The organism is Pseudomonas siliginis, from assembly GCF_019145195.1.
Lineage (GTDB): Bacteria > Pseudomonadota > Gammaproteobacteria > Pseudomonadales > Pseudomonadaceae > Aquipseudomonas > Aquipseudomonas siliginis.
Genome location: NZ_JAHSTW010000008.1, coordinates 170,714 through 352,556 on the forward strand (window position 1 = coordinate 170,714; position 181,843 = coordinate 352,556).

At 60.7% G+C, this 181,843-nt stretch carries 166 protein-coding genes, 4 tRNA genes and 1 pseudogene (1 of these 171 only partly in view); 50 read left to right on the forward strand and 121 right to left on the reverse strand.

Annotated elements, in window-relative coordinates; all coding sequences use genetic code 11:
• The 3 genes from serC to mtnA form a co-directional block, all read right to left on the reverse strand.
• Positions 1-1,014 carry the 5' portion of a 3-phosphoserine/phosphohydroxythreonine transaminase gene (gene serC / locus KVG87_RS17175; RefSeq protein WP_038860448.1) on the reverse strand. The gene continues 72 nt to the left of window position 1, outside the view, so the window shows 1,014 of its 1,086 coding nt (coding positions 1-1,014); the start codon lies at positions 1,012-1,014; the stop codon falls past the left edge of the window.
• 231 nt (positions 1,015-1,245) lie between these two features.
• Complete coding sequence (gyrA, locus tag KVG87_RS17180; protein WP_110646028.1) at positions 1,246-3,900, reverse strand: DNA gyrase subunit A; 2,655 nt, start codon at positions 3,898-3,900, stop codon at positions 1,246-1,248.
• 423 nt (positions 3,901-4,323) lie between these two features.
• A complete protein-coding gene (gene mtnA, locus KVG87_RS17185) occupies positions 4,324-5,400 on the reverse strand; it encodes an S-methyl-5-thioribose-1-phosphate isomerase (RefSeq protein WP_016770927.1) in 1,077 nt (358 codons plus the stop codon).
• Positions 5,401-5,508: 108 nt separating this feature from the next.
• Here mtnA and KVG87_RS17190 point away from each other — a divergent pair, with 108 nt between their 5' ends.
• The 4 genes from KVG87_RS17190 to KVG87_RS17205 all read left to right on the forward strand — a co-directional run bounded on the left by KVG87_RS17190 (position 5,509) and on the right by KVG87_RS17205 (position 9,265).
• Complete coding sequence (locus tag KVG87_RS17190) at positions 5,509-6,843, forward strand: TRZ/ATZ family hydrolase (protein ID WP_024013874.1); 1,335 nt, start codon at positions 5,509-5,511, stop codon at positions 6,841-6,843.
• 58 nt (positions 6,844-6,901) lie between these two features.
• Positions 6,902-7,600, forward strand: coding sequence for a bifunctional 2-polyprenyl-6-hydroxyphenol methylase/3-demethylubiquinol 3-O-methyltransferase UbiG (gene ubiG / locus KVG87_RS17195; RefSeq protein WP_007908399.1), 699 nt, complete (start codon positions 6,902-6,904; stop codon positions 7,598-7,600).
• 4 nt (positions 7,601-7,604) lie between these two features.
• Positions 7,605-8,276, forward strand: a complete 672-nt coding sequence (mupP, locus tag KVG87_RS17200) for an N-acetylmuramic acid 6-phosphate phosphatase MupP (RefSeq protein ID WP_016770929.1) — start codon at positions 7,605-7,607, stop codon at positions 8,274-8,276.
• Positions 8,277-8,524: 248 nt separating this feature from the next.
• Positions 8,525-9,265 carry a YciK family oxidoreductase gene (locus KVG87_RS17205; RefSeq protein WP_217851739.1) on the forward strand — a complete coding sequence of 247 codons (741 nt, stop codon included), beginning with the start codon at positions 8,525-8,527 and terminating at the stop codon, positions 9,263-9,265.
• On the opposite strand, the gene KVG87_RS17210 is transcribed toward KVG87_RS17205, so the two are convergent.
• Positions 9,252-9,470, reverse strand: coding sequence for a hypothetical protein (locus tag KVG87_RS17210; protein WP_217851741.1), 219 nt, complete (start codon positions 9,468-9,470; stop codon positions 9,252-9,254). The two genes, KVG87_RS17205 and KVG87_RS17210, sit on opposite strands and share 14 nt — an antisense overlap.
• Before the next feature lie 157 nt (positions 9,471-9,627).
• Here KVG87_RS17210 and KVG87_RS17215 point away from each other — a divergent pair, with 157 nt between their 5' ends.
• Entirely contained in the window at positions 9,628-10,554 is a 927-nt protein-coding gene (locus KVG87_RS17215; protein WP_024013877.1) for a GGDEF domain-containing protein, read from the forward strand.
• Positions 10,555-10,656: 102 nt separating this feature from the next.
• On the opposite strand, the gene KVG87_RS17220 is transcribed toward KVG87_RS17215, so the two are convergent.
• The 7 genes from KVG87_RS17220 to KVG87_RS17250 all read right to left on the reverse strand — a co-directional run bounded on the left by KVG87_RS17220 (position 10,657) and on the right by KVG87_RS17250 (position 18,606).
• Entirely contained in the window at positions 10,657-11,418 is a 762-nt protein-coding gene (locus tag KVG87_RS17220) for an iron-containing redox enzyme family protein (protein WP_225930925.1), read from the reverse strand.
• Positions 11,419-11,497: 79 nt separating this feature from the next.
• Positions 11,498-13,957: an EAL domain-containing protein gene (locus tag KVG87_RS17225; RefSeq protein ID WP_076563769.1), complete on the reverse strand. Its 2,460-nt coding sequence runs from the start codon at positions 13,955-13,957 to the stop codon at positions 11,498-11,500.
• A gap of 137 nt (positions 13,958-14,094) precedes the next feature.
• Positions 14,095-15,912, reverse strand: coding sequence for an ABC transporter ATP-binding protein (locus tag KVG87_RS17230; RefSeq protein ID WP_076563770.1), 1,818 nt, complete (start codon positions 15,910-15,912; stop codon positions 14,095-14,097).
• Positions 15,905-16,507, reverse strand: coding sequence for a DsbA family protein (locus tag KVG87_RS17235; protein WP_217851862.1), 603 nt, complete (start codon positions 16,505-16,507; stop codon positions 15,905-15,907). The genes KVG87_RS17230 and KVG87_RS17235 overlap by 8 nt, the downstream gene beginning before the upstream one ends.
• A 35-nt stretch (positions 16,508-16,542) precedes the next feature.
• The gene (trhO, locus tag KVG87_RS17240) at positions 16,543-17,484 is read right to left on the reverse strand and encodes an oxygen-dependent tRNA uridine(34) hydroxylase TrhO (protein WP_041478261.1); all 942 of its coding nucleotides are present in this window, start codon (positions 17,482-17,484) and stop codon (positions 16,543-16,545) included.
• 294 nt (positions 17,485-17,778) lie between these two features.
• Positions 17,779-18,078, reverse strand: coding sequence for a BolA family protein (locus KVG87_RS17245; protein WP_016770935.1), 300 nt, complete (start codon positions 18,076-18,078; stop codon positions 17,779-17,781).
• A 12-nt stretch (positions 18,079-18,090) separates the two neighbouring features.
• On the reverse strand, positions 18,091-18,606 hold the full coding sequence (locus KVG87_RS17250) for a DUF2059 domain-containing protein (protein WP_016770936.1): 516 nt from the start codon (positions 18,604-18,606) through the stop codon (positions 18,091-18,093).
• 191 nt (positions 18,607-18,797) lie between these two features.
• On the opposite strand from KVG87_RS17250, the gene KVG87_RS17255 reads away from it, so the two are divergent.
• On the forward strand, positions 18,798-20,192 hold the full coding sequence (locus tag KVG87_RS17255; protein ID WP_217851743.1) for a class II fumarate hydratase: 1,395 nt from the start codon (positions 18,798-18,800) through the stop codon (positions 20,190-20,192).
• A gap of 108 nt (positions 20,193-20,300) precedes the next feature.
• On the opposite strand, the gene KVG87_RS17260 is transcribed toward KVG87_RS17255, so the two are convergent.
• On the reverse strand, positions 20,301-21,260 hold the full coding sequence (locus tag KVG87_RS17260; RefSeq protein ID WP_217851744.1) for a DMT family transporter: 960 nt from the start codon (positions 21,258-21,260) through the stop codon (positions 20,301-20,303).
• A gap of 210 nt (positions 21,261-21,470) precedes the next feature.
• Here KVG87_RS17260 and KVG87_RS17265 point away from each other — a divergent pair, with 210 nt between their 5' ends.
• Positions 21,471-21,662 carry a DUF6316 family protein gene (locus KVG87_RS17265; RefSeq protein ID WP_076563774.1) on the forward strand — a complete coding sequence of 64 codons (192 nt, stop codon included), beginning with the start codon at positions 21,471-21,473 and terminating at the stop codon, positions 21,660-21,662.
• Positions 21,663-21,778: 116 nt separating this feature from the next.
• Here KVG87_RS17265 and KVG87_RS17270 read toward each other — a convergent pair whose 3' ends face one another.
• A complete protein-coding gene (locus KVG87_RS17270; RefSeq protein ID WP_217851745.1) occupies positions 21,779-22,963 on the reverse strand; it encodes a thiolase family protein in 1,185 nt (394 codons plus the stop codon).
• A gap of 103 nt (positions 22,964-23,066) precedes the next feature.
• Positions 23,067-24,581 carry a polyphosphate:AMP phosphotransferase gene (gene pap, locus KVG87_RS17275; protein ID WP_217851746.1) on the reverse strand — a complete coding sequence of 505 codons (1,515 nt, stop codon included), beginning with the start codon at positions 24,579-24,581 and terminating at the stop codon, positions 23,067-23,069.
• A 314-nt stretch (positions 24,582-24,895) separates the two neighbouring features.
• On the opposite strand from pap, the gene mnmC reads away from it, so the two are divergent.
• Complete coding sequence (gene mnmC, locus KVG87_RS17280; RefSeq protein ID WP_217851747.1) at positions 24,896-26,875, forward strand: bifunctional tRNA (5-methylaminomethyl-2-thiouridine)(34)-methyltransferase MnmC2/FAD-dependent 5-carboxymethylaminomethyl-2-thiouridine(34) oxidoreductase MnmC1; 1,980 nt, start codon at positions 24,896-24,898, stop codon at positions 26,873-26,875.
• A 3-nt stretch (positions 26,876-26,878) separates the two neighbouring features.
• Here the strand turns inward: mnmC and KVG87_RS17285 are convergent, their stop codons facing one another.
• Positions 26,879-31,705, reverse strand: coding sequence for an NEL-type E3 ubiquitin ligase domain-containing protein (locus KVG87_RS17285; RefSeq protein ID WP_217851748.1), 4,827 nt, complete (start codon positions 31,703-31,705; stop codon positions 26,879-26,881).
• Positions 31,706-32,069: 364 nt separating this feature from the next.
• Here KVG87_RS17285 and KVG87_RS17290 point away from each other — a divergent pair, with 364 nt between their 5' ends.
• The 4 genes from KVG87_RS17290 (at position 32,070) to KVG87_RS17305 (ending at position 37,347) form a co-directional block, all read left to right on the forward strand.
• Positions 32,070-33,842 carry an N-acetylglutaminylglutamine amidotransferase gene (locus KVG87_RS17290; protein ID WP_217851749.1) on the forward strand — a complete coding sequence of 591 codons (1,773 nt, stop codon included), beginning with the start codon at positions 32,070-32,072 and terminating at the stop codon, positions 33,840-33,842.
• A 3-nt stretch (positions 33,843-33,845) separates the two neighbouring features.
• On the forward strand, positions 33,846-35,594 hold the full coding sequence (ngg, locus tag KVG87_RS17295; RefSeq protein WP_217851750.1) for an N-acetylglutaminylglutamine synthetase: 1,749 nt from the start codon (positions 33,846-33,848) through the stop codon (positions 35,592-35,594).
• A gap of 165 nt (positions 35,595-35,759) precedes the next feature.
• Complete coding sequence (locus KVG87_RS17300; RefSeq protein WP_024013890.1) at positions 35,760-36,950, forward strand: osmoprotectant NAGGN system M42 family peptidase; 1,191 nt, start codon at positions 35,760-35,762, stop codon at positions 36,948-36,950.
• 169 nt (positions 36,951-37,119) lie between these two features.
• Positions 37,120-37,347 (forward strand): YheU family protein, encoded by a 228-nt coding sequence (locus tag KVG87_RS17305; RefSeq protein ID WP_003172962.1) that lies wholly within the window; start codon positions 37,120-37,122, stop codon positions 37,345-37,347.
• A gap of 5 nt (positions 37,348-37,352) precedes the next feature.
• Here KVG87_RS17305 and csrA read toward each other — a convergent pair whose 3' ends face one another.
• From csrA to KVG87_RS17320, 3 genes are all read right to left on the reverse strand, one after another.
• A complete protein-coding gene (gene csrA / locus KVG87_RS17310; protein ID WP_024013891.1) occupies positions 37,353-37,538 on the reverse strand; it encodes a carbon storage regulator CsrA in 186 nt (61 codons plus the stop codon).
• Between the two features lie 133 nt (positions 37,539-37,671).
• Complete coding sequence (locus KVG87_RS17315; RefSeq protein WP_016770946.1) at positions 37,672-38,004, reverse strand: YnfA family protein; 333 nt, start codon at positions 38,002-38,004, stop codon at positions 37,672-37,674.
• A gap of 63 nt (positions 38,005-38,067) precedes the next feature.
• A complete protein-coding gene (locus tag KVG87_RS17320; protein ID WP_076563780.1) occupies positions 38,068-38,883 on the reverse strand; it encodes an SDR family oxidoreductase in 816 nt (271 codons plus the stop codon).
• 331 nt (positions 38,884-39,214) lie between these two features.
• On the opposite strand from KVG87_RS17320, the gene KVG87_RS17325 reads away from it, so the two are divergent.
• Positions 39,215-39,367: a DUF3309 family protein gene (locus KVG87_RS17325; RefSeq protein WP_003183939.1), complete on the forward strand. Its 153-nt coding sequence runs from the start codon at positions 39,215-39,217 to the stop codon at positions 39,365-39,367.
• 72 nt (positions 39,368-39,439) lie between these two features.
• On the opposite strand, the gene KVG87_RS17330 is transcribed toward KVG87_RS17325, so the two are convergent.
• The 10 genes from KVG87_RS17330 to KVG87_RS17375 all read right to left on the reverse strand — a co-directional run bounded on the left by KVG87_RS17330 (position 39,440) and on the right by KVG87_RS17375 (position 48,867).
• Positions 39,440-41,533, reverse strand: coding sequence for an LTA synthase family protein (locus KVG87_RS17330; RefSeq protein WP_217851751.1), 2,094 nt, complete (start codon positions 41,531-41,533; stop codon positions 39,440-39,442).
• A 314-nt stretch (positions 41,534-41,847) separates the two neighbouring features.
• Positions 41,848-42,453, reverse strand: coding sequence for an START domain-containing protein (locus KVG87_RS17335; RefSeq protein WP_217851752.1), 606 nt, complete (start codon positions 42,451-42,453; stop codon positions 41,848-41,850).
• 40 nt (positions 42,454-42,493) lie between these two features.
• On the reverse strand, positions 42,494-42,748 hold the full coding sequence (locus KVG87_RS17340; protein WP_016770949.1) for a YkgJ family cysteine cluster protein: 255 nt from the start codon (positions 42,746-42,748) through the stop codon (positions 42,494-42,496).
• Positions 42,749-42,910: 162 nt separating this feature from the next.
• Positions 42,911-43,384 carry a translation initiation factor 2 gene (locus KVG87_RS17345; RefSeq protein WP_217851753.1) on the reverse strand — a complete coding sequence of 158 codons (474 nt, stop codon included), beginning with the start codon at positions 43,382-43,384 and terminating at the stop codon, positions 42,911-42,913.
• Positions 43,385-43,462: 78 nt separating this feature from the next.
• Positions 43,463-44,902, reverse strand: a complete 1,440-nt coding sequence (locus KVG87_RS17350; protein WP_024013893.1) for an aminotransferase-like domain-containing protein — start codon at positions 44,900-44,902, stop codon at positions 43,463-43,465.
• A gap of 201 nt (positions 44,903-45,103) precedes the next feature.
• On the reverse strand, positions 45,104-45,916 hold the full coding sequence (locus KVG87_RS17355; RefSeq protein ID WP_217851754.1) for an OmpA family protein: 813 nt from the start codon (positions 45,914-45,916) through the stop codon (positions 45,104-45,106).
• Entirely contained in the window at positions 45,913-46,275 is a 363-nt protein-coding gene (locus tag KVG87_RS17360) for a DUF4398 domain-containing protein (RefSeq protein ID WP_038860459.1), read from the reverse strand. The genes KVG87_RS17355 and KVG87_RS17360 overlap by 4 nt, the downstream gene beginning before the upstream one ends.
• Before the next feature lie 9 nt (positions 46,276-46,284).
• Positions 46,285-47,106, reverse strand: a complete 822-nt coding sequence (locus KVG87_RS17365; RefSeq protein ID WP_217851755.1) for a substrate-binding periplasmic protein — start codon at positions 47,104-47,106, stop codon at positions 46,285-46,287.
• Positions 47,107-47,187: 81 nt separating this feature from the next.
• On the reverse strand, positions 47,188-48,117 hold the full coding sequence (locus KVG87_RS17370) for an electron transfer flavoprotein subunit alpha/FixB family protein (RefSeq protein ID WP_016770954.1): 930 nt from the start codon (positions 48,115-48,117) through the stop codon (positions 47,188-47,190).
• Positions 48,118-48,867: an electron transfer flavoprotein subunit beta/FixA family protein gene (locus KVG87_RS17375; RefSeq protein ID WP_217851757.1), complete on the reverse strand. Its 750-nt coding sequence runs from the start codon at positions 48,865-48,867 to the stop codon at positions 48,118-48,120.
• Between the two features lie 550 nt (positions 48,868-49,417).
• Between KVG87_RS17375 and KVG87_RS17380 the strand changes: the two genes are divergently transcribed.
• Positions 49,418-51,082, forward strand: coding sequence for an electron transfer flavoprotein-ubiquinone oxidoreductase (locus KVG87_RS17380; RefSeq protein ID WP_217851759.1), 1,665 nt, complete (start codon positions 49,418-49,420; stop codon positions 51,080-51,082).
• A 183-nt stretch (positions 51,083-51,265) separates the two neighbouring features.
• Here the strand turns inward: KVG87_RS17380 and KVG87_RS17385 are convergent, their stop codons facing one another.
• Positions 51,266-52,156 (reverse strand): AraC family transcriptional regulator, encoded by an 891-nt coding sequence (locus KVG87_RS17385; protein WP_016770956.1) that lies wholly within the window; start codon positions 52,154-52,156, stop codon positions 51,266-51,268.
• A gap of 190 nt (positions 52,157-52,346) precedes the next feature.
• Between KVG87_RS17385 and KVG87_RS17390 the strand changes: the two genes are divergently transcribed.
• Positions 52,347-53,399 carry an NAD(P)-dependent alcohol dehydrogenase gene (locus KVG87_RS17390; RefSeq protein WP_071173192.1) on the forward strand — a complete coding sequence of 351 codons (1,053 nt, stop codon included), beginning with the start codon at positions 52,347-52,349 and terminating at the stop codon, positions 53,397-53,399.
• A 9-nt stretch (positions 53,400-53,408) separates the two neighbouring features.
• On the opposite strand, the gene KVG87_RS17395 is transcribed toward KVG87_RS17390, so the two are convergent.
• The 9 genes from KVG87_RS17395 to KVG87_RS17435 form a co-directional block, all read right to left on the reverse strand.
• Positions 53,409-54,212 (reverse strand): IclR family transcriptional regulator, encoded by an 804-nt coding sequence (locus KVG87_RS17395; protein ID WP_016770958.1) that lies wholly within the window; start codon positions 54,210-54,212, stop codon positions 53,409-53,411.
• A 61-nt stretch (positions 54,213-54,273) separates the two neighbouring features.
• Positions 54,274-55,584: an MFS transporter gene (locus tag KVG87_RS17400; protein WP_217851762.1), complete on the reverse strand. Its 1,311-nt coding sequence runs from the start codon at positions 55,582-55,584 to the stop codon at positions 54,274-54,276.
• 194 nt (positions 55,585-55,778) lie between these two features.
• Positions 55,779-56,927, reverse strand: a complete 1,149-nt coding sequence (gene dgoD, locus KVG87_RS17405; protein WP_016770960.1) for a galactonate dehydratase — start codon at positions 56,925-56,927, stop codon at positions 55,779-55,781.
• Positions 56,928-56,988: 61 nt separating this feature from the next.
• Positions 56,989-57,609, reverse strand: coding sequence for a 2-dehydro-3-deoxy-6-phosphogalactonate aldolase (locus KVG87_RS17410; RefSeq protein ID WP_217851764.1), 621 nt, complete (start codon positions 57,607-57,609; stop codon positions 56,989-56,991).
• Positions 57,610-57,628: 19 nt separating this feature from the next.
• Positions 57,629-58,618 (reverse strand): 2-dehydro-3-deoxygalactonokinase, encoded by a 990-nt coding sequence (locus KVG87_RS17415; RefSeq protein ID WP_217851766.1) that lies wholly within the window; start codon positions 58,616-58,618, stop codon positions 57,629-57,631.
• A gap of 786 nt (positions 58,619-59,404) precedes the next feature.
• On the reverse strand, positions 59,405-60,085 hold the full coding sequence (locus tag KVG87_RS17420; RefSeq protein ID WP_367616687.1) for an alpha/beta hydrolase: 681 nt from the start codon (positions 60,083-60,085) through the stop codon (positions 59,405-59,407).
• Between the two features lie 66 nt (positions 60,086-60,151).
• Positions 60,152-60,646: a PAAR domain-containing protein gene (locus KVG87_RS17425; RefSeq protein WP_122707385.1), complete on the reverse strand. Its 495-nt coding sequence runs from the start codon at positions 60,644-60,646 to the stop codon at positions 60,152-60,154.
• A complete protein-coding gene (locus KVG87_RS17430; RefSeq protein WP_217851770.1) occupies positions 60,643-61,305 on the reverse strand; it encodes a hypothetical protein in 663 nt (220 codons plus the stop codon). Before KVG87_RS17430 ends, KVG87_RS17425 begins: the two co-directional genes overlap by 4 nt.
• Before the next feature lie 159 nt (positions 61,306-61,464).
• On the reverse strand, positions 61,465-61,944 hold the full coding sequence (locus tag KVG87_RS17435; protein WP_064361472.1) for a GNAT family N-acetyltransferase: 480 nt from the start codon (positions 61,942-61,944) through the stop codon (positions 61,465-61,467).
• A 387-nt stretch (positions 61,945-62,331) separates the two neighbouring features.
• On the opposite strand from KVG87_RS17435, the gene KVG87_RS17440 reads away from it, so the two are divergent.
• The 3 genes from KVG87_RS17440 (at position 62,332) to KVG87_RS17450 (ending at position 63,420) form a co-directional block, all read left to right on the forward strand.
• Positions 62,332-62,676 carry a hypothetical protein gene (locus KVG87_RS17440; protein ID WP_041479419.1) on the forward strand — a complete coding sequence of 115 codons (345 nt, stop codon included), beginning with the start codon at positions 62,332-62,334 and terminating at the stop codon, positions 62,674-62,676.
• Between the two features lie 44 nt (positions 62,677-62,720).
• Positions 62,721-62,978, forward strand: coding sequence for a hypothetical protein (locus KVG87_RS17445; protein ID WP_110646004.1), 258 nt, complete (start codon positions 62,721-62,723; stop codon positions 62,976-62,978).
• 61 nt (positions 62,979-63,039) lie between these two features.
• Positions 63,040-63,420 (forward strand): Rho termination factor N-terminal domain-containing protein, encoded by a 381-nt coding sequence (locus KVG87_RS17450; protein WP_217851772.1) that lies wholly within the window; start codon positions 63,040-63,042, stop codon positions 63,418-63,420.
• 114 nt (positions 63,421-63,534) lie between these two features.
• Here KVG87_RS17450 and KVG87_RS17455 read toward each other — a convergent pair whose 3' ends face one another.
• The 27 genes from KVG87_RS17455 to KVG87_RS17585 form a co-directional block, all read right to left on the reverse strand.
• Positions 63,535-64,464 carry a PfkB family carbohydrate kinase gene (locus tag KVG87_RS17455; RefSeq protein ID WP_217851774.1) on the reverse strand — a complete coding sequence of 310 codons (930 nt, stop codon included), beginning with the start codon at positions 64,462-64,464 and terminating at the stop codon, positions 63,535-63,537.
• Positions 64,457-65,923: a purine-cytosine permease family protein gene (locus KVG87_RS17460; protein ID WP_217851776.1), complete on the reverse strand. Its 1,467-nt coding sequence runs from the start codon at positions 65,921-65,923 to the stop codon at positions 64,457-64,459. Before KVG87_RS17460 ends, KVG87_RS17455 begins: the two co-directional genes overlap by 8 nt.
• Before the next feature lie 202 nt (positions 65,924-66,125).
• Positions 66,126-67,124, reverse strand: coding sequence for an ADP-ribosylglycohydrolase family protein (locus tag KVG87_RS17465; protein ID WP_217851778.1), 999 nt, complete (start codon positions 67,122-67,124; stop codon positions 66,126-66,128).
• The gene (locus KVG87_RS17470) at positions 67,121-67,834 is read right to left on the reverse strand and encodes a GntR family transcriptional regulator (protein WP_217851780.1); all 714 of its coding nucleotides are present in this window, start codon (positions 67,832-67,834) and stop codon (positions 67,121-67,123) included. The genes KVG87_RS17465 and KVG87_RS17470 overlap by 4 nt, the downstream gene beginning before the upstream one ends.
• A gap of 186 nt (positions 67,835-68,020) precedes the next feature.
• Positions 68,021-68,989 (reverse strand): L-arabinose ABC transporter permease AraH, encoded by a 969-nt coding sequence (gene araH / locus KVG87_RS17475; protein WP_038861078.1) that lies wholly within the window; start codon positions 68,987-68,989, stop codon positions 68,021-68,023.
• Between the two features lie 12 nt (positions 68,990-69,001).
• Entirely contained in the window at positions 69,002-70,549 is a 1,548-nt protein-coding gene (gene araG, locus KVG87_RS17480; RefSeq protein ID WP_217851782.1) for an L-arabinose ABC transporter ATP-binding protein AraG, read from the reverse strand.
• Positions 70,550-70,602: 53 nt separating this feature from the next.
• Complete coding sequence (locus KVG87_RS17485; RefSeq protein WP_016770973.1) at positions 70,603-71,607, reverse strand: substrate-binding domain-containing protein; 1,005 nt, start codon at positions 71,605-71,607, stop codon at positions 70,603-70,605.
• Positions 71,608-71,744: 137 nt separating this feature from the next.
• Positions 71,745-72,563 (reverse strand): SDR family oxidoreductase, encoded by an 819-nt coding sequence (locus KVG87_RS17490; RefSeq protein ID WP_076563800.1) that lies wholly within the window; start codon positions 72,561-72,563, stop codon positions 71,745-71,747.
• A 270-nt stretch (positions 72,564-72,833) separates the two neighbouring features.
• The gene (locus tag KVG87_RS17495; protein ID WP_095181628.1) at positions 72,834-73,709 is read right to left on the reverse strand and encodes an SMP-30/gluconolactonase/LRE family protein; all 876 of its coding nucleotides are present in this window, start codon (positions 73,707-73,709) and stop codon (positions 72,834-72,836) included.
• 134 nt (positions 73,710-73,843) lie between these two features.
• Positions 73,844-74,560 carry a FadR/GntR family transcriptional regulator gene (locus KVG87_RS17500; RefSeq protein ID WP_039760144.1) on the reverse strand — a complete coding sequence of 239 codons (717 nt, stop codon included), beginning with the start codon at positions 74,558-74,560 and terminating at the stop codon, positions 73,844-73,846.
• Positions 74,561-74,753: 193 nt separating this feature from the next.
• A complete protein-coding gene (locus KVG87_RS17505; protein WP_217851784.1) occupies positions 74,754-75,314 on the reverse strand; it encodes a DUF1285 domain-containing protein in 561 nt (186 codons plus the stop codon).
• 14 nt (positions 75,315-75,328) lie between these two features.
• Positions 75,329-75,934, reverse strand: coding sequence for a DUF4823 domain-containing protein (locus KVG87_RS17510; protein ID WP_024013915.1), 606 nt, complete (start codon positions 75,932-75,934; stop codon positions 75,329-75,331).
• Positions 75,935-76,100: 166 nt separating this feature from the next.
• The gene (locus tag KVG87_RS17515; protein ID WP_076563802.1) at positions 76,101-77,069 is read right to left on the reverse strand and encodes a GTP 3',8-cyclase MoaA; all 969 of its coding nucleotides are present in this window, start codon (positions 77,067-77,069) and stop codon (positions 76,101-76,103) included.
• 137 nt (positions 77,070-77,206) lie between these two features.
• Positions 77,207-77,845 (reverse strand): TetR/AcrR family transcriptional regulator, encoded by a 639-nt coding sequence (locus KVG87_RS17520; protein WP_016770981.1) that lies wholly within the window; start codon positions 77,843-77,845, stop codon positions 77,207-77,209.
• A 351-nt stretch (positions 77,846-78,196) separates the two neighbouring features.
• Positions 78,197-78,988: a TatD family hydrolase gene (locus KVG87_RS17525; protein ID WP_217851786.1), complete on the reverse strand. Its 792-nt coding sequence runs from the start codon at positions 78,986-78,988 to the stop codon at positions 78,197-78,199.
• A 15-nt stretch (positions 78,989-79,003) separates the two neighbouring features.
• Positions 79,004-79,360: a PilZ domain-containing protein gene (locus KVG87_RS17530; protein WP_016770983.1), complete on the reverse strand. Its 357-nt coding sequence runs from the start codon at positions 79,358-79,360 to the stop codon at positions 79,004-79,006.
• A 42-nt stretch (positions 79,361-79,402) separates the two neighbouring features.
• A complete protein-coding gene (locus KVG87_RS17535) occupies positions 79,403-80,386 on the reverse strand; it encodes a DNA polymerase III subunit delta' (RefSeq protein ID WP_136492931.1) in 984 nt (327 codons plus the stop codon).
• A complete protein-coding gene (gene tmk, locus KVG87_RS17540) occupies positions 80,379-81,011 on the reverse strand; it encodes a dTMP kinase (protein ID WP_217851788.1) in 633 nt (210 codons plus the stop codon). Before tmk ends, KVG87_RS17535 begins: the two co-directional genes overlap by 8 nt.
• A gap of 19 nt (positions 81,012-81,030) precedes the next feature.
• Complete coding sequence (gene mltG, locus KVG87_RS17545) at positions 81,031-82,188, reverse strand: endolytic transglycosylase MltG (RefSeq protein ID WP_076563805.1); 1,158 nt, start codon at positions 82,186-82,188, stop codon at positions 81,031-81,033.
• A gap of 3 nt (positions 82,189-82,191) precedes the next feature.
• Positions 82,192-83,007, reverse strand: a complete 816-nt coding sequence (pabC, locus tag KVG87_RS17550) for an aminodeoxychorismate lyase (protein ID WP_217851790.1) — start codon at positions 83,005-83,007, stop codon at positions 82,192-82,194.
• Positions 83,007-84,251, reverse strand: coding sequence for a beta-ketoacyl-ACP synthase II (gene fabF, locus KVG87_RS17555; RefSeq protein ID WP_038860467.1), 1,245 nt, complete (start codon positions 84,249-84,251; stop codon positions 83,007-83,009). Before fabF ends, pabC begins: the two co-directional genes overlap by 1 nt.
• A 108-nt stretch (positions 84,252-84,359) precedes the next feature.
• Complete coding sequence (gene acpP, locus KVG87_RS17560; protein ID WP_003175607.1) at positions 84,360-84,596, reverse strand: acyl carrier protein; 237 nt, start codon at positions 84,594-84,596, stop codon at positions 84,360-84,362.
• A 196-nt stretch (positions 84,597-84,792) separates the two neighbouring features.
• The gene (gene fabG / locus KVG87_RS17565; RefSeq protein WP_016770989.1) at positions 84,793-85,536 is read right to left on the reverse strand and encodes a 3-oxoacyl-ACP reductase FabG; all 744 of its coding nucleotides are present in this window, start codon (positions 85,534-85,536) and stop codon (positions 84,793-84,795) included.
• Positions 85,537-85,552: 16 nt separating this feature from the next.
• Positions 85,553-86,491, reverse strand: coding sequence for an ACP S-malonyltransferase (gene fabD / locus KVG87_RS17570; protein ID WP_024013921.1), 939 nt, complete (start codon positions 86,489-86,491; stop codon positions 85,553-85,555).
• Positions 86,492-86,614: 123 nt separating this feature from the next.
• Positions 86,615-87,625 (reverse strand): phosphate acyltransferase PlsX, encoded by a 1,011-nt coding sequence (gene plsX, locus KVG87_RS17575; protein WP_083387041.1) that lies wholly within the window; start codon positions 87,623-87,625, stop codon positions 86,615-86,617.
• 4 nt (positions 87,626-87,629) lie between these two features.
• Positions 87,630-87,812: a 50S ribosomal protein L32 gene (rpmF, locus tag KVG87_RS17580; protein ID WP_003179396.1), complete on the reverse strand. Its 183-nt coding sequence runs from the start codon at positions 87,810-87,812 to the stop codon at positions 87,630-87,632.
• 13 nt (positions 87,813-87,825) lie between these two features.
• The gene (locus KVG87_RS17585) at positions 87,826-88,353 is read right to left on the reverse strand and encodes a YceD family protein (protein ID WP_003204262.1); all 528 of its coding nucleotides are present in this window, start codon (positions 88,351-88,353) and stop codon (positions 87,826-87,828) included.
• 105 nt (positions 88,354-88,458) lie between these two features.
• Here KVG87_RS17585 and KVG87_RS17590 point away from each other — a divergent pair, with 105 nt between their 5' ends.
• Entirely contained in the window at positions 88,459-89,037 is a 579-nt protein-coding gene (locus KVG87_RS17590) for a Maf family protein (RefSeq protein ID WP_071173215.1), read from the forward strand.
• Positions 89,038-89,084: 47 nt separating this feature from the next.
• Here the strand turns inward: KVG87_RS17590 and sppA are convergent, their stop codons facing one another.
• The 3 genes from sppA to rluC are packed head-to-tail and all read right to left on the reverse strand — an operon-like array spanning position 89,085 to position 91,707.
• Entirely contained in the window at positions 89,085-90,074 is a 990-nt protein-coding gene (gene sppA, locus KVG87_RS17595; RefSeq protein WP_071173216.1) for a signal peptide peptidase SppA, read from the reverse strand.
• Between the two features lie 24 nt (positions 90,075-90,098).
• On the reverse strand, positions 90,099-90,761 hold the full coding sequence (locus KVG87_RS17600; protein ID WP_016770993.1) for an HAD-IA family hydrolase: 663 nt from the start codon (positions 90,759-90,761) through the stop codon (positions 90,099-90,101).
• Complete coding sequence (gene rluC, locus KVG87_RS17605; RefSeq protein WP_217851792.1) at positions 90,748-91,707, reverse strand: 23S rRNA pseudouridine(955/2504/2580) synthase RluC; 960 nt, start codon at positions 91,705-91,707, stop codon at positions 90,748-90,750. Before rluC ends, KVG87_RS17600 begins: the two co-directional genes overlap by 14 nt.
• A gap of 699 nt (positions 91,708-92,406) precedes the next feature.
• Here rluC and rne point away from each other — a divergent pair.
• Positions 92,407-95,688, forward strand: coding sequence for a ribonuclease E (gene rne / locus KVG87_RS17610; protein WP_217851794.1), 3,282 nt, complete (start codon positions 92,407-92,409; stop codon positions 95,686-95,688).
• Between the two features lie 192 nt (positions 95,689-95,880).
• Here the strand turns inward: rne and KVG87_RS17615 are convergent, their stop codons facing one another.
• From KVG87_RS17615 to KVG87_RS17670, 12 genes are all read right to left on the reverse strand, one after another.
• Entirely contained in the window at positions 95,881-96,477 is a 597-nt protein-coding gene (locus KVG87_RS17615; RefSeq protein WP_217851796.1) for a nucleotidyltransferase family protein, read from the reverse strand.
• On the reverse strand, positions 96,474-97,454 hold the full coding sequence (locus tag KVG87_RS17620; RefSeq protein ID WP_076563811.1) for an XdhC family protein: 981 nt from the start codon (positions 97,452-97,454) through the stop codon (positions 96,474-96,476). Before KVG87_RS17620 ends, KVG87_RS17615 begins: the two co-directional genes overlap by 4 nt.
• Complete coding sequence (locus KVG87_RS17625) at positions 97,455-99,776, reverse strand: xanthine dehydrogenase family protein molybdopterin-binding subunit (protein WP_217851798.1); 2,322 nt, start codon at positions 99,774-99,776, stop codon at positions 97,455-97,457.
• Entirely contained in the window at positions 99,773-100,243 is a 471-nt protein-coding gene (locus KVG87_RS17630) for a (2Fe-2S)-binding protein (protein WP_217851800.1), read from the reverse strand. Before KVG87_RS17630 ends, KVG87_RS17625 begins: the two co-directional genes overlap by 4 nt.
• A 249-nt stretch (positions 100,244-100,492) precedes the next feature.
• Complete coding sequence (gene murB / locus KVG87_RS17635; RefSeq protein ID WP_217851802.1) at positions 100,493-101,512, reverse strand: UDP-N-acetylmuramate dehydrogenase; 1,020 nt, start codon at positions 101,510-101,512, stop codon at positions 100,493-100,495.
• Positions 101,509-101,973, reverse strand: a complete 465-nt coding sequence (locus KVG87_RS17640) for a low molecular weight protein-tyrosine-phosphatase (RefSeq protein WP_217851804.1) — start codon at positions 101,971-101,973, stop codon at positions 101,509-101,511. The genes murB and KVG87_RS17640 overlap by 4 nt, the downstream gene beginning before the upstream one ends.
• Positions 101,973-102,737, reverse strand: coding sequence for a 3-deoxy-manno-octulosonate cytidylyltransferase (gene kdsB, locus KVG87_RS17645; RefSeq protein ID WP_071173223.1), 765 nt, complete (start codon positions 102,735-102,737; stop codon positions 101,973-101,975). Before kdsB ends, KVG87_RS17640 begins: the two co-directional genes overlap by 1 nt.
• Positions 102,734-102,919, reverse strand: a complete 186-nt coding sequence (locus KVG87_RS17650) for a Trm112 family protein (protein ID WP_003179363.1) — start codon at positions 102,917-102,919, stop codon at positions 102,734-102,736. The genes kdsB and KVG87_RS17650 overlap by 4 nt, the downstream gene beginning before the upstream one ends.
• Positions 102,920-102,942: 23 nt before the next feature.
• On the reverse strand, positions 102,943-103,953 hold the full coding sequence (lpxK, locus tag KVG87_RS17655) for a tetraacyldisaccharide 4'-kinase (RefSeq protein WP_217851806.1): 1,011 nt from the start codon (positions 103,951-103,953) through the stop codon (positions 102,943-102,945).
• The gene (locus KVG87_RS17660; RefSeq protein WP_016771006.1) at positions 103,953-104,381 is read right to left on the reverse strand and encodes an ExbD/TolR family protein; all 429 of its coding nucleotides are present in this window, start codon (positions 104,379-104,381) and stop codon (positions 103,953-103,955) included. Before KVG87_RS17660 ends, lpxK begins: the two co-directional genes overlap by 1 nt.
• Entirely contained in the window at positions 104,378-105,013 is a 636-nt protein-coding gene (locus KVG87_RS17665) for a MotA/TolQ/ExbB proton channel family protein (RefSeq protein ID WP_016771007.1), read from the reverse strand. The genes KVG87_RS17660 and KVG87_RS17665 overlap by 4 nt, the downstream gene beginning before the upstream one ends.
• A gap of 101 nt (positions 105,014-105,114) precedes the next feature.
• Complete coding sequence (locus tag KVG87_RS17670; protein WP_217851808.1) at positions 105,115-107,349, reverse strand: DNA internalization-related competence protein ComEC/Rec2; 2,235 nt, start codon at positions 107,347-107,349, stop codon at positions 105,115-105,117.
• Positions 107,350-107,485: 136 nt separating this feature from the next.
• On the opposite strand from KVG87_RS17670, the gene KVG87_RS17675 reads away from it, so the two are divergent.
• Entirely contained in the window at positions 107,486-108,004 is a 519-nt protein-coding gene (locus tag KVG87_RS17675) for a DUF2062 domain-containing protein (RefSeq protein ID WP_039760200.1), read from the forward strand.
• Positions 108,005-108,143: 139 nt separating this feature from the next.
• Here the strand turns inward: KVG87_RS17675 and KVG87_RS17680 are convergent, their stop codons facing one another.
• From KVG87_RS17680 to KVG87_RS17695, 4 genes are all read right to left on the reverse strand, one after another.
• Entirely contained in the window at positions 108,144-108,923 is a 780-nt protein-coding gene (locus tag KVG87_RS17680) for an ABC transporter permease (RefSeq protein ID WP_056788203.1), read from the reverse strand.
• Positions 108,920-109,852 (reverse strand): ABC transporter ATP-binding protein, encoded by a 933-nt coding sequence (locus tag KVG87_RS17685; protein ID WP_073472242.1) that lies wholly within the window; start codon positions 109,850-109,852, stop codon positions 108,920-108,922. The genes KVG87_RS17680 and KVG87_RS17685 overlap by 4 nt, the downstream gene beginning before the upstream one ends.
• A 133-nt stretch (positions 109,853-109,985) precedes the next feature.
• Positions 109,986-110,609 carry a glutathione S-transferase family protein gene (locus KVG87_RS17690; RefSeq protein ID WP_076563819.1) on the reverse strand — a complete coding sequence of 208 codons (624 nt, stop codon included), beginning with the start codon at positions 110,607-110,609 and terminating at the stop codon, positions 109,986-109,988.
• Between the two features lie 43 nt (positions 110,610-110,652).
• Positions 110,653-111,312: a transglutaminase-like domain-containing protein gene (locus KVG87_RS17695; RefSeq protein ID WP_024013938.1), complete on the reverse strand. Its 660-nt coding sequence runs from the start codon at positions 111,310-111,312 to the stop codon at positions 110,653-110,655.
• A gap of 247 nt (positions 111,313-111,559) precedes the next feature.
• On the opposite strand from KVG87_RS17695, the gene KVG87_RS17700 reads away from it, so the two are divergent.
• Both KVG87_RS17700 and KVG87_RS17705 read left to right on the forward strand, forming a co-directional pair.
• On the forward strand, positions 111,560-114,007 hold the full coding sequence (locus tag KVG87_RS17700) for an acyl-CoA dehydrogenase (RefSeq protein ID WP_217851810.1): 2,448 nt from the start codon (positions 111,560-111,562) through the stop codon (positions 114,005-114,007).
• 73 nt (positions 114,008-114,080) lie between these two features.
• Positions 114,081-114,488 (forward strand): PA2817 family protein, encoded by a 408-nt coding sequence (locus tag KVG87_RS17705; protein WP_039760212.1) that lies wholly within the window; start codon positions 114,081-114,083, stop codon positions 114,486-114,488.
• A 634-nt stretch (positions 114,489-115,122) separates the two neighbouring features.
• Here KVG87_RS17705 and KVG87_RS17710 read toward each other — a convergent pair.
• Entirely contained in the window at positions 115,123-116,121 is a 999-nt protein-coding gene (locus KVG87_RS17710; protein ID WP_039764152.1) for a LysR family transcriptional regulator, read from the reverse strand.
• Positions 116,122-116,210: 89 nt separating this feature from the next.
• On the opposite strand from KVG87_RS17710, the gene KVG87_RS17715 reads away from it, so the two are divergent.
• From KVG87_RS17715 to KVG87_RS17730, 4 genes are all read left to right on the forward strand, one after another.
• Entirely contained in the window at positions 116,211-116,837 is a 627-nt protein-coding gene (locus KVG87_RS17715) for an alanyl-tRNA editing protein (RefSeq protein WP_217851812.1), read from the forward strand.
• A 90-nt stretch (positions 116,838-116,927) separates the two neighbouring features.
• Positions 116,928-117,698, forward strand: coding sequence for a 2OG-Fe(II) oxygenase (locus KVG87_RS17720; RefSeq protein ID WP_095181606.1), 771 nt, complete (start codon positions 116,928-116,930; stop codon positions 117,696-117,698).
• A 1-nt stretch (position 117,699) separates the two neighbouring features.
• Positions 117,700-118,338: a LysE family translocator gene (locus tag KVG87_RS17725; RefSeq protein ID WP_217851814.1), complete on the forward strand. Its 639-nt coding sequence runs from the start codon at positions 117,700-117,702 to the stop codon at positions 118,336-118,338.
• Positions 118,339-118,525: 187 nt separating this feature from the next.
• Positions 118,526-120,265, forward strand: coding sequence for a dipeptidase (locus KVG87_RS17730; protein ID WP_217851816.1), 1,740 nt, complete (start codon positions 118,526-118,528; stop codon positions 120,263-120,265).
• Between the two features lie 136 nt (positions 120,266-120,401).
• On the opposite strand, the gene KVG87_RS17735 is transcribed toward KVG87_RS17730, so the two are convergent.
• The 4 genes from KVG87_RS17735 to KVG87_RS17750 all read right to left on the reverse strand — a co-directional run bounded on the left by KVG87_RS17735 (position 120,402) and on the right by KVG87_RS17750 (position 120,814).
• A tRNA-Gly gene (locus KVG87_RS17735) sits at positions 120,402-120,477 on the reverse strand.
• Between the two features lie 3 nt (positions 120,478-120,480).
• Positions 120,481-120,556: transfer RNA gene (locus tag KVG87_RS17740), tRNA-Glu, on the reverse strand.
• Positions 120,557-120,660: 104 nt separating this feature from the next.
• A tRNA-Gly gene (locus KVG87_RS17745) sits at positions 120,661-120,736 on the reverse strand.
• A 2-nt stretch (positions 120,737-120,738) separates the two neighbouring features.
• A tRNA-Glu gene (locus KVG87_RS17750) sits at positions 120,739-120,814 on the reverse strand.
• Between the two features lie 384 nt (positions 120,815-121,198).
• On the opposite strand from KVG87_RS17750, the gene KVG87_RS17755 reads away from it, so the two are divergent.
• The gene (locus KVG87_RS17755; protein WP_178083664.1) at positions 121,199-121,957 is read left to right on the forward strand and encodes a hypothetical protein; all 759 of its coding nucleotides are present in this window, start codon (positions 121,199-121,201) and stop codon (positions 121,955-121,957) included.
• 253 nt (positions 121,958-122,210) lie between these two features.
• Here KVG87_RS17755 and KVG87_RS26265 read toward each other — a convergent pair whose 3' ends face one another.
• The 4 genes and pseudogenes from KVG87_RS26265 to KVG87_RS17770 all read right to left on the reverse strand — a co-directional run bounded on the left by KVG87_RS26265 (position 122,211) and on the right by KVG87_RS17770 (position 126,639).
• Entirely contained in the window at positions 122,211-123,092 is an 882-nt protein-coding gene (locus KVG87_RS26265; protein ID WP_372241007.1) for a methyl-accepting chemotaxis protein, read from the reverse strand.
• A pseudogene (locus KVG87_RS26270) lies at positions 123,072-124,178 on the reverse strand (HAMP domain-containing protein); the annotation flags it as partial. The pseudogene KVG87_RS26270 and the gene KVG87_RS26265, both read right to left, overlap by 21 nt.
• A 108-nt stretch (positions 124,179-124,286) precedes the next feature.
• Positions 124,287-125,687: an aminotransferase-like domain-containing protein gene (locus KVG87_RS17765; RefSeq protein WP_076563828.1), complete on the reverse strand. Its 1,401-nt coding sequence runs from the start codon at positions 125,685-125,687 to the stop codon at positions 124,287-124,289.
• A 190-nt stretch (positions 125,688-125,877) separates the two neighbouring features.
• Positions 125,878-126,639 (reverse strand): SDR family oxidoreductase, encoded by a 762-nt coding sequence (locus KVG87_RS17770; protein ID WP_076563829.1) that lies wholly within the window; start codon positions 126,637-126,639, stop codon positions 125,878-125,880.
• A gap of 235 nt (positions 126,640-126,874) precedes the next feature.
• Here KVG87_RS17770 and KVG87_RS17775 point away from each other — a divergent pair, with 235 nt between their 5' ends.
• Complete coding sequence (locus tag KVG87_RS17775) at positions 126,875-127,879, forward strand: NADP-dependent oxidoreductase (RefSeq protein WP_217851818.1); 1,005 nt, start codon at positions 126,875-126,877, stop codon at positions 127,877-127,879.
• Between the two features lie 126 nt (positions 127,880-128,005).
• Here KVG87_RS17775 and pyrF read toward each other — a convergent pair whose 3' ends face one another.
• Complete coding sequence (gene pyrF / locus KVG87_RS17780) at positions 128,006-128,704, reverse strand: orotidine-5'-phosphate decarboxylase (protein ID WP_217851820.1); 699 nt, start codon at positions 128,702-128,704, stop codon at positions 128,006-128,008.
• 262 nt (positions 128,705-128,966) lie between these two features.
• On the opposite strand from pyrF, the gene KVG87_RS17785 reads away from it, so the two are divergent.
• Both KVG87_RS17785 and KVG87_RS17790 read left to right on the forward strand, forming a co-directional pair.
• Entirely contained in the window at positions 128,967-129,716 is a 750-nt protein-coding gene (locus KVG87_RS17785; protein ID WP_041479472.1) for a response regulator, read from the forward strand.
• Positions 129,716-130,765 (forward strand): ATP-binding protein, encoded by a 1,050-nt coding sequence (locus tag KVG87_RS17790; RefSeq protein ID WP_217851822.1) that lies wholly within the window; start codon positions 129,716-129,718, stop codon positions 130,763-130,765. The genes KVG87_RS17785 and KVG87_RS17790 overlap by 1 nt, the downstream gene beginning before the upstream one ends.
• A gap of 648 nt (positions 130,766-131,413) precedes the next feature.
• On the opposite strand, the gene KVG87_RS17795 is transcribed toward KVG87_RS17790, so the two are convergent.
• The 9 genes from KVG87_RS17795 to KVG87_RS17835 all read right to left on the reverse strand — a co-directional run bounded on the left by KVG87_RS17795 (position 131,414) and on the right by KVG87_RS17835 (position 139,441).
• Positions 131,414-132,454: an AI-2E family transporter gene (locus tag KVG87_RS17795; protein WP_071173244.1), complete on the reverse strand. Its 1,041-nt coding sequence runs from the start codon at positions 132,452-132,454 to the stop codon at positions 131,414-131,416.
• 69 nt (positions 132,455-132,523) lie between these two features.
• A complete protein-coding gene (locus KVG87_RS17800) occupies positions 132,524-133,330 on the reverse strand; it encodes a DUF4892 domain-containing protein (RefSeq protein ID WP_076563833.1) in 807 nt (268 codons plus the stop codon).
• A gap of 115 nt (positions 133,331-133,445) precedes the next feature.
• A complete protein-coding gene (locus tag KVG87_RS17805) occupies positions 133,446-134,300 on the reverse strand; it encodes an alpha/beta hydrolase (protein WP_217851824.1) in 855 nt (284 codons plus the stop codon).
• Positions 134,297-135,103, reverse strand: a complete 807-nt coding sequence (locus tag KVG87_RS17810) for an alpha/beta fold hydrolase (RefSeq protein ID WP_041479594.1) — start codon at positions 135,101-135,103, stop codon at positions 134,297-134,299. The genes KVG87_RS17805 and KVG87_RS17810 overlap by 4 nt, the downstream gene beginning before the upstream one ends.
• A 152-nt stretch (positions 135,104-135,255) precedes the next feature.
• A complete protein-coding gene (locus tag KVG87_RS17815) occupies positions 135,256-135,699 on the reverse strand; it encodes a hotdog fold thioesterase (protein WP_016773655.1) in 444 nt (147 codons plus the stop codon).
• A gap of 31 nt (positions 135,700-135,730) precedes the next feature.
• Positions 135,731-137,386 carry an AMP-binding protein gene (locus KVG87_RS17820; protein ID WP_217851827.1) on the reverse strand — a complete coding sequence of 552 codons (1,656 nt, stop codon included), beginning with the start codon at positions 137,384-137,386 and terminating at the stop codon, positions 135,731-135,733.
• 202 nt (positions 137,387-137,588) lie between these two features.
• Positions 137,589-138,041, reverse strand: a complete 453-nt coding sequence (sixA, locus tag KVG87_RS17825; RefSeq protein ID WP_217851829.1) for a phosphohistidine phosphatase SixA — start codon at positions 138,039-138,041, stop codon at positions 137,589-137,591.
• Entirely contained in the window at positions 138,038-138,385 is a 348-nt protein-coding gene (locus KVG87_RS17830) for a DUF4389 domain-containing protein (RefSeq protein ID WP_073472207.1), read from the reverse strand. The genes sixA and KVG87_RS17830 overlap by 4 nt, the downstream gene beginning before the upstream one ends.
• Before the next feature lie 30 nt (positions 138,386-138,415).
• Positions 138,416-139,441 carry an NAD(P)H-dependent glycerol-3-phosphate dehydrogenase gene (locus KVG87_RS17835; RefSeq protein WP_041479589.1) on the reverse strand — a complete coding sequence of 342 codons (1,026 nt, stop codon included), beginning with the start codon at positions 139,439-139,441 and terminating at the stop codon, positions 138,416-138,418.
• Positions 139,442-139,686: 245 nt separating this feature from the next.
• Between KVG87_RS17835 and KVG87_RS17840 the strand changes: the two genes are divergently transcribed.
• The 6 genes from KVG87_RS17840 to KVG87_RS17865 all read left to right on the forward strand — a co-directional run bounded on the left by KVG87_RS17840 (position 139,687) and on the right by KVG87_RS17865 (position 147,168).
• Complete coding sequence (locus KVG87_RS17840; protein WP_217851831.1) at positions 139,687-141,762, forward strand: TonB-dependent receptor plug domain-containing protein; 2,076 nt, start codon at positions 139,687-139,689, stop codon at positions 141,760-141,762.
• Between the two features lies 1 nt (position 141,763).
• Positions 141,764-142,696 (forward strand): ABC transporter substrate-binding protein, encoded by a 933-nt coding sequence (locus KVG87_RS17845; RefSeq protein ID WP_217851832.1) that lies wholly within the window; start codon positions 141,764-141,766, stop codon positions 142,694-142,696.
• Positions 142,693-144,597, forward strand: coding sequence for an ATP-binding protein (locus tag KVG87_RS17850; protein ID WP_217851834.1), 1,905 nt, complete (start codon positions 142,693-142,695; stop codon positions 144,595-144,597). The genes KVG87_RS17845 and KVG87_RS17850 overlap by 4 nt, the downstream gene beginning before the upstream one ends.
• A gap of 247 nt (positions 144,598-144,844) precedes the next feature.
• Positions 144,845-145,360, forward strand: a complete 516-nt coding sequence (fabA, locus tag KVG87_RS17855; RefSeq protein WP_217851836.1) for a 3-hydroxyacyl-[acyl-carrier-protein] dehydratase FabA — start codon at positions 144,845-144,847, stop codon at positions 145,358-145,360.
• 11 nt (positions 145,361-145,371) lie between these two features.
• On the forward strand, positions 145,372-146,592 hold the full coding sequence (gene fabB, locus KVG87_RS17860) for a beta-ketoacyl-ACP synthase I (protein ID WP_016773647.1): 1,221 nt from the start codon (positions 145,372-145,374) through the stop codon (positions 146,590-146,592).
• A gap of 387 nt (positions 146,593-146,979) precedes the next feature.
• The gene (locus KVG87_RS17865; protein ID WP_016773646.1) at positions 146,980-147,168 is read left to right on the forward strand and encodes a hypothetical protein; all 189 of its coding nucleotides are present in this window, start codon (positions 146,980-146,982) and stop codon (positions 147,166-147,168) included.
• A gap of 68 nt (positions 147,169-147,236) precedes the next feature.
• On the opposite strand, the gene KVG87_RS17870 is transcribed toward KVG87_RS17865, so the two are convergent.
• From KVG87_RS17870 to KVG87_RS17900, 7 genes are all read right to left on the reverse strand, one after another.
• Positions 147,237-147,779 (reverse strand): DUF2058 domain-containing protein, encoded by a 543-nt coding sequence (locus tag KVG87_RS17870; protein WP_016773645.1) that lies wholly within the window; start codon positions 147,777-147,779, stop codon positions 147,237-147,239.
• Between the two features lie 26 nt (positions 147,780-147,805).
• Positions 147,806-148,639: a nucleoside triphosphate pyrophosphohydrolase gene (mazG, locus tag KVG87_RS17875; protein ID WP_024013963.1), complete on the reverse strand. Its 834-nt coding sequence runs from the start codon at positions 148,637-148,639 to the stop codon at positions 147,806-147,808.
• Positions 148,640-148,769: 130 nt separating this feature from the next.
• A complete protein-coding gene (gene relA / locus KVG87_RS17880) occupies positions 148,770-151,013 on the reverse strand; it encodes a GTP diphosphokinase (RefSeq protein ID WP_041479585.1) in 2,244 nt (747 codons plus the stop codon).
• Between the two features lie 101 nt (positions 151,014-151,114).
• Positions 151,115-152,491 (reverse strand): 23S rRNA (uracil(1939)-C(5))-methyltransferase RlmD, encoded by a 1,377-nt coding sequence (gene rlmD, locus KVG87_RS17885; protein ID WP_217851838.1) that lies wholly within the window; start codon positions 152,489-152,491, stop codon positions 151,115-151,117.
• On the reverse strand, positions 152,491-153,393 hold the full coding sequence (gene cysM / locus KVG87_RS17890) for a cysteine synthase CysM (protein ID WP_039757833.1): 903 nt from the start codon (positions 153,391-153,393) through the stop codon (positions 152,491-152,493). Before cysM ends, rlmD begins: the two co-directional genes overlap by 1 nt.
• 208 nt (positions 153,394-153,601) lie before the next feature.
• The gene (locus KVG87_RS17895) at positions 153,602-155,026 is read right to left on the reverse strand and encodes a sensor histidine kinase (RefSeq protein WP_217851840.1); all 1,425 of its coding nucleotides are present in this window, start codon (positions 155,024-155,026) and stop codon (positions 153,602-153,604) included.
• Complete coding sequence (locus KVG87_RS17900; RefSeq protein ID WP_217851843.1) at positions 155,013-155,735, reverse strand: response regulator transcription factor; 723 nt, start codon at positions 155,733-155,735, stop codon at positions 155,013-155,015. The genes KVG87_RS17895 and KVG87_RS17900 overlap by 14 nt, the downstream gene beginning before the upstream one ends.
• Positions 155,736-155,941: 206 nt before the next feature.
• Here KVG87_RS17900 and KVG87_RS17905 point away from each other — a divergent pair, with 206 nt between their 5' ends.
• Positions 155,942-158,695, forward strand: coding sequence for a response regulator (locus KVG87_RS17905; protein ID WP_217851864.1), 2,754 nt, complete (start codon positions 155,942-155,944; stop codon positions 158,693-158,695).
• Between the two features lie 81 nt (positions 158,696-158,776).
• Positions 158,777-159,766: a 2-hydroxyacid dehydrogenase gene (locus KVG87_RS17910; RefSeq protein WP_150637580.1), complete on the forward strand. Its 990-nt coding sequence runs from the start codon at positions 158,777-158,779 to the stop codon at positions 159,764-159,766.
• Between the two features lie 6 nt (positions 159,767-159,772).
• Here KVG87_RS17910 and KVG87_RS17915 read toward each other — a convergent pair whose 3' ends face one another.
• On the reverse strand, positions 159,773-160,231 hold the full coding sequence (locus KVG87_RS17915; RefSeq protein WP_217851845.1) for a hypothetical protein: 459 nt from the start codon (positions 160,229-160,231) through the stop codon (positions 159,773-159,775).
• A 134-nt stretch (positions 160,232-160,365) separates the two neighbouring features.
• On the opposite strand from KVG87_RS17915, the gene KVG87_RS17920 reads away from it, so the two are divergent.
• Positions 160,366-160,800: a hypothetical protein gene (locus KVG87_RS17920; RefSeq protein WP_039757838.1), complete on the forward strand. Its 435-nt coding sequence runs from the start codon at positions 160,366-160,368 to the stop codon at positions 160,798-160,800.
• Positions 160,800-161,204 (forward strand): META domain-containing protein, encoded by a 405-nt coding sequence (locus KVG87_RS17925; RefSeq protein WP_217851866.1) that lies wholly within the window; start codon positions 160,800-160,802, stop codon positions 161,202-161,204. Before KVG87_RS17920 ends, KVG87_RS17925 begins: the two co-directional genes overlap by 1 nt.
• Positions 161,205-161,337: 133 nt before the next feature.
• Here the strand turns inward: KVG87_RS17925 and KVG87_RS17930 are convergent, their stop codons facing one another.
• On the reverse strand, positions 161,338-161,802 hold the full coding sequence (locus KVG87_RS17930; protein WP_073472190.1) for a TlpA disulfide reductase family protein: 465 nt from the start codon (positions 161,800-161,802) through the stop codon (positions 161,338-161,340).
• A 113-nt stretch (positions 161,803-161,915) separates the two neighbouring features.
• Between KVG87_RS17930 and arsC the strand changes: the two genes are divergently transcribed.
• Genes arsC through KVG87_RS17945 form a run of 3 tightly spaced genes read left to right on the forward strand, consistent with a single transcriptional unit; the run spans position 161,916 to position 163,287 of the window.
• Complete coding sequence (arsC, locus tag KVG87_RS17935) at positions 161,916-162,269, forward strand: arsenate reductase (glutaredoxin) (RefSeq protein WP_217851847.1); 354 nt, start codon at positions 161,916-161,918, stop codon at positions 162,267-162,269.
• A complete protein-coding gene (gene wrbA / locus KVG87_RS17940; protein WP_122611650.1) occupies positions 162,266-162,862 on the forward strand; it encodes an NAD(P)H:quinone oxidoreductase in 597 nt (198 codons plus the stop codon). The genes arsC and wrbA overlap by 4 nt, the downstream gene beginning before the upstream one ends.
• A complete protein-coding gene (locus KVG87_RS17945; RefSeq protein WP_016773633.1) occupies positions 162,862-163,287 on the forward strand; it encodes a DUF2069 domain-containing protein in 426 nt (141 codons plus the stop codon). The genes wrbA and KVG87_RS17945 overlap by 1 nt, the downstream gene beginning before the upstream one ends.
• An 89-nt stretch (positions 163,288-163,376) precedes the next feature.
• Here KVG87_RS17945 and KVG87_RS17950 read toward each other — a convergent pair whose 3' ends face one another.
• Together KVG87_RS17950 and ttcA are read right to left on the reverse strand one after the other, a co-directional pair.
• Entirely contained in the window at positions 163,377-164,051 is a 675-nt protein-coding gene (locus KVG87_RS17950; protein WP_016773632.1) for a DNA-3-methyladenine glycosylase I, read from the reverse strand.
• 81 nt (positions 164,052-164,132) lie between these two features.
• Positions 164,133-164,957: a tRNA 2-thiocytidine(32) synthetase TtcA gene (gene ttcA / locus KVG87_RS17955; protein WP_024013975.1), complete on the reverse strand. Its 825-nt coding sequence runs from the start codon at positions 164,955-164,957 to the stop codon at positions 164,133-164,135.
• 425 nt (positions 164,958-165,382) lie between these two features.
• Here ttcA and KVG87_RS17960 point away from each other — a divergent pair, with 425 nt between their 5' ends.
• Positions 165,383-165,985, forward strand: coding sequence for a Yip1 family protein (locus tag KVG87_RS17960; RefSeq protein WP_016773629.1), 603 nt, complete (start codon positions 165,383-165,385; stop codon positions 165,983-165,985).
• A 148-nt stretch (positions 165,986-166,133) separates the two neighbouring features.
• Positions 166,134-166,628 carry a SprT family zinc-dependent metalloprotease gene (locus KVG87_RS17965; RefSeq protein WP_024013976.1) on the forward strand — a complete coding sequence of 165 codons (495 nt, stop codon included), beginning with the start codon at positions 166,134-166,136 and terminating at the stop codon, positions 166,626-166,628.
• 109 nt (positions 166,629-166,737) lie between these two features.
• Here the strand turns inward: KVG87_RS17965 and KVG87_RS17970 are convergent, their stop codons facing one another.
• Complete coding sequence (locus KVG87_RS17970) at positions 166,738-167,919, reverse strand: CaiB/BaiF CoA transferase family protein (RefSeq protein WP_217851848.1); 1,182 nt, start codon at positions 167,917-167,919, stop codon at positions 166,738-166,740.
• A gap of 145 nt (positions 167,920-168,064) precedes the next feature.
• Positions 168,065-169,399: a dicarboxylate/amino acid:cation symporter gene (locus tag KVG87_RS17975; protein WP_122611653.1), complete on the reverse strand. Its 1,335-nt coding sequence runs from the start codon at positions 169,397-169,399 to the stop codon at positions 168,065-168,067.
• A gap of 347 nt (positions 169,400-169,746) precedes the next feature.
• Between KVG87_RS17975 and KVG87_RS17980 the strand changes: the two genes are divergently transcribed.
• A complete protein-coding gene (locus tag KVG87_RS17980; protein WP_217851850.1) occupies positions 169,747-170,745 on the forward strand; it encodes an AraC family transcriptional regulator in 999 nt (332 codons plus the stop codon).
• A 95-nt stretch (positions 170,746-170,840) separates the two neighbouring features.
• On the opposite strand, the gene KVG87_RS17985 is transcribed toward KVG87_RS17980, so the two are convergent.
• The 3 genes from KVG87_RS17985 to KVG87_RS17995 all read right to left on the reverse strand — a co-directional run bounded on the left by KVG87_RS17985 (position 170,841) and on the right by KVG87_RS17995 (position 173,613).
• Positions 170,841-172,187 carry an ATP-binding protein gene (locus KVG87_RS17985; RefSeq protein ID WP_073472181.1) on the reverse strand — a complete coding sequence of 449 codons (1,347 nt, stop codon included), beginning with the start codon at positions 172,185-172,187 and terminating at the stop codon, positions 170,841-170,843.
• Positions 172,184-172,861, reverse strand: a complete 678-nt coding sequence (locus tag KVG87_RS17990; RefSeq protein ID WP_016773623.1) for a response regulator transcription factor — start codon at positions 172,859-172,861, stop codon at positions 172,184-172,186. The genes KVG87_RS17985 and KVG87_RS17990 overlap by 4 nt, the downstream gene beginning before the upstream one ends.
• Positions 172,862-173,007: 146 nt before the next feature.
• Positions 173,008-173,613, reverse strand: coding sequence for a porin family protein (locus KVG87_RS17995; RefSeq protein WP_217851852.1), 606 nt, complete (start codon positions 173,611-173,613; stop codon positions 173,008-173,010).
• A gap of 143 nt (positions 173,614-173,756) precedes the next feature.
• Here KVG87_RS17995 and KVG87_RS18000 point away from each other — a divergent pair, with 143 nt between their 5' ends.
• Positions 173,757-174,548, forward strand: a complete 792-nt coding sequence (locus KVG87_RS18000) for a dienelactone hydrolase family protein (protein ID WP_217851854.1) — start codon at positions 173,757-173,759, stop codon at positions 174,546-174,548.
• A 152-nt stretch (positions 174,549-174,700) separates the two neighbouring features.
• Positions 174,701-175,426 (forward strand): 4'-phosphopantetheinyl transferase family protein, encoded by a 726-nt coding sequence (locus KVG87_RS18005; protein ID WP_217851856.1) that lies wholly within the window; start codon positions 174,701-174,703, stop codon positions 175,424-175,426.
• Between the two features lie 107 nt (positions 175,427-175,533).
• Here the strand turns inward: KVG87_RS18005 and KVG87_RS18010 are convergent, their stop codons facing one another.
• Both KVG87_RS18010 and KVG87_RS18015 read right to left on the reverse strand, forming a co-directional pair.
• On the reverse strand, positions 175,534-177,144 hold the full coding sequence (locus KVG87_RS18010) for an ATP-binding protein (RefSeq protein WP_041479566.1): 1,611 nt from the start codon (positions 177,142-177,144) through the stop codon (positions 175,534-175,536).
• Entirely contained in the window at positions 177,141-177,863 is a 723-nt protein-coding gene (locus KVG87_RS18015) for a response regulator (RefSeq protein ID WP_056788095.1), read from the reverse strand. Before KVG87_RS18015 ends, KVG87_RS18010 begins: the two co-directional genes overlap by 4 nt.
• Positions 177,864-178,722: 859 nt before the next feature.
• Between KVG87_RS18015 and KVG87_RS18020 the strand changes: the two genes are divergently transcribed.
• A complete protein-coding gene (locus tag KVG87_RS18020; RefSeq protein WP_024013986.1) occupies positions 178,723-181,617 on the forward strand; it encodes a ribonucleoside-diphosphate reductase subunit alpha in 2,895 nt (964 codons plus the stop codon).
• The last annotated feature ends 226 nt before the right edge of the window (positions 181,618-181,843 follow it).

Below are 181,843 nucleotides of genomic sequence, written 5' to 3' on the forward strand. Positions count from 1 at the left end.
GTAGATGGAGGCGCGCATGCCGCCCACCGAACGGTGACCCTTGAGGTTGAGCAGACCGCGCTCGTCGGCACCGGCAAGGAATGGCTTGTCCAGACGATCATCAGCCAGACGGAACGGCACGTTCATCCACGAGCGATCCGACTTGTTGATCGGGTTGCTGTAGAGGCCACTGGCGTCGATGAAGTCGTACAGCGTGCGCTGCTTGACGTCGTTGAGTTTAGCGATCGCTTCAACGCCGCCCTGCTCTTTCAGCCATTGGAACACCAGACCGGACAGGTACCAGGCCAGCGTCGGCGGGGTGTTGTACATCGAACCGTTATCAGCCGCGACCTTGTAGTTGAGCATGGTCGGGCACAGCGAGCGGGCCTTGCCGAGCAGGTCTTCGCGGATGATGTTGACGACGATGCCGCTCGGGCCGATGTTCTTCTGCGCGCCGGCGTAGATCATGCCGAAACGCGAGATGTCGACCGGGCGCGAGAGGATGTCGGAAGACATGTCGGCCACCAGCGGCACATCACCGGTTTGCGGGATCCACTGGAATTCCAGGCCGCCGATGGTTTCGTTCGGCGCGTAGTGAACGTACGCGGCGTCTTTCGACAGGTTCCACTCGTTCTGGCCGGGAATGGCGAAATAGTCGTAAGGCTTGGCAGTGGCAGCAACGTTGACGTGGCCATAGCGCGAGGCTTCTTCGATGGCTTTCTGCGACCAGATGCCGGTGTCGATGTAGTCGGCCGAGCCGCCTTCAGGCAACAGGTTCAGCGGAATCTGCGCGAACTGCTGGCTGGCGCCGCCCTGCAGAAACAGCACTTTGTAGTTCGACGGGATATTCAGCAGGTCACGCAGATCCTGCTCGGCCTGGGTGGCAATGGACACGAACTCATCGCTGCGATGGCTCATTTCCATGACCGACAGACCCTTGCCATGCCAATCAAGGAGTTCACCCTGGGCGCGCTGCAGGACAGCTTCAGGCAGCGCCGCCGGACCGGCGCAGAAGTTATAGGCTCGCTTGCTCACATCCAATCTCGCTCTGATTTGGTGGTATCACGCAATAAATCACACTACCGATCAACATGGCCCTGTGGGAGCGAGCCTGCTCGCGAATGCATCACCGCGGTGCTTCAGAGGTACCGCAGCGCCTGCTTTCGCGAGCAGGCTCGCTCCTACAGGAGGGCTCCATGATGTCGAAAATTCATACCGGACAAATAACAAGGGGGCGAATTCTCATCCGCCCCCTCGTTTGTCCGCTTATTCCTGCGGTTCTTCGTCTGCTGCGGCGTCGAGTTGCTGGTCGTCTGCGGCCTCGTCGATACCGACGCTGCCTGCGATTTCCTCGCCCTCTTCACCTTCGAGCTCTTCGCCTTCGATTTCCGAAGGCTCCTGAACCCGCTCCAGCCCGACCAGGGTTTCATCCTTGGCCAGCTTGATCAGCGTCACGCCCTGAGTGTTACGACCCAGGCTCGACACTTCGTCGACACGGGTACGCACCAGAGTGCCCTGATCGGAGATCAGCATGATTTCTTCGCCGTCGAGCACCTGTACCGCGCCGACCAGACGGCCGTTACGCTCGTTGCTGACCATGGCGATCACGCCCTGACCGCCACGCTTGTACTCAGGGAACTCGGTGATCGCGGTGCGCTTGCCATAACCACGCTCGGAAGCGGTGAGGATCTGGCTGCCTTCTTCCGGGATCAGCATGGAAATCAGCTTCTGCCCTTCCGGCAGACGCATGCCGCGTACGCCGCGAGCGGTACGACCCATTGCACGCACGTCGGACTCTTTGAAGCGGGTAACCTTGCCGCCGTCGGAGAACAGCATCACTTCGCGCTCACCATCGGTGATGGCCGCAGAGATCAGCACGTCGCCTTCGTCCAGTTCCAGCGCGATCAGACCGACGCTGCGCTGACGGCTGAAGGATTCCAGCGGGGTCTTCTTCACGGTGCCGTTGGCGGTGGCCATGAAGATGTAGTGACCTTCGGTGTATTCCTCGACCGGCAGCATGGTGGTGATGTATTCACCGTCATCCAGCGGCAACAGGTTGACCAGCGGACGACCACGGGCCGCGCGGGATGCTTCCGGAATTTCGTAGGTCTTGAGCCAGTACACCTTGCCCTTGCTGGAGAACAGCAGCAGCGTGGTGTGGCTGTTGGCGACCAGCAGGTGAGCAATGTAGTCCTCGTCCTTGACGCCGGTGGCCGACTTGCCTTTGCCGCCACGACGCTGAGCCTGGTACGCAGCCAGCGGCTGGGTCTTGGCGTAGCCACCGTGGGAGATGGTCACGACGCGCTCTTCTTCCGGGATCATGTCACCCAGGGTCAGGTCGAGACGGGCATCGAGAATTTCGGTGCGACGCACGTCGCCGTATTCGGCGCGGATCACTTCCAGCTCTTCGCGGATCACTTCCATCAGGCGCACAGCGCTGTTGAGGATGCGGATCAGCTCGCCGATCTGGTTGAGGATCTCCTGGTACTCGGCCAGCAGCTTCTCGTGCTCCAGACCGGTCAGACGGTGCAGGCGCAGTTCGAGAATCGCTTGGGCCTGTTCTGGCGAGAGGAAGTACTTGCCTTCGCGCAGGCCGTATTGCGGATCGAGATTTTCCGGACGGCACGAATCGGCACCGGCACGTTCAACCATCGCCACCACGGCGGAAGATTCCCAAGGCGTGCTGATCAGCGCTTCCTTGGCTTCCGACGGCGTTGGCGAAGCCTTGATCAGGGCGATCACCGGGTCGATGTTCGACAGGGCAACGGCCTGGCCTTCGAGAATGTGCCCGCGCTCGCGCGCCTTGCGCAGTTCGAACACGGTACGACGGGTGACCACTTCGCGACGGTGACGGACGAAGGCTTCAAGCAGATCCTTGAGGTTGAGGATGCGCGGGCGGCCGTCGATCAGCGCGACGATGTTGATGCCGAATACCGATTGCAGCTGGGTCTGGGCGTAGAGGTTGTTGAGGATTACCTCAGGCACTTCGCCGCGACGCAGCTCGATCACGACGCGCATACCGTCCTTGTCGGACTCGTCGCGCAGCTCGGTGATGCCCTCGAGCTTCTTCTCTTTGACCAGCTCGGCGATCTTCTCGATCAGACGCGCCTTGTTCAGCTGGTAAGGCAGCTCGGTGATAACGATCTGCTGACGGCCACCGACCTTGTCGATGTCTTCGATGATCGAGCGGGCACGCATGTAAATGCGCCCGCGACCGGTGCGGTAGGCTTCGATGATGCCGGCACGACCGTTGATGATCGCGGCCGTCGGGAAGTCCGGACCGGGAATGTATTGCATCAGCTCATCGACAGTCAGCTCGGGATTGTCGATGAGGGCCAGGCAACCGTCGATGACTTCACCGAGGTTGTGCGGCGGAATGTTGGTCGCCATGCCCACGGCGATACCGCTGGAACCGTTGACCAGCAGGTTCGGTACGCGGGTCGGCATGACCGCCGGGATCAGTTCGGTGCCGTCGTAGTTCGGCACCCAGTCCACGGTTTCCTTGTGCAGGTCAGCCAGCAGCTCGTGCGCCAGCTTGGTCATGCGCACTTCGGTGTATCGCATGGCCGCAGCGTTGTCGCCGTCGACCGAACCGAAGTTGCCCTGGCCGTCGACCAGCAGGTAGCGCAGGGAGAAAGGCTGGGCCATACGAACGATTGTGTCGTATACGGCAGTGTCACCGTGCGGGTGATACTTACCGATCACGTCGCCGACGACACGGGCAGATTTCTTGTACGGCTTGTTGTAGTCGTTGCCCAGCTCGCTCATCGCGAACAGTACGCGACGGTGCACGGGCTTGAGGCCATCGCGCGCATCCGGCAGTGCACGGCCGACGATCACGCTCATTGCGTAGTCGAGGTAGGACTGTTTCAGCTCGTCTTCGATATTGACCGGGAGGATTTCTTTGGCCAGTTCGCCCATGAGAAGCCTGATTCCTTTTTCTGGTGAAACTTCGTCATATCCATGTGGGAGCAACGAAGCTCGTCGGGGCCGGCCGAGTGCCATGCGCCGACTTACGACAAATCAACATTGGATCGCGGATTTGCGCAGTAAAGACAGCTCCGTGGAGCCGCCTCGGAAAACGCCGGATGTTATCACAAAGGCCGCCACGCACCTATCCCCCAGATGCGCATGGAGCATAGTTAGTTGACCGATGACAGGCTTGAGGGGGACGAGAGAGGCTCAGAGCTTGGTTGAATGTGAAATCGGGGTCTGAATTAGCGATGTTTATTGACATTACCGACCTCTTCGCGAGCAGGCTCGCTCCCACACAGGCCAGTGGCGTTCACAAAACCTGTGGGAGCGAGCCTGCTCGCGAATGGCTCAACACAACACCAAAGCCTGTCAATGCAGGCGCTTGCGACACATCAGCTGGGCCATTTTCGCGGTGTCCGGGCGTTCGACGATGCCTTTCTCGGTGACGATCGCATCGATCAGATCCGCCGGGGTGACATCAAACACCGGGTTGAACGCTTCAACATCGGCACCGACGCGTTTACCGCCGACTTCGAGCAGTTCGGCGCCATCACGTTCTTCGATCGGGATGTCATCGCCGCTGGCGAGGTTCATGTCGATGGTCGAACTTGGTGCCACGACCATGAAGCGCACGCCGTGGTGCATGGCGTTGACCGCCAGTTGATAGGTGCCGATCTTGTTCGCCACGTCGCCATTGGCGGTGATGCGGTCGGCGCCGACGATCACCCAGGTCACCCCTTTGGTTTTCATGATGTGCGCGGCGGCGGAGTCGGCGTTCAGGGTCACCGGGATGCCTTCGTTGGCCAGCTCCCACGCGGTGAGCCGCGAGCCTTGCAGCCACGGCCGGGTTTCGTCGGCATAGACGCGTTCGACCATGCCTTCTATATAAGCCGCGCGGATCACTCCCAGCGCAGTTCCGAACCCACCGGTGGCCAGCGCGCCGGTGTTGCAGTGGGTCAGGATGGCTTGAGCGTTGCCCTGATGCTTGCGAATCAGATCGACGCCAAGCTGCGCCATGGTCAGGTTGGCTTCGCGGTCGCTTTCGTGAATGGCGATGGCCTCGGCTTCCAGCGCCGCCAGCGGATCGGCGTTGCTTTTCAGCCGATCCAGGCGATCGTGCATGCGGCCCAGCGCCCAGAACAGATTGACCGCGGTCGGACGCGAATCGGCCAACAGCGCGAAATCCTCTTCCAGCGCCGCGTACCAGTCGCCGCCCTCGGCAATCCGCGCCCGCGCCGCAAGGACGATGCCATAGGCCGCGCTGATGCCGATGGCCGGCGCGCCCCGCACGACCATCGAGCGAATCGCCTCGGCCACGCCGGCGGCGCTGGTGTAGGCGATCCAGGTTTCCTCGAACGGCAAAATACGCTGATCCAGCAGGTGCAGCGCGCCATCACGCCAATCGATGGCCTTTACTTTCTCCGCAGCCAACAGTCGATCGCGCATCCCACACCCCGCACTCATGAACAAAAGCCGCCGATTATAGCGATCCCCCCGCGAAGACGCTCGGGTATACTTCGCCATCCTTTACAAAAGCACTGGAACCGACCCTCGATGCCGAAACCTGCCATTGCGCTCGACCTGTTATTGCTGCCGACCTGGCTGGTCCCCGTCGAACCTGCAGGCGTGGTGCTCAAGGAGCACGGCCTGGGCATCCGTGACGGTTGCATCGTATTTATCGGCCCGCGCGCCGAAGCGTTGAAGTGTAACGCGACAGAAATCCGTGAACTGCCGGATGTTCTGTTGGCGCCGGGACTGATCAATGCCCACGGCCATGCGGCGATGACGCTGTTCCGTGGCCTGGCCGACGATCTGCCGTTGATGACCTGGCTGGAAAACCACATCTGGCCGGCCGAAGGCAAATGGGTCGATGAGGACTTCGTCCGCGACGGCACCGATCTGGCCATCGCCGAGCAGATCAAGGGCGGCATCACCTGCTTCTCTGACATGTATTTCTTCCCGAAAGTCGCCAGCGAGCGCGTACACAACAGCGGTATCCGCGCGCAGATCGCCATTCCGATCCTCGATTTCCCGATCCCCGGCGCCAGCAGTGCCGACGAAGCCATTCGTCAGGGCGTCGAATTGTTCGGGGATCTCAAGCATCACGAACGCATCAAGATTACTTTCGGCCCGCATGCACCCTACACCGTCGGTGATGAGAACCTGGAGAAAATCAGGGTCATCGCCGAGGAGCTGGACGCCTCGATCCATATGCATGTGCATGAAACCGCGTTCGAAGTGCAGCAGGCCGTCGAGCAGACCGGCGAACGGCCACTGGCGCGCCTGGGTCGCCTTGGCCTGCTCGGCCCGCGCTTCCAGGCGGTGCACATGACCCAGATCAGCGATGAAGACCTCGCGCTGCTGGTAGAAAGCAACAGCAGCGTGATCCACTGCCCGGAATCCAATCTGAAACTGGCCAGCGGCTTCTGCCCGGTCGAACGTTTGTGGCAGGCTGGAGTGAACGTCGCTGTCGGTACCGATGGCGCGGCGAGCAACAATGATCTCGACCTGCTCGGCGAAACCCGCACCGCCGCCCTGCTGGCCAAAGCTGTGGCCGGTTCTGCCACAGCGCTGGACGCTCATCGCGCCTTGCGCATGGCCACTCTCAATGGCGCCCGTGCGCTGGGAATCGAGGCGCAGGTCGGCTCGCTGGAGATCGGCAAAGCCGCAGACATCGTCGCTTTCGACCTGTCCGGTCTGGCGCAGCAACCGGTGTATGACCCGGTGTCGCAGCTGATCTACGCGACCGGGCGTGATTGCGTGAAACACCTGTGGGTTGCCGGCAAGCAACTGCTCGACGACCGGCGCCTGACCCGCATGGACGAACAACAGCTGGGCGCGACCGCCCGCCACTGGGGCCAGCGCATCAGCGGCCACACCGAATCGTAAACACCGCGGCGCAATATCCGCGGCTACAGCCCTTTTCAGGTTTTTCGAGGAATTGAACATGAGCAACGTCGACCACGCCGAAATCGCCAAATTCGAGGCCCTGGCCCATCGCTGGTGGGACCGCGAAAGCGAATTCAAGCCGCTGCACGACATCAACCCACTGCGGGTCAACTGGATCGACGAGCGAGTCAATCTGGCCGGCAAGAAAGTCCTCGACGTCGGTTGCGGCGGCGGCATCCTCAGCGAAGCCATGGCCCAGCGCGGCGCCACGGTGATGGGCATCGACATGGGCGAAGCGCCGCTGGCGGTCGCACAACTGCATCAGCTGGAATCCGGGGTCAGCGTCGAATACCGCCAGATCACCGCCGAAGCCCTCGCCGAGGAAATGCCCGAGCAGTTCGACGTGGTCACCTGCCTGGAGATGCTCGAGCACGTGCCGGATCCATCCTCGGTGATCCGCGCCTGCTTCCGCATGGTCAAGCCGGGCGGCCAGGTGTTCTTCTCGACCATCAACCGCAACCCGAAGGCGTATCTGTTCGCGATCATCGGCGCCGAATACATCATGAAGCTGCTGCCGCGCGGCACTCACGACTTCAAGAAATTCATCCGCCCCTCCGAGCTCGGCGCGTGGAGCCGCATGGCCGGCCTGACCGTCAAGGACATCATCGGCCTGACCTACAACCCGCTGACCAAGCACTACAAGCTGGCCAACGACGTTGACGTCAACTACATGATCCAGACCCTGCGCGAGGAATAAGCCGATGGCCATCAGAGCGGTACTTTTCGACATGGACGGCACCCTGCTCGACACCGCGCCGGACTTCATCGCCATCTGCCAGGCGATGCGCGCCGATCGCGGTCTGCCGCCGATCAACGACAAGCACATCCGCGACGAGATTTCCGGCGGGGCCAAGGCCATGGTCGCGGTGACGTTTTCGATGGATCCGGAATCGCCGGGCTTTGAGGAGCTGCGTCTGGAGTTTCTCGAGCGCTATCTGGTCGGCTGCGCAGTGCACAGCAAGCTGTTCGACGGCATGGGCGAACTGCTCGCTGACATCGAAAAGGCCAACCTGATCTGGGGCGTGGTCACCAACAAACCGGTGCGCTTCGCCGAGCCGATCATGCAGCGCCTGGGGCTGGCCGAGCGTTCGGCGCTGCTGATCTGCCCGGATCATGTGAAGAACAGCAAGCCGGATCCGGAGCCGCTGATCCTCGCCTGCAAGATGCTTGATCTGGATCCGTCGACCGTGCTGTTTATCGGCGATGATCTACGTGATATCGAATCGGGTCGCGATGCCGGCACCAAGACCGCAGCAGTGACTTACGGCTACATCCACCCGGACGACAACCCACGGCACTGGGGCGCGGACGTTGTGGTAGATCACCCGCTGGAGTTGCGCAAGGTGCTCGACAGCGCGCTGTGCAGCTGCTGACCTGACTGTTGCAAATTCCCTGTGTAGCGAGGGGATTTATCCCCGCTGGGCTGTTCAGCTGCCGACCTGACTGCTGCAAGCTCCCTGTGTGGCGAGGGGATTTATCCCCGCTGGGCTGCGGAGCGGCCCCCGCTTTTATCCAGGCAATGTGACACACAGGTTTTGCGACGGCTTCGCCGCCGAACGGGGATAAATCCCCTCGCCACAGGGGTGAAGCAGGTCTTCATGAAATGGATTGTGAGGTTCTTATGTTTGATTACACCGCTCGCCCTGAATTGCTCAAGGATCGGGTCATTCTGGTCACCGGTGCCGGTCGTGGCATCGGCGCGGCTGCGGCGAAAACCTATGCCGCCCACGGTGCCACCGTACTGCTGCTGGGCAAGACCGAAGCCAATTTGACCGAGGTTTACGACGCAATCGAAGCAGCGGGCCACCCGCAACCGGCGGTCATCCCGTTCAACCTCGAGACCGCCCTGCCCCATCAATATGATGAGCTGGCAGCAATGATCGAAACCGAGTTCGGCCACCTCGACGGCCTGCTGCACAACGCCTCGATCATCGGCCCGCGCACGCCGTTCGAGCAACTCTCCGGCGAAAACTTCATGCGCGTCATGCAGGTCAACGTCAACGCGATGTTCATGCTGACCAGCACCCTGCTGCCGTTGCTCAAGCTGTCCCAGGATGCTTCGGTGGTATTCACCTCGAGCAGCGTCGGGCGTAAGGGTCGCGCGTACTGGGGCGCTTACGGTGTGTCGAAATTTGCCACCGAGGGCCTGATGCAAACCCTGGCCGATGAATTAGAAGGCGTCGCGCCGGTACGCTCCAACAGCATCAACCCGGGCGGTACGCGCACCAGCATGCGCGCGCAGGCTTATCCGGGGGAAAATCCGCTGAACAATCCGACACCGGAACAGATCATGCCGGTGTATCTGTACCTGATGGGCCCCGACAGCGCAGGCGTTAATGGCCAGGCGTTCAACGCCCAATAACGCCATACGTCGCATTTGTTGCCGCGGCAGAATGCTGTCGCGGCAAGCCATTGCCGCTCATAACCGTCACAAAGCCGCCAGGAATCCAGCGCCGCAACCCCGCCCTCACCAGCAAGTCATTGATTCGAAAAGCTTTAAATAAAATCGAACCGAATGGCACGCCTTTCGCTCTAAATTCCCTCAAAACATGCCGTGTGATGGCCATGGGGCAAACGCCGATTTCGATAGCTGACTGATCGTCTTGCGGCAGACTAAACTTACGCCAAACGTCCTACGGGACTGATGGATCAGTACGACGCGCAGCCCATAGCCGCTCTCACCCAGCCTGTAAGACAGACTTACTGCTTAGGGGCTCACGCCATATGAAATCTCCTTCCCAGACCCATGCAATTGACTTTGACAGTGCCAAATTGCAGCGCCTGGGCTTCGGTCAACTACCGGCGCTGATCGAGCGCCCGACCAGCCTGGCGCAACTGCGTCAGCAAATGAGCCTGCAACTGCAAACCAGCCTGGAGCCTCAGCGCATCCTTGGCCTGTTCTTCCGCGAAATCCAACGCCTGGTGCCACTGGACGCCCTGAGCTATGTGCATCAGGCCAGCGACTTGCGCCTGGAGTTCGGCGCGCGCGGCCACCACTCGGTCAGCTACACCCTGAGCCACGAAGGCGAGCACATGGGCGAGCTGGTCTTCCGCCGCAATCAGCGTTTCAACGACAAGGAACAGGGCGACCTCGAGTCGCTGCTGTCCTGCCTGCTATACCCGATGCGCAACGCCCTGCTCTATCGCGCCGCGACCCAGAGTGCCTTGCGCGACCCGTTGACCGGTGCCGGCAATCGGGTGGCCATGGAGCAGACCTTGCAGCGTGAGATCGACATGTCGCGCCGTCATGCGCAACCGCTGTCGGTGCTGATGCTCGACATCGACCACTTCAAACGGGTCAACGATGACCACGGGCATGGCGCCGGTGATGAGGTGCTCAGAGCCATTGCCGCGTCGATCAAGGCGCAACTGCGCAACGTCGACATGGTGTTCCGTTATGGCGGCGAAGAGTTTCTGATCCTGCTGTCCAACACCGGTCGCGAAGCGGCGGCGATGGTTGGCGAGCGTTTGCGCCAGGCGACGCAGTCAGAGGAATATTTTGCCGATGGCCAGTTGATCGAGATCACCGTGAGCCTGGGTTGCTCGACGTTGTTGCCGGGCGAGTCGGCAGACAGCTTATTGCGCCGCGCCGACAGTGCGTTATATGTCGCAAAGCGCGAGGGGCGGAACCGGCTGGCGATGGCCGGCTAAAAATCATTGTGGGAGCGAGCCTGCTCGCGAAGAGGGAGGGTCAGACAACGATTCGTTGCATGACCCACCGCTTTCGCGAGCAGGCTCGCTCCCACAGTTCAATCAGCTTTCGGTTACGGTCCGGCGCTCGCGGTTGACCAGCAAGCGCTCCGAAGTCTCAAGCTGCATGCACCGCTCCAGAAACAGGTACATGTAGTCATAACTCTTGCAGATCGCCTGCCGTAGCTGGGCCTGCAACGCCTTGCTCGGGTTCATGCCGGCCAGGGTGCAGATGATTTCCAGCGCTTCCCACGGATGAGCGTCGTCGTACTGGGCATGCATCTTCAACCACTTCATCGCGCGTTTGCGATCTTCTTCCGGGAACGCCGCGGCGTAGACCCCGGTCGAGCAGACCACCGCTGACCACTCCCCAGTCGCCCCCTCGATCGCATAGTTGGTCGCGGCAATCGCCACGATCAGCGAATCCGCTGAGCTGGTGTGCCAGCACCAGTGACTCAGCGCGTGCAGCTCCGGCGGCACTTGCTGGGCCTGGAGATCTTCGAGGCTGACGCCATGGGCGCGACTCCAATGCATCCAGTAATCGGCGTGATTGAGTTCGACGCGGATGTTGCGCATCAGCCAGCGCCGCGCCATGTCCTCGCCGGGATGGCGGGCGAAGCGGGTCTTGGTGAGGTTCTGCGCCATGTACAAGGCAAACTGCTCGACCACCGGCCAGCCGCCGATGAGGTACTGGCGCATGGTTTTCGCGCTGAGTCTGTTGTCGCGCATGCGCTGATAAAGTTCATGTTCGACAACCCGGCGCTTGCTCTCGCTGCAATCCTTGATGAGCTGTTGCGCCCAGGCAGGATAACTTGCAGCTTCCATGAGGGGTCCGGTTCGGTTGAATGTGTCGATCACTGTTCGGCTCCTTTTGAGTTGTGATGGCAAGGATCGGCGAGAGACTTCAACGGAACGTGCCAGGCGCTTTGAACAACAACGGCTGCGGTCTGGCAGGACGACTTTGCAAACTGTCACAGGTAAACAACTGCGGACGCTCGATGACATACCCCTGAGCGTAATCCACACCTATTTCAAGCAACGCCTGTTCGATCTGGTTAGTTTCAACAAACTCGGCAATTGTCTGCTTACCCATAACATGACCGATGTGATTGATCACTTCGACCATTGCCCGATTAATCGGGTCGTCCAGCATATCCTTTACGAAACTCCCGTCGATCTTCAGGAAGTCTACAGGCAAATGTTTCAAGTAAGCGAATGAAGACATTCCGGCACAAAAGTCATCCAGAGAAAAGTGACAACCTAAGCCTTTGAGTTCATTGATAAAACGAATTGCACTGCCAAGATTTGCGATTGCACTGGTTTCGGTAATTTCAAAACAAATCATTTCAGGCGGTATAGCGTAGTTAACAAACTGTTCCCGCAGGAAGTGCAAAAACGCGTCATCTCCTATAGTAATGCCTGACAGATTAATCGCACACATTGCCAAAGGAAGTTCATGTTCCTGTTCAATACACTGGGCAATAACCTTGAAAACGTTTTGAACTACCCAGCGATCTAACTGGGTCATCAAACCATATCGCTCCGCCGCCGGAATAAAGCTGTCAGGCAAAATCATTCGTCCGGATTCATCATGCAGGCGCAGGAGAATTTCGATGTGTCCAGCCTGACCGGGTTGTGGCTTGAGCGGCGCGATCTGTTGGGCGTAAAGGCAAAAGCGGTTTTCTTCCAGCGCCATGTGCAGGCGCTGTACCCAGGCCATTTCACCGAAGCGCATCGACAGTTCGGAATCATCGGCATGGTAGACCTGCACGCGGTTGCGGCCCTTTTCCTTGGCCATGTAGCAAGCCATGTCCGCCGCACGCAGGGAGGCTTCGAGAGTGGTCGGATTCTGCGCGACATGCACCAGGCCGATACTGACGGTGGTCAGAAACGGCCGCCCCTTCCAGACAAAATGCAGGTTCTGCACGGTCTGGCGCAGGCTTTCGGCAATCTTCTCGGCGATGTCCGGCGGGCAGTTCTCCAGCAAAATCCCGAATTCATCGCCGCCCAGTCGCGCCAGGGTATCGCCCTCGCGCAGGTCTGATTGCAGCAGCGTGCAGATATGCCGCAGCAACTCATCGCCCGCCGCATGACCACAGGTGTCGTTGACCAGTTTGAACTGGTCCAGATCGAGGAACATCAGTGCATGCCGGCCGGGCTGGCGCGTCAGTTTGTGCAAGGCCTGTTCGAGGCGATATTCGAATTCGCGGCGGTTGGCCAGCCCGGTCAGCGCATCGTGGGTCGCTTGCCAAGACAGATTGGCGATGTATTGCCGCTCCTGGGTCATGTCGTGCAGCACCAGCACCGTGCCGCTGACATTCCCGGCATTGCGGATCGGCGCGCCGACCAGGGTCACCGACAGGGTGCTGCCGTCCAGACGCTGGATCAGCTTGGAATGTTCGCTGCCGCCGCTGAGCTGGCCACTGAGAATGTGCTCGATCAACGTCAGCCCTTCGGTCTGGGCGTTATCGTCGAGCAGGTTGAACAGCGCCGACAACGGCAGCCCCGCCGCCTGCTCGGCCTTCCAGTGCGTCATGGCCTCGGCGGCGGGATTCATGTAATCGATCGCGCCGTTGACGTCGGTGGTGATCACGCCATCACCAATCGACTGCAGCGTGATATGCGCGCGATCCTTTTCCAGTTGCAGCGCCTGGGCAAACTCATGGCGCTGCTTGAGTAGTTTGTGCGTGCGCCACAGCGCCAGCGCGATCAGACCCAGCGCGGTGGCCAGGTTGGTGAACAGCAGCAGGCGCATGATCACCCGCGAGCCTTCGCCCAAGGCATCGCTGAAAGCCCTGGCCGCTGGGGTGACTGCATCGTTGATGGCGAAGATCTGTGCTTTCCAGCGCTGCACATCGCCGGGACTGGCCTGGTTCTGCGCAATGCCTTGGTGCATCTCCTGCGCGACTTCGTGCAGTCGGTCGAGATAGGCATCGCCGATCGTCCAGCGATCGATCGCGGTTTCCAGATAACTGTAGTGGCGAAAATTGAGGTACAGCCAGATCAGGCTGGAGACGTCGTCCGGGTGATTGCCACCCTTGAGAATGCCTTCGCGCGCCGCTTGCAGATCCGGCGGCTGACGATCCAGCGCCAGACGCAATTGGTGCCCGCCCTGGGGCACGGCGATCGCCGTCAGGTATTTGCGATAGATCGCCTCGTCACGGCTGTCGGCGTAGAGGTTGAGGTAATAGATGGCGTCTTTCTGGCCCTTGGACCACAGGCTTTCGCCAGCGACGTAGCCTCGCACGGCCGAAAGCACGTAAAGGCTCACGCCCCCCAGTAATGCCTGGAACACCACGACAGCAATAAAGGGCCAGACGATACCCAACAACCGTGGTGTTCCCAGAGTCTGCTTTTGCTTCATGAGAGTCCTTGCATGAGCACTGCCCGCTCGCCTTCCGGGCGAATTCGCTATGACGAGACTAGGTGGGGTTCTCGTTCAAGGCAAGGCGCGGCGTTATACCGCGCGCAGAACCTCTGACAGGTCGGCAAGGGTTTCGATCAGTGCTGTTGCAAGTTGCCGTAGAGCTTGGCGTACAAACCGCCGTCGGCGATCAGTTGGCGATGGTCGCCGTCCTCGGCGATCTGCCCGCCGTCGAACACCAGCACGCGGTCGGCCTGCTTCACCGCCGACAGGCGATGGGCAATGATCAGCGTGGTGCGGCCATGGAGAAACTTCGCCATCGCCTGGTGCAGGTTGTACTCGGTGGCGGCGTCGAGGGCCGAGGTGGCTTCGTCGAGAATCACCACTTTCGGCTCGGCGAGAATCATCCGCGCGATCGCCAGACGCTGGCGCTGACCGCCGGACAAACGCACGCCGGAGCGACCAACGATGCTGTCGAGGCCAGCGGGCAGCGCACGGATGGTCGCGGCCATCTGCGCAATTTCCAGCGCCTGCCAGCAGGCTTCGTCGCTGCGCATGCGGCCCATGGTCAGGTTGGCGCGCACGCTGTCGTTGAACAGCGCCGGATGCTGCAGCACCACCGCGACGTTCTCGCGCACCGTCTCCAGACCGATCTCCTGCTGGGTCGATCCGCCGAAGCGAATGGTCCCGGCCGCTGGCGTGTACAGGCCCAGCAGCAACTGCACCAAGGTACTTTTGCCGCCGCCGCTCGCCCCGACAATCGCGACTTTTTCGCCGGGCAGGATCGACAGGTTCATCTGGTCCAGTACCAGCTCGTCGCCGTAACCGAAGCTCAGGCCTTGCACCTCGATGCCGACGGTGTCGCGCCCCTTGAACGGATCGACGCCGCCGGGATACTGCGGCTCGTCGGCACGCGCCAGCAGTTCATTGATCCGCGTCAGCGCACCGCCCGCTGCGTAGTAGGCGTATTGCAGATTGAGCAGCTGTTCGACCGGGCCGATCATGAACCACAGGTAACTGAACACCGCGAGCATCTGCCCGATCGACAGGTCGGAAAACAGCACGGTGAGCATCGCCGCTGCGCGGAAGATGTCGATGCCGAACTGGAACAGCAAACCACTGGCGCGGTTCGAGGCGTCGGTTTTCCACTGCGAGTTGACTGCGTAGTTGCGTACTTCCTGCGCGCGCAAACCGAGGCGCCCGAGGAAATAGCCCTGACGATTGCCGGCGCGCACTTCCTGAATCGCATCGAGGGTTTCGCTCAGTGCCTGGGTGAAGCGCGAGGTGCTGTCGTTCTCGAGTTTTTTCAGGTGTTTGACGCGTTTGCCCAGCTGCACCGTGGCGTAGATCACCAACGGGTTGAACAGCAGAATCAGCAGCGCCAGCTTCCAGTGCATCCACATCAGAATGCTGGCGGTGCCGACCAGGGTCAGCATCGCGACGAGGAAGCGGCTGAGGGTTTCGCCGACGAATTTGTCGAGGGTATCCAGATCGGTGACCAGGTGCGTGGTCACCGTGCCGCTGCCGAGGCTTTCGTATTCGCCGAGGGAAATGCGCTTGAGCCGCTCGATCAGGCGCACGCGAATGCGGTAGACGATGTCCTTGGCCAAGCGCGCGAACAGCCGCGACTGCAACACGCCAAAACACAGGGCGCTGCAACGCAAGGTCAGGGTCACAACCAGCATCAGGCCGATATAACCCGCCGCCTGCTGCCACATGCTTGGCAGAAAATGATTCATGACTTTCAGTGCGGCATCGCCGTGGCCGAGCAGCACTTCGTCGACCAGCAATGGCAGCAGCAATGGAATCGGCACGCTGCACAGAGTCGCCAGCACGGCCACGCCGTTGGCGATCCACAGGGATTTCTTGTGATGCAGTGCCAGACGCCGGACTTCAGCCCAGCTCAGCCGGTCGACACGCTCTACGGCTGGCGTGTCATCGGCGCGGTCAGACACAGGCCGCGCGCTCCAGCCAGCGGCCGAGCAACGGCGACAGCTCGCTGAGCGGTTGATAGCCGTTGGTCAGCAGCGCCAGTTGCCCGTTGCGCTCGGCGAGCAGGGTCGGAAAACCGGCGATGCCCAGATCCTGTACCCAGGTGAAATCGGCCTGGGTGGCCTTGTGCTGATCGGCATGATCGAACAACGCCGCGAATTCGATACGCGGCACACCGGCCTGTTCCGCCAGTTCGACCAGCACGCTGGCCTGAGTGACGTCGCGACCTTCGGCGTAAAACGCCTGCTGGATCAGCCCGACCAATGTCCACGCGCAATCCGGCGCCAGACTGCGCGCGGTGACAACAGCGCGACAGGCAGGCTCGGTGTCGTAGACAAAACCGTCAGGCAGCGCGCCGTCGAACTTGAACGGCTGGCCGGTGGCCTCGGTGACCGCTTGCCAGTGCTCAAGAATGTAGCGCCGCGTGGTAGGCTCCAGCGCCGAACCGCTGCCGGTGCGCAGTCCGCCGACCACCAGATGCAGCTCGACTCCGGCTGCCTGCGCCTGCTCGACCAGTGCCTTGGCCACCGGAGCAAACCCCCAGCACCATGAACACATCGGATCCATCACATAGAGCAGGCGCGCAGACATGGTTAAGCCTCGGAGGATGCTTGCTTATAGTTGTAGCCGATCGGGTGCGGCTGGTTGCGTGCCTTGGCCAGTTCGATCTGCTTTTGCCGATCGATGGCGCTGCGCCGGGTTTTCTCGCTGAGCTTGTCCCAGCAGTGCGGGCAACTGATGCCGGCGACGTAGTGCTCGGAGGCGCGATCTTCAACGCTGACCGGCGTGCGGCAGGCATGACATTGATCGTAGTCGCCTTCCGTCAGGTCGTGACGCACGGTCACGCGGTTGTCAAAGACGAAGCAGTCGCCGCGCCACTTGGTTTCTTCCTGCGGCACCTCTTCGAGGTACTTCAGGATGCCGCCCTTGAGGTGGTAAACCTCTTCGAAGCCCTCGCCGAGCATGTAGCTCGAGGCTTTCTCGCAGCGAATGCCGCCGGTGCAGAACATCGCGACCTTCTTGTGCACGGCCGGGTCGAAGTGTTCTTTGATGTAGTCGGGAAACTCGCGAAAACTGGTGGTTTTCGGATCGATGGCGCCTTCGAAGGTGCCGATCGACACTTCGTAGTCGTTGCGCGTGTCGATCAACAGCACTTCCGGGTCGCTGATCAGCGCGTTCCAGTCCTGCGGTTCGACGTAGGTGCCGACCTTCTTGTTCGGGTCAACGCCTTCAACGCCGAGGGTGACGATCTCTTTCTTCAGCTTGACCTTGGTGCGATAGAACGGCTGTTCGTCGCAGTACGATTCCTTGTGGTCGATGTCGACCATGCGCGGATCGTTCTTGAGCCAGGCCAGCAGGCCGTCGATGCCTTCGCGGCTGCCGGAAACCGTGCCGTTGATGCCTTCTTCGGCGATCAGCAGAGTGCCTTTGATGCCGTTGTCGACCATCGCTTGCAGCAGTGGCTCGCGCAGGTCAACGTAATCTTCGAGGGTGACGAACTTGTACAGTGCCGCCACGACAATCGGTTGTGTCATGGGTATTTCTCCAGGTGGCTACCCTCGCAAAGGGTGAACCGGATTCAAAAAAAACGCGCCGGCTAAGCGGCGCGTTGCGGATTCTAGCAAAAACATGATGTGTTTTGGATTTACTCAGTCTTTGTGACAACACAAAACCTGTGGCGAGGGGATTTATCCCCGTTGGGTGGCGAAGCAACCCTAAACCCATTCAGCCCCGTTCCTTCTGCCAGGACCGTGGTTACAGGGTTTACGACTGCTGCGCAGCCGAACGGGGATAAATCCCCTCGCCACAAAAATCCCGCCACATCCAAATCAGTGCTTGCTACCGCCGGCACAGGTCGGCGACGCCGGGGCGCCGTCGATTTCTGCCCATTCCTGCGGGGTGTAGGTGTGCAGCGCCAACGCATGGAACTCGCCCATCAGCTCGCCGAGCGTGCCGTAGACTTTCTGGTGGCGCTTGACCCGGTTCAGGCCTTCGAACTGCGCGCTGACCACCACCGCCTTGTAGTGGGTCTGTGACCCGCGACTGTGCATGTGGCTTTCGTCCAGCACTTGCAGGTGCTCAGGCTGTAACAGGGCCAGCGTCGATTCGATGCGTTGTTGCATGGTCATCACGAACTCCGCTTACTTCTTCTTGGCTGGCGCCGCGGCCGGGGTCAGCTCTTTGGTCATGTCGTCGAGCAGCTTGTTGACCACAGGCACCGCGCTTTCCAGTTTGCCCTGGGTCATCTGCGCCGATTGCTGGGTCAGCTGCGGCATTTTTTCCAGGACTTTCTTGCCCAGTGGCGACTGGTAGAAGGCAACCAGATCCTTGAGTTCGGATTCGCTGAAGTTGCTGGTGTAGAGCTTGACCATGTCCGGCTTGAGCTTGTTCCAGCCGATGGCCTGGTCCAGCGCGGCGTTGGCCTTGGCCTGGTAGGTTTCGAGCACGGCTTTTTTCGACTCAGGGGCTTTGGTCTGTTCAAAGCGCTGGGCGAACATTTGCTGCACTTGCATGTACACCGGGGTACCCAGCTTGTCAGCGTGAGCCAGCGTCAGGAAAGCTTCGGCACTGGCGTTGTGGCTGGCGGTATCGGCAAGCACCTGGCCGCTGGCGCAAACCAGTGCAACCGCGGTACAGATGGCGCGAAGACGAGTCATCGAGTTTCCTTTAAGCAAAGCGAGGTCGAACCCCAAGGGCGACCATTCTGCGCCTAACAATCGCTGTGGCTCAACCCCCGGCCCTTGCCGCGCTTGATTGGCGGGGTTTTGCGGTCAACAATCGAGCCGATGGAACCACCCGGGCCGACGCCGGCCTAAATTGCGCCAACAGACCAACAGGAGTGTGCACGATGAGCCGTATCGAAACCGACAGCCTGGGCCAGATCGAGGTCCCGGACGACGCTTACTGGGGTGCTCAGACGCAACGCTCGCTGATCAACTTCGCCATTGGTCAGGAACGCATGCCGCTACCGGTACTGCACGCCCTGGCGCTGATCAAGAAAGCCGCCGCGCGGGTCAACGACCGCAACGGCGACCTGCCCGCCGACATCGCCCGCCTGATCGAGCAGGCCGCCGATGAAGTGCTCGCCGGCGAGCATGACGAGCAGTTCCCGCTGGTGGTCTGGCAGACCGGCAGCGGCACCCAGAGCAACATGAACGTCAACGAAGTGATCGCCGGTCGCGCCAACGAACTGGCCGGCAACCCGCGTGGCGGCAAGTCGCCGGTGCACCCGAACGATCACGTCAATCGCTCGCAAAGTTCCAACGACTGCTTCCCTACCGCGATGAGCATCGCCACCGCCAAAGCGGTGCAGGAACAACTGCTGCCGGCGATTGCCGAGCTGTCCGGCGGCCTTGCCGAACTGGCGGCGCGGCACATGAAACTGGTGAAGACCGGGCGCACGCACATGATGGACGCGACGCCGATCACCTTCGGTCAGGAACTGTCCGGCTTCATCGCGCAACTGGATTACGCCGAGCGCGCGATTCGTGCCGCGCTGCCGGCGGTTTGCGAACTGGCTCAGGGCGGCACCGCCGTTGGTACGGGTTTGAATTCACCGCACGGCTTCGGTGAGGCGATTGCCGCCGAACTCGCAGCACTGTCCGGTCTGCCGTTCGTCACCGCGCCGAACAAGTTCGCTGCACTGGCCGGTCATGAACCGTTGGTAACGCTGTCCGGCGCGCTGAAAACCCTCGCCGTGGCCTTGATGAAGATCGCCAACGACCTGCGTCTGCTGGGCTCAGGTCCTCGCGCAGGTTTCGCTGAAGTGAAGCTGCCGGCCAACGAACCGGGCAGTTCGATCATGCCCGGCAAGGTCAACCCGACCCAGTGCGAAGCGCTGTCGATGCTCGCCTGCCAGGTGCTCGGCAACGATGTGGCGATCGGTTTTGCCGCCAGTCAGGGGCACTTGCAGCTGAACGTGTTCAAACCGGTGATCATCCACAACCTGCTGCAATCGATCCGTTTGCTCGGTGATGGCTGCAGCAACGTCCAGCAGCACTGCATTGCCGGGCTCGAACCGGATGCCGAGGTCATGGCCAAGCATCTGGAACGTGGATTGATGCTGGTGACCGCGCTGAACCCGCACATCGGTTATGACAAGTCGGCGGAGATCGCCAAGAAGGCTTACAGCGAAGGGCTGACTTTGCGTGAGGCTGCGTTGCAGCTCGGTTATCTGACTGATGAAGAGTTCGATGCCTGGGTGCGCCCGGAGAACATGATCGAGGCTGGCGCCAAGGGCTGAGTCATGTAGCGCCTGAAAGTCCGTCTTCGCGAGCAGGCTCGCTCCCACAGGAAAATTGCACTCCAAAGTGGGAGCGAGCCTGCTCGCGAATACAGGCGCCGCCGATCGTCAGCCTGGCACAACCCTGGCCCGCCGCGCCCTGAGCCCGGCAATCAACGATGGCCCCAGCGCCACCAGCGCCGAACCCAGCACCACCAGCACTGCCCCACCATAGCCCAGCGCATTGATCTGCTCGGCATGCACGTAGTCCGGCCAGATCCGCGCCGCAATCGCCACCGCCACAAACGTCACCAGCGGCGTGATTGCCAATGTTGCGCTGACACGCGACGCTTCCCAGTGCGCCAGCGCTTCGGCGAATGCGCCGTAGGCGATCAAGGTGTTCATGCAGCACGCCAGCAACAGCCAGCCCTGCAACGAGCTCAGGTTCAGCGCTTCAAGCGGATGCACCCACGGCGTAAGCAGCAACGCGCAGAACAGGTAGATCACCATCATCACCTGGAGCGAATTCCACACCGTGAGCAATTGCTTCTGGCCCAGCGCATAAAAGGTCCAGACCGTCGACGCCAGCAGCACCAAGAGCACGCCGGCGGTGTAGTCGGACAGCGAGGTCAGCAGCTCGGCCAGACGCTGATTGAAGAACAGACCAAAGCCGACCAGCAACACCAGCAAGCCGATGCCCTGGCCAATGCTGAAGCGCTCCTTGAACACGAACAGACTGGCGATCAGCAGCATGATCGGACCCATTTGCACCACCAATTGCGCGGTGCCGGGGCTGAGCAGGTTGAGGCCCATCAGGTACAGCACGTAATTGCCGACCAGCCCCAGTACCGCCATCAGCACCAGCCAGCCGCCCTTCGGCCCGAGCACCTTGCGACTTGGCAGGCGCTTGACCGAAGCCAGATAGATGAACAGGCAGCCACCGGAAACCATCAGGCGAAACCAGGTCACCGTGACCGGGTCCATCACCTGCAATACCTGTTTGAGCTTGATCGGCAGGATGCCCCACAGAAACGCGGTCAGCAGCGCCAGGAACAGTCCGTACACCCAGCGCCCCGATGAAATGTGCATGCGAACCCCAAAAGCCTGCTGACAAGGACACTCATTCTAGGCGTCCGGCTGCGCACAACACAGGGACAGTTGCCGCCAGGCCGCGAATGAAACTGTGTAGGTCGCAGCAGTAAACCGGCGCGCCGCCGTTGATCGGCCGGGCAGGCGCACCAAGTGCTTCAGGCATAAGCTGATTGCAGACTTTTCAACGCATTAATCAGGGAGACCGACATGTACGCCATGCGCGCCGAGGACAGCGCCCCCGCCACCCGTTTTCGCAGCGACCGCATATGTCGGGTCAATGGCGAGCTGTATTTCAGTACCCGGGAAAATACCCTTGAGGGGCCGTTTGACGGTCAGGTGATCGAGCGGAAGATTCAGGCTTATATAGCGCGGATGCAGCGGCAGGATTCCAAGGGCTAACCGTGTTGATCCCATCGCTGGCAAGCCAGCTCCCACAGTATTTTTGACATATACAAAACCTGTGGGAGCTGGCTTGCCAGCGATGGCGATCTGACCGACGACAACGAACGGAGGATTTAGCGCACCGCCTCAAATAACCCGCTCGCCCCCATGCCGCCGCCCACACACATGGTGACGATGCCGTAGCGCAAATTGCGTCGCTGCAACTCCCGGATCAAATGCCCGACCTGACGCGAGCCGGTCATGCCGAACGGGTGGCCGATGGAAATCGAGCCGCCGTTGACGTTGTACTTGTCGTTGTCGATCTCCAGCCGGTCGCGGCTGTACAGGCACTGTGAAGCGAACGCCTCGTTCAATTCCCACAGATCGATATCCGCTACCTGCAAGCCCTTGGCCTTGAGCAGTTTCGGCACCGAGAATACCGGGCCGATGCCCATTTCGTCCGGCTCGCAGCCGGCGACGGTGAAACCACGGAAAAACGCTTTCGGTTTGAGCCCCAGCTCCAGCGCTTTGTCCAGGCTCATCACCAGTGTCATCGAGGCACCGTCGGACAGCTGCGAGGAATTGCCCGCCGTCACCGAACCGTCGTCGGCGAACACCGGTTTCAAACCGGCAAGGCTTTCGTAGGTGGTGTCCGGGCGGTTGCAGTCGTCGCGCTCGACCACGCCGTCGACAATCTGCACTTCGCCGCTGTGCTTGTCCTCGACCCGGTATTTCACCGCCATCGGCACGATTTCATCATCGAACAAGCCCGCAGCCTGGGCCTGGGCCGTGCGCAGCTGGCTTTGCAGCGCATAGCGATCCTGGGCCTCGCGGCTGACGCCGTAACGGCGCGCCACCACTTCGGCGGTCTGGCCCATGGTGTAGTAGATGCCGGGAGTCTGTTGCTTGAGCAGCGGGTTGATCAGGTGATCGGTGTTGACGCTCTTCAGGGTCAGGCTGATCGACTCGACGCCGCCGGCGACGATGATGTCGCTGCAACCGGAGGCGATCTGGTTGGCGGCAATCGCAATGGCCTGCAAACCCGAGGAGCAGAAACGGTTGAGGGTCATGCCGGCGGTGCCGGTGCCCAGGCGCGATAGTACCGCGACGTTGCGGCCGATGTTGTAGCCCTGCGCGCCTTCGTTGGAGCCAGCGCCGACGATGCAGTCCTCGACGCTGGCCGGGTCGATATCGTTGCGGGTCAGCAGGGCATTGACGCAGTGGGCCGCCATGTCATCGGGGCGGGTCTGGTTGAACTTGCCGCGAAAGGATTTGGCCAGGCCGGTCCGCACGCTGTCGACGATCACCACTTCACGCATGGCATACCTCATTGTTGTTGTCGGTTGAGAGTGAACCTGAGCATAAGTCCACCTTCTTGCCGACCGCGAGGATCATTCACCCGGCGTATGCGCGGCCATCGCTTCAGTCCTTGTGCTTTTTGGCCTTCTTGTCGGATTTCTCGAACGCGTCTTCCAGCGCGCGGTTGATGGTGCGCAACACTTTCACCCGTGCCCAGCGTTTATCGTTGGCTTCGACCAGCGTCCATGGCGCGATCTCGGTGCTGGTGCGATCGACCATGTCGCCGACCGCCCGGCGATAGTCGTCCCACTTTTCCCGGTTGCGCCAGTCGTCCTCGGTAATTTTGAAGCGCTTGAAGGAAATCTCCTCGCGCTCCTGAAAGCGCTCCATCTGCGTGTCCTTGTCGATCGCCAGCCAGAACTTGACCACGATGACGCCGGCATCGGCCAGTTGCTCTTCGAAATCGTTGATTTCGCCGTAGGCGCGCAGCCAGTCGGCCGGGGTGCAGAAGCCTTCGATCCGCTCGACCAGCACCCGCCCGTACCAAGAGCGGTCGAACACGGTGAATTTGCCCCGCGCCGGAAGGTGTCGCCAGAACCGCCACAGGTACGGTTGTGCGCGCTCTTCTTCGGTCGGTGCGGCAATCGGCACGATGCTGTACTGACGCGGATCGAGCGCCGCTGCCACGCGGCGAATCGCCCCGCCCTTGCCCGCCGCGTCGTTACCCTCGAACACCGCCACCAGCGCATGGCGACGCATGCGTTTGTCGCGCATCAGCCCGGACAGGCGCGCCTGCTCGGTGATCAGTTGTTCTTCATAGTCTTTCTTGTCCAGACGCTGCGTCAGGTCGAGGCTGTCGAGCAGGTTCAATTGATCGACCGGTGTGCCCAGCGGCGCGGCACTGACTTCGTGTGGATTGACGTCGGCGCGCTTGAGCGCATTCTGCAGACCGTCGAGGAGAATCTTGCCCACCGCCAGGCTGCGGTAATTGGCATCGACACCTTCGATGACATGCCAGGGCGCGTAATCGCGGCTGGTACGGCGCAACACCCGCTCGCCATATTTGACGAATTTGTCGTAAGTCTGCGATTGCTGCCAGTCCAGCGGACTGATGCGCCAACTGTGCAACGGGTCGTCGGCCAGCGATTTGAGCCGCGCTTTCATTTGCTTCTTGGACAGGTGAAACCAGAACTTGAAGATCAGCGCGCCTTCATCGCAGAGCATTTTTTCCAGACGCTCGGCGCCGGCGATGGCCTGGTCCAGACGCGGATCCTTGAACAACCCATGCACCCGCCCCTGGAGCATCTGGCTGTACCAGTTGCCGAAGAACACGCCCATCCGCCCCTTGGCCGGCAGCATCCGCCAGTAGCGCCAGGCCGGTGGCCGCGCCAGTTCTTCATCGGTTTGCTGGTCGAAGGTGCGCACTTCGATCAGGCGCGGATCCATCCATTCATTGAGCAGCTTGACCGTCTCGCCCTTGCCCGCCCCTTCGATGCCGTTGATCAGGATGATCACCGGAAAGCGTTTCTGCTGCTGCAACTCGAACTGCGCTTCCAGCAAGGCTTCACGCAGCGCAGGGACGGCCGCCTCGTAAGTGTCTTTGTCGATGGCGTGACCGATTTCAGCGGATTCAAACATGGGACGGCTCCTTCCAGGGTTCAGCAAGACTAGCGGATTGGGCACGGGCGCAGGGCAGAAATTCCCACGAACTCAGGACGGGATGAGAACTTTGTGGTGAGGGGATTTATCGTTGACTGGCTGTGCAGTAGTCGTAGATCCGGGAAGTGTGGTTTGGATCGGGAAAACGGGGTGGATGGTTTTGGGACTGCTGCGCAGTCCAGCGGGGATAAATCCCCTCGCCACAGGGTTCTTTTCACTGCGAGTCCTGTGCTGGATCAGGCAGCTCGCGCGCGATCGGCTAGAATGGCCGCCTTGTGTTTGCCGAGCCTGCCATGAAAGCCGAAATGCCCCACGCCCAACTCGATTGGGACGACCAGGGACGCCCACGTTCGCGGGTGTTTGATGACGTGTATTTTTCCGACCAGTCGGGGCTGGAGGAAACCCGTTACGTGTTTCTTGAGCAGAACCGTCTGGCCGAGCGCTTTGCTGCGCTGCCGGCGAATGGTCGGCTGGTCATTGGTGAAACCGGCTTCGGCACCGGGCTGAATTTTCTCTGCGCCTGGCAGCTGTTCGAACAGCACGCTGTTGCCGGCGCGCGCTTGCATTTTGTCAGCGTCGAGAAGTACCCGCTGGCGCCTGCGGATCTGCGCCGGGCCTTGGCACTGTGGCCGGAACTCATGCCGTTGGCGGATCAGTTGCTGAGGCATTACGTGGCGATTCATCAAGGCTTTCAACGCATCACTCTGGCCAACGGCCGCGTGACGCTGACCTTGCTGATCGGCGATGCACTGGAGCAATTGCCGCAACTCGACGCACAGATCGACGCGTGGTTTCTCGATGGCTTCGCCCCGGCGAAAAACCCGGATATGTGGACCGCTGAACTGTTCGTCGAACTGGCGCGGCTGGCTGCGCCGGGCTCGACCATCAGCACCTTCACCAGCACCGGCTGGGTCCGCCGTCTGCTCAACACTGCCGGGTTCAAGATGAAGCGCACACCGGGCATCGGCCACAAGTGGGAAATCCTGCGTGGCGAGTTTCTCGGCTGGCCCGCCGAGGTGGCGGCGCCCCTACCGGCGAAACCCTGGTTCGCCCGCCCTGCTCCGTTGCGCGGTGAGCGCCGGGCGCTGGTGATCGGCGCCGGTCTGGCCGGCTGCGCGACGGCGTCGAGTCTGGCGGCGCGCGGCTGGCAAGTGAGTCTGCTGGAGCGTCACGCGGCGGTGGCGCAGGAAGCGTCCGGCAACCCGCAAGGCGTGCTCTATCTCAAGTTGTCCGCCCATGGCACGGCGTTGTCGCAGTTGATCGTCAGCGGCTTCGGTTACACCCGGCGCCTGCTGGAAAGCTTGCAACGCGGCAGCGACTGGGATGACTGCGGCGTGCTGCAACTGGCGTTCAACGCCAAGGAAGCCCAGCGCCACGCGCAACTGGCGGCGGCGTTTCCTGAAGATCTCTTGCATTGGCTGGAACAGCCGCAAGCGCAGGATCGCGCCGGTGTCGGCGTGGCCCACGGCGGCTTGTTCTACCCCGAAGGCGGCTGGGTGCATCCGCCCGCGTTGTGTCAGGCCCAGGCGACCCACACCAACATTGAGTTGCTCAGCCATCACGAAGCTTTGGAACTGCGCAAAGTCGCAGACCTGTGGCAAGCCTTCGACGGCGAACGTTTGCTCGCCAGTGCGCCGGTGGTGATCCTGGCCGGTGCTGCCGAAATCAAACGTTTTGCCCAGAGTGCCGAATTGCCACTCAAGCGCATTCGCGGGCAAATCACGCGTCTGCCTGAAACCGCAGAGAGTCATTCGCTGGCCACCGTGGTGTGCGCTGAGGGCTACGTCGCCCCAGCGCGTCTGGGCGAGCACACCCTGGGCGCGAGTTTCGACTTCAACAATGACGATCTGACGCCCACGACTGCCGAGCACCAAGGCAATCTGGCGATGCTCGAAGAAATTTCCAGCGACCTGCTGACCCGCCTCAACATCAGCGAGCAGCCACTTGAGAACCTTGAGGGCCGGGCAGCTTTCCGCTGCACCAGCCCCGATTACCTGCCGATTGTCGGCCCGCTCGCTGATCTGCAAACCTTCAATCAGACCTACGCAGCGTTGAGCAAAGACGCCCGGCAAGTGCCGGACCTCGCGTGCCCGTGGCTCGATGGTCTGTACGTCAACAGCGGTCACGGTTCTCGCGGGCTGATCACCGCGCCGCTGTCCGGCGAGCTGCTTGCAGCGTGGCTGGACAACGAGCCGCTGCCGTTACCACGCAGTGTGGCCGAAGCCTGCCATCCCAATCGTTTCGCCTTACGGCAGTTGATTCGCGGCAAGTGAATTTCACGTATCGGGCATTTCACAGATGCCCAGATCCATCAGCCGTATCGCGTCTTCCGTCAGGCTCTTGAACAGCACGTCTTCAGCCTGGTCCTTTTCAAGCTTGAGTGCCTGGTTCTGACTCAAATAATCGCCAGAGGGCAGCGTGTCCTTCTTGTCGAACAGTGCGCTCATCTGTGGGTCGTACAGGTCATCGATCAGCGCAAACTTGCGGACAAATGTGCGTCGCAGATAGTCACGCCAGAACGTGCGCCCCTGCATGTATTCCAGCCATTGCGGGGAGAGTTCGGCGCTCATGACGCGATTTTTTGCCACCTCAAGATCCGCGGCCGTCACGCCACTCTGGGCACTGAACAGCATATCTTTCGGTTGACCGCGCAGCCCCAGCGCATCGGTGAGACCGATGCGGTAAGCGAGGTTCATTTCCAGCGCATCGACCTTTGGCGCCCGGAGCGAATGCTCCCGGGCGATTTCTTCCAGCCTGTCCAGCCTGAACAGACTGCGGCCCAGTTCCAACAGCGCCTTGGCAGTAACCCTTCGGCCGCTTGCGGCGCGGCTCACCCGCTCGACTTCCACTGCGACTTCAAGGCGACTGAAAACCAGCGCCGCGTTATCGGTGCAGTGAAGCGGATCGGCCGCGATGTCGAGCAGTTGACGACCCAGCGGCTCGTCAGCTTCCGCCGCCTTCAGTACCGCCCAGACACGTCGCTGCATGTCAGCGCTGCCCAGTTTGCCGTCCGCCGTATCGCCCAGTTGCGCCAGCAAAGTGAACAAGCCATCGGCCGTCTGATCGCTACGCAATGCCGCCCAGATGCGCGACTGCTCTGCCCACTCTTCGCCACTGACCTTGGTCAACCAGAGCGAGCGCGCCGTTTGCTCGTTCATCCGTGCGATGTCATCGGCGACATAGTCCATACCGATGCCGAAATTATCGCGATAATTCTCCAGATGCGTTTTGGTCGTTTCGGAAAAGGGATTGAGTCCCAACTTGAGTGCGCCGGTGAAACGGCGTGATTTCTCGAACAACCACTCAGGCAGTTCTGTGATTTTGTTGGCGCTCAGATCCATCAGTTCAATGTGCGCAGAATGATCAAGGCCTCCTGGCAGTTCGGTGATGCCGGTATCGTTCAGCGACAAGCGACGCAGTTGCGACATTCGGCTGAAATCCGGGGTGGCGCCCAACGGATTCTTGTCCAGATTCAGGTAGCGCAGAGTGCTCAACCTGTTCAGCTTCGCCAGGGTCTGCTCGGTGAGCTTGAGCTGATTGTTTGCCAGGCTCAGCCGTTGCAGACGCGGCATGTGCGACAACATTTCAGGCAGCCGGGTGATCGCGTTGCTGCCCAGTTCCAGCGAATCGAGCTGTTTGAAGGTCTTGAGGAAGTACGCAACATCATCACCCAGCGCCATGTTCCGCATCGACAATTGCTCGACATGGTCGAAGCTCACCGACGACGGTAACGTCGGCACCTTACCGATGCGCATGCCGTCAAGGTCGAGGGTACAGAGATTCTTTCCCTCTTCGTTGGTGGCCCAATGAAAGCGTCGAAACGCTTCTTCGATCAGCTCGGCGGCCATTTTCCGACTGTGCCGCGCTTCAGCCAGATCGCCCCCCATGGCTCGCAGCGCGGCACCATCTTCACTCCAGACAAACAGCGCGTCACGCAGGGTTTGCAGATCCTGACGCAGGGCTTTGATCCGGGTCGCACGGCTCAACGGATCATCACCCAGTTCGTTGAGCAATTGATTGAGCTGCGGCTCGCTCAGACGCGGATAAAGCCTGCGCGCTTTGCGCAGCAGTGTGCGTGAATGAGCTGGCGCGGGGACCTGATCGCCTTGCACACAGGCCGGCTCGACGGGAAGTGATTCCGTAATGCCGCCGCGCAATGCCCGCGCAGTGACCTCGCGTTCGTCGAGGGCAACGTTGAGCAGCTTTTTGCGTAACTGTTGCGTACTGACCTGTCCGGTATCGGCAAACCCGAGTGCTGCCCGCTGACGTGGCGGCAATGCCTTGAGGATGGCCGTGTACAAAGCGTCGGGGCCGGATGCCACCTTGCCCAAGGATTTTTTGTCGCCGCCAAACGCCTCATAGCCCTGCGTGGTTTTCACCAGATAACCGGTATTTTCCGAAGTCGCCGACGCATCGCCGATGTCTTCGAGCATCGGTCCGGTCAAGGCCTTGTCGCGCATTTGCAGACGCAGCTGCGTGTTCCAGCCGCTCAGGCGCGGCAGTAATTTCAGGGCCAGGCTGTCGGTGTCGGCATTGGCCAGCCACGACCAGTGCAACCCGCTCAGCGCCCGGTCAAGCCGCACCTCGGCAATACCGGCCCGAGCCCGCTGTCCCAACCGCAAGGGCGCGCTCCCGGTCGAGCGCAAGTGCAGGCGCTCGACACTCGAAGCGCGGTCGATCAGCCTTTGACCATGGCGCGCCGAAATGTCGGCGAAGACCTGGCGTAATTTGCCCAGATCCTGCGCGTCACTCTGGTCATAGCGCTTGTACATCCGCTCGAACGCCGCGCGGTAATCGGATTTGAGCGCAGCACCCAGTTTTCTTGCCAGCCCAGTGGCTTGCGTGCTTTTCGCGACTTTGCCGCCGAGCAAGGCCTCGACTTCATGCTCGTAGAGGCCATTGATGACGGTTTGCAGCAAGCGCCCGAGTGCCAACTGGCCTTGGGTGACCGGCACTCCCAGGGTTTCGTCGAGCGTGCTGTTTGCTGGATAAGTGGTTTCGACGTCTCCTTCATGACCGATGACCTCAAGGTACCGGTCAGTCGGCCAGCCCGGCAGTTGCGTCAAGGCATGCATCTGTTCTTCCAGAGGTTGCTCGGAGTGGATCTCGCCGTTTTCCAGTTCCGTAGTCAGCTCACGCAGTTGGCGCTCGATGCGCACGCGCTCGACGGTATCGCGCAGGCGTACCGGCAGGCTCAAATTGTCGTTGAAGGTCTCCAGCAAGGTCTGCTGCGAGGTGTTGCTCAGCCGGCGAAGGATGTCCAGGTCGCTGTCGGCAAATTCGCTCAACTGCGGATCGATGCGCTTGAGCGTGTAGGCGCTGCTGCCCCATTCTTCGGGCTGTTCAGCGGGGAACCGCCAGCCGCCCTCGACGTGGCGGATCAGTTGCGGAGCATAGGCTTGTGCGCGTGCGGGGTGGTCCAGGCGCCAGTGCTGGGTGTCGATATCAAAGTTGCCCGCCAACAGGCGGTACTCGAAGCGGGCGATGGTCTTGTTGCCAATCTGGTAGAACTCCTTTGAACCGGCACCGATGGTGAATCCGGCCGGCAAAGCATGCTCATACGGGCTCAAATCGGACTTCCACAGGCGTGGCTTGCCGGCCCGGTCGAGTATCGCGGTGAACTGCGCGAAGAACTCCGGATGCGCGCGCAGCAGTTTTTTGCCCACAGTTCCCAGCACCTTCTGACCGCCGGCGAAAACGCCCATCAATGCGATGTTCTCTACCACACTGAGCAGATGTGACAGTGCTTCCTGATGATCACCGCGACGCCAGTCCGCGACGCCGTCATACACCTCACCGAGCAACTGCCCGACCGCGACGCCCATCATCAATTGGCCCAGGACCGGCACGAACAGCCCCGCCACCGACGCCACGGTCACCCCGCGCTGAATGAAATCCAACAGGCGTTTCTGTCGGATCTCTTCATCGATATCAGCGGTTGGCACCGCCAGTTTGCGCGCGTCGATCTGCAACTTCCCAACATGGCTTTGCACCATGAAATCAAAAAGCGCCACATTGATCGGCCATTGTTCGACGACGCCCAGATCGGGTTTCTCAGCCAACGCCTTGAAGAAGTCCGCCTTGTCATCTTCATCCAGGCTGCCGGCGAAATACCCCTGATATTCCGTGCTCTTGAGTTGTTGCGCGAGGTAGCGCTTGAACGCATTGAAACTCGGGTATTCATACACGGCGCGCTCGGGCTCCCCGGGCATATACACCATGCATCCGTCCTCAGGGTGTTGTTCCACGGAGCGTTTGGAAAATATCACTACGCCCCAAACGCAGCTGTCGAGGATTCTGATGCCCTGCATGATCATCGGGTCTTTGCCGTAGCGCAGGTGCTGCGCCGATGCCACGCCTTCGGCCAGCATCAGATCCTGCAGCATGCGCAAACCTGCTGCGGTGATATCGCCCTTGAGCTCTGCAAGATGAGCGTCCAGCTCCAGCAGCGATTGCTTCAATGCGGCGATATCGCGGGTCATGGCACTGATCGCCACGACTTTGCCGCAATCTTCACGCAGACCGAACACTTGCTGCAGATGCTCCTGGTATTTCTTGCCCAGATCCAGCTTGCGGCACAACGCTGCGAACGCTGCCGGCGTCAGGTCTTCCACGCCAGCGGGCACACTTTTGATGCGCACCAGACTGCCGGAGGGGAACCCGTCGGCCTGCTCCTCGTCTGCGCTGAAGTTCTGCATGGCTGCCTGCAACAGGCTTTGCGTCGCGTGTCTGACCAAGCCGACATCGGCCTGAACCGTCGCCTTCACATCGCAGCCACAATCGACGCCGGGCAGGCTGAGCAGATCCTCGCTCACGTCATAGACCGCTGGCCATTTCTCGTTCAGCGCCGCGTTGAGTTCGCTGATGCAGAAGCTGTGCAAGGGTTTGAGCCGGCTCAGATCCTTGTCGACTTTGACTTGCAGGGTGTGCAGTTCACGAGTGATTTCGTCCAGCTTGTTCAGCGTGGCTGCAGAAGCCGTGAGCAGATGCGCCGGCAGGCTTTTTTCCAGGCTTTCAGCGGTATCGAGGTCGCCGGTCGCAGCGTATAAGGTGCTCAGGACCGACGCCTGAATCTGTGGATTTGTCTTGTCTTGGTTAAGCATGGCAATAGTCCTTTATTGCGGTTCGAACACTCGACCCTAGCCCTGCCGGGCAGCCAATAACAGTTCAAATTTCTGCGCAAAACCGAAGTAGACCAAACGCTTTTTTGCATGGAAAAAATAGCCCTGCACCACCCCGCACGGAACGTCCACGCGCTTGTACACTTATGCAAAAAAAGCGTAACGGTAAGTGGGCAAGTCTCGACCCTCGATCCGCGCTGATAGCGTTACGGCCGGAGCCAGCGTGGCCGCCTTATAACTTATCGATCTAAAACTCCACCTACCGAGACAGGTCAGTTTCTGAGTACCCGCACTTTTCGCGCGGTACGGCTTGACCTTCCCCAACGGAAAAACCGGTAAGGACTTTATGTGCGGATTAGCTGGCGAGTTACGTTTTGATCAACAACCTGCAGACCTTGCAGCGATCGAGAGAATCACCCATCACCTGGCCCCTCGCGGCCCTGACGCGTGGGGCTTCCATGCCCAAGGGCCGATTGCCCTGGGCCATCGACGCCTGAAAATCATGGACCTGTCGGACGGCTCGGCGCAGCCGATGATCGACAGCCAGCTGGGCCTGTCCCTGGCTTTCAACGGTGCGATCTACAACTTCCCGGAGTTGCGCGAAGAACTCGAAGCACTCGGTTATGCCTTCTATTCGGGTGGCGACACCGAAGTGCTGCTCAAGGGTTATCACGCCTGGGGCGAGGCATTGCTGCCGAAGCTCAACGGCATGTTCGCCTTCGCTATCTGGGAGCGTGATGCCCAGCGCCTGTTCATCGCCCGTGACCGTCTCGGCGTAAAGCCGTTGTACCTGTCGCGCACCGGCCAACGCCTGCGCTTCGCCTCGGCACTGCCGGCGCTGCTCAAGGGCGGCGATATCAACGCGATCCTCGATCCGGTGGCGCTCAATCACTATCTGAATTTCCATGCCGTGGTGCCTGCGCCGCGCACCTTGCTGGCCGGTATCGAAAAACTGCCGCCCGCCACCTGGATGCGCGTTGAAGCCGATGGCCGCACCGAGCAGAAAACCTGGTGGACCCTGCCCTACGGCCCGAATGAAGACGAGAAAAACCTCAATCTGGAAGACTGGGTCGATCGCGTCCTCGACAGCACCCGCGAAGCGGTGGCGATTCGTCAGCGTGCGGCAGTGGATGTCGGTGTGTTGCTTTCCGGCGGTGTCGATTCGAGCATGCTCGTCGGCCTGTTGCGCGAAGTCGGTGTAGAGAATCTGTCGACCTTCTCCATCGGTTTCCAGGATGCCGGCGGCGAGCGCGGCGACGAATTCCAGTATTCCGACCTGATCGCCAAGCACTACGGCACCCGCCACCATCAGTTGCGCATCGACGAGAAAGAAATCATCGAGCAACTGCCCGCCGCGTTCCGGGCGATGAGCGAGCCGATGGTCAGCCACGACTGCATCGCTTTCTATCTGTTGTCCCGTGAAGTGGCCAAGCACTGCAAAGTGGTGCAGAGCGGCCAAGGCGCAGACGAACTGTTTGCCGGTTACCACTGGTATCCGCAGGTCGACGGCGCGGCGGACCCATACGCGGCCTACCGCGATGCGTTCTTCGACCGCAGCTACGACGACTACGCGGCGACTGTGCAGCCGAAATGGCTGGTCGACCACGATGCGGCGGGCGATTTCGTCAAACAGCACTTTGCCCAGCCCGGCGCCGAGGCTGCCGTGGACAAGGCGCTGCGCCTGGACAGCACGGTGATGCTGGTCGATGACCCGGTCAAACGCGTCGATAACATGACCATGGCCTGGGGCCTGGAAGCGCGCACGCCGTTCCTCGACTATCGACTGGTCGAGCTGTCTGCTCGTGTACCAGGTCAATTCAAGCTGCCCGATGGCGGCAAGCAAGTGCTGAAAGAAGCAGCGCGTCGGGTCATTCCAAGCGAAGTGATCGATCGCAAGAAAGGCTATTTCCCGGTGCCGGGTCTCAAGCACTTGCAGGGCGACACGCTCAACTGGGTGCGCGAACTGCTGCTGGATCCGAGCCAGGATCGCGGCCTGTTCAACCCGAGCATGCTCGACAAGCTTTTGACTGATCCGCAAGGCCAACTGACCCCGTTGCGCGGTTCGAAACTGTGGCAACTGGCGGCCCTGAACCTGTGGCTCAGTGAACAAGGAATCTGATTGATGAAACCCCATGCCACGTCCATCAACCAACGCCTGTTGCGTGGTCAGGCCCCCTCGTATGAACGTTTGCAGGCGCGCCTGGCCGAAGACGGCAGCCAGCCTGCCAGCGCCCCGATTGCCGTGCACTGTGGCTGGGGCCGGCTGTTGATCGGTCACACGTTCCCGGATCCGGCATCGCTGGCGCAGGAGCTGCTCAACGAGCAGCCCGGCGAGCGCGATATCGCCCTGTATGTTGCCGCACCGCAGCAGATTCTGGGCCTTGAGCCGACGCAGCTGTTTCTCGATCCGTCCGACACCCTGCGTTTGTGGTTCAGCGATTACCGGCAGGCCACGCGGGTGTTTCGCGGCTTCCGCATTCGTCGCGCGCAGAGCGAAACCGACTGGCAGGGTATCAACCGTTTGTACCAGGCGCGCGGCATGTTGCCGATCGATCAGGAGTTGCTCACCCCGCATCATCAGGGCGGCCCGGTGTACTGGCTGGCGGAAGATGAGGACAGCGGCGCGGTGATCGGCAGTGTCATGGGCCTCAATCATGAAAAAGCCTTCAACGATCCGGAACATGGCAGCAGCCTGTGGTGCCTGGCGGTCGACCCGCATTGCTCGCGCCCCGGCGTCGGCGAAGTGCTGGTGCGACATCTGGTCGAGCACTTCATGAGTCGTGGTCTGGCTTATCTGGATCTGTCGGTGCTGCACGACAACCGTCAGGCGAAAAACCTTTACGCCAAACTGGGTTTTCGCAACCTGCCGACGTTCGCCATCAAGCACAAGAACGGCATCAACCAGCCGCTGTTTCTCGGCCCGGGTCCGGAGGCGAATTTCAATCCTTACGCGCGGATCATCGTCGAAGAAGCCCATCGGCGCGGTATCGACGTGCAAGTGGATGACGCCGACGCCGGGCTGTTCACCCTCAGCCACGGCGGCCGTCGCGTGCGTTGCCGCGAGTCGCTGAGCGACCTGACCAGTGCGATCAGCATGACCTTGTGCCAGGACAAAAGCCTGACCCACAAGGTGTTGAAGGCCGCAGGCTTGAAACTGCCAGCACAGCAACTGGCGGGCAATGCCGACGATAATCTGGCCTTCCTCGATGAGCACCAACGGGTGGTGGTCAAGCCTCTCGATGGCGAACAGGGCCACGGCGTCGCGGTGGATCTGCGCACCATCGAAGAAGTGCAGAAGGCCATCGAAACCGCCAAGCAGTTTGACAGTCGCGTGCTACTGGAAAGCTTCCACGAAGGCCTTGATCTGCGCATCGTGGTGATCGGCTTTGAAGTGGTTGCGGCGGCGATTCGCCGTCCGGCGGAAGTGGTTGGCGATGGTCAGCATTCGATCGGTGCGCTGATCGAAGCGCAGAGCCGCCGCCGGCAAGCCGCCACTAGTGGCGAAAGCAAGATTCCGCTGGACCACGAAACCCAACGCACGCTGCACGCTGCCGGCTATGACTACAGCAGCATCCTGCCGGCCGGCGAGCATCTGTTCGTGCGGCGCACGGCCAATCTGCACACCGGCGGTACGCTGGAAGACGTGACCGACATTCTTCATCCGACGCTGGTCGACGCGGCCGTGCGCGCGGCGCGGGCCCTGGACATTCCAATGGTCGGGCTCGATCTGATGGTGCCGGCGGCGGATCAGCCCGAGTACGTGTTCATCGAAGCCAACGAACGCGCCGGCCTGGCCAACCATGAACCGCAGCCGACGGCGGAACGCTTTGTCGATCTGTTGTTTCCGCATAGTCAGCCGGCTGTCTCTTGAACCATCGTTGTTCCGGCTGACGCCTTCGCGAGCAGGCTCGCTCCCACAGGGGAATGCATTCCAAATGTGGGAGCGAGCCTGCTCGCGAAGAGGCCCTGAACGTCACCACCAATTTTCCTCATCGAAACCATCGATGTGCTCAACCCATCAGGAGTTTCCATGACCATGACCACACAAATCCCTGAACCGGATCTGGCTTACCTGCAAAAAGTGCTGCTGGAAATGCTCGCCATTCCCAGCCCTACCGGGTTCACCGACACCATCGTGCGCTACGTCGCCGAGCGTCTCGAAGAGCTGGGCATTCCGTTTGAAATGACCCGGCGCGGGACCATTCGCGCGACGTTGAAGGGCAAAAAGAGCAGCCCTGACCGCGCGGTGTCTGCGCACCTGGACACCATCGGCGCTGCTGTGCGTGCGGTGAAAGACAACGGTCGCCTGACCCTCGCCCCGGTCGGTTGCTGGTCGAGCCGTTTTGCCGAGGGCAGCCGGGTCAGCCTGTTTACTGACACCGGCGTGATTCGCGGCAGCGTGTTGCCGCTGATGGCGTCCGGGCACGCCTTCAACACCCAGGTCGATGAAATGCCGATCAGCTGGGACCATGTCGAACTGCGTCTGGATGCCTACTGCACGACCAAAGCCGATTGCGAATCGCTGGGCATTCATGTCGGCGACGTGGTGGCCTTCGATCCGCTGCCGGAGTTCACCGAAAGCGGCCATATCAGCGCGCGCCATCTCGACGACAAGGCCGGTGTTGCCGCATTGCTCGCTGCGCTCAAGGCGATTGTCGACAGTGGCCAGGAATTGAACATCGATTGCCATCCACTGTTCACCATCACTGAGGAAACCGGCAGCGGCGCAGCGGCGGCATTGCCGTGGGACGTCAGCGAATTTGTCGGCATCGACATCGCACCGGTCGCCCCCGGCCAGCATTCAAGCGAACACGCGGTGAGCGTGGCGATGCAGGACTCCGGCGGGCCGTATGACTATCACCTGTCGCGGCATCTGTTGCGTCTGGCCGATGAACACGAATTGCCGGTGCGCCGTGACATGTTCCGCTATTACTTCAGCGATGCGCACTCGGCGGTCACCGCCGGCCACGACATTCGCACTGCCCTGCTCGCTTTCGGCTGCGATGCCACGCACGGCTACGAGCGTACGCACATCGACAGTCTGGCGGCGCTCAGCCGCTTGCTCGGCGCGTACATTCTGAGCCCGCCGGTCTTTGCCAGCGATGCGGCGCCGGCCAATGCTTCACTGGATCGCTTCAGCCATCAGATCGAGCATGACACGCAGATGGAAAGCGAAACCCGCGTGCCGCCGGTGGACAGTCTGGTGGGGCAGCGTTCTGACAGTTGAGCCTTCGGTGAACAGATAACCGCCTTCGCGAGCAGGCTCGCTCCCACAGAGATCGCATTTCAAAGGTGGGAGCGAGCCTGCTCGCGAATGGGCCGGCAAGACCGATACAGAACTGGCAGACAAAACCCAATCCCCGTAGCATCCCGACATTGATTTGACCGAGGTGCCCATGCTCATTCCCCACGACGCGCTTGAAGTCGACACCCTCACCCGCCTGATCGAGGATTTCGTCACCCGCGACGGTACCGATAACGGCGATGACACCCCGCTGGAAACCCGCGTCCTGCGTGTGCGTCAGGCACTGACCAAAGGCCAGGCATTGATCGTGTTCGATCCGGAAAGCGAGCAGTGCCAGCTGATGCTCAAGCACGACGTACCCAAGCATCTGTTCGACTGAAACCGTCAGCCAGCCTTCGCCGCGGCTTCCTTGCGCTTGATCCGGTCATAGACCTCGGCGCGGTGTACATGGACCTTTTTCGGCGCCTCGACGCCGAAGCGCACGCTGGAGCCATTGACCGACAGAACACGCAGGGTGATGTCGTCTCCGATTGAAATCAACTCACCGACCACACGGCTGAGTACAAGCATGGGATTCATCCTTCAGGACTGGCAAACCCTGAAGATGCGCGGCTTACAGCGTCTTCACAATCCACGACGAGCAAATCAGTCTTGCCCTACAGCTGCCCACGCCCGCAGCTGTCAGACGCTTCGCACAAAAGCCTCAGGCAGCGGAAAAGCGCGGCCCGAACAGAATGATGCTGGCACCGACCACGCACAGGGCCATGCCGATCCAGTCCGAGCCCAACGGACGCACCCGCTCGACCACCGCCAGCCAGCCAATCGAAGCAACGATGTAGATCCCGCCATACGCGGCATAGGCGCGCCCGGCGTAGGCCGCCTCAACACGGGTCAGCAACAGTGCAAACAGGGTCAGGCTGAGCAACGCGGGAATCACCCACAACGCGCTCTTGCCCTGGCGCAGCCACATATAGAAGGCAAAACAGCCGGCGATTTCAAACAGCGCCGCAAGGAAGAACCACAAGTAATTGAGCATGGAGGCGTCTCGACAGGGTGACCGTGGCGGCCACCCTAACGACGCGGCGGGAATCGAACAAGATCAAGCGTTGTTTTGTTTGGCCTTGGCGCGCATTTTCTCGGCCATGGAAGTCATTTCGTTGTAGAGCAGTTGCGGATTCTTTTGCTTGATTGCCCAGGCCATGCGCCCTTGTTCGTGGGGCAGAATCAAGAATTCGCCGGCGGCGACTTGCTGATAGATGTAGTCAGCGATGTCGGCTGCGCTGATCGGCGAACTTTCCAGCAACTTGCCGACCTGGGCTTTCATGGCCGGGGTCGGGCCACGGAAAGAATCGAGCAAGTTGGTCTGGAAGAACGACGGGCAAACCACATGCACCGCCACTTCCTGCTGCGCGAGTTCGATCAGCAGACTTTCCGACAACGCCACTACGCCGGCCTTGGCCACGTTGTAGTTACTCATTGCCGGGCCTTGCATCAACGCGGCCATGGAGGCGATGTTGATGATCTTGCCCTTGCTCTCTTCCAGCAGCGGCAGGAACGCCTTGCAGCCCTTGACCACGCCCATCAGGTTGATCGCGATCTGCCAGTCCCAGTCTTCCAGCGACAATTCGCTGAAAAACCCGCCCGAGGCGACGCCGGCATTGTTGACGATGATGTCGATGCCGCCGAGCTTCTCCTCGCAGGCCTGGGCGAAGGCGGTGAGCTGGCTGTAATCGCGCACGTCGCAGCGCTGGATGAAACCGTCACCGCCCGCCTCGCGCACCAGCTTCAGGGTTTCCTGCAGGCCGGGCTCACTGACATCGGACAAGGCCAGCCGCCAGCCTTCACGGGCCCAGCGCAGGGCGATTTCGCGACCCAGGCCTGAGCCTGCACCAGTGATCATCATGCGATTTTGCATAGCGGACAGCCTTGTTGTTCCGGGAGAGATGCGCCGAGTGTAGCGAAGGAAGTTCGTTCACCCACGCTCCATCCAGTTGCTGAATGGAGGATCAAAAGATTCCAGCCGTCATTGTTTTCCGGTTGGTCTCATGTAGGAGCTGACGAGTGCAACGAGGCTGCGATCTTTTTGCTGGAAAGGAAATAACCGAGCAATCCAAATACATTAAAAAAACATTGAATTTTTTTTCATCGGCGCAAGTCGGAACATGTAAGCCGGCTGGAATTTAGTTGCTCTCCAGCTGCCCACTGAGCATCAAGACTCTTCCAGACTCTGAACAAGGAAATCACCCATGGGCACAATTCTAATCATCATCCTGATCCTGTTGCTGATCGGTGGCCTGCCGGTCTTCCCGCACTCAAGAAGTTGGGGTTATGGCCCGTCGGGCATTATCGGCGTGGTGTTGGTCGTGCTGCTGGTGCTGTTGTTACTCGGCAAGATATGACGATTTGAAGCGGTAAAAAAAGAGGCCCTTGTTCAAGGGCCTCTTTTTTATTGCGTGGACTTTAACAAGTGATCAGTCCGGCTTGCCATGAATAACACCGGCGGTGTTATCGAGCAGGCTCTTGGTCGCGGTTTGCAGGAACGCCTCAAGTTTGAGTTTGAGTTCGGCAGTGCGCGGCGCGTCTGGCACTACTTCGGCGTGCGGGTTGGCGCCAAGCTGGTATTGCCAGATTTTCGGGCCCATGTCCTTGTCACGCGGCAGCACCAGAATCTGGTCGGCGGTGACGATGGCGGTGGTCTGTTCGCTGCCCGATGGCTTGATCACACCGAAACCGGTATCGCCCTGCGGCAGGTTGAGCAGGTCACGGCCCCAGCACTGGTGACGCACTTCGCCACCGAGACGGCCCATGATGGTCGGCACGATGTCGATCTGCGTCCCCACGGTGTGGTCGCGGGTACCGAACTTCTGCTGAATGCCAGGGGCGATCATCAGCATCGGCACGTTGAAGCGGCCCAGGTCCATTTCAGTGATCTGGCGCTCGTTGCCGAAGCCATGGTCGCCGACGATGACAAACAGGGTTTCGTTGAAGTACTTCTCTTTGCGCGCCTTCTCGAAGAACTGGCCGAGCGCCCAATCGGAGTAGCGCATGGCGGTCAGGTGTTCGTTGAGGCTGCCACGGTCAGTCACGCGCTCGACCGGCAATGGCGTCGGCAAGGCGTACGGCGTGTGGTTGGACAGGGTTTGCAGCAGCGCGTAGAACGGCTTGCCGTTTTCCCGCGCCTTCAGTTCTTGCAGGCCACGATCGAACATGTCCTGGTCGGACACGCCCCAGGTCGGATCGGAGAACACCGGATTGACGAAGTCATTGCGGCCAACGAAGTTGGTCATGCCCTGGTTGCTGAAGAAGCCCGACTGGTTATCCCAGGCGAAATCACCGTTGTAGACATAGACATCGTCATAGTCGCGGGCGCTGAGCAACTGCGGCAGGCCGGACAGTTTGTGGCTGCCTTCCGGGGTCTGCATCAGGTATTCGAAACCTGGCAGGTTGGGGAAGCAGGCCATGGTCGCGAACATGCCCTGATGGGTGTGGGTGCCGTTGGAGAAGAAGCGGTCGAACAGCAGGCCTTCCTTCGACAGCTTGTCCAGGTACGGGGTGATATTGCCCGGCGCGCCCAAAGCACCGACCGAGTGACCGGCCATGCTTTCCATCAGGATCACCACGACGTTCTTGATCGGCAGGGTCTTGTCGGCCGGCGGCATGTAGTCGCGGCGAACAGCGGCGATGTCGGCATCGACCAGTTTGTCGTCCGGCATCAGCAGCATGTCGCGCACCACTTGCTGCGCCTGTTCCTGGGGCAGCGTGGCTTTCCAGATATTGTCGCGGTCTTCGCCCATGCGCGCCTTGGCTGCGGCGACCAGCGACAGCGTGCCATTGAGACCGAGCTGGTTGGCGAAGTTGGAATCGGTGGTGTAGACGTCACCCCAACGCATCGGCGGGCCTTGACGCAAGGTGCCGCGAGCGGCGACCACGCAGATCAGCAGGCAGACCACGAACACCGCCAGGCGGGTGTACCATGGCGCAACCTGACGGGAGCTGACGCTGCCGCCGCTGAACGGTCCGCGCGGGCGGGTGGCGCGGTCGGCGCCTTTGAACGCCAGGGTCAGAATGACCGTACCGATCACCCACGCCAGCACGTAGCGCACCACCGGGAAACCGTACCAGAGCATGCTCATTACGGTTTTCGGGTCTTCCTTCACGTACTGGAACACCAGACCATTGAGGCGCTGGTGAAATTCGCGGTAGAAGTCCATCTCCATCAGGCCGAGAAACAGCGCGATGCTCGAGGCGACGGTCAGCCACAGACGGAAGAAACCGCGCGCGGCCATGGCCCGGGCACTGAACAGCGCCAGCACCAGCGGAATGCACAGGTAGACCACCAGGCGCAGGTCGAAACGCAGACCGTTGACGAACGCTTCAAGGAAGGTCGCGGCCGGGGTGTCGAGGATCATCTCGCGGTTGTAGACCAGCAGCGCGAGGCGCAGCGCGGAAAACATCACCATCATGACCAGCGCGCACAGCAGCGTGTAGGCCAGATGCGATTTGACGGTCGGTTGCAGCAGGCGAGCAGAAGATCGCTGCTGATTCAGGGCGTCCGGGTTTGCCATGTCGTTTTAGGACCCATTGGAAGTTGAAGTTGCAAAAATACAGCGGCGCCAGGCCCTCTATTGGTCAGTCCAGACCCCGGGGCGTGCGCGGTGCGCAAATGTTGCACGATCGTTCACACCATTGCCATTGATTACTGCCCTGCTCTTCGAGACTTTCATTTGAAGGGCTAGCAGCGCAATGGCAGGCAACAAGTGCGGGCGAATTGTCTTGGAGACTTTGTGAAAATTTCGTGCAACGCATATCTGGAAATACAATTTAGAGACAAAACAAAACGCCCCGAATGGTTCGGGGCGTTTTGCTTACAGCCAATTGATTATTTCTCGGCGCGTTCTTTCAGCGCTTTCAGGGTATTGAATGGCGCATCGACCACAAACTTGTTGGCGACCATGGCCGGCACGCTTCCGCCCGGTTCGGTGTGCACCTGATAAGTCACTTCAACCTGATCGCCTTTAGGCACGAACTTCCAGAAGCCTTTGACTTGCTGGACCCGCACGAAGCCTTTTTCTTCCGGCAGATAGGTCGGCACGCCTTCAAGATTACGGGTCAGGCTGCCATCGGCGCCCTCAACAGTGGTGATTTTCAACACCGAATCACGCGGGGTCACCGGCCATGGCGTATTGAATTGCGAATAGGTCCAGCTCAGATCGCCTTCGTGCTTGAGCAGTTTCTGGCTTTTGCACTCGTGAATCCACGCGCAGGCGCCGGAGACGTCTTCCTGCAAGGCACGCAGTTTGGCAACGGTGGTTTTCATCAGCGCAACGCCTTGGTAGGACTTGTAATCCGAACCGGGTATTTCGCTCAGGGAAACCTTGATGCCGTCTTCGTTCTTGGCCACTGTCCAGTCTTCCGCGTGGACGACCGAAGTGGCAAGTACGGCAGTCAGACCACACAACACAGCGATACGGTGCAGCGAACCCATAGTGTTATTCCTTATTGTTGAAGTTCCGTTGGTGAACACATCATGCCGCCGTCATCTGCTCCCACCAGCCGATCAATCTGATCGCTTCTTCTGAACTGCTGCCGCAAACCTCGACATCCGCAGCGAAACCCGAGCAGACAGCCGGACGTTCCGGACGGCCGAAAATGCTGCACAGGTTATCGACCGACAGTTGCACGCAACGTTCGCCGGCGGGTTTGCCATCGGGCATGCCGGGAATCGGCGAACTGATGGAGGGGGCAATGCAGCAAGCGCCACAGCCTTCACGGCATTTCATGACGAAAGATCCTCGCGACGGGCGATGTGTAAAGAGACGGGGAACAGAGTAACCGCTAAAACAGCTGTTTCAAATTGCTGCAAGCGGCTTTTCAACGATAAGTAAAAGTGACCGGGCAGTCTCCGACGAAGCGTCTGGTCTGCACGTCGCAGAGGGCTGCATCTATTGCTTGAATTCGAAATCCAGCGCCGCGCCTTCCACATCGCGTCGCGCTTCGTTGCGCAATTGCAACTCCATTTCATTGCTGAGCAAGCGGCCGTTGAGCTGGAAGCCGTTATCTTTCTCGCCAAACATCTGCGGCAGGATCGCCTCGCGTTTGGGCAGTTCTACGGTGCCCTGTGGCTTCAGGTCTTCAACCATCTCCTTGGGCAGGCTGAGATCGAGTTTTGCCGGCGGCAATTTGGTCTTGGCCACTTCGCTCGCGGATTTCGACTTCGAGGCAACCGGGCGGCGCTTCTTCACCGTGGCGTTTTTTTTGGCCTGGGCTTTTTTTGCCGGAGCCACGGTTTTGACGGCTTTCTTCGTCGTACTGGTCGCTGCCGGTTTTTCCTGGGCTGCGGCCGCCATAACACCCGGTGCCTGACCGATCATCAACAAACCCAGCAATACCCACGCGGCAGGAACAATGGCTTTCATGGACCCAACGAACTAACGGCAGAGGGCCACATGCTCGCTTGTTGTGCGTCACATGACAAGCCTCAGCGCCCTCCCCGTTCAGAATCCGCCAGCGGTTTCCTGACACAGTTGGGTGGCCAACAGACCCAGCGTCATCAGCGCCCGCTCCGCCTCGCGGTTCCACGGAATGCCGCAGTTGAGGCGGATACAGTGGTTGAACTGCTCGGTATTACTGAAGATCAGCCCCGGTGCGATGCTGATGCCTTGTTGCAGCGCGCGGACATGCAATTCCTGAGTGTTGACCCGCCCCGGCAAGCTCACCCAGAGGATGAAACCGCCCGTGGGCCGGGACATCTGCGTGCCCTCAGGGAAGTGCTGCTGCACCGCCAGCTGGAACGCGCTGAGGTTTTTCCGGTACTCCTGACGGATGTAGCGTAAATGCCGGTCATAACCGCCGTTTTCCAGATAGGCGGCAATCGCCATCTGCGTGACGCTGCACGCCGAATGGGTGCTGAAGGTTTGCAGGCGCTGGATTTCCTGTTGGTATTTGCCGGCGATCATCCAGCCGATACGCACACCTGGCGACAAGGTTTTGGAGAAGCTCGAGCAGTAGATCACCCGATCCAGCCTGTCGTAAGCCTTCAGCGCCTTGGTACGGCCCTGCTCGAACATCAGTTCGCCGTAGATATCGTCTTCGACAATCTGAATGTCGAAATCCGAGGCCAGACGCAACAACTGTTTCTGCCGCTCTTCCGGCATGGTCCCGCCGAGGGGATTGCTCAGGCGCGTGGTCAGCACCAACGCCTTGATCGACCACTGGTTGGCGGCCAGTTGCAAGGCTTCCAGGCTCATGCCGGTGGCGGGGTCGCTGGGGATTTCGATGACCTTCAGGCCAAGCAGATCGGCCAGTTGCAGCAGGCCGTAATAGGTCGGTGATTCGGCAGCGATCAGATCCCCCGGCCGGGTCAGCACGCGCAACGACATCTGCAAGGCGTCGACACAGCCGTGGGTGATCACCACTTCCGACGGATCGACCACCACGCCAGCGTCACGCATACGGATCGCGACCTGCCGGCGCAGCGGTTCGAAGCCGGGGCTGAACATGTAGCTGAACGCCCGTGGGCTGTGAAACCGGGTGACCTTGGCCAGCTGCTGATGCAGCGCGCGCACCGGCAGATAATCGACACTCGGCACCGCAGCGCCCAGCGGAAACACGCCTTCGCGCCGCGACTCGACCAATACCTGCTGGATGATGCTGCTGCGCGTCACCAGCCCCGGCCGTTCGACCCGGGCAATATCCGGCGTCGGCGCGGTCAGCGCTGGGGTCTGGTGCACGTAGTAACCCGACTGCGGTCGGGCGCGGATCAGGCCCTGATCTTCAAGGTTGGCGTAAGCCTGCAACACCGTCGCATGACTGACGTTGAGCTGCGAACTCATCTTGCGCACCGAAGGCACGCGCTCCCCCGGTTGATAGACACCACGGCGGATGTCTTCGGCCAGTTGCTGAGCAATACGTTGGTAGAGCAAGAGATTGGTCATGACGCAGCACTCGATTTCACGGGCATTTTATTCTTGTCTGAAACAATACCGGAACAGTTTAGAAGTGTACTGGGACAGTTGCCAGATTACTCGACCGTACAGTGGGGTGTCTGTCCCATCTGTACGGTTTTGCGCAGCAATCGACAGACATAAAAAAGCCCGGCACTGCATGACAGTCCGGGCTTTCCAGAGACGCAGCCCTCAACGGGCGGCGCCGAGCTGGCCTTTTTCGTCAGAGAACACGATCTCGACGCGGCGATTCTGCGCCCGGCCACGCTCGGAGGCGTTGGCATCGACCGGGAACTGGTCGCCGTAACCTTCGACCTGAATGCGTTTTTCGTCGATACCCAGATCGACCAGCACGTCAGCCACCGATTGCGCGCGATCGCGGGACAGTTTGAGGTTTTCCTGTTTGCCACCGGTGCTGTCGGTGTAGCCCTCGATGCGCACCACGCGCTTGGGGTTGAGTTGCAGAAACTGGACGATCTTCAGCACGACACGGTTGGCCGAGTTTTTCAGTTCCGCCTGGCCGGTGTCGAACAACACGTCGCCGAGGGTCATGACCAGCCCCCGATCGGTCTGTGTGGTGGCCAGCGCCTCGATCTGTTCCTCCAGCCACTTGCCCTGCTGCTGCACACTGAGCAGCTTCGACTCGCGCAGAGCCAGTTGCAGACGCTGACGCTCAAGCTCGAGCTTGGCTGCGCGTTCCTCGTTGAGCGCCTGGTTGGTGTGCTCGCGGGCGATTTCGCTGTAGCGCTGGCTCAGGTAGGCGTAATGCACCACGTCGGCACCGCTGCCCCAATAGGTCGACAGCCGATCGGCGCGGGCCAGGGATTCGCCGGCGCGGATCACGTCTTTCGGCGCGATGCGCAGCACGTTGGAATCTTCCTTGACCTTCTGGAAATCAACGCCGGCCTGTTGCAGCGCCGCCTCGCTGTGCTGGCCGGCGCAGCCGTACAGGCTGGCGCAACCGGCGAGGAGCAGAATGCCGAGAGCATTGGACTTGAGGCTCATTGCGCTTCCCCCAGTTGCAGCTGCTTGCGCAGGCGGACAATGCGGGTATTGAGCACATTCAGCTGTTCTTCACTTTTTTTCGTCAGCACCTTGGCCTCGGCCAGACGTGCATCCAGTTCCGCCTGCTCGGCACGCATGCGCGCGTTGCGATAGGACTCGTCGGCCATGCTGCCTTTGGCGCGGTTGTATTTTGTTTCGGCCAGTTGCATTTCCGGCACTTCGTCAGCGGTGGCGCCGACTGCCTTGGCCTGCACGATGGCTTGTTCGGTCAAACGCATTTGCTCACTGGGTGCCGGATCGGATGCGCACCCGGCCAGGGCCAGAACGGCCACAGCCGCGAAAAGAGGTCGAATACTCACTAAGAATCCCTACTGTTTTGGGGCACTGACAGGTTGTGGCGGCTGTTGCTGTTGCGCCTTCCAGCGCTCGATGTTGCGTTGCAGCGCGGCTTCCGTCAGTCCGGACGCGGGCAATTCTGTCATCTTTTTGGCGAGCTGTCCGCGCAACCACGGATCGTTGCAGGCCGAGTTATGCGAAACCGCGAGGAACAGACCCGGCCGGTCGATGGGTTGTTCGAACGCCAACAGATCGCTGGTCATGCCCAATGTCTGCGCGGCGGCCAGGCCTGAGTAACGTCCGGCGAGGACATATTCCACCTCGCCCAACAGCAGTTTCTGTAATGCCTCGGTAAGGTTTGCTGTGCGGGTCAGGGTCAGATTCTGTTCGGCGAAAGTGCCGAATGCCTGAGTCATCCGCGACTTTTCCGACACCGCGCCGGCATGGCCTTTCAGGTCGCCGGCCTCGGCATAGGTCAGCGTCGAGCCTTTGCGCGTCCACACCAGGTAGTCGTTTTCCAGCAGTGGCGGATGAATGAAGTCGAAGTTTTCCAGCTCATTCACGGTCAGCGGCGCGTCGGCCAGCATGTCCATACGCCCGCTGCGCACTTCATCGAGGGCCTGCGAGCGTTTGCCGGCGTAGAGCAGGTCGACTTTGATGCCCAGATCCTTGGCCACTTGCTGCAACAGATCGGCACTGGCGCCGATCAGGCGCTTGGGGTTTTGCGGGTCCTGCCACAAGTACGGCGGCGCGTCAGGGCTGCCGGTGACGACCAGGCGCTCACACTTGCCCGCGGCCATGGCCAAACCTGGCAACAGGGCCAATCCCAACAACCATCCGCAGCGCAGATCCATGGCAAAACGCTCCCGCTTGAAATTCGAGACAAAAAAAAGCCCGACCAACAGGCCGGGCTCTTTATAAGTGAAGACGCCGGATTAGACCAGCTTCTCCAGCTCAGGTACTGCTTCGAACAGATCCGCCACGAGGCCGTAATCGGCCACTTGGAAGATCGGCGCTTCTTCGTCCTTGTTGATCGCAACGATCACCTTGGAGTCTTTCATGCCAGCCAGATGCTGGATCGCGCCGGAGATACCGACGGCGATGTACAGCTGTGGCGCAACGATCTTGCCGGTCTGACCGACCTGCATGTCGTTCGGTACGAAACCTGCGTCGACCGCAGCGCGTGAAGCGCCAACAGCAGCGCCAAGCTTGTCGGCCAGCGCGTACAGGTGTTTGAAGTTGTCACCGTTCTGCATGCCGCGACCGCCAGAGACGACGATCTTGGCAGCGGTCAGCTCAGGACGGTCGGACTTGGCCAGCTCTTCGCTGACGAAGCTCGAAGTACCGGCGTCGTGGGCAGCACCTACGGCTTCAACGGCAGCCGAACCACCTTCAGCAGCAACCGGATCGAAACCGGTGGCACGCACGGTGATCACTTTGATCGCGGCGGTCGATTGCACGGTGGCGATGGCGTTACCGGCGTAGATCGGGCGCTTGAAAGTGTCAGCGCTTTCTACCGAGATGATCTCGGAGATCTGGTCAACGTCCAGCGCAGCAGCAACGCGCGGCAGGATGTTTTTGCCGTTGGAAGTGGCGGCAGCGAGGATGTGGCTGTAGCCAGCGCCCAGCTCTGCAACCAGCGGAGCTACGTTCTCTGGCAGCTGATGCGCGTAAGCGGCGTTGTCAGCATTCAGGACTTTGCTCACGCCAGCGATTTTAGCCGCGGCTTCGGCCACCGGACCAGCGCCCTGACCTGCTACCAGAACGTGGATGTCGCCGCCGATTTTGGCAGCAGCGGCCACGGTGTTCAGTGTGGCCGGGGCCAGCACTTTGTTGTCGTGTTCAGCAATAACCAAGATAGTCATTTAGATTACCTTCGCTTCGTTCTTGAGTTTTTCAACCAGTTCAGCCACCGACTTGACCTTGATGCCTGCGCTGCGTGCAGCCGGCGCTTCAACTTTCAGTGTCTTGTTGGTGGAGGCGGTGGAAACGCCCAAAGCGTCCGGAGTCAGCACTTCGAGAGGCTTCTTCTTGGCTTTCATGATGTTTGGCAGGGACGCGTAGCGCGGCTCGTTCAAACGCAGGTCGGTGGTGACGATGGCCGGCAGTTTCAGCGAAACGGTCTGCGCGCCGCCGTCGATTTCGCGAGTCACGGCAACGCTGTCGCCGGAGACTTCGACTTTCGAAGCGAAGGTGCCCTGACCGTAGCCGCTCAGTGCCGCGAGCATCTGGCCGGTCTGGTTGTTGTCGCTGTCGATCGCCTGTTTGCCAAGGATCACCAGCTGCGGCTGTTCCTTGTCGACAACGGCCCTGAGCAGCTTGGCCACGGCCAGCGAGGTCAGGTCTTCAGCGGATTCGACGAGGATGGCGCGGTCGGCCCCCAGAGCCAGTGCGGTACGCAGCTGCTCCTGAGCGGTGGTCGGGCCGATCGAGACGACGACGATTTCAGTCGCAACGCCCTTCTCTTTCAGGCGTACGGCTTCTTCCACGGCGATTTCGCAGAACGGGTTCATCGACATCTTGACGTTGGCGAGGTCGACGCCGGAATTGTCCGCCTTGACGCGGACCTTGACGTTGTAATCCACAACGCGTTTGACAGCTACAAGAACCTTCATGGATTCCTCGTTACTCTCCGGTGAAAAGAAAGTCGCCTAGGCGAACCTGGCGGATGATGCTCATCGGGCGACAAGGGCACCTCTAAAAACGCCGGCTTGAATGTGAGGTGATTCACTTCGCGAAGAGCGGTGACCGTTCGTCAGGGGTGACTGCCGGGTCATTCATTCTCACGCTGTGTAAACTGCGCGCCGGACTTGCGCTGCGCATCACCGTCTACTGCCTGTGCCCTGTCTTTAGAGGTGCTCTTGAAACCGCCAGTCTGCCTACGGCGAGCGCAAAACCGCCCGTATCTTGACCGGAACGCCCATTCTGGTCAATACGCCAAAATGCCCTGTCATAAGCCGCGCTTCTTTGATTTATCAGGGCTGGAGGCGATTCAAACAAACGTTTGTATTGGACGCTAGGAGTGGTGTAGATATAATGCGCCGCCTAGAGAGAAAGGTGGATTCGCCAATATTCCCTTTGACGTTAACGTAAAGGCAATACGGATGCGAGATCAAACCTCCATATTAGAAAAAAAACTGTTGAGCCTTGAGTAGGAGATAGCCTGTGGAACGCGAATACATGGAATTCGACGTCGTCATCGTCGGTGCCGGCCCCGCTGGTCTGTCCGCCGCCTGCCGCTTGAAGCAGAAGGCCGCTGACGCCGGTAAGGAAATCAGCGTCTGCGTGGTCGAAAAAGGCTCCGAAGTCGGCGCACACATCCTCTCCGGTGCGGTGTTCGAACCCCGCGCCCTGAACGAACTGTTCCCGGACTGGAAAGAGCTCGGCGCGCCGCTGAACACGCCAGTCACGCGCGATGACATTTTCGTGCTGAAAAACGCCGACAGTGCGCAGAAGATTCCTGACTTCTTTGTGCCCAAGACCATGCACAACGAAGGCAACTACATCATTTCCCTGGGCAATCTGTGCCGCTGGCTGGCTCAGCAGGCCGAGAACCTGGGTGTGGAAATCTATCCGGGCTTCGCCGCTCAAGAAGCGCTGATCGATGAAAACGGCGTAGTGCGCGGGATCATCACCGGTGATCTGGGCGTCGACCGTGAAGGCAACCCGAAAGAAGGCCTGTACACCCCAGGCATGGAACTGCGTGGCAAATACACGCTGTTCGCTGAAGGCTGCCGTGGCCACATCGGCAAGCAACTGATCAAGCGCTACAACCTCGACAGCGATGCCGACGTTCAGCATTACGGCATCGGCCTGAAAGAAATCTGGGAAATCGACCCGGCCAAGCATCAGCCAGGCCTGGTGGTGCACACCGCCGGCTGGCCGCTGGACATCATGGGCACCGAGAACACCGGCGGCTCGTTCCTCTATCACCTGGAAAACAATCAGGTGGTGGTCGGTCTGATCGTCGACCTGTCCTACAGCAACACTTACCTGTCGCCGTTCGATGAGTTCCAGCGCCTCAAGCATCACCCGGTGCTCAAGCAATATCTGGAAGGCGGCAAGCGCGTCAGCTACGGCGCCCGCGCCATCGCCAAGGGCGGCCTGAACTCGCTGCCGAAAATGGTCTTCAAGGGCGGCGCGCTGATCGGTTGCGACCTCGGCACCCTGAACTTCGCCAAGATCAAAGGCAGCCACACAGCGATGAAGTCCGGCATGCTCGCGGCGGAATCGGTGGCAGATGCGCTGTTCGCCGAGCAGGATTGCGCCGTCGAACTGACCACTTACGTCGACGCGTTCAAGAACAGCTGGCTGCACGAAGAACTGTTCGCCAGCCGTAACTTCGGCCCGGCGATTCACAAGTACGGCGCGATCATCGGCGGTGGTTTCAACTGGCTGGACCAGAACATCTTCGGCGGCAAACTGCCGTTCACCCTGCGCGACACCAAGCCGGATTACGCCTGCCTCAAGCTCGCGGCCGACTGCAAGAAGATCGATTACCCGAAACCTGACGGCAAACTGAGTTTCGACAAACTCAGCTCGGTGTTCATCTCCGGTACCAACCACGAAGAAGAGCAGCCGTGCCACTTGAAGCTGACCGATCCGAGCATCCCGATCAGCAAAAACCTGCCGCTGTACGACGAACCGGCGCAGCGCTACTGCCCGGCCGGCGTATACGAAGTGATCACCAAGGAAGACGGCGAGAAGCGCTTCCAGATCAACGCCCAGAACTGCGTGCACTGCAAGACCTGTGACATCAAGGACCCTGCGCAGAACATCACTTGGGTCGCGCCGGAAGGCGCCGGCGGCCCGACTTACCCGAACATGTAAGTCGAAACGCTGAACAACAAGGCTCCCGACATGGGGGCCTTTTTGTTGCCCAAAATTCCCCTGACACCACAAAACAACTGTGGGAGCGAGCCTGCTCGCGAAAGCGGTGTGTCATATAAAGATGATGTCGACTGATACACCGCCTTCGCGAGCAGGCTCGCTCCCACTGGGGATATCGGCGGATCAGGCAGCGCGCTCATCCCCAGGACTGCGCTCGAAGTAACGCTTGTATTCGCGACTGAACTGCGACGTGCTCTGATACCCCACCCGATGCGCCACCTGCGCCACGCCCAGCCCCTCCGCCACCAGCAGCGTCTGCGCCTTCAACAAACGTAAACGCTTCAGATACTGGACCGGCGACAACAACGTGCTGCGCTTGAAATGCTCATGAAACGTCGACACGCTCATGTTCGCGCAACCGGCCAGTGTCTCGACATTCAGCGGCTCGGTGTAATGCGCATGCAGATGGCTGATCGACGCCGCCACCCGGGCGAATTGCCCTTGTTGCTCGACCAACGCCCGCAACACATCCGCTTGCGGCCCGCGCAGCGCGACGAACAATAACTCGCGAACCCGTGCCGGGCCGAGAATCTGGCATTCCAGCGGATCGTGCAGACAGCTGAGCAGCCGTTCGACACAACCGCGCATGCCATCGTCGAGCACCACCGAGGTCATCGACTCCGGCGTCTGCGCCGGAATATGCCGACCCGGCGCCAGCCCCATGGCCAGCACCAGTTCGCCGAGCAGGACACGATCGATCGCCACCGACACACCGAGCAATGGCGCATCGGGCAAGGCAAAGGTTTCACATTCGAACGGCACCGGCAGCGCCTGGATCAGGTAATGCCCGGCGCCGTACTCCATGGTTCGTGGGCCGAGGAACGCCAGTTTGCTGCCCTGCGCGATGATCATCAGGCTCGGCTCGTAAATGTGCGGGCCACGGGCGACGTCGCAACTGGCGCGCAGGATCTGCACACCGGGCAGGCCGGTCTGGCTGTAGCCATCGCGCAGCGCCAGCGGTTCGATCAACGAAACCAGCCGGGCATTGGCATCAAGATGACGGGTCAACTGCATCGAATAAGTCTTCGTAAAATTCACGGAAAAGGGGATGAAAACATCATCGCAGATCCGCTGACCAATGCGATCGCCGAAACCCGCATGCCGGAGGATTAGGCATGAGACCCGGAGAAATCGTCATGGCCGCACCCGCCTCTGGCGGCCAGAATTCACCGCCTCACTTGTCACTGTTTTTGCGAGGTCACCCATGTACACCGCCATCGGCTATGCCGCCCAATCGGCCACCACCCCCCTCGCCCCGATGAAATTCGAACGCCGCAGCCCGCGCGCCGACGACGTGGCGATCGAAATTCTCTACTGCGGCGTCTGCCATTCCGACATCCATCAGGCACGCAACGAATGGGGCATCGCCGTTTATCCGCTGATGCCTGGCCATGAGATCGTCGGAAAAGTCACCGCAGTCGGTGCGAATGTCACCCGTCACAAGGTAGGCGATCTGGTTGGCGTAGGCTGCATGGTCGATTCCTGCCGCAGCTGCGAAGCGTGCCAGGCGAACCTCGAGCAATATTGCCTCGAAGGCCCGACCATGACCTACGCCACCCCGGACCGGGTCGATGGCAGCAACACCATGGGCGGTTACTCCGACAGCATCGTGGTCAGCGAACACTTCGTTGTGCGCATCCCCGAGAAACTCGCTCTGGCCAGCGCCGCACCGATTCTCTGCGCCGGCATCACCACTTACTCGCCGCTCAAGCACTACGGCGTCAAGGCCGGTGACAAGGTCGGCATTCTCGGCATGGGCGGCCTCGGCCACATGGGCATCAAGTTCGCCAAGGCCATGGGCGCCGAAGTGACACTGTTCACCCGTTCGGCGAGCAAGGCTGAAGAAGGTCGCCGTCAGGGCGCTGATCACGTCATCGTCTCCACCGATGCCGAGCAGATGAAGGCCGCGGCCGGCTACTTCGACTTCCTGCTCGATACCATTCCGGTGCAACACGATTTGAACCCGTACCTCGACACCCTGCGTTTCGACGGTGTGCACATTCTGGTCGGCCTGATCGAGCCGGTGAACCCGCCCGTGCACGCCGGCAAACTGGTGATGAGCCGTCGCGTACTGGCCGGCTCCCTGATCGGCGGTATCGCCGAGACCCAGGAAGTGCTGGATTTCTGCGCCGAGCACAACATCACCTGCGACATCGAAATGCTCGACATCCGCAATATCAATGAAGCCTATGCGCGGATGATTGCCGGTGATGTGAAGTACCGCTTCGTCATCGACATGGCGACGCTGAAGGCCTAAACCTTAGGGCTATACCTTCAAACCAAGCTCCGCCGACAGCCGGGTTGTGACCCCTTTGAGCAGGGGGATCAACTCGGCCATTTTTTCCAGCGGCATGTACGGCACGGTGCTGGCGATACTGATCGCCGCGACTATGCCCTTGCTCGCATCACGAATTGGCGCCGCCACACAGCGGATCGACGGTTCGTTGTCTTCCAGATCGAACGCGTAGCCACCGGCAACGTATTCGCCCATGCGCTGCTCCAGCTGCTCCCACGATTGCTGCGGATGCTGCGGCCAGAACTGACTTTTGCCACCCGCCGGCAGGCTGATGTCGTACAGCCGCCGCCAGTCCTGCGGCGAATCATCGAGCATCAAGGCCTTGCCGATCCCGGTGCGTACCAGCGGCATGCGATGGCCAACCCGCGAGCGCATTTCCGGCCCGTTGCGCCCTGGATTCTTCAGCAGGTACAGCACTTCGTCGCCTTCCCTGATCCCCAAATGCACCGTGTCGCCGGTCAGCGCCGAGAGCTCGTCCAGATACGGCCCGGCCAGGGTCACCAGTGGCAACTCTTCGCGGGCCTGGAAGCCCAGTTCGATCAGTTTCGGCCCGAGCAGATAACCGATTTGCGGCACCACGCGCAGATAACGCTCGTCGACCAGACAGCTGGCCAGACGATGGGTAGTGCTGCGCGTGGTGCCGATCAGCCGGGCGATCTCCTTGAGATCGCGCGCGCCACTGGCCACTGCCTGCACCACACCGAGGCCGCGCAGCAGCGTCTGGGTGCCGGTGGGCGCGGCGTCCTTGGTTTTTTCCGGGGCGTCTTCCTGCATATCCAGCCTTTTACCGTTGAGCGAAGGAACGGGCGGCATTATGGTCGCCCGACGCTGAGCACTACAACTCGATACGCTCGACCTTGCCCACCAGCAGCACGTAGGACAAGGCACCGACCAGTGCGAGCACGGCGATGTAGGTAATCGCCGGCGCGAACGAATCGCCGCTGGCGAGGAAGCCGATCACGATCGGCGTAGCGATCGCCGAAAGATTGCCGATGAAGTTGAACACGCCACCGGTCAGACCGAGCAACCGCGCCGGTGCCAGTGTTGACACCAGCGACCAGGTGATCGACGCCAGCCCGTTGCCAAAAAATGCCAGGGCGAGGAAGGCAATCACCAGCGGCGTCGACTCGACAAAGTTGGCACCGATGATCGAAGTCGAAATCAGCAGCCCGCCAATGATCGGCAACTTGCGCGCGAAGCCCACGGTGTAGCCACGACGGATCAGGAAGTCGGAAAAGAATCCCGAGCACAGAACACCGACGAACGCAGCGAGAAACGGCAGCGATGCAAGCAGGCCGGACTTGATGAAGTCCATGCCGCGATATTTCACCAGATAGGTCGGAAACCAGGTGAGGAAAAACCACAGCGTCGAGTTCAGGCAGAACTGGCCGAGGTAGATACCCCACAACTTGCGTTTGCTGAGGACGACACCCAGATCGGTCCAGCTGAATTTGGCTTTGACCTTGGCCGCCTCGGCCTGGATATCCACCAGCCCGCCGCCTTCGCGGATCAGGTCGATTTCCGCCTGATTGGTGCCTTTGAAATCGCGCGGCTCGCGATACACCGCGTACCAGATCAGCGCCCACAGAATGCCCACCGCGCCGGTGGCGACGAACACCATGTGCCAGCCGAATGCATGTTGCAGCCACGCCAGCACCGGGGTCAGGAAAGCCAGACCGACAAACTGCCCGGAGGTGTAGAAACCGATCGCCGTGGCGCGTTCACGCTCGGGAAACCAGGTCGTAACCACGCGGCTGTTGATCGGATAGGCCGGCGCCTCCAGCGCACCGACGGCCATGCGCAGCACGAACAGCGCGATGAAGCTGCTGACGAAACCGAGCATCACCGTGGCCACCGACCACAGCAGCAGCGCGACGCTGTAAAGGATGCGCGGCGGCACGCGATCGACCAGCCAGCCGCCGGGGATCTGCATGGCAGCGTAAGTCCAGCCGAACGCGGAGAAGATCAGACCGACATGAACCGGATCGATGCCCAGCTCACTGGTCAGCGCCGGCGCGGCAATCGACAGGTTGCTGCGGTCGAGGTAGTTGATGACCACGGTGATGAACAGCAACACCATGATGAAAAATCGCTTGCGGCTAGGCGTGAGTAAAGACGCCTGCCCGGAGAGGGTATGCGTTTGCATGAGAGATGCCTCTTTTTATGTTTGTTGAGGTCATGACGCAGATCTCCTCTCCCTGGAGATCAAAAACTGTGGGAGCGACGGTCCGACGATTCGACCTGCTCGCGAAAGTGCCGGGTCAGTCACATCGATGGCGGATGTGACATTGCATTCGCGAGCAGGCTCGCTCCCACAGGGATCAGCGCTGAATCAGGAGATCACCACTCGGCAAAGCTGCCATCGGCATGACGCCAGATCGGGTTGCGCCAGCGATGGCCGACGGCGGCACGCTCGATCACGTACTCCTCGTTGATCTCGATGCCCAGCCCCGGGCCGTTCGGAATCTTCACGAAGCCTTGGTCGTAGTCGAACACGCGCGGATCCTTCACATAGTCGAGCAAGTCGTTGCTCTCGTTGTAATGGATGCCCAGGCTCTGCTCCTGGATAAACGCGTTGTAACAAGCCGCGTCGAGTTGCAAACAGGCAGCCAGGGCGATCGGTCCCAGCGGGCAATGCAGCGCCAACGCGACGTCGTAGGCTTCGGCCATGTTGGCGATCTTGCGGGTTTCGGTGATGCCGCCAGCGTGAGAGGCATCCGGCTGGATAATGTCGACGTAGCCTTCGCTCAACACCCGTTTAAAGTCCCAGCGCGAGAACAGCCGCTCGCCGAGGGCAATCGGCGTACTGGTCAGCGGCGCCAGTTCTTTCAGCGCTTCGTAGTTTTCGCTGAGCACCGGTTCTTCGATGAACATCAGTTTGTACGGGTCGAGCTCCTTCATCAGTACCTTGGCCATCGGCTTGTGCACGCGGCCGTGGAAGTCGACGCCGATACCGACGTTCGGCCCGACCGCATCACGCACGGCGGCAACGTTGGCCAAGGCGAGGTCGACTTTCTCGAAGGTGTCGAGGAACTGCAGTTCTTCAGTGCCGTTCATTTTCACCGCCGTGAAACCACGGCTCACTGCTTCTTTCGCTGCACGCGCGGTGTCGGCCGGACGGTCGCCGCCGATCCACGAATAGACACGAATCTTGTCGCGCACCTGGCCACCGAGCAGATCGCTGACCGACACGCCGAGGGCCTTGCCCTTGATGTCCCAAAGCGCTTGGTCGATACCGGCCAGCGCGCTCATGTGAATCGCGCCGCCACGGTAGAAGCCACCGCGATAGAGCACGGTCCAGATGTCTTCGATATTGCGTGGGTCTTTGCCGATCAGGTAGTCGGACAATTCTTCCACCGCAGCAGCTACGGTATGCGCGCGCCCTTCGACCACAGGCTCGCCCCAACCGGTCACGCCCTCGTCGGTTTCGACCTTGAGGAAGCACCAGCGCGGCGGAACGATGAAGGTCGTGAGTTTGGTGATTTTCATCTCTGCTCTCTTTGGTAAATGCAGCTTTTATTAGATGCAGCGCACACAGCGCCAAAAAATCTCAACGCAGGGCTTTCCAGGCAGCCACGTAGGCCTTGGCATTGACCGCCACCTGCTCGGGCGTCATGCCCGGTTTGAACAGGCCGGAACCGAGACCGAAACCTTTCACACCGGCGTCGATAAAGGCCTGCATGTTGTCCGGCGTAATGCCGCCGACCGGCGCCAGCACCGTGCCGGCTGGCAACACCGCGAGCCAGGCCTTGACGACCGCCGGGTTCATTTGCTCGGCCGGAAACAGCTTGAGAATGTCCGCACCCTCAGCCAGTGCGGCGAAGGCTTCGGTCGGCGTGGCCACACCCGGCGACAGGAACAGCCCCGCCGCTTTCGCCGCGCGCAACACCTTGGCATCGCTGTGCGGCATGACGATAACTTGTCCGCCAGCAGCTTTGACCTGCTCGACCTGCTCGGGGCTGAGCACCGTGCCAGCACCGATCAGGCAATCGTCGGGCAGCGCGTCACGCAGGATGCGGATACTTTCGTACGGCGATGGGGAATTGAGCGGTACTTCGATGACGCGAAATCCGGCTGAATACAGGACTTCTCCGACAGCCGCCGCTTCCTGCGGTTGCAGGCCACGCAGAATCGCGATCAGACCGTTTTGTGCCAGTGCTTGCTTGAGCATGTCAGGCTTCCAGTCAGGGTTAACGGGATGAGGAATCTATGAGTCCGGCGGCACGCGCCAGTTGCCACAGGCCACGCTCGGTGGCCTGCTCGGCCAGCGTCACCTGAGCAAAGCCGCAGGCGTCGAGGGCACGGCGATATCGCGTGCACAATTGCGCATTGCCGATGAGCACGATCGCTGGAAGATTCGCTTGATTGCGCCGGCGCCGCTGCACATTGGCGAGCGCGGCCAGCTCATGGCCGATCATCAGGCCGGACAGATAGTCCGCCTGAGCAGTCGGGCTCAGTTCACCGGTCAGGCCGAGGGTGCGGGCGCTGAACAAGGTCGAGAGCACACCGAGCGCGGCATCTGTCGACAGCGCGATCTGTACGCCGCGATCGAATGCCTGCGCATCGAAGGTCGCGCTCGGTTGCTGGGTACGGCCAAGGATGCTGTGCTCGCTGAGCACGGCGAACACTTCGCCGGTCATGAACGTGTCGAAATGGGTGATGCGGCCGTCGACCACTTCCACCCACTTCGAGTGGCTGCCGGGCAGGCCGATCAGCAGATCATTACCCGCCTCGACCGGCAGACTTTGCAGCACGCCGAGGACTTGGGTTTCTTCGCCGCGCATCACGTTGGGCAGACGCGAACGCTGGATCACGCCCGGGACGATATGCACCGGTGTACCGCGAAGACTGACAACGGTTTGTAGGGAATTTCCGAGATGGGCGACGTCGGCCGGCGTCTCGCAGTAAGCCGCTTCGCGCCAGCCCTGTGCACTGCCGACCATGCCGCAAGCGATTACCGGCAGATCCGGCTGCGCATCGAGCCAGTCACCACAGGATTCGTCGAAGGCCAGTTCAAAACCATCGGCGCATTCACGGCCGTGGATGATTCGCGGGGTCTTGGGCAACTGCATGATCCCGGACGACAGCGCACGCTGCTCCAGCACCACACCGTCCGCCGCGAGTTTGTAAGCACGTAATGAGGTCGTCCCCCAATCGAGCGCGATCAATTGCGCCTGCATCGCTTCACCTGTTTTGTTTTTGGCAGTGAGTGCGACGGACTATAAACCCGAGGGACGGGAAATCTCAATATATAAATATCAATCCCACATTCTGGGAAGCATCTACAGTAACGGTATCACCTCACTCAAAACGCCGCCCTTGGGCTGCAACGATGGCGATCGAATGCCGGGAAGGGCCGAGTCAGGCTTGCACGGACAAAAATGCAAGGTTCGCCATGCCGCTGCGGTCGGGAAATACTCAGGGAGAGCGGCCCTCGAAAGAGGCAAGGCCGGACGGGATAGTTTTTATTTTGCAGGTCCAGTTGTCAGCAAATCCGCGCTAGGTACCCGCATAATCTTGGAAAAATACGTCTTGTATGTAGTGGAGTGGACTCTATACACACAGGAAATGGAATCTCTGGCTTTTAAAAAGGGATCCAGTGTTTCCCCTTTCAGGCGCCTTTCTCCCCCCTCATCGTCTACCGACTCGTCAAAAATGACATCTGCCCTATAAATCAACGAGTCCTGCGAAACCCTCTCGATAAACCCGAAGCCGGACTGTTTAATTCGATGTGCCTGAGAAAAATCAAGGTCATTTGTCAACGAGCAGACCAGCCCACGCCCTATAGACGACTTGAACAGGCCGAGAAGTTCCACGTCGGACTTGAAATAAACTTGATAAATTCCGGTAGTACGAAGCCGCTCTGTCTTTTCGTATTTAAGGTTAGCAATGGGCCGACCATGATTCAAAGAACAAGCCGAGAGCACCGACATACATATTGTCAAGATTAAAACCTTCACAGGTTGTTACCCCTTAATCCACTTGAATATTGACTCCGCTACAATCTGTCGCGCTGACTTTCCACCGGGCAAGGCGTGAGCATACATAGAGTTGGCATCTGCATGATTGATATCGAGCCGCCCCATGACGTTCGGTCCTTCGGAGATCTCCCATTGCTCACCAAAGTCTGCAACCAGATCTGACAGGTTCCAATCGACCGCAGCTGCCCTGATATTTACCCAATACTGCGCTTTAGGCTTGGGGACCTGACGATATATTTTCGAAATACCATATACGATTTTGCCGTGCCCTACGGGATCCAGGGTCACCAAAATTTTTATTTTGAAACCGCGCTCGGTTAAAACCGCAGACAAATGAGCACCGTTCCAGCCACCCAAACTGTGGCCAATGATATAAATCGCAGTATTGCAACTTGGAATCTTTCGAATAACGTTACGCTCCAAATCCTCCTCACTCATAAATGAGTTATAACCAACAGGCAACGTCGTACAAGATTTCTGTATTTCCAGTGCTTCGATGTCCGCGTCGACCATGTCTCGCACATAGTCGACATTGTGATTGGGACCATCAACGTAATACCGTTCCTGATCGCCAGCTCCACCAACAAGAAAAACCATTGCATCGCGGATGCTTACTGTTACTTGCTTGACCGATTGATCTGTCTTGCAAGTAAGTGTATGACTCACGGGATCTCTTTTCGCCATTGGCGGTGGTGGAGCCTCTGCTGTAGCACTTCCATTTGCCATCTCTAATTACTCCACAAATAATTTAATTGTCTCAGCCAGGTGCGAACTGACGGTATGGGTAAATCCCGCCGCATCCGTCACGCCAGACTCTTCACTGCCGTCACCCCGCTGAATGATGTAAGGGTGATAAGAGACCGGCTCTCCGGTGTCCTGATTGACTACTTGCAACCTGTCAGTGAAATGCACAGGCATCGGCAACAGCCCACTAAATGCTGCCCCTCCCCCACTTTGGCCGATGATCACCGTGCCCGAGCCACCGATCACGACATTGCCATGCCCACCAGTGCTATCGAGCATCGCGGCGTTCAGGCCGTTAATGAAAACAGTGCCGGAGACCGCTCCGGTGATAGGGCTGCCACACGCTGATTTATCGGTCATGCGGGCAGCAGCGAGGCCGTCGAAGAATACGTCCGGCGAGCCGGAGACAATCGGGTTGGTGCCGTGACCTGGCAGTGGGCAGGCGGTTGGGTCGGAGACGCGAGCTGCGGGTTTACCACTCAATTCAAAGCTCCTTGCTTAAGGGGTGCCGGGGATGGCTGATAGATGTCGATGTCGGTCGCGACAAAGCGCCAGCGATTATCGACCGGGTCGAACAGAGCATGACAATGCTCACGGCTTTCAGGTGATGTCGCGGTTTGTATGGCACGCCAGGCTTCGTTGGCTTGCCAACTCAACTCGGCAGGCGTTGCATCATCAAGTTCGTTGAGCCAGGCGTTGTAGTTGCGCAGGTGATTGCGCTCGAAAGTCGATTGCAGCAACTCGACCATTTTCACGCCAAGGTCCAGATGATGCCTGGAGGTCCAGCGCCCCACTTCGGAGTAGACGTGCCAGCCCATCGGGATCAACGCACCGTTTTTCAACAGAGAATGGCCGGCGAGAGCGACGAAGCCGCAACAGACGTGCAGCATCAGCCAGCCTTGATGGGCGTCGATAATCGCTGTGGGATCAAAGGTTCTCAGCGCTACCACGCGGTAGTCGCCAAGGTCGGCACTGCGCGTCATCAACTCGGCATCAAGCCGCGACACGAAAGCCCTTATAGCCACGCCGCCAGTGCGCTGGGCCATGCAGAGAATTTCGACAGCCTGTCGATTCGGGTCGTCAGAAGAGCCGGTGGTTTTCACCAGACCATACAGACGCATGGACGCCTGCAGTCCACTCATAGCTAGTCACTCATTGACGCAGCGAGGGCTCCACAGGCGCGGAGAAATTTTGCCAGATGCATTGCAGGTGTCGTCCGTGAGCGCGCAAAAATGGCGCACAGAATGCCGGACTAGAGCGGTGGCGACAACTGAATCAGCAGTAGATTGCCATCATTGTGCTCAGCCCTCGGCAAATTCGCGCAACACCTTGCCATCCATGCGATACCGCACCCATTCCTCCTGCGGTTGCGCACCGAGGGATTTGTAGAATTCGATGGCCGGGGTGTTCCATTCCAGCACGCTCCATTCGAAGCGGCCGCAGTCGTTGGCGCAGGCGATTTTCGCCAGGTGGCGCAGCAGGGTTTTGCCGGCGCCGCCGCCACGTTGTTCGGGGGTGATGTAGAGGTCTTCGAGGTACAGGCAGTTGCTGCCCAGCCACGTTGAGTAACTGAAGAAGAACACCGCGAAGCCGATCGGCAAGCCGTCGCGCAGGCAGATCAGGCCGTGGGCGGTGGCGCCGTCGCCGAACAGGCTGCGTTCGATGTCGGCGACGCTGGCGATGACTTCGTGACGGGCCTTCTCGAAATCTGCCAGTTCGGTGATGAAGGCGAGGATTTGCGGCGCATCGCTGGGGGTCGCCGGGCGGATTTCGATCGTCATGGACGGGCCTTGTCTGCAAATTAAAGCGTCATACTAAGGCGCGCAGCGGCGCTCGTCACATGGCAAACATACTGACCTGCCCAATTTGCTGAACACTGTTGCCCTTGTGGGAGCGAGCCTGCTCGCGAAAGCATTCTGTCAGTTGAATCAACATCTGACTGAAATGACGCTTTCGCGAGCAGGCTCGCTCCCACAGTTGATACCGCACATTCTGAAAGGATGCTTATGACCGTTAACTGTTTTGCACCGATGGAAACACTAAAGATTGGCATCGTCTGAACAGCAGCCACGTGACCCCGGCGAAGACCGTTCGTCGATCATCAGGCACCAATCCGTCATCAGGGCTGACCAACCAAGTGTAAGGATTCCAATCACTGGAGAAGCCCTATGATCTCGTCAAGGTTGACCGCTTTAGTCTTCAGCGCCCTGCTCTGCCCTGCGGTGTTCGCCGCCTCGTCTACGGCAGCGGGCACTGGCCCTACCGATCCGACCCCGCCACGCGCGCCCGCCATTAACAGTGCCCCCGGTATGAATACCGATGGCTCCGGCGTGCCGTTGATCAATCAGCCACCCGCCACCGGCACCGATCCGCGCACACAAGGCAGCGATCCGGGCCGTCAGGGTGGCATGAACACACCTGATTCTCCGGCCACTCCCCCTGACAACGCCGGCCCGGGTGTCGGTTCGAAAACCACCACCGGTGGCTCCGGTTCCGAAGGTGCCGGTCAGTAGTTCGCCGACGCGAGCGCCCTATTCACTCCCATGAAGAGGTAACCATGAACGTCGACAAAGACCTGGAAAAAGAAGTTCTCACCCGCCTGCTGCACGCGCATCCCAACGGCTTGGGCAAGGAGGTGCTGGACAATTACCGGGGCGAGAAAGTCGTGGCCAGCGCCCTCGCCGCCCTGCAGGATCGCGGGCTGATTCATCATGGTCACGTGACCATGAGCGAAGCGGGCGAACACTCGCTGAACCTGCCGATCAAGCTCAGTTCTGCCGGCGTCGAAGCGGCGCGCAAACTGGATATGCAGTAGTGCCAAGCCGCTCGCCGTCGAAGCGGCGAGCGGCCGGATCCGCAACTTGAGGAGAAATCCCATGCCTCGTGGAAGCAAAGACAAATACACCAGCGAACAGAAGCGCAAAGCCGAGCACATCGAAGACAGCTACGAGAAAAAGGGCGTGTCGAAAGATGAGGCTGAGGCGCGTGCCTGGGCGACGGTGAACAAACAATCCGGCGGTGGCGAGAAGTCCGGTGGCTCGGGGCGCAAGAAGCCCGCAAGTGCCAAGTCGGAAGAGCGCAAAGAGTCATCGCGCCGCGCGGTGGCCAGTCGCAAGGGTCATTCGCGTAACAGCGAAACTTCGAAGGACACGCAGACTGTCGATAGCCTGATGAAGGAAGCCCGGGCGAAGAATATTCCGGGGCGGTCTTCGATGCGCAAGCAGGAGTTGATTGAGGCGTTGCGCAAGGCTGGCTAAGCCTGATGGCCTCATCGCTGGCAAGCCAGCTCCCACAGATTTTTCGGTTGGTTGCACTATTGCACTTACACACGAAGACCCTGTGGGAGCTGGCTTGCCAGCGATTGCGGTGCATCAGTCGCCGCAGGATTCACGGATAAACGCATCCACCTCACTCGCCCCCGGCGATGTCGCCGGCCCCCAGCGCGTCACCGCCAGCGCCGCCGCAGCATTCGCCCGCTGCGCCGCTTCCAGTGCATCGAGCCCCTGCGCCAATCCAGCAACAAAAACCCCGGCATGCGCATCACCAGCGCCATTGCTGTCCACTGCTTTGACAGCAAACCCCGGCACTTGTCGACGCTCGCCACGCTGCTGAATCCAGCAACCCTGCGGCCCGTCGCGCACCACCATCAGCACACTTTCCGGCAGCAGTTCCGCGAGGCGATCCATCGCGACACCAATCTCATCGGCTCCGGTAAATCGCAGCGCCTCGACACTGTTGCTGGTCCACACATCGATGCGCGGCAGCAACGTCTGCATCATCGGCGCGTCAGGTGACTCCACCAACGGCCCCGGATCGAACACCACGTTGACCGACGCCGGCAGTGCCAGCGTCCAGTCGAGCAACACCTGCGCCTTGCCCTCGTGCAGCAGACTGTAACCGCTGAGATAAACGTAATCGCCGGGCTCGGCAGCCACGCTGTTCAGATCGTCCTCGGTCACCTCGCCTTCGGCGCCGATGTAGGAAATGAAACTGCGTTCAGCCGAGGCATCGGTCAGCGCCACGCACAGACCGGTATCGCGCTCGGCCGGTTCGCGGATGCCGATGCAGATACCTTCCGCCTGCATCGCCTGGCGCGCCAGGTCACCGAAACGCCCCGTGCCATGGCGACCGAGGTAAACCACCGGCAGACCGTTACGCACCGCAGCGGCCATCACGTTGAAGCCGCCGCCGGCTTCGAACCCTGCCGACTGCGCCAGCACGTCGCCGCCAATCTGCGGCAGTTTATCCACGGCCATGACCAGGTCGATGATGACCTGGCCGGTGTGCAACATCTTAGGCATGAGCATTCTCGGGTTGCGCGGCGCGGCGATCTTTCGCACCGCCAAGGACCAGGTAAATGCCACCGGCGACGACGAAGGTCACGATCCAGCCGAGGCCGTTGTGGCCCAGCCAGGAGTCGGACAGAAAGCCCTTGAACCAGATGTTCTCCGCCGTGGTGCCGATGGTGGTGAAGCTGAAACCAAGGACGATGGCGATCGCCCAGGCGCCAAATGCGCGCCACTCTATGCCGCCGCGATACCAGTAGGCGCTGCTCGGGCTGACGTCGAGCAGGTCTTTGGGGCTGTAGTAGTGACGGTGAATCAGATCGACGACGAAAATCCCCACCCATGCGGTGATCGGCACTGCCAGCAGGGAAATGAAGGTAATGAACGGGCCGTAGAAACTGTCGGCGATCAGCATGAAGTAGATCGAGCCGGCGAAGATCGCGACGATGTCGACCACCACCGCGTAGACCCGTTTGACCTTCAGGCCCAGGGTCAGCGTGGTCAGGCCGGCGGAGTACACCGACAGGTTGTTCGACAGCAGCAGACCGCCGAACGCGGTGATCAGGTACGGCACGGCCATCCACGTCGGCAGCATGTCGCGGATCGCCACGATCGGGTCAGTCGCCGACGCCAGGTCATTGTTGCCCACCGACAACAAGCCGCCGAGGGTGATCAGCAGCACCAGCGGAATCCCTGCGCCGAACGCCGCCGACGCCACCAGGCGCACAGCCTTGACGCTGCGGTGCTGATAGCGCGACATGTCCGCACCGGCGTTGGCCCAACCGATACCAGTGCCGGCGGCCATGGTGCCGATGCCGATGATCATTGCGCTCAGCGGTGCTGGCGTGGCGTTGAACACCGCACTCCAGTCGATGGTCGCGCAGAGGAAACCACCGACGAGAATGTTCAGCGCACCGAACACGTACGTTGCCCACTTCTGGATCACCAGCAAGGTCGCGTGGCCGAGGCCGGACACTGACAAGGTCAGCAGGACGAAGATGGCGATAAAGATCAGCGTCAGTATCGGCGCACTTTTCGCCTCGACCGGCGAGCCGAACAGGATCGAACACAGCGACAGCAGCACGAAGGCAGCGGTGGTGGTATTGACGGTTTCCCAACCCAGACGCGACATCAGCGAAACCAGCGTCGGGCCAATGTTGCCGCGTACGCCGAAGATTGCCCGGGACAGCATCAGGCTCGGCGCGCGGCCACGCCGCCCGGCAATCGAGATGATCCCGACCACGGCAAATGAGCCGGCGGCACCGAGGATGGCGACGATGATCGCTTGCCAGATCGCCAGCCCGCGAAACGCCACCAGCGTGGCGCCCAGCGGCAGGCCGAGAATGGAAATATTGGCCGCAAACCAGACCCAGAACAGTTGCAACGGATGACCGTTGCACTCAGCTTCCGGCACCGGCTCGATGCCCCGGGTTTCCAGTTGCCCGACGCTTTGCCCGGCGGTTGATGAACTCATGAAAATGCTCCTGTTTGCCTTTTTTGTGGTTGTGGCAATGATGCAAAACGACAAGACAACCGGCCTTCCGAGGCCTGTCTGTGCGATCCATTGCTGTGTGAATTCTTTAGAAATGCGCCGCCCCTTTCGCGAGCAGGCTCGCTCCCACAAGGGAATACATTCCAATTGTGGGAGCGAGCAGGCTCGCGAAGAGGCCAGCCAGTCAACGCAAGGCCAACAGCCCCTGCACCAACGGCTCAAGCTGCAGATGATTAACAACTTTCACCGTCTCGATCATCGGCTCCGGCCAGCACTTAAGACCCAGGCAAGCCCCGAGCATGGCGCCGAGAATCGCCGCGATGGTATCCGTGTCGCCGCCTAGGCTGGCAGCCATGCACAACGCTTCGAATGCCGTCATCTCGCCGATGGCCACTTGCTGAGCCAGTGCGAATGAAACCACCACCGACTCCTGCGACGCCACCGATGTACCGATCACGTCGTAGAGCAGATCGGCGAGCAGTGCTTTGTCACTGTCGACGCTGATACTGCGTGCCCAACTGATGCGCGAGGCGATGCGCCCGCCAGCGACCCAATGCCCGTGGGCTTCGGCTTGCTGAGCGATCTGCTGGCCAAGGTTCAGCGCCTCGCCGAGATCGACGCCATTGATGCCAGCGGAAACCACCGCCGCCACCGCCGCCGCACTGGAAATCCCCAGCGTGGTGTTATGCGTCACCTGGCAAGCCTGCACGACCGCCGCAATGAAGCGCTGCGGGTCGGCCACGTTTGCTGCAATGCCCACCGGGGTGATGCGCATCGCCGCGCCGTTGGTGGTGCCATAACGCCCGGCTTCTTCCGGGGAATACCCGGCGAGGATCATTTCAATGGCGCGCTTGGTCGAGGGGCCGAGCAAGTCCTGCGAGCCTTTGGCCTGCATCTCGGCTTCCCACTCGATCAAGCGCTGGGCGAGGACCGCCGGCTCGATGCGGCCGTGACCTTCGACCAATAACTCGCCGACCAGGATCGCCTGCTCGGTGTCATCGGTGATCGAGCCTTTAGGCATGTTCGCGGCGATCGGTTGCAAGGGACCAGCGTCCTGCAAATCAGTGATCTGGCCGAAGCGCGCCTTGATCGTTTCACGATCGAGCGACTGCGTCGGCATGCCCAGCGCGTCACCCAGGGCCAGACCATAGAAAGCGCCAAGCGCACGGTTGAGCGCGGTCATTTCGATTCTCCGAATTGCAGGTGCAGACGAAAATGCACCGGGTCGAGCAGGCTTTCGACCTGCTCCATGAAACGGTTCTGCCGGTCGTAGGTGGTGCGCAGGGCTTTGAGAAACACCGTGCCGACCGGGCGACCGAGCAGCTCGGCGTCTTCGGCATTCAGCGGCTCGGCGCCGATCCACTGATCGCCGCGCTCGCCGATATAGCCGTAGGCGGCCAGGGTGATGGTCAGGGAATTGTCGATCAAACCGACGCGAGGCAGGCTTTCCAGGCCGCCGTTGGCCGGCATCAAGGATCGTTCCAGAGACACCAGCGTACCGTCGGTGGCGCGCCGGCGACGGTCGAGAGTGATGAATTGATCGGTGCCGAAACGCACCAGCAGATCCGGGCGAGTCACCGCTTCGAGGCGCAACACTTCGGTATTGATCAGCGCCCCGCTGTCGGCCAACGCCTGCGCCCAGCCGCTGCGCTGATCCAGCGCGACACCGCCGAAAGTGACGATGGAACCGACACCGCTCTGCGTGGCGATGTAATTACGCCGCTTCAGTTCGGCCAGCGCCTCACGCAAGGTGCCACGGCTGACCTGGAATTCTTGAGCCAACTGATGTTCGCCGGGCAACAGAAAGCCGTCCTCCATGAGGCCGCTCTCGATGCGTCGGACGAGCTCGTCGACCACCCTTTGTTTCTTGTCGAATCGTACCTGTCTAATCATGTACAAATTGATAACCGAAACGGTCGCTGACGAGCAAGAATTATTTAAGGGAGATGACAGAAGGCAGGAATGGCGCGATCAACTTTGGGAGCGAGCCTGCTCGCGAAGGCGGTATCCCTGACACATCAACGCTGGATGTGCCAATGCCTTCGCGAGCAGGCTCGCTCCCACAGGGAAGTGCTTGTGTCAGCGCTGTTTCAAGCGGTCAATGACCACAGCCAGAAGCAGAATCGAACCCCGAATCACATACTGATAAAACGTATCGATGTTCTTCAGGTTCATCGCGTTCTCGATGATCGCCAGAATCAACACCCCGGCAATCACATGACGAATCATACCGATGCCGCCACTCAACGAAACTCCGCCCAGCACGCAAGCCGAGATCACCGTCAGTTCAAAACCCTGACCAATCATCGGCTGCCCGGAAGTCATCCGCGAGGCCAGAATCACACCCGCCAGCGCACCGATCAAACCATGCACGGCGAAGATGATGATCTTGGTCCGGTCGACGTTCACGCCCGCCAGCAACGCCGCTTCCTGGTTGCCACCGATGGCCATGGTGTTGCGCCCGTAGGTGGTGTAGTTCAGCAGCCAGCCGAAAAACAGGAAGCAGACAATGGTGATCAGAATCGGCACCGGCACACCGAACAGCTGGCCGTTACCGAAGACGAAGAACGATTCCTGCGACACACCGACCGCTTTGCCGTTGGCAAAAATATAGGCCAGGCCGCGCACGATCTGCATGGTCGCCAGCGTCGTGATCAGGGCATTGACGCGCAACTTGGCAATCACGATGCCGTTGATCAGCCCGACGATCAGGCCCATCACCAACGCCGCGCTGACGCCGAGAAACACGCTGTTGGTGTCACGCATCACCACCGCCGCGACCACGCCGGCACAGGCGATCACTGAGCCAACCGAGAGGTCGAAGTGCCCGGATGCCAGGCAATAAAGCATGGTGCACGCGGCGATACCGGTGGTGGAAATCGCCAAGCCAAGGCCACGCATGTTCAGCGGCGAGAGGAAGTTGTCGATCAGCAAGGTGCAGGCGACGAAGATGCCGATCGCCGCCAGCAGCATGACCCAGTCATCGAGGAAGCGCCGCAGGTCCAGCGGTTTGCGCTCGGTCGGCAGGGTTTCGTTTTGCGTAGTCATCATAGTCACCTCTCAGTTCGCCACGCCGTCAGCGCGGTGGCGTGGCAAAGCCAGTTGCAGCAGGTTGGATTCATTGGCCTGGTCGCGGCTGACTTCGCCGCGCAGGGCGCCTTCGCACAGCACCAGGATGCGGTCGGAAATGCCCATCACTTCCATCAGATCGCTGGACACCACGATCACCGAAATACCGTCGGCGGCGAGGTTATGAATGATCTGGTAGATCTCGGCCTTGGCGCCGATATCGATGCCACGGGTCGGTTCGTCGAGCAGCAGGACTTTCATCGGCATCGACAGCCAGCGGCCGAGAATGGCCTTCTGCTGATTGCCGCCGGAAAGGAACTTGATCTGCTGGCCAGCGTGCGGGGTTTTCACTTTCAGGGCCTTGATCTGCTTGTCGGCGTTGCCCTTTTCCCACAGGCCGCGAATCAGGCAGCCAAGCCCGGAATGCGCACTGCGGGCACTGATGTTGATGTTCTCGGCGACGCTGGCCAGGGGGATGATGCCTTCTTTCTTGCGATCTTCCGGGCAGAGCAGAATGCCGGCGGCAATCGCATCACGGGGCGAGCGCAGTTTCAGCTCATGGCCGCGCAATTCGAGACGGCCAGCGGTGTTGCGCTCCAGGCCGCTGAGCAGGCGAAACAGCTCGGTGCGCCCTGCCCCGACCAGCCCGAACAGGCCAAGGATTTCGCCCTTGTGCGCTTCGAAACTGATCGGCTCGCGCAGGCCCGGGCCGAGCAGGCCGTCGACCTTCAGCGCCACGGCACCACGCGGGCGATGGCGGTAATCGTAGATGTCCTGAATGTCGCGGCCGACCATGCAGGTCACCAGTTGATCGTGGGTCAACTGGCTCATGTCATCGAAGGTACGCACGTAGCGGCCGTCCTTGAACACGGTGACGGCGTCGCAGATACGGAAGACTTCTTCCATGCGATGGGACACGTAGAGCACCACTTTGCCTTCGTCGCGCAGACGACCGATGATCGCCATCAAGCGATCGATCTCGCGTGCCGAGAGACTGCTGGTCGGTTCGTCGAAAGCGATAACGTGGGCGCCGCGCGACAGCGCTTTGGCGATTTCCACCAACTGCCGCTGACCCAGCGACAAGCGTCCGACCTTGGTTTGCGGATCGATTTCGTCGGCCAGGCCTTTCAGGCAATTCAAGGCTTTCTGGCGCAGCTCACTGCGATTGATCAGGCCGAAACTGGCCGGCAGATGACCGAGAAACAGGTTTTCGGCCACGGTCATTTCCGGGACCAGATGCAGTTCCTGGTGAATCACCGCGACGCCACTGCCGATGCTGTCAGCGGTGGACTTGAACGCCATCGCCTGCTCGCCGATCTGCAGCTCGCCGCTGCTCGGAATGTAAGCACCACCGAGAATCTTCAGCAGGGTCGATTTGCCCGCGCCGTTCTCGCCCATCAAGGCATGAACTTGACCGGGGTGGGCGACGAAGCTGATGCCGTCGAGCGCTTTCACGCCGGGAAAGGTCTTGCCGATCCCGTTGAAGCGCAGGCTGCCGCTGGCGCCGTGTTGTTCTTGTGTCTGTACTTGCGCGTGCATAAAGCCACCTCTTCACACCGAAAAACGGCCCGGCTGCCCGGGCCGTCGCTGCCTCAGTTCCACAAGCCGATTTTTTCCAGCTCTTGCTTGAAGTTTTCGCGGGTGATCAGGGTGACGTCATCCATGGCGGTGTACTTCGGCGGCTCTTTGCCAGCGGTGATCCACTCGTACATCATCTCGGCGGTCTTGTAGCCCTCGATGTGCGGGCTTGGCAGCATCGAACCGAAGAAGCCGCTGTTAGGCTTTTTCAACTCGCCGATGGCGTCGGTGCCGTTGATGCCGATGCCGATCACGTTGCTCGCGGCAAAACCGGCCGCTTCGGTGGCGCGCACGCCGCCGAGCACGGTGTTGTCGTTCATGCCGCCGATGATCAGGTTCTTCGCCGCGCTCGGCAGTTTCACCAGCGCCGAGTTGGTGGCGTCCATGCTGCCCGGTACGTCGAGGGTTTTCAGCGCGGCGAAGAGGATGTGGTCCTCAGGCATGCCGGCCTTCTTCAGGGCATCGACCGAACCGTCGGTGCGCTTCTTGCCGGTGTCGAGTTCGTTGTAGGTATTGACCACCGCGTAGGTGTCTTTCCAGTCCCAGTTACGCTTCTTCGCTTCGGCGGCCATGGCGGCGCCCTGCTTCTGGCCGACTTCAAACGCGGCCATGCCCAGGTACGGCACGTCTTCCATGAACTTGCCGTTGGCATCGACAAAACGGTCGTCGACGGCAATTACTTTCAGGTCGTTGATCTTGGCTTTGGCCATGATGGCAGGGCCGAGGGACACGTCCGGCGGGCAGATCACGAAGCCCTTGGCGCCGTTGGCGGCCAGACTATCGATGGCCGAGAGGGTCTTCTCGCCATCCGGCACCGCGATCTTGATCAGTTCAAAGCCTTTGTCCTTGGCGGCTTTTTCGGCAAAAGCCCATTCGGTCTGGAACCACGGTTCTTCGGCCTGCTTGACCAGAAAACCGATCTTCACCGCGTCGGCGGCGAGCAGCGCACTGCTCAGGCTGAACGCAGTGACCGCCAGGGCAGTGCTGCACAGGGTACGAATCCCGAAACGACGTTTCATCAGATGACTCCTTGTTATTTTTTTTGAGCAAGGTTTGAAAAGCGTTGAAGCGTGTTCTCAGTGAAGCTGTTTGAAAATAGTCATATCGTATGATGATTGGATTTCAAGCGTAGTTCAGCGCTGGAAATTCGTTTTGTTCAGTCGTGGTACATCACCGAACGACCACCATCGATGGTGATGCACGAGGCGTTGATAAACGGTGCTTCATCGCTGGCCAGAAATACCGCCGTCATTGCCACTTCGATCGGCTGGCCGATGCGCTTGGGCGGGTGCAGGTCAAAGGCGCGCTGCCGTTCGGCGTGCGGATCGGCAAAGCCATTCCAGTAATCGACGTTCAGCTGCGTTTCGATGTAGCCCGGCGCGATGGCGTTGACGCGAATGCCCTTGGCCGCGTATTCGATGCCGAGTGCACGGGTCAGGCCGAGCAAGCCGTGCTTGGCCACCGGGTACGGAAAGCAGCCGGGAATGATGTGGCTGGAATGGGTCGAGGCGATGTTGATGATGCTGCCGACGCCCTGTTCGATCATTTGCGGCAGCACCGCTTTGCAGCCATACCAGGCGCCGTCCAGATCGATGGCGAAGCAGCGGCGCCAGTCTTCTTCGGTCATCTGTAAAGGATCGCGGAACACATTGACCCCGGCGCAGTTGACCAGCACATCGATGCGGCCATGCAATTCCACCGCGCGTCGGGCCAGGGCGTGCAGATCCTGCTGATTCGATACGTCGACCTTGAGCGCCTGCACGTCATGGCCCTGATCGCGCCAGTGAGCGGCGACCTGCTCGACCTTGTCGGCCTGGATGTCGCTGATGAGTAATCTGGCTTGCTGTGAGGCGAACGCGGCGACAATCGCTTCGCCGATGCCCTGAGCGGCCCCAGTCAGCAGCACGACCTTATTTTTCAGGCGCTCGCCTTTCGGCGGGGCCGGCACTGCCGGCAATGTCAGCGCTTCAGCCATGGCTCAGGCCTCCTGCACGCAGGCGCAAAAAAACCGGGCATCGGTCGATGTCCGGTTCTGACGGCTCGGCAAAACAAACAGGCAAGCATCGCCGCCGGCATTGAGCCGTGGCGAAAGGCGGATCCCGCTTGCGCGGGCGAGAAAAATTCGCTGCATCACTTCACCTGTTTTGTTCTTTTTAAGTGTGAGTGCGTGTTACTGCTGGAGCCGACTATAAACCCGACCGCCAAATAATCTCAATATATAATTTTGCATCCCATATTTTGGGATCTAGCCAGCAAAACGCGTACAGAGTTTTCCTGCAACGTCGACGCGCATGCTCAGCACCGCGCCATCCAATGGATGATTCAGTGGACTCTTGGCGCTGGTGATGAATAAGGTTTTCAAGTCTTCGCCACCGAACACGCAACTGGTCGGGCGACTGACCGGCAGATCGATTTTGCGATCCACCTGCCCGTCCGGCGTCAGGCGCAGCAGGCAACTGCCGTCCCAGCGTGCATTCCACACGTAGCCTTCGGCGTCCATCGCCGAGCCATCGGGACCACCGTGTTGATCGGACGAGTAGAACACCTGCGGAGCATCGAGACTGCCGTCGGTGCGGATGAAATATCGATTGAGCGTGCTGTCGAGGCTTTCACCAAACAACAGCGTGGTGCCGTCGTCACTCCACAACAAAGTATTGGGAATGCCCAGACCGAGCAGCAGCGGTGTGACGCGCTGATCGGGATCGATACGGAACAGGCCTCCGGAACGGCGTACGAGCGGCAGATCCTCGCCGTGCTCGCCAATGTTGTTCTGCATGGTGCCCAACCACAACCGGCCCAAGGCATCGCAACGGGCTTCGTTGGGCCGGTTGCCCGGTTGCGGGTCGGCGACACAGAACAGCGTCAAACGTGGCTCGAGGCCGGGCGAATCGAGATCGAGGCGGTAGACACCACTGCTCAATGTCACCAGCGCATCGCCGCTGGCGCAGGGAATGAAGGCGGAGATGTGCTCGGGCATCTGCCAGATCTGCACGTTCTGACCAATCAGGCGCAACGCTTGTTTACCGGCGATATCGACCCAGTAAAGCGCTTGGGTCGGCGCATCCCAAAACGGGCCTTCGCCGAGTTGCGCGCGGTGTTGGGTCAGGGCGGTGCAGGTCATCTGGAATCCTTCATGTTCTTGTTGTTTCCAATGTGGGAGCGAGCCTGCTCGCGAAAGCGGCGTGTCAGTCAATGATGATGCATCTGACCTGACGCATTCGCGAGCAGGCTCGCTCCCACAGGGAATTTTCGGTCTTAGCTGGCTTTGCGGTCCGCCATGACTTTCGGGTAAAAGCGTTTTATCGCCAGGTCGGCGTTGTCGATCAAGGTCATGCACGCCCACACGCCACGGGTCGAATCGCGCGCGGCGATGGCATCGGCCATGTCTTTATGGATCGGCAAGGTGCGGCGCAGTTCATCGGGGTCGGCGGCGGAGACTTCGAACGACACCGCCAGCAACGCGCCGAGGGCCGGGACCATTTGTTCGATGAACTGATTATGGCTGGCGGCCAGGATGCATTCGTGGAAGGCCTGGTCGGCACGGTTGTAGTCGATGCCGCTGTCGACGGCCCGTTCCAGTGCATTGAAAGCCAGTTGCACCGCTTCGATCTGCTCCGGCGTCGCCCGCTCACAGGCCCAGCGCACCGCCATAGGCTCGATGGTGCGACGCAAATCCAGCAGATCATCGACGAAGTTTTCCGGCAACCCATTGCGCGATAGCCAACCGACCACCTGCGGATCGAACAGATTCCAGCGCCGGACCGGCAATACCCGCGTGCCGACTTTCGGCCCGACTTCGAGCATACCTTTGGCGACGAGGGTTTTGATGGCTTCGCGAATCACCGTGCGGCTGACACCAAGCTGTTCGCCCAGATCCGCCTCGACCTTGATGGTCTGCCCCGGCTTGACCTGACCGGCAGCAATCCAACTGCCCAGCCAGTCAACGGTCGACGCATGAAAGCTGCTGGACATGTACACCTCAAGGCGAATCGCGATGGGTGCCTACGCTAATCATCATACGAATAACAGTCAATCGGATTTTTTTCAGCTTGCACAAACCATTGTGGGAGCGAGCCTGCTCGCGAAAGCGTCGTGTCAGTCAACATTGCTGGCGACTGATACAGCGCATTCGCGAGCAGGCTCGCTCCCACATTTTGATGTTGTGTCAGGGTTCCAAGCCGATGCGAAAGAATTCGCCGCAGCTCCACACGCCCAACCAGCGCTGGCCATCGATCTCGCGGCTCACCGCCAGTTCCACCAACTGGTAAAACACATTGCGGTGAATCAGCGCTTCAAGGTTGCTGCGCACATGCACATAAGGCGCAGGCTCCTGGGTTTCAGGATCGATCTCGACGCGGATCGGATGTTCAGCCCCCGCCTCGATGGTTTCCTCGACGTTGCTGGTAAAGCGCAAAACCTGCGCCTCGCCCTCGCCTTGCACTTCCACGGCAACCGCTACGAACGGCGCGTCATCGACCTTGATCCCGACCTTCTCGACCGGGGTGATCAGGAAGTAATCATCGCCGTCGCGGCGGATGATGGTGGAGAACAGTTTGACCATCGGCTTGCGCCCGATCGGCGTGCCCAGGTAGTACCAGGTGCCGTCGCGGGCGATGCGCATGTCGATGTCGCCGCAGAAATCCGGGTTCCACAAATGCACCGGTGGCAGGCCTTTGGTCTTGGGGATCTGCCCCAGCAGGTCATTGGCTGTTTGCGGGTCACTCATGGCGTACTCCTTGATTACTGGTCGCCGATCCCCAGCAGGCTGCGTGCGTATTGCGCCAGTGGGGGACCGATGAGGTCTTCGGGTTTGGAGTCATGGAACGTCAGTAAACCGCCACGACTCTTGATCCGTGCAGTATCAATCAAATACTGGGTGCTGGTCTCGATCAACATGATCTGAATCACGCCGCCATCGATACCGAGGCGATCCACGGCTTCTTGATCCAGCCACTCGTCAGAGTTGCCGATGCGGTCGTCAGCCTTGGCGAAACGCGTGTAAAGCAGATAATGCGCGCCGGCATCACGGGCTTCGCCCATGGCCTGGTCGAGGCCTTCCGGCGCACGGGCGCGGCGGACCATCGGGAAATATTCGACAAAGCCCTTGAAGGCTTCTTCGGCGACCACGTTCGGCCGTGGATAGGAACCACCCGGCGGTGCGAACGCGCCCTGGGCGATGAAGATGAACGAGTCCGGCTGAATGCGGATATTGTTCACCCGGCGGCTGTCGCTATGGTCCAGAAGCCCCGCATCGCTCATGTGATAGCGAGTGCCTTCGGCCATATCGCTGACATTCATGCAGCCGCCAAGCGCCAAAACGGCCAGCAGCAAAACCAGGCTACGCATCCTATTCCTCCAGAAGCCGGTGTCGGAAAACCGGCGAATGGCCGTTGGATGCAGCTTTTGCGCCAGCTCGGCAAATTCAGTGATAGAGGCATTCGCGAGCAGGCTCGCTCCCACAATTGAAATGCATTCCAAATGTGGGAGCGAGCCTGCTCGCGAAGGCGATTAATCAGCCGCCAATGATCTTCATGACGGTCGCACCACCGGAGAACGCCACCTCCTGCTTGTCACCCAACGCCTTGACCAGCAAACGTTGCAGCGCCGGCAACGCCTGATGACGCGGCTTGTCGAGCAGATCGCCGACATAGTGGCGGTTGCTCGACGACAGGCAGCCATGCAGCCAACCGGTCGACGACAGGCGCAAGCGCGAACACGTGCGGCAGAACGGCACGCTTTCGTTGGCGATCACTCCGAAATTGCCGCGACCGGGAATCGCATAGCGAACGGCCGTGGCGTCCACCGGTGCGTCGGTCTGGGCGTATTCATAACGTTCGCCGATCAGGCCGAGCAACTGCTCAAGGCTGACGAACTGCTGCAGGAAGGCGTTCGAGTCTTTGGCCAGATGGCCCATGCGCATCAGCTCGATGAAGCGCAGTTCGAAGCCGCGCTCCAGACAGTAATCAAGCAGCGGCATGACCTGATCGAGGTTCTGCCCGCGCAACGGCACCATGTTGACCTTGATCTTCATCCCGGCGGCGGCAGCCTGATCCATGCCATCGAGCACGCTGGCCAGGTCGCCGCCACGGGCGATGCTGCGAAAAGCCGCGGCATCGAGCGTGTCGAGGGAAACGTTGATTCGACGCAGGCCGGCATCGACCAGCAGCGGCAGTTTTTTCGCGAGGAGTTGACCGTTGGTGGTCAGGCTGATGTCGTCGAGGCCCATCTGGCCGACGGCAGTCATGAACGATTCGAGTTTGGGGCTGACCAGTGGCTCGCCGCCAGTGATGCGCAGGCGCTCGATGCCGGCCGCTTCGATCAGGTATTCGACGCCGCGCGCCATGGCTTCGGCCGACAGCTCATCCTGCGCAGCGACCAACCGCTTGCCGTTGGGCACGCAGTAGGTACAGGCGTAATTGCAGGCAGAGGTCAGGCTGATGCGCAGATTGCGAAAACGCCTGCCTTGACGGTCAACGATCATGAAACACTCCGGCGAAAGAAATCGAGCGAGCAAAACTTGACTGAGAAATCAGGTTTTAGCAAGCCCTATGCCTGAGTATATTCCTGTGCTATTGCGCCATGTTGTGAAAACACGGCGCAATCAGCCCGCTGAATGACTTATGTGCTCGGCGTTTCCGGGTCGCGCTTGCGCTTGTTGCCCATGCGCACGCCGATGTCCATCAGGAACTGGAAGAAGCCTTCCTGATCTTCCAGCACGTTGCTCCAGAACGGCGAGTGATACAGCGCCACCGCGCCGTGCACCAACGCCCAGGATGCGCAGTAGTGGAAGTACGGCGGCACGTCTTCGAGCTTGCCTTCGCTGATGCGACCCTTGATCAGCAGGGTCAGGCGTTCGAAATTCGAGGCACGGATCTTGTGCAGCTCCTCGACCATCTCCGGCACCTGATTGCCCTTGACCACTTTCTCTTCGAGACGGTCGAACAGGCGATAGCGCTGCGGGTCGCGCATGCGGAATTCGAAGTAGGCGCGCGACAGCGCTTCCTTGTCCTTGTCGACATCCGCCGAATGCAGCAGCTCGTTCAGATCGCGCTCGTAGTCGAGCATCAGGCGCAAGTAGATCTCCGCCTTGGATTTGAAGTGCTTGTAGATCGTGCCTTTGCCGATACCCACGGCATCAGCAATCATCTCGACGGTGACACTGTCTTCACCCTGGTCGAGGAACAGCTTGAGCGCGGTATCGAGAATTTCCTGCTCGCGGCGACGAAATTCACGGACCTTACGAGGTTCTTTATGCATAAGAAAAAGGTCTGAAGGGTCAAAATTCGAAGCCGCGTATTATGCCTAACTTGCGCAAAAAAGCACGGTTCATCGACCAAATCTGTGTTTCTTGTTCATTTCGAGAACGATTCGGGGGCAATGAGAACTCAACTGAAGCAAACGTATTCCAAATTTGTTTAAAAACCCCGACCGGCTCACTGGACTGCACGCCAGACTGATCAATACTTGAACTGTCGGGCGACATCTCCCCCAAGTGTCGTGCCGGTAAAGGTACCAACGGACCGCGTGCCTTTGTTTTACTCCTAATGGTCTTAACCCGGATTCACCCCCCAGAACCCGGGTTTTTTTTGCCTGCGATTTGGCCAGCCGTCACAGGGCAGATTTAACACTCGCCAGCGGGAACAGACGCTTGAAGTTCTCTGTGGTCTGCTCGGCAAAGCGCTCGTAGTTCTCACCACGCAGCATCGCCAGAAACTCCGCGACTTCGCGCACGTACTGCGGCAGGTTCGGCTTGCCGCGATACGGGATCGGCGCCAGGTACGGCGAGTCGGTTTCCACCAGCAGGCGATCGGCCGGCACTTTGCTCGCCACATCACGCAAGGCGTCGGCATTGCGGAACGTGACGATGCCCGAGAGGGAAATGTAATAGCCCATGTCCAGCGCCGCTTTGGCCATGTCCCAGTCTTCGGTGAAGCAATGCAACACGCCAGCCTGGGGCAGCGCCGCTTCGCGCAGCAGTTCGAGGGTGTCGGCACGGGCGCCACGGGTGTGGATGATCACCGGTTTGCCGGTGTGCTGCGCCGCTTGCAGGTGCAGGCGAAACGACTCCTGCTGCAACTCGGCAGCTTCCGGCTCGTAGTGATAGTCGAGACCGGTTTCGCCGATCGCCACCACTTTCGGGTGATCGAGTTCGTGCAGCAGCCAATCCAGCGCCGGTGCCGCGCCCGGCTGCACATCAAGCGGATGCACACCGACCGAGCAATCGACATCGGCATACCGCTCGGCAAGGGCTTTGACGTCGGCGGCGTTGTCGGCACTGACGCCGATGCACAGAAAATGTCCGACCCCACGCTCGCGGGCCGCAGCGAGTGCGGCATCCAGCGAGCCGTCATGGGCGGCGAGGTCGAGACGATCAAGGTGACAATGGGAATCTACGAGCATAAAAAGGACTGCAACTTACATCGTATGAGTGGGACGGTCGGATTTCAGCGCTCCGGCCAGATGAGTTTCGATGCGACTGCGCGCGGTGTCGTCGCCGTCGTTGAATTGCACGCCGACACCGGCGGCGCGATTGCCTTGTGCGCCTTTGGGAGTGATCCAGGCGACTTTGCCGGCGACGGGAATTTTTTCCGCTTCATCCATCAGGTGCAACAGCATGAACACCTCGTCGCCCAACCGGTAGCTTTTGTTGGTCGGGATGAACAGACCACCGTTCTTGATGAACGGCATGTAGGCGGCGTAGAGCACCGACTTGTCCTTGATGGTCAGGGACAAGATGCCGTTACGCGGCCCCGGGCTGACAGGTTCAATCATGTTCACCTCCACTGCTGATCTTCAGAGTCTAGGTACACATTCTTATCTTTGACCAGGCAATCCCACCCATTGCACCAACAATGCTTCCAGCAACAGGGCCGGATTGAGGTTGGCCTTGCTCAACACTTTCTGCCGTTGGGCGAGAATCCAGTCTTGAATATCCAGCACTTTGCCCTGCGCGCTTTTCTGCGCCAGGTACTGCACGACCTTGCGCATATCGGCCAGGCCGAGGCCGGCTTCGTCCTGAGTCAGTTGATAGCGCAGGATCAGGCTCGACCAGTCGCAGAACCAATCGAACAGGCGCAGCATAGGAATGCTTTTCCACTCTTCCGCCAGTTGCGTCGGCGATTGCTGGCCCTTGAGCAACTTCTTCACGCCTTCGACAACTTGCGCGCGCTGTTCACGCACACCTTGCGATTGCAGGCTGACCGCCATCAGCGGCGACCCGGCGGCCAGCGTCAGCAGTTCGACGCGTTCCTCTTCCGCGCAATCCGGCAGCGCCTGGGCCAGCCATTGCAGGCTCATCGCCTCGCCCGGCAGCGGGCAGGCCTGCTGCACGCAACGGCTCTTGATGGTTGGCAACAAACGGCTCGGCTGGTGGCTGACCAATAGCAGCACGGTATCGCCGGACGGCTCTTCAAGGCTTTTGAGCAAGGCGTTGGCAGCGTTGATGTTCATCGACTCGACCGGCTCGATCAACACCACCTTGCGCCCGCCGAGCTGCGCGGTCTGCACGACGAAACTGACCAGATCACGAACCTGATCGACCTTGATCGCCTTGTCCGCCTCTTCCGGCTCCAGGATGTAATTGTCCGGATGACTGCCGGCCTTGAGCAGCAGACAGGATTTGCACTCGCCGCACGCCTCAGGCGTAGGGCGCTGACACAGCAGGCTGGCCATCAAGCGCTCGGCAAGCGCACGTTTGCCGATCCCGGCCGGACCGTGCAGCAGATACGCGTGGGCATGCTGACTGCGTCCGGCCAGTTGCTGCCAGAGGTTGTCCTGCCATGGATAGGCCTCAGCCACGGGCCAGCTCCAGCAAATTCGGTAGCAAGGTGTCCAGCGATTGCTGGACCTTGGCCAATGGCTGACCGGCATCGATGCGCACGTAGCGCGACGGGTCGGCTTCGGCGCGTTTCAGGAACGCATTGCGCACGTTCTCGAAAAACGCCCGGCCTTCGAGTTCGAAACGGTCCAGGCGACCACGGGCACTGGCGCGGGCCAGGCCGATTTCAACGGGCAGGTCGAAAATCAAGGTCAGATCGGGCCGCAAGTCGCCCTGCACGAAAGTTTCCAGCGTGGCGATGCGCTCGAGTGACAAACCACGACCGCCGCCCTGATAGGCGTATGTCGAGTCGGTGAAACGATCACACAGCACCACAGCGCCACGGTCCAGCGCCGGGCGAATCACCTCTGCCAGATGCTGGGCGCGCGCGGCGAACACCAGCAACAGCTCGGCGTCCGGGTGCATCACTTCGTCGGCCGGGGTCAGCAACACGTCACGAATCCGCTCGGCCAGCGGTGTACCGCCAGGCTCACGGGTGAGCAGCACTTCGATACCGGCGGCGCGCAGGCGCTCGGCGAGGTATTCGCGATTGGTGCTCTTGCCCGCGCCTTCCGGGCCTTCCAGGGTAATAAACAAGCCAGTCACAGGCAGTCCTTCATCAAAGTCATTGCGCGTTCTGCGGTGCAGCGGCGTCCGGTTCCGGGGCTGGCGCAGGTTCTTGCGGCTGCGCGTCGGGCGCGGTATTCGGCGAGGCCGCCGGAATCGCCTCATCGGTGGCCGGCGCGGTTACTGGTGCCGGGCTGGAACGGTAATCGGCACGGCGCTTGAGCTGGTATTCGCGCACCGCGTTGTTGTGCGCATCCAGATCATCGGAGAACACGTGGCTGCCATCGCCACGGGCGACGAAATACAGGCTGCTGCCTTCCACCGGGTTGAGCGCAGCATGAATCGCTTCGCGCCCGACCATCGCAATCGGCGTCGGCGGCAAGCCGGGAATCACGTAGGTGTTGTAAGGCGTCGGCTCTTTCAAATGTGCGCGGGTCAGTTTGCCGGTGTAGCGATCACCGAGGCCATAAATCACCGTGGGATCGGTCTGCAACTGCATGCCCAGCGCCATGCGCCGCACAAAGACGCCGGCAATCTGCCCGCGCTCCTGCGGAACGCCAGTCTCTTTCTCGACCAGCGAGGCCATGATCAGCGCTTGATAAGGTTCGCTGTAAGGCACATCGGCAGAACGCTGCGCCCACTCTTTGGCGAGCACTTCATCGAGACGATCAAAGGCCTTTTTCAGCAGCTCGGCATCGGACATGCCGCGCACGAAGCGATAGGTATCCGGGAAAAACCGACCTTCCGGGAACAAGCCTTTGTGGCCGATCTTCGCCATCACGTCGCTGTCGCTCAGGCCATTGAGGGTCTGCTCGAGCTTGTCGTCCTTGGCCAGGGCGGCGCGCACTTGATGGAAAGTCCAGCCTTCGACCAGGGTCAGGCTGTACTGAACCACGTCGCCGCGCTTCCACGAATCGATCAGACCGTTGACGGTCATGCCCGGCTGCATGCGGTATTCGCCGCTGTGAATCGGCGTGCCGGCGAGGTTGAAGCGCCAGTAGACGCGCAGCCAGAACGCGTCCTTGATGACGCCATCGGTTTCGAGTTCAAGGAAGGTACGGGTCGGTGTAGAGCCTTTCGGCACATCCAGCAGTTGTTCCTGCGGGATGTTCAGGGGCTGTTCCAGCGCCGAATGAATTTTCCAGGCGCTGGCGCCCAACAGCAGCCCTGCCAGAACCAGTCCGGTTTCCAGCAGCAGCAAAAGTTTACGTCTCACGAATCAAGCATCCAGTAGCGCGCGGGCAATGTTTTGCAGTTTACGGGTGAGCGGGCCAACCGGCCAGCTCAGTGCAGCACAGGCGCGTACCGGCCAGACGCCATAAACGCTGTTGCAGACAAATACTTCATCAGCCCATTGCAGCTGCTCGAGGCTGATATCGGCGATTTGCGTGGGGATGGCCAGCGACTCGGCCTGAAACAATATTTCCGCGCGCATCACACCAGCGACGCCGCAGCGCTTCAAGTCGGGCGTGATCAAGCCACCGTCGCGCACCAGGAAAATATTGCTGTACACACCTTCGACAACACGCCCGGCCTGATCAAGCATCAAGCCTTCGGCATGCTCGCTGTCCTGCCATTCGGCGCGGGCGAGCACCTGTTCCAGTCGATTCAGATGTTTGAGCCCGGCCAACAACGGCTGCGTAGATAAACGCGTGTTGCAGGGAAACAGGCGGATGCCGTGCTCGGCATGGGCAGCGGGATACGCTGCCGGCGGATTGCCTTGCAGGATGCGTCGGCCCTGCGCCGCAGGATCGGGCGCATAACCACGCAAGCCGTCACCCCGAGTGAGGATAAGCTTGAGCACGCCCTCACCCATCGCAGCGGCATAGCTGAGCAGCTCATGGCGAACCAGCTCGAGATCGGTCGCGATGGCCAGACGCGCGCAGCCATCAGCCAGACGCGTCAGGTGCCGATCCAGCAGAATCGGCCGAGCACTGCGCACGGCGATGGTCTCGAACAGACCATCGCCGTAAGCCAGGCCGCGATCTTTCAGCGACAGCACGTCAGCCGGTTGACCGTCGACCCAGCTGTCCATCAGCCGGCGAACCGGCGGAACGCCAGAGTGCCGTTGGTGCCGCCAAAACCGAAGGAGTTGGACAGCACGACATCGATGTCCATGTTACGCGCGGTGTGCGCAACGAAATCGAGATCGCAGCCTTCGTCCGGTTCATCAAGGTTGATGGTCGGCGGTGCCACCTGGCTGTTGATCGCCAGCACGCTGAAAATCGCTTCGACCGCGCCCGCCGCACCCAACAGGTGGCCGGTCATCGACTTGGTCGAGCTGACGGCCAGCTTGTAGGCGTGATCGCCGAACACCGACTTGATCGCATTGGCTTCGGCAAGGTCGCCGGCCGGGGTCGAGGTGCCGTGGGCGTTGATGTACTGCACTTGATCGACATTGATCTTCGCGTCGCGCAGGGCATTGGTGATACAGCGCGCGGCACCGGCGCCATCGGCGGGTGGCGAGGTCATGTGGAACGCATCGCCACTGGTGCCGAAACCGATCAGTTCGGCGTAGATCGTAGCGCCACGAGCCTTGGCGTGTTCGAGCTCTTCGAGAACCAGAGCGCCGGCACCGTCGGACAGAACGAAGCCGTCACGACCCTTGTCCCATGGACGGCTGGCGCGGGTCGGCTCGTCGTTGCGGGTCGACAGCGCACGGGACGCGCCGAAGCCGCCCATGCCCAGACCGCAAGCGGCCATTTCCGCGCCGCCGGCAATCATCACGTCAGCTTCGTCGTACATGATGTTGCGCGCCGCCATGCCGATGCAGTGCGTACCGGTGGTGCACGCGGTGGCGATGGCGTAGTTGGGTCCCTGTGCGCCCAGATGGATCGACAGGAAGCCGGAAATCATATTGATGATCGAGCCAGGCACAAAGAACGGCGAGATCCGTCGCGGACCGGTCTCGTGCAGGGTGCGGCTGGTCTCTTCGATGTTGGTCAGACCGCCTATGCCCGAACCCATGGCCACGCCAATGCGTTCACGGTTGGCATCGGTGACTTCCAGACCGGCGTTGCGCACGGCTTGAAAGCCTGCGGCGAGGCCGTACTGAATGAACAGGTCGAGCTTGCGCGCTTCCTTGACCGACAGGTATTCCTCGACATTGAAGCCTTTGACCGAACCGCCGAAGCGGGTCGAATAGGCAGAAAGGTCGGTGTGTTCGATCAGACCAATGCCACTGCGGCCAGCCAGAATGCCCTGCCAACTGCTCGGCACATCCGTGCCCAGTGGCGACAACATACCCATACCGGTGACTACGACGCGTCTACGCGACACAGCACTCTCCTTTTTCAAATGACGACTTTGCATCAGGCCTAAAGAAAAAACCGCACGCCATGATGGCAGTGCGGTTTTTCCATGACAGCAAGCAACGATTACAAACTGTTACGCCTGGTGGCTGGTAACGTAGTCGATTGCAGCTTGTACAGTAGTGATCTTTTCAGCTTCTTCGTCAGGGATTTCGGTCTCGAATTCCTCTTCCAGAGCCATCACCAGCTCAACGGTGTCAAGGGAGTCGGCACCCAGGTCTTCTACGAAGGAAGCGGTGTTGACCACTTCTTCTTCTTTAACACCCAGTTGCTCGGCAACGATTTTCTTGACGCGCTCTTCGATGGTGCTCATACCTTGTTTTCACTCCTAATGGACAAATTCAGGCAGCTGGCCAGTGGGTAAGTGTATAGAAAGCCTTTTCAGTTTTTCAACTGAAAGCTTCACTCCTCAAACCCTGCGGCCCTCTGCCTATAAATAGATTGCAGCTTTATAACGGATTTTAGACAGCTCGTATGACATTTTTTTGAAGCAATCCGTCACATTTTACTTACATGTACATCCCACCGTTCACCGGGATTGTAGCCCCGGTAACGTATGCCGCACCGTCGGATGCAAGAAAAGCGACCACGGACGCGATCTCTTGAGCTTGCCCCAGACGACCCAGCGGAATCTGCGTCTGCAAGGCTTCACGCTGTGCTTCAGGCAGCTCGCGGGTCATATCGGTGTCGATGAACCCTGGGGTTACCGAGTTGACCGTAATCGAACGCGAACCGACTTCACGCGCCATCGCCCGGCTGAAACCTTCCAGACCGGCCTTGGCGGCTGCATAGTTTACTTGGCCGGCGTTGCCCATGGCACCCACTACCGAGCCAATACTGATAATTCGACCCCAGCGCGCCTTGGTCATGCCACGTAAAACGCCCTTGGACAGGCGATACAGACTGTTCAGGTTGGTATCGATCACGTCGTACCACTCGTCGTCTTTCATGCGCATCATCAGGTTATCGCGGGTGATACCGGCATTATTGACCAGAATCGCCACCGGCGCACCGAACTGCTCCTGAATGCCTGCCAGCACCGCGCTGACCGATTCGTCGCTGGTGACATTGAGTTCGAAACCGGCGCCCTGGATACCGTTTTCCTTCAGGGTCGCGGCAATGCGCTCGGCGCCCGACGCGGAGGTCGCGGTGCCGACAACGATGGCGCCCTGACGACCCAGTTCCAGCGCGATGGCCTGGCCGATACCGCGGCTTGCACCGGTGACCAGTGCAACTTTACCTTGCAGACTCATGCAAGTTTCTCCTGATTCAGGCCTGCGCTGCGCGAGCGGCAGCGAAGGCATCTGGGGTATTGAGATTGGAAGTCGAAACGCCTTCGGCGCAACGTTTGTTCAGGCCAGCAAGGACTTTGCCCGGGCCGCATTCGACCAGATTGGTCGCGCCCTTGGCGGCCAAAGTCTGTACCGATTCAACCCAGCGCACTGGCTTGTAGAGCTGTTCGAGCAGATCGCGCTTGAGGGTTTCCAGATCAGCTGGCACTTGTGCGCTGACGTTCTGCACCACCGGGATCTGCGGCGCCTGCCAGTCGATGGCGGCGATGGATTCAGCGAAGCGCTCGGCAGCCGGACGCATCAGCTCGCAGTGCGACGGCACGCTCACCGGCAATGGCATGGCGCGCTTGGCACCACGGGCCTTGCAACCCTCGATGGCGCGCTCGACGGCAGCCTTGGCACCGGCGATCACCACTTGGCCCGGCGAGTTGAAATTCACTGCGCTGACGACTTCGCCTTGCGCCGCTTCGGCGCAGGCAGCCAGCACGTCGGCATCTTCCAGGCCGAGGATCGCGGCCATGCCGCCCTGCCCGGCCGGCACCGCTTCCTGCATCAACTGGCCACGGCGCTCGACGAGCTTGACCGCGTCAGCCAGGCTCAGGCTGCCGGCGGCAACCAGCGCGCTGTATTCACCCAGGCTGTGGCCGGCGACAAACGCCGGACGCGCGCCGCCTTCGGCCAGCCACAGACGCCACAGGGCGATCGAAGCGGTCAGAATGGCCGGTTGGGTTTTGTCGGTTTGATTGAGCAGCTCTTCCGGACCCTGTTGGGTCAGTGCCCACAGGTCGTAGCCCAGCGCAGCAGAGGCTTCTTGAAAGGTTTCGAGGATCAGCGGATGTTGCGCGCCCAGCTCGGCCAGCATGCCGAGGGACTGCGAACCCTGTCCTGGAAAGACGAATGCGAGGGAAGCAGACATGTAACAAGCCCCTAATGATCTTGTCGTCGGAAAATAACGCCCTGTTGGGGACGCCAGAAACTGACAGTTTGGATGGCCCTTTGAACCGGGCGGTCACATTTAAGCATTGTCCGACGAAAACGCCTAAGACAACAGTTCCTCCAGACGACCGTGGAGACGCTCGGGCAGGTTCTCCTGAATCTCGATCAGCGCCCGTTGAATGGCACTCTGAAAGCCCTGCACCCCGGCCGATCCGTGGCTTTTCACAACGATGCCCTGCAAGCCGAGAAAGCTTGCGCCATTATGTCGCGCCGGGGCCAGATCAGCTTGCAGACGCTTCATCAACGGCAGCGCGAGAGCGCCGACAGCGCGCGAGGCCAAGTTTTTCTTGAACAGGGCCTCGATGCGCGCCGCAATCATCGTCGCCAGACCTTCGCTGGACTTGAGCAGGATATTGCCGACGAAGCCGTCACACACCACCACGTCGGCCTCACCGCGGTACAAGCCGTCGCCTTCGATAAAGCCGATGTAGTTGATCCCGCGCGCCGCCTGCAACAGCGTGGCGGCCAGTTTGACCTGCTGATTGCCCTTGATGTCTTCAGTGCCGATGTTCAGCAGTGCCACACGCGGACGGGCGATACCCAAGGTCTGCGCGGCCACCGAACCCATCACCGCGAACTGCAACAGGTGCTCGGCACTGCAATCGACGTTGGCGCCCAGATCAAGCAGCTGGCAATAACCGGTCTGCGTCGGAATCGCCGCGACCATGGCCGGACGATCAATGCCCGGCAATGTCTTCAACACGAAACGCGACAAGGCCATCAACGCACCGGTATTGCCGGCACTGACACAGGCCTGCACCTTGCCATCGCGCAGCAGTTCGAGGGCGACACGCATCGATGAATCCGGCTTGCCACGCAGGGCCTGTGCAGGTTTTTCGTCCATGGTGATGACTTCGCTGGCCGCAACAATCGTCAGGCGCGCGCGATCGGCAGCCGACTGGCCGTGGATCAGTTCTTCAAGAAGGGAGGGTTGACCGACGAGGGTCAGGTGCAGCGAGGGTGTAGCGGACAGGCAAGCGAGACTGGCCTGAACAATGCTGCGGGGACCGAAGTCCCCGCCCATTGCGTCAATCGCGATGACTTGAGCAGACAAGTGATTACTCGTCAGCGCCCTTGTCGATCACTTTACGGCCACGGTATACGCCTTCTGGCGATACGTGGTGACGCAGGTGAACTTCACCAGTGGTTTTTTCTACAGACAGGGTGCTAGCCTCGAGAGCGTCGTGCGAACGGCGCATGTCACGGGCAGAGCGGGATTTTTTGTTCTGCTGAACAGCCATAATTGATTAACTCCTAAACGTTTGGGTCACGCTTTAACTGCGCCAATACACTGAACGGGTTGGACCGCGTTACCTCGTCCTCGCTCGGTTCGGGCTCATCTGCTCCCGCCGGCTGCTGGCATTCTTCCGGATGATGAGCAGGCACAATGGGCAAGGCGAGCAGAAGCTCCTCCTCGATCAGTGACTGCAGATCCAATGGATCTTCGCCCAGTTCCAGCACGTCATAACCTTTCGGCAACGACTGGGTATTCGCACCCTCCTTCACCACCGCGTAACTGCATTCGCTGTGGATCGGCAGGGTGACCAGCTCAAGACAACGCTGGCAAACCATTTTGACTTCGGTGTCGATAAAGCTGTGGATGACCACAGACTTACGTTCATCTCGTTCAAAAACGAATTTGGCCTGCACCGTACCGACATCGTCGGAAAGCGGGTCGCAGAGTCTCTTCAAATCGGCCAGCAGCAGTTCACCTTGAAGGGTGGTGCCACGGTCAGCCAATTTGCGCGGGTCAACGTGAGGTGGAATCGGGTCATTCAACATAGGCGCAGCATTATAGGGATGCACCCACCCATGTCAAAGGAAATTGTGCCCTGTCCGTCACTTGCGCGCCTCCGCTAGAATCCGCACCTGCCTCAGGAGACGTCCATGCTGCCTTTATTACTCGCTTCAAGCTCGACTTATCGCCGCGAATTGCTCGCCCGCCTGCATTTGCCGTTCGTCTGCAGCTCGCCGGACATCGACGAAAGCCATCGCCCGGGCGAGTCCGCAATCGACCTGGTCAAACGCCTCGCCGAAGAAAAGGCCCGGGCCTTGGCGGACAGCCACCCTGCTCACCTGATCATTGGCTCGGATCAGGTCGCCGTCCTCGGCGAACAGATCATCGGCAAGCCGCACACCTTCGAGAAGGCTCGCGAGCAATTGATGGCGGCCAGCGGCGCGAGCGTGACCTTCCTGACCGGCCTGGCACTGCTCAACAGCCAGACCGGGCAATGCCAGGTCGACTGCGTGCCGTTTACCGTGCACATGCGTCAGCTGGATCAGGCGCGCATCGAACGCTACCTGCGCATCGAGCAACCGTACGACTGCGCCGGCAGCTTCAAGGCCGAGGGACTGGGCGTGAGCCTGTTTCAATCGACCGAAGGCCCGGACGCCACCAGCCTGATCGGTCTGCCGCTGATTCGTCTGATCGATATGTTGCTGGTCGAAGGCGTGCAGATTCCCTGAATCAAAAAACCGGCCTTGAAGGCCGGTTTTTTCCATGCTGCGAACACTTAACGCAACGACGGCCCGTGGAAACCCATCCACATCGCCAACTGCTCGGCCACGCTGGCGCCGAGCTTTTTCGAGAAGCGATCGAACGGCGATTCCTGCACGGTGAAGTCCACCAGCTCCTTCTCGCCAATCACATCGCGCGCCACCGAACTGGCACTGCCCAAGCCATCGATCAGGCCCAGCGGCAGCGCCTGCTCACCCGACCAGACCAGCCCGGAAAACAGTTCGGGATGTTCCTTGTCCTTCAGGCGATCGCCACGACCCTGCTTGACGCTGTTGATGAACTGCTTGTGCGTGGTGTCCAGCACGCTTTGCCAGAATGCGGTTTCTTCGGGCTTTTGCGGCTGGAACGGATCCAGAAATGCCTTGTGTTCGCCCGAGGTGTAGGTGCGACGCTCAACGCCGAGTTTCTCCATGGTGCCGACGAAACCGTAACCCGCCGCCGTCACGCCGATCGAGCCGACCAGACTGGCCTTGTCGGCGTAGATCTGATCCGCCGCGCTGGCGATGTAATAGGCGCCCGAAGCACCAAGATCGGAAATCACTGCGTAGAGCTTGATCTCTGGATGCAGGCCACGCAGACGCTTGATCTCGTCATAGACATAACCGGACTGCACGGGACTGCCGCCCGGACTGTTGATGCGCAGGACCACGCCTTTGACCTTCTTGTCTTCGAACGCCGCGCGCAGGCTGCCAACGATATTATCGGCGCTGGCCGGCTCCTTGTCGGCGATTACGCCGTCGATCTCGATCAACGCCGTGTAGTTCGGGCCGCGGGTGGCGCTTTTTTCCATGTCCATCAGCGGCGTGAACAGCAGCAGCGCAACAAACAGATAAACAAACGTCAGCAGCTTGAAGAAAATCCCCCAGCGCCGCGAACGGCGCTGCTCCTGCACGCCGGCCAGCAAAGTCTTTTCCAACAGCTTCCAGCTTTTCGCGTCACCGTCGTCGGCACTTGCCTTGGCCGGTGCTTTCCATTCGTCGGTCATGCCATCTACCCCAGCAAAAACGTATTAAGCCCGCTGACCCAGCCAGGCGTGCAATTCAGAAAAACGGTCGATCGACAGGCGTGGCTCGAACTGCTGCAGGGACTCGATCGATTGCGCGCCATAACTGACCGCCACCGAATCCATCCCCGCGTTGCGCGCCATCAGCAGATCGAACGACGAATCACCGACCATCAACGCCTGCTCCGGGCGTACGCCGCAGTGGCTGACAATCTGCTCAAGCATCAGAGGGTGTGGCTTGCTGGCAGTTTCATCGGCAGCGCGGGTGATATCGAAATAATCTTCCCAGCCATTGGCCTTAAGCACCCGATCTAGTCCGCGACGATTCTTGCCCGTCGCTACCGCCAGGTGATAACCCTGCTCGCGAAACGATGCCATCGACTCGACCACACCCTCGAACAGCGGCGAAGGCACGGCTTCGGCAGCGATGTAGTGATCGGCGTAATACTCACGAAACGCGAGCATTTCTGCGTCGCTGATTTCGGGATACAGGGTGCGAATCGCCTCCGGCAAGCCAAGACCGATGATGCCTTTGACGGCGAAGTCATCGCGCAGCTCGAAACCGGAACGCCCGGACGCCGAGTGCATCGCCTCGACGATCCGATGAATGGAATCGGCAAGGGTGCCGTCCCAGTCGAAAATCAGCAGTTTGTAATCAGATGGGCGCACTCAATCGCTCCACGGTCTTGGCCCACATTTCATCGACGGGCGCTTGCAGATTCAGCTTGCCGCCGTCGGGCAGCGGCACGGTCAGCATGTAGGCGTGCAGGAACAGGCGCTTACCACCCAGATCGCGGATTTCCTTGGTGAAATCCTCGTCGCCATACTTACTGTCACCGGCAATGCAATGGCCAGCATGCAAGGTGTGCACGCGAATCTGGTGGGTACGACCGGTAACCGGTTTCGCCTCGACCATGGTGGCAAAATCGCCGAAGCGGCGCAGCACCTTGAACAGCGTCAGGGCTTCTTTGCCTTCATCGTTAACTTCGACCATGCGCTCGCCGGAGCGCAGATTGCTCTTGAGCAACGGTGCGCGAACCTGCTTGATCGAGGTTGCCCAGTTGCCACGGACCAGCGCCATGTAGCGCTTGTCGACGCCATCGCCGCGCAGTTGCTCGTGCAGGTGGCGCAACATGCTGCGTTTTTTGGCAATCATCAGCAGGCCGGAGGTGTCACGGTCGAGACGGTGAACCAGCTCCAGCTCCTTGACGTCGGGACGCAGCTGACGAAAGGCTTCGATCACGCCGAAATTCAGCCCGCTGCCGCCATGCACCGCAATGCCGGCGGGCTTGTTGATCACGATCAGGGCTTTGTCTTCGAAGACGATCGAGGCTTCCAGGCGCTGCAACAGCCCTTGGGCCAGCGGCACCGGTTCGTCGCGCTCAGGCACGCGAACCGGCGGCACGCGCACGATGTCGCCGGCCTGCAGCTTGTATTCGGGCTTGATCCGACCTTTGTTCACGCGCACTTCGCCTTTGCGCAAAATGCGGTAAATCAAGGTCTTGGGCACGCCTTTGAGCCGGGCGAGGAGAAAGTTGTCGATTCGTTGGCCGGCATACTCCGGCGAGACTTCAAGCAGTTGAACGCCTGGAGTCGAAGGGGCAGTAGTTGTCATGCCGCGGATGATAACAATTTTTATGGAATTGAAGCACTTAATCATTGCTGCTATAGTCGCGAACGCCGCCAAAAGCGGCCTGGACAGCGGAACCACGGTCAAAGACCGGCCCTGACCAACGCAATTCACCAGGGCGCGAGGCCGTCCTACGGGGCTTTCGCTACGTAACGGTGGAGTTTGCGGTTGTAACTAGCGCAGGTGACATGAGGCCTGAATTACACCGCCGAGCAGAGTTCTCACTCGCCCGGCAGGCAACATTCAAGGCCAGTTCACAAAGTGCAGTCGACTGCGAATGACCCCGAGCGATTGCTTCGGAAACATCGCCTGAATTAGCCATGATGCGTGACTTCCCCTATCGGAGCTCACGGTAAATGCCAACCCGCTGCGGATTCTGCGCGCGGCAGCACCCGAATTATCAGGGATACGTGTAGGGTGGAGATGCACAACCGCCGGACTGTGTAGCAACAAGCTTTGATCAAGACGCTTCATCTCGTCCACAGCCGCTGGTTGATTCCTCCTCCTGACTGAGTGCTTAAGTAGCCACAGCAAGCAGGACGCGTACGTCGCGGTATCGGCCCAATTGGCCGCACATCGCTGGACACGGGAATGGCCAACCACTCCCGACGCACCTGACACCGACCGTGAGAAGTCGTGTGTGCCGAACGCCGTTTCCGGCAGCCCGGAAACCGACGGTACTACATGAAAAGAATGCTGATTAACGCAACTCAACCCGAAGAGTTGCGTGTTGCACTGGTAGATGGCCAGCGCCTCTACGACCTGGACATCGAATCCGGTGCACGCGAGCAGAAAAAGGCCAACATCTATAAAGGCCGTATCACTCGCATCGAACCAAGCCTTGAGGCTGCCTTTGTCGATTTCGGCTCCGAGCGCCACGGCTTCCTGCCCCTCAAAGAAATCTCCCGCGAATACTTCAAGAAAGCCCCCGAAGGCCGCGTCAACATCAAGGACGTCCTGAGCGAAGGCCAGGAAGTCATCGTTCAGGTCGAGAAAGAAGAACGTGGCAACAAGGGCGCCGCCCTGACCACCTTCATCAGTCTGGCCGGTCGTTACCTCGTACTGATGCCGAACAACCCGCGTGCCGGCGGCATCTCCCGTCGCATCGAAGGCGAAGAGCGCAACGAACTGCGTGAAGCGCTGAACGGTCTGGTCGCTCCGGCCGACATGGGTCTGATCGTGCGCACTGCCGGCCTGGGCCGCAGCAGCGAAGAAATGCAGTGGGACCTCGATTACCTGCTGCAACTGTGGACCGCCATCAAAGAAGCCTCGCTGGATCGCTCCGCGCCATTCCTGATCTACCAGGAAAGCAACGTGATCATCCGCGCCATCCGCGATTACCTGCGCCAGGACATCGGCGAAGTGCTGATCGACAGCGTTGAAGCCCAGGACGAAGCCCTGACCTTCATCCGCCAGGTGATGCCGCAGTACGCCAGCAAGATCAAGCTGTACGAAGACAGCGTGCCGCTGTTCAACCGTTTCCAGATCGAAAGCCAGATCGAGACCGCGTTCCAGCGCGTCGTCGAACTGCCTTCCGGCGGCTCCATCGTCATCGATCCGACCGAAGCCCTGGTGTCGATCGACATCAACTCGGCGCGTGCCACCAAAGGCAGCGACATCGAAGAAACCGCCCTGCAGACCAACCTTGAAGCCGCCGAAGAAATCGCCCGTCAGTTGCGCCTGCGCGACATCGGCGGCCTGATCGTCATCGACTTCATCGACATGACCCCGGCGAAGAACCAGCGCGCCGTGGAAGAGAAAGTCCGCGAATGCCTGGAAGCTGACCGTGCCCGCGTGCAGATCGGTCGCATCTCGCGTTTCGGCCTGCTGGAAATGTCCCGTCAGCGCCTGCGTCCATCGCTGGGTGAAAGCAGCGGCATCGTCTGCCCGCGCTGCAACGGCACCGGCATCATCCGTGACGTTGAATCGCTGTCGCTGGCCATCCTGCGCCTGATCGAAGAAGAAGCCCTGAAGGACCGCACCGCCGAAGTTCGCGCGCAAGTGCCGATCCCGGTCGCTGCGTTCCTGCTCAACGAAAAACGCAACTCGATCACCAAGATCGAACTGCGCACCCGTGCCCGCATCGTCATTCTGCCGAACGATCACCTTGAGACGCCGCACTTTGAAGTTCAGCGCCTGCGTGACGACAGCCCGGAAGCCGCGACCAACCAGTCCAGCTACGAAATCGCTGCGGCCGCTGCCGAAGTCGAAGAAGTCCAGCCAGCCGCTGCGACCCGCACTCTGGTTCGCCAGGAAGCTGCAGTGAAAACTGCGCCGGCCCGTGCCAACGCACCGGTGCCAACTGAAGTTGCACCTGCCGCACCAGCTCCAGCACCAGTTGCCGCGCCTGAGCCAAGCCTGTTCAAGGGTCTGGTGAAGTCGCTGGTCAGCCTGTTCGCCACCAAGGAAGAGCCAGCCGCACCGGTCGCTGTTGCGAAACCGGCTGCCACCGAGCGTCCTGCCCGCAACGAAGAGCGTCGCAACGGTCGTCAGCAGAGCCGCAACCGTAACGGTCGCCGCGATGAAGAACGCAAGCCGCGCGAAGAACGTGCTCCACGTGAAGAGCGCGCACCACGCGAGCCGCGCGAAGAGCGTCAGCCACGTGAAGCCCGTGAGCCGCGTGAAACCCGCAGCGAAGCGCCGGTAGCCCGCGAAGAGCGCGCACCACGTGCCCCGCGTGAAGAACGTGCACCGCGTGCACCGCGTGAAGATCGCAAGCCGCGTGGCGAGCGTGAAGAACGCGTACGTGAACTGCGCGAGCCACTGGACGCCGCGCCAGCCGCAGCTGTTGCTGCCGTGACCGCTGAAGAGCGTCCGGCCCGTCAGCCACGCGAAGAACGCGCCCCGCGTCCGCCGCGTGAAGAGCGTCAACCGCGTGCCGAGCAGGCCGCTGCTGCCGTTGCTGAAGAAGAAGTGAACAGCAACAACGAAGAGCAACTGCCGGAAGACGGTCAGGACAACGCCGAAGGCGATCGTCCACGTCGTCGCTCCCGTGGTCAGCGCCGTCGCAGCAACCGTCGCGAGCGTCAACGTGATGCCAACGGCAACGTGATCGAAGGTTCGGAAGAATCCGAGTCCGCTGAAAACGCTGGCGAGCCAAGCACTGCCGATCTGGCCGCTGGCCTGGCTGTCACCGCTGCCGTTGCCAGCAGCACCATCAGCGCTCCGGCAGAAGCCGAAGCTCACGAGCAGGCTGAACGCGCCACTGCCGCCACACTGGAAACTGCTCCAGTCGAAGCGCCGGTTGTCGAAGCCACCACTCCAGTGGAAGTGACTGCTGCACCGGAAATCGAAGTCGCTCCGGTCCGCGAAGCTCAGCCTCAGGTTGAAGCGGCTGCCGAACCGGAAGCTGTCGTCGAAGCACCAGCGGCCATCACTGAGCCAGCTGTAGAAACCGTCAGCGAAAACGTGACCAGAACCGTGCGTGAAGTTCGCGAAGAGCAGACTGCGTTCAACTGGGTTGCCGAGCCAGCCGTCACCGAAGCTCCAGCGCCAGTCGCTGAAGCCGAAGTACCGCAGGCCATGGTTTCCGAGCCAGTAGTTGCAGCGGCCGAACCGGCTCCAGAGCCAGTGGTTGAAGCACCAGCTGTCGAAACACCAGTTGCAAAAGCTCAGGTTGAAGAAGCACCAGCCGCAGTCGAAGCGCCAGCCCCTGTGGTTGAAGCACCGGCTCCGGTCAGCGCCCTGACGCCAAACGGCCGCGCGCCAAATGACCCGCGTGAAGTGCGTCGTCGCAAGCGTGAAGCCGAGCGTCTGCAGAAGGAAGCCGAACTGGCTGCCGCTGCGGCTCCGGTTGCTGCCGAACCAGCCCCTGCAGCTGAAGTAATCGAGGCAGCCCCTGCCCCGGTCGCGGAAGAAGCATCGGTTGAAGCGGTGATCGCTGAAGCACCACGCTCCGTTCAGGACGCGGTTGAACAGCGCGAAGAAGCCCAGGAAAAAGAGCACGAGCCTAAACCACTCGTGTAATTCCTGAAGCCATTAAAAAGCCCCGCCCGGTGAAAGCCTGGCGGGGCTTTTTATTGCCTGAAATACCAGCATCATCCACAACCTTTGTGGGAGCGAGCCTGCTCGCGAAAGCGCTGGGTCAGACAATATTCATGTAGCTGAACCAGCGCATTCGCGAGCAGGCTCGCTCCCACAAGGGAATTTCAACACGGCTCAGGGCTGAGGAAATACCAGAGATTCAGGCACATCGATATCCCACAACACCCCAGGATCTTCCACCGCTACTTCCACCACCCTACCCTGCGCAAACAACGGCCGTGCGCCACGATCGCCGGTCAGCGCCTGCAACTGCGCGGCAAACGAACGACCAAACCCCACCGGATGGCCAAACTCGCCACTCACCACCGGCACGCTCACCGCGTCATCAGCCATCGCCGCGAGCACTCGCTCGATACTCAAAGGCAAGATAAACGGCATATCGCCGAGCACAATCAACCAGCCATCGGCGTCAGGGCAAGCGGCAACACCTGCGGCGATGCTGTCGCCCATGCCGGTCGACTCGATTGACACCACGTCGCAGCCATATGCCTGGGCCATGCGCATCGCCTGTGGTCGCGCTTCGGTGGTGACCAGTACGCGCTTGTCGAGACTGGCCGGCAGGTTCACCAGCACCTGCTCGATTACCGAGCGCACCGCGCCGTCACGCCCGGTGCAATCAGCGAGCAATTTGTCTTTGTCGGGACCGGCGATCTGGCGAAAGCGTTTGCCCTCGCCTGCTGCCAGCACGACCACTGCGATGGAATGGCTCATGAACCCTCCAGCGGTTTTTTCTGCTTCAACTCCACACCGTTCTTGATCGCAACAATTTCCGCCAGCAAGGACAAAGCGATCTCTGCCGGCGAATGACTACCGATGTGCAGGCCGATCGGCCCGTGCAAGCGATCAATCGACGCTTGCGACAAGCCTAGCTGAGCGAGGTTTTCCCGGCGCTTCTGGCTGTTGACCCGCGAACCGAGCGCGCCGACATAGAACGCCGGCGAGTCGAGCGCGGTGAGCAAAGCCATGTCATCCAGGCGTGGATCGTGAGTCAAAGCGACAATTGCCGTGCGCTCGTCGGTCTGGATGTTCAGCACCGCCTCGTCCGGCATGCCGGGGACGAAACGGCCATGCTGCTCTTCCCAGCCGTAAACGAACTCGGTGCGCGGATCGCAGATCAGCACTTCGAAATCCAGCAGCCGCGCCATGTCGGCGACGTAGCGCGACAACTGCCCGGCACCGATCAGCAACAAGCGCCAGCGCGGACCGTAAATCGCCCGCAGAACCTTGCCGTCGAACACCAGCGAATCGGACTTGCTCGCCGGAGCCAGCAGCACCTCGCCGGTTTCGATGTTCAGTTCCCGGGCAACGATTTCATGGTTTTCGCAACGCTGCAGCAGCTCGGCCACCCACGCCGGGTCACCGACGCGCTCTTCGGTCAGGCGCAAAGTGCCGCCGCAAGGCAGGCCGAAACGCGCGGCCTCCTCGCGGGTCACGCCGTAGGTAATCATCTGCACTGGCGGACCATCGGTGGCAATGCGGCCGTCGTGCAGCCGCGCGATCAAGTCATCCTCGACACAGCCGCCCGACACCGAGCCGATCACCACGCCGTCCTCGCGCAAGGCGAGCATGGCACCGGGCGAACGCGGCGCAGTGCCCCAGGTCTGCACCACGCTGAACAGCACCACCCGTTGCCCGGCGCGGCGCCACTCGAGGACGCTGCGCAGGACGTTGAGATCGACGCTGTCCATTTACGCCTCCGCCTTCTGCCAGCCTTGCAACTGATAACGCACCGGCAGATTGCGGATACGCTTGCCGGTGGCGGCGAAGATCGCATTGCACAGCGCCGGAGCAATCGGCGGCACACCCGGCTCACCAACGCCACCCAACGGCACGTCACCCGGCGGCGTGACCAGATGCACGGCGACTTCCTGGGGTGCCAGCGACATGCGCGCGACCTCGTACATATGGAAGTTGTCCTGCTGGACTTTGCCGTCCTTGAAGCTGATCTCGCCGAGCACGGCGTTGCCCAGGCCCATGACGCACGCACCTTCGAACTGCGAACGGATGCGCTCAGGGTTGATCTGCGGCCCGCAGTCCACGGCGATGTCGGCCTTGTGCACGATCAGTGAACCATCATCCTTGACCTCGACTTCGATCACTGCCGCCACATAGGTGACGAAGCTGTAATGCACTGCCAGACCGAGGCCACGACCCTTGGGCAGTTTGCGTCCCCATCCGGCTGCCTTGGCGGCGGTTTCCAGCACGGTGCGCATGCGCCCGGTGTCGATCGGATAACGCTCGGGCGATTCGCCGTAGTTCCACTCTTCGCTCAAGGTACGTGGATCGATCTGCCGGTCCGGGCCGAGCAATTTGATCTGGTACTTGAGCGGATCTTCCCCGGCCTTGTGCGCCATTTCATCGACGAAGCTCTGAATCGCAAAGCCGTGGGGAATGTTCGACACCGAGCGGTACCAGCCGACCCGCGTGTGTACCTTGGCTTCGGGGTTTTCCAGGCGCACGTTGGGAATCGCATAGGCCATGTTGGTAAAGCCCATGCCCAGCTCGAACGCCGCCTCATGGTTCATGTCCGGCGCAAACAGCGCGGTGATGCTTGGCGCCACGGTGCGATGCAGCCACCCGGACGGCATGCCATTCTTGTCGATTCCGGCCTTGAGATATTCCGCCGACACGGTGTGGAAATACGAGTTGTGGATGTCGTCTTCGCGCGTCCACTGCACCCGTACAGCCTTGCCCGGAAACTCCTTGGCGAGAATCGCCGCTTCGACGACGAAGTCCGGTTTCGACTTGCGACCGAAACCACCGCCCAGCAATGTCACGTTGACGGTGACCTTTTCGAACGGCACGCCCAGACGCTCGGCGATGCGCTCGCGGGTGACCTGCGGTGCCTGACTCGGCGCCCAGGCCTCGCAGACGCCGTCCTTGTAACGGGCAATGGCAACCATCGGTTCCATCGGCGCCTGCGCCAGATGCGGCAGGTAGTACGAGGCTTCGAGGGTGCTGGCGGCACCGCTCAAGGCTTTGTCGATATCACCGGTGTTGCGCACCACTTTGCCGGCCTTCAGCGACGCGGCTTCAAGCTCCTTGCGATAGGCAATCGAGTCATAACTGGCATTCGGGCCGTCGTCCCATTCGATCTTCAGCGCCTCGCGGCCCTTGATCGCTGCCCAGGTATTGCTGGCCACAACCGCGACGCCGCCCAGTGGCTGGAACTCTGACGGCAACGGCCGGCCTTCGATCTGCATGACTTTTAGCACGCCGGGGACTTTCAGCGCGGCGCTGTCATCGAGGCTTTTGACCTTGCCGCCATACACTGCCGGACGAGCGATAGTCGCGTAGAGCATGCCGTCGAAATGCACGTCGGCGCCGTACACTGCGCGGCCATTGACGATATCGGCACCGTCGATGGCCTTGGTGCCTTCCTTACCGATGTAGCGAAATTCCGACGGCTGCTTGAGTCGCAGGCTGTCACGCGCCGGTACTGCCAGCGCACTGGCGGCAGCGGCGAGTTCGCCATAGCCCAGTTCGCGGCCGGACGGTTTGTGAATGACCTTGTGCAGTTGCGCATGGCATTCGCCAACCGGCACTTTCCACTGCGCAGCGGCCGCCTGTTCGAGCATGGTCCGCGCGGCGGCGCCGCAACGACGCATCGGCTCGTACCAGTGACGCATGCTGCGCGAACCATCGGTGTCCTGGTTGCCGAAGCGCACTTCGTCACCCGGCGCCTGCTGCACTTTGACCTGAGCCCAATCGGCCTCGAGTTCATCGGCCACTACCATGCTCAGGCTGGTGCGCACGCCCTGGCCCATTTCCGAACGGTTGCACACCACGGTGACGCTGCCATCGGCAGCAATGCTCACGTAGACCTTGGGATCGTCGATCCAGCCATTGGGCATGCCATCGGCGCCAAACTTCTTCGCAGCGTCATCGGCCAGCGCATCCTGCCAGCCCCAGCTCGCGGCGAGGACCAGCGCACTGGTGGCGCCGACGCCTTTGAGAAAACCACGGCGGCTGAGATTGCTCAGGGCGAAATCATTCGGGACGCGGCTCATGCCTTCACCTCCTTCAGTTGAGTGGAGGCCTGGCGGATCGCGGTTTTGATCCGGTTGTAGGTGCCGCAGCGGCAGATGTTGCCGACCATGGCTTCTTCGATCTGCTCGTCGCTCGGGTTCGGATTGGTTTTCAGCAAAGCGGTGGCCGACATGATCTGCCCGCCCTGGCAATAACCACATTGGGCCACGGCACTGTCGAGCCAGGCCTGCTGCACGACCTTGCCCACCGGGTCGGCGTGGAGATTATCGATGGTGGTGACGTTCTGGCCGATTACCGAGCTGATCGGCGTGATGCAACTGCGTGCCGGCAAGCCGTCGATATGGATGGTGCAGGCGCCGCACAGGCCCATGCCGCAACCGAATTTGGTGCCGTTGTAGCCGGCGACGTCACGAATCGCCCACAACAGCGGCATGTCTTCGGTGACATCGAGGGAGTGGTCTTGACCGTTGAGTTTCAGGGTAATCATGGGCACGCCCGCATATTTTTTAGTGGTTATGGGGTCGAGCAATCTGCCGCCGGAAAATCAGCGGTGGGTTCGCGCAGATCGACTCAGGCTAATCAGGCTCTCTCGCGCCGACGGGAACGTCTGCACCGGGCCTTTGGGTGGAGCAAATGGTAGGTATCGTTAGGTCGCTAAGTTAACCCAGCATTAACAAAAAAGCCCTGCACTTTTTCATCAGTGCAGGGCTTTTGATGGCCTCAGGCAAGCGTAGCCTCAATACCGATTGGGCTCCATTTCCAGTTCGACATGGAAGCGCTCGGCGATGTCTTTCTGGATACGTTGCGCCAGGTCGAGCAGTTGCAGGCCGGTGGCCGTGCCGTAGTTGACCAGCACCAGCGCCTGCAACTTGTGCACGCCGGCATCGCCGTCGCGAAACCCCTTCCAGCCGGCGCGCTCGATCAGCCAGCCAGCGGCCAGTTTCATCTGCCCATCGGCTTGCGGGTAAGCCACCAGATCCGGGTGCTGCGCTTGGATCTGCGTGACCACAGCGGCGGGCACCAGCGGGTTTTTGAAGAAGCTGCCGGCATTGCCGAGCACCGCCGGGTCCGGCAGTTTTTCGCTGCGGATGCTGCAGATGGCGCGGCTGACATCGCTGGGCGTCGGCTGCTCGATGCCCTGCTCGCTCAGGCGCTGACGCACCGGGCCGTATTCCAGATGCAGGTGCGCGGCGCGATCAAGCGTGAAGCGTACCCGCAGAATCAGCCAACGTCCCGGCTGCTGCTTGAACAGGCTGTCGCGGTAGCCGAATTTGCACTGCTCCAGGCTGAAATCCCGCAGCTCGCCGCTCTCGCGATCCAGCGCAGTCAGGCCGGCAAACACGTCCTTGATCTCGACACCATAGGCGCCGATGTTCTGCATCGGCGCGGCGCCGACGGTGCCGGGAATCAGGCTGAGGTTTTCCAGCCCGGCAAAACCCTGGGCCAGCGTGTGCTGCACGAACGGGTGCCACGGTTCGCCCGCTTCCGCCTCGACCACCACGCGACTGCCATCGTCGCTGAGCACGCGGATGCCGCGCGTAGCCATGCGCAACACCAACGCCGGAATATCCGCCGTCAGCAGCAAGTTGCTGCCGCCGCCGATCACCAGCAACGGCACGTCATGGGACGCGGCATAGGCCAGCGCTTCGCGGACATCGTCATCACTGTGGGCTTCGGCAAACAGCTGCGCGCGCACATCGACGCCGAACGTATTGAAGGCCAGCAACGATACTTGCGCTTGGACCTGCAAACTCATAACCGCCCCTTCACTTCGATCAGCAACTGGTCGCTGGCCGCTTCGATCAGATCCAGCACCTGCTCGAAACCCTGATCGCCGTCGTAATACGGGTCCGGCACTTCATCGACCAGCCCGGCATAACGGCGCAGAAACAGATCCAGCTCGGCCCTGCCGGTGGACGGCTGCAAGGCCTTGAGGTTGCGCAGATTGCTGTTATCCATCGCGAGAATCAGGTCGTAGCTGGCGAAATCGGCCCGGCTGACCTGCTGCGCGCGTTGCGTCGACAGGTCATAACCGCGCAGTTTCGCCGCCGCCTGGCTGCGCTTGTCCGGCGGGTTGCCGACGTGCCAGTCACCGGTGCCGGCGGAGGCCACTTCGACCGCATCGGCCAGCCCGGCTTCACGCAACTTGTGACGCAACACGCCTTCAGCGGTGGGCGAACGGCAGATGTTGCCCAGACACACAAACAGAACGCGCATCAGGCCCCCAGCAGGCGACGAACCCGCTCAAGGTCTTCAACGGTGTCGACACCGGTCGGCGGCGCGATCAGCGCGTCGGCAACATGGATGCGCACGCCGTGCCACAAGGCACGCAGTTGCTCAAGGGATTCGGTGTTTTCCAGCCAGCACGGCCCCCAGCTCACGAAGTCGTGGAGGAACCCGGCGCGATAGGCATAAATACCGATGTGGCGGCGATAGGGCACGCCCTGCGGCAGCTGCTCGCGGCTCTTGGCAAATGCATCGCGAGCCCACGGCAAGGTTGCACGACTGAACGTCAGGGCCAGACCGTTGATATCGCTGGAAACCTTCACAACGTTGGGGTTGAACAGGGTCTCCACGTCTTCGATAGGCTCAGCCAGCGTGGCCATGCGCGCTTCGGTGTGGGCAGCAAGGTTGGCGGCGACCTGGTCGATCACGCTTGGCGGAATCAGCGGCTCATCGCCCTGGACGTTGACCACGATCGCATCAGGCGCAAGACCGAGTTTCGCTGCGACCTCGGCCAGACGATCAGTGCCGGAGTTGTGATCTTCACGGGTCAGCACCACTTCGGCGCCAAAGCTTTTGCACGCCTCGACGATGCGCGCGTCATCGGTGGCAACCACGACGCGAGTCGCGCTGCTTTTGCTCGCCTGTTCCCAGACATGCTGGATCATCGGCTTGCCGGCAATATCCAGCAACGGCTTGCCCGGCAGACGGGTCGAGGCGAATCGCGACGGGATGACAACGGTGAAGGCTGTGGTCATTTATCCAGACGCTCGTCGGTGGTCAGGGTGCGCGCTTCGCTTTCCAGCATCACCGGGATGCCGTCGCGGATCGGATAGGCCAGGCCGGCGCCCTTGCTGATCAGTTCGGTCTTGTCGGCGCTGAGCTTGAGCGGGCCTTTGCACACAGGGCAAGCGAGGATGTCGAGCAGTTTGGTGTCCATGAACATTCCCAGAAATAAAAGAGTTAAGGCAGCAGACGATCCGGCAACAGGCGCATCAGCTGAGTGTCGAACCAGGCCACGAAGGCTGGCGACGGCACGGCATCGACCGCCAGATACCACCAGTCGGCAGCAGCAAAGGCACGGCACTTCACCGCGTCCTTTTCGGTCATCACCAACGGCAATGACGGGGTGAAATTCAACGCCTGCACGCTGTACTCGGCGTGGTCGGCAAATGCATGGGCGATCGGCCGCCAGTCTAGCGCTTCGAGGGTATTGAAGAAACGTTGCGGATTGCCGATACCGGCCACCGCGTGCAGCGCTTGCCCGGGCGGGAAATGCTCCAGTGACTGACGTTCGCCGCTGCGCAGATTGACCAAGGCCGTGGGTTGCAGGCGGAAGGCGAAACCATCGTCGCGATCATCAAGGGCACCGTTGAACAGCACGCCATCGACACTTTGCAGGCGCTCGACCGGCTCACGCAACGGCCCGGCCGGCAGACAGCGCTGATTGCCCAGCCCGCGCGCGGCATCGATCAGCACCAGCTCCAGATCCCGCGCCAGACGATAATGCTGCATGCCGTCGTCGGACAGGATCAGATCCAGCGGTTCACTGGCAATCAAGGCTTTGACGGCGGCGCTGCGATCAGGGTCGATCATCAGCGGCACACCGGTGCGCTGGACGATCAGCAACGGTTCGTCACCGGCAATCTCGGCGCTGTGCTCGGCCTCAACCCGCCACGGCAGTTGCGGCGGTTTGGCGCCGTAACCGCGACTGACCACGCCGACGCGCAGTCCACGGCGACGGCAATGTTCGATCAGCCAGAGAATCATCGGCGTCTTGCCGGTGCCACCGACGGTGATATTGCCGACCACGATCAACGGAACCGGCGATTGGTAGATCTCTCCGTCACCGTCGAGAAAGCGCTGACGCTTGTTGATCACCACGCGGCGATACAGCATTTCCAGTGGCCGCAGCAGCATCAGGGCCGGATGCCCCTGATACCACGCGGCGAGCAGGCGATCGGACAGGCTCATCAGGATTTCGGCGCCGCCTCGACCGTGGTCATGCGCAGATGGCTGAAACCGAGCTTGCCGGCCGCGTCCATGGCGGTGATCACCGATTGATGCTGGGCCTTGCCATCGGCACTGATCGACAGCGGCATATTGGTGTCGCCGTTGGATTCTTTCTGCATGGCTTCCATCAGCGTCGCCAGGTCATTCTTCGGCAGAATCTTGTTGTTCACCGAGAACACGCCTTCGGCACTGATCGCGACGTCCAGCTGTTTGACCTGCTGATCTTCGGCAGGCGAACCACTGACCGCTTCCGGCAGATCCACGCGCAACTGGGTTTCCCGAGTGAAAGTGGTAGTGACCACGAAAAACAGCAGCAGGATAAACACCACGTCGATCAGCGACGCGAGGTTGATGTCTACGGTTTCCCGGGGCTTGCGACGGAATTTCACGCTTTGCCCTCGGCCAGATCGACATCGCGGTCGCCCTGCACCACTTCCACCAGTTTGATCGCTTCCTGCTCCATGCCGACCACCAGCTCGTCGATACGACGTTGCAGGAAGCGGTGGAAGAACACCGCCGGAATACCGACCATCAGGCCCGCTGCGGTCGTGATCAGCGCTTTGGAAATACCGCCGGCCAGTACCGAAGCGTTGGTGGTCATGCCGGACCCGGTGAAGGCACTGAAAATATCGATCATGCCCAACACGGTACCGAGCAGGCCGAGCAGCGGCGCCATGGCGGCGATGGTGCCGAGGGCGTTGATGTAGCGTTCGAGTTCATGAATGACCCGCGCAGCAGCCTCTTCGATGCACTCTTTCATGATCTCGCGACCATGCTTGGAATTGGCCAGGCCCGCGGCGAGGATTTCCCCCAGCGGCGAGTTGGCGCGCAATTCCTTGAGTTTTTCCTTGTTGAGCTGCTTGTCCTTGATCCAGACCCAGACCTGACCCAGCAGATGCTCGGGGGTGACGCGACTGGCGCGCAGTGTCCACAGGCGCTCGGCAACGATCGCCATGGCCGCGATGGAACTCAGAATGATCGGCAACATCATCCAGCCGCCGGATTTGACCAATTCCCACACAGTGACAGTCCCCTCGAAAAAGTGCGCCACTTTACCATACCGATCCGCGATTAAGAGCCGCCGCCCCGACGACCGTGAGGTGGCACCCATGCTGGCACCGATCAACGGCCCGGGACCGGCGGATCGCGCCAGAAACGCCGCTGTTGACGCATCGTCCACGGCGGCTTGAAGCTGCCCAGTTGCAAATGAATGGCACCTTGTTCGGCGCTGTCGTAGATGCGCACGCCCTGTTTGCGATAGCGCGCCAGCACGGTTGGATGCGGATGACCGAAGGAGTTGCCGTGGCCACGGGAGATCAGCACCGCTTCGGGCTGTAAGGTTTTGAGCAGGGCCATCGACGATGAACTGCGACTGCCGTGATGGGGCGATTGCAGCCACTGCGTCGGCACGGCCAGCGGGCTGTCGAGCAGGACGCGCTCGGCATGAGTGTCGATATCGCCAGTGAGCAGCAGGCGTTCGCCGTTGGCTTCGATCTGCAACACACAGGAACGCTGGTTGCTGTCATCTGCCGCCGACCATTGCCAGAGCTGGAACCGCACGCCGTCCCACTGCCATTGTTCGCCACTTGCGCAGGCTTCGGCGTTCAGCTCCGGCGGCAGGTTTGCCGGATCGCCGCTGACCACGCGTTGCACGTTCAATCCACGCATGACCGCCCGGGCGCCGCCAGCGTGATCGGCGTCAGCGTGGCTGAGCAGCATCAAGTCGAGCGCTTGCACATTGAGTTTACGTAACGCTGGCAATACCACTCGCTCGCCGATATCGAAATCGCCGAAGCGCGGGCCGGCGTCATAGAGCAATGCGTGATGTCGCGTGCGCACAAAAATCGCCAAGCCTTGGCCGACGTCGATTTGCCAGACATCGGCTCGCCCTTCCTCTATTCGCTCTTGAGGCGGCAGTGCCAAGAGCAACAGCAGCGGCCAGCCCAACGGACGCATTGGCACGTCACGGGGCAACAGCAATAAAATCGCGCCAAGGCTGCCCAGGACCAACGCCCACCATGGAATGGCGGCCGGTATCCACGCCGGCCATTGCCCGGCAATCAGCGCCAGCCCGATAAACAGCCAGTCGATCAAACCACCGGCCAGCCACAACAGTCCTTCGCCAACATAAGGCACGGGCAGCAATAGCGTGCCGAGCAATGCCGGCGGCAACACCACGAGGCTGACCCACGGTACCGCCAGCAGATTGGCTACAGGCCCGCTGACGCTGATGGGCAAGCTCAGCGCCAGCAACACCGGGCACAAGCCTATCGCGATCAGCCACTGCGCGCGGGTCCAGGTCTGCCACCACCGCCAGGCCCCCAGCCGACCGCCGAAGGTGAAGATCAACACTGCCACCGCCGCGAAGGACAGCCAGAAACCCGGACGCAAACTGGCCAGCGGATCAAGCAGCAGCACGCCATTGAATGCCAGCAGCAACGGCCACCACGCGCCGAGATGACGAAAACGCAGGCGCCACAGCAGCACCAGCGCCACCATCACGCAGGCGCGCTGCACCGGCACATCGAAACCGGCGAGCAAGCCGTAACCCAGTGCCGCCGCGAAGGCCAGGCCACACGCCCACGGCAGCCACGGCCAGCGCACCGGCCAGATTCCGAAACGCGCCAGCCCGGCGACCAGCAGATACATCACCGCCGCCAGCAAACCGATGTGCTGGCCGGAGATCACCAGCAAATGCACGGTGCCGGTGTCTTGCAGCACCTGCCAATCCTCGCGACTGAGCCCAGAGCCATCACCGAGCACCAGCGCTGCCAGCGCGCCCTCGCGTCCTTGCGCATCCACCGCCAGCAGGCGTTGGCGAACGCCGTCGCGCCATGCATACCGGGCCTCAGCCAGGCGCTGGCCATCCTTGATCGTGCCGGTCGCCCCGATCCGTTGCGCCAGCAGCCAGGCCTCGTAATCGAAGGCGTCCGGGTTGAGCAAGCCACCCGGGCGCTTCAATTTCACCGCCAGACGCCAACGCTCACCACCATTGACCGGCGGCCCGGCGTACCAGGCCAGGCGTAGCAGCGATGGCAACTTTTCGTGGCGCGAACGCGCATCAGCCAGTTCGAAACGCACCACGCCATCACTGTGTTGTGGGAGACCGACCACGCGCCCTTCGAGCCAACGGGTTTCGCCGTCCAGGCTCGGTGGCAAGCGGTCATTTAGCGCCCACTGCGCGCCAACGCAGGCCCAGGTAAAGCCAAACAGCAAAAATGCCAATGGATAGCTGCGAAACGGCAGCAACATCAGCGCCACCACCGGCAGCAGCACCAATAAACCGACCGGCGGCAAGGCCGGCAAAAAAACCGGGGCCAGCAGACCGACTGCCAGCGCCATCATCCCTGTGCGCATATGCCCGTCCTTGAGAGTCCCACCTCTAGGCATAGCCGGTCTGCGGCACCACCGTCGTCAACAATTGTCACAAAGTCTGAATGGGCGGTTCGTAGAATCCAGACATACTTGCCGCCTTAACCGACCGAGAAGCCTTATGCCCCGGCGCTTATTCAAACGTTACATGCCCGACCCGACGAGCATCAGGGAACACAAATCCTTACGCTTTCTCGGCACGTTGCTGCATGACCCGAACCTCTGGCATCTCAACCGCCACTCGGTCGCCCGGGCGATGGCGGTCGGCCTGTTTGCGGCATTCCTGCCGATACCCGCGCAGATGCTGGTGGCGGCGGCATTGGCGGTGATGGTGCGCGGCAATATGCCGATCGCGGTGAGCCTGGTCTGGCTGACCAATCCGATCACCATGCCGGCGGTGTTTTTCTGCACCTACCAGGCCGGGGCGTTCCTGATGGATGTGCCGGCGCGGCATCTGCCGGACGAGCTGACCTGGGAATGGATCAGCGGTGAGCTGTCGACATTGTGGCAGCCGTTTTTATTGGGCTCGGTGGTTGTCGGTCTGGTGCTGGGCGTCCTCGCCTACTTTCTGGTGATGCTGTACTGGCGCTGGTGGGTGGCGCGGCAATGGCGGCGGCGCAAGCAAAGTCGGCAGAAATGAAAGCAAAACGGCCTCCGCGATGGGAGGCCGTTTTTTGTTGTGTCTGGGCTGGCCCCTTCGCGAGCAGGCTCGCTCCCACAGAGAACATCATTCCAATGTGGGAGCGAGCCTGCTCGCGAAGAAAGCGACGCGGTCGGGATCAGGTACGCATCCCGCGCCCGCTCACCAGCAACCGCGCACAGCCGAGATACAGCACCACGGTCGCCACCAGCATGAAGGTAATGGCGATGCCGATGCGGATATCCGAGACACCAAGGATGCCGTAGCGGAAGGCGTTGACCATGTGCAGCACCGGGTTGGCCAGCGACACGGTCTGCCAGAACGGTGGCAGCAAAGTGATCGAGTAGAACACGCCGCCCAGGTAGGTCAGCGGGGTCAGCACAAAGGTCGGAATGATCGAAATATCATCGAAGTTGCGCGCAAACACCGCGTTGATAAAGCCCAGCAGCGAGAAGATCGTCGCGGTCAGCACCACTACCAGGATGGTCACGCCAAGGTGATGCACCTGCAGATGGGTGAAGAACAGCGACAGGATCGTCACGATCAGACCCACCGCCAGACCGCGCAATACCCCACCAATGGTGAAGCCGATCAGGATCGTGTGCGGTGACACCGGCGAGACCATCAGCTCTTCGATCGAGCGCTGGAACTTGCTGCCGAAAAAGCTCGAGACCACGTTGCCATAGGAGTTGGTGATCACTGACATCATGATCAGACCCGGCACGATGTACTCCATGTAGGTGAAGCCACCCATGTCGCCGATCTGTCGGCCGATCAGGTTGCCGAAGATCACGAAGTACAGAACCATGGTGATCGCCGGCGGCAGCAACGTCTGCGGCCAGATCCGCATGAAGCGTTTGACCTCGCGGTAGACGATGGTTTGCAGGGCGACGAGGTTGGGACCGAACTCGGAACTCATACCGCCACCTTCGACAGATTTTTCTCCACCAGGGACACGAACAACTCCTCAAGGCGATTGGTTTTGTTGCGCAGGCTCAGCACTTCGATGTTCTGTTGCGCCAACTGGGTGAACAACGCCGTGATGCCCATGGATTTATCGACCTGGACTTCGAGGGTATGGCCGTCGAGCAACCGGGCGGGGTAGCCGAGCAACTGCGGCGCGGCGTGCAAATCGTTTTTCAGGTCGAGCAAGAAGGTTTCCACATGCAACTGGCCCAGCAACTGTTTCATGCTGGTGTTTTCGACAATGGTGCCGTGGTCGATGATGCCGATGTTGCGGCACAGCTGCTCGGCCTCTTCCAGATAATGCGTGGTCAGGATGATGGTGATGCCTTTCTGGTTCAGCTCGGTGAGGAAGGTCCACATCGAACGGCGCAGCTCGATGTCGACGCCCGCAGTCGGTTCATCAAGAATAAGCAGACGCGGTTCGTGCACCAGTGCACGAGCGATCATCAAACGACGTTTCATGCCGCCGGACAGCGAACGCGACGGCACATCGCGCTTGTCCCACAGGCCGAGCTGGGTCAGGTACTGCTCGGCGCGTTCCTTGGCGACTTTCGCCGGAATGCCGTAGTAACCGGCCTGGGTCACGACGATGTCGAAGGTCTTTTCGAACTGGTTGAAATTGAATTCCTGCGGCACCACGCCGATCGAGCGCTTGAGCGCCGCCGGGTTCTTGTCCAGGTCATGGCCAAAAATATTCACGGTGCCGCTGGTCTTGTTGACCAGGGTCGAGAGAATGCCGATGGTTGTGGATTTGCCGGCGCCGTTGGGGCCGAGCAAGGCGAAAAAGTCACCTTCGGCGACGTCCAGATCGATACCACTCAAGGCCTGGAACCCGTTGCCGTAGGTTTTGGTTAGCTGCCGGATGGACAGAGCGGAACTCATATCGGATTTACGCACCAAGAAGGAAGGAAAGAAGTAAATAAGGGCGGACGGCGAGGGAAACAACCGCGGCGCAAGTTCGCAATGGTGCTTGCCGCCGCCGCACAAGTACAGTCAAGTGTGTCGATAGTAATTATCAAGTCAACGCGGTCATGACCGCTTTCTGGTAGGCCGGACGCTGTTTCAAGCGTTCATACCACGCCTGCAGATGCGGTTGCGGGGCGCGCTCGATGGGCATTTCGAACCAGGCATAAATGAAGCTGCCCAACGGAATGTCGCCCATGCCGATGTCATTGCCGGAGAGATAAGGCTGGCTGATCAGAGCATGGTCGGCCATGTTCAGCAGTTCATCGCATTCCTTGATCGCGGCGTTGATCGCCTTCCAGTCCTGCTTCTCCGCAGGCGTACGCAGCACACCCCAGAACACCGTGCGAAACGGCCCAGCGAAACTGGATGTGGTCCAGTCCATCCACTTGTCCGCCGTGGCGCGGGCTTGCGCATCCGCCGGGTACCAAGCGCTGTCTGGGGCGTGCTTGGCCAGCAAGTAGCGAACGATGGCGTTGGATTCCCACAGCACGAAACCGTCATCCTCGATCACCGGCACCCGGCCATTGGGGTTCATCGCGCGGTACTCGGGCGTATCGACCACACCGAACGCGCCGCCGGCATCGATGGCCTCGTAAGCCAGGCCCAACTCTTCGGCAGCCCACAAGGGCTTTCTGACGTTCGATGAATTTTTCCGTCCCCAGATCTTCAGCATGACCGCCTCTTTGCAAGTGAGTGGACGGCCAGCATACGCCGGATCAGGTGCGACTCAAATCAGTCTGCATGTCGCCCAACAGCACCGGCAGCTGCTCACTGAACAGATGCGGATAGCACTTTTGCAGGTGCTCGAAGAAGAACGTTTCCGGCACATCGGTGAACTGGCCGTGATCGAGCAGATACTCCATCAACTGCGCGCCGTCACGGTTGAACGGGTGGAAAACGCTGTCATTGATGCCGTCGAACTCCAGCGCTGCGACGTTGAACAACTCGCACAGTTGCTGGTTGAACGCCGGCGTCGCCTTGACCCAGCGGCCGTCGAGAAACAGCTCGGTGTAGCCATGCATGGCGAATACATCGCTTTTCAGCAGCTCGAGCAGACGCGGCGTCGACAAATGATTGCGCACATCGGCCAGACCGATGCGCGCCGGAATCCCGCAATGCCGCGCACAACCGGCGAGCAGCGTAGCTTTCGGCACGCAGTAACTTTCTCCTGCTGCGAGTGCGTAACTGCCGCGCAAGGTTTGCGGATCACGGCTGAAGGTGTAGGGGTTATAGCGCACCGCCTCACGCACGGCGTAGTACAGACTGATCGCCTGCTCGCGCGGATCATTACTGGCGCCGCGATGCTGCTCGGCGAACTCCACCACCGCCGGGTGGTCACTATCGATGAAGCGGCCGGGGCTCAGATACTCGTGCATGACGGCAATCTCCTGGATGAGTCACGAGTCTAGCGACAGCCTGAGCACAGAGATAACGACGTTTCGGCCAAACCTGAAAGCAAAGCTGCGTAGCAACGAACGATTTCCCACACGTGTTGCCCACCGAACCTACGAAAACCATCCGGGGTTTCCCACGATTTCAATCACCATGCTCTGACCACCCTTGTTTGCAGATGCCGTCTAAGCTCTGGAGGGTCGATTTGCTTTGGTTCACGGAGGACTGAATATGCTGTTGTTGTGGATACTGGTTTTGATCGTCGGCGTGGCGTATCTCGCCCATCGACGCATCGCCCCGCTGCCCGCGTTGGGCATCGTTGCGGCCTATCTGGTCGCCATGGGGATTTTCAGTCACGCGCCGGGCTGGTTGCTGTTTGTCTTCTGGGTCCTGTTGGCGGTGGTCGCCGCGCCATTGTTGCTGCCTGACCTGCGCCGCAAGCACTTCACCGCGCCGCTGTTCAACTGGTTCCAGAAAACCCTGCCGCCCATGTCGCAGACCGAACGCGACGCGATCGATGCCGGCACCGTGTGGTGGGACGGCGAGCTGTTCAGCGGCCGTCCGGACTGGGACAAACTGCTGTCCTATCCCAAGGTGCAACTGACTGAAGAAGAACAGGCGTTCATCGATGGCCCGACCGAAGAACTCTGCGCGATGGTCAGCGACTGGCAGATCGGCCAGTCCATGGACCTGCCGCCCGAGGCCTGGACGCACATCAAGGAACATGGCTTTTTCGCCCTGATCATTCCCAAGGAATACGGCGGCAAAGGCTTCTCGGCCTACGCTCACTCACAAGTGGCAATGAAACTGGCGACACGCAGCGGCGACCTCGCCTCTACCGTGATGGTGCCCAACTCCCTCGGCCCTGCCGAACTATTGCTGCATTACGGCACCGACGAACAACGTAATCACTACCTGCCGCGCCTGGCCCGTGGCGACGATATTCCGTGCTTCGCCCTCACCGGCCCGCTGGCCGGTTCCGATGCCGGCGCGATGCCCGACACCGGGATCATCTGCAAAGGCCAGTGGGAAGGACAGGAAGTTATCGGCCTGCGCCTGAACTGGGAAAAGCGCTACATCACCCTCGGCCCGGTCGCTACCCTGCTTGGCCTGGCATTCAAGGCTTATGACCCGGATCACCTGCTCGGTGAGGAAGAGGACCTCGGCATCAGTCTGGCGCTGATCCCGACCGATACCGCAGGTGTGGAAATCGGTCGTCGTCACCTGCCGCTGGGCGCCGCGTTCATGAACGGCCCGAACTCCGGCAAGGACGTGTTCATTCCTCTGGACTACCTCATCGGTGGTCAGGAAATGCTCGGCAAGGGCTGGATGATGCTGATGAACTGCCTGTCAGTCGGGCGTTCGATCTCGCTGCCAGCCGTCGGTACCGGTGCGGCCAAGTTCACCAGTCTGGTCACCGGCCAGTACGCGCAGATTCGCGAGCAATTCAATGTACCGCTGTCCGCGTTCGAAGGCATTCAGGAAGCCATGGCGCGCATCGGCGGCAACGCGTGGATGATGGACGCCGCCCGCATGCTCACCGCCAACGCGGTGGACCTGGGTGAAAAACCATCGGTGCTGTCGGCGATCCTCAAATATCACCTCACCGAACGCGGCCGCGAATGCATCAGCCACGCCATGGATGTGCATGGTGGTAAAGCGATCATCATGGGGCCGAACAACTACCTGGGCCGCAGCTGGAACGGCGCTCCGATCTTCATCACCGTCGAAGGCGCGAACATCCTGTCGCGCAACCTGATGATCTTCGGTCAGGGCGCGATCCGCTGCCATCCATTCGTACTCAAGGAAATGGCCCTGGCCGGTCGCCAGGATAAAGACCAGGCACTCAAGGAATTCGATGGCCTGCTGCTCAAGCACATCGGTTTCGCCGTCAGCAATGCGGCCAGCACACTGGTGCTGAACCTCGGCCTTGGCCATTTCGAACATGCGCCGGGTGACAGGATCAGCCAAGGCTACTTCCGCGCGCTGAACCGTCAGGCCGCCGCATTCGCCATGCTCGCCGACTTCAGCATGATGCTCCTGGGCGGCGAACTGAAACGCCGCGAACGTTTGTCGGCGCGCCTCGGCGACGTGCTGAGCAACCTGTATCTGGCATCCGCCGCGCTCAAGCGTTATCACGACCTGGATTCGCCGGCGTACATGGAACCGCTGTTCCGCTGGGCCATGGAAGAAAGTCTCGGCCAGTCGGAGCGTGCGCTGGATGAACTGCTGAGCAACTTCCCGAACAAAGTCTTCGGCTGCCTGCTGCGGGTCATCGTCTTCCCGTTCGGGCGCCGTCACAAAGGCCCATCGGACAAACTCGGCGCCGAAGTCGCTGCGGTCATCGGTCGCGCCAAAGGCGATCCGGCCCTCGAAGAACTGCTCGCCGGCTGCTACCGCCCGCAATCGGCGGACGATGCCGTGGGCGCGCTGCAACACGCCAGCGACCTGCTCAACGCCGCACAACCGCTGCACAAGAAACTGCACACTGCACTGAAGAGCGGCCAGGTCAAACCGGCAGCCGGCGAACACGCCATCGATGCCGCGCTGGAAGCCGGCGTGCTGCAAGCCGTCGAAGCGCAAAGCCTGCGCGACGCCGAAGCGGCCCGCCGCAAGGTGATCGACGTCGACGATTTCGCCAAAGAAGAACTGACCCAGGCAGAGGGCAAAGTCCGCTGATCCCGGTTTATGTGAAAAAACGGCGCGAGGGCTTTATACTCCCGCGCCCGTTTTGCTCTTGAGGACTTATCTCGTGTCCAACGTCGTTGCCGATCATCTCGTGTTGCTCGACCACCTGCGCAGTATCCTGGTCGCCGTAGGTGAGGCCGAACAAGTGCCCGAAGAAAGCCATGCCCTGTTCCTCGAGCGCTTCGACGAACTGCTGGCCTCCCTGCCGATCGACCCTATCGAAAGCCAATACCTGGGCCAGGACATCCTCACCCAAGTCATCAGCCGCTACCCGCAAATCGCCCACCTGATCCCACGCGACCTGCTGTGGTTCTTCGCCGGCGACTGCCTGCACTACCTCTCCGACGAAGAAATCGACCTCTACCAGGCCCTCGAAGAACGCCGCTACGAAGCCGAACAGAACGACGAACCGTTTGACTGGAACCAGGAAAAACAATTGCTGGCCATGTCCGCGCAGGACAGCAAGCACTGATATTCGACAGGTAATCGAAAGGCCCGCACTGGTGATTCAGTGCGGGCCTTTTTTTCAAGATCAAAAGCCCCTCACTAGCCCTATCCCGGAGGGAGAGGGGACTGACCCCGCTGTTTGGACGAGGTACGTCGACCTGAATTACCGAGTCGAATGAGGTTTCGAAAAGCCAAAAAATCGGCTCCCTTCTCCCTGGGGAAAGGGCTGGGGTGAGGGAAAAATCCACTACAAAACCAAAGCAAGACACCTCCCGCTCCTAACCACTCAAAACAATGAGCGCAAGCTCGAGTACCGCTTTTGATCTTGATCCACCGGCGACGTCGGAAGGCTGAGTGGAGGGATTGATCCGGGCGTGGGAGCGCAGCGACCGTACGACGCAGTCGTACACAGCGGAAGGAGGTGCAGCGAAGCAAACCGTAGACGCTGCGCCCGGATCAGTCCCGGAGCGAAGGAACCCGAGCCTGCGAGGGCCGAACGCAGGAGCTAGCGTTTTTTGCTTACTTTTTTTGGCGCTTGTAAAAAAGTAAGTCGCCGTAAGGGCGAAACCCTAAGCAGCCGTTACCGCAGAAACGGATATTCACCCAAAACCCCAAGAGCATGGTCGGCCCAAAGGCCGCCAAGTCCCCCCAAAAAAACCTCAAAGCAACCCCTCACTCTCCGGCAGCTCATACGCCACAGCCAAATTGCCCCCGCCCACCGACTTCCCGGGCCTACCCAACGTCGGCTCCTTCTGCAAACACTCCACCAGATAATCAATAAACACCCGCAACTTCGGCGGCAGATACCGCGTCGGCGAATGCAGCAACCACAACCCACCATGATAAGAGGCAAGAAACGTCCAGTCCGGCAACACCTGCACAATCAACTTCTGCTCCAAGGCGTAACGCGCCGTGAAATACGGCAGACTGCCAATGCCGATGTGCTGCAACACCGCCCCCAACCGCACACCCGTGTGATTGGCGGCATAGCGCCCACGCACTCCGACCGTCACCGCCTTGCTGCCCTTCTTGAATTTCCAGCGCGCATCGCTCGGCGTTTCGCCCAGATAAATACAACTGTGGTTGAGCAAATCGTGAGGATGCGTCGGCGTGCCATGTTCGGCCAGGTATTGCGGCGTGGCGCAAAGCAAATGATCGATGGTCAGCAACTGCCGCCCGACCAGACCGGCCGGTGGACGATCAGTGATGCGAATTGCCAGATCGACATGATCATCGATCAGATCGACCTGACGATCTTCCAGCAGCAACTCCACATCAACCTTGGGATAGCGGCGCAGAAACTCCGGCATGTGCGGATGAATCACAAAGCGCCCCACCGCTTTCGGCACGCTGACCCGCACCAGACCTTCGGCTTCGTGGGTGAACTGGCCGCTGATTTCCATCACCGACCTGGCCGCGCTGACCATTTCCTGGCAACGCTTGAACACCTCCTCACCGCCATCGCTCAAGCGCAGTTTGCGCGTGGTGCGTTGCAGCAAGCGCGTGGCCAACGCCTTTTCCAAGCGGGAAATACTGCGACTGACCGCCGAGGGTGAGGAACCCATCTGCCGCGCCGCTTCAGAGAAGCTGCCGGTCTCGACAACCTTGACGAAAATCGCCATTTCACCCAGCAGCGGCAGCGGAAGATTGATGCTCACAACGCACAAGTCCTTTGATGTTCGAATGGATTATCACGTTATTGCACGATTCATATAATAAAAACAGAACTTCGATCAGGGCATGGAATATGACGCTTCGCCTGTTTTTTCACAGTGATGACCTCAAGGCGAATGTCGAAGTCCTCGACTGCACACCCCACGAGAACGAATTCGCCGTAGTGCTGCGCGCTACTCTGTTTCACCCCCAGGGCGGCGGTCAGCCTTGCGACACCGGCTGGATCGGTGAGAGTCAGGTGTCGCGCGTGGTGCAGGAAGCGGAGCGCATTGTGCATTTCGTCGACCGCCCGCAGCCTCTGGGCATGACCGTCATCCGTATCGATGAAGAACGCCGCCGCTTCAACACACGCATGCACTCGGCCGGGCACCTGATCGGTCATTTCATTCAGGCCATGGGCTGGATGCCGATCAAGGCGCACCACTGGCCGGACGAAGGCCGGGTGCAATTCAAGCCGGGCGATGGCGCTGAAGAAGTCGATGCGCCAACCGTGCAAACCGGTATCGAGCAGTGGATCGAACATGATCTGCCGCGCCTGACCTCGCTTCGCGAAGGCGCGCGGGAAATCAGTTTCGGTGAGCTGCCAGCCTATGGCTGCGGTGGCACCCACGTACGTAGCCTGAAGGATCTGGGCACAGTCACGATCGCGTCCCTTTCGCAGAAGAAGGGCACGCTGTCCGTCCACTACAGCGTGGATTGAGCATTTCGGACGTTGCCATCGCGCAGCGTCCGACGCCGGGGGACCGCACTCGCAGGTTCCGTTGACTATCGATAGATGGACCTAAAAAAAATGATGCTAGACGTCGAGCGTCTCGATGAGACGTGCATAAAAAAACTGGCCAACGAAGAAGTCCTCGCCATCCGCGTCAAACGCTTTCTGCCCGAGCCGCTGGCGATCGAGATCGGCGACAAGATCCTCGCCCCGGGCTTTGAAGGCTACATCAACGCGCCGAGTATCGGCCGTATCGGCATGGCCTTTTACGAGGCGGAAAACCAGCCACTGCTGATCGAGGATTACTTCGAACGCGCCACCCGCAACATCGACGAACTGCGCCAGCGCTGCGCGCCCTACTCTTCGCCGATCGACACGTTGCGCTGCATGCTTGACGAATCCTGGCCCGCTGGCGCGCATCTGGAAAACCTCTACGGGCGCAAGATGTATGTCGGCTTGTCGCGCGTGGTCAAACCCGGCGTGTGCTTTCTTGCTCATCACGACATCTTCGCCAAAGACGCCCCGGACAGTTTTCAGGCGCGCAGTCTCGAGGCGCAATTTGCCTGCAACGTCTACCTGAACATGCCCGCCGAGGGCGGCGCCTTGCAGATGTGGAATGACCACATCACCCCCGATCAATTCGACGAAATGCGCGGCGACAGTTATGGCATCGAGCCGTCGCTGCTGGGGCCGCCCGCCCTCGAAGTACGACCGCAGCCCGGCGATTTCATCATGTTCAATTCGCGGCGCATGCACTCGGTAACTCCGGGCGTGGCCGATCCGCGTTTGAGCCTGTCGTTCTTTGTCGGCTATCGCGGCAATGCCTCCCCTCTGACTTTCTGGAGCTGACATGCTTTCCAATTACCTGGGCGAATTTCTCGCATTGGCCACCATCCACTTTCTCGCCGTGGTAGCACCCGGCCCGGACTTCGCCGTGACCATCCGTCAAAGCGTGCGCTTCGGCCGGCTCGTCGGTATCTGCACTGCGCTGGGCATCGGCGCGGGGATTTCCGTGCATGTGCTGTATACCCTGCTCGGCGTCGGCGCCCTGATGCACACCACGCCGTGGCTGCTGACCGCCGCCAAAGTGGTCGGCGGTGCGTACATCCTTTATCTGGGCGTCAGCCTGATTCGCAGCAAACCGAAGAGCAGCGTCGAAGGCGAAAAAACTGCCGATGAGCCGCTGGTTGAACAGTCACTGTTCAAGGCATTCAGCACCGGTTTTCTGACCAACGCGACCAACCCCAAGGCCACGCTGTTTTTCCTGGCCATCTTCACCACGATCATCAGCGCCAGCACACCGCTGCAGATCCAGGCGTTCTACGGATTGTGGATGTGCTTCGTCAACGCGCTGTGGTTCGTGATCGTCGCGCTGTTTTTCTCCAGCAATAAAGTGCGCCTGCTGTTCATGCGCCTTGGACACTGGTTCGAGCGCAGCATGGGCGTCATCCTGATTCTGTTTGCCGGACGGCTGATGCTGTCGATGTAACTCACACAAAAAAGTCCCGGCATAAGTTGCCGGGACTTTTTTCATTTGTGCGCCTCTTTTGCATTTCTGTGCGACAGATCAACTTTGTAATTCCCTCTTCAGCCGCCTACGGTGTTAGGTTGCAAAATGTTTCTGCCGCAAGCGTCAGACATATTTTCCCAATCTCTAGCAAAGGAATGCCTGTTCAATGGTCTTTTCCCTGAAAAAACTGGCCGCCGCTACGCTCGTCATGGCCAGTCTCACCGCGTTTACCAGCGCCGCACAAGCCAACATCACTGCCGAGCAAAGTGCAGCGATCCTGAAATCCTTTGACGGCAAGAGCTTGACGGATTTTCGCAGCTTCCTTGGCAGCCTGGCGAAAAGCGACTTGGCCAAGACGGATAATCTCACCCCGTCCATCAGCGCCTTCCTCGACAACAAGACCCTGAACGCCGAACAGCAGAATGAAATTCACCGTCTGCTGGGCATTTATACCCGCGTGAAATATGGCAAGGCCGCGCTGGAAACCCTGCGCCAACTCGTCGAGATCCCGACCTTCCGCAAGGACGGCGTGGAGCAACACGACAACCCGGAATTCATCAAGATTGCCGGCGAGATCCAGAAACTCGCCGAATCCTTCGGTTTGAAATTCCGCAATATCGATAACCGCGTCTACGAAATCTCTCTGGACGGCAAAGGCGACGAAGTCGTTGGCATTCATGCCCACGCCGATGTGGTGCCGGTGACGCCGGAAAACTGGGTGCTGAAAGATGGCACCAAACTCGACCCATTCAAAGTCACGCTGATTGGCGATCGCATGTACGGTCGTGGTACCGAGGATGACAAGAACGCCATTGTCGTGGCGCTGTACGCCATGAAAGTGATCAAGGACGAGAAACTGCCACTGGCGCGTAACTTCAAGCTGCTGGTCGACACCACCGAAGAAACCAGCGGCGACGCCATTCCCTATTACTTCGAGCGCAACCCGACGCCGAACTACAACATGGCGCTGGACGGCGGTTATCCGGTAGTGATCGCCGAAAAAGGTTACGGCACCGTCATGGCCAACTTTGCCAAACGCAAAGGCGAAGGCAACGGCGCGGAAATCGTTTCGATGACTGGCGGCAAGGCGACCAACCAGATTCCGTCCGCTTCGGTGGTCACGCTGGTAACCGACAAGCCTGCCGAGCTCGCCGCCAGTCTGCAAAAGGCCGGCGATGCCTATGCCAAGGCCAACGGCGGCGACTTCGAAGTCGCTACGAAGGTTGATGGCAAAGACGTCAAACTGACCGTGACGGGGGTTTCTGCGCACTCCTCCGAACCAGAGTCCGGCGTCAACCCGGTCGCGCGGATGCTGAGCTTCATCAACAGCCTGGAAGGCAAAGTCGCGCTCAAGCACAACCAGTTCACCGACGCCGCACGTTATGCCGATGACAACTGGGGCCTGGATTATCTGGGCAAAAAACTTGGCGTGGGCTTCTCCGACTCGTTCATGGGGCCACTGACCACCTCGCTGACCTACGTCGGTGAGGATGACAAGACCTTCAAACTGGCGGTGAATCTGCGCGTACCGAAGGGCAAGTCTCCGGAAAAGCTCAAGGCTGAGATCGCTGAGAAACTGGATGCCTGGAGCAAGAAGACTCATGTCGCTGTAGCGTTCGACTATTCCGTGGCCGAGCCGATGTATCGCAACCCCGAAGGTGAATGGGTCAAGGCGCTGCTTGCCGTAGCCAGCGAAAACCTCGGCATGAAATCGGAATTCGGTACTTCCGCTGGCGCGACGTCGGTTCACGAGTTGCCGAACGGCGTGCAATTCGGCCTGGCGCGACCTGAAGCCAAATACACCGGCCACACCGATGGCGAGTTCAAGACCGTCGATCAGTTCCTGCTGGATCTGCAGATCGTCACGGAAATGATGGGGCGTGTCGGGCAATTGCCGAAGCTGTAAAGCCCTGCCTGAGCCCAGTCACCGATGACCGGGCTCAAAATAAAAAAGGACCTGTGAAAAGGTCCTTTTTTATTACCGCCACAAAACGCGCACAAACAAAAACGCCGATCATCACTGATCGGCGTTTTTGTGAAATTGGAGCGGGAAACGAGACTCGAACTCGCGACCCCGACCTTGGCAAGGTCGTGCTCTACCAACTGAGCTATTCCCGCAAATGGCGTCCCCTAGGGGACTCGAACCCCTGTTACCGCCGTGAAAGGGCGGTGTCCTAGGCCACTAGACGAAGGGGACACGCTACCCGGAACACATGGTGTGTGTTTCGGTGTCCAGATCCGCATCCGAAGACTTGGTTCTGGTTTCACTCAGCACCGCCCGAAAGCACTGCTGTTTAAAATTGGAGCGGGAAACGAGACTCGAACTCGCGACCCCGACCTTGGCAAGGTCGTGCTCTACCAACTGAGCTATTCCCGCATTGGCGTCCCCTAGGGGACTCGAACCCCTGTTACCGCCGTGAAAGGGCGGTGTCCTAGGCCACTAGACGAAGGGGACACACTACAACATTCACTCCCTGCCGCGTTTCGCTGTGTGCTTTACGCTGCAAGTGGCGCGCATTCTATGGATGGATTGAGGGGTCGTCAACCCCCTGATATAAATTTATTTAAATCAATGACTTCGACCTGGATTACGGGCCGCGTAGGGCTTTTCCGTCGTCCGAAACCTGACGCCTATATTCCGCCACTCGCCAAGACGTTATAGTCCACCGCACAGTGATGGCAATCTGCACATCAAGCGCCAGCATTCATCTATACCGCTGGCGGCCGATACAGATTGCAGCAGCCGATCAAACCCGTCGAGCGGCGCTAGGCGCCTAAATGCCCAGCCACTACACTCGCATGCGAACCCTATAAAGAGGTCTTACCGGTGACACCACTCATGATCACCCTGCTAGTCGTAGCCGGGATCGCAATTCTGATCGCCATTGGCTACATGAACCATGTGGTGGAAAACAACAAACTGGAGAAGGCCCGCACCAAAGTCGAACTCAACGACCGCCTGCGCCGCTGCGGCGAACTGACCGAAACCTTCCCCGGCCAGTTCATGACCCCGGCGCTCAAGCTGCTACTGACCCGCCTGGAACTCAACGTCTGCCAGCGCCTGCTCAACCTGGAAAAAACCAGCGCGACGACCAAGGCCCGCATCACCGAACTCAGCGCCCTCGTTGCCCAAGGCGAATCGATCCCGGTGAACAACCCGCCCGCGCCGATCCTCACCGAAGCCAAAGCCAAAGACGTGCGCTTCCTCCTCGAAGCCCTGCACGGCCAGATCACCCGCGCCGCCCACGACGGCTTCCTGCCACCCAACGAAGCCAAACAATGGATTCGCGAGGTGCGCCACATTCTCGTGCTGCTGCACATCGAATTCTTCAACAACCTCGGCCAACAGTCCCTGCAACAAAACCAACCCGGCCAGGCCCGCCTCGCCTTCGAACGCGGCGTGCAATATCTGCGCAAACAGCAGGACCCGCAGATGTATGCCGAGCAACTGCAATATCTGGAAAAACTCCTCGCCCGAGCCAACGCCCAGGTCATGGACAAGATCGCCCCGGTGGAAGGTGAAGAAAACCAACTGACTGCCGGTTTGAAGGATGCCGAAGCCGATGCGGACTGGAAGAAGAAAGTGATTTACGACTGAGGCGGGAATGCCGCTAAAGAAGCCACCTTCATGGGTGGCTTTTTTGTGGGCGACTTGAAAGAGGTGTGAATTGAAGACCGCTTTCGCGAGCAGGCTCGCTCCCACATTGGGAAGCAGTGTTCTCAGGTAAAAATCGGTCGGCTGTCAGGCCGCCTTCGCTGGCAGGCCAGCTCCCACGGAACAGCAAAAGCAAACCCGGGCCATCCCCACGCGGCGAAGCCGAGAGCCTGGTCGGCCCAAAGGCCGCCAAGGCTCAAAGCCGAAAATGCCCAACCATCGAGCGCAACTCGCCGCCCAACTGCGCCAGCTCAACGCTCGAAGCCGCATTCCCGCGCATCGCCACGGAAGAGTGATCCGCGCTCGCACGAATCTGCGTAACACTGCGATTGATCTCCTCCGCCACCGAACTCTGCTCCTCCGCCGCCGCCGCGATCTGCTGATTCATCTGCTGAATCAACGACACCGCCGCCGCAATACTCCCCAGCGCACTTTCGGTCTGCAACGCATCACTGACCGCCAGCTTCACCAGCTCGCCACTGCTGCGAATCTGCTGCACCGACGACTGCGCCGCTGCCCGCAGGGCACTGACCAAGCGTTCGATCTCCTCGGTCGATTGCTGCGTACGCCGTGCCAGCGCACGCACCTCATCGGCCACCACCGCAAACCCCCTGCCCTGCTCCCCGGCGCGCGCCGCTTCGATTGCAGCGTTCAGCGCCAACAGATTGGTCTGCTCGGCCACGCTTTTGATCACCTCCAGCACCGTGCCGATATTCTGAATCTCGGCACTGAGGCTCTCGATGCTGGAACTGGCCGAGGTTGCCGAATCCGCCAACTGCTCGATCCGCGCCATGCTTTGACGCACCACCTGCTGGCCGCTCTCGACCTTGTCATCCGCCGTCTGCGCCGCGAGCGCCGCCTCTTCGGCATTGCGCGCGACGTCATGCACGGTGGCGGTCATCTGGTTCATGGCGGTGGCGACCTGCTCGGTTTCCTCCTTCTGGCTGTTGACCTCCAGATTGGTCTGCTCGGTCACCGCCGACAGCGATTGCGCGGAACCGGCCAAGCGCTCGATACCGGCCTGCAAGCCGCTGACAATCGTGCCGAGGCCGGCAGCCATCTGCTGCATCGCCAACATCAATTGCCCCATTTCATCGCGGCGCGTCACCTCGACCTTCGCCGTCAGATCACCTGCAGCAATCTGCTGCGCCACGCGAATCACACTGCGCAGCGGCGCCACGATCAGGCGCGTTATCACCCACGCGGCAAGTAATCCGACCAACAAGGCCAGCGCCGAAGAGCCAATGATCAATACCGTGTTCTTTTTCAGCTCCGCCTGCATCGAAGCATCTTCGGCGACATAGGCCTGATTGACCCGGTCCACCACTTGCGCCGCGCGCTGATGCAACTGGTCATAAACAGTTTTTTCTTGCGCCAGCAAACCGGTGTATTCAGCCAGCTTCTCGTTGAATCCGGCGATATGCCCCGACACTTCGTTGAGCACCGTCAGATAGCCCTCGTCCTTGACCGTGGTTTTCAGCGCCTCGGCCTGCTCCTGCGCTTGCGCGGCCTGCTCGATGTTGCCTTGACCGGCATTGTCGGCATCGCCCTTGCGGCTTTGATCCAGCCGCACGCGCGCTTCGTTCATCGCTTGCAGCATCAGTCGCGAGACCTGACTGACCTGATTCGCCTGTTCGATGAACTGCGCGCCGTCCTTGCCCTCGGTGTCTTTCAACGTATAGGCGCCATCATCGGCCAGCCCGCTCTGCAACACGTCGAGGTTATTGGCCACGCTGGACACCGACCAACTGGCCATCTCCAGCGCAAGGTCCTTGGCCTGGCTCAGCGAGACAAATTCATCGAAGGCCTTGCGATACGCGCCCAGCGCTTGCTCGACATCGCTCATCACCGGCACATTGGCCGGGGAATGTGCCTTGAGCTCGCCGGCAAGAACGATCAGCCCATCGACGCCCTCGCGCAAGGCATCGGCGGTCTTCGGATTGCCGCGCAGGGCGTACTCCTGCTCGAGCAGGCGCACCTTGAGCAGGCCGCTGTTGAGCGCGGACATCTGCTTCAAGCCGTCGAAACGCAGGCTGATGGTTTGCAGGGACCAGACGCCGATCGCCGCCACCAACGCAGTCAGCAGCAAGACCAGCACAAATCCGATACCCAGTTTTTTCGCCATACCGAGGTTGGCGAAACGTCCTTGCACGGCCGAAATCATTGCGCGTAGTCCCCTGCCAAAGTCTGTTGCCGAAGATTCGCAACGGGCTCGAACCAGCACAAGACTCTGGCGTCGGAATAATGGCAAAAAGCTACGCCCGCGTCGTTTTCAGAATGCTGGAGGTCGATCCGCGCAGGTATTGCGAAAAAACTGCCGCGCCCGTGGGTCGCAGGCACAGGCCACATTGATGCGCTGCCAGTCACCGCACTCACCGCTGGGACTGAAGGCGTCCGCTGCTGATAACTCCAGCCCGCAGTGCTGGGCCTGCCTACGCACCGACGCCTGGTCGCGCAAGCGCGCCCGCGCCCAGATAAACAGCCCGCCAACCGGCTTGCCGAACACTTCCCACTCGGCATCTTCCAGGGCCTGCAAGGCCGCCGCGCGATCGGCATTCAAGCGCTGACGCTGGCGCTGCACCAGTTTGCGATAGGCGCCGGTCGCCATCAGTCTGGCCAATACCGCCTCGGCCAGCCTCGAACAGCCCAGGCCGCTGATCATCTTGACCTCCGCCAGGCGCTTCAGCAGTTCGCTGTCCGCCAGGACAAAGCCGACCCGCAACGAGCTGCTCAGTGTCTTGGAGAAGCTGCCGACATAAATGACCCGGCCGCCATGGTCCAGCGCCGCCAACCGCGTACCGTTGCCGGTGTGCAGATCAGCGTAGACGTCATCTTCGATCACGCGCAGGTCGTAGGTCTTGCTCAACTGCACGATGCGCTGGGCAACGGCGGGAGTCAGGCAACTGCCAGTGGGATTGTGGTGATGACTGCCGATGAACAGGGCGCCGGGACGAAACTGACGCAGCACCGACTCGAGCATGTCGATGTCCGGCCCGCTCGGCGTACGACGAACTTCGAGCATCTGTACGCCGTGCAGACGCAACAGGTCAAACAACGGTGCATAACCGGGCGTTTCCACCACGACGCAATCGCCAGCCTTGAACAGGGTGCGCACGATCAGGTCAAGCGCATGACTGGCACCGCTGGTGCTCATCAGCCGGGTATTGCAGGCGTCGATATTCAGCAGTTTCAGACGCTTGGCAATTTGCTCGCGCAACGCTGGCAGGCCCAGTGGCGAGCTGTAGTTGAACAGGCTGGCCATGTCGGTGCGTGCCACCTCGCGCAGCGCATAGCTGAGGTCGTCGGGCTCACGCCAACTCGGCGGCAAGCCTCCTTGCCCCAAAATCAAGCGACTCGTTGCGGCGTCCACCTCATCACGCCATGCGGGGCGGCCCTCGCACGCTGCCCATTCCGAGTCCGCTTCGCGCAATGCCGGCGAGGCCGCGACGATGAATCCCGCGCCCTGACGCGTGGTCAATACGCCTTGCGAAACCAGGCGCTCGCAGGCTTCGACAACGCACGACTGGCTGAGCAGATTCCCCCGGGCGATTTGCCGTACGGAGGGTAACCGGGTGGCCGGCGGGATGCCGCTTTGCACAATCCAGTCAGTCATTCCATCGACGATCTGCTGCACGACCGGCACCATTGCCTGTCGGTCAATTCTCAGTTCCATGAGCTCGCAAACTCCTGTCAGTTTTGCTGGCAGCAGTAAATCACAGCCGCGCCGCCGAGGCTGTGCGACAACACCGCCAAATGCGGCAGTTCTAACGGTTTGATACACATTGTTTAGCGGTATTCACACGGACCAACCGCGAGGTACAAAAAACCCGCACGCAGGCGGGTTCTTAAAATTACGGCAACCTTCAGAACGCTGTCACGCCGCCATCCACTGCCAGCGAATGCCCAGTGGTGAACGCTGCGCCATCGCTGCACAGATACAGCACCGCGCTGGCGATTTCCTCGACCTTGCCGATGCGTCCGACCGGATGCATGGCGTTGGCGAATTCGCCTTTCTTCGGGTCAGCTTCGTAGGCGCGGCGGAACATGTCTGTGTCGATTACCGCCGGGCACACTGCGTTGACGCGGATTTTCTTCTTCGCGTATTCGATCGCCGCCGATTTGGTCAGGCCGATCACCGCATGTTTCGACGCCGCGTAGATGCTCATTTTCGGCGCTGCGCCCAGTCCGGCTACCGACGCCGTGTTGACGATCGCGCCACCGCCCTGCGCCAACAGCAACGGCAACTGATACTTCATGCACAGCCAGACGCCTTTGACGTTGACGCCCATGATCGCGTCGAATTCGTCCAGCGAACCGTCGGCGAGTTTGCCCTTTTCGATTTCGATCCCGGCGTTGTTGAAGGCATAGTCGAGACGACCGTAGGTGTTGATCACCTCATCCATCAGATTTTTTACATCGCTTTCCACCGTCACGTCGCAGCGCACGAAGGACGCTTCGCCACCGGCGGTACGAATCAGCGCAACCGTGCCTTCGCCTCCAGCCGCGTCGAGGTCAGCCACCACCACTTTCAGGCCTTCGGCGGCAAACGCCAGGGCTGTCGCGCGACCGATGCCGTAGGCGGCCCCCGTGATTACAACCACCTGACCGGAAAACGTCATGCTCATGGAGATGTCCTCGAATGCAAAAAACTGGGAGATGTTGCGTCGCAGCATAGCCAAGGGCGGCGAAAGCGCGTCAGCACTATGCAATCGCTGTTTACAGGCCCATGCGCTGCAGTGATAAAACCCAACCCGTAACCATCACTGCACTGGATCGACTCGCATTCGCCGTATCAGCCAACCTTGCGACATCGGCGTTGAAGAGCTATCAACAAGGCTTCATTCCATTCGAGTGCCTGTCATGACCAACCAGACCAATCGCCAGTTCCTGCTCGCCAAACGCCCGGTGGGCGCCGCGACCCGCGAGACTTTCACTTATCAGGAAGTACCGGTCGGCGAGCCACAGGCGGGACAGATCCTGGTGAAAAACGAATACCTGTCCCTCGACCCGGCCATGCGCGGTTGGATGAACGAAGGCAAGTCCTACATCCCGCCGGTCGGTCTCGGTGAGGTCATGCGCGCACTGGGCGTGGGAAAAGTCATCGCCTCGAACAATCCCGGCTTTGCCGTCGGCGATTACGTCAACGGCGCTCTGGGTGTGCAGGATTATTTCCTTGGCGAGCCGCGCGGTTTCTACAAGGTCGACCCGAAACTCGCGCCATTGCCACGCTATCTGTCTGCACTGGGCATGACCGGCATGACCGCCTACTTCGCCCTGCTCGACGTCGGCGCCCCGAAAGCCGGTGACACCGTGGTGCTGTCCGGCGCGGCCGGTGCGGTGGGCAGCGTGGCCGGGCAGATCGCCAAAATCAAAGGCTGCCGCGTCGTCGGCATTGCCGGCGGGGCCGACAAGTGCAAATTCCTCATCGACGAATTGGGCTTCGACGGCGCCATCGATTACAAGGCCGAAGACGTCGTGGCCGGACTGAAGCGCGAATGTCCGAAAGGCGTGGACGTGTACTTCGATAACGTCGGTGGCGACATTCTCGACGCGGTGCTGAGCCGCTTGAACATGAAAGCGCGGGTGGTGATCTGCGGCGCCATCAGCCAGTACAACAATAAAGAAGCGGTCAAAGGCCCGGCCAATTACCTGTCACTGCTGGTCAATCGCGCGCGCATGGAAGGTTTTGTGGTGATGGACTACGCCGCGCAGTTCGCCAGCGCCGCGCAGGAGATGGCCGGCTGGATGACCAACGGGCAGCTCAAGAGCAAGGAAGATGTGGTTGATGGGCTGGAGACGTTCCCCGAGACGCTGATGAAACTGTTCAACGGCGAGAACTTTGGCAAGTTGGTTCTGAAGGTTTAAGGCCAGCCTGAAACCAATGTGGGAGCGAGCCTGCTCGCGAAAGCGGTGGATCAGTCGGTAATGATGCCGACTGACACGCCCTCTTCGCGAGCAGGCTCGCTCCCACAGTTGGATCTTCAATAAGCTTTAGGCGATTTCGGCTACGACTGCGGCTAACGCCTGCGCCGGATCTGCCGCCTGGCTGATCGGACGGCCGATTACCAGATAATCGGAACCGGCATCCAGCGCCTGACGCGGGGTCAGAATGCGCCGTTGATCATCCTGCGCGCTGCCCGCCGGGCGAATCCCCGGGGTCACCAGTTGCAGCGACGGGTGCGCGGCTTTCAGCGCCGACGCTTCCAGCGCCGAACACACCAGACCGTCCATCCCGGCCTTCTCGGCCAGTGCCGCCAGACGCAGCACTTGTTCCTGCGGCTCGATATCCAGACCGATACCGGCCAGATCCTCGCGCTCCATGCTGGTCAGCACGGTCACACCAATCAACAACGGTTGCGGACCACTGCGCTTGTCCAGCTCTTCACGGCAGGCAGCCATCATGCGCAGGCCACCGGAGCAGTGCACGTTGACCAGCCACACGCCCATCTCGGCAGCGGCTTTCACAGCCATCGCGGTGGTGTTGGGGATGTCGTGGAATTTGAGATCCAGAAACACTTCAAAACCCTTGTCACGCAGGGTGCCGACGATTTCCGCCGCGCAACTGGTGAATAGTTCCTTGCCCACTTTGACCCGGCACAGCTTCGGGTCCAACTGGTCGGCCAGCTTCAGTGCGGCGTCACGGGTGGGGAAATCCAGGGCGACGATGATAGGAGTCTGGCAGGCGGACATGGATGGGCTCTCAGGCTGGTCGAAAACGGCGCGCATTGTAGCGGAACCGGCGGCGGCGCGGCACCCGATGATCGGTAAATCGTCGCGCTGGCGGTTATCAGCTTAGCCGGCGCGGCTATTGTGTCGACTCCGATACACAACCGACACGCCCGCAACACGCACCCGGGTTAGCCTCGCCCGGCGCAATACGCCCTTACAACAGCACTTCCCGCCTCTCGGCCGGACGCCTATGCTGAAACCACCCCTGGCAGTGAACAGCCCTATGCACAATGCCCCGACAACCGTGACGGATGAAAGCAAAGACGACAAGCGCTGGAGCATCCGCGCGCTGATCGTCGACGATGACGTGCCGATCCGCGAGCTGATGATCGATTACCTCGCCCGTTTCAACATTCACGCCAGCGGCGTCACCGACGGCGCGGCGATGCGCCAGGCGCTGCAGGGCGAACATTTCGACGTCATCGTCCTCGACCTGATGCTGCCCGGCGAAGACGGCCTGTCGCTGTGCCGCTGGCTGCGCGCCGAATCGGACATCCCGATCCTGATGCTCACCGCCCGCTGCGAACCCACCGACCGCATCATCGGCCTGGAACTGGGCGCAGACGATTACATGGCCAAGCCGTTCGAACCACGCGAACTGGTCGCCCGCATCCAGACCATCCTGCGCCGCGTGCGCGACGACCGCACTGACCAGCGCGCCAACATTCGCTTCGACAACTGGCGCCTCAACAGCGTCCTGCGCCAAGTGGTCGCCGACAACGGCCTGGTAGTGCCCTTGTCCAACGCCGAATTCCGCCTGCTCTGGGTCTTCATCGAACGCCCGCGCCGCGTGCTCAGCCGCGAACAACTGCTCGACGCCGCTCGCGGTCGCTCGATCGAAGCCTTCGACCGCAGCATCGACCTGCTGGTCTCGCGCCTGCGGCAAAAACTCGGTGACGACCCGAAAGCCCCGCAGTTGATCAAGACCGTGCGCGGCGAGGGTTACCTGTTCGACGCGCGGGACATCGGCTGATGAAGGCGCGCTTGGACACCCTGTTCGGTCGCCTGTTCGGGGTGCTGTTCGCGGCGATTGTCCTGGCGCACCTGCTGGCCTTCGCCTGGTTCAGGCTCTACGGCCCTCCTCCGCCCCCACCACCGCCCGAGTTCTCAGCGAACATCGACGGCCAACCGCCCATGCGCGACGCCGCTTATCCACCGAGGCAAGCGCGCCCCTGGTTCGGTGGCCCGGTGGTGCCGCTGACCTTTCAATTCATCACGCTGATGATCGCCGCCTGGTACGGCGCCAAACTGCTCACCCGGCCGATCCAGCGCCTGAGCGACGCCGCCGAGCGCCTGAGCGAAGACCTCGACAGCGACCCCCTCGACGAATCCGGCCCGCGCGAAGCCCGGCAAGCGGCCCACACTTTCAACCTCATGCAACGGCGCATCCGCGAACAGGTCCAGCAACGCGCGCGCATGCTCGGCGCCGTCTCCCACGACCTGCGCACGCCACTGTCACGGCTGAAACTGCGCCTGGAAAACATCAGCGACGACAAGCTGCAAAGCCAGATGCGCCAGGACCTGGACGACATGATCGGCATGCTCGACGCCACCCTCACCTATCTGCACGAACAACGCACCAGCGAAGCCTTGCAGTTGCTGGACGTGCAGGCGCTGGTCGAATCGCTGAGCGAAAACGCCCAGGACCAGGGCGCCGATGTACAGGTCAGCGGCCACTGCGCGCCTTTGCCAGTACAACCGATGGCGCTGCGCTCGTGCATCAACAACCTGCTGGACAACGCCCTGCGTTACGCCGGACAGGCACGGATTGAACTGCTGGAACAGCGCGAAGAACTGCTGATTCGGGTGATTGATCACGGACCGGGTATTGCTGAAGACCAGCGGGAAGCGGTGTTCGAGCCGTTTTACCGACTGGAAGGCTCGCGCAACCGCAATTCCGGCGGCGTAGGGCTGGGCATGACCATCGCCCGCGAAGCCGCGCAGCGGTTGGGTGGACAATTGAAGCTGGAGGAAACACCGGGGGGTGGGCTGACCGCCATTGTCCGCTTGCCACGGGGCTGAGGCTCAGCCGACTTGAAGAGGGAGCGAGCCTGCTCGCGAAAGTGTCTGATGATTCAATACATCTGTTGAATGTACCGGCCTCTTCGCGAGCAGGCTCGCTCCCACAATGAAACTGAGTGTATTCGGCAGATATTGGTTGGATGTGAGGACGCTATCGCTGGCAAGCCAGCTCCCACAGGGATCGAGTGGTTTCAGAGAGAGATGGGTTGGCTGCCAGGCCGCCTTCGCGAGCAGGCTCGCTCCCACAAAAGCAAAGCAGCGCAGCTGCCCGCGGCGAAGCCGCCCCACTCAACAATGAGCGCAAGCTCGAGTACCGCTTTTGATCTTGATCCACGGGCGACGTCGGAAGGCTGAGCGGAGGGATTGATCCGGGCGTGGGAGCGCAGCGACCGTCTGGCGCAGCCAGACACAGCGGAAGGAGGTGCAGCGAAGCAAACCGGAGCCGCTGCGCCCGGATCGATCCCGCAGCGAAGGAACCCGAGCCTGCGAGGGCCGAACGCAGGAGCAAGCCTTTTCGGTTACCTTTTTGGCGTTTGAAAAAGGTGACCCGCCGTAAGGGCGGAACCGTAATCAGCAACACCCGAAGAAACGGATATTCACCCAAAACCCCAAGAACCTGGTCGGCCCAGAGGCCGCCAAGCCCCCCCCCTAGACCCGAGCCTGACTCTTACTCCAATCCGTCAAAAGACTATAAGCCACCGCCAACAACGTAGGCCCAATAAACAACCCGATAAAGCCAAACGCAATCAACCCGCCAAACACCCCGAGCAACACAATCACCAACGGCAGATTGCCGCCACGGCTGATCAGATACGGCTTGAGCACATTGTCCACGCCACTGATGATGAACGTCCCCCAGATCCCGAGAAAGATCGCCATCCCGTACTCACCCTTCCACACCAGCCAAGCCGTGGCCGGCACCCACACCAGCGGTGGCCCCATCGGAATCAGACTCAGCATAAACGTGACGATCCCCAGCACCAGCGCCCCCGGCACCCCGGCGATCAAAAAGCCGATCAACGCCAGCACCGCCTGCGCCGCCGCCGTACCAATCACACCGTTGACCACCCGCTGCACCGTGCCCGCCACCAATTCGATGTAATAACCGGCACGATCGCCAATCAAGCGCTGCAGCAGACTGTGCACAAACGCCGCCAGTCGTGGCCCGTCACGGTAGAAAAAGAACACGAACACCAGACTCAGCGTCAGCTCGAGAATCCCCCCGCCGATCTGCGCGCTGCGTGCCAGCAACCAGTTGCCGACCTGCCCCAGATACGGCTTGATCGAGACCATCAACGCCGCGCCCTGTTGATCGATGCTGTCCCACATCGCCACCAGTCGCTCACCAACCAATGGCACGCTGCCAAGCCAAGTGGGCGCTTCCGGCAAACCGTCGACCTGCACATCCTTGATGAATGCCGTGGCATCGCGCACATGATCGGCAAGATTGAAACCCAGCCACACCAGCGGCGCCGCCACCAGCAACATCCAGCCCAGTGTCAGGATCAACGCGGCCAGCGATTCACGGCCATTGAGCGCGCGGGTCAGCAAACGCATCAGCGGCCAACTGGCGAACGCCAGCACCGCGCCCCAGAACAGCGCCGACCAGAACGGCGCCATCACCCAAAGGCTGGCACCAAACAAAACCAGCAGCAGAATCTGCACCAGCAGGCGATCGTTATTGAGCATGGGAAGTCCCGGCAAAGTCAGTCAGCGAAAGAGTAGGCGAACACTGTGTGCATGCTCGCCCGGCACAGCTTATCGCAACAGGTCGATGCGCAGGCCAGAGCCTTCGAGATTGCCGGTTTCCATCCGGGCCGCCCGCACACCCTGAGTGATCAACGCCTGGCGCCAGGCTTCGGCCTTGGGCCCGGAAACCGTGACCCGCAAGGTCGTGTCGAGATTCAGGCCACGGGAAATCAGGCGCAGCCAGGTGGCATCCGGCTCATCGACCAGTTTCGGGAAATCCAGCTCGCCGGTGCTTTTCAACTGGCGCAGCAGGGTCGCCGAGGTCGGCAGCAACTCGCCCAACGGCGCAGCCGCCTCGAATTGCTCGACATGCAGATAGGCTTTGCGATTGCCGCGAGTGATGCTGTAGAGCGCCACCAGCGTGTTGTCCTTTGGCGCCGCCAGCCTGAGCAACAGATAAGCCTGTTGCTCGTCAGAGCCATACAGCTTGGCGTTGCCGAACACCTCGTTGGCCCACAGGCTGCTTTCGCCGCAATCGCGGGCCTGGCACCAGAACAGCAATTCGGCATCCTGCTGTTGCAGCGCTTCGCGGGCGGCGGTAAAGGCTTCGGTGGCGGAATGTTCCGGCGGCAACTCGTAGGTTACCGAGGTGGTCTGGCCGCGGGCGGTGACCTGGCCGTCGAAGCGCAACTGGCCGCTGATCTTGCGGATCGAGCCCAGCGGGTAGATGCGCTCCAGCTCGGCCGCCGGGCGATAGTCGACAATCTGAGCATCGGCCAGACGCGGCACGATTTGCAGATCCTGGCTGCCCGGCACATCGGCAGCGAAGGACAAGGAGCTGAAGCAGCACAGCGCGAAAAGACTGAGTGGCCGCATAGTCAGGCTCACCGGACGGTCATGGCTGGGCGGGTCGGGGTCGCAGCGGTATAGAAATCCATCAAGTTTGTCTCCTGTTTCAACCCGCCCAGCCTCGGCAGTTGCCGGTAGCAAGTCAAGGCATGGCGAAGAAGCGATTGAAACAGTCTGCTACAAGACCTGCGCCAGCCTCGTCGTTCAGGTGCAGATGATGCCCGCCCGGCAACTGTTCGTGACTGAAGGGTAGACGCTGCAGCAACTCAGGATGCCTGGCCAGCATGCCATCCGCCGCGACTACCAGATGCGCCGGGCAACCGACGCGCAAGGCAAACGCCATTGCCTGTTCTTCCGTCAGGCGCAGCGGCGATGGCAGGGTCAGGCGATTGTCGGTGCGCCAGGTGTAGCCGCCGGGGACCGGCATCAAACCGCGCTGGGCCAACAGTTCGGCGGCCTCGCGACTGACTGCCACCAGGCCTTTCATCCGCGCCTCGATGGCACGCTCAAGGGTGGTATAGACCGGTTTGCGCTTTTCCCGCAGATCAAGTTGCGCCTGCAGGGCCATGCCCATGCGCTCGGCGGCGTTTTCGCCTTTGTCTGTCGGAGGAATCACGCCATCAATGAGCGCCAGATGGCTGATGCGTTCAGGCAGCGAACCGGCCAGCACCATCGAGACAATCGCGCCCATCGAATGCCCGAGCAGGCCGAAACGCTTCCAGCCCAGTTGTTCAGCGACTTGCAGCACATCATGGGCGTAGTCCCACAGGGCATAACCGGCGCCGCTTGGTCGATGAGCGGAATGACCGTGGCCGGCCATGTCCAGCGCGACGATGCGCAAGCCATCAAGCTTGGGCGCCAGTCGCGCGAAGCTGTTGGCGTTGTCGAGCCAGCCATGCAACGCGATCACCGGCAGGCCGTCCTCGGGGCCGAACAGATGCGCGGCCAATTCGATGTGCGGCAGGTTCAGGCGCACTTCTTCGCAGGTCGGGCTCATGCACAATCCTTGTTCTGCCGCTGTTCCCAGCGCATGAACAGATTCTTGAGCAGCCGAGCCGTGTCCTGCGGACGCTCCAGCGGGAACATGTGCCCGCCAGGCATGCTCAGCGCCTCGCCCTGGGGCAGACGCGAGACGAAACGTGTGTGATGGCGCATGACCACGCGGCTCTTGTGCCCGCGCACGATGGCCAGCGGCACCTGCAACTGCCGGGTACGCCCGGGACTGGTGTGCGGCACGCCGCGATAAATGCTGATTTCGGTGGCCGGATCAAAACGCAGACGCAGCTTGTCGTCGACCTGATGCAAACCGTGTTGCAGGTAGGCATCGAAGCATTCCGGATCGAAGCCGCGAAACAGAGTTTTGCCGGAAAAGTAACTGCGTGCACTGTCGAGATCGGCGAATTCTTCACGCCGCCCGAGGGTGCGCCCGGCCGGGGTCAGCCGGTCGATGAAACCAAAGCGCTTGGCCGCGCGAATCACCCACTGATCAGTGCGGGTCAGTACTGGCGAGTCGAGCATGACCACGCCGCGATACAGCTCGGGACAACGCAACGCCGCATGCAGGTGCAGCAGACCGCCAAAGGAATGGCCGACGCCCCACACCGGCTGCTCTTGCTGCTCCAGGTGATGGATCAGTTCGTCGACGAGGTTGTACCAGTTGTCGTCCGCCGGAAAACGCGGGTCATGGGCATGCTGCTCCAGATGCGCGACCCGATACTCCGGCGCCAGCGCCGCGAACAACTTGCCATAGGTCCCCGAGGGGAAACCGTTGGCGTGGGCGAAAAAGATCGGTTGCGACATGCGGGCAAATCCATGAGCGGGAATCGTGGCGTTGATTGTCCGCAAGACCCGGCGCCGCAGCAATGACCATAACTGCCAGAAATGGTGGTGGAGACGCTTCGCAAGCAAAAGACCACAACACCGAAGGCTGCGATCTTTTGATCTACAACCTGTCAACGCAGCGGCGGCTGTTCCCCCAGCGGCACCACCGCCATAGTCAGGCGCGATACGCAACTGGCCTTGCCCTCGTCGCTGGTCAAACGGATGTCCCAGACGTGCGTGGTGCGGCCGATATGGATCGGCGTGGCCACCGCCGTCACCCGCCCACTGCGCAACCCGCGCAAATGGTTGGCGTTGATCTCCAGGCCGACGCAATAGAACTTGCTGGCATCGATGCACAGATAACTGGCCATCGAGCCCACGGTTTCCGCCAGTACCACCGATGCGCCGCCATGCAGCAGACCGTAAGGCTGGTGGGTGCGATGGTCGATGACCATGCTCGCGGTCAGCGACTGTTCGTCGAAGGCTTCGAAGCGAATATCCAGCACTTCGCCGATGGTGTTCTTCTGGATTGCGTTCAACTGTTCGATGTCGGGAGTAGTACGCCACAAGCTCATCGCAGACTTCCTTTGTTGTTGTAATCGATGCTCAATCCTGCCACAGCACCGCCTCGCTGCGCGCGCTCCATTCTTCGAAGCGTGCGCCATAGCGGTCTTCGATGACGTTGCGTTTGATTTTCAGGGTCGGCGTGAGGAAGCCGTTGTCCACCGCCCAACTGTCCTTGACCACTACCAGTCGGTGCAGGCGTTCGTGCTTGTCGAGGGCGGCGTTGACCTCCTCCAGCAATTTTTCCAGGCTCGCGTGCAGGCTGGCACGAGGCTCTTGCTCATTGACCGTCGACAGCACGCACAACCCCAGCGGTGCACTCAGGCCATCGCCGACCACGCACACTTGCTCGATGCGCGAATGCACCGCCAGACGGTTTTCGATCGGTGCCGGCGCGACGTATTTGCCTTTGCTGGTCTTGAAGATTTCCTTGAGTCGCCCGGTCAGGCGCAGGCGCCCTTCGCTGTCCTGCTCACCCTTGTCGCCGGTGCGCAGAAAACCGTCTGCGGTCAGCGTCTCGGCAGTTTTCTGCGGTTCCTTGAAATAGCCGAGCATGTTGGCCTGGCTGCGCACCTGCACTTCGCCGGACTCATCGATGCGCACCTCGACTTCCGGGCACGGCTGGCCGATCCAGCCCTGTTTGTATCGCCCCGGCAGGCAGATATGCGAATAGCCGCAGCCCTCGGTCATGCCGTACACCTCCAGCACATCGAGGCCAAGTTTCTGATACCAGGCGAGCAAGGTCTGCGGCACCGGCGCGGCACCGGACAACGCTACGCGCAAGGCATCCAGGCCGAGCCCGGCCAGCACTTTGTGCCCGACCCGCTTGCCGATGAAGGGCAACCCGAGGAGGAAGTCCAGACGCTGCGCCGGGATCTTGCTGTACACACCCATCTGGAATTTGGTCCAGATACGCGGCACGCCGAACATTGCCGTAGGCCGCGCGCGCTGCAGATCGGTGATGAAAGTCTCGAGGCTTTCGGCGAAGAACACGGTCTGCCCGGTATAGATCGAGGCCAATTCGACAAACATGCGCTCGGCAACGTGGCACAGCGGTAGATACGACAGCAGCCGATCGTTCTCGTTGAGCCCGAACAGCTGCGTGCCGCGACTGGTGGCGAAACCAAGATTGGCGAAACTGTGCATCACGCCTTTGGGCAGGCCGGTGGTGCCGGAGGTGTAAATGATCGTCGCCAATTGCTCGGCGGCGGGACGTGGATCGTCCTGGATTGGCGAACAGCTCTGCAGATCCGCCCAGCTGTAATCGAACTCCCCCGACGGATGCAGCGGCAGGCTGATGGTCGGCAGGCCCGCCGGCACGCCCTGCGCCATGCCCGCCCAGTCATCCAGTTTGCCGATGAACGCCAGCGCACTTTCCGAGTGAGTCAGCACCTGCGCCACGGACTCGGCGGTGAGATTGGGGTACAGCGGCACCGACACATGTCCGGCCATCCAGATCGCCAGATCGGCGATGATCCAGTGCGCGCAATTTTTCGAGATCAGCGCAATGTGGCTGCCGGGCGGCAACTCCCGCGCGCGTAGCCAGTGCGCGGCGCAGCGGGCCTGATGGCCGACATCGCCCCACGTCAGCGTCTCGACCTGACCGCCGCCGATGGGCTGCACAAGAAAGCGCTGGCGCGGGTGCCGGGCTTCCCGTTCGTAGAACACGTCCAGCGGCAAACGGAAGGCGGCAGACATGCGACTCGCTCCTGTTTTTTTGGTCTGGAGCAAGCGTAGTCAACCAAGCAAGTGCTTGGTTGGAATTTTCAAACAAATAATTTCTTGGGGTGACAGAAACCAATGTGGGAGCGAGCCTGCTGGCGAATGCAGTATGTCAGCCCAAAAAGGGTGAATGACACGCCGCCTTCGCGAGCAGGCTCGCTCCCACAGGGATATAGCGTTAAGGGTGCTTGAGGCTGTTGAGCCTCATCGAGCCAATCAGCAGCTCGCTGTGCTCAAGCTCCGCCAGCCCCGCCGTACTCACCCGCTCCGGCGGATGCCCGGCGCCGTGCTGCAGATAGCTGAGCAGATTACCCACCAACGGGTTGTGGCTGACCAGCAGCACATTGCTCACCGACACCAATTGCTCGGCGACCTTGTCCGGATCGCTCTCCGGCGTCAGCCACTCGACCGTACGGATCTCCGGCTCGAACCCCAGCGCCTCGCGCACGATCTGCGCGGTTTGCTGCGCGCGCAGACAAGGGCTGGCGTAGATCGCCGTCAGCGGCTGGCCCATCAGATGCGCGGCGCTGCTCAGGACTTCCTTACGGCCGTGCTCGGTCAGCTCGCGCTCGGAATCGATTTTCGAGCCGTGAGGCACCGCCTCACCATGACGCAATACCCACAGTTTCATAGTTTGGGCTCCTCATCGCGCACCGGGTGCGCGGCCGGGGCGACGGTGTGCGGCGCTTCACCTTCCGGGGTGCGCGGCGCCGGCCAGTCGGCGAACGGCCAGGGCTTCTGGTCACTGTGAAACGTGCCGAAGCGGCCGATCTGCGCGAGGAACTGGCTGAGGCTGTCGCCGAAATTCATCAGGCTGGCGCTCGGTGCGCCGTAGATCAGGCGGTAGATCAGTTGCACCAATACCACCGCGCCGAGGATGAACTGCGCGACTTGCCAGACCAGCAGATAAACGATCATCCACAACACCCGCAGGAGGATGGATTCGTACTGGGTTTCGCTTTTCGGTTCGTTCATGGCTTGCTTCCTGTCCGTGTAACAGCTGAATCAGTTGAAACCGCTGGTGGAAATAAAGTCGACGTCGGTTTTCGGCTCGGCACGCATCAGTAGACCGATCACCTGCTCCAGCGTGCGTCCCTCGAACAGGATCGCGTGCAGCCCGGCGACCAGCGGCATGTACACGCCGACTTCCTGGGACTTGGCCTTGAGCACTTTGAGGGTGTTGACCCCTTCGGCGACCTCGCCAAGACGCGACACCGCTTCGTCGAGGCTCAAGCCCTGACCGAGGGCGAAGCCCACCTGGTAGTTGCGGCTTTTGGGCGATGAACAGGTGACGATCAGATCGCCAACCCCGGCCAGACCAAGGAAGGTCATCGGGTTGGCGCCCTGATTCACCGCAAAGCGGGTCATCTCGGCCAAGGCGCGAGTGATCAGCATGCTCTTGGTGTTCTCGCCCATTTCCAATGCCACCGCCATGCCGGCGATGATCGCGTAAACGTTTTTCAACGCCCCGCCCAGCTCGACACCGAAACGGTCGGCGCTGGCGTAGACGCGGAAGGTGCGCCCGTGCAGGGCGGCTTGCACCGCTTTGCACAGTTCTTCGTCTTCACTGGCGACCACCGTGGCGGTCAGTGCGTGCTCGGCGATTTCCCGCGCCAGGTTCGGACCGGACAACACGCCGATGCGCGCCTGCGGGGCGATCTCTTCGAGAATCTGGCTCATCAGCTTGAAGGTCTGCGCTTCGATGCCTTTGGTCAGGCTCACCAGCATCTTGCCGCTCAAGCGCTCGGCGTGGGCGGCGAGTACGCTGCGCAAGGCGCTGGACGGCAGCGCGACAAAGCACAAATCACAAGCATCGAGCGTGGCCTGCAGGTCGGTGACAGCGGTCACGCCCGGGAGAATCTTGATGCCTTTGAGGTAACGCGGGTTTTCGCGGTTGACCCGGATGGCCTCGGCCTGCTCGGGGTCACGCATCCACTGAAGGACTTGATGGCCGTTCTCGGCCAGCAGATTGGCCACGGCGGTACCAAAACTTCCGCCTCCCAGGACCGCAATCGGGCGCTGTTCAGTCATATGCAATCCGTTAATCCATACCAGTGGCGATGCCGGGCATTATACGGGGCGACCCGGTGGCGGCCAGCCCCAGCAACAATTACCGACATTTGTAGGAAGAAGACCAATAAAACCTAGGAAAATGCCTGCAACGTCACTGGAAAAGTCGCAGCCCTCGGTTAACATGCGCGCCAATTCTTCTCTCTGCAGGCTGTGTCGTGTTTTCTGGCCCTCCTTCCCCGCGCTCGCCCCTGTTACTCGCGCTGATGTTCAGCCCGCTGGTGCTGGCGGACGATCTCTTCGTCGACAGCCAGACGCTGCCGCCGGTGCTTACCGCCACGCGCCTGAAGCAGACCCCGGCCGAAGTACCGGGGAGCATGACCGTTCTCGACAGCGAATTGATCAGCGCCAGCGGCGCCCGCGACATCAGCGAATTGCTGCGACTGGTTCCGGGGATGATGGTTGGCAGCATCAACGGCAATCAGCCGGCGGTGAATTACCACGGCACCAACGCCAGCGAAGCACGGCGCATGCAGGTGTTGATCGATGGCCGCTCGGTGTATCGCGCCGGCCTCGCGACGGTGGACTGGAGCGATATTCCGGTCGCGATGGAAGATATCGAGCGGATCGAGGTGTTTCGCGGTCCGAACACTGTCAGCTATGGCGCCAACGCGTTGATGGCGGTGATCAACATCATCACTCGTCACCCGGCCGACAGCCATGGCACGCGCCTGAAGATCACCCGTGGCCAGCGTGGCATCAACGACTTTTATGCCAGTCAGGGCACCGGTTGGGATGGCGGCGATCTGCGCCTGTCGCTGTCCGGCCAGGAAGACGACGGTTTCGACAGCGATCGTATCGGCGCCGATTATCGCGACAGTCGGCGCTTGAATCGTCTCAGCTTGGCGGTCAGCCATGATCTCAATGAAGATCAAAGCCTCGACTGGCAGCTCAACGCCAAAGACGGCAGCAATCAGCGGCCTTATACCTACCGCCCGGTGTTCTCGGGGATTACCGACGCCGGGAACAATTCCGACGTGGTGGCCAAGGATTACGCCGGTTCGGTGCGCTGGAACCTCGACATCAATCCCGAACACAGCCTCTATGTGCAAGGTTCGGCGCAGCACTGGGATCGCCAGCAGGTCTGGCGCGCCTGCGATGCCGAAGTGTCGTTCAGCCCTGAACTGACGCAGCTGTGGCAGCTCAACCCGAATTACACCGAACGGCTGGCGCGCAACATCAACCAGTTCACCGGCCCCGGCGCGGCGCCCGGCACGCCGCAGGAAATGGCGCTGGCCAATCAAGTGCTCGAGCAATGGCGCAACGGCGCCAGCCAGACTTTGTGCGGCGATATCGACCAGAGCGCCCGCGAGTCGCGTTACGACCTCGAGCTGCAGGACACCCTCAGCCTGGCCGACAGCCTGCGTCTGGTCAGCGGCCTGAATTACCGCTACGACCGCGCCGATTCCGAAACCTATTTCAACGGCACCCTCGACGACACCACCTGGCGCGCCTTCGGCCAACTCGAATGGCGCGCTACCGAGCACTGGCTGGTGCAGGGCGGGGCGATGTTCGAAGACACGCAACTGATCGGCAGTTCGCTGACCCCGCGCTTCGCGGTCAACTACCTGATCAACCCGCGTCATGGCCTGCGCGCGGTGTACTCGGAGGCGATCCGTTCACCGGACATGTTCGAGAACAACGTCAACTGGAGCTATCAGGTCAGCAACCTGCGACCCTCGGCCTACGGCCAGTCGTCGGCGCGGTATTTCGTCAAGACCCGTGGCCCCGGCGATCTCGATCAGGAACACATGCGCTCGCGCGAGTTGGGCTACAACGGTTACTTCGCCGAGCTCGGGCTGGCCGTGGACGTGAAGCTGTTCTACGACGAAATCACCGGGATGATCAGCGAGCCGCTGCGCAACAATCAGTACATCGCCAGCAACGCCAACAGCTCGCGCTTTCGCGGCACCGAAACGCAACTCGACTGGCGCCTCAGCAGCGCCGACCGCTTGCGTTTGACCTACGCCTTCGTCGACGCCGAGGCGAGCAATCCGCTGGATCAGCAGTTGACCTCGCGCAACAGTGGTTCCGCCGGTTGGCTGCGCAACTGGGGGCATGGCTGGAACAGCGCCCTCTTTTATTACGGTGACAACGCGCTCAACGGCTATCGCTTCGAACGCGTTGACACGCGCATCGCCAAACGCATCGCCATTGGCAAAGCTCAGCTGCAATTGGCCGGCGTGCTGCAACAGCGCCTCGACCATCAGCCGAACACCTTCGTCGACAATAATTACGATGAACGCCGGGTGATGTATTTCAGTGCCGAGCTGGAGTTCTAGGATGCGCAACGGCCCGTCACGGAAGACGCCAACCCTTGGCCACTGGCTGGCGGGGCTCTGCCTGTTCTTGACCGCGTGGCTGCACGGGGTCGCGGTGCATGCCGCCGATATTCTGTTGACCGGCGCCGAGGAAAGCCCCGGCGTGCAGGCTTTCGTACAAGCGCTGAGTGAACTGCGCCCGACCGACAATGTGCGGTTCCAGCCGCTGGCCAGTTTGCCGGCTCCGGGCAAACTGCCGGCCAGTCTGCGCTTGATCCTGCTCGATCTGCCCAGCCTCGACTGGCGTCTGCAAGACTCACAAGGCCCGTCGACGCTGGTGTTGCGCATCAGCCGCTTGCAGGCGCGCCAGCGTTTCGCCGATGCCCAACCGGCGCGCCTGAGCCTGCTCTGGAGCGACCCACCGCTGAGCCGGCAATTGCAACTGATCCGGCGGATCTTGCCGCAGGCGCGGCGGGTCGGCGTGCTGTTCGATGAGCACGGCGAATTCCTCATTGACGAATTGCGCGCGGCTGCACGGCCATTGAACCTGGAGATTGTCAGCCAGCGCTGGGACAACATCCACGACAGCCGTCCGCTGCAAGCGGTGCTGAAAAGCAGCGACGTCTTGCTCGGCCTGGATGACCCCGATCTGTACAACTCGCAAACGGCGAAAAACCTCCTGCTCAGCAGCTACTCGCGTCAGGTTGCGCTGATCGGCCCCAACATTGCATTCGTTCGCGCTGGCAGCCTCGCCAGTACCTACAGCGACCAGAGCGACTGGCTGGCGGTCCTCGACCATTTGCTCGATCAGCCCACCAGCGCATGGCCGCGAACGCTTTACCCCGCTCGTTTCAAAGTCTCAAGTAATGCGCAGGTGGCTCGTTCCTTAGGCATCGAACCGCTGAATGAAGCATCTGTCGCCAGTGCCTTGGCCGAAGGAGAGCGCCGCCCATGAATTTCCGCCGCCGTTGGGACATCAACACCCGCACGCAGCTGATCAGCCTCGGCCCGGCGCTGCTGCTGACGTTGCTGTTGATCAGCTTCTTTACCTTCGTGCGCATCCAGGACTTGCGTCAGGAGCTGAACCACACCGGCCAACTGATCGCCAACCAACTCGCCCCGGCCACGGAATACGGGGTGATCTCCGGCAACAACGAAGTGCTGGAAAGCCTGCTCAAGGCAACGCTGGCCACGCCCAACGTGCGTTTTCTCGAAGTGCAGGACAGCGCCAACCGGATTCTGGTGTATGTCGAACAACCGGCCGACAGCCACAGTCGCCCGCATCAGGTCGAAGTGTTCCAGGCCCCGGTGCGTTTGCAGCGGATCGCCTTACACAACGACTTCTTCCAGGACGGCAAGGTCAGCAACAGCACCGCCGGCGAGGATTATCTGGGGCGAGTGATCGTCGGCCTGTCCAACGATGCTTTCAGTCAGCGCCAGCAGGAGATCCTGTTCAAGGCCGGGATTCTCGCGCTGTTCGCCCTGCTCTTCACTTTTGTCGTCGCCCGTCGTCTGGCTGGCAGTCTGTCACAGCCGATCCGTGACATTGGCGATGCGGTCAAGGCGATTCAGGAAGGCGATTACAAAACCCCGCTGCCGATTGTCGACGACACCGAACTGGGTGCGCTGTCGCAGCACATCAACAACCTCGCCCAAGCGCTGGAGCAGGCCAGTCGCGAACAGCAGCAAGCGATGGCGCAACTGATCCAGACCCGCGAAGAAGCGGAGAAGGCCAACAACGCCAAATCCGACTTTCTGGCGATGATGAGCCATGAACTGCGCACGCCCATGAACGGCGTGCTGGGCATGTTGCAGTTGCTTGAAACCACCGAGATGACCGAGGAGCAGGTCGAATACGCCGCACTCGCTTCGGAGTCGACCGAGCACTTGCTCAAGGTCATCAATGACATTCTCGACTTCTCGCGAATCGAGCGTTCGGAGCTGGAGCTGGAGCACATTCCGTTCAATCTCGCCGAGCTGATCGGCGCCTGCGCGCAATCGTTCCAGCACAGCGCGGTGCAGCGAGGCCTGGCACTGAATCTGCGCATTCCCGACGACATGCGCGGCTTGCAGGTGCAGGGCGATCCGACGCGGATCCGGCAGATTCTGGTCAATCTGGTCGGCAATGCCTTGAAGTTCACCGAGCAGGGCCGAGTCAGCATCGAAGCGCAATGGCAATCGCTGGATCATGAACTGCTCTGGTTCACTTGCTCAGTGCGCGACAGCGGCATCGGCATTTCTTCTGAGAGTCTGGAGCTGATGTTCAATGCCTTCCAGCAGGCCGACAGTTCGATCTCCCGTCGTTACGGTGGCACCGGGCTTGGTCTGCCGATCGCGCGGACCCTGGCCGAACGCATGGGCGGTACGTTGCGCGCGCAGAGTGAGGAAGGACGCGGTTCGGTATTCACTCTGGAAATTCCATTGGCGCTATATAAGCAGGCAATGCCAGCGCTGGCCGCGCCGCGAGCGCCGAACGGCAGTGGTCAGGGTGAAGGACGCCATGTGTTGCTGGTCGAAGACAATCCGGTCAACCAGACTGTGATCGAAGCGATGCTGCGCAGCCTCGGGTTTGCGGTCAGCGTGGCGACCGATGGCGCGCAAGCGGTGCGCAGTGCCGAGGGTGGCGAATTCGAAGTGATTCTGATGGATTGCCGGCTGCCGATCATCGACGGCTACGAGGCCACGCGACAGATCCGCGACCTCCCCGGACGCCGCGATGTGCCGATCATCGCGCTGACCGCCAACGCCTTGCAGGGCGATCGCGAAACCTGTCTGGCAGCGGGGATGAACGATTACCTGGCCAAGCCGTTCAAACGCAATGACCTGCAGCAGATTTTGCAACGCTGGGTGTCGTAGTGTGGGCCTTTCGACCATCTGCGACTGGCGTGAAAAGCGAAAGTGCGGCAGTCTTAGGCACCCGAACGAGCCCCAAAAGGGGCTTGATTAAAAATTTCAGTGCACAAGTGTACATTCATGTCCTTGGTGCTGTGACTTTCACCACAACGCAATAGTCTATGAGTAGGCTGCCGGTTCGAGGCATGAATGCCTTGAACGGTCGGGAAGATCTGCCCCACCTGCCGCATGGGATTATTGAGGAGCTCGCATGACCAAACAAAACGCCTTTACTCGGGAAGACCTGCTGCGCTGCAGTCGCGGTGAGCTGTTCGGCCCAGGTAACGCGCAACTGCCCGCCCCGAACATGCTGATGGTGGATCGCATCACCCATATCAGCGAAGAAGGCGGCAAGTACGGCAAAGGTGAATTGGTCGCCGAGCTGGATATCAACCCTGACCTGTGGTTCTTCGCCTGCCATTTCGAAGGCGATCCGGTGATGCCGGGCTGCCTGGGTCTGGATGCCATGTGGCAACTGGTCGGCTTCTTCCTGGGCTGGCAAGGCCTGCCGGGCCGCGGCCGTGCGCTGGGTTCGGGCGAGGTGAAATTCTTCGGTCAGGTGCTGCCGACCGCCAAGAAAGTCACTTACAACATTCATATCAAACGCGTCCTCAAGGGCAAGCTGAACATGGCCATCGCCGATGGTTCGGTCAGTGTCGACGGACGCGAAATCTACACCGCCGAAGGCCTGCGCGTCGGCGTGTTCACCTCCACTGAAAACTTCTAAGGGTTATTCGCATGCGCCGCGTCGTTATCACTGGTCTGGGCATCGTTTCGTGCCTGGGCAATGACAAAGAGACCGTCTCCGCTAACCTGCGTGCAAGCCGCCCTGGCATCCGGTTCAACCCGGAATATGCTGAAATGGGTCTGCGTAGCCAGGTTTCCGGCTCCATCGACCTCAACCTTGAAGAGCTGATCGATCGCAAGATCTATCGCTTCGTCGGTCATGCAGCGGCTTACGCCTACCTGGCCATGAAAGACGCCATCACTGACTCCGGCCTGACCGAAGAGCAAGTGTCCAACCCGCGTACCGGCCTGATCGCTGGTTCCGGTGGTGCTTCCACGCTGAACCAGATGGAAGCGCTGGACATCCTGCGCGAGAAAGGCGTGAAGCGCGTTGGCCCGTACCGTGTAACGCGGACCATGAGCAGCACCGTTTCCGCTTGCCTGGCCACGCCGTTCAAGATCAAGGGCCTGAACTACTCCATCGCTTCTGCCTGCGCCACCAGTGCTCACTGCATCGGTACCGCCATGGAACAGATCCAGATGGGCAAGCAGGACATCGTCTTCGCCGGTGGCGGTGAAGAAGAGCACTGGAGCCAGTCGTTCCTGTTCGACGCGATGGGCGCTCTGTCCAGCAAGCGCAACGACACCCCGGAACAAGCTTCCCGCGCCTACGACAAGGACCGCGACGGTTTCGTCATCGCTGGCGGCGGCGGCATGGTTGTCGTCGAAGAGCTGGAACACGCTCTGGCCCGTGGCGCGAAGATCTACGCCGAGATCGTTGGCTACGGCGCAACGTCCGATGGCTACGACATGGTTGCCCCGAGCGGCGAAGGCGCGATCCGCTGCATGCAGCAGGCGCTGTCCACCGTCGACACCCCGATCGACTACCTGAACACCCACGGCACTTCGACTCCGGTCGGCGACGTTGCGGAAATGAAAGGTGTGCGTGAAGTGTTCGGCGACAAGGCTCCAGCGATCAGCTCGACCAAGAGCCTGTCCGGTCACTCCCTGGGCGCCGCCGGCGTGCACGAAGCGATCTACTGCATGCTGATGATGGAAGGCAACTTCATCGCCGGCTCCGCCAACATCGACGAGCTCGACCCGGAAGTGGCCGATCTGCCGGTGCTGACCAAGACCCGCGAGAACGCCACCATCAACACCGTGATGAGCAACAGCTTCGGCTTCGGCGGCACCAACGCCACGCTGGTACTGAAGCGCTGGGAAGGCAAGTAATTCCCCGCTGCTGAGCCGCACATGAAAACGCCCCGACTGGTTCGGGGCGTTTTTTTTGCCTGAAAATTAGCTAGGACACCGCTGATCTCTGTGGGAGCTGGCTTGCCAGCGATAGCGGAGTGTCAGGCAACGGAGATGTTTGCTGTGCCGACGTCATCGCTGGCAAGCCAGCTCCCACAGGGTTTCAGGGTGTTCTGGAGATGAAACTTCTGTCATGAAACTTACTACCCTGCGACCGAATGTCGCGGTTTACGCGGCCTGCAGCTTTGTTGCGAAATCCGCAACAACACCTTGCGCCAATTGGCAGTTTACTTAGCTGACTAACAAATCCTATAACAGAGTCCTGCACACGCCTTGGTGCAGTAACTTGAGATCTGGAGCTAGCAGATGACTGTAAAAGTAACTGAACGCGACGATTCACACATGTCCCACGAAGGCCTGGCCGCCGGCATCCGTATCTGGGATGTGCATCAACAAGACTTGCTGGTCGGCATGTTCCACAACGAAATAGATGCCCATAACTACAAGGCCGAACTGGAAGTGCAGGAACAGCAACGAGAACTGAAGTCCGCCTGAAACAACACAGCATTTGAAAACGACAAACCCCGCCATGAGCGGGGTTCGTCGGTGTTACGGCCGTGGATTTACCACATCAGATCGTCAGGGATCTGGTACGCCGCGTACGGATCGTCCTCGGCGTTGACCTCTTCGGTCTGCACGTTGAGCTGGACAATGCGCTGCGGGTCGCGCTCCTGGATCTTCAGCGCCGCTTCACGGGGAATCACTTCATAGCCGCCATTGTGGTGCACGATCGCCAGCGAACCGCTGCTGAGCTTGTTGCGCATCAGCGTGTTGACCGAGATGCGCTTGACCTTCTTGTCGTCGACGAAGTTGTAGTAGTCCTCGGTGGTCAGCTTGGGCAGACGCGAGACTTCGATCAACTGCTTGACCTGCGCAGCGCGGGCCTTGGCCTCGGCCTTCTCCTGCTGCTGACGGTTAAGCTCCTGGTCGCGCTTGACCTTCTCGGCCATGGCTTCCTGGGCGGCGCGCTGCTGCGAATCGTCCAGCTCGGCCTGGCCTTTGTGGGCCAGGCGCTGTTGCTTCTGCTTGTCTTTGCTGACCTGCTTGGCCTGCTTTTGGTTGACCAGGCCTGCTTTGAGCAACTGGTCGCGAAGGGAAAGGCTCATCAATGCTTACTCACTTGGGCAACGGCTCAGCCGCAGCTGGGCTCATTCTTTTCCTGGCGTTTGGCTTCGCCCCACAGGGCGTCCAACTCTTCGAGGGTGCAATCTTCCATGGGACGGTGGGTGTCGCGCAATGCCTGTTCGATAAAACGGAAACGTCTTTCAAACTTGCCGTTGGCGCCGCGCAGGGCGGTTTCCGGATCGACCTTCAGATGCCGGGCCAGATTGACCACGGAAAACAGCAGATCGCCGATCTCGTCGGCCACCGCCACCGGATCGTTTTCGGACATGGCTTCGAGCACTTCATCGAGCTCTTCGCGGACCTTGTCGAGGACCGGCAAGGCATCCGGCCAGTCGAAACCGACCTGCCCGGCGCGCTTCTGCAGCTTGGCTGAGCGCGACAGTGCCGGCAACGTGGCCGGCACATCATCAAGCAAGGACAACTGCTCGGGCGCTGAGGCTTTCTCGGCGCGCTCTTCGGCCTTGATCTCTTCCCAGCGCTGCTTGACCTGTTCTTCGCTCAAGCGGGGTACGTCGAGCGGCGCGTACAGGTCGCCCGTCGGGAACACATGCGGATGACGACGGATCAGTTTACGCGTGATGCTGTCGATCACCCCGGCGAATTCGAACCGCCCTTCTTCCTTGGCCAACTGGCTGTAATACACCACCTGAAACAACAGATCACCCAACTCGCCCTGCAAGTGATCGAGATCGCCACGCTCGATGGCATCGGCCACTTCATAGGCTTCTTCGAGGGTGTGCGGGACGATGGTCGCGTAGGTTTGCTTGATGTCCCACGGACAACCGAACTGCGGATCTCGCAGGCGGGACATCAGGTGGAGCAGGTCTTCGAGTGAATACATCATTTATCAGGCTCACCACAAAATCCTGTGGGAGCTGGCTTGCCAGCGATTGCATCACCTCGACTCTCCTGAGAGACCGAGTTGTCTGCATCGCTGGCAAGCCAGCTCCCACATGGGATCAGAGTCATCTTCACGGGGTACGGTTACGCCGGGTTTCGATGATGTTCGGCAGTTGCGAAATCCGCCCCAGCAGCCGTCCCAGCGCATCCAGTCCGGGGATCTCGATGGTCAGCGACATCAGCGCAGTGTTGTCTTCCTTGTTCGAGCGGGTGTTGACCGCCAGCACGTTGATGCGCTCGTTGAGCAGCACCTGCGAGACGTCACGCAGCAGGCCGGAACGGTCGTAGGCGCGGATGATGATGTCCACCGGATAGGTGAGCACCGGCACCGGCCCCCAGCTGACCTGAATGATCCGCTCCGGCTCGCGCCCGCCCAGTTGCAGCACCGAGGCGCAGTCCTGGCGGTGAATGCTCACGCCCCGGCCCTGAGTGATGTAACCGACAATCGCATCGCCCGGCAGCGGCTGGCAGCAGCCGGCCATCTGCGTCATCAGGTTGCCGACGCCCTGGATCTGGATATCGCCGCGCTTGCCAGGTTTGTAACCGGTAGCCTTGCGCGGGATCAGTTCCAGTTGCTCGTTGCCGCGCTCCGGCTCGACCAGTTGCTGCGCAAGGTTGACCAGATGCGCCTGACGCAGGTCGCCGGCACCGAGGGCGGCGAACATGTCTTCGGCGGTTTTCATGTTGGCTTTTTCGGCCAGCTTGTCGAAATCCACCGCCGGCAGGCCGAGGCGATTGAGTTCGCGCTCGATCAGGGTTTTACCGGCCGCAACGTTCTGATCGCGAGCCTGCAATTTGAACCAGTGAACGATCTTCGCCCGCGCCCGCGAGGTGGTGACGTAACCGAGGTTCGGGTTCAGCCAGTCGCGGCTCGGCGTGCCGTGCTTGCTGGTGATGATCTCGACCTGCTCGCCGGTCTGCAGGCTGTAGTTCAGCGGCACGATACGGCCGTTGATCTTCGCGCCCCGGCAGTTGTGGCCGATTTCGGTGTGTACCCGATAGGCGAAATCCAGCGGCGTTGCGCCTTTCGGCAAGTCGATGGCGTGACCGTCGGGAGTGAAGATGTAGACCCGATCGGGCTCGATATCGACGCGCAGCTGCTCGGCCAGACCGCCGATGTCACCCAGTTCTTCGTGCCATTCGAGCACCTGACGCAGCCAGGAGATTTTCTCTTCGTAATGGTTCGAGCCGGATTTGACGTCGGTGCCCTTGTAGCGCCAGTGCGCGCAGACGCCAAGTTCGGCTTCTTCGTGCATGGAGTGGGTGCGGATCTGCACCTCGAGGACCTTGCCTTCCGGGCCGATCACCGCCGTGTGGAGCGAGCGGTAGCCGTTCTCTTTCGGGTTGGCGATGTAGTCGTCGAATTCTTTCGGGATGTGCCGCCACAGGGTGTGGACGATACCGAGCGCGGTGTAGCAGTCGCGCATTTCCGGCACCAGCACGCGCACGGCGCGAACGTCGTAGATCTGGCTGAATTCCAGACCCTTGCGCTGCATTTTGCGCCAGATCGAGTAGATGTGTTTCGCCCGGCCGCTGATGTCGGCATCGACACCAGTGGCCTGCAGTTCGTCCTTGAGCTGGGTCATCACGTCGCTGATGAAACGCTCGCGGTCCAGCCGCCGCTCGTGGAGCAACTTGGCGATCTGCTTGTATTGATCGGGTTCCAGATAACGGAAGGACAAGTCCTCCAGTTCCCATTTGATATGACCGATGCCGAGGCGATGGGCCAGCGGCGCATAGATGTCGAAGACTTCGCGAGCGACGCGGTTGCGCTTTTCATCGTCGGCGGTTTTCACCGCACGGATGGCGCAGGTGCGTTCGGCCAGTTTGATCAGCGCAACGCGTACGTCATCGACCATGGCCACGAGCATTTTGCGCAGGTTCTCGACCTGCCCTTGCGTGCCCATGACCATCGATTGCCGTGGGCTGAGACTGGCGCTGATGGCCGCCATGCGCTGCACGCCGTCGATCAGCTTGGCCACCACCGGACCGAAGCGCTGGCCGATAGCCGCCAGCTCGATCTGGCCTTCGCGCACGCCGCGATACAAAACGGCGGCGACCAGCGAATCCTGGTCGAGCTTGAGGTCGGCGAGGATCTCGGCGATCTCAAGGCCAGTGCTGAAACTGCCGGAGCCTTCGGCCCAGAGGTTCTTCTTCGCATTGGACTGCTGTTCGGCCTCGCGAGCGAACTCGCAGGCTTCTTTCAAGGCCTCGCGATCCAGTGCCAGATCGACACTGACCGCGTGATCGAGCCAGGCCTCGAGATTGATACTGCCGTCGGTGTTGATCGGCTGGTGTGCTCTCACCTGTACCATGCTGCTTTACCTTCCCTACGACGCAGATTCAATGCGTCAAATCGCTGATCCTCAGTGTCCGTTCGCGCTCGCGGGGCTCAGGCGAGCGCTGCGCGGACAGATCAGACGGATTCAGACGAGCCGTCCTGGCTCGCTTCAAATAACGCCATGGCCTCGACATGTGCCGTCTGAGGAAACATATCGAGAATCCCGGCACGTTTTAACCGGTAGCCCTGCTTGATCAATTCCTGCGTGTCGCGCGCCAGCGTGGCCGGGTTGCACGACACATATACCAACCGCTTGGCACCCAGGGTCGCGAGCTTGCGCACCACCTCGAAAGCACCGTCACGCGGTGGGTCCAAGAGTACCGCAGAAAAGCCGTTTCCGATCCACTGGGCATCGCTCAAAGGCTGGGATAAATCGGCTTGAAAAAACTTTGTGTTATGCAAATTGTTACTGACAGCGTTGGCAGCGGCTCGCTCGACCATGGTCTGCACACCCTCCACCGCCACCACTTCACGGACGCTTTTGGCCAGCGGTAGCGCAAAATTTCCCAACCCGCAAAACAGGTCGAGCACGCGTTCTTCAGCCGTCGGTTTAAGCCAGTCCAGCGCCTGAGCGATCATCGCTTCGTTGACCCCGGCGTTGACCTGAACGAAGTCACCCGGCCGATAAGCCAGCTCGAGATCCCACTGTTCCAGGCGATAGCCGAGGCTCTGACCGGCTTCGACCGGTTGCGGTTCACCTTCGCCATGCAGCCACAACTGCGCTTCATGGAACTGGCAGAAATCCTTGAGAATGCTCAGATCCGCTTCGGACAACGGCGCCATGTGCCGCAGCAATACCGCCAGAGATGAGCCGCTGAACAACTCGACATGGCCCAGCGCCTGCGGTTTGCTCAAGCGCCGCAGCATCTCCGGCAAGCGAGTCATGATCGGCTGCAAGGGCTGTACCAGCACCGGGCATTCGCTGATCGCGACGATGTCCTGACTGCCGGCAGCGCGGAAACCCACTTCGAGTTTTTTTGCCTTCATGTCCCAGCGCACGGCGATGCGCGCGCGCCGACGGTAACCGAATTCCGGGCCGGTCAGCGGCGCTGCCCACTCCTCAGGTTCGACACCGGCCACGCGCGACAATTGCTCGGCGAGCATGCGCTGTTTCAGGGCGAGCTGTTCGTCGTGGGGCAAGTGCTGAACGCTGCAACCGCCACAGCGGCCAAAGTGCGGGCATGCTGCAGGGCGCCGCAACTCGCTGGCCTTGAACACGCGTTCGGTGCGCGCCTCGACCACTTTGCCGTGGGCGCCGAGCACCCGCGCTTCGACCTCTTCACCGGCAAGGGCGCCGAGGACGAACCAGGTTTTGCCTTCGAAAAACGCGATACCGCGACCGTCATTGGCCAGGCGCTCGATACTCAAGCGCTGCTTTTTGCCGGTAGGGATCTGTGGCGCCTTGCTGCCGCCGGTGGGCTGGAAGCGCAGGCCTCTCTCGTGTTTGGCCATCAGTTCGGCGCGTCGAAAATGCCGGTCGACAGGTAACGGTCGCCACGGTCGCAGATGATCGCGACGATCACCGCGTTTTCAACTTCTTTGGACAAGCGCAGCATCGCTGCCACCGCACCGCCCGAGGACACGCCGCAGAAGATGCCTTCTTCGCGGGCCAGACGCCGCGTAACGTCTTCGGCTTCGCTTTGCGCCATGTCGACGATGCGGTCGACGCGGTCAGCCTGATAGATCTTCGGCAGGTATTCCTGCGGCCAGCGGCGGATGCCGGGAATGGCCGAGCCTTCCATCGGTTGCAGGCCGACGATCTGTACGCTGTCGCTCTGCTCTTTGAGGTAGCGCGACACGCCCATGATGGTGCCGGTGGTGCCCATCGAACTGACGAAATGGGTGATGCTGCCCTGGGTCTGACGCCAGATTTCCGGGCCGGTGGTGGTGTAGTGCGCTTCGGGGTTGTCGCCATTGGCGAACTGGTCGAGCACCTTGCCACGGCCTTCGGCTTCCATACGCTGGGCCAGATCCCGGGCGCCTTCCATACCCTCTTCCTGAGTCACCAGAATCAGCTCGGCGCCATACGCGGTCATCGCCGCTTTACGCTCGGCGCTGGAGTTGTCCGGCATGATCAGGATCATCTTGTAACCCTTGATCGCAGCGGCCATCGCCAGCGCGATACCGGTGTTGCCGGAGGTCGCCTCGATCAGCGTATCGCCGGGATTGATCTGCCCGCGCAACTCGGCGCGAGTGATCATCGACAACGCCGGACGGTCCTTGACCGAACCTGCCGGGTTGTTCCCTTCGAGCTTGAGCAAAAGGGTGTTGCTGGTGGCGCCGGGCAGGCGCTGCAAACGCACCAGCGGCGTGTTGCCGACGCAATCGGCGATGGTTGGGTACTGCAGGGTCATGGCGTATTCGCAATCCAGACGTGCGGGGGCGCCTATCATACCGGCAAACCCGCGCAGGCCATATCACGCAAAGTGCGGTGCTTATGGTTTATGGGAATAAGGGACAACAGTCCAACCAGTGGTGAGACATTTAAGTTCGCCAGACTTCATCTGCAGCGATGCGGATGGCCTCATCGCTGGCAAGCCAGCTCCCACAGAGACCGAGTCTTCACACGATTTGTGTTTGGCAGAAACTCCCTGTGGGAGCTGGCTTGCCAGCGATAGCGCCAGTCGGTGCGACGCCATCATCCGCCAGCAAGCGCAAATTCAACCGCAGCCCCGCCCCCGTGTTTTCCGCCCAGAGCAACCCGCCCTGGCGCTGCACCGCGTTGCGGGCAATGCTCAAGCCCAGGCCAAAGCCACCATCCCCGGGTCTCGATCCGTCCAATCGAATGAACGGCGAAAAGATCCGCTGCAGATCTTCGTCAGCCACGCCGCCGCCCTGATCCTCCAGCCACAAATGCCAATACTCGCCATCGCGCCGTGCATCGAGACGCACGATGCCGCCCTCGGGCGAGTGACGAATGGCGTTGCGCAGGATGTTTTCCAGCGCTTGCGCGAGGGTATTGAGGTTGCCGCGCACCCAACACGAAGCTTCGACCGAGCATTGCAATTGCAGGCTCGGCCAGCCGCTTTCATAACAGGCGTTGTCGGTGATCATTTCCCACAGTGCCTGAATCTGGATCGCTTCATTTGGTAACGGCGAGCGGTCGGTGTCGAGCCAGGCCAGTTGCAGGGTGTCTTCGACCAGCCGCTGCATGCCGTCGACTTCGCGGCCGATGCGCTCGCGCAATTGCGCCAGGCCCTGTTCGCTTTCGCTGGCCACGCGCAGACGGCTCAGCGGCGTGCGCAGTTCGTGGGACAAGTCGCGCAATAACTGCTGCTGCAAGGCGACGGTGGTTTGCAGGCGCTCGGACATGGAATCGAAGGCCCGCGCCAGCTCACCGAGTTCGTCCGGGCGCTGGGTGATGCCGCTCGACAGGCGCACATTCAACTGGTCCGCGCGCCAGGCGTTGGCCTGTTCGCGCAGGTTGTTCAGCGGCACCACCAGCAGGCGATACAGGCCGACACAGAGCAACAGGGTGAACAGCCCGGGAATCACGCCGTTGGTGATCACCCGCCAGAACACCCGGTACTTGCCCGGAACAAAGCGCTCGGGCAACTCGATGACCAGAATGCCGGCGGCCGGATCCTGCGGGAACGGCACCCGCAGCCAAGGTCGGCCCTTCTTGTGGATCGGCCAGTCGAGGCCGCGCAGGAAGGTCAGGTGCTGCACCTCCGCGGCGTTCAACGGCTGATTGCTCAGCGACTGCAAATCAGCGCCGATCACGCCGACCCAACTGGCCTCGCGCAATTCCATGCTTTGCAACCAGTCATCGACGCCACTGCGCGCGCCGCGCTGCCACGCCTGTTCGGCTTGCGCGGCGTAACGGCTGAGGGTGCTGCGGGCGTCACTGGAGAGGAACTGATTGCGCTCCTCCATGTAGCGGCCCCACGACCAGCTCAGCCAGATCATCAGCAGACAGAACGCCACCAGCAGGCACGCCAGTTTCCAGAACAGCGAATGCCGCCCCGGCAGTTCAGACAGTTTCATCGGCGCCACTCAAGACATAGCCCTTGCCCCACACCGTGCGCACTTCACGCTCGGTGTAACCGATGGCTTTGAGTTTGCGACGGATCTGGCTGATGTGCATGTCGAGGCTGCGATCGTGCGCCGCAAAGCCGCGTTGCAGGACGTGCTGATAAAGGAAGGCCTTGCTCAGTACTTCCTCGTTGTTGCGATGCAGGGTTTCCAGCAGACGGAATTCGCTGCGGGTCAACCCGGCCGCTTGCTCGCGGTAGAACACGTCGCAGTGTTCGTCATCGAAACGCAGGGCGCCGCTGACCACCGCAGCGGTAATCGCAGGCGGGCGCCGATCCAAGGCCACGCGGCGCAGGATCGCTTCGATGCGCACATGCAACTCGGCCATGCTGAACGGCTTGGGCAGATAGTCATCGGCACCGAGGCGGAAACCGCTGATGCGATCGGCCTCGGCACCCAGCGCCGACATCAGCAACACCGGCGTCGAATGGCTCTGCCGCAATTGCGTCAACAACTGCAGACCATCGAGCCCCGGCAGCAGGATATCCATCAGCACCACGTCGAAAGGCTGACGCTGGGCGATGTTCAGACCTTCCTGGCCGTTCTGGCACCAGGTCACCTGAAAACCGCTGCGGTCCAGATGCTCGTGCACATACGCGCCGAGGACCGGATCGTCTTCAATGGAAAGGATGCGTGGCTGGCCAACGGAAACAGGAGTCATGAGTATCTGCAAGTAATTCTCAGTTGGCGGATTATTCAAGATTGTCCGACAGCGGGCAACACAAGCTTGGCCTGTCGGACGAACGAGTGCGTGGGCGGCGCTGCATTTTCCGCAAGATTGCCCGCCTGCAAATCGCTACACTGCGCCCATGTCGCGTGCCGGATGCACGCATGTGTCAACAGATCAGCGGGATGCGGGAGATAGGCGTGCTCAAGAAACTGGGAATCAAAGGTCGCGTGCTGTTGCTGACCTTGTTGCCGACCAGCCTGATGGCGCTGGTGCTGGGTGGCTATTTCACCTGGACGCAGCAGACCGACCTGCACAGCCAATTGATGCAGCGCGGCGAAATGATCGCCGAGCAACTGGCGCCACTGGTGGCGCCGGCGATGGGCCACGGCGACGCCGATCTGCTTGAACGCATCGCCACCCAGTCCCTTGAACAACCCGACGTGCGCGCGGTGACCTTCCTCGCGGCGGACCGCTCGCCACTGGCCCACGCCGGCCCGACCATGCTCAATCAGGCCCCGAGCGGCGACAGCGCGCTGCTGCAACGACGCAGCGGCAATGACGCAACGCGCTACCTGATGCCGGTGTTCGGCAAGCACCGCAACCTCGCCGGTGAAATCATTCCCGAAGAATCCGAACGCCTGCTCGGCTGGGTCGAGCTGGAGCTGTCGCACAACGGCATGTTGCTGCGCGGCTATCGCAGCCTGTTCGCCAGCCTGCTGCTGATCGCCGCCGGACTTGCCGGCGCCGCCCTCCTCGCGTTGCGCATGGGCCGCACCATCAACCGTCCGCTGAGCCAGATCAAACAAGCGGTTGCGCAACTCAAGGACGGTCATCTGGAAACCCGTTTGCCGCCCCTCGGCAGCCAGGAACTGGACGAACTGGCCTCGGGTATCAACCGCATGGCCGGCACCTTGCAAAACGCTCGCGAAGAATTGCAGCACAGCGTCGATCAGGCCACCGAAGACGTGCGGCAGAATCTGGAAACCATCGAGATCCAGAACATCGAACTGGACCTGGCGCGCAAAGAAGCGCTGGAAGCCAGCCGGATCAAATCCGAATTCCTCGCCAACATGAGCCACGAGATCCGCACGCCGCTGAACGGCATTCTCGGCTTCACTCACCTGTTGCAGAAAAGCGAACTGACCCCGCGCCAGCTCGACTATCTGGGCACCATCGAAAAGTCCGCCGACAGCCTGTTGGGAATCATCAACGAGATTCTCGACTTCTCGAAGATCGAGGCCGGCAAACTGGTTCTCGACCACATTCCGTTCAACCTGCGTGATCTGTTGCAGGACACCCTGACCATCCTCGCCCCGGCGGCGCACGCCAAGCAGCTTGAGCTGGTCAGCCTGGTCTATCGCGATACACCGCTGTCGCTGGTCGGCGATCCGCTGCGCCTGAAGCAGATCCTCACCAACCTGGTCAGCAACGCGATCAAGTTCACCCGCGAAGGCACCATCGTCGCCCGGGCGATGCTCGAAGACGAACACGAAGACAGCGTGCAACTGCGCATCAGCATTCAGGACACCGGCATCGGTCTGTCGAGTCAGGATGTCCGCGCGCTGTTCCAGGCTTTCAGTCAGGCCGACAATTCGCTGTCGCGCCAACCCGGCGGCACCGGCCTGGGGCTGGTGATTTCCAAGCGCCTGATCGAACAGATGGGCGGCGAGATCGGCGTCGACAGCACGCCGGGCGAGGGCTCGGAATTCTGGATCAGCCTGAGCCTGCCCAAGACTCGCGACGACGCCGAAGACCTGCCCGCCGCGCCATTGCTCGGACGCCGTGTGGCGGTGCTGGAAAACCACGAACTGGCGCGTCAGGCCTTGCAACATCAGCTGGAAGACTGCGGACTGCAAGTTACGCCGTTCAATACCCTGGAAAGCCTGAGCAATGGCGTTACCGGCGCGCATCAGACCGATCAGGCGATCGATCTGGCGGTGATCGGCATCACCAGCAATGACATGCTCCCGGAGCGTTTGAATCAGCACATCTGGGACCTTGAACATCTGGGCTGCAAAGTGCTGGTGCTGTGCCCGACCACCGAACAGACGCTGTTTCATCTGTCGGTGCCCAACCCGCACAGCCAGCTGCAAGCCAAACCGGCGTGTACGCGCAAGCTGCGCCGGGCGTTGTCCGATCTGGTCAATCCGCGCCAGCCCCGCAGCGAACCGGGCGAGCCGCTGTCCAGCCGTGCGCCGCGCGTGCTGTGTGTCGACGACAACCCGGCGAATCTGTTGCTGGTGCAGACCCTGCTCGAAGACATGGGCGCCCGAGTGCTCGCGGTGGAAAGCGGTTACGCGGCCGTCAAAGCCGTGCAGAGCGAATCTTTCGATCTGGTGCTGATGGACGTGCAGATGCCGGGCATGGACGGTCGCCAGACCACCGAAACCATTCGCCAGTGGGAAAGCGAGCGGCATTGCACGCCGCTGCCGATCGTCGCCCTCACCGCCCACGCCATGGCCAACGAAAAACGCGCGCTGCTGCAAAGCGGCATGGACGACTACCTGACCAAACCGATCAGCGAGCGGCAACTGGCGCAGGTGGTGTTGAAGTGGACCGGACTGGCCCTGCGCAATCAGGCGCCGGAGCGCGGCGGCGACAGCGCGGCGAGTCAGCAGGAACTGCCAGTGCTCGATCACGAAGAAGGCTTGCGTCTGGCGGCCGGCAAGGCGGATCTGGCGGCGGACATGCTCGCCATGCTGCTGGCGTCGCTGGAAGCCGACCGCGAAGCGATTCGCGCCGCCCGTGACAGCCACGACCAGAATGCCCTGCTCGAACGCGTGCACCGTTTGCATGGCGCGACCCGTTATTGCGGCGTGCCACAACTGCGCGCCGCCTGCCAGCGCAGCGAAACCCTGCTCAAGCAGGACGATCCGAAAGCCGCCGCCGCGCTGGATGAACTGGAGCGCTCGATCAATCGACTCGCCGCGCAGGCGCGCATCAGCGCCTGATCCACGGCAAGGCACGGCGCGCGCAAAGCGCTACAGTTGTCGCGGGCCATTGCGGCCCGCGTCGATGTTCCAGGAGGATTCATGCGCACAATCTTTTTCAGCAGTCAGACCTACGATCGCGACAGCTTCCTCGGCGCCGACTGCCCGGCCGGGCTTGAATTGCATTTTCAAGCGGCGCGACTGAGCCTCGATACGGCGGCGCTGGCCGAGCAGCACGAGGTGGTCTGCGCGTTCATCAATGACGACCTCAGCGCCCCGGTGCTGGAACGCCTCGCGGCTGGCGGCACGCGGCTGATTGCCCTGCGTTCGGCGGGTTACAACCATGTCGACCTGCCAGCGGCGAAACGCCTTGGCCTGGCCGTCGTGCGTGTCCCGGCCTACTCGCCGCACGCCGTGGCCGAACATGCGGTGGCGCTGATCCTCGCCCTCAATCGTCGCTTGCACCGTGCCTACAACCGCACCCGCGAAGGCGATTTCAGCCTGCATGGCCTGACTGGTTTCGATCTGGTCGGCAAAACCGTCGGCATCGTCGGCACCGGGCAGATTGGTGCAACGTTCGCGAAAATCATGCACGGCTTCGGCTGTGAATTGCTGGCCTACGATCCGTATCCCAATCCCGAGGTGCTGGCCTTGGGCGCACGTTATCTGAGCCTGCCGGAATTGCTCGCGCAGTCGCGGATCATCAGCCTGCATTGCCCGCTCAACGAGCAGAGCAAGCACCTGATCAATCGCGACTCACTGGCGCACATGCAGGCGGGGGCGATGCTGATCAACACCGGGCGTGGCGGGCTGGTGGACACGCCGGCGCTGATCGACGCGCTCAAGGACGGTCAACTCGGGTATCTGGGGCTGGATGTTTACGAGGAAGAGGCGCAGCTGTTTTTCGAGGATCGCTCCGACCTGCCGTTGCAGGACGATGTGCTGGCGCGTCTGCTGACGTTTCCCAACGTGATCATCACCGCGCATCAGGCGTTTCTGACCCGCGAAGCATTGGGCGCGATTGCCGCGACCACCCTGCACAACATCGCGACCTGGGCGGCAGGTGCGCCGCAGAACCAGGTCGAGGGTTGAACGGTTTTACTTGGACAGCGAAGACGCCAGGATCAGCAAGCCCAGCCAGCCGAACCCGAGCAGGCGCTGCTTGCTGGAGTGGCCGTTGCGCAGCAGGAACCAGACGAAAAACGCCGGTAGCAGAAACACCATGATTTTCAGCCAGCCCTCCACCGGGCGGCTGCCATCGGCGTTGAGCGGTTGCTGCTCCTCGCGGGCCTGTTCTGCGGCCTGCTGACGACGGCGACGCCCTGCTGCTGCCGGCATCACTTTGGGTAAAGGCTCGGACACTGGCGGCGCAACCGCCTCGGGCACTGCGTTGTTGCGTGGCAGGCTGCCGAAGGAAATCGTCGCGGCTTGCACCGGTGCCGCCGTCGATTGCGCCTGCATGGCGGCGTGCTCGGCCATCGGCGCGCCGCAGTGAATGCACACCAGCGCTTCGGAACTGATGCTCCGCTTGCATTCATAACATTCGATCAGCGCCATGTTCCGTTCCTTCAGATTCGGGGGCCGGCAGTTTGCCATGACTGTCGCTGCATTTGAACCGGATCGAAGGTCGCACGCGTGCATCATTCTGCAATCGAGCCCGTGCTAGCATGTCGCGCATATTTGGAGGACCCATGGTCGAACACGATTTCCGCTACACCCTCATGAACCCGCAACACACCCTCACCGAATGCCGCGCCCTGGTTCCAGGCCGCTATCAGGTGACCGGCAACGGTGGCTCGATCCGTATCGGCGATGCCCTGTTGGTCACGCTCAAAGGCAGCAAGGATTTGTCCATGCGCCTGACCGTCGACACGGTGCGCCACCTGATCAATCCGCCAGGCCAATGGACCGCGATGACCACAGGCCCGGTGTTCGGCGAACTGGCCATTCACACCTGGCAGGTCAACTGCGACAGCTGCGCGAAAGAGCTGAGTTTCGAATTCGCCGTGGATGCCAAACTCGGCAAGACCGCCGAGAAACCTGCCGCCACCGCGCGCATCGCCGAGCTCGGCTGGAAAGCCGTCGGCGACAAGCACCTGTGCCCGAAATGCCAGGAGCCTGCATGATGAAACGCCTCGCCCTGACCGCACTGATCGGTGTCGGCCTGGCTGGTTGCGCCGCAGAGCCGGTGCAACTGCAGCACAACCGCAGCTACATTCTGGAATGGATCGGCGAGCGGCCATTGATGGATTACAGCCACCTGACCGTGACCCTCGGCGATGACGGCCGCGCCTACGGCAACGGCGGCTGCAACCATTGGTTCGCGCCGTACACGCAGGACGGCGACAAGCTGACTTTCGGCAAGATCGGCAAGACCCGCAAGCTCTGCGCCCCGGCGTTGATGGAGCAGGAACAACGGTTCTTGCAGGCGCTGGAAAAAGTCGAGCGCTGGGACATTTCGCCCATCGAGCAGATACGCTTCTGGCCGGCTCAAGGCAAACCGTTGCGCTGGTGGCTGGAAGAGGGCTGAGCCCCTTCTGTGCCCGCAGGGGTTACCTGTGGCGAGGGGATTCATCCCCGTTGGGTCGCGTGCGCAGTTCCAGGCGAACTGCAAATTCAGGGCTGCTACGCAGCCCAACGGGGATGAATCCCCTCGCCACAGGTTACTTGTTCCGCAACGCCTCCAGCTTCGCCATTACCCCCGCCGCCGTCTGCTCACCCAGCAACTGCTCACGCACCTTGCCCTTGTCATCAATGATGAACGTCACCGGCAGCGCCTCACTGCGCGGCAAGTCGAACAGCTCGGCCGGATCCTGCGCCAGCACGGTGAACTTGATGCCGAGTTTTTCGCTCGCCTCTTTCAGCTCCGCGCCCTGCACATTGTCGAAGTTGACCCCGAACACACCGACGTTCTTGCTCTTGAGCTCATCAGCCAAATGATTCAACTCGGGAATTTCCGTGCGGCACGGGCCACACCATTCGGCCCAGTAATTGAGCACCACCCACTGCTTGTCCAGACGTTCGGACGCTACCTTCTGGCCGTTCTGGTCGATGCCGTAATCATTACCGCAGCCCCCCAGCATCAACGCCCCGATTATCGTCAATGCCGCTGCCAATCGCCGTGTCATGTCGTGTTCCTTGTGAAAATTCGAAAGCGCCTGCGACCCATCGCCTCTGACGGTTCTGGATTGCGCGCCGCACAGTTAGAATAGCCGCCACTTTACGCCAGAAGCGACCCGCCATGACCGATCTGACGCTTTATCACAATCCGCGCTGCTCGAAATCCCGCGGCGCGCTGGAACTGCTCGAAGCCCGCGGCTTGCATCCGACTGTCGTGCGCTACCTGGAAACGCCGCTCAGCGCCGCGCAGATCAAGGCCCTGCTCGGCAAGCTCGGGATCAGCGCGCGACAGCTGCTGCGCAGCGGTGAAGAGGAATACAAAACCCTGAATCTGGCCGACGCCAGCCTCAGCGAGCAGCAGCTGATCGACGCCATTGGTGCGCACCCGAAACTCATGGAACGGCCGATTCTGGAAGTCGGCGACAAGGCCGTCATCGGTCGCCCACCGGAAAACGTGCTGGAGTTGTTGCCATGAGCACGCCGTACATTCTGGTTCTCTATTACAGCCGCAACGGTTCGACCAACGAGATGGCCCGGCAGATCGCCCGTGGTATCGAGCAGGCCGGAATGGAAGCGCGTCTGCGTACGGTGCCGGCGATTTCCACCGAGTGCGAAGCGGTGGCGGCGGACATTCCCGCTGAAGGCGCGCTCTACGCCAGCCTCGATGATCTGAAGAACTGCGCCGGCCTCGCCTTGGGCAGTCCGACGCGTTTCGGCAACATGGCCGCGCCGCTCAAGTACTTCCTCGACGGCACCAGCAACCTCTGGCTGACTGGCGCGCTGGTCGGCAAACCGGCCGGTGTGTTCACCTCCACCGCCAGCCTGCACGGCGGTCAGGAAACCACGCTGTTGTCGATGATGTTGCCGCTGTTGCATCACGGCATGTTGATCACCGGCCTGCCCTACAGCGAATCGGCCCTGCTCGAAACCGAAGGTGGCGGCACGCCTTATGGCGCCAGCCATCACGCCGGTGCCGACGGCAAGAACGGTCTTGATCAGCATGAAGTGGCGCTGTGTCGCGCACTCGGTCTACGCTTGGCGAAAACCGCACAGAAGCTGGTGGGCTGATGGCGAAGAAGCCGAAAGTCCTGCCCTCGATAGAGTGGCTTGAGCCACGGGTGAAGGCGATGCGCGTGCTCAGCCTGCTGAGCTTTTTCGCCCTCGCCGGCTTGCTCGCTGTTTATTACCTGCTGTTCGCCGACCTGCATGGCGCGCGGCCTTGGGTGATTCTGCTCGTCGAGCTGATCCCGTGGCTGGTCCTCGCCCCGGCGATGATCATGGGCAGCGCCCGTGGCCATTCGTGGATGTGTTTTGTGGTGAACCTGTATTTCATCAAAGGCGCCCTGGCGGCGTACGACCCCAACCGGCAGTTGTTCGGCCTGCTGGAAATGGCCGCGAGCCTGGCGGTGTTCTGCTCGGCGCTGTTGTATGTGCGCTGGCGCTATCAGTTGAATCGCAAATTGGCGGGTGAAGGCGAGATCAGCGTCGCCTGACCAAGCGCTTTCGCGAGCAGGCTCGCTCCCACAGGGGAATGCATTCCAGATGTGGGAGCGAGCCTGCTCGCGAATGCAGCGACGCGGTCTTAATGGTTGACGGTATAGGCAAGCATCATCGAAATCTGGCTCATCGGCCGTCCGCCGCTCTGTTCGTGCCATTGGTTGAACGCGTTTTGCACCGTCGCCAGATCACGCTGGCTGGTCGGCACTTTGTCGACGATCTTCTGCGCATTCAGCGCCGCGACCACGTCGTAGCTCGGCACGAACGTGTCCTTGCCGACCATGCGCAAAAAGCGCGGCGCCGACAGCCCGCCGAGTTGGTGGCCGTGCTTTTTCAGGTAGGTCCACAGGCCGACGATATCGGTCACCGGCCAGTCGGCGATCAACGCGCCGAAGCTGCCCTTGTCCTTTTCCACATCGAGAATGAACTGCGCATTGCGCGGCACGCTTTTCAGCTTGCCCAGATGGCGGATGATCCGCGCGTCCTGCATCAGGCGCTCAAGGTGTTCGGCGCTCATCAGCACGACTTTTTCCGGATCGAACTTGAAGAACACCTCTTCGAACGCCGGCCACTTGGCGTCGACCAGGCTGTGCTTGAGCCCGGCGCGAAAAACCCGCAGGGCCATGGTCGAGAGGTAGCGGTCGTCGCGGATCTTGCGCAGTTGTGCGGGGGTCTTGGGAACGGGCAGATGGGCTTCCAGTTCAGCCGCCGAACCGAAACGGTTCAGACAGTATTCGTGCAGCCACTTGTAATCGCGCATGCCCTCTCCTGAGGTTTGGAAATGAATAACACATGCAGAAGCTGTCCCCTCAACCACAGGGCCTGCTTCTACAGGTTGTGTTTACAGATTGACGACATTGACGAAACGCGAAGCCGCGGTCTCGTCGATCTTCAGGCTGGTGAAGTCGAACAGGTTGCGGTCGGCCAGTTGCGACGGCACCACGTTTTGCAGGCTGCGGAAAATCGATTCGGTGCGGCCCGGGGTCTTGCGATCCCAGTCCTGGAGCATTTCCTTGACCACCTGGCGCTGCAGGTTTTCCTGCGAGCCGCAGAGGTTGCACGGGATGATCGGGAATTGCTTGAGGTCCGAGTAGGCCTGAATGTCCTTTTCGTTGCAGTAAGCCAGCGGACGAATCACCACGTTGCGGCCATCGTCGGCGCGCAGCTTCGGCGGCATCGCTTTCAGGGTGCCGTTGAAGAACATGTTGAGGAAGAACGTTTCGACGATGTCGTCGCGGTGATGACCGAGGGCCATTTTCGTCGCGCCGATTTCGTCAGCGAAGGTGTACAGGGTGCCGCGACGCAGGCGCGAGCACAGCGAACAGGTGGTCTTGCCTTCCGGCACCAGTTCCTTGACCACCGAGTAAGTGTCCTTCTCGACGATGTGGTACTCGATGCCCAGTTCTTTCAGGTAGGCCGGCAGCACGTGCTCGGGAAAGCCCGGCTGTTTCTGGTCCATGTTCACCGCGACGATGTCGAACTTGATCGGTGCAACCTTCTGCAGATGCATCAGCACGTCGAGCATGGTGTAGCTGTCCTTGCCCCCGGACAGGCAGACCATGACCTTGTCGCCATCTTCGATCATGTTGAAATCGGCGACCGCTTCGCCGGCCAGGCGGCGCAGGCGCTTTTGCAGTTTGTTCTGGTTGACCGTAAGAGTGCCCATGACGCGAAATCCGTGAGGTGTGACGAAAGGCCGGCATTTTACGCAAAAACCCCGGTAGCGCGAAGCATCTGTGGCGAGGGGAGTTATCCCCGCTGGGTTGCGAAGCAGCCCCAATACCTGAGAACTCGTATTGCCTGACACTGCGCGCTGAATGGGCTGGCGACTGCTGCGCAGCCGAACGGGGATAAATCCCCTCGCCACAAAAGTGTTTCAACTCCAAAAATGCCTTCCCCGCAAGACCCCGAGGCGATTATCCATCCCGTTTACAGCGCGATTTGCTCTAAGCCCGGCATACCGGTGCGTTGGAGTCCTTTCTATACTGCGACATAAGGTCGCACACATCTGAAGACCTGTATTTGCTCGGCCATCTTGGCCCGTAGGCGCTCCGTTGGGGGGCGATGGCAATGACAAGAGGAGTGAATGGCATGATCCATCACGTAGTGGGACTGTTTACCCACCCCGATCAGGAATGGAAGGAGATTCGTGGCGACCAAGAGGAAAGCATCAGCCACATGTACCTGACGCATACGCTGATTCTGGCGGCGATCCCCGCTGTATCGGCGTTCATCGGCACGACCCAGGTCGGTTGGGTGATCGGCAATCGCGCGCCGGTAATGCTCACGTTTGAAAGCGCCTTGTGGATGACCATCATGTCCTACCTGGCGATGCTCGGCGGGGTCGCGGTGATGGGCGCTTTCGTGCACTGGATGGCGCGCACCTATGACGCCAATCCAAGCCTGGCCCGTTGCGTGGCGTTTGCCACTTACACGGCGACACCGTTGTTTGTCGGCGGCCTGGCGGCGCTGTATCCGCATATGTGGCTGGGGATGATCGTCGGTACGGCGGCCATCTGCTACACGGTGTATCTGTTGTATGTCGGCTTGCCGACCTTCATGAACATCCCTTCGGATGAAGGTTTTCTGTTTTCCAGCTCGGTGCTCGCGGTTGGGCTGGTGGTGCTGGTGGCGATCATGGCGTTCACCGTGATTGTCTGGGGCCTGGGTGTCGGGCCGGTCTATACCAACTGACCTGTTTCCTCCCTGAGAAAAACAACATCTGCCAATACAGGCCGCCGCAAGGCGGCCTTCTCGTTGGGGCGACGACCATTCGGCAGGTCGGCGATTCGCAAGTCGCCGGGGTTGCGGCATACTCGGCGTCTCTGGAGATCCATCAAGCATGCCCGAGCAACTCAATACCCGCGTCGAAGATTGTTACCAACTCGCTGAATCCTTTTTCAAACGCTCCTTCAAACGCCCCGTCGTCAGTCTCAAGCTGCGCGGGCAGAAAGCCGGTGTCGCGCATCTGCACGAGAACCTGCTGCGCTTCAACCCGCAGCTATACCGGGAAAACACCGAACACTTCCTCAAGCAGACCGTGGCCCACGAAGTCGCCCACCTGATCGCTCATCAACTGTTCGGCGACCGCATCCAGCCCCATGGCGAGGAGTGGCAACTGATCATGCGCGGCGTCTACGAACTGCCGCCGGACCGCTGCCACACCTATGAAATCAAGCGGCGCAGCGTGACCCGCTACATCTACAAATGCCCGTGCCCCGACAGTGATTTCCCGTTTACCGCCCAGCGTCACGGTCTGGTGCGGCAAGGGCGGCGGTATCTGTGCCGGCGCTGCCGCAGTACGCTGGTGTTCAGTGGTGAGATGCGGGTGGAATAGTTGGTTCCTGTGTTGCTTTGACAGGCCCCTTCGCGAGCAGGCTCGCTCCCACAGGGGAATGCATTTCAATGTGGGAGCGAGCCTGCTCGCGAAGGCGGCGGCATGAGCGCTACAGAATCACCCTGGCCGAACGCAACTCGGCGATCCGCTTAGCACTCAAACCCAACTCCCCCAACACCTCCTCCGTATGCTGCCCCAACCCCGCGCCAACATGCCTTGGCGCCGGCAATGCCTCAGAGAATTTCAACGGACACGCCATCTGCGCCTGCGTCGTGCCATCGCCGCGTGGCACCTGCGTTACCAGATCCCGCGCCTGCAACTGCGGATGGCGCAGCGCCTCGCCCAGACTCAGTACCGGCTCGACACAGGCATCGATCCCGGCGAACAACTCACACAGTTCTGCAAAATCATGCCGTTCGAATTCGATGCGCAATGCCTCTTTCAAGGCCTGTTGTTGCTCAGGCCTGGGCGACAACCCTTGCGCGGCCAGTTCCGGCCGGCCCAGCGCCTTGCACAATTGCTGCATGAACGCTGGCTCCAGACTGCCCACCGACATCCAGCGCCCATCCCGGGTGCGGTAATAGTCATAGAAACTGCCGCCGTTGAGCATCTGATCTTCGCGGCCCGGTTCCGCGCCGCAGGCGAGATAGCCAGCGCCGGCCATGGCGTTCAGGCTGAACGCGCAGTCGGTCATGCTCACATCCAGATGGGTGCCCTGCCCGGTTTGCTGGCGGGCAATCACCGCTGCCAGCAAGCCGATCACGCCGTGCAGCGAGCCGCCCGCCACGTCCGCCACCTGCATGCCCAGCGGCAACGGCCCGCTGTCGGCGCGTCCGGTGTAACTGGCGAGTCCCGCCAGCGCCAGATAGTTGATGTCATGCCCGGCGCGCTCCTTGTACGGCCCGGTCTGGCCGTAACCGCTGATCGACACATAAATCAGCTTTGGATTGATCGCTTTCAACGCTTCATAACCCAGGCCCAGACGATCCATTACCCCGGGGCGAAACTGCTCGAGCACGATGTCGTACTCGTCCAGCAGTTGCTTGATGATCTGCAGCGCTTCGGGCTGTTTCAGATCCAGCGCCAGACTGCGCTTGTTGCGGTTCAGATAAGCGTGGCTGGCCGAGACCCCGCCATCATGCGGCGGCAGCACCCGCAGCAGATCCATACGCGTCGGCGATTCGATGCGCAGCACCTCGGCGCCCATGTCCGCCAGCAGCAACGAGGCGAACGGCCCCGGCAGCAAGGTGGAGAAATCGAGAATCTTCAGTGAGGCCAGCGGTGCAGACATGAGCGAACTCCTTGGGCGATGTACTCAGCCTAGGCAGCCATCGCCGTTGCGGCAATCACCGCAAATGTCAGCAGGTGTGACCGTTGCGCTCAAATTCCAGTGGCAAAAAAACCCGCCGAAGCGGGTTTTTCTGTGCAAGCGATGCTTACTTCACATTGCTCGGGGTTGGGCCTTCAGCCACACCCAGGTCGTCTTCTTCACGCTCGTCGGAGATACCGCGACCGCCGGAAGCCAGCTCGGTCTGCAGTTGATCGGTGTCCAGTTCCTTAACCCACTTGGCGACGACGATGGTCGCTACAGCGTTACCGACCAGGTTGGTCAGTGCGCGGGCTTCGGACATGAAACGGTCGATACCGAGGATCAGCGCCAGACCGGCAACCGGCAGGTGACCTACCGCCGACAGTGTCGCGGCCAGGACGATGAAGCCCGAACCGGTCACACCCGCCGCGCCTTTGGAGGACAGCAGCAGCACCAGCAACAGGGTGATCTGGTGGGTGATGTCCATGTGCGTGTCGGTCGCCTGGGCGATGAACACGGCGGCCATGGTCAGGTAGATCGAAGTACCGTCGAGGTTGAACGAGTAACCGGTCGGGATCACCAGACCGACTACCGATTTCTGCGCACCCAGACGCTCCATCTTGATCAGCATGCGTGGCAGTGCCGATTCCGACGAGGACGTACCCAGTACGATCAACAGTTCTTCACGAATGTAGCGCACCAGCTTGAACACGCTGAAACCGTGAGCCCGGCAAATCGCACCCAGCACCAGCACGACGAACAGGACGCAGGTGATGTAGAAGCAGATCATCAACTGGCCCAGTTGCACCAGCGAGCCGACACCGTAGGCACCGATGGTGAACGCCATGGCACCGAACGCACCCAATGGCGCCAGTTTCATGATCATGTTGATGATGTTGAACATCACGTGGGCGAAGCGATCGATCATGTCCAGCAGCGGACGACCGTACGAGCCGAGGCGATGCAGGGCGTAGCCGAAGATCACCGAGAACATCAGCACTTGCAGGATGTCACCGGTGGCGAACGCGCCGACGATGGTGTTCGGGATCACATTGAGGAGGAAACCGACAATGCTCTGGTCTTTACTGGCCGTCACATAGGTGGCGATTTTCGAGGCGTCGAGGGTGGTGACGTCGATGTGCATGCCGGCGCCCGGCTGCACAACGTTGACCACGATCAGACCGATCAGCAGGGCAATGGTGGAAACGATTTCGAAGTACAGCAGCGCGTAGCCGCCGGTCTTGCCCACCGACTTCATGTTCTGCATGCCGGCGATGCCGCTGACAACAGTACAGAAGATGATCGGGGCGATGACCATTTTGATCAGCTTGATGAAGCCGTCACCCAGTGGCTTGAGGGCCACACCGGTCTGCGGATAGAAGTGACCAAGCAGGATGCCGATGGCGATGGCAACGATCACCTGGAAATACAGGGATTTGTACAGTGGCTGACGAGTCGTCATTGCAGGTTTCCTCAAGCGTCCAGCGGCAACATCCATCTGTCGAGCGCTGAACCTTAATTGCGAACCCTCCTGCACTGGAGGGATTTGTTGTTGGAACGGCATTCTTCCCGGTCGGAGAAATGCACGCTTCTGTCGCTTGTATCGCAAACGTCGTGCCAGATTGGTGCGAATGGCAGCAAGCCTTTTGATATCAGGGGCTGCGGGATTTTCCTGTCACCAATCAGTGACTTGAGGCATGGCGGATTTCCGCCAACTCAGCGTTCAGCGTCCTGCAATTTGGCGGAAATCCGCCTTGTTGCGTTGCCGGCCCGCCGTTACGATCGTTGACTGAACAAGGATTGCCGCTTATGCGCGAACGCACCATCGCCAGCCATTTCGCCCGTGCCGCCCTTGGCGGTGCCCGCCGTCGCGGCCTGGATTATTCAGGGCTGTTGCAGCAACTGGGGATCAGCCCGGAGTTGCTCGACGAGCCCCGCGCGCGGATTGCCCCGGAGCAGTTCACCCGACTGATTCAGGGCTTGTGGCTGGCGCTGGACGACGAATACCTGGGTTTCGGCAATGCGCCGAGCAAACCCGGCAGCTTCGCCATGATGTGCCACGCCTCGATTCACTGCCGCAACCTGGAGAAGGCTCTGCAACGCGGTTTGTTGTTTTACAGCCTGTTCCCCGACGCCCCACGCCTGACTCTGCGTCGCGAAGACGAATGGGTGCGTTTGAGCCTGGACGACGCGCAGTTGTGGGACCCGGATCATTTTCTCAGCGAGAGTCTGTTGGTGATCTGGCACCGCCTCGGCAGTTGGCTGATCGGCCAGCGCATTCGCCTCGAGCAGGCAACCTTCAGCTATCCGCGCCCCGAGCACGGCAGCGAATACGACCTGCTGTTCCCCTGCCCGCTGACCTTTGATGCCGAGCAGAGCAGCCTGCTGTTTCACAGTCGCTACCTGGCCATGCCGCTGTTGCAGGACGAACGCACGCTCAAGCATTTTCTCGAACGCTCCCCCGCCGACCTGCTCTCACGCCCGGACGACGGCGACAGCCTGAGCAGCCGCCTGCGCCGCTTGCTCAGCCGCGATGCCGCGCACTGGCCTGATCTGGAAGCCGTCGCCGCGCATCTGCATATCAGCCCGCAAACCTTGCGCCGGCACTTGCGCGAGGAAGGCAGCAGTTTTCAGGAGCTCAAGGATCAGCTGCGGCGGGATATCGCCATCTATCATCTGGGCCGGGCGGAGCTGTCGTTGCAACAGATTGCCGAGCAGCTCGGGTTCTCTGAGCCTTCGGCGTTTCATCGGGCGTTCAAGAAATGGACGGGGCTGACACCGGGGGCTTATCGGGCACAGGAGTTGTGAAGTCAGACGCCTTCGCGAGCAGGCTCGCTCCCACAGGAGAATGCGTTTCAAGGTGGGATCGAGCCTGCTCGCGAAGAGGCTGGCACTGCCAACCTTCACACCGCCGGAAAATGAATCCTGAACGCCGCCCCGCCCATCGGTGAATCACCCAAAGCCAAACGCGCGTTGTAGCTTTCGATGATGTCCTTGACCACTGCCAGCCCGATGCCCTGCCCGGGATGCTGGGCGTCCAGGCGTTCGCCGCGTTCCAGAATCCGCGCACGCTGATCGAGGGGCACGCCCGGGCCATCATCCTCGACGCACAATTCGATCCCGGCCAAGGACTCGCGCACGCTGACCCGCACTTCGCCGAGGCACAGGCGATAGGCGTTTTCCAGCAGGTTGCCGAGCATTTCCAGCAAGGCGCCCTGCTCGATCGGCACGTAGCAATGCTCGGGCAGATCAAAGGTCACGCGCACATGTTTGTCGCGGTAGACCTTGTCCAGCGTATCGCACAGGCTTTTGAGCACCGGTTGCAGGCGCACCTGATGGCGCACCAGACCGCTTTTGCGCAGGCTGGCCCGTTGCAGCTGGTAGCTGATCTGCTGGCTCATGCGTTCGATCTGACTTTGCAGGACCCAGGCCTGATCGCGGTCTGCGGGGCGCTGGGCCATGTCTTCGCTGACGCCTTGCAGCACCGCCAACGGGGTTTTCAGGCTGTGGGCGAGGTCGTCGAGGGAGTCGCGGTAGCGGCTGCGTTGCTGGCGTTCGCTGAGCAGCAAGCGGTTGAGCGAGCCGGTCAGGCGCAGCAGTTCACGCGGGTGTTTTTCCGTCAGGCTTTCGCGGGTACCGCCTTCGATTTCGTCGAGTTCCTGGCTCAAGCGGCGCAAGGCCTTGAGGCCCCAGGTCAGGCCGATCCATAGCAGTGCCAGTAAGACCAGCAATGCCGCGCCGAAGCCCAGATAGAGATTTTCGCGCAGGCCTTCGAGGGTGGTTTCGTATTCACGCACCGGTTGCAGAGCGACGATGCTGAACGCTGCGCTTTTGCCGCCGAGCAGTTTGACTTCGACGTCGTAGACGAAGAACTCCTGACCGCTGGCTTCACGAATCCGCGCGAACTCATTGCCGAGGCCGTCGTAGCGCGGTTTGTAGTTGATCTGCTCTTCCTGAGTGGCTTTCGAACGCCACACCAGTTTGCCGTCGCGGTCGTAGATATAGCCGAGCAAGCGGAAATCGGTGAGGTTAAAGCGCTCGTCGGGCAATTGCGACGGCATCACCAGCCGACCGTTTTCCACCCGCGCGGCGGAGATCAATGTGGTGACGTCGGAGGCCAGACGTTGCTCGATCGAGTCCTGCAAGGCAAGGCTGAAGGCGCCCTGCATCGCCGGCAACAAAGCGAGCATGAACAACACCGCCAACGTGGTGGCGGCGAGCATCAAGCGAACGCGAAGGGAACGGATCAAGTGCAGCGCTCATTGAACAGGTAGCCGAGGCCGCGCACGGTGTCGATCGGTTTGAACCCGGCCGGGCCTTCGAGCTTGCGGCGCAGACGGCCGACCAGCACTTCGATGACATTCGGATCGCGCTCGTCATCGTCCGGATAGAGCTGCTCCATCAAGCGATCCTTGGGCACTACCTGCTGATGGTGGCGCATGAGGTATTCGAGGATGCGGTATTCGTAAGCGGTCAGCGCCAACGGTTGCTCGTCGAGACTGGCCTGTTTGCGATTGAGGTCGAGCAGCAAAGGCCCGGCAACGATGGTCGACTGGGTGAATCCGCTGGAGCGGCGCAGCAATGCGTTCAGGCGTGCGTCGAGTTCTTCGAACTGAAACGGCTTGACCACGTAATCGTCGGCACCGGCGGCGAGCCCTTCGACCTTGTCCTGCCAATTGCCGCGCGCGGTGAGGATCAGGATCGGGAAGGTCTTGCCGCCCGAGCGCAACTGGCGGATCAGGTCGAGCCCGCCCATGCCCGGCAGGCCGAGATCGATCACCGCGAGATCGAAGTTGTACTGACCGGTCTGGTACAGCGCCTCCTCGGCATTGGCCACGGACTCGACCACATGACCGCTCTCCGTCAGACGGGTTTGCAGGTGATGACGCAACAGCGCCTCGTCTTCGACGACCAACAGTTTCATGCCTTTCTCCCTATCACTTGAACTCTCCAGGCAACTACCTGTGGGAGCGAGCCTGCTCGCGAATACGGTGGATCAGCCAGGCAATTGGCGGCTGATACACCTTTCGCGAGCAGGCTCGCTCCCACACTTCAAACTGCGACAACCGCTTAGAAATAGTAGTTGGCCGACAGGTAGGTCTGCGCGCTGCTGGTCAAGTCCAGTGAGCCCTGTTTGCTGCCGCCGCTCTCTTTCATTTCGGTGCTGGCGTTGCTGCGCAGGTAACGGTAACCGAGTTCCACCGAGGTGTTCTGCGAAACTTGCTGCAACACACCGACCTGGCCACCGATGGCGTAACCGATGTCGCTGTCACGGCTGAAACCTGGCGAATCCTGCGTCAGCTTGCTCAGACCGGCCGTGGCGCCACCGAACAATTTGGTGCTGCCGCCCACCGGGTAGAACAGATCATAGCTGCCAAGCAGATTTTCCTGGCGCAGTTTAACGCCATTGTGCGAGCCGGAAACGTTGTCGTAAGTGGCGTAGTAGCGGCCCTGGCTGTTTTGCTGACCGAGGCGCATGCCGTAGGTGTTGTTGCCGTCGATGGCCCCAGTGACGTTGGGGTTGCCGAGGTTGTTGTTGAGCGCGTGGGACTTGTCGATCTTGTCGCTGGTCTGGCCGAATGTCAGGCCGGCGAAGTTGCTGGTGTCGTCGGCATTGGCCGCGATGCTGGAGCCTAACAGGGTAAAAGCCAGCAGCAATTTGTTTAAACGAGTCATGGGTATTTCCTCTTTCACAGTGCTGTTTGGGTATGGCGCAAGGTTACTGAGCCGCCCCTGTACGGCCCCTGAACCGTCTCTGAACCTGACCTGAACCGGATCGACTAGGCTGTTCTGACCACTTTCAATAAGGACACCCGACCATGCGCCTGTTCCTCGCCCTCACTTTGCTGGCGGTCAGCAGCCTCACCCAGGCTGCGATCAAGACTGAAGAAATCCCTTATCAAAGCGCCGACGGCAGCCAACTGATCGGCTACTACGCCTATGACGACGCGATCAAAGGCCCACGCCCCGGCGTTGTTGTGGTCCACGAATGGTGGGGGCTGAACGATTACGCCAAGCGCCGCGCGCGGGATTTCGCCGAACTCGGCTACAGTGCGCTGGCCATCGATATGTACGGCGACGGCAAAAACACCGAGCACCCGAAAGACGCCATGGCCTTCATGCAGGCAGCGACAAAGGATGCCGATGCCGCCAGTAAACGGTTCGCCGCCGGGCTCGATCTGTTGAAGAAGCAAAAGCAGACCGACCCGAACAAAATCGCCGCCGTCGGCTATTGCTTCGGTGGCGCCGTGGTGCTGAATGCGGCGCGTCAGGGTGTGCCGCTGGCCGGTGTGGTGAGTTTCCATGGCGCGCTGGCGACCAAGACCCCGGCGACTCCGGGCAGTGTGAAGGCGAAGATTCTCGTCGAGCATGGGGCGCTGGACAGCATGGTCACTCAGGACCACGTCACCGCGTTCAAGTCTGAGATGGACAAGGCCGGGGCGGACTACAAGTTCGTCAGTCTGGATGGCGCCAAGCATGGTTTCAGCAATCCGGATGCCGATCGCTTGAGCCATGGCGAGCATGGCGGGCCGGACATTGGTTACAACAAGGCGGCGGATGAAAAATCCTGGGCGGATATGCAGGCGTTCTTCAAGAAGATTTTCGGTTGAGTCAGTAACGACCGAGGCGCGGCTTTCGCGAGCAGGCTCGCTCCCACACCGGATATCTGTCGCCCAGAAGATCCCTTGTGGGAGCGAGCCTGCTCGCGAAGGCTTCACCGCCGATCTCGACCTCGCCCCGACTAACCGGCAAAATGCCCGCCATGAACTTCACCCCCGCCCTGCCCGCCTGCTGCACTGCGCTCGACAGCCACTGGCCGTTGCCGACGGTATTGGCCGATACCGTGCTGCTCAGTACTCACTTCGACCCGGCACGCCTGCTTGGCGATGATTTTCAGCGCAGCGCTGTGTTGGCGCCGCCGAGCATTCAGCGCTCGGTAGCCAAACGCCAGGCCGAATTTCTCGCCGGGCGCATTTGCGCCCGGGCCGCGCTGCAACAACTCGAAGGCCTGAATATCGTCCCGCCGATCGGCGACGATCGCGCCCCGGTGTGGCCGGCGCATATCTGCGGCTCGATCACCCACAGCACTGGCCGCGCGGCGGCGATTGTCGCCAACAAACAGCACTGGCGAGGCTTGGGCATGGATCTGGAAAACCTGTTGAGCCACGAGCGCGCCGAACGCCTGGCCGGGGAAATTCTCACGCCGGCGGAAATGCAGCGCATGGCGGCGGGTTCTCAGGAGCAACTGGCGCTGCGGGTGACCCTGACGTTTTCGGTCAAAGAAAGTTTGTTCAAGGCGCTCTACCCGATTGTGCAGCAGCGCTTTTATTTCGAGCATGCCGAAGTGCTGGAATGGACTGCGGCGGGCCAGGTCAGGCTGCGGCTGTTGACGGATCTGTCGAGGGAATGGCGCAATGGATCGGAGCTGGAGGCGCAGTTTGCAGTGCAGGATGGGCAGTTGTTGAGCCTGGTCAGTATTCAAGCCTGAGGATTTGCATTGTCTGTTATGGGGCCTTCGCGAGCAGGCTCGCTCCCACAGGGGATTGCATTTCAAATGTGGGAGCGAGCCTGCTCGCGAAGGCGGTATCCCGAATCTCAGCGGCGCTCCTGATTCCTCGGCCAACTCAGACTGAAACACGCCCCACCCAGACTCTTGCTCTTGCCAATGATCGCGCGGCCGTCGTGCCAGTGAATGATCCGCCGCACAATCGACAGTCCCAGACCATGCCCGCCCGAGGCGCGTGTGCGGCTATCGTCGAGGCGCAGAAACGGCGTGAAGATCCGCTCCCAAGCCACTTCCGGCACGCCCGGCCCGTCGTCCTCGACGTCGATCCGGCAGCGCAACTGGCCGACCTGATAACTCACCGTCACCTGCGAATGCGCATGGCGCATCGCGTTGCCCACCAGATTCTGCAGCGCTCGGTGCAGATAACGCGGTTCGGCCTCGACCCAGGCGCCGTCATTGTCGGCAGATGAAAGACACAAACCGCGCTGCACCGTGACCTCGGCGCGCAGCGGCGCCAATTCTGCGATCACCTGATTGACCAGCGCATCCAGATCGATGCGCTGGAAAGTCAGCGCCGGCGAGCCTTGCTCCAGTCGTGCGTAGGTGAGCATTTCGTCGACCAGCTTGTCGAGGTCCTCGATGTCGTGATCCATGCCTTCGCGGTATTTCTCCAGTGCCTGCGGGGTGGTCGCCGTACCGATCATCTCCAGACCGAAACGCAGCCGCGCCACCGGCGTGCGCAACTCATGGGACACCGCGCGCACCAGTTCACGCTGGATCGCCAGCAATTGTTGCAAGTGCTCGGCCATGCCGTTGAACGCAGACGCCAGCCGTCCAACCGAGTCGGCACCGCGCGCCGGCACGCGGGTTTCCAGGCTGCCCTTGGCGATGCGCGTGGCCGCTGCTTCGAGACCGCGCAAACGCCGCTCAAGCTGACGCACCAACAGATAAACGATGAGACCGATCAGCGTCAGACCGAGCGCAGCAATCAGCACCAACCATTCCGGCGGGTACGGATTCATCTGGTACAGCGGGCCGATTTCCAGCACCCACGGCGTACCGACCATGCCAGCGAAGACGCGGATCGAATCGCCGCCCTTGCCCAGCGCCATCACCGTGTCGCCCTCGGCCACGCGGCGGCTCTGGTCTTCGTCCATGTCGGCGTCATTTACCGTGACCAGACGCAGATCGAAGCCAAAGCCCTTTTCCTGTTTTATCTGCGCCAGACGTTTGGGCTGTTCGCCGACCGGTACCCGCACCAGCTCATCGGCCAGCAGATAAATGGTCGCCCGGGCCAGTTGCTCGCTGATCTGCTGCACCTCTCCTACCAGTACAAGCTGCTCTTTTTCGCTGATCAGCCGATAGACCTTGGCCGCATGTGGCCCGGTCTGCTCGACCAGCGCCTGCCCGCGCAGGACACGGGTGCGCTGGGCCAGATCAAGGTCGGTTTCAGAGAATTTCTTCAGCGTCAGCGGGATGCCGAGCAGCCGCTCCCACACCAGCAGCGCGCGATGGCGTTCGGTCTGGTTCATCGGTTGCAGGTTGTCGGCCATCAGCGAGAAGGTGCCGTGGGCCAGGCGTTCGCGATATTGCTCGCTGCGCACCTGATTGAGCAGGTTCAGCGCCAGCACGCCGAGCACCGCCACCAGAATCAGCGCGGCGCACATGCCGCCGTAGATGCGCAGGAAGATCGAATTCACAGCGCCAGGTCTGCGCAGGCCTCAGGGACGAACAGATAGCCTTTGCTGCGAATGGTCTTGATCAGGCGCGGATGATCGGGGTCGTCGCCGATTTTCGGGCGGATGCGCGAGATGCGCACGTCGATCGAGCGGTCCTGGCCGTCGTAGCCGATGCCGCGCAGGGCAGTGAAGATTTCTTCCCGGGAAAGAATCCGCCCGGCATTGGACACCAGCAGCCACAGCAGGTCGAACTCGGCGCTGGTCAGCTCGATGCCGTTGTCGCTCAGCCAGGCTTCGCGCAATGCGTTGTCGACCACCAGTGGACCGAATTGCAACCGCCGGGATTTTTCCGCGACCGGCTCCGGTGTGTCACTGCGGCGCAGCAACGCCTGGATGCGCGCCAGCAACAAGCGCGGACGCACCGGTTTGCATACGTAGTCGTCGGCACCGAGGTCGAGGCCGTGGATCTGATCAGCGTCATCGGTGCGCGCGGTGAGCATCAGGATCGGCCCGTCGTACTGGCTGCGCACCTTGCGGCAAATGCTCAGGCCATCCTCGCCGGGCAGCATCAGATCGAGGATCACCAGATCCGGCTGCTCCTTGATGATCCGCGCCGCCGCCAGCGCACCGTTGCCTTCGATCTCCACGCGCAGGCCATTGGCTTGCAGGTAATCGCGGGTGAGCTCGGCCAGTCGCTGGTCATCCTCGACGATCAATACCTGCCAGGTTTGTTGCTCCACCGGTGACCTCTGCTTGCTGTTTTTATTAAAAGAAGAAAGACAATCGCCTGACACGGACAAAACCTGTGGGAGCGAGCCTGTTCGCGAAAGCGTCTGTTGCTCCAACCTGAATGCTCAGTGGTCAACCGATTCGCGAGCAGGCTCGCTCCCACAATCCTGCGTGTACCTCCCGATCATCTGTCATGTTTCAGGAGGATAAAAATGCCCATGCGCCCAGCGATTGTATAAACGCCGGCCACCCGGAAAACAAGTCGGTAAATGCGTTCGGACAAGGCCGAATTCTGTGATAGGGTTCGCGCCCTTAAAAAACCGCTGAAGCGTTTTTCCAGGCAAAAAAACAGTGACAAACGGTCTGGCTCAGCAGGTTCGCGGCCTACACGCGTTTTCCCTGTTTCTTACACAAATTACGCACAGGCTTATCCACAGGTAGTACGTTGCAATCCCCCCCTAAAACGCATTATCTTGTAGCACGGCGAAAACAGAGACCCTACATATAGGGTTTTCACCTAAAACGCCCAACCACATTTCAGACCTGAAACTCAAGTGCTTTATGGCCAGTTTCCGGTAGAACAAGCGAGTTTTTTCAAGCCCAAACCGCACTGGCGGATGGCACCGTTTTATTTGGTCCGAAACGGACAAAACGGTATGGGTGTTGCAGTCATGACTGCCACCCGCGAAGGAATCCGGTGGCGAGCTTCGGCTCGTAACCAAAACTTCGGCAAGGATGCGGCGTTGCAGCCTTTTTCCTACTGTTCCGAAGTTTGTAATGCCGACGCCCGTCGGTTGCAGTGCTTCGGTACAGAACGGTGAGCACCATGACGGTGCCAAACAAACATAGAGAATGTGGAGACCACCCCCCATGCAAACCGACACAACTCGCGAGAACCCGCAGGGCACCTTGCCGCAGGCCGCCGATTCGACTTCGGATCTGGCAGCCACCGCGCCTGGCCAGCTGCGCGTGATCAAGCGTAATGGCACTGTCGTTCCTTACACCGATGACAAGATCACCGTCGCTATCACCAAAGCGTTCCTCGCAGTTGAAGGCGGCACCGCTGCCGCCTCGTCGCGAATCCACGACACCGTTGCGCGCCTGACCGAACAGGTCACCGCGACCTTCAAGCGTCGCATGCCATCGGGCGGCACCATCCACATCGAAGAAATCCAGGACCAGGTCGAACTGGCCCTGATGCGTGCCGGCGAGCAGAAAGTCGCTCGCGACTACGTGATCTACCGTGACGGCCGTTCGAAAGAGCGCGCAGCTCACGCTCCTGCCGAAGCAGCAGTCAACGCGCACCCGTCGATCCGCATCACCCGCGCCGACGGCAGCCTCGCGCCGCTGGACATGGGCCGCCTGAACACCATCGTCACCGAAGCGTGCGAAGGTCTGGAAGAAGTCGACGGCGACCTGATCCAGCGCGAAACCCTGAAAAACCTGTACGACGGCGTGGCCCTGACCGACGTCAACACCGCCCTGGTGATGACCGCCCGTACCCTGGTCGAGCGCGAGCCGAACTACTCGTTCGTTACCGCCCGCCTGCTGATGGACACCCTGCGTGCCGAAGGCCTGAACTTCCTCGAAGTCGCCGAAAGCGCCACCCATCACGAAATGGCCGACCTGTACGCCAAGGCCCTGCCAGCCTACATCGCCAAAGGTATCGAGTTCGAACTGCTGAACCCTGTGCTGGCCACCTTCGACCTGGAAAAACTGGGCAAGGCGATCAACCACGAGCGCGATCAGCAATTCACCTACCTGGGCCTGCAGACCCTGTACGACCGTTACTTCATCCACAAGGATGGCGTGCGTTTCGAACTGCCGCAGATCTTCTTCATGCGCGTGGCCATGGGCCTGGCGATCGAAGAGAAGCAGAAAGAAGACCGTGCGATCGAGTTCTACAACCTGCTGTCCTCGTTCGACTACATGGCTTCGACCCCGACCCTGTTCAACGCGGGTACCCTGCGTCCACAGCTGTCGAGCTGCTACCTGACCACCGTGCCGGATGACCTGTCGGGCATCTATCACGCGATCCACGACAACGCCATGCTGTCGAAATTTGCTGGCGGCCTGGGCAACGACTGGACGCCTGTTCGTGCGCTGGGTTCTTACATCAAGGGCACCAACGGCAAGTCGCAAGGCGTGGTGCCGTTCCTCAAAGTGGTGAACGACACCGCTGTGGCCGTGAACCAGGGTGGCAAGCGCAAAGGCGCTGTGTGTGCCTACCTGGAAACCTGGCACATGGACATCGAAGAGTTCATCGAGCTGCGCAAGAACACCGGTGACGATCGTCGTCGTACCCACGACATGAACACCGCCAACTGGATCCCTGACCTGTTCATGAAGCGTGTCTTCGATGACGGCAAGTGGACCCTGTTCTCGCCATCCGAAGTACCGGACCTGCACGACCTGACCGGTAAGGCCTTCGAAGAGCGCTACGAGTACTACGAAGCGCTGACCGAGTACCCGGGCAAGGTCAAGCTGTTCAAGACCATCCAGGCCAAAGACCTGTGGCGCAAGATGCTGTCCATGCTGTTCGAAACCGGCCACCCATGGCTGACTTTCAAAGACCCGTGCAACCTGCGCAGCCCGCAGCAGCACGTCGGCGTGGTCCACAGCTCGAACCTGTGCACCGAGATCACCTTGAACACCAACAAGGACGAAATCGCCGTTTGCAACCTGGGCTCGATCAACCTGCCGAACCACATCGTCGACGGCAAGCTCGATACCGCCAAGCTGCAACGCACCGTGAACACCGCCGTGCGCATGCTCGATAACGTGATCGACATCAACTACTACTCGGTGCCGCAAGCGAAGAACTCCAACTTCCGCCACCGTCCGGTAGGTCTGGGCATCATGGGCTTCCAGGACGCTCTGTACCTGCAGCACATCGCCTACGGCTCCGACGCTGCCGTCGAGTTCGCCGACAAGTCGATGGAAGCGGTCAGCTACTACGCGATCCAGGCTTCCTGCGACCTGGCCGACGAGCGCGGCGCCTACGAGACGTTCAACGGTTCGCTGTGGTCCAAGGGCATCCTGCCGCTGGATTCGCAACAGATCCTGATCGAACAGCGTGGCGAGAAGTACATCGACGTCGACCTGAAGGAAACCCTCGACTGGGCACCGGTTCGCGCCCGTGTACAGAAAGGCATCCGTAACTCGAACATCATGGCCATCGCACCGACCGCAACCATCGCCAACATCACTGGCGTCTCGCAGTCGATCGAACCGACCTACCAGAACCTGTACGTGAAATCGAACCTGTCGGGCGAATTCACCGTGATCAACCCGTACCTGGTTCGCGACCTGAAGGCTCGCGGTCTGTGGGACTCGGTCATGATCAACGACCTGAAGTACTACGACGGTTCGGTGCAGCAGATCGAGCGCATCCCGCAAGAACTCAAAGAGCTCTACGCGACCGCGTTCGAAGTGGACACCAAGTGGATCGTTGACGCCGCCAGCCGTCGTCAGAAGTGGATCGACCAGGCCCAGTCGCTGAACCTGTACATCGCTGGCGCATCGGGCAAGAAGCTTGACGTGACCTACCGCATGGCCTGGTACCGTGGTCTGAAAACCACCTACTACCTCCGTGCCCTGGCCGCGACCAGCACCGAGAAGTCGACCATCAACACCGGTAAGCTGAACGCTGTTTCCAGCGGCGGCAACCACGGCGACGATTCGGTTCTGGCCGCTCCGGCAGGTCCGGCGCCAGTACCAAAGGCCTGCGCGATCGACGAGCCGGATTGCGAAGCTTGCCAATAAGCTGAGCTGAGATCAGGCGTTGCGAGACGCCTGGGATCTCGAGACAAAAGAAAACCCCCGACAGACTTCAGGTTTGTTGGGGGTTTTGTTTTTCGGCGGCCTTGGCGGCCTCTGGACCGACCAGGCTCTTGGGGTTTTGGGTGAATATCCGTTTTCTCGGTGCTGCGGCTGGCGGTTTCGCTCTTACAGCGAGTCACCTTTTTCAGACGCCAAAAAGGTAACCCAA

What these genes read in the sequence shown, in the direction of transcription:
- KVG87_RS17805 (WP_217851824.1), bottom strand. Translation starts at nt 134,300, where the DNA reads ATGAGCCCGACCTGCGAAGAAGTGCGCCTGAACCTGCCGCACATCGAA.
- KVG87_RS17640 (WP_217851804.1), bottom strand. Translation starts at nt 101,973, where the DNA reads ATGCGCGTTCTGTTTGTGTGTCTGGGCAACATCTGCCGTTCGCCCACC.
- rluC (WP_217851792.1), bottom strand. Translation starts at nt 91,707, where the DNA reads ATGACAACTACTGCCCCTTCGACTCCAGGCGTTCAACTGCTTGAAGTC.
- relA (WP_041479585.1), bottom strand. Translation starts at nt 151,013, where the DNA reads ATGGTACAGGTGAGAGCACACCAGCCGATCAACACCGACGGCAGTATC.
- KVG87_RS17390 (WP_071173192.1), top strand. Translation starts at nt 52,347, where the DNA reads ATGTACACCGCCATCGGCTATGCCGCCCAATCGGCCACCACCCCCCTC.
- KVG87_RS17795 (WP_071173244.1), bottom strand. Translation starts at nt 132,454, where the DNA reads ATGCTCAATAACGATCGCCTGCTGGTGCAGATTCTGCTGCTGGTTTTG.
- KVG87_RS17470 (WP_217851780.1), bottom strand. Translation starts at nt 67,834, where the DNA reads ATGATTAGACAGGTACGATTCGACAAGAAACAAAGGGTGGTCGACGAG.
- KVG87_RS17625 (WP_217851798.1), bottom strand. Translation starts at nt 99,776, where the DNA reads ATGAGCCGCGTCCCGAATGATTTCGCCCTGAGCAATCTCAGCCGCCGT.
- mnmC (WP_217851747.1), top strand. Translation starts at nt 24,896, where the DNA reads ATGAAAGCCGAAATGCCCCACGCCCAACTCGATTGGGACGACCAGGGA.
- KVG87_RS17335 (WP_217851752.1), bottom strand. Translation starts at nt 42,453, where the DNA reads ATGGGTTCGCTGCACCGTATCGCTGTGTTGTGTGGTCTGACTGCCGTA.
- KVG87_RS17370 (WP_016770954.1), bottom strand. Translation starts at nt 48,117, where the DNA reads ATGACTATCTTGGTTATTGCTGAACACGACAACAAAGTGCTGGCCCCG.
- KVG87_RS17500 (WP_039760144.1), bottom strand. Translation starts at nt 74,560, where the DNA reads ATGTCCAGCAGCTTTCATGCGTCGACCGTTGACTGGCTGGGCAGTTGG.
- fabD (WP_024013921.1), bottom strand. Translation starts at nt 86,491, where the DNA reads ATGTCTGCTTCCCTCGCATTCGTCTTTCCAGGACAGGGTTCGCAGTCC.
- KVG87_RS17970 (WP_217851848.1), bottom strand. Translation starts at nt 167,919, where the DNA reads ATGTCTGCACCGCTGGCCTCACTGAAGATTCTCGATTTCTCCACCTTG.
- KVG87_RS17235 (WP_217851862.1), bottom strand. Translation starts at nt 16,507, where the DNA reads ATGTGTTCATGGTGCTGGGGGTTTGCTCCGGTGGCCAAGGCACTGGTC.
- KVG87_RS17680 (WP_056788203.1), bottom strand. Translation starts at nt 108,923, where the DNA reads ATGAGTTCCGAGTTCGGTCCCAACCTCGTCGCCCTGCAAACCATCGTC.
- gyrA (WP_110646028.1), bottom strand. Translation starts at nt 3,900, where the DNA reads ATGGGCGAACTGGCCAAAGAAATCCTCCCGGTCAATATCGAAGACGAG.
- KVG87_RS17810 (WP_041479594.1), bottom strand. Translation starts at nt 135,103, where the DNA reads ATGTCGCAACCGATCTTTTTCGCCCACGCCAACGGTTTCCCCTCGGGG.
- KVG87_RS17350 (WP_024013893.1), bottom strand. Translation starts at nt 44,902, where the DNA reads ATGACCAATCTCTTGCTCTACCAACGTATTGCTCAGCAACTGGCCGAA.
- KVG87_RS17375 (WP_217851757.1), bottom strand. Translation starts at nt 48,867, where the DNA reads ATGAAGGTTCTTGTAGCTGTCAAACGCGTTGTGGATTACAACGTCAAG.
- KVG87_RS17615 (WP_217851796.1), bottom strand. Translation starts at nt 96,477, where the DNA reads ATGAGCCATTCCATCGCAGTGGTCGTGCTGGCAGCAGGCGAGGGCAAA.
- KVG87_RS17415 (WP_217851766.1), bottom strand. Translation starts at nt 58,618, where the DNA reads ATGCAGGCGCAATTGATCGCGCTCGATTGGGGGACGACCTCATTACGT.
- KVG87_RS17790 (WP_217851822.1), top strand. Translation starts at nt 129,716, where the DNA reads ATGAAGGCGCGCTTGGACACCCTGTTCGGTCGCCTGTTCGGGGTGCTG.
- KVG87_RS18000 (WP_217851854.1), top strand. Translation starts at nt 173,757, where the DNA reads ATGCGCCTGTTCCTCGCCCTCACTTTGCTGGCGGTCAGCAGCCTCACC.
- KVG87_RS17720 (WP_095181606.1), top strand. Translation starts at nt 116,928, where the DNA reads ATGATGCTAGACGTCGAGCGTCTCGATGAGACGTGCATAAAAAAACTG.
- cysM (WP_039757833.1), bottom strand. Translation starts at nt 153,393, where the DNA reads ATGACCCTGCAGTACCCAACCATCGCCGATTGCGTCGGCAACACGCCG.
- KVG87_RS17450 (WP_217851772.1), top strand. Translation starts at nt 63,040, where the DNA reads ATGCCTCGTGGAAGCAAAGACAAATACACCAGCGAACAGAAGCGCAAA.
- KVG87_RS17690 (WP_076563819.1), bottom strand. Translation starts at nt 110,609, where the DNA reads ATGCTGAAGATCTGGGGACGGAAAAATTCATCGAACGTCAGAAAGCCC.
- rpmF (WP_003179396.1), bottom strand. Translation starts at nt 87,812, where the DNA reads ATGGCTGTTCAGCAGAACAAAAAATCCCGCTCTGCCCGTGACATGCGC.
- KVG87_RS17300 (WP_024013890.1), top strand. Translation starts at nt 35,760, where the DNA reads ATGACCACACAAATCCCTGAACCGGATCTGGCTTACCTGCAAAAAGTG.
- KVG87_RS17210 (WP_217851741.1), bottom strand. Translation starts at nt 9,470, where the DNA reads ATGGCCATCACACGGCATGTTTTGAGGGAATTTAGAGCGAAAGGCGTG.
- KVG87_RS17265 (WP_076563774.1), top strand. Translation starts at nt 21,471, where the DNA reads ATGTACGCCATGCGCGCCGAGGACAGCGCCCCCGCCACCCGTTTTCGC.
- KVG87_RS17755 (WP_178083664.1), top strand. Translation starts at nt 121,199, where the DNA reads ATGATCACCCTGCTAGTCGTAGCCGGGATCGCAATTCTGATCGCCATT.
- KVG87_RS17320 (WP_076563780.1), bottom strand. Translation starts at nt 38,883, where the DNA reads ATGCAAAATCGCATGATGATCACTGGTGCAGGCTCAGGCCTGGGTCGC.
- fabG (WP_016770989.1), bottom strand. Translation starts at nt 85,536, where the DNA reads ATGAGTCTGCAAGGTAAAGTTGCACTGGTCACCGGTGCAAGCCGCGGT.
- KVG87_RS17465 (WP_217851778.1), bottom strand. Translation starts at nt 67,124, where the DNA reads ATGACCGCGCTCAACCGTGCGCTTGGCGCTTTCTATGGTCTGGCCCTG.
- KVG87_RS17515 (WP_076563802.1), bottom strand. Translation starts at nt 77,069, where the DNA reads ATGATCGTTGACCGTCAAGGCAGGCGTTTTCGCAATCTGCGCATCAGC.
- kdsB (WP_071173223.1), bottom strand. Translation starts at nt 102,737, where the DNA reads ATGACCACAGCCTTCACCGTTGTCATCCCGTCGCGATTCGCCTCGACC.
- KVG87_RS17865 (WP_016773646.1), top strand. Translation starts at nt 146,980, where the DNA reads ATGACTGTAAAAGTAACTGAACGCGACGATTCACACATGTCCCACGAA.
- KVG87_RS17510 (WP_024013915.1), bottom strand. Translation starts at nt 75,934, where the DNA reads ATGCGTAGCCTGGTTTTGCTGCTGGCCGTTTTGGCGCTTGGCGGCTGC.
- KVG87_RS17525 (WP_217851786.1), bottom strand. Translation starts at nt 78,988, where the DNA reads ATGCTCGTAGATTCCCATTGTCACCTTGATCGTCTCGACCTCGCCGCC.
- KVG87_RS17455 (WP_217851774.1), bottom strand. Translation starts at nt 64,464, where the DNA reads ATGCCTAAGATGTTGCACACCGGCCAGGTCATCATCGACCTGGTCATG.
- KVG87_RS17765 (WP_076563828.1), bottom strand. Translation starts at nt 125,687, where the DNA reads ATGGAACTGAGAATTGACCGACAGGCAATGGTGCCGGTCGTGCAGCAG.
- KVG87_RS17345 (WP_217851753.1), bottom strand. Translation starts at nt 43,384, where the DNA reads ATGAAAGCCATTGTTCCTGCCGCGTGGGTATTGCTGGGTTTGTTGATG.
- KVG87_RS17820 (WP_217851827.1), bottom strand. Translation starts at nt 137,386, where the DNA reads ATGTCTGCCGCCTTCCGTTTGCCGCTGGACGTGTTCTACGAACGGGAA.
- KVG87_RS17870 (WP_016773645.1), bottom strand. Translation starts at nt 147,779, where the DNA reads ATGAGCCTTTCCCTTCGCGACCAGTTGCTCAAAGCAGGCCTGGTCAAC.
- KVG87_RS17775 (WP_217851818.1), top strand. Translation starts at nt 126,875, where the DNA reads ATGACCAACCAGACCAATCGCCAGTTCCTGCTCGCCAAACGCCCGGTG.
- fabA (WP_217851836.1), top strand. Translation starts at nt 144,845, where the DNA reads ATGACCAAACAAAACGCCTTTACTCGGGAAGACCTGCTGCGCTGCAGT.
- KVG87_RS17355 (WP_217851754.1), bottom strand. Translation starts at nt 45,916, where the DNA reads ATGAGCCTCAAGTCCAATGCTCTCGGCATTCTGCTCCTCGCCGGTTGC.
- KVG87_RS17340 (WP_016770949.1), bottom strand. Translation starts at nt 42,748, where the DNA reads ATGAAATGCCGTGAAGGCTGTGGCGCTTGCTGCATTGCCCCCTCCATC.
- KVG87_RS17285 (WP_217851748.1), bottom strand. Translation starts at nt 31,705, where the DNA reads ATGCTTAACCAAGACAAGACAAATCCACAGATTCAGGCGTCGGTCCTG.
- KVG87_RS17685 (WP_073472242.1), bottom strand. Translation starts at nt 109,852, where the DNA reads ATGAGTTCCGCTCTGTCCATCCGGCAGCTAACCAAAACCTACGGCAAC.
- mazG (WP_024013963.1), bottom strand. Translation starts at nt 148,639, where the DNA reads ATGTATTCACTCGAAGACCTGCTCCACCTGATGTCCCGCCTGCGAGAT.
- csrA (WP_024013891.1), bottom strand. Translation starts at nt 37,538, where the DNA reads ATGCTTGTACTCAGCCGTGTGGTCGGTGAGTTGATTTCAATCGGAGAC.
- KVG87_RS17980 (WP_217851850.1), top strand. Translation starts at nt 169,747, where the DNA reads ATGCGCGAACGCACCATCGCCAGCCATTTCGCCCGTGCCGCCCTTGGC.
- ngg (WP_217851750.1), top strand. Translation starts at nt 33,846, where the DNA reads ATGAAACCCCATGCCACGTCCATCAACCAACGCCTGTTGCGTGGTCAG.
- KVG87_RS17835 (WP_041479589.1), bottom strand. Translation starts at nt 139,441, where the DNA reads ATGACTGAACAGCGCCCGATTGCGGTCCTGGGAGGCGGAAGTTTTGGT.
- KVG87_RS17260 (WP_217851744.1), bottom strand. Translation starts at nt 21,260, where the DNA reads ATGCACATTTCATCGGGGCGCTGGGTGTACGGACTGTTCCTGGCGCTG.
- trhO (WP_041478261.1), bottom strand. Translation starts at nt 17,484, where the DNA reads ATGACACAACCGATTGTCGTGGCGGCACTGTACAAGTTCGTCACCCTC.
- pap (WP_217851746.1), bottom strand. Translation starts at nt 24,581, where the DNA reads ATGTTTGAATCCGCTGAAATCGGTCACGCCATCGACAAAGACACTTAC.
- KVG87_RS17430 (WP_217851770.1), bottom strand. Translation starts at nt 61,305, where the DNA reads ATGAGTGGACTGCAGGCGTCCATGCGTCTGTATGGTCTGGTGAAAACC.
- KVG87_RS18020 (WP_024013986.1), top strand. Translation starts at nt 178,723, where the DNA reads ATGCAAACCGACACAACTCGCGAGAACCCGCAGGGCACCTTGCCGCAG.
- KVG87_RS17995 (WP_217851852.1), bottom strand. Translation starts at nt 173,613, where the DNA reads ATGACTCGTTTAAACAAATTGCTGCTGGCTTTTACCCTGTTAGGCTCC.
- KVG87_RS17920 (WP_039757838.1), top strand. Translation starts at nt 160,366, where the DNA reads ATGGTCGAACACGATTTCCGCTACACCCTCATGAACCCGCAACACACC.
- rlmD (WP_217851838.1), bottom strand. Translation starts at nt 152,491, where the DNA reads ATGGCCAAACACGAGAGAGGCCTGCGCTTCCAGCCCACCGGCGGCAGC.
- KVG87_RS17925 (WP_217851866.1), top strand. Translation starts at nt 160,800, where the DNA reads ATGAAACGCCTCGCCCTGACCGCACTGATCGGTGTCGGCCTGGCTGGT.
- KVG87_RS17505 (WP_217851784.1), bottom strand. Translation starts at nt 75,314, where the DNA reads ATGAGTGACCCGCAAACAGCCAATGACCTGCTGGGGCAGATCCCCAAG.
- arsC (WP_217851847.1), top strand. Translation starts at nt 161,916, where the DNA reads ATGACCGATCTGACGCTTTATCACAATCCGCGCTGCTCGAAATCCCGC.
- KVG87_RS17435 (WP_064361472.1), bottom strand. Translation starts at nt 61,944, where the DNA reads ATGACGATCGAAATCCGCCCGGCGACCCCCAGCGATGCGCCGCAAATC.
- sppA (WP_071173216.1), bottom strand. Translation starts at nt 90,074, where the DNA reads ATGACCGACGAATGGAAAGCACCGGCCAAGGCAAGTGCCGACGACGGT.
- KVG87_RS17700 (WP_217851810.1), top strand. Translation starts at nt 111,560, where the DNA reads ATGCTGTTGTTGTGGATACTGGTTTTGATCGTCGGCGTGGCGTATCTC.
- araH (WP_038861078.1), bottom strand. Translation starts at nt 68,989, where the DNA reads ATGACTACGCAAAACGAAACCCTGCCGACCGAGCGCAAACCGCTGGAC.
- KVG87_RS17850 (WP_217851834.1), top strand. Translation starts at nt 142,693, where the DNA reads ATGAATTTCCGCCGCCGTTGGGACATCAACACCCGCACGCAGCTGATC.
- KVG87_RS17255 (WP_217851743.1), top strand. Translation starts at nt 18,798, where the DNA reads ATGAGCCGTATCGAAACCGACAGCCTGGGCCAGATCGAGGTCCCGGAC.
- KVG87_RS17950 (WP_016773632.1), bottom strand. Translation starts at nt 164,051, where the DNA reads ATGCGCGATTACAAGTGGCTGCACGAATACTGTCTGAACCGTTTCGGT.
- pyrF (WP_217851820.1), bottom strand. Translation starts at nt 128,704, where the DNA reads ATGTCCGCCTGCCAGACTCCTATCATCGTCGCCCTGGATTTCCCCACC.
- fabB (WP_016773647.1), top strand. Translation starts at nt 145,372, where the DNA reads ATGCGCCGCGTCGTTATCACTGGTCTGGGCATCGTTTCGTGCCTGGGC.
- KVG87_RS17900 (WP_217851843.1), bottom strand. Translation starts at nt 155,735, where the DNA reads ATGACTCCTGTTTCCGTTGGCCAGCCACGCATCCTTTCCATTGAAGAC.
- KVG87_RS17675 (WP_039760200.1), top strand. Translation starts at nt 107,486, where the DNA reads ATGCCCCGGCGCTTATTCAAACGTTACATGCCCGACCCGACGAGCATC.
- KVG87_RS17670 (WP_217851808.1), bottom strand. Translation starts at nt 107,349, where the DNA reads ATGCGCACAGGGATGATGGCGCTGGCAGTCGGTCTGCTGGCCCCGGTT.
- KVG87_RS17215 (WP_024013877.1), top strand. Translation starts at nt 9,628, where the DNA reads ATGAAATCTCCTTCCCAGACCCATGCAATTGACTTTGACAGTGCCAAA.
- KVG87_RS17490 (WP_076563800.1), bottom strand. Translation starts at nt 72,563, where the DNA reads ATGGCTGAAGCGCTGACATTGCCGGCAGTGCCGGCCCCGCCGAAAGGC.
- KVG87_RS17585 (WP_003204262.1), bottom strand. Translation starts at nt 88,353, where the DNA reads ATGTTGAATGACCCGATTCCACCTCACGTTGACCCGCGCAAATTGGCT.
- KVG87_RS17205 (WP_217851739.1), top strand. Translation starts at nt 8,525, where the DNA reads ATGTTTGATTACACCGCTCGCCCTGAATTGCTCAAGGATCGGGTCATT.
- KVG87_RS17245 (WP_016770935.1), bottom strand. Translation starts at nt 18,078, where the DNA reads ATGACCATGCAACAACGCATCGAATCGACGCTGGCCCTGTTACAGCCT.
- KVG87_RS17630 (WP_217851800.1), bottom strand. Translation starts at nt 100,243, where the DNA reads ATGATTACCCTGAAACTCAACGGTCAAGACCACTCCCTCGATGTCACC.
- KVG87_RS17785 (WP_041479472.1), top strand. Translation starts at nt 128,967, where the DNA reads ATGCACAATGCCCCGACAACCGTGACGGATGAAAGCAAAGACGACAAG.
- KVG87_RS17725 (WP_217851814.1), top strand. Translation starts at nt 117,700, where the DNA reads ATGCTTTCCAATTACCTGGGCGAATTTCTCGCATTGGCCACCATCCAC.
- KVG87_RS17895 (WP_217851840.1), bottom strand. Translation starts at nt 155,026, where the DNA reads ATGAAACTGTCTGAACTGCCGGGGCGGCATTCGCTGTTCTGGAAACTG.
- KVG87_RS17930 (WP_073472190.1), bottom strand. Translation starts at nt 161,802, where the DNA reads ATGACACGGCGATTGGCAGCGGCATTGACGATAATCGGGGCGTTGATG.
- KVG87_RS17815 (WP_016773655.1), bottom strand. Translation starts at nt 135,699, where the DNA reads ATGAGCTTGTGGCGTACTACTCCCGACATCGAACAGTTGAACGCAATC.
- KVG87_RS17730 (WP_217851816.1), top strand. Translation starts at nt 118,526, where the DNA reads ATGGTCTTTTCCCTGAAAAAACTGGCCGCCGCTACGCTCGTCATGGCC.
- KVG87_RS17715 (WP_217851812.1), top strand. Translation starts at nt 116,211, where the DNA reads ATGACGCTTCGCCTGTTTTTTCACAGTGATGACCTCAAGGCGAATGTC.
- KVG87_RS17770 (WP_076563829.1), bottom strand. Translation starts at nt 126,639, where the DNA reads ATGAGCATGACGTTTTCCGGTCAGGTGGTTGTAATCACGGGGGCCGCC.
- KVG87_RS17650 (WP_003179363.1), bottom strand. Translation starts at nt 102,919, where the DNA reads ATGGACACCAAACTGCTCGACATCCTCGCTTGCCCTGTGTGCAAAGGC.
- KVG87_RS17365 (WP_217851755.1), bottom strand. Translation starts at nt 47,106, where the DNA reads ATGGATCTGCGCTGCGGATGGTTGTTGGGATTGGCCCTGTTGCCAGGT.
- ttcA (WP_024013975.1), bottom strand. Translation starts at nt 164,957, where the DNA reads ATGGGCACTCTTACGGTCAACCAGAACAAACTGCAAAAGCGCCTGCGC.
- KVG87_RS17315 (WP_016770946.1), bottom strand. Translation starts at nt 38,004, where the DNA reads ATGCTCAATTACTTGTGGTTCTTCCTTGCGGCGCTGTTTGAAATCGCC.
- KVG87_RS17385 (WP_016770956.1), bottom strand. Translation starts at nt 52,156, where the DNA reads ATGCAGTTGACCCGTCATCTTGATGCCAATGCCCGGCTGGTTTCGTTG.
- lpxK (WP_217851806.1), bottom strand. Translation starts at nt 103,953, where the DNA reads ATGAGCCTGTCCGATCGCCTGCTCGCCGCGTGGTATCAGGGGCATCCG.
- KVG87_RS17530 (WP_016770983.1), bottom strand. Translation starts at nt 79,360, where the DNA reads ATGATTGAACCTGTCAGCCCGGGGCCGCGTAACGGCATCTTGTCCCTG.
- KVG87_RS17520 (WP_016770981.1), bottom strand. Translation starts at nt 77,845, where the DNA reads ATGCATAAAGAACCTCGTAAGGTCCGTGAATTTCGTCGCCGCGAGCAG.
- araG (WP_217851782.1), bottom strand. Translation starts at nt 70,549, where the DNA reads ATGCACGCGCAAGTACAGACACAAGAACAACACGGCGCCAGCGGCAGC.
- dgoD (WP_016770960.1), bottom strand. Translation starts at nt 56,927, where the DNA reads ATGAAAATCACCAAACTCACGACCTTCATCGTTCCGCCGCGCTGGTGC.
- KVG87_RS18005 (WP_217851856.1), top strand. Translation starts at nt 174,701, where the DNA reads ATGAACTTCACCCCCGCCCTGCCCGCCTGCTGCACTGCGCTCGACAGC.
- KVG87_RS17225 (WP_076563769.1), bottom strand. Translation starts at nt 13,957, where the DNA reads ATGAAGCAAAAGCAGACTCTGGGAACACCACGGTTGTTGGGTATCGTC.
- KVG87_RS17305 (WP_003172962.1), top strand. Translation starts at nt 37,120, where the DNA reads ATGCTCATTCCCCACGACGCGCTTGAAGTCGACACCCTCACCCGCCTG.
- KVG87_RS17445 (WP_110646004.1), top strand. Translation starts at nt 62,721, where the DNA reads ATGAACGTCGACAAAGACCTGGAAAAAGAAGTTCTCACCCGCCTGCTG.
- mupP (WP_016770929.1), top strand. Translation starts at nt 7,605, where the DNA reads ATGGCCATCAGAGCGGTACTTTTCGACATGGACGGCACCCTGCTCGAC.
- KVG87_RS17830 (WP_073472207.1), bottom strand. Translation starts at nt 138,385, where the DNA reads ATGAACGAACCGAAAAGCGAAACCCAGTACGAATCCATCCTCCTGCGG.
- KVG87_RS17965 (WP_024013976.1), top strand. Translation starts at nt 166,134, where the DNA reads ATGCCCGAGCAACTCAATACCCGCGTCGAAGATTGTTACCAACTCGCT.
- KVG87_RS17400 (WP_217851762.1), bottom strand. Translation starts at nt 55,584, where the DNA reads ATGCAAACGCATACCCTCTCCGGGCAGGCGTCTTTACTCACGCCTAGC.
- KVG87_RS17590 (WP_071173215.1), top strand. Translation starts at nt 88,459, where the DNA reads ATGCTGCCTTTATTACTCGCTTCAAGCTCGACTTATCGCCGCGAATTG.
- KVG87_RS17220 (WP_225930925.1), bottom strand. Translation starts at nt 11,418, where the DNA reads ATGGAAGCTGCAAGTTATCCTGCCTGGGCGCAACAGCTCATCAAGGAT.
- KVG87_RS17495 (WP_095181628.1), bottom strand. Translation starts at nt 73,709, where the DNA reads ATGACCTGCACCGCCCTGACCCAACACCGCGCGCAACTCGGCGAAGGC.
- KVG87_RS17270 (WP_217851745.1), bottom strand. Translation starts at nt 22,963, where the DNA reads ATGCGTGAAGTGGTGATCGTCGACAGCGTGCGGACCGGCCTGGCCAAA.
- acpP (WP_003175607.1), bottom strand. Translation starts at nt 84,596, where the DNA reads ATGAGCACCATCGAAGAGCGCGTCAAGAAAATCGTTGCCGAGCAACTG.
- KVG87_RS17910 (WP_150637580.1), top strand. Translation starts at nt 158,777, where the DNA reads ATGCGCACAATCTTTTTCAGCAGTCAGACCTACGATCGCGACAGCTTC.
- KVG87_RS17915 (WP_217851845.1), bottom strand. Translation starts at nt 160,231, where the DNA reads ATGGCGCTGATCGAATGTTATGAATGCAAGCGGAGCATCAGTTCCGAA.
- KVG87_RS17460 (WP_217851776.1), bottom strand. Translation starts at nt 65,923, where the DNA reads ATGAGTTCATCAACCGCCGGGCAAAGCGTCGGGCAACTGGAAACCCGG.
- KVG87_RS17845 (WP_217851832.1), top strand. Translation starts at nt 141,764, where the DNA reads ATGCGCAACGGCCCGTCACGGAAGACGCCAACCCTTGGCCACTGGCTG.
- KVG87_RS17485 (WP_016770973.1), bottom strand. Translation starts at nt 71,607, where the DNA reads ATGAAACGTCGTTTCGGGATTCGTACCCTGTGCAGCACTGCCCTGGCG.
- KVG87_RS17960 (WP_016773629.1), top strand. Translation starts at nt 165,383, where the DNA reads ATGATCCATCACGTAGTGGGACTGTTTACCCACCCCGATCAGGAATGG.
- KVG87_RS17290 (WP_217851749.1), top strand. Translation starts at nt 32,070, where the DNA reads ATGTGCGGATTAGCTGGCGAGTTACGTTTTGATCAACAACCTGCAGAC.
- sixA (WP_217851829.1), bottom strand. Translation starts at nt 138,041, where the DNA reads ATGAAACTGTGGGTATTGCGTCATGGTGAGGCGGTGCCTCACGGCTCG.
- KVG87_RS17975 (WP_122611653.1), bottom strand. Translation starts at nt 169,399, where the DNA reads ATGACGACTCGTCAGCCACTGTACAAATCCCTGTATTTCCAGGTGATC.
- KVG87_RS17395 (WP_016770958.1), bottom strand. Translation starts at nt 54,212, where the DNA reads ATGCAGGAAGACGCCCCGGAAAAAACCAAGGACGCCGCGCCCACCGGC.
- pabC (WP_217851790.1), bottom strand. Translation starts at nt 83,007, where the DNA reads ATGGACAGCTGGGTCGACGGTCAACCGGCTGACGTGCTGTCGCTGAAA.
- KVG87_RS17440 (WP_041479419.1), top strand. Translation starts at nt 62,332, where the DNA reads ATGATCTCGTCAAGGTTGACCGCTTTAGTCTTCAGCGCCCTGCTCTGC.
- KVG87_RS17410 (WP_217851764.1), bottom strand. Translation starts at nt 57,609, where the DNA reads ATGCTCAAGCAAGCACTGGCACAAAACGGTCTGATCGCGATTCTGCGT.
- KVG87_RS17840 (WP_217851831.1), top strand. Translation starts at nt 139,687, where the DNA reads ATGTTCAGCCCGCTGGTGCTGGCGGACGATCTCTTCGTCGACAGCCAG.
- KVG87_RS17990 (WP_016773623.1), bottom strand. Translation starts at nt 172,861, where the DNA reads ATGAAACTGTTGGTCGTCGAAGACGAGGCGCTGTTGCGTCATCACCTG.
- KVG87_RS17325 (WP_003183939.1), top strand. Translation starts at nt 39,215, where the DNA reads ATGGGCACAATTCTAATCATCATCCTGATCCTGTTGCTGATCGGTGGC.
- KVG87_RS17330 (WP_217851751.1), bottom strand. Translation starts at nt 41,533, where the DNA reads ATGGCAAACCCGGACGCCCTGAATCAGCAGCGATCTTCTGCTCGCCTG.
- murB (WP_217851802.1), bottom strand. Translation starts at nt 101,512, where the DNA reads ATGAGTTTGCAGGTCCAAGCGCAAGTATCGTTGCTGGCCTTCAATACG.
- wrbA (WP_122611650.1), top strand. Translation starts at nt 162,266, where the DNA reads ATGAGCACGCCGTACATTCTGGTTCTCTATTACAGCCGCAACGGTTCG.
- KVG87_RS17620 (WP_076563811.1), bottom strand. Translation starts at nt 97,454, where the DNA reads ATGGACAGCGTCGATCTCAACGTCCTGCGCAGCGTCCTCGAGTGGCGC.
- KVG87_RS26265 (WP_372241007.1), bottom strand. Translation starts at nt 123,092, where the DNA reads ATGTTGGCGATGCAGCAGATGGCTGCCGGCCTCGGCACGATTGTCAGC.
- KVG87_RS17250 (WP_016770936.1), bottom strand. Translation starts at nt 18,606, where the DNA reads ATGACTCGTCTTCGCGCCATCTGTACCGCGGTTGCACTGGTTTGCGCC.
- KVG87_RS17800 (WP_076563833.1), bottom strand. Translation starts at nt 133,330, where the DNA reads ATGCGGCCACTCAGTCTTTTCGCGCTGTGCTGCTTCAGCTCCTTGTCC.
- KVG87_RS17695 (WP_024013938.1), bottom strand. Translation starts at nt 111,312, where the DNA reads ATGCACGAGTATCTGAGCCCCGGCCGCTTCATCGATAGTGACCACCCG.
- rne (WP_217851794.1), top strand. Translation starts at nt 92,407, where the DNA reads ATGAAAAGAATGCTGATTAACGCAACTCAACCCGAAGAGTTGCGTGTT.
- mtnA (WP_016770927.1), bottom strand. Translation starts at nt 5,400, where the DNA reads ATGCGCGATCGACTGTTGGCTGCGGAGAAAGTAAAGGCCATCGATTGG.
- KVG87_RS17945 (WP_016773633.1), top strand. Translation starts at nt 162,862, where the DNA reads ATGGCGAAGAAGCCGAAAGTCCTGCCCTCGATAGAGTGGCTTGAGCCA.
- KVG87_RS17190 (WP_024013874.1), top strand. Translation starts at nt 5,509, where the DNA reads ATGCCGAAACCTGCCATTGCGCTCGACCTGTTATTGCTGCCGACCTGG.
- ubiG (WP_007908399.1), top strand. Translation starts at nt 6,902, where the DNA reads ATGAGCAACGTCGACCACGCCGAAATCGCCAAATTCGAGGCCCTGGCC.